This is a genomic window from Candidatus Binatia bacterium (genome assembly GCA_036563615.1).
GTDB lineage: Bacteria > Desulfobacterota > Binatia > UBA12015 > UBA12015 > DATCMB01.
The window spans coordinates 1-230,686 of sequence record DATCMB010000021.1 but is presented as its reverse complement, the minus strand read 5'-3'; the positions used below and the strand labels follow the sequence as shown (position 1 = coordinate 230,686).

General features: G+C 72.2%; 173 protein-coding genes, 1 tRNA gene and 1 riboswitch (1 of these 175 cut by a window edge). Of the genes, 86 read left to right on the top strand and 88 right to left on the bottom strand.

Annotation, left to right across the window (positions count from 1 at the left end):
- The 4 genes in view from VIS07_18000 to VIS07_17985 are tightly spaced (at most 22 nt apart) and all read right to left on the bottom strand, a layout consistent with a single transcriptional unit that may run on beyond the window.
- A protein-coding gene (locus VIS07_18000) for a CoA transferase (protein ID HEY8517408.1) crosses the window boundary here: on the bottom strand, positions 1–1,192 show its 5' portion. Its footprint begins 26 nt before the window's first position; the window shows 1,192 of its 1,218 coding nt (coding positions 1–1,192); its start codon is at positions 1,190–1,192; the stop codon falls past the left edge of the window.
- Positions 1,193–1,214: 22 nt separating this feature from the next.
- A complete protein-coding gene (locus VIS07_17995; GenBank protein HEY8517407.1) occupies positions 1,215–2,417 on the bottom strand; it encodes an MFS transporter in 1,203 nt (400 codons plus the stop codon).
- A 6-nt stretch (positions 2,418–2,423) separates the two neighbouring features.
- A complete protein-coding gene (locus tag VIS07_17990; GenBank protein ID HEY8517406.1) occupies positions 2,424–3,221 on the bottom strand; it encodes a hypothetical protein in 798 nt (265 codons plus the stop codon).
- A gap of 12 nt (positions 3,222–3,233) precedes the next feature.
- Complete coding sequence (locus VIS07_17985) at positions 3,234–4,412, bottom strand: acyl-CoA dehydrogenase family protein (protein ID HEY8517405.1); 1,179 nt, start codon at positions 4,410–4,412, stop codon at positions 3,234–3,236.
- 90 nt (positions 4,413–4,502) lie between these two features.
- On the opposite strand from VIS07_17985, the gene VIS07_17980 reads away from it, so the two are divergent.
- Positions 4,503–4,790 (top strand): hypothetical protein, encoded by a 288-nt coding sequence (locus VIS07_17980; GenBank protein ID HEY8517404.1) that lies wholly within the window; start codon positions 4,503–4,505, stop codon positions 4,788–4,790.
- Between the two features lie 48 nt (positions 4,791–4,838).
- On the opposite strand, the gene VIS07_17975 is transcribed toward VIS07_17980, so the two are convergent.
- Complete coding sequence (locus VIS07_17975) at positions 4,839–5,960, bottom strand: pectin acetylesterase-family hydrolase (GenBank protein ID HEY8517403.1); 1,122 nt, start codon at positions 5,958–5,960, stop codon at positions 4,839–4,841.
- Between the two features lie 97 nt (positions 5,961–6,057).
- Here VIS07_17975 and VIS07_17970 point away from each other — a divergent pair, with 97 nt between their 5' ends.
- Positions 6,058–7,044 (top strand): NAD(P)H-quinone oxidoreductase, encoded by a 987-nt coding sequence (locus VIS07_17970; protein ID HEY8517402.1) that lies wholly within the window; start codon positions 6,058–6,060, stop codon positions 7,042–7,044.
- A 58-nt stretch (positions 7,045–7,102) separates the two neighbouring features.
- Here the strand turns inward: VIS07_17970 and VIS07_17965 are convergent, their stop codons facing one another.
- Positions 7,103–8,350, bottom strand: a complete 1,248-nt coding sequence (locus tag VIS07_17965; GenBank protein HEY8517401.1) for a HAMP domain-containing sensor histidine kinase — start codon at positions 8,348–8,350, stop codon at positions 7,103–7,105.
- Between the two features lie 374 nt (positions 8,351–8,724).
- Between VIS07_17965 and VIS07_17960 the strand changes: the two genes are divergently transcribed.
- Entirely contained in the window at positions 8,725–10,362 is a 1,638-nt protein-coding gene (locus VIS07_17960; GenBank protein HEY8517400.1) for a long-chain fatty acid--CoA ligase, read from the top strand.
- Positions 10,359–11,825, top strand: coding sequence for an AMP-binding protein (locus VIS07_17955; GenBank protein ID HEY8517399.1), 1,467 nt, complete (start codon positions 10,359–10,361; stop codon positions 11,823–11,825). The genes VIS07_17960 and VIS07_17955 overlap by 4 nt, the downstream gene beginning before the upstream one ends.
- A gap of 72 nt (positions 11,826–11,897) precedes the next feature.
- Here the strand turns inward: VIS07_17955 and VIS07_17950 are convergent, their stop codons facing one another.
- The 12 genes from VIS07_17950 to priA form a co-directional block, all read right to left on the bottom strand.
- Positions 11,898–12,773, bottom strand: a complete 876-nt coding sequence (locus VIS07_17950; protein ID HEY8517398.1) for a hypothetical protein — start codon at positions 12,771–12,773, stop codon at positions 11,898–11,900.
- Positions 12,774–12,941: 168 nt separating this feature from the next.
- Positions 12,942–14,366, bottom strand: coding sequence for a type I glutamate--ammonia ligase (gene glnA, locus VIS07_17945; GenBank protein ID HEY8517397.1), 1,425 nt, complete (start codon positions 14,364–14,366; stop codon positions 12,942–12,944).
- 138 nt (positions 14,367–14,504) lie between these two features.
- Complete coding sequence (locus VIS07_17940; protein ID HEY8517396.1) at positions 14,505–14,843, bottom strand: P-II family nitrogen regulator; 339 nt, start codon at positions 14,841–14,843, stop codon at positions 14,505–14,507.
- Positions 14,844–14,941: 98 nt separating this feature from the next.
- A complete protein-coding gene (locus VIS07_17935; GenBank protein HEY8517395.1) occupies positions 14,942–16,258 on the bottom strand; it encodes an ammonium transporter in 1,317 nt (438 codons plus the stop codon).
- A 240-nt stretch (positions 16,259–16,498) separates the two neighbouring features.
- Positions 16,499–17,125 (bottom strand): glycerol-3-phosphate 1-O-acyltransferase PlsY, encoded by a 627-nt coding sequence (gene plsY, locus VIS07_17930; GenBank protein ID HEY8517394.1) that lies wholly within the window; start codon positions 17,123–17,125, stop codon positions 16,499–16,501.
- Positions 17,125–17,559 carry a hypothetical protein gene (locus VIS07_17925; protein ID HEY8517393.1) on the bottom strand — a complete coding sequence of 145 codons (435 nt, stop codon included), beginning with the start codon at positions 17,557–17,559 and terminating at the stop codon, positions 17,125–17,127. Before VIS07_17925 ends, plsY begins: the two co-directional genes overlap by 1 nt.
- Positions 17,560–17,770: 211 nt before the next feature.
- Positions 17,771–17,844 (bottom strand) — tRNA-Pro (locus tag VIS07_17920).
- Positions 17,845–17,937: 93 nt separating this feature from the next.
- Entirely contained in the window at positions 17,938–19,158 is a 1,221-nt protein-coding gene (locus tag VIS07_17915) for a metallophosphoesterase (GenBank protein HEY8517392.1), read from the bottom strand.
- On the bottom strand, positions 19,155–20,570 hold the full coding sequence (rsmB, locus tag VIS07_17910) for a 16S rRNA (cytosine(967)-C(5))-methyltransferase RsmB (protein ID HEY8517391.1): 1,416 nt from the start codon (positions 20,568–20,570) through the stop codon (positions 19,155–19,157). Before rsmB ends, VIS07_17915 begins: the two co-directional genes overlap by 4 nt.
- Positions 20,571–20,598: 28 nt before the next feature.
- Positions 20,599–21,570, bottom strand: a complete 972-nt coding sequence (gene fmt / locus VIS07_17905; GenBank protein HEY8517390.1) for a methionyl-tRNA formyltransferase — start codon at positions 21,568–21,570, stop codon at positions 20,599–20,601.
- Positions 21,567–22,127, bottom strand: a complete 561-nt coding sequence (gene def, locus VIS07_17900) for a peptide deformylase (protein HEY8517389.1) — start codon at positions 22,125–22,127, stop codon at positions 21,567–21,569. Before def ends, fmt begins: the two co-directional genes overlap by 4 nt.
- A 52-nt stretch (positions 22,128–22,179) precedes the next feature.
- On the bottom strand, positions 22,180–24,771 hold the full coding sequence (gene priA, locus VIS07_17895) for a primosomal protein N' (GenBank protein ID HEY8517388.1): 2,592 nt from the start codon (positions 24,769–24,771) through the stop codon (positions 22,180–22,182).
- Positions 24,772–25,021: 250 nt separating this feature from the next.
- Between priA and pilM the strand changes: the two genes are divergently transcribed.
- The 10 genes from pilM to VIS07_17845 are packed head-to-tail and all read left to right on the top strand — an operon-like array spanning position 25,022 to position 36,260.
- A complete protein-coding gene (pilM, locus tag VIS07_17890; GenBank protein ID HEY8517387.1) occupies positions 25,022–26,098 on the top strand; it encodes a type IV pilus assembly protein PilM in 1,077 nt (358 codons plus the stop codon).
- Complete coding sequence (locus VIS07_17885) at positions 26,095–26,880, top strand: PilN domain-containing protein (protein HEY8517386.1); 786 nt, start codon at positions 26,095–26,097, stop codon at positions 26,878–26,880. Before pilM ends, VIS07_17885 begins: the two co-directional genes overlap by 4 nt.
- Positions 26,877–27,497 (top strand): type 4a pilus biogenesis protein PilO, encoded by a 621-nt coding sequence (locus tag VIS07_17880; protein ID HEY8517385.1) that lies wholly within the window; start codon positions 26,877–26,879, stop codon positions 27,495–27,497. Before VIS07_17885 ends, VIS07_17880 begins: the two co-directional genes overlap by 4 nt.
- Positions 27,494–27,958: a pilus assembly protein PilP gene (locus VIS07_17875; protein HEY8517384.1), complete on the top strand. Its 465-nt coding sequence runs from the start codon at positions 27,494–27,496 to the stop codon at positions 27,956–27,958. The genes VIS07_17880 and VIS07_17875 overlap by 4 nt, the downstream gene beginning before the upstream one ends.
- Before the next feature lie 44 nt (positions 27,959–28,002).
- The gene (gene pilQ, locus VIS07_17870) at positions 28,003–30,516 is read left to right on the top strand and encodes a type IV pilus secretin PilQ (protein HEY8517383.1); all 2,514 of its coding nucleotides are present in this window, start codon (positions 28,003–28,005) and stop codon (positions 30,514–30,516) included.
- A gap of 43 nt (positions 30,517–30,559) precedes the next feature.
- Complete coding sequence (gene aroC, locus VIS07_17865; GenBank protein HEY8517382.1) at positions 30,560–31,714, top strand: chorismate synthase; 1,155 nt, start codon at positions 30,560–30,562, stop codon at positions 31,712–31,714.
- 9 nt (positions 31,715–31,723) lie between these two features.
- The gene (locus VIS07_17860; protein ID HEY8517381.1) at positions 31,724–32,275 is read left to right on the top strand and encodes a shikimate kinase; all 552 of its coding nucleotides are present in this window, start codon (positions 31,724–31,726) and stop codon (positions 32,273–32,275) included.
- Between the two features lie 2 nt (positions 32,276–32,277).
- Positions 32,278–33,381 (top strand): 3-dehydroquinate synthase, encoded by a 1,104-nt coding sequence (aroB, locus tag VIS07_17855; GenBank protein HEY8517380.1) that lies wholly within the window; start codon positions 32,278–32,280, stop codon positions 33,379–33,381.
- A 59-nt stretch (positions 33,382–33,440) separates the two neighbouring features.
- Positions 33,441–34,070, top strand: a complete 630-nt coding sequence (locus VIS07_17850; GenBank protein HEY8517379.1) for a hypothetical protein — start codon at positions 33,441–33,443, stop codon at positions 34,068–34,070.
- A 51-nt stretch (positions 34,071–34,121) separates the two neighbouring features.
- On the top strand, positions 34,122–36,260 hold the full coding sequence (locus VIS07_17845) for a hypothetical protein (GenBank protein ID HEY8517378.1): 2,139 nt from the start codon (positions 34,122–34,124) through the stop codon (positions 36,258–36,260).
- A gap of 92 nt (positions 36,261–36,352) precedes the next feature.
- Here VIS07_17845 and VIS07_17840 read toward each other — a convergent pair whose 3' ends face one another.
- Positions 36,353–36,787, bottom strand: coding sequence for a hypothetical protein (locus VIS07_17840; protein HEY8517377.1), 435 nt, complete (start codon positions 36,785–36,787; stop codon positions 36,353–36,355).
- 66 nt (positions 36,788–36,853) lie between these two features.
- Between VIS07_17840 and aroQ the strand changes: the two genes are divergently transcribed.
- Together aroQ and accB are read left to right on the top strand one after the other, a co-directional pair.
- Positions 36,854–37,306: a type II 3-dehydroquinate dehydratase gene (aroQ, locus tag VIS07_17835; GenBank protein HEY8517376.1), complete on the top strand. Its 453-nt coding sequence runs from the start codon at positions 36,854–36,856 to the stop codon at positions 37,304–37,306.
- Between the two features lie 24 nt (positions 37,307–37,330).
- Positions 37,331–37,834 (top strand): acetyl-CoA carboxylase biotin carboxyl carrier protein, encoded by a 504-nt coding sequence (accB, locus tag VIS07_17830; GenBank protein HEY8517375.1) that lies wholly within the window; start codon positions 37,331–37,333, stop codon positions 37,832–37,834.
- 18 nt (positions 37,835–37,852) lie between these two features.
- Here the strand turns inward: accB and VIS07_17825 are convergent, their stop codons facing one another.
- The 9 genes from VIS07_17825 to VIS07_17785 all read right to left on the bottom strand — a co-directional run bounded on the left by VIS07_17825 (position 37,853) and on the right by VIS07_17785 (position 50,615).
- A complete protein-coding gene (locus VIS07_17825; protein HEY8517374.1) occupies positions 37,853–40,084 on the bottom strand; it encodes an AAA family ATPase in 2,232 nt (743 codons plus the stop codon).
- A complete protein-coding gene (locus VIS07_17820; protein HEY8517373.1) occupies positions 40,081–41,214 on the bottom strand; it encodes a DNA repair exonuclease in 1,134 nt (377 codons plus the stop codon). The genes VIS07_17825 and VIS07_17820 overlap by 4 nt, the downstream gene beginning before the upstream one ends.
- Before the next feature lie 77 nt (positions 41,215–41,291).
- Positions 41,292–43,019, bottom strand: coding sequence for an ABC transporter substrate-binding protein (locus tag VIS07_17815; protein HEY8517372.1), 1,728 nt, complete (start codon positions 43,017–43,019; stop codon positions 41,292–41,294).
- A gap of 34 nt (positions 43,020–43,053) precedes the next feature.
- Positions 43,054–43,998: a hypothetical protein gene (locus VIS07_17810; protein HEY8517371.1), complete on the bottom strand. Its 945-nt coding sequence runs from the start codon at positions 43,996–43,998 to the stop codon at positions 43,054–43,056.
- Positions 43,995–45,749, bottom strand: a complete 1,755-nt coding sequence (locus VIS07_17805; GenBank protein HEY8517370.1) for a tetratricopeptide repeat protein — start codon at positions 45,747–45,749, stop codon at positions 43,995–43,997. The genes VIS07_17810 and VIS07_17805 overlap by 4 nt, the downstream gene beginning before the upstream one ends.
- A 182-nt stretch (positions 45,750–45,931) precedes the next feature.
- Positions 45,932–47,503 (bottom strand): hypothetical protein, encoded by a 1,572-nt coding sequence (locus VIS07_17800; GenBank protein ID HEY8517369.1) that lies wholly within the window; start codon positions 47,501–47,503, stop codon positions 45,932–45,934.
- 29 nt (positions 47,504–47,532) lie between these two features.
- The gene (locus VIS07_17795; GenBank protein HEY8517368.1) at positions 47,533–47,658 is read right to left on the bottom strand and encodes a hypothetical protein; all 126 of its coding nucleotides are present in this window, start codon (positions 47,656–47,658) and stop codon (positions 47,533–47,535) included.
- A 156-nt stretch (positions 47,659–47,814) separates the two neighbouring features.
- Positions 47,815–49,215 carry a nickel pincer cofactor biosynthesis protein LarC gene (larC, locus tag VIS07_17790; GenBank protein HEY8517367.1) on the bottom strand — a complete coding sequence of 467 codons (1,401 nt, stop codon included), beginning with the start codon at positions 49,213–49,215 and terminating at the stop codon, positions 47,815–47,817.
- A complete protein-coding gene (locus VIS07_17785) occupies positions 49,212–50,615 on the bottom strand; it encodes an AarF/ABC1/UbiB kinase family protein (GenBank protein HEY8517366.1) in 1,404 nt (467 codons plus the stop codon). The genes larC and VIS07_17785 overlap by 4 nt, the downstream gene beginning before the upstream one ends.
- A 182-nt stretch (positions 50,616–50,797) precedes the next feature.
- Here VIS07_17785 and VIS07_17780 point away from each other — a divergent pair, with 182 nt between their 5' ends.
- Both VIS07_17780 and VIS07_17775 read left to right on the top strand, forming a co-directional pair.
- Positions 50,798–51,268 (top strand): NAD(P)H-dependent oxidoreductase, encoded by a 471-nt coding sequence (locus VIS07_17780; protein ID HEY8517365.1) that lies wholly within the window; start codon positions 50,798–50,800, stop codon positions 51,266–51,268.
- 186 nt (positions 51,269–51,454) lie between these two features.
- Positions 51,455–52,498, top strand: a complete 1,044-nt coding sequence (locus tag VIS07_17775; protein HEY8517364.1) for a DNA topoisomerase IB — start codon at positions 51,455–51,457, stop codon at positions 52,496–52,498.
- A 49-nt stretch (positions 52,499–52,547) separates the two neighbouring features.
- Here VIS07_17775 and larB read toward each other — a convergent pair whose 3' ends face one another.
- From larB to VIS07_17750, 5 genes are all read right to left on the bottom strand, one after another.
- Positions 52,548–53,297, bottom strand: coding sequence for a nickel pincer cofactor biosynthesis protein LarB (gene larB / locus VIS07_17770; GenBank protein HEY8517363.1), 750 nt, complete (start codon positions 53,295–53,297; stop codon positions 52,548–52,550).
- A complete protein-coding gene (gene thiL, locus VIS07_17765; protein HEY8517362.1) occupies positions 53,294–54,310 on the bottom strand; it encodes a thiamine-phosphate kinase in 1,017 nt (338 codons plus the stop codon). Before thiL ends, larB begins: the two co-directional genes overlap by 4 nt.
- Positions 54,303–55,403 carry a molecular chaperone DnaJ gene (gene dnaJ / locus VIS07_17760; GenBank protein HEY8517361.1) on the bottom strand — a complete coding sequence of 367 codons (1,101 nt, stop codon included), beginning with the start codon at positions 55,401–55,403 and terminating at the stop codon, positions 54,303–54,305. Before dnaJ ends, thiL begins: the two co-directional genes overlap by 8 nt.
- Before the next feature lie 112 nt (positions 55,404–55,515).
- Positions 55,516–57,435, bottom strand: coding sequence for a molecular chaperone DnaK (gene dnaK / locus VIS07_17755; GenBank protein ID HEY8517360.1), 1,920 nt, complete (start codon positions 57,433–57,435; stop codon positions 55,516–55,518).
- A gap of 167 nt (positions 57,436–57,602) precedes the next feature.
- Positions 57,603–58,346 carry a nucleotide exchange factor GrpE gene (locus VIS07_17750; GenBank protein ID HEY8517359.1) on the bottom strand — a complete coding sequence of 248 codons (744 nt, stop codon included), beginning with the start codon at positions 58,344–58,346 and terminating at the stop codon, positions 57,603–57,605.
- Between the two features lie 118 nt (positions 58,347–58,464).
- On the opposite strand from VIS07_17750, the gene recO reads away from it, so the two are divergent.
- A complete protein-coding gene (gene recO / locus VIS07_17745; protein ID HEY8517358.1) occupies positions 58,465–59,304 on the top strand; it encodes a DNA repair protein RecO in 840 nt (279 codons plus the stop codon).
- Here the strand turns inward: recO and VIS07_17740 are convergent.
- The 7 genes from VIS07_17740 to VIS07_17710 are packed head-to-tail and all read right to left on the bottom strand — an operon-like array spanning position 59,282 to position 69,197.
- Positions 59,282–60,181, bottom strand: coding sequence for a polysaccharide deacetylase family protein (locus VIS07_17740; protein HEY8517357.1), 900 nt, complete (start codon positions 60,179–60,181; stop codon positions 59,282–59,284). The two genes, recO and VIS07_17740, sit on opposite strands and share 23 nt — an antisense overlap.
- An 11-nt stretch (positions 60,182–60,192) precedes the next feature.
- Positions 60,193–60,840 carry an isoprenylcysteine carboxylmethyltransferase family protein gene (locus VIS07_17735; GenBank protein ID HEY8517356.1) on the bottom strand — a complete coding sequence of 216 codons (648 nt, stop codon included), beginning with the start codon at positions 60,838–60,840 and terminating at the stop codon, positions 60,193–60,195.
- Between the two features lie 47 nt (positions 60,841–60,887).
- Positions 60,888–64,571, bottom strand: a complete 3,684-nt coding sequence (locus tag VIS07_17730) for a response regulator (GenBank protein ID HEY8517355.1) — start codon at positions 64,569–64,571, stop codon at positions 60,888–60,890.
- Positions 64,572–64,578: 7 nt separating this feature from the next.
- Complete coding sequence (locus tag VIS07_17725) at positions 64,579–66,810, bottom strand: methyl-accepting chemotaxis protein (protein HEY8517354.1); 2,232 nt, start codon at positions 66,808–66,810, stop codon at positions 64,579–64,581.
- Positions 66,810–67,514, bottom strand: a complete 705-nt coding sequence (locus VIS07_17720) for a chemotaxis protein CheW (GenBank protein ID HEY8517353.1) — start codon at positions 67,512–67,514, stop codon at positions 66,810–66,812. Before VIS07_17720 ends, VIS07_17725 begins: the two co-directional genes overlap by 1 nt.
- A gap of 31 nt (positions 67,515–67,545) precedes the next feature.
- Positions 67,546–68,739 (bottom strand): response regulator, encoded by a 1,194-nt coding sequence (locus tag VIS07_17715; GenBank protein ID HEY8517352.1) that lies wholly within the window; start codon positions 68,737–68,739, stop codon positions 67,546–67,548.
- Positions 68,736–69,197 (bottom strand): chemotaxis protein CheW, encoded by a 462-nt coding sequence (locus tag VIS07_17710; protein HEY8517351.1) that lies wholly within the window; start codon positions 69,195–69,197, stop codon positions 68,736–68,738. Before VIS07_17710 ends, VIS07_17715 begins: the two co-directional genes overlap by 4 nt.
- A gap of 167 nt (positions 69,198–69,364) precedes the next feature.
- Here VIS07_17710 and VIS07_17705 point away from each other — a divergent pair, with 167 nt between their 5' ends.
- The 3 genes from VIS07_17705 to VIS07_17695 all read left to right on the top strand — a co-directional run bounded on the left by VIS07_17705 (position 69,365) and on the right by VIS07_17695 (position 73,949).
- Positions 69,365–71,284 (top strand): GAF domain-containing protein, encoded by a 1,920-nt coding sequence (locus VIS07_17705; GenBank protein HEY8517350.1) that lies wholly within the window; start codon positions 69,365–69,367, stop codon positions 71,282–71,284.
- An 82-nt stretch (positions 71,285–71,366) separates the two neighbouring features.
- Complete coding sequence (locus VIS07_17700) at positions 71,367–72,494, top strand: SMP-30/gluconolactonase/LRE family protein (protein HEY8517349.1); 1,128 nt, start codon at positions 71,367–71,369, stop codon at positions 72,492–72,494.
- Positions 72,495–72,635: 141 nt separating this feature from the next.
- A complete protein-coding gene (locus VIS07_17695; protein ID HEY8517348.1) occupies positions 72,636–73,949 on the top strand; it encodes a glycine--tRNA ligase in 1,314 nt (437 codons plus the stop codon).
- Positions 73,950–73,985: 36 nt separating this feature from the next.
- Here the strand turns inward: VIS07_17695 and VIS07_17690 are convergent, their stop codons facing one another.
- Positions 73,986–74,870 (bottom strand): alpha-ketoglutarate-dependent dioxygenase AlkB, encoded by an 885-nt coding sequence (locus VIS07_17690; protein HEY8517347.1) that lies wholly within the window; start codon positions 74,868–74,870, stop codon positions 73,986–73,988.
- Between the two features lie 4 nt (positions 74,871–74,874).
- The gene (locus tag VIS07_17685; GenBank protein HEY8517346.1) at positions 74,875–75,801 is read right to left on the bottom strand and encodes an SDR family oxidoreductase; all 927 of its coding nucleotides are present in this window, start codon (positions 75,799–75,801) and stop codon (positions 74,875–74,877) included.
- Positions 75,802–75,908: 107 nt separating this feature from the next.
- Here VIS07_17685 and VIS07_17680 point away from each other — a divergent pair, with 107 nt between their 5' ends.
- The 3 genes from VIS07_17680 to VIS07_17670 are packed head-to-tail and all read left to right on the top strand — an operon-like array spanning position 75,909 to position 79,169.
- Entirely contained in the window at positions 75,909–76,808 is a 900-nt protein-coding gene (locus tag VIS07_17680; protein ID HEY8517345.1) for an LLM class F420-dependent oxidoreductase, read from the top strand.
- Positions 76,809–76,864: 56 nt separating this feature from the next.
- Positions 76,865–78,097: an acyl-CoA dehydrogenase family protein gene (locus VIS07_17675; protein HEY8517344.1), complete on the top strand. Its 1,233-nt coding sequence runs from the start codon at positions 76,865–76,867 to the stop codon at positions 78,095–78,097.
- 25 nt (positions 78,098–78,122) lie between these two features.
- Positions 78,123–79,169, top strand: coding sequence for an acyl-CoA dehydrogenase family protein (locus tag VIS07_17670; protein HEY8517343.1), 1,047 nt, complete (start codon positions 78,123–78,125; stop codon positions 79,167–79,169).
- 151 nt (positions 79,170–79,320) lie between these two features.
- Here VIS07_17670 and VIS07_17665 read toward each other — a convergent pair whose 3' ends face one another.
- From VIS07_17665 to VIS07_17645, 5 genes are all read right to left on the bottom strand, one after another.
- On the bottom strand, positions 79,321–80,214 hold the full coding sequence (locus tag VIS07_17665; GenBank protein ID HEY8517342.1) for a hypothetical protein: 894 nt from the start codon (positions 80,212–80,214) through the stop codon (positions 79,321–79,323).
- A 338-nt stretch (positions 80,215–80,552) separates the two neighbouring features.
- A complete protein-coding gene (gene atzF, locus VIS07_17660; GenBank protein ID HEY8517341.1) occupies positions 80,553–82,355 on the bottom strand; it encodes an allophanate hydrolase in 1,803 nt (600 codons plus the stop codon).
- Positions 82,352–85,963, bottom strand: coding sequence for an urea carboxylase (gene uca / locus VIS07_17655; protein HEY8517340.1), 3,612 nt, complete (start codon positions 85,961–85,963; stop codon positions 82,352–82,354). The genes atzF and uca overlap by 4 nt, the downstream gene beginning before the upstream one ends.
- The gene (locus VIS07_17650) at positions 85,963–86,610 is read right to left on the bottom strand and encodes an urea amidolyase associated protein UAAP2 (protein ID HEY8517339.1); all 648 of its coding nucleotides are present in this window, start codon (positions 86,608–86,610) and stop codon (positions 85,963–85,965) included. The genes uca and VIS07_17650 overlap by 1 nt, the downstream gene beginning before the upstream one ends.
- Positions 86,604–87,365 carry an urea amidolyase associated protein UAAP1 gene (locus VIS07_17645; protein ID HEY8517338.1) on the bottom strand — a complete coding sequence of 254 codons (762 nt, stop codon included), beginning with the start codon at positions 87,363–87,365 and terminating at the stop codon, positions 86,604–86,606. Before VIS07_17645 ends, VIS07_17650 begins: the two co-directional genes overlap by 7 nt.
- A gap of 88 nt (positions 87,366–87,453) precedes the next feature.
- A riboswitch (guanidine-I (ykkC/yxkD leader) is annotated at positions 87,454–87,567 on the bottom strand.
- Positions 87,568–87,804: 237 nt separating this feature from the next.
- On the opposite strand from VIS07_17645, the gene VIS07_17640 reads away from it, so the two are divergent.
- The 6 genes from VIS07_17640 (at position 87,805) to VIS07_17615 (ending at position 94,133) form a co-directional block, all read left to right on the top strand.
- Positions 87,805–89,007, top strand: coding sequence for an aromatic ring-hydroxylating dioxygenase subunit alpha (locus VIS07_17640; GenBank protein HEY8517337.1), 1,203 nt, complete (start codon positions 87,805–87,807; stop codon positions 89,005–89,007).
- Positions 89,008–89,158: 151 nt separating this feature from the next.
- Positions 89,159–89,956: a creatininase family protein gene (locus VIS07_17635; protein ID HEY8517336.1), complete on the top strand. Its 798-nt coding sequence runs from the start codon at positions 89,159–89,161 to the stop codon at positions 89,954–89,956.
- Entirely contained in the window at positions 89,953–91,317 is a 1,365-nt protein-coding gene (glnT, locus tag VIS07_17630) for a type III glutamate--ammonia ligase (GenBank protein ID HEY8517335.1), read from the top strand. The genes VIS07_17635 and glnT overlap by 4 nt, the downstream gene beginning before the upstream one ends.
- A 38-nt stretch (positions 91,318–91,355) precedes the next feature.
- Positions 91,356–92,342, top strand: a complete 987-nt coding sequence (locus VIS07_17625) for an ABC transporter substrate-binding protein (GenBank protein HEY8517334.1) — start codon at positions 91,356–91,358, stop codon at positions 92,340–92,342.
- 9 nt (positions 92,343–92,351) lie between these two features.
- Positions 92,352–93,266 (top strand): ABC transporter permease, encoded by a 915-nt coding sequence (locus tag VIS07_17620; GenBank protein ID HEY8517333.1) that lies wholly within the window; start codon positions 92,352–92,354, stop codon positions 93,264–93,266.
- Positions 93,267–93,275: 9 nt separating this feature from the next.
- On the top strand, positions 93,276–94,133 hold the full coding sequence (locus VIS07_17615; GenBank protein ID HEY8517332.1) for an ABC transporter ATP-binding protein: 858 nt from the start codon (positions 93,276–93,278) through the stop codon (positions 94,131–94,133).
- Between the two features lie 137 nt (positions 94,134–94,270).
- Here VIS07_17615 and VIS07_17610 read toward each other — a convergent pair whose 3' ends face one another.
- Together VIS07_17610 and VIS07_17605 are read right to left on the bottom strand one after the other, a co-directional pair.
- Positions 94,271–95,011, bottom strand: a complete 741-nt coding sequence (locus tag VIS07_17610; GenBank protein HEY8517331.1) for an SDR family NAD(P)-dependent oxidoreductase — start codon at positions 95,009–95,011, stop codon at positions 94,271–94,273.
- Positions 95,004–95,861, bottom strand: coding sequence for a hypothetical protein (locus tag VIS07_17605; protein ID HEY8517330.1), 858 nt, complete (start codon positions 95,859–95,861; stop codon positions 95,004–95,006). The genes VIS07_17610 and VIS07_17605 overlap by 8 nt, the downstream gene beginning before the upstream one ends.
- A gap of 236 nt (positions 95,862–96,097) precedes the next feature.
- Here VIS07_17605 and VIS07_17600 point away from each other — a divergent pair, with 236 nt between their 5' ends.
- The 11 genes from VIS07_17600 (at position 96,098) to VIS07_17550 (ending at position 107,701) form a co-directional block, all read left to right on the top strand.
- Complete coding sequence (locus VIS07_17600) at positions 96,098–96,700, top strand: isochorismatase family cysteine hydrolase (protein ID HEY8517329.1); 603 nt, start codon at positions 96,098–96,100, stop codon at positions 96,698–96,700.
- The gene (locus VIS07_17595) at positions 96,697–97,593 is read left to right on the top strand and encodes a polysaccharide deacetylase (GenBank protein HEY8517328.1); all 897 of its coding nucleotides are present in this window, start codon (positions 96,697–96,699) and stop codon (positions 97,591–97,593) included. Before VIS07_17600 ends, VIS07_17595 begins: the two co-directional genes overlap by 4 nt.
- Positions 97,594–97,686: 93 nt before the next feature.
- Complete coding sequence (locus VIS07_17590; protein ID HEY8517327.1) at positions 97,687–98,682, top strand: adenosine deaminase; 996 nt, start codon at positions 97,687–97,689, stop codon at positions 98,680–98,682.
- 58 nt (positions 98,683–98,740) lie between these two features.
- Positions 98,741–100,120: an NAD(P)/FAD-dependent oxidoreductase gene (locus VIS07_17585; protein ID HEY8517326.1), complete on the top strand. Its 1,380-nt coding sequence runs from the start codon at positions 98,741–98,743 to the stop codon at positions 100,118–100,120.
- A gap of 219 nt (positions 100,121–100,339) precedes the next feature.
- On the top strand, positions 100,340–101,545 hold the full coding sequence (locus VIS07_17580; protein ID HEY8517325.1) for an acyl-CoA dehydrogenase: 1,206 nt from the start codon (positions 100,340–100,342) through the stop codon (positions 101,543–101,545).
- On the top strand, positions 101,542–102,339 hold the full coding sequence (locus VIS07_17575; protein ID HEY8517324.1) for an SDR family oxidoreductase: 798 nt from the start codon (positions 101,542–101,544) through the stop codon (positions 102,337–102,339). Before VIS07_17580 ends, VIS07_17575 begins: the two co-directional genes overlap by 4 nt.
- A gap of 74 nt (positions 102,340–102,413) precedes the next feature.
- Complete coding sequence (locus VIS07_17570) at positions 102,414–102,698, top strand: hypothetical protein (GenBank protein HEY8517323.1); 285 nt, start codon at positions 102,414–102,416, stop codon at positions 102,696–102,698.
- A 183-nt stretch (positions 102,699–102,881) separates the two neighbouring features.
- Positions 102,882–104,681: a hypothetical protein gene (locus tag VIS07_17565; GenBank protein HEY8517322.1), complete on the top strand. Its 1,800-nt coding sequence runs from the start codon at positions 102,882–102,884 to the stop codon at positions 104,679–104,681.
- 59 nt (positions 104,682–104,740) lie between these two features.
- Positions 104,741–105,712, top strand: a complete 972-nt coding sequence (locus tag VIS07_17560) for a homocysteine S-methyltransferase family protein (protein ID HEY8517321.1) — start codon at positions 104,741–104,743, stop codon at positions 105,710–105,712.
- Between the two features lie 146 nt (positions 105,713–105,858).
- Positions 105,859–106,176: a nuclear transport factor 2 family protein gene (locus VIS07_17555; protein ID HEY8517320.1), complete on the top strand. Its 318-nt coding sequence runs from the start codon at positions 105,859–105,861 to the stop codon at positions 106,174–106,176.
- Between the two features lie 67 nt (positions 106,177–106,243).
- The gene (locus tag VIS07_17550; GenBank protein HEY8517319.1) at positions 106,244–107,701 is read left to right on the top strand and encodes a hypothetical protein; all 1,458 of its coding nucleotides are present in this window, start codon (positions 106,244–106,246) and stop codon (positions 107,699–107,701) included.
- Between the two features lie 53 nt (positions 107,702–107,754).
- On the opposite strand, the gene VIS07_17545 is transcribed toward VIS07_17550, so the two are convergent.
- Entirely contained in the window at positions 107,755–109,098 is a 1,344-nt protein-coding gene (locus VIS07_17545) for a DUF763 domain-containing protein (protein ID HEY8517318.1), read from the bottom strand.
- Between the two features lie 112 nt (positions 109,099–109,210).
- Here VIS07_17545 and VIS07_17540 point away from each other — a divergent pair, with 112 nt between their 5' ends.
- The 5 genes from VIS07_17540 (at position 109,211) to ugpC (ending at position 120,394) form a co-directional block, all read left to right on the top strand.
- On the top strand, positions 109,211–110,812 hold the full coding sequence (locus tag VIS07_17540) for an FAD-dependent monooxygenase (GenBank protein ID HEY8517317.1): 1,602 nt from the start codon (positions 109,211–109,213) through the stop codon (positions 110,810–110,812).
- Positions 110,813–111,014: 202 nt separating this feature from the next.
- Entirely contained in the window at positions 111,015–114,059 is a 3,045-nt protein-coding gene (locus VIS07_17535) for a Calx-beta domain-containing protein (GenBank protein HEY8517316.1), read from the top strand.
- Between the two features lie 87 nt (positions 114,060–114,146).
- Positions 114,147–117,557: an AAA family ATPase gene (locus VIS07_17530; GenBank protein HEY8517315.1), complete on the top strand. Its 3,411-nt coding sequence runs from the start codon at positions 114,147–114,149 to the stop codon at positions 117,555–117,557.
- 58 nt (positions 117,558–117,615) lie between these two features.
- Positions 117,616–119,244 carry a glucoamylase family protein gene (locus VIS07_17525; protein ID HEY8517314.1) on the top strand — a complete coding sequence of 543 codons (1,629 nt, stop codon included), beginning with the start codon at positions 117,616–117,618 and terminating at the stop codon, positions 119,242–119,244.
- Between the two features lie 19 nt (positions 119,245–119,263).
- Positions 119,264–120,394: a sn-glycerol-3-phosphate ABC transporter ATP-binding protein UgpC gene (gene ugpC / locus VIS07_17520; protein ID HEY8517313.1), complete on the top strand. Its 1,131-nt coding sequence runs from the start codon at positions 119,264–119,266 to the stop codon at positions 120,392–120,394.
- Positions 120,395–120,431: 37 nt separating this feature from the next.
- On the opposite strand, the gene VIS07_17515 is transcribed toward ugpC, so the two are convergent.
- From VIS07_17515 to VIS07_17495, 5 genes are all read right to left on the bottom strand, one after another.
- Positions 120,432–124,424: a hypothetical protein gene (locus VIS07_17515; GenBank protein HEY8517312.1), complete on the bottom strand. Its 3,993-nt coding sequence runs from the start codon at positions 124,422–124,424 to the stop codon at positions 120,432–120,434.
- Positions 124,425–124,488: 64 nt separating this feature from the next.
- Positions 124,489–127,677, bottom strand: a complete 3,189-nt coding sequence (locus VIS07_17510) for a discoidin domain-containing protein (protein ID HEY8517311.1) — start codon at positions 127,675–127,677, stop codon at positions 124,489–124,491.
- Between the two features lie 24 nt (positions 127,678–127,701).
- Positions 127,702–128,517, bottom strand: a complete 816-nt coding sequence (locus VIS07_17505; GenBank protein ID HEY8517310.1) for a carbohydrate ABC transporter permease — start codon at positions 128,515–128,517, stop codon at positions 127,702–127,704.
- Complete coding sequence (locus tag VIS07_17500) at positions 128,514–129,440, bottom strand: sugar ABC transporter permease (protein ID HEY8517309.1); 927 nt, start codon at positions 129,438–129,440, stop codon at positions 128,514–128,516. Before VIS07_17500 ends, VIS07_17505 begins: the two co-directional genes overlap by 4 nt.
- A gap of 5 nt (positions 129,441–129,445) precedes the next feature.
- Positions 129,446–130,849, bottom strand: a complete 1,404-nt coding sequence (locus VIS07_17495) for a sugar ABC transporter substrate-binding protein (GenBank protein HEY8517308.1) — start codon at positions 130,847–130,849, stop codon at positions 129,446–129,448.
- A 40-nt stretch (positions 130,850–130,889) separates the two neighbouring features.
- Between VIS07_17495 and VIS07_17490 the strand changes: the two genes are divergently transcribed.
- Entirely contained in the window at positions 130,890–132,413 is a 1,524-nt protein-coding gene (locus VIS07_17490; GenBank protein ID HEY8517307.1) for a glucan biosynthesis protein G, read from the top strand.
- Positions 132,414–132,496: 83 nt separating this feature from the next.
- Positions 132,497–133,546 carry a c-type cytochrome gene (locus tag VIS07_17485; protein HEY8517306.1) on the top strand — a complete coding sequence of 350 codons (1,050 nt, stop codon included), beginning with the start codon at positions 132,497–132,499 and terminating at the stop codon, positions 133,544–133,546.
- Between the two features lie 109 nt (positions 133,547–133,655).
- Here VIS07_17485 and VIS07_17480 read toward each other — a convergent pair whose 3' ends face one another.
- Together VIS07_17480 and VIS07_17475 are read right to left on the bottom strand one after the other, a co-directional pair.
- On the bottom strand, positions 133,656–134,105 hold the full coding sequence (locus tag VIS07_17480; GenBank protein ID HEY8517305.1) for a hypothetical protein: 450 nt from the start codon (positions 134,103–134,105) through the stop codon (positions 133,656–133,658).
- Positions 134,106–134,419: 314 nt separating this feature from the next.
- Positions 134,420–135,472: a tetratricopeptide repeat protein gene (locus VIS07_17475; GenBank protein ID HEY8517304.1), complete on the bottom strand. Its 1,053-nt coding sequence runs from the start codon at positions 135,470–135,472 to the stop codon at positions 134,420–134,422.
- A gap of 130 nt (positions 135,473–135,602) precedes the next feature.
- Between VIS07_17475 and VIS07_17470 the strand changes: the two genes are divergently transcribed.
- Positions 135,603–137,774: a hypothetical protein gene (locus tag VIS07_17470; protein HEY8517303.1), complete on the top strand. Its 2,172-nt coding sequence runs from the start codon at positions 135,603–135,605 to the stop codon at positions 137,772–137,774.
- 4 nt (positions 137,775–137,778) lie between these two features.
- On the opposite strand, the gene VIS07_17465 is transcribed toward VIS07_17470, so the two are convergent.
- From VIS07_17465 to VIS07_17440, 6 genes are all read right to left on the bottom strand, one after another.
- Positions 137,779–138,594 carry a methyltransferase domain-containing protein gene (locus VIS07_17465; protein ID HEY8517302.1) on the bottom strand — a complete coding sequence of 272 codons (816 nt, stop codon included), beginning with the start codon at positions 138,592–138,594 and terminating at the stop codon, positions 137,779–137,781.
- Positions 138,595–138,656: 62 nt separating this feature from the next.
- Positions 138,657–139,085, bottom strand: a complete 429-nt coding sequence (locus VIS07_17460) for a DUF2845 domain-containing protein (protein ID HEY8517301.1) — start codon at positions 139,083–139,085, stop codon at positions 138,657–138,659.
- Positions 139,082–140,962, bottom strand: a complete 1,881-nt coding sequence (locus tag VIS07_17455) for a monovalent cation:proton antiporter-2 (CPA2) family protein (GenBank protein HEY8517300.1) — start codon at positions 140,960–140,962, stop codon at positions 139,082–139,084. The genes VIS07_17460 and VIS07_17455 overlap by 4 nt, the downstream gene beginning before the upstream one ends.
- A 96-nt stretch (positions 140,963–141,058) precedes the next feature.
- Complete coding sequence (locus VIS07_17450) at positions 141,059–142,975, bottom strand: right-handed parallel beta-helix repeat-containing protein (GenBank protein HEY8517299.1); 1,917 nt, start codon at positions 142,973–142,975, stop codon at positions 141,059–141,061.
- A gap of 84 nt (positions 142,976–143,059) precedes the next feature.
- Complete coding sequence (locus tag VIS07_17445) at positions 143,060–143,524, bottom strand: CBS domain-containing protein (protein ID HEY8517298.1); 465 nt, start codon at positions 143,522–143,524, stop codon at positions 143,060–143,062.
- A gap of 28 nt (positions 143,525–143,552) precedes the next feature.
- Positions 143,553–144,572: an alcohol dehydrogenase gene (locus VIS07_17440; protein ID HEY8517297.1), complete on the bottom strand. Its 1,020-nt coding sequence runs from the start codon at positions 144,570–144,572 to the stop codon at positions 143,553–143,555.
- Between the two features lie 214 nt (positions 144,573–144,786).
- Here VIS07_17440 and VIS07_17435 point away from each other — a divergent pair, with 214 nt between their 5' ends.
- Positions 144,787–145,449 (top strand): MarC family protein, encoded by a 663-nt coding sequence (locus VIS07_17435; protein HEY8517296.1) that lies wholly within the window; start codon positions 144,787–144,789, stop codon positions 145,447–145,449.
- A gap of 81 nt (positions 145,450–145,530) precedes the next feature.
- On the opposite strand, the gene VIS07_17430 is transcribed toward VIS07_17435, so the two are convergent.
- The gene (locus VIS07_17430; GenBank protein HEY8517295.1) at positions 145,531–146,925 is read right to left on the bottom strand and encodes a hypothetical protein; all 1,395 of its coding nucleotides are present in this window, start codon (positions 146,923–146,925) and stop codon (positions 145,531–145,533) included.
- A gap of 357 nt (positions 146,926–147,282) precedes the next feature.
- Between VIS07_17430 and VIS07_17425 the strand changes: the two genes are divergently transcribed.
- Entirely contained in the window at positions 147,283–147,870 is a 588-nt protein-coding gene (locus tag VIS07_17425; protein ID HEY8517294.1) for an Hsp20/alpha crystallin family protein, read from the top strand.
- A gap of 164 nt (positions 147,871–148,034) precedes the next feature.
- Here the strand turns inward: VIS07_17425 and infB are convergent, their stop codons facing one another.
- A complete protein-coding gene (infB, locus tag VIS07_17420; protein HEY8517293.1) occupies positions 148,035–150,092 on the bottom strand; it encodes a translation initiation factor IF-2 in 2,058 nt (685 codons plus the stop codon).
- A gap of 58 nt (positions 150,093–150,150) precedes the next feature.
- Between infB and VIS07_17415 the strand changes: the two genes are divergently transcribed.
- Positions 150,151–151,308: a hypothetical protein gene (locus tag VIS07_17415; protein HEY8517292.1), complete on the top strand. Its 1,158-nt coding sequence runs from the start codon at positions 150,151–150,153 to the stop codon at positions 151,306–151,308.
- Between the two features lie 130 nt (positions 151,309–151,438).
- Here the strand turns inward: VIS07_17415 and chrA are convergent, their stop codons facing one another.
- The 3 genes from chrA to VIS07_17400 all read right to left on the bottom strand — a co-directional run bounded on the left by chrA (position 151,439) and on the right by VIS07_17400 (position 153,710).
- Entirely contained in the window at positions 151,439–152,584 is a 1,146-nt protein-coding gene (gene chrA / locus VIS07_17410) for a chromate efflux transporter (protein ID HEY8517291.1), read from the bottom strand.
- Positions 152,585–152,674: 90 nt separating this feature from the next.
- Positions 152,675–153,070 carry a DoxX family protein gene (locus VIS07_17405; GenBank protein HEY8517290.1) on the bottom strand — a complete coding sequence of 132 codons (396 nt, stop codon included), beginning with the start codon at positions 153,068–153,070 and terminating at the stop codon, positions 152,675–152,677.
- Between the two features lie 160 nt (positions 153,071–153,230).
- Positions 153,231–153,710, bottom strand: a complete 480-nt coding sequence (locus VIS07_17400) for a hypothetical protein (protein HEY8517289.1) — start codon at positions 153,708–153,710, stop codon at positions 153,231–153,233.
- A gap of 242 nt (positions 153,711–153,952) precedes the next feature.
- Between VIS07_17400 and VIS07_17395 the strand changes: the two genes are divergently transcribed.
- From VIS07_17395 to VIS07_17375, 5 genes are read left to right on the top strand one after another with little or no spacing between them, the layout of a single operon-like run.
- Positions 153,953–156,199 carry an alkaline phosphatase family protein gene (locus VIS07_17395; GenBank protein ID HEY8517288.1) on the top strand — a complete coding sequence of 749 codons (2,247 nt, stop codon included), beginning with the start codon at positions 153,953–153,955 and terminating at the stop codon, positions 156,197–156,199.
- Complete coding sequence (locus tag VIS07_17390) at positions 156,192–158,207, top strand: alkaline phosphatase family protein (GenBank protein ID HEY8517287.1); 2,016 nt, start codon at positions 156,192–156,194, stop codon at positions 158,205–158,207. The genes VIS07_17395 and VIS07_17390 overlap by 8 nt, the downstream gene beginning before the upstream one ends.
- Before the next feature lie 26 nt (positions 158,208–158,233).
- Entirely contained in the window at positions 158,234–158,437 is a 204-nt protein-coding gene (locus VIS07_17385) for a hypothetical protein (protein HEY8517286.1), read from the top strand.
- 19 nt (positions 158,438–158,456) lie between these two features.
- A complete protein-coding gene (locus VIS07_17380) occupies positions 158,457–159,275 on the top strand; it encodes a hypothetical protein (protein HEY8517285.1) in 819 nt (272 codons plus the stop codon).
- Between the two features lie 10 nt (positions 159,276–159,285).
- Positions 159,286–159,909 carry a sulfotransferase gene (locus VIS07_17375; GenBank protein ID HEY8517284.1) on the top strand — a complete coding sequence of 208 codons (624 nt, stop codon included), beginning with the start codon at positions 159,286–159,288 and terminating at the stop codon, positions 159,907–159,909.
- 56 nt (positions 159,910–159,965) lie between these two features.
- Here VIS07_17375 and VIS07_17370 read toward each other — a convergent pair whose 3' ends face one another.
- Positions 159,966–163,163, bottom strand: a complete 3,198-nt coding sequence (locus VIS07_17370) for an ELWxxDGT repeat protein (GenBank protein HEY8517283.1) — start codon at positions 163,161–163,163, stop codon at positions 159,966–159,968.
- Here VIS07_17370 and VIS07_17365 point away from each other — a divergent pair.
- From VIS07_17365 to VIS07_17350, 4 genes are all read left to right on the top strand, one after another.
- Positions 163,150–163,368, top strand: a complete 219-nt coding sequence (locus VIS07_17365) for a hypothetical protein (protein HEY8517282.1) — start codon at positions 163,150–163,152, stop codon at positions 163,366–163,368. The genes VIS07_17370 and VIS07_17365 overlap by 14 nt on opposite strands.
- The gene (locus VIS07_17360) at positions 163,365–164,675 is read left to right on the top strand and encodes an NAD(P)/FAD-dependent oxidoreductase (GenBank protein HEY8517281.1); all 1,311 of its coding nucleotides are present in this window, start codon (positions 163,365–163,367) and stop codon (positions 164,673–164,675) included. The genes VIS07_17365 and VIS07_17360 overlap by 4 nt, the downstream gene beginning before the upstream one ends.
- Before the next feature lie 93 nt (positions 164,676–164,768).
- Entirely contained in the window at positions 164,769–165,659 is an 891-nt protein-coding gene (locus VIS07_17355) for a GDSL-type esterase/lipase family protein (protein HEY8517280.1), read from the top strand.
- On the top strand, positions 165,652–166,551 hold the full coding sequence (locus tag VIS07_17350; GenBank protein HEY8517279.1) for an FkbM family methyltransferase: 900 nt from the start codon (positions 165,652–165,654) through the stop codon (positions 166,549–166,551). The genes VIS07_17355 and VIS07_17350 overlap by 8 nt, the downstream gene beginning before the upstream one ends.
- Before the next feature lie 64 nt (positions 166,552–166,615).
- On the opposite strand, the gene VIS07_17345 is transcribed toward VIS07_17350, so the two are convergent.
- The gene (locus VIS07_17345) at positions 166,616–169,765 is read right to left on the bottom strand and encodes a PAS domain-containing protein (GenBank protein ID HEY8517278.1); all 3,150 of its coding nucleotides are present in this window, start codon (positions 169,763–169,765) and stop codon (positions 166,616–166,618) included.
- Positions 169,766–170,022: 257 nt separating this feature from the next.
- Positions 170,023–171,894 (bottom strand): hydantoinase B/oxoprolinase family protein, encoded by a 1,872-nt coding sequence (locus VIS07_17340; GenBank protein HEY8517277.1) that lies wholly within the window; start codon positions 171,892–171,894, stop codon positions 170,023–170,025.
- Between the two features lie 173 nt (positions 171,895–172,067).
- Here VIS07_17340 and VIS07_17335 point away from each other — a divergent pair, with 173 nt between their 5' ends.
- A complete protein-coding gene (locus tag VIS07_17335) occupies positions 172,068–173,594 on the top strand; it encodes an amidohydrolase family protein (protein ID HEY8517276.1) in 1,527 nt (508 codons plus the stop codon).
- 45 nt (positions 173,595–173,639) lie between these two features.
- Here VIS07_17335 and VIS07_17330 read toward each other — a convergent pair whose 3' ends face one another.
- From VIS07_17330 to VIS07_17315, 4 genes are all read right to left on the bottom strand, one after another.
- On the bottom strand, positions 173,640–174,650 hold the full coding sequence (locus VIS07_17330; protein ID HEY8517275.1) for an SDR family oxidoreductase: 1,011 nt from the start codon (positions 174,648–174,650) through the stop codon (positions 173,640–173,642).
- A gap of 53 nt (positions 174,651–174,703) precedes the next feature.
- Positions 174,704–175,426 (bottom strand): hypothetical protein, encoded by a 723-nt coding sequence (locus VIS07_17325; GenBank protein ID HEY8517274.1) that lies wholly within the window; start codon positions 175,424–175,426, stop codon positions 174,704–174,706.
- Between the two features lie 178 nt (positions 175,427–175,604).
- Positions 175,605–176,978 carry a nicotinate phosphoribosyltransferase gene (locus tag VIS07_17320; GenBank protein ID HEY8517273.1) on the bottom strand — a complete coding sequence of 458 codons (1,374 nt, stop codon included), beginning with the start codon at positions 176,976–176,978 and terminating at the stop codon, positions 175,605–175,607.
- Positions 176,979–177,007: 29 nt separating this feature from the next.
- Positions 177,008–177,592: an isochorismatase family protein gene (locus tag VIS07_17315; protein HEY8517272.1), complete on the bottom strand. Its 585-nt coding sequence runs from the start codon at positions 177,590–177,592 to the stop codon at positions 177,008–177,010.
- 219 nt (positions 177,593–177,811) lie between these two features.
- On the opposite strand from VIS07_17315, the gene VIS07_17310 reads away from it, so the two are divergent.
- Positions 177,812–179,140 carry a citrate synthase gene (locus VIS07_17310; protein HEY8517271.1) on the top strand — a complete coding sequence of 443 codons (1,329 nt, stop codon included), beginning with the start codon at positions 177,812–177,814 and terminating at the stop codon, positions 179,138–179,140.
- Here the strand turns inward: VIS07_17310 and VIS07_17305 are convergent.
- Both VIS07_17305 and VIS07_17300 read right to left on the bottom strand, forming a co-directional pair.
- Positions 179,137–179,442, bottom strand: a complete 306-nt coding sequence (locus tag VIS07_17305; protein ID HEY8517270.1) for a hypothetical protein — start codon at positions 179,440–179,442, stop codon at positions 179,137–179,139. The genes VIS07_17310 and VIS07_17305 overlap by 4 nt on opposite strands.
- An 89-nt stretch (positions 179,443–179,531) precedes the next feature.
- A complete protein-coding gene (locus VIS07_17300) occupies positions 179,532–180,311 on the bottom strand; it encodes an ATP-binding protein (protein HEY8517269.1) in 780 nt (259 codons plus the stop codon).
- A gap of 189 nt (positions 180,312–180,500) precedes the next feature.
- Here VIS07_17300 and VIS07_17295 point away from each other — a divergent pair, with 189 nt between their 5' ends.
- The 6 genes from VIS07_17295 (at position 180,501) to VIS07_17270 (ending at position 189,273) form a co-directional block, all read left to right on the top strand.
- Positions 180,501–183,005 (top strand): DUF3604 domain-containing protein, encoded by a 2,505-nt coding sequence (locus VIS07_17295; protein HEY8517268.1) that lies wholly within the window; start codon positions 180,501–180,503, stop codon positions 183,003–183,005.
- Positions 183,002–184,012 carry a peptidylprolyl isomerase gene (locus VIS07_17290; GenBank protein HEY8517267.1) on the top strand — a complete coding sequence of 337 codons (1,011 nt, stop codon included), beginning with the start codon at positions 183,002–183,004 and terminating at the stop codon, positions 184,010–184,012. Before VIS07_17295 ends, VIS07_17290 begins: the two co-directional genes overlap by 4 nt.
- A complete protein-coding gene (locus tag VIS07_17285) occupies positions 184,009–185,109 on the top strand; it encodes a HupE/UreJ family protein (GenBank protein ID HEY8517266.1) in 1,101 nt (366 codons plus the stop codon). Before VIS07_17290 ends, VIS07_17285 begins: the two co-directional genes overlap by 4 nt.
- Before the next feature lie 125 nt (positions 185,110–185,234).
- The gene (locus tag VIS07_17280) at positions 185,235–186,089 is read left to right on the top strand and encodes a cytochrome c (protein HEY8517265.1); all 855 of its coding nucleotides are present in this window, start codon (positions 185,235–185,237) and stop codon (positions 186,087–186,089) included.
- Positions 186,086–187,330, top strand: coding sequence for a GTP cyclohydrolase II (locus VIS07_17275; GenBank protein ID HEY8517264.1), 1,245 nt, complete (start codon positions 186,086–186,088; stop codon positions 187,328–187,330). The genes VIS07_17280 and VIS07_17275 overlap by 4 nt, the downstream gene beginning before the upstream one ends.
- On the top strand, positions 187,327–189,273 hold the full coding sequence (locus tag VIS07_17270) for a creatininase family protein (GenBank protein HEY8517263.1): 1,947 nt from the start codon (positions 187,327–187,329) through the stop codon (positions 189,271–189,273). Before VIS07_17275 ends, VIS07_17270 begins: the two co-directional genes overlap by 4 nt.
- Here VIS07_17270 and VIS07_17265 read toward each other — a convergent pair.
- Positions 189,207–189,962 (bottom strand): hypothetical protein, encoded by a 756-nt coding sequence (locus VIS07_17265; protein ID HEY8517262.1) that lies wholly within the window; start codon positions 189,960–189,962, stop codon positions 189,207–189,209. The two genes, VIS07_17270 and VIS07_17265, sit on opposite strands and share 67 nt — an antisense overlap.
- Before the next feature lie 79 nt (positions 189,963–190,041).
- Here VIS07_17265 and VIS07_17260 point away from each other — a divergent pair, with 79 nt between their 5' ends.
- Genes VIS07_17260 through VIS07_17230 form a run of 7 tightly spaced genes read left to right on the top strand, consistent with a single transcriptional unit; the run spans position 190,042 to position 200,771 of the window.
- Positions 190,042–190,293 carry a hypothetical protein gene (locus VIS07_17260; protein ID HEY8517261.1) on the top strand — a complete coding sequence of 84 codons (252 nt, stop codon included), beginning with the start codon at positions 190,042–190,044 and terminating at the stop codon, positions 190,291–190,293.
- Positions 190,290–191,222 carry a cytochrome c gene (locus VIS07_17255; GenBank protein HEY8517260.1) on the top strand — a complete coding sequence of 311 codons (933 nt, stop codon included), beginning with the start codon at positions 190,290–190,292 and terminating at the stop codon, positions 191,220–191,222. Before VIS07_17260 ends, VIS07_17255 begins: the two co-directional genes overlap by 4 nt.
- Positions 191,219–191,716 (top strand): cytochrome c, encoded by a 498-nt coding sequence (locus VIS07_17250; protein HEY8517259.1) that lies wholly within the window; start codon positions 191,219–191,221, stop codon positions 191,714–191,716. The genes VIS07_17255 and VIS07_17250 overlap by 4 nt, the downstream gene beginning before the upstream one ends.
- Positions 191,668–194,640: a glycosyltransferase gene (locus tag VIS07_17245; GenBank protein HEY8517258.1), complete on the top strand. Its 2,973-nt coding sequence runs from the start codon at positions 191,668–191,670 to the stop codon at positions 194,638–194,640. Before VIS07_17250 ends, VIS07_17245 begins: the two co-directional genes overlap by 49 nt.
- Positions 194,637–195,734, top strand: a complete 1,098-nt coding sequence (locus VIS07_17240; protein HEY8517257.1) for a glycosyltransferase family 4 protein — start codon at positions 194,637–194,639, stop codon at positions 195,732–195,734. The genes VIS07_17245 and VIS07_17240 overlap by 4 nt, the downstream gene beginning before the upstream one ends.
- Positions 195,735–195,736: 2 nt before the next feature.
- Complete coding sequence (locus VIS07_17235) at positions 195,737–198,250, top strand: glycosyltransferase (protein ID HEY8517256.1); 2,514 nt, start codon at positions 195,737–195,739, stop codon at positions 198,248–198,250.
- A 55-nt stretch (positions 198,251–198,305) separates the two neighbouring features.
- Positions 198,306–200,771 carry a glycosyltransferase gene (locus tag VIS07_17230; protein ID HEY8517255.1) on the top strand — a complete coding sequence of 822 codons (2,466 nt, stop codon included), beginning with the start codon at positions 198,306–198,308 and terminating at the stop codon, positions 200,769–200,771.
- Between the two features lie 21 nt (positions 200,772–200,792).
- Here the strand turns inward: VIS07_17230 and VIS07_17225 are convergent, their stop codons facing one another.
- A complete protein-coding gene (locus tag VIS07_17225) occupies positions 200,793–203,840 on the bottom strand; it encodes a glycosyltransferase (GenBank protein ID HEY8517254.1) in 3,048 nt (1,015 codons plus the stop codon).
- Positions 203,837–206,362, bottom strand: coding sequence for a glycosyltransferase (locus VIS07_17220; GenBank protein ID HEY8517253.1), 2,526 nt, complete (start codon positions 206,360–206,362; stop codon positions 203,837–203,839). The genes VIS07_17225 and VIS07_17220 overlap by 4 nt, the downstream gene beginning before the upstream one ends.
- Before the next feature lie 134 nt (positions 206,363–206,496).
- Here VIS07_17220 and VIS07_17215 point away from each other — a divergent pair, with 134 nt between their 5' ends.
- Positions 206,497–207,891 (top strand): glycosyltransferase family 39 protein, encoded by a 1,395-nt coding sequence (locus VIS07_17215; protein ID HEY8517252.1) that lies wholly within the window; start codon positions 206,497–206,499, stop codon positions 207,889–207,891.
- 52 nt (positions 207,892–207,943) lie between these two features.
- On the opposite strand, the gene VIS07_17210 is transcribed toward VIS07_17215, so the two are convergent.
- The 5 genes from VIS07_17210 to VIS07_17190 all read right to left on the bottom strand — a co-directional run bounded on the left by VIS07_17210 (position 207,944) and on the right by VIS07_17190 (position 215,610).
- The gene (locus tag VIS07_17210; GenBank protein HEY8517251.1) at positions 207,944–209,020 is read right to left on the bottom strand and encodes a class I SAM-dependent methyltransferase; all 1,077 of its coding nucleotides are present in this window, start codon (positions 209,018–209,020) and stop codon (positions 207,944–207,946) included.
- A 91-nt stretch (positions 209,021–209,111) separates the two neighbouring features.
- Positions 209,112–210,836 (bottom strand): GMC family oxidoreductase, encoded by a 1,725-nt coding sequence (locus tag VIS07_17205; protein ID HEY8517250.1) that lies wholly within the window; start codon positions 210,834–210,836, stop codon positions 209,112–209,114.
- Between the two features lie 17 nt (positions 210,837–210,853).
- On the bottom strand, positions 210,854–211,759 hold the full coding sequence (locus VIS07_17200) for a gluconate 2-dehydrogenase subunit 3 family protein (protein ID HEY8517249.1): 906 nt from the start codon (positions 211,757–211,759) through the stop codon (positions 210,854–210,856).
- 170 nt (positions 211,760–211,929) lie between these two features.
- The gene (locus tag VIS07_17195) at positions 211,930–213,588 is read right to left on the bottom strand and encodes a sulfatase-like hydrolase/transferase (protein HEY8517248.1); all 1,659 of its coding nucleotides are present in this window, start codon (positions 213,586–213,588) and stop codon (positions 211,930–211,932) included.
- Positions 213,589–213,897: 309 nt separating this feature from the next.
- The gene (locus tag VIS07_17190; GenBank protein HEY8517247.1) at positions 213,898–215,610 is read right to left on the bottom strand and encodes a beta-propeller fold lactonase family protein; all 1,713 of its coding nucleotides are present in this window, start codon (positions 215,608–215,610) and stop codon (positions 213,898–213,900) included.
- Positions 215,611–216,348: 738 nt separating this feature from the next.
- On the opposite strand from VIS07_17190, the gene VIS07_17185 reads away from it, so the two are divergent.
- On the top strand, positions 216,349–216,492 hold the full coding sequence (locus VIS07_17185; GenBank protein HEY8517246.1) for a hypothetical protein: 144 nt from the start codon (positions 216,349–216,351) through the stop codon (positions 216,490–216,492).
- 92 nt (positions 216,493–216,584) lie between these two features.
- Here the strand turns inward: VIS07_17185 and VIS07_17180 are convergent, their stop codons facing one another.
- Positions 216,585–217,391 (bottom strand): hypothetical protein, encoded by an 807-nt coding sequence (locus tag VIS07_17180; protein HEY8517245.1) that lies wholly within the window; start codon positions 217,389–217,391, stop codon positions 216,585–216,587.
- 175 nt (positions 217,392–217,566) lie between these two features.
- Here VIS07_17180 and VIS07_17175 point away from each other — a divergent pair, with 175 nt between their 5' ends.
- On the top strand, positions 217,567–218,550 hold the full coding sequence (locus tag VIS07_17175; GenBank protein HEY8517244.1) for a linear amide C-N hydrolase: 984 nt from the start codon (positions 217,567–217,569) through the stop codon (positions 218,548–218,550).
- 47 nt (positions 218,551–218,597) lie between these two features.
- Here VIS07_17175 and VIS07_17170 read toward each other — a convergent pair whose 3' ends face one another.
- Both VIS07_17170 and VIS07_17165 read right to left on the bottom strand, forming a co-directional pair.
- Complete coding sequence (locus VIS07_17170) at positions 218,598–219,434, bottom strand: SDR family oxidoreductase (GenBank protein ID HEY8517243.1); 837 nt, start codon at positions 219,432–219,434, stop codon at positions 218,598–218,600.
- A 283-nt stretch (positions 219,435–219,717) separates the two neighbouring features.
- Positions 219,718–221,088 (bottom strand): glycine-rich protein, encoded by a 1,371-nt coding sequence (locus VIS07_17165; protein ID HEY8517242.1) that lies wholly within the window; start codon positions 221,086–221,088, stop codon positions 219,718–219,720.
- Between the two features lie 261 nt (positions 221,089–221,349).
- Between VIS07_17165 and VIS07_17160 the strand changes: the two genes are divergently transcribed.
- From VIS07_17160 to VIS07_17135, 6 genes are all read left to right on the top strand, one after another.
- Positions 221,350–223,014, top strand: a complete 1,665-nt coding sequence (locus VIS07_17160; GenBank protein ID HEY8517241.1) for a hypothetical protein — start codon at positions 221,350–221,352, stop codon at positions 223,012–223,014.
- Between the two features lie 106 nt (positions 223,015–223,120).
- A complete protein-coding gene (locus VIS07_17155; protein HEY8517240.1) occupies positions 223,121–223,948 on the top strand; it encodes an SDR family NAD(P)-dependent oxidoreductase in 828 nt (275 codons plus the stop codon).
- A 110-nt stretch (positions 223,949–224,058) separates the two neighbouring features.
- Positions 224,059–224,883 (top strand): DUF2272 domain-containing protein, encoded by an 825-nt coding sequence (locus tag VIS07_17150; protein ID HEY8517239.1) that lies wholly within the window; start codon positions 224,059–224,061, stop codon positions 224,881–224,883.
- A 178-nt stretch (positions 224,884–225,061) separates the two neighbouring features.
- A complete protein-coding gene (locus VIS07_17145; protein HEY8517238.1) occupies positions 225,062–226,867 on the top strand; it encodes an alpha/beta fold hydrolase in 1,806 nt (601 codons plus the stop codon).
- Between the two features lie 104 nt (positions 226,868–226,971).
- Positions 226,972–228,762 carry an alpha/beta fold hydrolase gene (locus VIS07_17140; protein ID HEY8517237.1) on the top strand — a complete coding sequence of 597 codons (1,791 nt, stop codon included), beginning with the start codon at positions 226,972–226,974 and terminating at the stop codon, positions 228,760–228,762.
- Between the two features lie 140 nt (positions 228,763–228,902).
- On the top strand, positions 228,903–230,686 hold a 1,784-nt coding region (locus VIS07_17135; protein ID HEY8517236.1), incomplete at its 3' end, for an alpha/beta fold hydrolase.

Genomic DNA, 230,686 nt, shown 5'->3' with positions numbered 1-230,686 from the left:
GCTCGTCGATCTCCTGCGCGCCGAGCCCGAGCAGCCCCGAGAGGATCTCGCGGTTGTGCTCGCCGAGGCGCGGCGGCGGCGCGAGCGGCGGCAGATCGCCGGGCGTGAAGCCCTCGTCGCGCAGCTGGATCGGGCTGCCGAGCACGCGCACCTCGCCCCAGCCCTCGTAGCTCACGCGACGCAGCAGCCCCTGCTGCTCGTTGTACGGATCGTCGACCGCCTCGCCGAGCGTGCGCACCGGCGCGCACGGGATGCCGGCCGCGGACAGCAGGCCGATCACCTCGTCGCGCGAGCGCGTGCGCGTCCACGCAGACACGCGCGCGTCGATCTCGTCGCGGCGCGCGGCGCGCTCGCGACCGGTCGCGAGCGTCGCGTCGTTCGCGAGCTCGTCGTCGGCGATCGCCTTGCAGAACTCGCGCCAGTGCGCGTCGGTGACGCACATGATCGCGGCCCAGCCGTCGGTCGTCGGATAGATCCCGTACGGGCTCGAGCCCGGCACCGAGTGTCGGTTGCCGGTGCGTCCGGGATCGACGCCCTTCTCGAGGTACGGCGAGCTGTACGCCATCAGCGACGGGAAGGTCGCGTCGAGCATCGGCACCTCGACGCGGCGGCCGCGTCCGCTGCGCTCGCGCTCGCGCAGCGCGAGCAGCACCGCGGCGAAGAGGTGCGCCGAGCCGAGCATGTCGCACAGGGTCGCGCCCGCCTTCACCGGCGGCTGCTCGGGAAAGCCGGTGATCGCCATGTGGCCCGAGATCGCCTGTACGGTGAAGTCCATCGCGCCGAAGCGCTCGTAGACGCTGCCGTTGCGGTAGCCGCGGCCCGACGCGAGCACGATTCTAGGATTGACGCGCGAGAGCACGTCCCAGCCGAGGCCGAGGCCTTCCAGCACGCTGTCGTCGCGGAAGTTCTCGAGCACGACGTCGGCGCGCTCGACGAGCTTGAGAAAGATCTCGCGGCCGCGCGGCTGCTTGAGGTCGAGCGTCATGCCCTTCTTGCCCGCGTTGAGCATCAAGAACGAGTAGCTCGCGCCGCCCGGCGAGATCGCCGCACGGCGCACGATCTCGCCGCCCGGCGGCTCGATCTTGATCACCTCGGCGCCCTGCGCGGCGAGCAGCAGGCCGCAGTACGGACCGTTGTAGACCTGGCCCAGGTCGAGCACGCGGACGTCGTCGAGCGGGGTGGCGAGCATCATCGAGCCTCTTTGTCGAACGCGTTCAGCAGGTCTGCCGGCGCGTCATCTCGGGTGCGATCAGCGCGACCGCGATCGCCATGAGCGCGACCACGCAGCCGCCGATCGACAGCGCGCGCGTGATGCCGATGCGATCGCCGATCGCGCCCAGCATCCACGCGCCGAGCGTCGGCAGCCCGAACAGCGATACCGTCATCATGCTCATCACGCGAGCGCGCATGTCGTCGGCGACCGTGATCTGGATCAGCGTGTTGAGCGACGCGATGCAGACGATCATCGCGTAGCCCGCGGCGGCGAGGACGAACAGCGACGGCACGAAGCTGCGCACGCTCGCGAGCAGCACGAGCAGCAGCCCGAAGACGAACGCGCAGCCGACGACGAGCAGACCCTTGTGTCGCACGTCGCCGGCCCAGGCGAGCGACAGCCCGCCCGCCACCGCGCCCGCGCCGACGGCGGAGAACAGCAGCGTGAAGCCTTCGGCGTCGAGGTGCAGCACGTCGCGCGCGAGCGCCGGCATGAGCACGATGTACGGGAAGCCGAACAGGCTGAGCGTCACGCAGAGCACGAGCAGCGCGCGGATCACGGGATGGCGACGCGCGTAGTCGAGCCCGGCGCGCAGCGCGCTGCCGATGCGCGCCGGCGCGACCATCTTGCGCTGCGGGACGTCGAGCGCGAGCGCCGCGCCGAGCATGACGAGGAAGCCCGCGCCATTGAGCGCGAAGCACCAGCCGACGCCCGCGTAGGCCATCACCGCGCCGCCGATCAGCGGGCCGACGATGCGCGCGACGTTGAACGAGATCGAGTTCATCGAGATTGCGTTCATCAGGTGCTCGGGCGGCACGACCGACGGGATCAGGGCCTGGAAGACCGGCATGAAGAACGCCGTGCCCATCCCCGACACCAGCGAGATCGCGATGATCATCCAGATCTCGACGATCCCCGTGAGCGTGAGCAGCGCGAGCGCGAACGCGCAGACCGCGAACACGATCGACGTGCCGCACAGGATCCGCTTGCGGTCGGCGTGCTCGATGATCGCGCCGCCGAGGAGGCCGAGCACCAGCGTCGGCGCGCTCTGCGCGAAGCCGACGCGTCCGAGCCACGACGCCGAGCTCGTGAGCTCGTAGATCAGCCAGCCCATCGCGACGCTCTGCATCCACACGCCGACGTTCGAGACGAACGACCCGAACCAGAGCAGCGCGTAGTTGCGCGAGCGAAGGGCGGCGAACACGGCGCCTCAGTCGAGGCGCATGCGCGCCTCGAAGATCCGCTGGCGGCGTCCCGAGCGCGACAGCGAGCGGAACAGGAAGCCGCGGAAGAGCATCACCCAGGTGAGCAGCACGCTCGCCGCGATCAGCGTCGCGACGCGTCCCGCCTCGCCCATCGGCGGCAGCCAGGCGCGCAGCGTGAGATCGACGATGCCGAGCGCGTTGGTCGCGCCGACCGCCGCCATCGCGAACAGACCCTCGCGCAGGCCGAGCGCGAACAGCGGCGCGAACACGATCGCCACCGGCACCAGCCACTCGACGGCGTTCTGGCGCATGAAGCCGACCGCCTCGTCGACCAGCCCGAAGCCGTCGCGCGTGCCCTGGTAGACCAGCTCGGGCAGCGGGTTGCAGAAGATGAAGAGCCCGAGGTTGACCGCGAGCGGGAGCCAGCCGAGCGCGGGGTTCTGCTCGGTGATCAGCGCGAGCAGCAGCTCGATGATCCAGAACAGGAACAGGACACCGGTGACGCTCCACAGGTAGCGCGAGAACGTCGGACCGAGCTCGTTGAAGCGGATGCGCTCGTGCGCGACCGCCTCGCCGAGCAAGCTCAGAAACGAGCTCAGGCACGCGGCCATCGCCAGGAAGACGACGAAGCCGCCGGCGAATCCGAGCGGGGCTGCGAGCACCTGCGTGAACGACAGCACCAGCGAGTAGAGCGGCAGCAGGACGACGATCCAGAAGTTGCGCGCGAGCGCGCGCGTCGCGTCCCGTACGGCGTCGCGGTAGAGGGCGAGCGTTGCTCGCACCAGCAGGCCGGCATCGTTCATCCGAGCGTCGTCTCAGCCGCCGAGCGAGCGCGTCAGGTCGCGCGTCAAGTTCTTCTGGTGGGATTCGAGCGTGCCGCCGCCGATCTCGAGCAGCTTCGCGTCGCGCAGCAGACGCTCGACGGTGAACTCGCTGCAGTAGCCCCAGCCGCCGAGCACCTGCATGGCGTTGTCGGCGACCTCCTTGCCGACCGGCGCCGCGAACAGCTTCGCGGCGTCGGTGCCGATGCGGTTGCGCTGCCCGGGACCGGTGTTGCGCGCGACCTGGTAGATCAGGCAGCGCGCGGCCTCGGTCTTGGCGTACGACTCGGCGACGTAGCGCTGGATTTGCCCGAACTCCGCGATCGGCTTGCCGAAGGCGTACCGCTCGACGCTGTAGCGCAGCATGATGTCGAAGCAGCGGTCGGCGATGCCGAGGCTCATCGCGGCGAGGCAGAGGCGCTCGATCTCGAGGTTGCGCATCATGTGCGTCAAGCCGCCGCCCTCGGGCCCGAGACGGTTCTCGACCGGCACGATGCAGTCGTCGAAGATCAGCTCGCACATGGGTGCGGCGCGCATGCCCATCTTCTCGATGTGCGGACCGGTCGAGAAGCCGGCGCAGGTGCGATCGACGACGAACGCGGTGATGCGGCCGTCGACCTTCGCGTAGACCAGGCAGCAGTACGCGTCCGGGCCGTTGGTGATGAACGTCTTGCGGCCGCGCAGCACGTAGTGGTCGCCCTCGCGGGTCGCCGTGGTCTGCATGCCGAGCACGTCGGTGCCCGCGCCCGGCTCGGTCATGCCCATCGCGCCGACCCACTCGCCGGTGAGCGTCTTCGCGAGCCAGCGCTCGCGCTGCTCGTCGTTCGACGCGTGGAAGAAGTTGTTCACGAACAGGATCGCGTGCGCGAGGTAGGCGAGCGTGAAGCCAGGATCGGACTTCGCGAGCTCGTGGTGCGCGATCACCGCCGCGGTGGCGTCGAGGCCCGCGCCGCCGTGGCTCTGCGGCACCGTCAAGCCGAGAAGCCCGAGCTCGCCCGCCTTGCGCAGAAGATCGACGTTGAGCGTGCCGGAGCGGTCGTGCGCCGCCGCCTGCGGCTCGACCTGGTCCCGGACGAAGCCCGCGACGAGCTCGCGGAGCATGCGATGCTCCTCGCTGGGCGCGAGCAGCTCGCCTGCGGTGGTCGGGATCGGGGTGGCTGGACTTTCGGGCATCGGCGAATGGTCGCGTTTTTCGCCCCCGGATGCCAGCCGCCGTTGCCGGCTTTGCATCGCAAAGTCGGCGGTGCCACGCTCGGGCGCGGCATGGATTGGCGTCGCGTCCCGCTCGGCGAGCACGTGGTCGAGGCAGCGTCGGTCGTCTCCGAGGCCGAGGTGGTGCTCGAGTTCACCCCCGACGCGCGCGGCTGGTTCCGCGTCACCGTGTTCGAGGACCTGCGCGCGGCGGACGACGACGAGCGCTACTTCGCGCGCGCCGAGGAGAAGAGCGAGCCGACGCTGCAGGGCCTCGGCACGGCGGCGACGCCGGAGGACGCCGCCGCAATCGCCCTGCGCGAGGCGGGCGTGTCGCTGCGCCGCGCGCGCGGGCGCTAGCCGGCGCCGTTCGTCGTCCGACGGGCGCCGGCCGTTTCCCGCCGCGCGCTACTCGACCAGGTCGCGCCAGGCGTCGCCGCCGTCGAGGAACGCCTGCGTCCAGTCGCGCACCGTCACGCCGTCGATCGTCTGCGTGTAGAACTCGGGCGACAGCAGCACGGTGTGCGCGCTACCGGTCTTGAAGTAGCGCTGGAAGCGCTCGGGGTTGCGCGCGTGGATATCGTTCGTCACCGAGCGCAGCAGGCTCTCGTAGGCCGGACCGTCGAGGTCGATGAAGAACGAGATCACGCTGTCCTGCAGGTACGAGTACAGCGACGCGCGCAGCTTGGAATCGCGCTGGAACGCCCAGTCGAGGAGATAGGTGTACTGCGGGTCGCACTCGGTGCAGCTCGCCGGGATGCGGCGCGTGAAGTCCCAGTTCGCGACGCGGTCGCGGACGTCCTGGCTCGCGTCGGGGTTCTGCACGCCGGGACCCGAGTCGTTGAACACGATGATCTCGGTCTCGGGGAAGGCGACGCGTGTCGTCGCGTAGCCGGCGAAGGTGCCGTAGCCGCCGGCGCTGCTGCCCGCGACGAGGATGCGCGACGGATTGGGGAACTCGCGCTTCAGCGCGTCGACCGCGACCGACAGGTTCCACAGGCCGTGGTGGAACGTGCGGTTGCCCTGGTAGTCGACGATCTTGTCGCCGGTGAACACCGAGCCGTCGCAGTAGGGCACGTAGACGATGTCCCAGTCGCGGAACGGGCTCCGCGGGTCGTCGAGGTCGAGCGAGCCGGCCTCGATCGCCGAGTTCGCGCGCGTCGACGCGGTGCCGAGGACGTAGCAGGTGACGTAGTCCCAGCACGCGCCGCCGCCCTGCAGGTAGAGGAGCACGTTGTCCGACGCGCCGTGCCGGACGTTGACCTGGAACTCGTCGCCCATGAGGCAGACGGCCTGCTCCTGCGCGGGATCGAAGAAGTACTCGGTCCACTCGCCGTTCTGCCGACTGCGGCTCGGCTGCTGCACGTCGAGATAGTCGCCGAAGCCGCTCGCCGTGAGCTCGGCCGCTGCGCGCGCGGCGAAGCCCGCGTCGCCGTCGCTCGAATCCGAGCAGCCCGCGACGAACGCCGCGCAGAGCGCGAGGGCGAGAAGCCGCCGGGTGCCTTCCTTGACGTTGCCGAGAGTGGTCACGCGTCCCTCCAAGGATCCATCCGCCAGGTTCGTGCAGCCGGGCTTGCGTTGTCGCCCGCCGCGATCGAAGACCCTTCGGCATAACCGAGGAGCGACGATGCAAGCAATCGTGATTCGTGAGCCGGGCGACGAAAGCGTGATGCAGCTGGGCGAGGTGCCCGAGCCGACGCTCGGAGCGGAGGAGATCCGCATCCGCGTGCGCGCGACCGCGGTCAACCGCGCCGACCTGCTGCAGCGCCGCGGCCTCTATCCGCCGCCGCCCGGCGCGTCGCAGATCCTCGGCCTCGAGTGCGCGGGCGAGGTGCTGGAGATCGGTCGCGACGTCCCGCCCGGACGCTTCCGCGAGGGCGATCGCGTGATGGCGCTGCTCGCCGGCGGCGGCTACGCGCAGCAGGCGGTCGTGCACCACGGCTCGGTGATGCCGGTCGAGGGCGCCCTCGACCTGATCCACGCGGGCGGCTTCCCCGAGGTCTACCTGACCGCGTACCTGAACCTCGTCGTCCTGGGCGGGCTCGCGGAAGGGAAGAGCGCGCTCGTGCACGGCGGTGGCAGCGGCGTCGGCACGGCGGCGATCCAGCTCGCGCGCGAGATGGGCGCGCGCTGCTACGTGACCGCGGGCAGCCCCGAGAAGTGCCAGCGCTGCGTGGATCTCGGCGCGACCGCCGCGATCGACTACAAGCGCGAGGACTTCGCCGCGCGCATCAAGGAGCTGACCGGCGGCAAGGGCGTCGACGTGATCCTCGATCCGATCGGCGGCTCGTACCTCGAGAAGAACCTCGCGAGCCTCTGCGTCGGCGGACGCCTCGTGTTGATCGGGCTCACCGGCGGCGCGAGCGCGAACGTCAATCTGGCGCCGCTCCTGACGCGACGTCTGCACATCATCGGCTCGACGCTGCGCACGCGCTCGAACGAGGAGAAGGCGCAGATCGTCGCCGGCTTCCGCGAGCGCTTCGGCGAGGCGATCGCCGCGGGACGGCTGAAGGTGGTCGTCGATCGCATCCTGCCGCTCGCGCAGGCGCCGGAGGCGCACCGCGTGGTCGCGGCGAGCGAGCACTTCGGGAAGGTCCTGCTGCGCGTCGACTGACGCGCGGCGGACGCGCGTCGATCACGACGCCCGCGGCATTGCCGCGGGCAGGAGCGTCTCAGGCCGCCGCCGGGGTCCGCTCCGCCGACGCCGCGAGCGGCAACACGAGCGAGAACGTCGTTCCGACGCCGACCGTGCTCTCGACCTCGAGCGCGCCGCCCATGCGCTCGGCGAGGCGGTACGCGATCGCGAGGCCCAGCCCGACGCCGCCGCGCGTGCACTCGTGCGCGCGCCGGAAGCGGTCGAAGATGTGCGGCAGGTCGGCGGGCGGGATGCCCGGGCCGGTGTCGCTCACGCGCAGCACCGCGAAGTCCCCGCGCCGGTGCGCCTCGAGCCGGATCTCGCCGTGCTCGGTGTACTTGCACGCGTTCCCGAGCAGGTTGCCGAGCACGCGCGACAGCCGGTGGCGATCGGCGATCACCGTCAGGCCCGGCTCCACCGCGCCGACGAGCGCGATCGGACGCCCGCGTAGCAGCACCTGCGTCGACGCCAGCACGTCGCGGCACAGCCCGTCGAGCGGCACGACCTCGCGCAGCGGCTCGAGCGCGCCCGCGCGGTCGGCCGAGCCGTCGAGCACGTTCTCGACGAGCTGCGAGATCTCCCACAGCGAGCGGCGCACGCCGGCCAGCGCCTGGGCGCGCTCGTCCGCCGGCAGATCCGCGTCCGCAGCCATCTCGGCAAAGCCGATGGCGATCGCGAGCGGATTGCGCACGTCGTGGCTCAAATTCGCGACCATGTCCTCGCGCGCCGCCATCGCGCGCCGCTCGCGAGCGGCCGCGCGGCGGTGCGCAACCTCTCTGCGCTCGCGCCGCGCGCGGCCCGCGTCGATCCCCGTCGCGACCGCGAATGCGATGCCGGCCGCGAAGACGAGCGCGCCGCCGAGCTGAACGAGCTCCGCGCCGTGCACGTCGGAGAACGAAGCCGCGACGAGCAGCGTCACCAGCGCGACGCTGACCACGGTGACGCGCGAGCGTGCGCTGGCGAGCTGCGTCGCGAGCAGCGTGACCACGACCGTCGCGCCGGCCGCGAGCAGCGGTATTGCAGCCGAACCGCTGCGCAGCATCTCGAACGCGATCATCACCGTGAGCAGCGCCGCGACGCCGAGCGACAGCCCGGGAATCGCGTGCCGCAGCTGCCGTACGTGCAGCGCTGCGAGCGCGACGCCGCCGAGCGCGAAGCATTGTATGACGAAGCTCGTCGACGGACCGTGCTCGCTGCCTGCGAGCAGCGACGTGGCGCCAGCCGTGGCAGCGAGGAGAAGCGCGATCCGACCGCTCGCCGCGAGCGTGTTGCGTCGTGCCCGCACGAGCCGTCCGCGCGCCCGCACGCGCTCCGCAAGGGTGAGTGGTTGTGCCGCCAAATCGCTCATCGGCCGCCCTCACGAGAAGCGAAGGGAAGAAAGGGACTTCCGATTCGTCGAAATGCGCCCGAGGTCTGCAGGGTCAGGTGATCTGAGGTCTGAACGAGGTCGGCTCGGGAATTTCTTTCCTGACGCGCATGCTGCGGGTGGGTGGTGAGACCCTCGCACGTCGAGGGGGCCGACACTCGCACAAGTGCCCTCCCCGTTGCAAGGGCTTTCTGCCCCACTCGACGCTTTCTGCCCCGCGTGGCGAACGGTTGTCCGCGCCGTGGGCCGGACGCTAGGAGAACGGCTTGGGATTTTCTGGGAGGATTCGTTCCATGCTGAGCACGATGCAGGATCACCCGCTGACCATCCGCGACCTCTTCGAGCACGGGCGGCGGGTCTACTCGGACAGCGAGGCGCTCACCTTCGACGGCGAGGGCGTGCAGCGCGCGACGTTCGGCCAGATCGGTGAGCGCGTCGAGCGCCTGGCCGCGGCGCTGGATCGCCTCGGCGTCCGACCCGGCGACCGCGTCGGCACGTTCTGCTGGAACGAGCAGCAGCACCTCGAGGCCTATCTCGCCGTGCCGAGCATGGGCGCGGTGCTGCACACGCTCAACATCCGCCTGTTCCCGGAGCAGCTCGCCTACGTCATCAACCACGCCGAGGACAAGGTGATCCTGGTCGACGACTCGCTCGTGCCGCTGCTCGCGCGCGTCGCGGACAAGCTCAAGAGCGTCGAGCACATCATCGTCGTTGGCAATGGCGATGCGTCGGCGCTCGGCAAGACGCTGCGCTACGAGGAGCTGCTCGCCGCCGAGTCGACGGGCTTCGCGTGGCCGGAGATCGACGAGAGTAGCGCTGCCGCGATGTGCTACACGAGCGGCACCACCGGCGATCCGAAAGGCGTCGTCTATAGCCATCGCTCGACGTACCTCCATTCGCTCGCCGCGACCTCGGGCGCGGTCTTCGCGCTGAACCAGAACGACTCGGTGCTGCTGATCGTGCCGATGTTCCACGCCAACGCGTGGGGCCTGCCGTACGCGGCGTGGCTGGTCGGCGCGAGCCTCGTCATGCCGGGACGCTTCCTGCAGGCGGAGGGGCTCTGTCGTCTGATCAAGCTCGCGCGCCCGACGCTGTCCGGCGCCGTGCCGACGATCTGGAGCGACATCCTGCGCTACGCGGAGACGACGCGCGTCGATCTGTCGTCGCTGCGCATGGTGGTGTGCGGCGGCTCGGCGGTGCCGCGCATCCTCATGGAGCGCTTCGAGGAGCGCCACGGTCTGCGCATGATCCAGGCCTGGGGCATGACCGAGACGAGCCCGCTCGCCGCGATCGCGCTGCCGCCGCGCGGCTGCGACATCGCCGACGAGATGGACTGGCGCGCGAAGACGGGCCGCGTCGTCGCCGGCGTCGAGCTGCGCATCGTCGACGGCGACGGCAACGTCCTGCCGTGGGACGGCCAGGCGGTCGGCGAGATCGAGGTGCGCGGACCGTGGATCACCGGCAGCTACTACCGCGACCCCGCGCCGGAGAAGTTCCACGACGGCTGGCTGCGCACGGGCGACGTCGGCACGGTCGACGAGAAGGGCTTCATCCAGATCACCGACCGCGCGAAGGACGTCATCAAGTCGGGCGGCGAGTGGATCTCCTCGGTCGAGCTCGAGAACGCGATCATGGCGCACCCCGACGTGATCGAGGCCGCCGTGATCGGCGTGCCCGACGACCGCTGGCAGGAGCGTCCGCTCGCCTGCGTCGTGCTGCGCGAGGGCGCGCAGCGCTCGCCCGAGAAGCTCGCGGAAGCGCTGTCGACCCGCGTCGCGCGCTGGTGGATCCCCGAGCGCTGGTCCTTCATCGACGAGGTGCCGAAGACGAGCGTCGGCAAGTTCGACAAGAAGGTGCTGCGTAGCCGCTTCGCCGAGGGCAAGCTCGAGGTGCTGACCGGCCCGGCGCCCGGCTCGCAGGAACGCGCGTGAGCGACGCGGGCGACCGTCGGGGCTACCGCCTCGACGAGGCGCTCGCCGTCGCGCGGCTGCGCGGCCGCAGCTGGGCGCCGATCGTCGAGGACGAGCGTCGCACCGACGTCGTCACGCTCGACTCCGTCGCGAGCGAGGTCGCGGCCGAGCTCGTCGCGAAGGGCGTGACGCGCGGCGAGCGCGTCGGCCTCGCGGTCGAGAACGCGGCGCCGCACATCGCCGCGGTGTTCGGCGTCTGGCGCGCGGGCGCGGTGCTGGTGCCGCTGAATCCGCGCTTGACGCCCGGTGAGGCGGACGCGCTGCTCGCCCACGCCGGCGCGACGGTGCGGCTCGTGGTCGACGCGCGCGACGGCGCGCGCCGGATCGAGCCGCTGCCGCACGCCGCCACGCGCGCGAGCGACGCGATGGACGACGACGTCGCGGTGATCGCCTACACCTCGGGCACCACGGGGCGTCCGAAGGGCGTCGTTCTCACGCACGCCAACATGTTGTGGGCCGCGGCCGCGGTGATGAAGACGCGGCGCGACCACGAGCGCTCGGTCGCCGCGGTGGTGAGCCCGCTCTGCCACAACCCGATCTTCGTCTCGCACTACCTCGCGCGGCTCTTGAGCGGCGGCACCGTCGTGCTGGGCGGCTTCGCGCCCGAGCGCGTCGTGCGGCTGATCCGCGAGCACGGCGTCACCGACCTGCCGCTCGTGCCCGCGATGATCGGGCCGCTGCTCGAGTCGCGCGAGCTCGGCGACACGAGCCGGGTCGAGAAGGTCTCGGTCGGCAGCGCGCTGACGCCGATGGACGTCAAGCACCAGCTCGCCGAGCGCTTCGCGAACGCGGAGATCATCGAGGCCTACGGCCAGACGGAGAGCACCGACGGGCTCACGATGGCGGTCGGCCGCGAGGCGCTCGAGCGTCCCGGCACGGTGGGACGCGCGCACGCGCTGCTCGCGGTCGCGATCGAGTCGCGCTCCGGCGGGCTCGCAGCACCCGGGGAGACCGGCGAGATCGTCGCGCGCGGGCCGGTCGTCATGCGTGGCTACCTCGACGACCCCGAGGCGACCGCCGCCGCGCTGCGCGACGGCTGGCTGCACACCGGCGACCTCGGCCGCATGGACGAGGACGGCCACGTGTTCATCACCGGGCGCCTCAAGGAGATCATCATCACCGGCGGCGAGAACGTGAGCCCGGAGGAGATCGAGGCCGTGCTCGGACGCCATCCGGCGGTCGCCGAGGTCGCGGTGTTCGGCATGCCGCACGAGCGCTGGGGCGAGCAGGTCACGGCCGCGGTGGTCGCGCGCGCGCCCGTCACCTGCGAGGATCTGCGTGAGTTCGCGCGCCCGCACCTCGCCGGCTTCAAGCTGCCCCGCGAGCTGGTGGTGGTCGACGCGCTGCCCAAGACGAGCGCGGGCAAGATCAAGCGGCGCGAGATCCGCGACCGGCTCGTCGCGAGCACGACGGCGACGCGCTAGCGGCGAGCGGCGGAGGCCCTCGCTGCGGACGGAGGGCATGCCCGTCGAGCTGCTCGACGCAACCCGCGTCGCTCACGGCGTCACCTCGGGCGCCACGCGCTCGGTGACGAAGCGCACCGACGTCCGCGCATCGGCGGCGCGCAGCGTCACCTCGAGATCCTCCTTCACGCCGCCCGCTCCCGGGGCGAACCACTCGTGCCCCGCGACGTCGGCCGTGAAGCGCAGCCCCTGGCCGAGGATCGGGATCGTCGCCTCGCCGTGCGCGGACACCGTGTAGCGCACGGCGGCGAACGTCCCCGCCGGCACCGTGACCGTGTCGTTCGCTTCGGGGACGCGGCGCGCGCTGCCGACGAACAGCACCTGGCGGCGCTCCGCCACGCCGTCGACCGTGATCGTCAGGTCGAGCGGGCGCGCGAACGAGGTCTCGATCGCGTCGCCCGCGATCACCGGCGTGCGCACGACGACGACCGGCGGCTCGAGCACGGCGTCGCGCTCGTCCGGTCCGCCGGGGTCGTTGACGAAGCGCTCGACGCGAACCTCGTCTCCGGTGTCGCGCGACACGCTGCGCGCGAGCGCGCCGGTCGCGGACTCGAAGCGGGTCTGGAAGCTGCCGTCGTCGCCGTTCTCGGTGATCGTCGAGGTGAAGCTCGAGACCTGGGTCTCGCCCTCGAAGGTCGCGGAGACGCGGTAGACGGCGCTGCGGCCGGTGTCGTGCGGCACGAGCTCGCCGGCGCTGCCGTCGAACAGCAGCTCGCCGGCGACCGGGCCGCCGTCGTCGCCATTGCCGTCTCCGCCGCCGCACGACCAGGTCGCGGTCAGCACGAGGGAGACGAGCAGCGCGCACGCGGCGCGCGTGCCTCGGGATCGTCGCGCTCGGCTCGGCATCGGCACCTCCTCGCGCTGCTCGCCGGCAGCGCCGGTGCCGGTCGTCTTAACCCGGCTTCGCACCCGGCGGCTATGTCACGCGTGACATAATTTTGCGTCGCCGGGCGGGACACGCCGGGGCTGCAACGCGGGCGCATCGGGCGCCAGAAACGAGAAAAGCCGGGGCGCTCCCCCGGCTTCCTCGTCGCGTCGCCGCGCGGCCCAAGGCCGCGCGGCCTCCGCACGACGCGCTCAGGCGTCGTAGTACAGCGCGAACTCGTACGGATGCGGACGCAGCCGCATCTCGTTCACCTCCTTCGTCATCTTGTAGTCGATCCAGGTCTCGATGACGTCCTCGGTGAACACGTCGCCCGCGAGCAGGAACTCGTGGTCGTTCTTCAGGGCGATGAGCGCCTCCTCGAGCGACGCCGGCATCGACGGGACGTCCTTCAGCTCCTCGGGCGTGAGCGAGTAGATGTCCTTGTCGAGCGGCAGCTTCGGGTCGATCTTCTTCTGGATGCCGTCGAGGCCGGCCATGAGCATGGCCGAGAACGCCATGTAGCCGTTCGCGGTCGGATCCGGGAAGCGGACCTCGATGCGCTTCGCCTTCGGCGACGGCGAGTACATCGGGATGCGCACCGCGGCCGAGCGGTTGCGCGACGAGTACGCCAGGTTCACCGGCGCCTCGAAGCCCGGCACCAGACGGCGGTACGAGTTCGTGGTCGGGTTGGTGAACGCGGCGAGCGCCGGCGCGTGCTTCAGGATGCCGCCGATGTACCACATCGCGAGCTGCGACATCCCACCGTACTCCTGACCGGCGAAGAGCGGCGTGTCACCCTTCCAGATCGACTGGTGGACGTGCATGCCGCTGCCGTTGTCGCCGAAGAGCGGCTTCGGCATGAAGGTCACGGTCTTGCCGTGCCGACGGGCGACGTTCTTGACGATGTACTTGTACCACATCAGCGCGTCGCCCATCTGGACGAGCGGCATGAAGCGCATGTCGATCTCGCCCTGACCGGCGGTCGCCACCTCGTGGTGCTGCTTCTCGACGCGGATGCCCACGGACTCCATCACGCGGCACATCTCGGTGCGGATGTCCTGCTGGGTGTCGCTCGGCGGCACCGGGAAGTAGCCTTCCTTGTTGCGCACCTTGTAGCCGAGGTTCGGGCCCGGCTCGCCACGGACGTTGCGGCCGGTGTTCCAGCGCGCCTCCTCGGAGTCGATGTAGTAGTAGCTCTCCGACTGCGTGGTGTCGTAGCGGATCTCGTCAAGAATGAAGAACTCGGGCTCGGGGCCGAAGTAGGCGACGTCGCCGATGCCCGTCGACTTGAGGTACGCCTCCGCCTTGCGCGCGATGTTGCGCGGGTCGCGGGAGTAGTCCTCCTTGGTGATCGGGTCGACGATGTTGCAGATCGCCGTGACCGTCGGCTCCTTGGTGAACGGATCCATGCGGATCGTCGTCGGATCGGGGATCACCAGCATGTCCGACGCGTTGATCGGCTGCCAGCCGCGGATCGAGCTGCCGTCGAAGCCGCTTCCCTCCTCGAACAACGCCTCGTCGAACTCGCTCATCGGGATGGTGAAGTGCTGCCAGATGCCGATGAAATCGAGGAACTTCAGGTCACACGCGACGGCGTTGTTCTTCTTCGCGAACGCGATCGCTTCTTTCGGGGTCATCGAACGATTACCTCCACGTCTCCTGGTTCATCCAGGGCTGCAAACTCCCCGCGAGCAGGACCCGTGTCCCGAACGCGCCAGGAGCGGTCCAGACAGTTGAAAGTTGAAGTGCTTGTTCTTGACGTTCGGCGGCGCGGCTCAGAGCGCTTCGTTGCCGCGCTCGCCGGTGCGGATGCGCACCACCTCGTCCACCGGCAGGACGAAGATCTTGCCGTCGCCGATGCGGCCGGTCTTGGCCGCCTTCTCGATGGTCTCGACGACCTGCGTGATCTTCTCGTCGGGGACGATGATCTCGAGCTTCACCTTGGGCAGGAAGTCGACCACGTACTCGGCGCCACGGTAGAGCTCCGTGTGACCCTTCTGGCGCCCGAAACCCTTGACCTCGGTCACGGTCAGGCCCTGCGTGCCGATCGCGCTCAAGCTCTCCTTCACCTCGTCGAGCTTGAACGGCTTGATGATGGCTTCGACTTTTTTCATGACGTTCCTCCGGGCGGAGTGCCCTGTCGTATCAGTCAGACCGGCGGCGCGAAAACGGCCCGCCCGCGACTCCCTCGCTGTCTGTCACGCGCCCACCCTCACTCCGCCACCGCGCCAAGGACGTAGGCGCGCTCGCTGTGCTGGCTCAGATCGAGCCCGGAGATCTCGTCCTCCTCGTCGGCACGCAGACCCACCAGCACGTCGGTGACCTTGAGCAGGATGAAGGCGCCCACGAAGCAGAAGACCAGCGTCGCGACGACGCCGATCGCCTGCGTCAAGAGCTGTCCTGGGTTTCCGTAGAAGAGGCCGTTGGCGCCCGCGGGGTTGACCGCCGTCGTGGCGAACAGCCCGGTCGCCAGCGCGCCCCAGGTGCCGCCGACGCCGTGCACGCCGACCACGTCGAGCGCGTCGTCCGCGCCGAGCATCTCCTTGAGCTTGATCCCGTAGAAGCAGACGACGCCGGCGACGAAGCCGATCACGATCGCCGCGAGCGGCGTGATGAAGCCCGCGCCCGGCGTGATCGCGACCAGACCCGCGACCGCGCCGGTGGCGGCGCCGAGCACCGTCGGCTTGCCGCGCTTGAGCCACTCGATCGTCATCCAGCCGAGCGTCGCCGCGGCGGCGCCGGCGTTGGTCGTGACGAAGGCGTTCGCCGCGATGCCGTCGGCGGCGAGCGCGCTGCCAGCGTTGAAGCCGAACCAGCCGAACCACAGCAGCGCCGCGCCGACCACCGTGAAGGGCAGGTTGTGCGGCGGCATCGGCTCGTGCCCGTAGCCGATGCGCTTGCCGATCAGCAGCGCTGCGGCGAGCGCCGAGGCGCCCGAGCTGATGTGGACGACCGTCCCGCCCGCGAAGTCGAGCGCGCCGAGGCCGCGGATCCAGCCGCCGACGCCCCACACCCAGTGCGCGAGCGGGTCGTAGATCAGGGTCGCCCAGAGCAGCGTGAAGATCAGGAAGGCGCTGAACTTCATCCGCTCGGCGAACGCGCCGACGATCAGCGCCGGCGTGATCACCGCGAACGTCCCCTGGAACGCCATGAAGGTGAGCTGCGGGATGCTCGCGGAGTAGTCCGGGTTCGGCTCGGCGGTGACGCCGGACAGACCGAGGAAGTCGAGGCCGCCGATCAGCCCGTTCTGCGACGCCCCGAAGGCCAGCGTGTAGCCGATCAGGATCCACTGGACGCTGACCGCGGCGAGGCACACGAGGCACTGCATCAGCACCCCGAGCACGTTGTTGCGCCGCACGAGGCCGCCGTAGAACAGCGCCAGGCCGGGAGCGGTCATCAGCATGACGAACGCGGTCGCGACGATCAGCCAGGCCGTGTCGGCCTTGTCGATCGTCGGCGCCGCGGCGGCGTCCTGCGCCCACGCGGTACCGCTCGCGTACGCGAGCGCCACGGCGACGAGCGCCAACATGGAGATCCTCTTCGTCATGTGTCCGAACGGAAAGTGCGGGAGCCGGCCCTCGGCCATGCAATCCCTCTCAGGAGGGCGGCTCGTGGAGCAAGGTGGGTGCCGCCCCCCGTGCCAGCAATTTCGAGGAGCGTGCACGTTCGTTGCGCAGTCGGGCCGCCCAAGAATTGGGCAATGCCCAAAGAAGAGGCAACAGGGCTGGCGCGACAAAGGCGCTGTGGACCCGCCGGCCGCCCGCCCGCTTCACTCCTTCGGGGTCGCCCGCTCGCCCCAGCGCGGCTCCGTCCCTGCTCGGATCCGCGCCATGTTGTCGCGGTGGCGGAACAGGATCAGGCAGGCGAGGACGGTGAGGGCCGCCGAGACGGCGACCGGGTAGCCCGCCAGGATCGAGCCGAACGGCGCCGCCATCGCCGCGCAGATCGAGCCCAGCGACACCCACCGCGAGAGGCCGACGGCCAGGAGGAAGGCGAGGAGCGGCAGCGGCAGCGCCGCCGGCGCGAGCGCCGCCACCGCTCCCAGGGCGGTCGCCACCCCCTTGCCGCCGCGAAAGCCGAGCGTGATCGGGAAGACGTGCCCGGTCACCGCGGCGACGGCCGCCGTGATCTGGCCGTACAGCGAGATCTCCGGACCCGCCCCCGCGAGCAGGTCGAGCCCCTCGACCACCAGGACCGGCACGGCGCCCTTCAGGGCGTCGAAGAGCAGCGTCAGGAGCCCGAGCGTCTTGCCCGCCGAGCGCGCGACGTTGGTCGCGCCGATGTTGCCGCTGCCCGTCTTGCGGACGTCGACGTTGGCGAGCCGGGCGAGCAGCAGGCCGGAGGGGATCGACCCCACCAGGTAGGAGACGACAGCGATCCCGGCGAGGGTGGCGATCACAGACGCAGCCGCAGATCGCGCCGGTTGCTGCGGCGCTGCACGGCGCGCCCGGCGATGAAGCCGAACAGCAGCATGCAGCCCGCGACCGTGAACAGCACGATCGGCTCGTCGAGGCGCGGCGTCGGGGTCTCGATCCGCGCCGCGAGGCGCTCCTGCATCTGCGCCATGCGCTCGATGCGCTGGTCGAGCTGCTCCTGCATCGCGACCGCCCAGGGCGGTGGCACCTCACCCTGCACGGACGCCCGCAGCTCGCCGAGCTCGAGCCGCAGCGCCTCGAGCTGCTGCGCGACGCTCTCCGGCGACGACCCGATCGGCGGACGCAGCGGCGTCATTGGCGTGAAGGTCTCGGCGCGCGGCGCGCCGTTCTCGAGCTGCGCCCAGGCCGGCGCGGCGTGACCTTGCGCGAGGAGCACGAGGGCGCCAGCGAGCACGACGAGACGTCGTGGCGATGCGAACGCGCGCCGAGGCAAGGTGCGCGCCGTATACCACCGTCGCTCTGGCCCGCAAGCGTGTCCCGCAAGAAAGCGGGCTCGACCGGACGGCTCGCGCCGCGCACGAGCCGCCGAGCCGGGAGACGGGAGCGGCCGCTCCCGCGGGCGCATCGCGCGAGCGAGGGGGACTCGGTCCCCCTCGGGCGATGAGTCGGGGTGACAGGATTTGAACCTGCGGCCCCTGCGTCCCGAACGCAGTGCTCTACCAGTCTGAGCTACACCCCGGATTGTGAAAGGACCCGGCCGGACGCCGCGATGGCTTCGCGGCTGGTCGGAAGGCCGGACCTAGCACAGCGTGCACGCGGTGCAACCACCGCCTCAGCGGTCGCCCGCGACGACGAACGAGCGATCGGCGAGCGCGCCGAGCGCGAACCGCCGGTAGCCGCCGGCGAAGAAGTCGCGGCAGCGGGTCGAGTGCGCGAGCGCGCGCGGGCTCGAGATGCGCCGCACCTCCTGGCGCAGGCTGCCGTCCTCGAACAGACGGTAGTGTGCAAACGTGCCCGGGTAGTCCTTGACGCAGCTCACCTCGACGAACGGCACGCCGCCCGCCGACGGCTCGCGGCGCACGCGGTTGCGGTGCGTGTGCCCGATCAGCACGGCCTTCACCTGCGGGTTCCGTGCGATCAGCTCGAAGAGACGCGTCGAATGCGCGGGCACGATGCCGATCGAGTTCGGAAAGCGGTCGGCGAACGCGGGCGGCACCGGCTGGTGGTGCATGAAGAGGAGCGTCGGCAGACCGAGCTCGCGGCTCTCCTCGAGCTGCTCCGCGAGCCAGCGCAGGCGCGCATCGGGGAAGACGCCGTGGTGCGCGCCCGGCTCGACCGTGTCGACGAGCACGAGCCGCCAGCCCGCGACGTCGAGCGTCCGCGGCGCGCGCGGCTGTCCGAGCAGCTCGCAGCCGTCGATCTCCTCGCCGTCGAGCAGCGCGTAGTGGTCGTGGTTGCCGAGCAGCGCGTGCCACGGCATCGCGAAGCGCGCGAAGATCTCGCGCGCAATCTCGAACTGCTCGCGCCGTCCCTGGTCGGCGATGTCGCCCTTGATGACGACGAAGTCGACGGCGCTCGCGTTGATGTCGGCGACCGCGTCCTCGTTCATCATCTTCCAGTACGGCACGTCGCCTTCGGTCTCGCGGACGAGCGGGTAGTCGGGCGCCTCGTCGCCGTACGAGCCATCGGCGAGCAGCACGCCGCCGAAGCGCTCCTCGCCGAAGTGCAGATCGTTGAGCGTCGCGAACGACGCGACCTCGCGCGCCCTGCACGCGGGCAGCGTCTCGACCACGCCCGGGAAGAACGGATCGGGCTCGGCGCGCGCGCCGTCCTCGGCGACGATCTCGATCCGATGCCGCGTGCCCGGGGCGAGCCCCTCGACGCGCACGAGCCGCGTGCCCGCGACGCCGGCCGAGGTCGCGCGGGCGACGCCGTCGACCAGCACGCGCGCCGTCGCGTCGACCGGCCCGCGCGCGTCGTGCACCGCGAAGGTCAGCGTGCAGCCGTCCTCCGTCACCCCGAAGAGCTCGGGATCGATCACCCGCAGCGTCATGCCGGGGTGATCGTACGACCGAGACGAACGGCAAAGAAGCCGTCGAGCCCGCCGACGTCGGGCGCGGTGCGCAGCGCGCCGCGCGCGTCGACGAGCTCGGCGGCCGCTGCGGGAAGGAAGCGACGCGCGTCCTCCACCTCCCAGCCGGGATGGCGCGCGAGGAACGCGTCGACCACCTGCTCGTTCTCCGCCGCGGCGATCGTGCACGTCGAGTAGACGAGCCGTCCGCCGGGCCGCACGAGCTCCGCCGCGGCGTCGAGGATCTCGCGCTGCAGCGCGGCGAGACGCGGTGAATCGTCTTCTTGACGCCGCCAGCGGATCTCGGGGTGCGCGCGCAGCGTGCCGAGCCCCGAGCACGGGGCGTCGACGAGCACGGCGTCGAAGGTGCACGCGAGCGGCGGACGGCGCGCGTCGGCGACGAACGGCAGGATGCGCGAGCCGCTCGCCGAGGCGAGCGTCGCGACCCGTCGCATGCCCGGACGCGAGCGGTCGCACGCGAAGACGCGTCCCTCGCCGATGCGCTCGTCGATCGCGCCGGTCTTGCCGCCCGGCGCCGCGCACGGATCGAGCACGCGCTCGCCGGGCTGCGGATCGAGCAGGTCGACGACGAGCTGCGACGCCTCGCCCTGCAGGTGGACGCCCGGCACGTCGCCGACGTGGAGGAATCCGCCCTCGACGACGAGCCCATCGCGGGCAAACGTCGTGGGCTGCGTCTCGACGCCGAGCGCGCGCAGCCGCTCCGCCGCCTGCTCGCGCGTCGCGACGCGCCGGTCGACGCGCACGACGGTCGGCGCCGGATCGTTGTTCGAGGCGAGCAGCCGCTCGACGCGCTCGTCGCCGAGCTCGCGCCGCCAGGCGCGCACCAGCCACTCGGGGTGCGACCAGCGCACGGCGAGGTGGGCGTCGAGGCCGCTCGCCGGATCGGGCAGCGGACGCTCGCCGCGGCGCAGTAGGTTGCGCAGCACCGCATTCACGAAGCTCGCAGCACCCGCGCCGGAAGCGCGCTTCACCAGCTCGACCGTGGTGTCGACCGCGGCGTGCGCCGGCACGCGGTCGAGCATCAGGATCTGGAAGGCGCCGAGGCGCAGCGCCGCGCGCACGTGCGGCGCGAGCGACTCGAGCGGACGGCGCGCGATGCTGGCGAGCGTCCAGTCGAGGCGCGCGCGCCAGGTCTCCACGCCGTACACGAGCCGCGTCAGCAGCGCTGCGTCGCGCGCGTCGAGCGGGTTGTGCTCGAGCGTCTCGCCGACCAGCACGTCGGCGTAGGCGCCGCCCTCGACGCGCACCAGGATCGCGAGCGCGTGCCGGCGCGGGTCGCGCTCGACGGCGCGCCCGGCGGGTCCGGTCTGCGGCTTGCGCTTGGGTCGGCGACGCTTGCCGCGCCGCGCGTCTGCACCGCCCTGCTGGTCCATCCCGCGCTCAGCCCGCGCTCGCCGCGCGTCAAGCGCCGAGCCGGTCGCCCGGCGCGACCCGCGCGCCGCGCGCCCAGTCCGCGGCCGGCATGCGCTTCTTGCCCGCCGCCTGCACTTCCCGCAGGCGCAGCGCGCCGCGGCCGGTCGCGACCACCACGCCCTGCGCGTCGACGGCGAGGATCTCGCCCGGCGTGCCCTGCGCGGCGCTCGTCGCAGGCTCCGCGGCGAAGATGCGCAGCGGCGCGCCGTCGCGCGTCGTCGACGCGACCGGCCACGGCTGGAACGCGCGCACCGCGCGCTCGATCTCGACCGCCGGACGCCGCCAGTCGACGACGCCGTCCTTCTTCGTGATCAGCGGCGCGAACGTGACCTGCGCCGGGTCCTGCGGCGTCGCGGTGAGGCGTCCGGCGCGCCACTCGACGAGCGCCTCGCGCAGCGCGCTCGCGCCGAGGTCCGCGAGCCGCCGCTCGAGCGTGTCGCCGGTGTCGTCCGGGCGGATCGGTGTGGTGCGCTGCAGCAGGATCGCGCCGGCGTCCATCTCGAGCACCATCTGCATGATGGTCACGCCGGTCTGCTCGTCGCCGGCGAGGATCGCGCGCGTGATCGGGTCGGCGCCGCGCCAGCGCGGCAAGAGCGAGGCGTGCACGTTGATGCAGCCGAAGCGCGGCACGTCGAGCGCCGCTTGCGGCAGGATGCGTCCGTACGCCGCGACGACGACCAGGTCGGGCGCGAGCGCGCGCAGCGACTCGACCGCGCTCCCGTCCTTCCAGGTGCGCGGCTGCAGCACTGGGATGCCGCGCGACTCCGCGAGTTGCTTGACGGGCGGCGCGACCACGGTGAGCCCGCGGCCCTGCGCGGCGTCCGGGCGCGTGAACACGCCGACCACTCGATCCTCGCCGTCGAGCAGGCCGCGCAGCACCGTCGCGGCGAGCTCCGGCGTGCCCATGAACACCACGCGCAGCGGCGCCGCGGGGAGCGCCGGCAGCTTCTGCGGGGTCAACTCCGTTCGCCGGCTGAGCGCTGCGCGATCGGACGGCCCTCACGCAGCGCCTTTTTTACGCGCTTGACGTACATCTCGCGCTTGAGGCGCGACAGGTGGTCGATGAACAGCTTGCCGTCGAGGTGGTCGATCTCGTGCTGCAGGGCGACGGCGAGGAGCCCGTCCGCCTCGATCGCGATCTCGCGCTGGTTCAGGTCCCAGCCCTTGACCAGGACCTTGGCCGCGCGCTGCACCTCGGCGCGGAAGTCGACCACCGAGAGGCAGCCCTCCTCGAAGGTGGTCTCGCCCTCGGCCTCGACGATCACCGGATTGACGACGTGGATCAGGTTCTTGCCCCGCTCCTTGCCGGGCTCCTCCTCGTCGTCGCCGACGTCGAGCACGATGATCCGCTGATCGAGGCCGATCTGCGGCGCGGCGAGGCCGATGCCGGGCGCCGCGTACATGGTCTGCGCCATGTCCTCGACCCACTGCGCCGTCTCGCCGGTGATGTTCTCCACCGGACGTGCAGTGCCGCGCAGAAACGGCTCCGGGAACGTCAAGATGCGACGAATGGCCATGAAGGGCTCGGGTGAGCGCGCGCAGGGAGGGCCGGAGCGCGTGCTCCCATTCTCATAACATGCTGATCGGATCGACATCAACGACGATGCGCGGCGTCCTGTCGTCGCGTGCTCCGCGCTCGAGCGGGCGGGCGGCGTCGAGCACGCGTCCGAGCGCGCGGTGGTCGATCGCCTTGATCAGCACCTGGTTGCGCCAGCGTCCGCGCAGCCGCTCGATCGGCGCCGGCGCCGGTCCGAGCACCTGCGGCTGCGGATCCGACGGGTCGCGCTCCGCGGCCTGGCGCAGGCGCTCGGCGAGCGCACGCGCGCGCCGCTCGACCTCGACGGCCTCGCCCTCGACCACGATGCGCGCGAGGCGTCCGAACGGCGGGTAGAAGAGCTCGCGCCGGCTGCGCAGCTCCGCGCGCGCGAACGCCTCGTAGTCGTGCTGGGTCGCCGCGATCAGGCTCGGGTGGTCCGGCTGCCGGGTCTGCACGAGCACGCGGCCCGGCTTGGCGCCGCGTCCCGCGCGCCCCGCGACCTGCGCGAGCAGCTGGAACGTCCGCTCGGCGGCGCGGAAGTCGGGGAAGTGCAGCGAGGCGTCGGCGAGCACGACGCCGATCAGCGTCACGCCCGGCGCGTCGTGTCCCTTCGCCACCATCTGCGTGCCGACCAGCACGTCGAGCTCGCCGTGCCGCCAGGCGTCGACCGTGCGGCGCACGAACGCGGCGCTGGTCGCGGTGTCGCGGTCGAGGCGCGCGATCCGCGCCGCCGGCAGGAGCGCGCGCACGTTGGCCTCGATCTGCTCCGTGCCGAAGCCGCGCGCGGTGAGCACGCTGTCGCAGCTCGGACAGTGCGTCGCCGGACGGCGCGAGAAGCCGCAGTGGTGGCACGCGGCGAGACGCTGCGCGCGGTGCACCGTCAAGCTCACGCTGCACGACGGACAGGTCTCGACGTGGCCGCAGACCTCGCACTGGATGAAGCGCGCGTAGCCGCGTCGGTTGAGGAAGAGCAGCGACTGGTCGCCGGCGCGGTAGTTCTCGACCAGCGCTTCCTCGAGCGCCGGCGACAGCGGCGAGGCGACCGGCGGCGGCGCCGAGCGCGGGTCGAGCGCGCGCGGCGCGTTGCCGTCGCCCGTGCGGTCGAACGCCGGACGCGCGCGCAGGTCGATCAGCTCGACGCGCGGCAGCGGCGCGTCGTTGGCGCGCGCCGAGAGGCGCAGCAGCTGGTAGCGTCCCTGCTGCGCCGCGCGGAAGCTCTCGAGCGACGGCGTCGCCGACGCGAGCACCACCGGACAGCCCGCGAGCTTGCCGCGCATCACGGCGACGTCACGCGCGTTGTAGCGTGGCGCTTCCTCCTGCTTGTACGCGGCGTCGTGCTCCTCGTCGACGACGACGAGGCCGAGGCGCGGCAGCGGCGCGAACACCGCCGAGCGCGCGCCGATCACGACCGGCGCACGACCGGCCGCGACGTCGCGCCAGGTCTGCCAGCGCTCGGGTCCGGTGAGCCCGCTGTGCAGGACGGCCGTCTCGCCGGGGAAGCGCCGCGCCGCTTCGGCGACGAGCTGCGGCGTGAGGCCGATCTCGGGAACCAGGATCAGCACGCCGGCGCCGCGCCGGCGCGCCGCCTGCGCCGCGCGCAGGTAGACCTCGGTCTTGCCGCTGCCGGTGACGCCGAAGAGAAGGAAGGTCGCGAACGTGCCGGCCGCGCCGTCGATCGCGGCGATCGCCTGCTCCTGCTCGGGGCTCGGGGTCTTCTCCGGGCGCGCGACCGCGTCGCCGTCGTTTTCGCGCGACGCGGTTTCGCTGCCGGCGTCGTCCGCCGGAGAGCCGCTGCCCGTCGTCTCGACCAGAAGACCGCGCTTCAGCAGCGCCGTCACCGCGCGTGCCGCTCCCGGCATGCGCTCCTCGAGCTCGGCGATCTGCACCGGGTGCGGATCGCGCGCGCGCACGAAGGCGTAGACCTCCGCCTGGCGCGTCGCGCGACCGAAGCTCGGCTCGCCGCCATCCTCCGGAACGACCGCGCGCACCGCACGCCGCGGTATGCGCCGCTCGAGCTCGACCTCCTCGATGACGACCGCGCCCTGGCGGCGCAGCGTGCGGAGCGCGGCGCTCGTGCCGGCGCCGAACTCCTCTTCGAGCTGACGGAGGTCGAGACCGCCCGGCGGCAGACGCTCGAGGATGCGGCGCGCGAGGCCGTCCTTTCCGTCACGGACCGACGCTTTGGTGTCGCCGAGCAGATCGGGCTCGGCGGTCGGCGCGTCGAGCGGCTTGCCGGTCGGTCGCACGTGACGCCGCCGCAGGCGCCGCAGCGGCGGCGGTACGACCGTGCGCAGCAACGAGCCCAGCGGAACGCGGTAATGACGCGCCGCCCAGCGCGCGAGCTCGAGCAGCTCCGCGGGGACGCTGAGCTCCGGCAGCGTCGCCGCGATCGGCCGCAAACGTAGATTCGGCGCGGGCTGGGCCGGACCCAGGACGATCCCCGTGACCCGCCGCGCGCCGAGCGGAACGGTGACGGCGGTGCCGACCTCGCTGGCAGAGCTCAAGTGGTAGGGCACTGCATACGATAAAGTTGTCAGTGCACCGCTTGGATCGACAATCGCAACCTCGACGGCGCTCTGCTCGGAGCGTGCGTCGCGGCCCGTCAAATCAATCTCACGAGACATCTCGACGTCCGAAGGTGCTCCTTAACTTCAGCTACTCCGGCTCGTCGAGGTGACGGCGCGAGAGGGCGGTTTCGATGCTGGCAAATCTGTTGCAGCGGCTCTTTGAACCGTGCTACCGGGCGAGCAGATCGAAGCAGGGGGGCTTCGATCGAGGGGGTTCGCGGACGCGCTGCTTCGCCGCTCCTGAGCGAAGCACGCGGTAGGTGGGGAAGTTGTGGCTGGGATGGGTTCTCGTCGCAAGTCCAGCCCGTTGAACGGGTTCGGCCGAATCTTCGGCCGGCTCACTGGGGGACGTTCGGGGAGCTACGTCGCGCTCGACATCGGATCGAGCGCCGTCAAGCTGCTCGAGGTGCGCGGCCCCGCGAGTAGCCCCGAGATCCTGCGTGCCGGCATCGCGCCGATCCCCGAGGGCGCGCTGCAGAACAACACCGTGCAGGACGTCGTCGCGGTATCCGACGTCATTCGCCGCCTGGTGGACGGCCTCGGCGTGCGTGCGCGTCAAGTAGTGACCGCCGTGCCAGGACCCGCGGTCATCATCAAGAAAGCGCGCCTCACCATGCGTCCCGGGGACGACCTCGAGGCGCTGCTGATGATCGAGGCCGCGAACTTCATCCCCGAGAACCTCGACAACGTGAGCCTCGACTACCAGGTGCTGCGCGCCGAGGACGCGGACATCGAGGTCCTGCTGGTCGCCGTCCGCAAGGACATCCTGTCCGGCTTCACGATGGCGATCACCGATGCCGGTCTCGAGCCGACGATCGTCGACGTCGATTACTTCGCGCTCGAGAACATGTACGAGCTGAACTACGAGACGGCCGAAGACCAGGTCATCGGTCTGATCAACATCGGCGCGCGCTACTCGTCGATCAACATCGTCAAGGGCGGCACGTCGAGCACGACCGGCGACGTGCAGGCTGGCGGCGGCGAGATCACCGACGCGCTGATCAAGGGGCTCGGGCTGTCCTACGACGACGCCGAGCGCGTCCAGGCGGGCGAGGAGCTCGGCGACAGCCGCGACCTCAAGATCCGCCAGATCATCGACAGCGGTTCGGCCGAGCTCGCGGACGCGATCAACCAGTCGCTGCGCTTCCTGTGGCGCACCGCGAGCGACGAGCCGCTGCGCGGGATCTACGTGACCGGCGGCGGCGCGCGCATCCCGGGTCTGGTCGACAAGCTCGCCGAGCAGCTCGACGTTCCGGTCGAGATCGCCAATCCCTTCAACCGCGTGCAGCTCTCGCGCAACCTCGACGTCACCGCGCTCGAGATGATGGCGCCGTCGCTGGCGGTCGCCGTCGGGCTGGGCACGCGGCGTCCGGGGGATGCATGATCCGCATCAACCTCATGCCCCGTGCCGAGGCGCGCCGTCAGGCCGCCCGGCAGCGCGACAAGCAGATCGCCATCATGATCGCGGTCGGGCTCGTGGCGATCATCGCTCTGACCGAGTTCCTGACGCGTCGCGACGCCAACCGCACGCAGGCGCTCGCGGACGAGTACCAGGCCGAGCTCGCGGCGCTCAACAAGAAGCACACCGCCGCGATCCAGCTCGAGCGCAAGCGCAAGGAGCTCGAGTCGAAGCTCGCGACGATCAAGATCCTCGAGCGTCAGCGCACGGGACCCGTGCACGTGCTCGACGACCTCAGCACGGCGACGCCCGAGGCGCTCTGGCTCACGGAGATGCGCGAGGCGAACGGCTCGATGACCATCCTCGGTCGCGGGCTCGACAACCAGACGATCGCGCTCTTCATGCGCAACCTCGCCGCGTCGCGCTACTTCACCAACGTCGACCTGGTCGAGACCAAGCAGGTCGAAGAGGGGCAGGCGAAGTTCAAGGAGTTCTCGATCCGCGCGAACGTCGTCTACGCCGGGCGCGCGCTGCCGACCGCCACGCCGGCCGCCGGGCAGCCCGCCGCGGGCGAGACGGGCGACGGCACCGACACCGCGCCGACGGGCGAGGGGCCGGCCGCGCAGGAGGCCACGGAGCCGGGTGAGGCGCTGCCGGGCGCGCTCGCCGCGCCGCAGACCGCGCGCCAGGCGGCGCAGGTCAGCGAGGCGCGCCAGACCGCGCAGGACGAGGCCGCGAAGCTCTTGGCAGAGGAGCCGCGGTCGTGAACGCCTTCCTCGAGTACCTCCAGACCCTCGACACCAACCGGAAGATCGCGGTCGCCGTGATCGTCCCGCTGCTGGTGTTGTTCGTCTACTACTTCCTCGTCGTGTCGCCGCGGGTGACACGCACCTCGCAGCTCGAGGAGCACATCGAGGAGATGCTCAAGGAGCGCGACCGCAAGACGTTCGAGGCGGCGCAGATGCCCGAGCGTGAGCGGGAGGTCGAGCAGCTCGACCGGCAGCTCAAGCTGGCGCTCACCCGCCTGCCGGACGAGAAGGAGATCCCCGAGCTCCTGAGCTCGATCTCGAACCTCGGCCGCGACGCGGGGCTCGACATCCTGGTCTTCCGGCAGATGCCGGAGCAGTACCAGGAGTTCTACGCCGAGGTGCCGGTCGAGATGCAGGTGCGCGGCGGATACCACCAGGTCGCGCAGTTCCTCGACCGCGTCGGCAAGCTCGACCGGATCGTCAACGTCTCGAACATCGTCGTCAAGTCGCCCAAGGTCGTCGACGACCAGCTGATTCTCGAGGCCAATTCGAGGGTGACCACGTTCCGCTTCCTGTCCGAGGCGGAGCGCGAACGGCTCATCAAGGAGAAAAAGATCAAGGGGGAGGAGAAGTGAAGTTCCGGGCTTCCTCTCTCATACTGCTGCTCATGGCCGCGGTGACGCTGCACGCGGGTGTCGTCCGCGCGGAGGATGCAGCGGCCGACGATCAGGCCAGCTACGAGTACGACCCCACCGGCAAGCGCGATCCCTTCCTGCCGCTGTTCCTGCTGCGTCGGCCTGCGAAACAGAACATGCAGCCGCTCACACCGCTGCAGCGCTACGAGATCGGTCAGCTCCGTCTGGTCGGGGTCGTTTACAACTTGGCTCCGCCGCGCGCGATGGTCGAGGACAGCTCTGGGCTGGGATTCATCGTGACGCCGGGTACGGCCATCGGTCCTAACGGTGGCGTCGTGACGGCCATCAGGCCGAGGCAGGTGGTGGTGGAGGAATGGGAAACCGACGTCATTGGCCAAAGACATCGGAAAGAGATCGTGCTCGAGCTTCCTCCCGACGAGGTGGCGTCGACGTCTCCCTGAGAGCGTGCTGGCGGCACGCCACCGCCTGGCTCTGCGTTGCGGCCATGGGGGTGGGCTCGTGCGCTGCGCACCAAGCGCCCGAGATCGTCGGCGTCGAGTACGAGACGCGCGTCAGCGGCAACGGGGTGGTCGCCGCCGAGACCGACGACGACGGGCGGTCGATCGACGGGGGTGACACCCAGGTAGCGTCCGCTGCGCCGGCGTCCGGCGACGAGCCTTCGTCGAGCGTCGCGAGCGCGGCGAGCGCCCTCAGCAAGGCGGAGCGCGCGCTGCGCCGCGCCGAGTCGGCAGCCGGCATGTCGTCCGGCGCGTCGGTCGCCACCACGATCGCCTCCGCGCCGCCGGCGTTCGTCGAGGAAGAGGAGCTGCGCTTGGTCGACGTGCGTCGCGCGAGCGACGCGGCTGGCACCGTGGTCGTCGCGCAGCTCTCGCGCGACGCGAGCGACGCGACCTCCTTCGAGCTGTCGTCGCCGCGTCGCTGCGTGGTCGACGTGAACGGCCCGCGCCCGGCCGCGAGCGGCCAGCGCACGATCTCGACCGGTGACCCGCGCGCGCCGACGCTGCGCGTGGGCAGCCATGCGAACCGTCTCCGCCTGGTGCTCGACATCGCGCCGGGCGTTCTCGATCCGTGCATCGCCACCACCGACGGCAGCGCCGTCGTGCTCGAGCTCGGTGGCCGTCCGCAGGGCGCGCCGCCGGTCGAGCTCTGGTCGTCGCCGTCCGCGCCGACGGGCGCCGAGGCGCACGCGGCGTGGGTGCTCGCGCGCGCGACCGGCGGCAGCGCCCCGGCGGTCGTCGCCGAGACGGAGGTGATGAGCGAGTCCGGCACGACGGTGGTCCGAGAAGAGGTGGCGGCGCTGCCCGCGGTGCGCGACGTGCCCGAGCCGCCGCCCGCGCCGCGCGTCGAGCCGGCGCCGCCGGTGCGTCAGCCCGAGCCGCCCGTCGACCGCGGCATCCGCTCGACCCTGTCGGCGCCGCCCGCGCCGGTTTCGCCGTACGATCCGGTGCCCGGTCCGCGCTCCGCGAGCGCGCCCGAGGACCCCGGGCCGCAGCGCAAGAAGTACACGGGACGTCGCATCTCGCTCGAGTTCAAGGACGCCGACATCCTCAACGTCCTGCGCATCATCGCCGACGTCGCGCAGCGCAACATCGTCGCGACCGACGACGTCAAGGGCCAGGTGACGATCGTCCTCCACGACGTCCCCTGGGACCAGGCGCTCGACATCCTGCTCAAGTCGACCGGCCTCGAGATGGTCGAGTACGACGACGTGATCACGGTCTCGACGGCGAAGCGCCTCGAGGAGGAGCGCCGTGCGCGTCTCGCCGCGCGTCAGGCGGGGGTCGAGCTCGAGCCGCTGCGCACCGAGTACATCCGCGTCAACTACGTGAAGGCGTCGGAGCTCGCGCGCCTGCTCGGCGGCGCCGCGACGCAGTCGGCTGCGGCCGCCGCCGCGACCGACACCCTGGTCGCGAACGCCGCGATGGACAGCCCGAGCCAGCGCCGCGGTCTGCTGTCGAGCCGTGGTCTCGTGCAGGTCAACGAGGCGACCAACACGCTGATCGTGCGCGACGTCGAGGACGGCATCCGCAACGCGAAGGAGCTCGTGCGTCAGCTCGACGTGCAGACGCCGCAGGTCGCGATCCAGGGCCTGATCTTCGAAGCCGACACCAACATCGACCGCGACCTCGGGATCCGCTGGGGCGCGCGCTACATCGCGAGCCCGGAGACCGGCAACCCGACCGGGCGCAACTTCCCAGGCCGCGTCGGCATCGGCGGCGCCGGACCGAACCAGCAGGATCCGGACAACCCGCTGCCGGTGATGTTCGACTTCCCGGCCTCGCAGGTCGCGCCCGGCGCCGGCAGCACGCTCGGGCTCGTGCTCGGCTCGCTGTCGGGCAGCACGACGATCGACGCCGAGCTGACCGCGCTCGAGCAGGCGGGCAAGGGCAAGGTCATCTCGCGGCCGAAGGTGATCACGCTGAACAACGCGGAGGCGGTGATCCAGAGCCTCGAGATCCTGCGCGTCCGCCTGCCGTCGACCGGCACGGTGATCAACACCGGCCCGGGCGGCGTCGCGGGCGGTCAGGTCACGGCGACGCAGGCGATCGACACCGGCATCATCCTGCGCGTCACGCCGCAGGTGTCGTCCGACGGCTACGTGCTGATGCAGCTCTTCGTGAAGTCGAGCGTGCCGAGCAACGTCACGACCGACGACATCCCGAACGAGATCAGCCGCCAGGCGACCTCGCAGGTGCTGGTGCGCGAGGGCGAGACCGTCGTCATCGGCGGCGTCTACCGCCAGCGCGCGAACACCGCCGAGTCCGGCGTGCCGTACCTGCGCACGATCCCGGTGCTCGGCTGGCTGTTCAAGAACAGCCTGCTGCGCGACAACCGTCAGGAGCTGCTGGTCTTCATCACGCCGCGCATCGTCTGGCGGCAGGAGACCAACCCGGCGACGCTGCCGACCGCGGCCGAGCTCTGGGAGCGGCGCGACCGCACCGCGTACCCGCTCGAGCCGGTGGCGAGCGCCCCGCCGTCGATGGTCACGACCCGGTGACCGCAGCCGGGCACGGCCGGGATGAATCCGCTAGTAGTCTGCCATGCTGAGATTCTTCACCGCGGGCGAATCCCATGGCCCGGCCCTGACCGCGATCGTCGAAGGCTTCCCTGCCGGGGTGCCGGTCACCGCGGAGGCCATCAACCACGATCTAGCGCGGCGCCAGAAGGGCTACGGGCGTGGCGGGCGGATGAAGATCGAGCGTGACGAGGTCCAGATCCGCTCGGGGATCCGCTTCGGTGAGTCGCTGGGCTCGCCGATCACGCTCGTCGTCGAGAACCGGGACTGGGCGAACTGGACGAGCAAGATGTCGCCGCGCGCCGAGGACCGCGACCCGAAGTACGTCGTGACCCGGCCGCGTCCCGGCCACGCCGACCTGACCGGCGCGCTCAAGTACGACCGGCGCGACGTGCGCGACATCCTCGAGCGCGCGAGCGCGCGCGAGACCACGATGCGCGTCGCCGTCGGCGCCCTCGCCAAGTGCCTGCTGCGCGAGTTCGGCATCGAGGTGCGCGGCTGGGTGAGCGAGGTCGGCCCGATCAAGGCGAAGCACGAGGGCCTCGACTACGACACGATCTTCACCGCCGCCGAGCAGAGCGAGGTCCGCGTCGCGGATCCCGAGGCGGAGCGCGCGATCATCGCGCTGGTCGACGAGTGCAAGCGCGCGGGCGACACGCTCGGGGGCGTCGTCGAGGTGGTCGCGACCGGGCTGCCGCCCGGGCTCGGCAGCCACGTGCACTGGGACCGCAAGCTCGACGGCCGCCTCGCCGGGGCGCTGCTGTCGCTGCAGGCGGCGAAGGGCGTCGAGATCGGCCTCGGCTTCGAGGCGGCGCGTCGCAAGGGCTCGCAGGCCCAGGACGAGATCTCCTGGGACGGCGGCTTCAAGCGCCACACGAACTACGCGGGCGGCACCGAGGGCGGCATGTCGAACGGCGAGCCGCTGGTCGTGCGCGTCGCCTTCAAGCCGCTCTCGACGCTGATGAAGCCGCTCGCCTCCGTGGACCTGCACACCAAGGAGGAGACCAAGGGGACCATCGAGCGCTCCGACGTCATGGCGATCCCCGCCGCGGCGGTGATCGCCGAGGCCGTGGTGGCCTTCGAGGTCGCGCGCTCCTTTCTCGAGAAGTTCGGTGGCGACTCCCTGCGCGAGATCAAGCGCAACCACGCGGGCTACCTCGAGCAGGTGCGCGAAGCTTGAGGCAGGCCGATGCGCGTCGTGCTGACCGGGTTCATGGGCACCGGCAAGACCGCCGTGGGCCGGCGGCTCGCCGCGCGTCTCGGCCGCGAGCTGATCGACACCGACGAGAGGATCGAGCGCTCTGCCGGACGCTCGGTGCGCGAGATCTTCGCGACCGAGGGCGAGGCGAGCTTCCGCGAGCGCGAGCGGCAGGTGGTGCGCGAGATCGCCGCCAGCTCGCCCGATGCGGTGGTCTCGACGGGCGGCGGCACGCTGCTCGACGACGACAACTTCGCGGCGCTCCGCGAAGGCAGCCTGCTCGTGTGCTTGACGGCGTCGCCGCGGACGCTCGCACGTCGTCTGCGCGGGACGGTGGCCGACCGTCCGCTGCTGCAGGGGCCTGCGAGCTTGAGCGAGCGCATCACCGAGCTGCTCGAGGCGCGCGCACAGCGCTACGCGCGCGTGCCGTTCCAGATCGACACGTCCTCGCTGACCGTCGAGCAGGTGGTCGACGCGATCGTCGCCGAGCTCGAGCGGGTCGAGTCCGCGGCGCGCGCGCAGTCGGCCGCAGGGAAGGCGTGAGCATGGCCGCGCAGCAGGTTCCGCAGGCCCAGCAGGTGACGGTCGAGCTCGGCGAGCGCTCGTACCCGATCTACGTCGGCCAGGGGATTCTCGAGAGCCTCGGCGAGCGCATGCGCGCGCTCGGGCTCGGCGAGCGGCTCGCGATCGTGACCAATCCGGTGGTCGACGGTCTCTACGGCGAGCGCGTGCGCGCGAGCCTGCGCGCTTCCGGCTTCGATCCGGTGACCATCCAGATCCCCGACGGCGAGGAGCACAAGAACCTCGCCTGGCTGAACTTCGTCTACGAGAAGCTGGTCGAGGCGCGGATCGAGCGCGGCTCGCTGCTGGTCGCGCTCGGCGGCGGGGTGGTCGGGGATCTGACCGGCTTCGCGGCGGCGACCTACCTGCGCGGGATCGACCTCGTGCAGGTGCCGACGACGCTGGTCGCGCAGATCGACTCCGCGATCGGCGGCAAGACCGGCGTCGACCTCGCGTCCGGCAAGAACCTGATCGGCGCCTTCAAGCACCCGCGCTTCGTGCTCGCCGACACCTCGACGCTCGCGACGCTGCCGCCGCGCGAGCTGCGCGCCGGGCTCGCGGAGGTCATCAAGACGGGCGCCATCCTGTCGCCCGAGCTGATCGAGTTCCTCGAGAAGGAGCACGAGCGCGTGCTGGCGCTCGACCGGGACGCGATCCAGCACCTGGTCTACGCCTGCGCGCAGATGAAGGCGCTCGTGGTGTCGGCCGACGAGACGGAAAGCGACTACCGCGCGATCCTGAACTTCGGGCACACTTTGGGCCACGCGATCGAGACCCTCACCGAGTACCGGACGTTCCTGCACGGCGAGGCGGTCGCGATCGGGATGGGCTTTGCGCTCCGCCTGTCGGTGCAGAGGGGGCTGCTCCGGCAGGAGGTCGCGGACCGCGTCCTGAGGTTGCTTACGCTTTATGGCCTGCCGACCGACATACCAGTCGATCTCGGCCGGCCGGCGCTCGCGCTGGCGGTCGAGGCGGACAAGAAGCGGAGCCAGGGACGCGTGAAGTTCGTGTGTCTCGAGGATCTCGGCCGCACGCGGTTCGAGAGGTTGTCGACGGAGGAGCTGCAAGCGGCGCTGGAGCGCGTCTGAGCGCTTCGGCGCAGAGAAATACGCCCGCCCGAGGCGGGTGGCGAGCTGGGGGTGTGGTCATGGTGACGAGGACGTGGTGGGCCGGTCTGGCGCTCGCGGCCGCCGTGTTGGCCGGTTGTGGTGGTGGCGGTGGGAACAACGATCAGGGCATCGTGTTTCGCGCCGGCGGGACGTTCCAGTCGCAGGCGTCGATCCAGCCCGATCAGATCACCTGCACCGAGCCGATCACCGTCGACGGTGCGATCGCCGACAACACGGCGACCATCTCGCTGAGCGGGACGACGTTCTTCCCGAACCCGAACGACCCGTTCGGCGATCCGTGCGGCGGCTGGCTGCAGCTCATCAACAACCTGTCGAACCAGTTCATCAACGTCACCGAGGTCGTGTTCAGCTACGACATCCCGGGAGCGGCGGTGCAGATCGGTCCGCACGCGATCAACATCGGTGCGACCATCCCGCCGACGACGTTCCAGGGCACCACGCCGAGCGGCGAGCCGAACGTCGTCTTCGTGTCGCTGCAGGGCAATATCGTGCCGCCGCAGATCATGGCCCAGCTCAATCAGAACGTGAACCGTCTGCCCGCACCGCCCTACGTCATGAACGTCTTCATGTACGCGCGCGGACGGTCGGACCAGGGCACGAACTACGAGACCAACGAGATCGGCTACACGATCACCGTAGTCGAGTGAGTCTGTGATTGACCAGGCGGCCGCGTGGGGGCTGGTTGCGGAGGTAGGGTCATGAGAAGGGTCGCGTCTTTCTTCGTCGCGCTGCTGGCCGTGGCGGTCGCAGCGGGCGTCACCAACTGCGGCGGCGGCACCGACGGTGGCGCGCCGCCACGAGCGCCGCAGTTCGTCCTCAACCGGGCGGGCACGTCGAGCAACTCGGGCACGCTCACGGTCGGGCTCGACCGCTTCAGCATCGACGCCAACAACGCGGACGAGGTGACGGTGGTGGCGCGGCTCCTCGACCCGCTCGGTGACCCGATCGCGGGCGTGCCGATCACCTTCGAGGCCTCGTTCCCCGACATCACCTTCGAGGGCGCGCCGCCGCCGCTCGAGGGCCAGTTCCCGACGGGAACCGCGGTCACCGACGGAAGCGGTCTCGCGGCGATCACCATGCGCGCCGGCGGCACGCCGGGGCGCCTCGCGGTGCAGGCGACCGCGCCGACGAACTTCCACCTGGGCGGCGTGATCTTCCTGCAGCTCAGGGACGTCGGCTTCATCTCCGGCGAGCTGCAGGTGCTGCCGCAGGAGATCACGGTGATCGACCCCGCGCCGGGCACCGTCATCCAGTTCCTGGTGATCGGCGGCCAGCCGTTCGTCGATCCGCAGCCGCCCTACATGCTGCAGAACGCGGCGAGCGGCCTCGGCGTCGCGGAGCTGCTCGACGACGGCCGCTTCCCGGTTCCCATCCGCTACACGCTGACCGGTCGCGGCGGCGGCGCGCTGATGGGCACGCACACCTTCACCATCGTCGACGCGGCGGGCAACGCCGTCACGGCGACGGTCAACGTCGAGTTCACCGAGCTGACGATCATGCCGGAGCAGGTGTCGCTCGTCACCGGCCAGTCGCAGGTGTTCGCGATCACGGGCGGCGTCCCGCCGTACACCTGCACGCCGAGCGGCGGCACGCTGAACCCGACCACGATCCCGAACAGCGGCGGCACGACGACCTTCACCGCCGGCGAGGTGAGCGGCTCGACGACGTTCACCATCATCTGCACCGACCAGTCCGGTCAGATCGCGACCGCGGAGGTCACCGTCGGGCCGGCGCCGACGCCGAGCGGTGGTGGCGGCACGCCGGTGCCGCCGTCGCCGACGCCGCAGACCGCGTCGACGGTCGTGGTCCAGGCGGTGCCGCCGACGGTCAACGGCGTCGATGGTGGCACTGCAAACATCACCGCGACCGTGCTCGACCAGAACCTGAATCCGATCGCCGGGCTCAACGTGCTGTTCACCATCGAGGGACAGCCGCCGGAGCCGCCGGCGACGCTCCCGACGCTGTCCAACTTGACGGCGGTGACGGACGCCAACGGCCAGGCGGCGACGATCCTCAACGTGCCGGGCGGCACGCCGCCGCAGTTCCTGACCATCAGCGCCCAGACGGTCGGCGCGTCCGGCCAGGGTGTGGTGCCGATCACCTCGCAGCGCACCGAGCAGCCGGGTCCGCCGGCGCGGCTCACGGCGGCGCTGGTCAAGGCGAACGCGTTCGGCGACAACAACGACGGGACCTTCGTCACGATCCTGTCGGCGCTGGTCACCGACGCGAACGGCAACCCGGTCGCGGACGGCGTGCAGGTCGACTGGGGTCCGGTGCAGCCGACCTCGGCCTCGGTGGTGAGCCCGAGCTTCACCAACGGCCAGCCGCCGTGCAACACGGCGCCCTACGAGTCGGAGACCGGTCTCGCGATCAACCCGCAGCCCGGAACGGCGCTCACCTGCCTGATCTACCCGGCGAACCTCGCCGGTCTCGCGGGCTCCGTGCGGGTGTCGGTGGCCGGGACCTCGCTGATGACCACGGCGAACATCTTCCTGCCGGGTCCGGTCGAGCCGCCGCCGCCGACGCCGCAGCCCACCCCGCAGCCGACGCAGACGCCGGCTCCGACGCCGACGCCGGCTCCGCCGGTGGTGGTGCCGTCCAACGCCATGCTGTCGATCGGCGGGATGCAGGTGTTCGCGGTGACGGGCGGCGTGCCGCCGTACACGATCAACGCGAGCGGCGGCACCGCGATGCCGACGACCCTCCCGTCGTCGGGCGGCACGTTCACCTACACCAAGAACTCGCCGGGCACCTTCACCATCCTCGTGGTGGACTCGCGCGGCGCGGTCGGCACGGCCACGGTGATGGACCTGCCGACGCCGGCGCCGACGCCGTGAGCCGGCTCGGCTGAGCGGACGGGAAGAGGCGCGGGCCCGAGGGGCTCGCGCCTCTTTCTTTTTCGGCGCCGACGCCGTCGGGCGCGCGTGCGCTACGGCGTCGGCGAGTGGGGGTGGCTGCTCTCGGTCGCGCGCAGCAGCGGCACCGCGAGGATGCCGAGCAGGATCGTGAAGATCGCGTGCAGCACGAGCCAGCTCGTGATCAGCAGCTTGCCGATCACCTCCCAGTTGTAGAGCTCGCCGTAGAACACGTAGTGCCACAGCACGAGCGTCGCGCCGGCGCTCGACACCAGGCCGGCGACCACCCCGGTGGGATGGCGCTCCGGCGACGTCCAGCTCCACGCCTCGATCACCAGGATCGCCAGATAGGCCGCGCCGAGCAGGCGGACGAAGATCGTCGCGGCCGGCGTCCAGGTCGGGATCCCGAACTCGGGGAACAGCCCTGCCGGCAGGAACAGCAGCGGCAGCACCCACAGCACGAGCGAGATCACGATCTTCACCCCGAGGACCTTGCGGAGAAGCGACATGGGCCGCGACGCTAGGGGAGCCGAGGCCGCGAGGCAAATGGCGGTCCGCGTGCTAGCATCCGCGCCGTGTCGAGCGTCCTCGTGTTGCACGGCCCGAACCTGAACCTTCTCGGCGACCGCGAGCCGGAGATCTACGGCCGCATCACGCTCGCCGAGATCGACCGTCGGCTGACGGCTCTCGCGGCCGAGCTCGGCGTCCACGTCGAGACCTTCCAGTCGAACCACGAGGGCGAGCTGATCGATCGCATCCAGTCGGCGCGCGGTCGGATCAGCGCGATCGTCGTCAACGCCGCCGGCTACACGCACACCAGCGTCGCGCTGCGCGACGCGCTCGCCGCATCCGGCGTTCCGGTGATCGAGGTGCACCTGAGCAACGTGCACCGTCGCGAGCGCTTCCGGCATCGCTCGCTGATCGCCGGCATCGCCACCGGACAGATCTGTGGCTTCGGCGTCGACAGCTACCTGCTCGGCCTGCGCGCCGCGGCGGCGCTCGCCGCCGGCGGCCCGGCGAAGCACTGACCCCGAAGCGCCGCCCCCAGCCCCATGGACGTCGAAGAGATCCGCAAGCTGGTCCGCCTCATGGAGGAGGCGGGCCTCACCGAGCTCGAGGTCGAGGACCGCTCGGGGAAGATCCGTCTCGTGCGCGGCGCCGTGCCGCGCGCGCGGGCGGGCGACCCCGCGCCGGACCACGCCGAGCGCGAGCCGGCGCCGCGCGACGACGCCACGCTCGCGTCGACGCCGTCGTTCGTGCGCGACGAGCCCTCGGCGAGCGACGGTGACGGTCAGGGCGAGCTGCCGCCCGGCCACCTCGTCGTCACCTCGCCGATGGTGGGCACGTTCTACCGCGCGCCCGCGCCCGACGCGGCGCCCTTCGTCAGCGAGGGCGACGTCGTCCAGCCCGGCCAGGTGCTGTGCATCATCGAGGCGATGAAGATGATGAACGAGATCCACGCCGAGACGCCGGGGCGGATCGTCAGCATCGAGGCCGAGAACGGGACGCCGGTCGAGTACGGCTCACCGCTGTTCGTGCTCGCCGCGCTCGAGTGACGCCCGCGCCGCTCTGCCTCACGCCGACTCGACGATCCGGGGCGGCGCTGCGAGGTCGACGAGCTTGGCGTGCAGCTGCGCGAGCCGGTCGCGGAGCAGCGCATCGAAGGTGAAGTAGATGATCTGCCAGCCTTCCTGCGCGAGCTCGGCTAGCGCGGTCGCGAGCGCTTCGCGGCGCGTCGCGTCCGAGGACAGGAAGGCGTCGTCGAGCACCAGGAAGCCGGGCTCGCCGAGCAGCCGGCGGACGAGCGCGAGGCGCACCGCGAGCGACAGCTGGTCGCGCGCGCCGCGGCTCAGCGACTCGCTGCCGAAGCGCGTGCCGTCCTTGCGCTCGACCGCGAGCCGTCCCTCGCTGTCGAGCACGACGGAGCGGTAGCGTCCGGCGGTGAGGCGCGAGAGGTAGGCTCCGGCGCCGCCCGGTCCCGGACCGAGCGCTTCGCGCAGGGGACGGTCGATGTCCTGCGCGAGCTCCTGCAGCGTCTCGACGCACAGCCGCGCCGCCGCGGCGTCGCGGTCGATCGCGGCGACGGCGGCCGAAAGCCGCTCGCGCTCCGCCTCGGCCGCGCTCAGGTCCGGCAGGCCGATGGTCGCGAGCGTGCGCTCGCGGCGGTCGCCGAGCTCGGTGCGCAGCCGCATGAGACGCGCGTCGAGCTGCTCGATCTGCTGCTCGCACTGCAGGAGCTCGTTCGGGTCGGCGGCGAGCCCGGGATCCGCGACGGCGAGCGCCTCGATGCGCCGCTCGACGTCGCCGTCCGCGACCTCGCCGAGCAGGCTCGCGAGCGTCGCGCGCGCCTGATCGCGCGCCGACGCGGCGCGCGTCCGCTGACGAAGCTTCTCCTCGAGCTGATCGAGGCTCGCGAGGCGCACACGCTCGCGCACCTGCGCGATCTTGCGCTGCGCCTCGTCGAGCCGCTGCAGGCGCTCGGTCTCGATGCGCTGCGCGGTGGCGAGCGTCGCCTCGACTTGACGCTTTCTCTCGGTCGCGGCGGTCAGCTCGAGCTGCGCGCGATCGGCACCGCTGCTGATCGCGGCGAGCTGGGTCGCGCAGTCCTCGAGCGTGTTGGCGCGACGCAAGAGCGCGCCGCAGCTCGCGATCGCGCGCTCCTCGGCCTGCGCCGCGGCGCGCATGCGGCTCGTCGCGAAGATCGCGAGCCCGCCCGAGAGCAGCCCCGCGAACGCCGCCGCGCCCGCCGCGAGCCCGAGCGACACGCTGCGCGACGCGTCCTCGGGGTGTGCGAGCGCTTCCACGCCGACCCCGACCGCGAGCAGCAGGAGCAGCGTGCCGACCACCGCGAGCGGCGTGCGCCAGAGCGACCACAGGTGCGCCGCGGAGCGCAGCATGCGCGCCGCGTTGACCACCGCTTCGAGATCGCGCCGCGTGCACTCGGTCGCGAGCGAGGTCGCGTGCTCCGCCGCGAGCTCCTTCTTGCGCACTTCCTCGGCCGCGAGCGCGAGCTCGTCGCGCAGGCGGTGCGTGTCGTGCTCGGCGCTCTTCGCGACCGCGGCGGCCGCGCGCACGGCGCTCACGCCCTCGCGCCACTGCACGAGGTCGTCCTCGCCGTAGCGCTCGAGCTCGGCGAGCTCCGCGCTCGCCGCACGCCAGCGCGCGAGCGCCTCGCGCGCGATCCGGTAGCGCTCGTAGCGCTCGGCGGCGCGCAGCTTCTCGCAGCGCTCGCGCAGCTTCTGCCGCTGCCGCTCGGTGCGCTCGATGTCGTCGATCACCAGCGCGACCGCGGGCAGGTCGGCGAGAAACGCCTCGACGCGCGCGAGACGCTCGGCGAGGCGCTGACGCTCGTCCTGCTTCGCGTCGCGCAGCTCGCCGCTCTGGCTCAGCGCCGCCGTGCTGCGCACGCGCTCGGCGACCTTGGTCAGGTCGATGCCGACCAGACGTCCGCGGATCGCGTTCAGCCAGTTGCGTCCGGTCTCGAGCGACGCGTCGGCGTCGCGGACGATGAACAGCCGCGCGAGCGACGGGTGCTCGCGCAGCAGCTCGATCAGCGGGCCGCCCTCCTCGGGCACGAGCTTGAGCTGGATCTCGCCGGTGAAGCCGGGTCCCTCGCGAAAGCCCTCGAGCAGCTTCGAGCCGCCCGAGCGCACGCGGTCGCGCAGCGCGCGCACGAGCGCGTCGATGCACGACGTCTTGCCGGCCTCGTTCGGGCCATAGACCACCGTGACGTCGGCCGGCTCGAGCAGGAGGTCGCGCAGCGGGCCGAAGTCGCGGATCGCGAGCCGCTCGATGCGGATGCTCACGGCAGCGACTCCTGGAACGCGGCGAGGCCCATGCGCAGCGCGCGCGCGACGGTCGCCGGGTCGTCGCCGCGCTCGCGCGCACGTCCCACCAGCCGGGTCACGAACTCCGACACCACCGGGATCTGCGCGAGCTGCGGGAAGCTCGCCACCGAGAGCTCGAGGATCGGGAAGGACGCCGCGTCGTCGTCGACCGCGGCGCGCGGCGGCGTCGCGCTCGGCACCGGCATGCCCCAGGCGAGCGCCAGCGCGCGGTTCGCCGACTCGCGCAGCGTGCTCTCGGGCTCGACCGACGCGCCGGTCAGCCGCGCGATCACGCGCACGCCCGGTCCCTTCAGCGCCGCCGCCTGCTTGGCGAGCTGCTCGACCGCCTCGCGCTCCGCGCCCGGGATGCACGAGACCTCGACGCGCTCGTGGTACGGCGTCGCGAGCGCGACCTGCTCGTGCGCGAGCACGCCGACGCCGGGCTCGAGGTCGACCACCAGCACGCCGCGCGGCCCGAGCTCGCGCGCGCTGGTCGTCACCGGCGAGCCGGGGTACGCGATCAGCCGCTCGCCCTCGCGCTGCGCGAGGTGTCGTCCGGCGTGCACGTGGCCGAGCGCCGCATAGCAGCAGCGTCGCGTCACGTCCGGCGCGAACACCGGCATGAAGGCTCCTTCCTCGCCGTCGCCGACGAACGCGTCCGCCACGCCGTCGACCAGCGTCGCGTGTGCGACCACCACCGTGTGACGCGGATCGGTCGAGAGCCCCGTCAAGCACTCGGCGACCGTGCGCCCGTGCTGGTAGGGGACGCCGACGAAGTCGAGGCCGCAGGCGCGGGCGCGCGCGTACGGCGTCTTCGCGAGCACGACGGCGTTGGCGCCGAAGTCGGCGCTCGAGGCGTACGCGTCGGGATCGTGGTTGCCGGGCACGAAGATCACCGGACGCGGCGCGATCTCCTGCACCATCTTGCGGACCGCCGCGCGCTCGGCGACGACGTCGGCCGCGCGATCGAACAGATCGCCCGCGACGATCACGCCGTCGGCGTTGCGGGCGACGGCTTCGGCGAACACCTTCTCGAGCGCACGCCGGCGCTCCGGACGGTCCGGGCGCAGGTGGACGTCCGAGGTGTGGAGCAGTCGCACGCGGGGCATGTGCGCTCGGGTTAGCATCCCGCCCGGATCCTGCGAAGGAGGTTGCGCGGGATTTGGCGCGGACGCGGAATTTCGCGCTAGCGCGCGAAAGCGACCGGTCCCGCCGCCGTCGACGGAGCCGCGATGCGGATGCGCTCGGGCTCGTAGAGGCCCCACACCGTCGGGCGGAAGTTCACCAGGTCGTCGCTGTACGCGAACGCGATCTTTTGCCGCACGGTCGGCAGCATCGGCAGCTCGACGTGCAGGATCTCCTGGATGCGGAAGTACGCCTGACGGCGCTTCTCGAGGTCGAGCTCGGCGGCGCCGACGTCGAGCAGGTGGTCGATCTCCGCCTCCCAGGGCGTGGCGGGCGTCTTCTGGCCCGGGTTCCAGAGGTGCAGGTTGCCGCTCGAGCGCAGCAGGTTCGCGCCGTTGTTCGGGTCGATGCTGCCGGTGAAGCCCATGAGCACCGCGTCCCAGTCGAAGCTCGAGCTCAGACGCTCGACCAGCGACTGGAAGGTCTGCGGACGGTAGTTGACCTTGAGGCCGAGCCGCGTCCAGTCGTCCTGCAAGATCGAGCACATGCGCTCGCGCAGCAGGTTGCCGGCGTTGGTGACCAGCCCGAACTCGATGCGGTTGCCGCGCTCGTCCTCGCGCCAGCCGTCGCCGTCGCGGTCGCGGTAGCCCGCCTCGTCGAGCATGCGCGCGGCGAGCTCGAGGTCGTACGGGTAGTCGCGCAGGTTCGGGTTGTGGAACACCGGGTTCGCGGGCGAGGTGTACGCGACCGCCGGCTCGCCGAAGCCGTAGTAGATCGTGTCGATCATTCCCTGCTTGTCGATCGCGTGCGCGAGCGCGAGCAGGAAGCGGCGGTCGGTGAACCACGCGAGGCGCGGATCGTCGCCGTAGTGGCGCGGGTTGCGGTTGAAGGAGACGAACAGGATCCCCGCGTCGATGCCGATCTCGTCGACCTTGATGCCGAGCTCGCGCGCGCGGTCCTGCAGGTCGGCGATCTCCTCGGGGCGCGGCGCGTAGTAGTGGGTCTGACCGTCGAGGAAGCGCAGGCTGAGCGCGTTCTGCTCGGGTACGATCAGCGTCACGCGACGCTCGAGGTAGGGCAGGCGCTCGCCGTTCGCGTCACGCTTCCAGTAGTCGTCGTTGCGCACGTACTCGAGGTACTGCGCCGGGACGTAGCGCCTGAGCTTGTACGGCCCCGTGCCGACGATCTGCTCGGGCGGCGTGTCGATGCCCCAGACCTGCGCGAAGCGCCCTTCCGCGAGCGCCTTGCCGAGCACGTGCTCCGGCAGGATCGGCAGCGCGACCGCCGAGAGAATCGGCGCGAACGGCTCCGGCAGGAGGAAGCGCACCGTGTGCTCGTCGACCACCTCGACCCGGATCGACTCGCCCTTGACGGTGAGCGTGAAGCGCGCGCTGTTCGGCACCTTCGGATCGAAGATCGCGGCGAAGGTGAACGCGACGTCGTCGGCGGTGAACGGCTCGCCGTCGTGCCAGCGCACGTCGCGCCGCAGGTAGAAGGTGCAGACCTTGCCGTCGTCGCTCCACTCCCAGCGCTCGGCGAGCTCGGGCTTCGGCAGCGTCGTCTCGTAGTCGATGTCGACGAGGCCATCGAAGATGGGCCGCAGCACGTCCGACGAGGTCGCGTCGGTCACCAGGATCGAGTTGAAGGTCTTGGGATCGCTGAGGATCGCGTTGACGAGACGGCTCGTCTCGGTGTGCGCGCGGCGCGACAGCCGCGACTCGCCGCGCTCGCAGGCCGTTGCGAGCAGCGCGACGACGAGCAGCGCGACGCAGCGAAGCGTGCGGGACATCGGTTGGACCGCGAGCTCGACCGGGCCGCCCGCGTCAGGCCGGCGGCACCAGCGGCGCCTCGCGCATGCCGGCGGGGGTCGCGAGCGAGAAGCGCGTGCGCTCGACCGGCGGGTTCAGCGTGACGTCCGCGTACTGCAGGATCGCCTCCGCGTGCGGCGTGCGCACCGTGATCGAGGTCGCGACCGGCACGCCGTCGATCATCCGGAAGTTGCCGAAGCGCGCCTCGAGCACCTTCTCGCCATTCGCCGTGATGCGCTCGAAGAACACCGCGACGACCGGCGCCGTCTCGCTCTCGGGGAGCCGGGCGAAGCCGACGACGAAGGTGTCGCCCGGCGCCTCGGCGCTGAAGGCGTGCAGCAGGACGGTCGGCTCGATCTCGCCGGGCAGCGTGCCGGTCGCGAGCCCGGCCTCGCGCCCGCTCGACACCCAGGCGCCGCTCAGCGACAGCGGCGGCACCGGCGGCAGGCCGAGCAGGACCTCGGTCGCCTCGGCGGCGGTCGCCTGAACGCCGGTCGCCATGCCGATCGCCGGCGCGGTCGCGGGGCCGCGGTAGACCGTGCGCTCGCCGGGGACCAGGATCGCGAGCTCGCTGCCGTCGCTCGCGACCGCGTAGGTCACGCCGAACGGCGACAGCGCTTCGAGCCGGAACGACGACGGCGCCTCGACCAGCACCGCCTGCGAGGCGCGCAGACGCTCGCGCACCGTCTCGCCGCCGCGCGTGTCGTCGATCGAAACCTGCAGCTTGGCCGTGCCGCTCAGGCCGCGCAGCGCCGCGCGCCGCGCCTCGATCACGTTGCCGAGCGCCTGCGGCGAGGCCTCGCGCAGCGTCCCCGGACGCGACAGGTCGCCGGGCGCACGCGCGACGCCCGCGCAGCCGGCGGCCAGCGCCACGAGCGCGAGCGCCAGCAGCGACGCGCCGAGCCGCGAGCGTCCCGCGTCGACGCTGCGGGTGGTACGGGCGAGCGGGCCCGAGCTCACAGGCGCGACGCGCCCACCTTGTCGGCCCGCTCCATCGCGCGGACCTTGTCCTCGATCCGGGCGCGCTGCGCGTTGTCCTCGGTGCGCTTCAGCGCATCGCGGTACAGACGCAGCGCCTCGAGCTGACGGCCGACCTGCATGTAGGCGTCGGCGAGGTGCTCGATGATCGTCGGGTCGTCGCCCGCGAGCTCGAGCGCGCGCTGCAGCTCGTCGACGGCGCGCGCGTAGTCGCCGCGCTGGTAGTAGACCCAGCCGAGGCTGTCGACGTAGAAGCCGTCGTTCGGATCGATCTCGAGCGCCCGGAGGATGAGCTGCTCCGCCTCGTCGAGGTCGCGTCCTTCCTCCGCGAGCGAGTAGCCGAGGTAGTTGAGCGCCGCGGCGTTCTGCGGGTTGAGCTCGATCGCCTTACGCATCTCGGCGAGGCACGCCTCGCGGTCGTTGTTCTCGTTGTAGAGCGCGCCGAGCGTGAAGTGGTAGCGGTCGTTGTTGGGATCGGCCTCGACCAGCTTCCGCGCGAGCTCGATCGCCGCCGGCAGCCGCTTGCGCTCGCGCTCGAGCGACACCAGGAACTCGATGATGCTCGTCGAGCCGGGACGCGCCGCGAGCGCCGCGTTCGCGTGCTCGGCCGCGGTGCCGAGGTTGCCCTCGGTCTGCGCGAGGTAGGCGAGCTGGAGCTGCGCGTCGGCGTAGAACGGCGACTCGCGCGGCACCATGTCGAGGTTCTCGCGGGCACGCGCGGTCTCGCCGGTCTCGGTGTAGACGACGCCCAGGTAGTAGCGGACGCGCGCGTTGTCGGGATCGGTGCTGAGGACGAGGTTGAGCTCGGTCGCCGCGCGATCGAGCTCGCCCTTCTCGAGGTAGATGAGACCGATCTTGACGCGCGTCTCGGTCGGATCCGCCTCGATGCGCTCGAGCTCGCGGAACTCCGCGATCGCCTCGTCGAGCCGCTTCTGGCCGACGAGCAGCGAGGCGAGGCGGTTGCGCGCGACGACGTTCTCCGGGTCGATGGTCAGCGCCTTGCGGTAGAGCGCGGTCGCGCTCTCCGGCTGCTGCTGCATCTCCTCGACCAGCGCGAGGTCGGTCATCACCAGGCCCGAGCGCGGGTTGCGCTTGAGCGCCTCGAGGAACATCTTCTCGGCCTCGTCGAGGCGTCCGGCGCCGGCGTGCAGACGGCCGAGGTAGTAGTAGCCCATCACCGAGTGCGGGTTGGACTCGATGAGACGCTCGAGGGTCGTCGCGGCGGCCTGGTCGTCGCCGGCCTTGCTGCTGAGCGCGGCGAGGAAGAGGTAGGCCTCCGGCATCCCGGGGTCGAGCTCGATGATCTCGCGATAGACCTGTGCTGCCTCGGCCTCGCGACCGAGCCCGGCGAGCGTGCCGGCGAGCAGCAGACGCGCCTGCACGTCCTCGGGGTCGAGCTCGACGGCGTAGCGCGCCTGCTCGTAGGCACGCGACAGGTCGCCGCGGCGGACGTAGAGATTCGCGAGCCGCGTGCGCAGCCGCGGCTCGTTCGGATCATACTTGACGGCCGACTCGAACTCGCGCAGGGCGACGTCGTAGTCGGCGTTGCGCATCGCGACCTCCCCCTTGAGGAAGTGCGCGAGCGCGCGATCGTCGTCGGTGAGGCCGAGCTCCTCCGCCGTCTTGCGTGAAGTGTACTGCGAGGAACCGTCGCCGCGTGACGCCCAGTGCAGCGAGGTACAAGCCGAAAGAGAAACCGCCGAGGCGAACAGCAGCAGCACGAGCGGGTTCATGGTTTCGGCCAATCGGGTAGCACGGGTGGCATACCGCGGCAAAGCAGGGTTCGTCCGCGAGGCGCGCGAAAATGCGCGATTTCTTGCCGGTCTCGGCGTGCGGTCGGAGGCGACCGCGAGCCGCGCGCGGGAGCCTGCGACGCGAGCGCAAGGCACTCACTCGGCGCCCGTCGCGGGGTCGTTCAGGACGGCGCCGGCTTGCCCTGCTGCAGCTTCTCGACCTCGCCGGCGAGCGCCTGCGCGCCGCCCTGCTGGTGGGCGGTCACGGCGGTCGCGATCGCGTCTTTCTGCGCCTGGGTCGGCTTGGTGACGCCCGGGATCCAGGCATAGAGGACGTCGGCGCGCTCGCCGTACGTTCCGGCGAGCGGCGCCTCGTTGGTCAGGTACACGCGCTCGCCGGAGATCGTGTAGGTGATCACGGTCGCGTTCGCGGTGGGCACGCTCATCCCTGCCGCGCGCTCGATCGCCGTCTTGACGTCGCTCGTCCCGCTCGCCGCGCCCGGCACCCAGAGGTAGCGGTTCTTGACGTCCTGCCAGTAGAGGCCCTCCGGCGCGTACGACGTCGCGTAGACGACGGTGTCGGAGGCGACGCGGTACATGACGACCGGCGACGAGGTGACCTGCGCGGTGGTCGCGGCCTGCTCCTGGCTCTTCTTGACCTTGGCGGCGGCGAGCATCGCGGCGGTCAGCGGGATGGTGGTCGAGATGACGGGCGTCACGCCGCACGAGTACACGGCGGTGCCGGCGCCGCCGGTGACCACCGACACCGAGCCCGGCGGGCAGGCGTAGTACGCGTAGTACTGGGGGTAATAGTAGTAGGGCGACGCGTAGTACTGCTGCAGCGTCGGCGCGGTGGTGGTGACCGTCGTGCGGGTGCAGTCGCCGTCGAGACACGTCGTGCGGTTGCGCGTCACCTCGTCGCCGTCGGTGCCGACGCTGCGGCCGTAGATCTGGTCGCCGTCCTTGACGACCGTGCCGCTCGCGGCGCCCTGGCTGTCGACGGTCGCGCCGTGCGCGACGAAGCCGTCGTCCGTCTTGGTCACCGCCGCGGCCGAGTCCGACCACTTGCCGGTGCTGGTCGAGGTCGAGCCCTGGTACTGCACGGTGTCGCCGTCGCGGTTCCAGTCGCCGTCGTGCGAGGCGCTGACGCCGTCGCGGTTGGTGCCGCTGACCGAGGTGTCGAGCGACTGCACGCGGCCGTCGGAGACCGTGCCGCTCGCCGACGAGCTGGACGTGCCGCCGGCGCTCGTGCTGCCGGAGCCGGAGTAGCTGAAGCTGCCGTCGTCCTTGGTGACCGATCCGGTGTGCGACGCCGACTGGCCGCTCGCGCCGGTGACGTCGACCTGGCGCGTCGTGGTGTCGCCGTCGGTCGACTTGCTCGCGTCGACGGTGCCGCCCCCGCGGGTCTCGCGGCTCACGCCGTCGCCCGACGCGCTCGCGGCGTCGCTCGCGCCCACGTCGGCGCCGCTGCCGAAGCGCTCACCGAAGCGACCGCCGCCCTCGCCGCCGAAGCGCTCCTGCGCGCCCTGGACGCGCTCGCCCGAGCCCTGGAAGCGCTCCTCGCGCTCGCCGCCGAAGCGGCCGCCGGCCTCGGCGCCGCCCTGGAAGCGCTCGCCGAAGGCGCCGCCGCCGCGGCCGCCGAAGCGCTGCGCCTCGACCGGCTGCGCGAACGCCACCAGGCAGAGCAGGGCGAGCGCCGCGCTGCCGAGCGAGAACCACCGTCCGTCGACTTGCGACGAGCTGCTGCGTGTCATGACGTGCTCCTTCGTCGATGCCTCGAACTTCATCCCTGGGCCGATTCCTTCGACGTCAAGCACGCAATGAACGCGAGGAGCTGCTCGAGCGACTCGAAGTGCGCGCTCTCGCCCGACAGCACGTGCTCGACGCGACCGGACAGCACGCGGCTCACGGGATCCGCCGCGGCGCTGAGCTGAACGACGAACGCGCGATCGGTCGGAAGCGACGTCGGGAAGGTCCGTGCATCGTGCCGGACGATACGCCGATCGCCCGGCTGACGTCATACGGTTCCGGTTCGATTTCGGTTCGATTGCCGTGTGCGCTCCGCTCAGGCGGACGCGGCGGCCAGCGCGGCCGCGTAGACCCGTCCGACGGGCACGCCGTGCTCGAGGGCGGCGCGCCGGCAGTCGTCGTACTCCGGCGTGGCGCGCTGCGAGCCGTCGGGAAGCGTCGCCACCTTGACGCGGATCGCGCCGAACGGGGTCGTCACCGTGCGCTGCTCGCGCGGCAGGACGATGCGCTCGACCGCGTGCATCCGCACGCCGATCGTCGTGGTCTCGCGCAGCAGCACCCCGGCGATGCGCTCGCGCGCGGCGGGCTCGCAGATCACCTGCACCAGCGTCGCCGGGCGTCCCTTCTTCATCGTGATCGGAGCGAGCGTGACGTCGCGCGCGCCGGCCGCGAACAGCGCCTCGACCGCGGGCTCGAAGAGCTCCGGATTCATGTCGTCGACGTTCGCTTCGACGACGACCATCTCCTCGAGCGTCGTCCCGGCGCCGGAGTGGGCGATCGCCGCGCCGGTCGAGCGCGCGGCGCGCTCGCCGAGCACGACGCGCAGCAGGTTCGGACGGTCGGGGAGCTCGCGCTCGCCCGCGCCCCAGCCGATCGCGCGCGGCACGATCTCGGTGCCGCGCGCCGGCTTGGCGAGCGCCGCGACGATCGCAGCCCCGGTCGGGGTGACGAGCTCGTGCGTGCCGTCCTCCGGACGCACCGGGAAGCCGCGCAGCAGCTCGACGGTCGCGGGCGGCGGCACCGGGATCACGCCGTGCTGCGAGCGCGTCAAGCCGGAGCCGAGCGGCAGCGACGACACCAGCACCTCCTCGACGCCGAAGTGCTCGAGGCCGAGCGCCGTGCCGACCACGTCGACGATCGCGTCGATCGCGCCGACCTCGTGGAAGGCGACGTCGTCCGGCGTCACGCCGTGCACGCGTGCCTCGGCGACGGCGAGCGCGTGGAAGATGCGCTGCGCGCGCTCGCGGACGCGCGGCGTGAGCGCGGTGCGCTCGAGGAGCTCGCGGATCTCGCGGTAGTGGCGGTGTCCGTGCCCGGCGTCTCCGTGGGCGTGCTGTGCGTGCTCGCCGCGGCGGCGCGCGTGCTCGTCGGGTTTGCGCGCGTGCTCGCGCTCGCCGTGGTGGTGGTGCTCGTGCGCGTGATGGTGCTCGTGCGTGTGCTCGTGGTCGTGAGGATGCCCGTGGTGGTGGTGCGCGTGCCGCGACGGCGCGTGCGGGAAGAGCCCCGGGTCGCCGTCCGCGCCCTCGAGGTGCACGGTGAACTTGGTCGCCGTGATCCCCGAGCGGACGCGCTTTCCGACCTCGAGCCGGTAGCCCGAGACGCCGAGCGGCGCGAGACCCTTCTCGAGCACCTCGAGCGGCAGGCCGAGGTCGAGCAGCGCGCCGATCGTCATGTCGCCGCTGATGCCGGAGAACGCGTCGAGGTAGAGGACCGTCATCGGCGCTTGCCGTCCGCTTTCGCCGCGCCGCGCGACGTCGCACCGCGCGCCGTGCGCGCCGCCGTCCGCGCCTCCGCCTGCTCGACGCAGGCGAGGAACAGCCGGTGGAAGTTCGCGATCGTGCCGAACTGCTGGATGTACGAGTCGAGCCCGACCAGCGCGCGCAGCAGGAAGACGCTGTGCCCCGGCGACTTGAAGACGCGGTTCTCGAGGCTGATCTGCGCGACCTTCATCGCGCGCTCGACCGACTGGTACTCGCGCGGATCGTACTCGCGGTCCTCGTAGATCGGCTCGAAGATCAGATCGAGCATCTCGAGCATCGGCGTCGGATCGTCGGTGCGGTCGATGAAGCCGAGCTCGACGCAGGCGTCCGCGGCGGTCGCGCGGTCGCGGTCGAGGAGCGCGCGCGCGAGCCGCAGGTACTGCGCGCGCACGGACTCGGGGAAGATGCGGATCGAGCCGAAGTCGAGGATCGCGAGCTTCGGGTGGTACGTCACCAGGTAGTTGCCGGGGTGCGGGTCGGTGTGCAGGATCCCGAGCTCGAAGATCTGCCGCCAGAGCGTGTCGAAGTACTTGAGCGCGACCCAGTCCTTGAGCTCCTGGTCGACGCCGGGCGCGAGGATGTCGGCGAGCTTGTAGCCCTCGACGAACGACATGGTCAGCACGCGACGCGACGTGAACTCGGGGAACACCTCCGGGATCACGATCTCGTCGTCGTCGGCGAAGCGCTCGGCGAAGAGCTGCGTGTTGCGCGCTTCGTTCTCGTAGTCGAGCTCCTCGCCGAGGCGCTCCTCGAGCTCGCGGTAGACGTCGTCGACGTCGACCTTCTGCCGCAGCACGTCGCGCGCGATCAGCGTGAACGTCTGCAGCAGCGCCTTGACGTTCTTCAGGTCCTGCTCGACGGTCGCGTCGACGCCCGGGTACTGCACCTTGACGACGACGTCGTGCCCGTCGTGCAGGCGTCCGCGGTGCACCTGACCGAGCGACGCGGCGGCGAACGCGGCCTCGTCGAACGACGCGAAGAGCTCCTCGGGCGGCCGTCCGAGCTCCTTGACGATCTGCTCGCGGATCATCGGGTAGGGCATCGGCGGCACCTCGGACTGCACCACCGACAGCACCTGCAGCACCTCGGGCGGCAGCAGGTCGTTGCGCATGCTGAGCATCTGCATGAGCTTCAGGAACGTGCCCTTGAGCTCCTGCGAGCGCTCGACGATCAGCATCGCGTTGCGCAGGTGGGTATCGAGCAGCTCCTTGCGCCGCTCGTCGACCGAGAGGAACGGGCGGCGCAGCGCGTTCAGCAGGTAGTTGCCGCCGACCTGCGTGGTCAGCGTTCCGACCGACAGCGCACGCCGGGTGCGTCCGGTCGTGAGATGCCGCCTGGTCGACGTCTTCCGCAACACCGCCCGGCGACGTTAGCACCATGCCGGCGCGCGTGCGAGGCGCGAGCGTGGCGTCAAGAACCGAAACGAGCGTACGCGCGACGCGTCGCGGCGCGCGGATACGGGCTTCGGCAAGCCTTCACGGAAGCCCGTGCCGGCGGAGGGTTGCGCATCGCCGCGTCCTTGAGGACATGGTGACGACAATGGAGGAGGCGCTGGAGCAGAAGCACTTGCTCGTGGTCTTTCACTCGCAGGGCGGCGACACGAGCAAGATGACGCAAGCGGTCGTGCGCGGCGCGCAGCGCGAGCCGGTCGAGGTGCGCGTGCTGCACGCGCTCGAGGCGGACGTCGACGACCTGCTGTGGGCGAACGCCGTCCTGTTCGGAACGCCCGAGAACTTCGGCTACATGTCGGGCGCGCTGAAGGACTTCTTCGACCGGACCTTCTACCCGGCGCAGGGCAAGGTGAACCAGCTGCCCTACGCCGTGTTCGTCAAGGCGAGCAACGACGGCACCGGCGCGGTGACCAGCATCGAGCGCATCGCGCGCGGCTACCCGCTGAAGCGCGTCGCCGACCCGGTCGTCGTGCGCGGCGAGCTCAACAAGGAGGACGTCGAGCGCTGCGAGGAGCTCGGGCAGACCATCGCCGCGGGGCTCGTGCTCGGCATCTTCTGAGCGGGTCTCGGTAGAACTTGCACGACCCGGCGCAGCTTGGCGTCGGCGTCACGCGCGACGTCGCGCGCGGAAGCAACGTTTCCTCCGGCGGCACGTGGCTTGCTGCCGCAGCCACGGACCAATGGCTTCCGAGAAGACGATGTCGTTCGCACACTCCGCCCGCGCGCGGCGCTCGGCGAGCGCGTCATGACGATCGTCGAGCGACTGCAGCGCGACGGCATCCGACGTCTCGGCAGCCAGCGCTCGGGCTTTCGCTACGTGGCGCGCGGCGGCGCGAAGCTCGCGGCGCGCGAGCGCGACCGCATCGATCGTCTGCGCCTGCCGCCCGCGTGGTCGCACGTCGCGATCCATCCGTCGCCGAGCGCGCGCGTGCAGGCCGTCGGCCGCGACGCCGCGGGCCGCTGGCAGTACGTCTACCACGAGACCCACGTGCGGCGGCGCGAGGCGAGCAAGTTCGCGCGCACGATCGCCTTCGGTCGCGCGCTCCCGCAGCTCCGACGCGCGCTCGCGCGCGACCTGGGGGAGCCAGGTCTCGGTCGCGCGACGGTGCTCGCCTGCATCGTGCAGATCCTGTCGACCGCGTTCTTCCGGCCGGGCAGCGAGGAGTACGCGGCGAGCAACGGCAGCTTCGGGCTCGCGACGCTGCGCCGCAAGCACGTGAGCGTGCGCGGCGCGACCGTGCGCTTCGAGTTCCCCGGCAAGGCGGGCAAGGTGCAGCAGCGCGAGCTGCGCGACGCGCGCGTCGCGCGCATCGTCAAGCGTCTCGTCGAGCTGCCCGGGCACGAGGTGTTCAAGTACGTCGCCGACGACGGCACCGTGACCGACGTGCGCCGCTCGCACATCAACGCCTACCTGAAGGAAGTGATGGGCAAGCGCTTCAGCGCCAAGGACTTCCGCACCTGGGCCGGGACGCTGATGTGCGCCTGCGCGCTCTCGAACGCCGGGATCGCCGAGGGCGAGAGCAAGTCGGCGCGACGCAAGAAGCTCGTCGCCGCGATCGAGCAGGCGGCCCACCACCTCGGCAACACGCCGGCCGTGTGCCGGGCGTCCTACGTCGCGCCCGCGGTGGTGGCGGGGTTCGAGCAGGGCCGCGTCCTGCCGGCGCCGGCGCCAGCGGTGGAACAGCTCGGGGCGTGCGGCGCGCTCGTGCTGCGGCGCTGCGAGCGTGCGCTGCTCGCGCTGCTGTCCGAACCGCAGCCGGCGGCGCGCTCGGCGCGTCGCGCCGCGTAGGCGACGACCGGCGTCCGCGTCCCGCGACGCGTCGTCACTTGCGCGCTCGTTACTTGCGATTGATCAGCGACGCCGCGACGGCCGCGCCGAAGCCGTTGTCGATGTTGACCACCGTGAGCCCCGCGGCGCACGAGTTCAGCATGCCGAGCAGCGCAGAGAGCCCGCCGAACGCGGCGCCGTAGCCGACGCTCGTCGGCACGCCGATCACCGGGCGGTCGACGAGCCCCGCAACGACGCTCGGCAGCGCGCCCTCCATGCCGGCGACGACGATCAGCACCGACGCGCGCACGAGCGTCTCCTTGCTCGCGAGCAGACGGTGCAGACCCGAGACGCCGACGTCGTACAGACGCTCCGCCGCATTGCCGAACGCGACCAGCGTTCGCATCGCCTCCTCGGCGACCGGGATGTCGGTCGTGCCGGCCGCGATCACCACCACCGTGCCGCGCGTCTCGACCTGTGTGCGCGTGACCTCGACCACCGCGGTGCGCGACACCGGGTCGTAGTCGAGCTCCGGGATGCGCTCGCGCACCTCGCTCGCGACCGCGGCGTCGAGCCGCGTCACGAGCACGTTCTGCCCCGCGTCGCGCATGCGCTCCGCGATGCCGGCGATCTGCTCCGCCGCCTTGCCCTGGCCGAAGATCACCTCGGGAAAGCCGACCCGCAGGTGGCGGTGGTGATCGACGCGGGCGAAGCCGAGGTCCTCGAACGGCAGGTGCTTGATCGCCTCGAGCGCGCTGTCGGGGTCGAGCGCGCCGCTCGCGACCCGCGCGAGGATGTCGCGCAGCTGGGTCGGTGTCACCGTTCCCTCCCGAAGTGGTCGAAGCCGCCCGCGAGGTCGTCGACGCCGCGCGTGCGGCCGTCCGCGTCGCGCAGCACGATGTCGCCAGCCGCATCGGTGCAGTGCCCGATCACCGTCAGCGCGACGCCTGCGTCCATGGCGAGCGCGTCGAGACGCTGCACGACGCTCTCCGGACACGCGAGCAGCAGCTCGTAGTCCTCGCCGCCGCGCGCCGCGAGCTCCACGCCGCGTCCCGCGCGCGCCGCGACCTCCGGCAGGCGCGGCAGCGCGTCGAGCTGCACCACCGCGCCGACGCCGCTCGCGGCGCACAGGTGGCCGAGGTCCGCGAGCAATCCGTCGCTGAGGTCGATCGCCGCGCTCGCGCCGGCTCGGGCGAGCGCGCGGCCGGCGGCGACGCGCGCCTCGGGCGCGGCGTAGCGCGCGCGCAGCGCCGGCTCGGGCGTGCCGCCGGCGAGCCAGGTCGCGACCGCCGCGGCCGCGGCGCCGAGGGTGCCGGTGACGACGAGCTGGTCGCCCGGCCGCGCCCCCGCGCGCGTCAAGCAACGTCCCTCGACCAGGCCCAGCGCGGTGACGGTCACCGCGAGCGAAGGTCCCGACGACAGGTTGCCGCCGACGAGCTGCGCGCCCGCCTCCTCGCTCGCGGCGGCGCAGCCCTCGAGCAGCTCGTCGAGCACGGCCGCGCGCAGGTCGTTCGGCGCGGTGATCGCGACCAGCGTGTACGCGGGCGTCGCCGCCATCGCGGCGAGGTCGCTCAGGTTGACGGCGATCGCCCGACGGCCGATCTCTGCGGGAGAAAGCCAGCCGCTGCGGAAGTGCACGCCCTCGACCAGCACGTCGGTCGTGACCGCGAGCGGCGTCTCGGGGCGCGGCAGGACCGCGCAGTCGTCGCCCGGACCGACGAGCGGCGCCGCCGCGCCTCCGGTCCGCGTCGCGCTGCGTGCGCGAAGCCGCTCGCAGAGCCCCCGCAGGAACGGATGCTCGCCGACCTCGCGCAGCGTGCGCGTCTCAGCCAAACTTCTCCCGAACCTTCTCGAAGAAGCCGCGCGCGGGGGAGACCTCGTCGCCCGAGATCTGCGCGAACTCCTCGAGCAGCTCGCGCTGGCGAGCGGTCAGCTTGCGCGGCGTCTCGACGATCACGCGCGTCAGCTGGTCGCCGCGGCCGTAGCCGTGCAGATCCGGGACGCCCTTGCCGCGCAGGCGCAGCACGCTCCCCGACTGCGTGCCTTCCTTGACCTTGAGCTTGACGGGGCCGTCGAGCGTCGGCACCTCGATCTCGGCGCCGAGCGCGGCCTGGGGGAAGCTGATCCGGACGTCGCACAGGACGTCGTTGCCGTCGCGGCGGAAGAACTCGTGCTCGGCGACCTCGATGATGACGTAGAGGTCGCCCGCGCCGCCGCTGCCGGCCTCGCCCTCGCCGCGCAGCTTGAGCCGCGTGCCGGTGTCGACACCGGCCGGCACCTTGACCTGCAGGGTGTGCTCCTTGCGCACGCGACCGGCGCCGTTGCAGCGCGGGCACGGATCCTTGATGACGGTGCCGCGCCCGCTGCACTGACCGCAGGTCTTGGCGATCGAGAAGAAGCCCTGCTGGAAGCGGACCTGGCCCGCGCCGCGGCAGGTCGGGCACTTCACGGGCTGCGCGCCGCCGCGGCCGCCGGTGCCGGTGCAGTCGTCGCACGGCACGAGGCGCGGCACCTGGATCTCGCGATTGCAGCCGAAGGCCGCCTCCTCGAAGCTCACCCGCAGCGTGTAGCTCAGGTCCTCGCCGCGACGACGCCGGCTGCGCGCGCGTCCGGCGCCCGCGCCGAAGAACTCGTTGAACAGGTCGCCGAAGAGGTCCTCGAAGCCGCTCGTGCTGAAGTCGAAGCCCGCGGCGCCGCCCTCGAACGCAGCGTGACCGTAGCGGTCGTAGCGCGCACGCTGGGCGGGATCGGACAGGACCTGGTAGGCCTCCGAGGCCTCGCGGAACTTGGCCTCGGCGAGCTTGTCACCCGGGTTCCGGTCGGGATGGTACTTGAGGGCGAGCTTGCGGAAGGCCTTCTTGATCGTCTCCTCGTCGGCGGAGCGATCGACCCCCAGCACCTCGTAGAAGTCTCGTTTCGCTGACACGGCGGAAACCCGGCGGATTTTGGGTCAGTTACTCACGCTCTGCAAGCGAGCGAATGCGCGCCCGCAGACGACGACGGCGCCGTGGTGTGCGGCGCCGTCGTCGCGCGAGCACTCAGCCCTTCACTTCCTCGAAGTCCGCGTCGACGACGTCGTCCTTCGAGGAGGACTTGCCGCCGCCGCCGCTCGCCTCGCCGCCGTCGGCCTTCGCGTCGGCGCCCTGCGTCGCCTTGGCGTACATGACCTCGGCGAGCTTGTGCGACGCCTTGCTCAGGTCGTTGGTCGCGCGGCGCAACGTCTCGGCGTCGGCGCTCTGATCCTCGAGCACCTTCTTCGCGTCCGCGATCGCGGTCTCGATCTGACCGCGCGCGTCGGCGTCGATGGCGCTGCTGTTGTCCGCGAGCGACTTCTCGGTCTGGTAGATCAGCGAGTCGAGCTGGTTGCGCGCCTCGATCGTCTCGCGACGACGCTTGTCCTCCTCGGCGTGCGCCTCCGCGTCGCGGATCATCCGCTGGATCTCCTCCTCGGTGAGGCCGGAGGACGCGGTGATCCGGATCGACTGCTCCTTGCCCGTGCCGAGGTCCTTCGCGCTCACGTGCACGATGCCGTTCGCGTCGATGTCGAAGGTGACCTCGATCTGCGGGACGCCGCGCGGCGCAGGCGGGATGCCGACGAGATCGAACTGGCCGAGCAGCTTGTTGTCCGCCGCCATCTCGCGCTCGCCCTGGAAGACGCGGATCGTGACCGCCGACTGGTTGTCGGACGCCGTCGAGAAGATCTGGCTCTTCTTGGTCGGGATGGTGGTGTTCTTCTCGATCAGCTTCGTGCAGACGCCACCGAGCGTCTCGATGCCGAGCGAGAGCGGCGTCACGTCGAGCAGCAGGACGTCCTTGACCTCGCCCTTCAGCACGCCGCCCTGGATCGCGGCACCGATCGCCACGACCTCGTCAGGGTTCACGCCGCGGTGCGGCTCCTTGCCGAACAGCTTCTTGACGCGCGCCTGGACCGCCGGCATGCGCGTCATGCCGCCGACCAGCACCACCTCGTCGATGTCCTTGGTGGTGAGGCCCGCGTCGCGCAGCGCCGTGATGCAGGGCGGCTCGAGCCGGTCGAGCAGGTCGCTGCACAGCGCCTCGAGCTTCGCACGCGACAGCTTCATGTTGAGGTGCTTCGGACCCGAGGCATCGGCGGTGATGAACGGCAGGTTGATGTCCGTCTCGGCGACGCTCGAGAGCTCGATCTTCGCCTTCTCGGCCGCCTCCTTCAGGCGCTGGAGCGCCATGCGGTCGTTGCGCAGGTCGATGCCCTGATCCTTTTTGAACTCGTCGGCCAGGTAATCGATGATGCGCTGGTCGAAGTCCTCGCCGCCGAGGAAGTTGTCGCCGTTGGTCGACTTGACCTCGAAGACGCCGTCACCGACCTCGAGCACCGAGATGTCGAAGGTGCCGCCGCCGAGGTCGAAGACCGCGATCTTCTCGTCCTTCTTCTTGTCGAGACCGTAGGCCAGCGACGCCGACGTGGGCTCGTTGATGATGCGCAGCACCTCGAGGCCCGCGATGCGGCCGGCGTCCTTGGTCGCCTGGCGCTGGCTGTCGTTGAAGTACGCCGGCACCGTGATGACCGCCTGCGTGACCTTCTCACCCAGGTAGTCCTCGGCGGTCTGCTTCATCTTCTGCAAGACGAAGGCAGAGATCTCCGCCGGGCTGTACTTCCTGCCCCGGCACTCGACCCAGGCGTCCCCGTTGTCGCCCCGTACGACCTTGTACGGGAGGACCTTCATCGCCTTCTGCACCTCGGGGTCGTCGTAACGACGGCCGATCAGGCGCTTGATGGCGAACACCGTGTTCTCGGGGTTGGTGACCGCCTGACGGCGCGCGATCTGTCCCACGAGCCGCTCGCCGTTTTCAGCGAAGGCCACCACCGACGGGGTGATGCGGCTACCCTCCGAGTTGGTGATGACCGTCGGGTCGCCACCCTCCATCACCGCGACGCAGGAGTTCGTGGTGCCCAGATCGATGCCGATGACTTTGCTCATTGATCCCCTCGAATACCCTGGATTCTTCAGACCTTTTTCCCGCAGGCACCGACGCAGATAATCACGATGCGGGGTGATTCAACCCGCGCTCGTGAAGAAAGCGCGGGAAGCTCGGAGGGGCCACGACGGCAACACGACGCGGGGGCACCTCCCTCCGCTCGAAGCGGTCAGTGCTGGCTCGGGGTCTTCGCCACCGCCACCTTCGCCGGGCGAAGCAGCCTGTCGTGCAGGCGATAGCCGGGCATGTACGCCTCGACCACCGTCCCGGGCTCGGCCTCGCTCTCGACCTGGGCGACCGCCTCGTGCACGGCCGGGTCGAACACCTGGCCCTGGGGGTCGATGCGCGTCACGCCGGAACGGCCGAGGATCTCCTGGAACTGCTGCAGGACCATCTGCACGCCGCTGACCAGGCCGTCGACCGGCCCGCGCGCGCTGGGATCGATGCCCTCGGCCGCCTTGTTCGCGGCGTCGACGGCGCGCTCGAGGTTGTCGATCACGCCCAGTAGCTCGCGCAGCAAGGGCTCGCAGGCGTAGCGCAGGGCCTCGGCCCGCTCGCGCTGCATGCGGCGCTTGAAGTTCTCGAGCTCCGCGCGCTCGCGCAGCAGACGATCGTAGTGCTGCGCGGCCTCCTCGGTCTTGGCGGCGAGCTGGTCGCGCAGCAGGTCGATCTGGTCGAGCGCCTTCTCGAGCGTGCGCGGCCGCGGGTTGTCCCCTGGATCGGACGCCTGCTGCGCCTCGCCCGGATTCTGCGCGTCCGAAGGATCCTGCGCCGCGGCGGAATCCTGGGCCTGGGCGGCGCCGTCGGTCGGGGCGTCGGTCACCGCGTCGTGACCGTTGCCGCGTGTCTCCTCGGGATCCCCGCCCGCGGATGCAGCCTGGTCGGCGTCCTTCTGCCAGTCGTGCTTGCTCATCTCGTATGTTCTGCGAGGGCGGCCGCTCGAGGTGGGTGGTGCGGCCTGCGAGCGAAGAACACGCGGAAGCTAAGCACGCGACTTTTCACTGTCAATCGTCGTGCTAGAGCGAATCCCCGTGCGCGTCGAATCGACGCCGGCCATCGTGCTGCGAACGCGCGAGTTCGGCGAATCGGACAAGATCGTCACCGTCCTGTCGCGCTCGGCGGGGAAGTTCTCGGGCATCGCCAAGGGCGCGAAGCGCTCGCAGCGGCGTTTCCCCGGGACGCTCGAGATCTTCTCGCACGTGCAGCTCGACTACCGGCGCCGCCCGCACGCCGAGCTCGCCTTCCTCGAGCGCGCGACCTTTCTCTCGCCCTGGCCGCGCCTGCTCGACTCGCTCGAGCGCTTCACCGCCGCGAGCCACGTCGTCGAGCTCGCGGACAAGATGACGATCGAGAACGAGGTCGGCGACGAGCTCTACGGCGTCGTCGCGGCGACGCTCGCGCGCTTGAACGCGGCGGAGCCCGGTCCCGCGACGCTGCGCCTGTTCGAGCTCGCGGCGCTCAGCACCTCGGGCTATCGCCCCGAGCTCGTCCACTGCCGCGGCTGCCGTCGCGCGCTCGCGGGCGAGCGCGGACCGATCCGGCTCGTCGTCTCGCTCGGCGGACTCTTGTGCGCCGCGTGCCGGTCGCAGGAGGAGGGCGGGATGCTGGTCTCGCCCGCGGCGCTCGAGTGCCTGGGCATGCTGCAGACGGCGGTCGACCGCGGGGTCGCGCGCGGCAACGGTGCCGGTCCCGTCTTCGATCCGTACGGCGACGAGCCGACGATCGCGCTGCGGCTGCAGCCGCGCGTCGCGCGCGAGGTCGCGATGGCGCTCGATCTGCTCTTGACGCCGCACCTGCGCGGACGGCTGCGCTCGCTCGAGCTCCTCGGTCCGGTGCTGCGCGACGACTTCAGCGAGCCGGATGAGCGCTGAGCGCCGGCTCGCTCGCGAGCTCGCGCGCGTACACCGTTGCGAGCGGCGCAAAGCGCATCTCGCGCGTCAAGCGCGCGAGCTTGTCCGCCATGCCGCGCCGTCCGACGCCGTTGAAGAAGCGCACGTGCGCCCGCGTGCCGGGAAGCTTCGGCGAGTCGGGATCGATCTCCCACGGGTGCGTGTAGACGACCGCCGGGCCGACCTCGCGGTTGAAGCGTCGGAGGTAGTGGCGCGTGAAGCCGAGCGGGAACGCACGCAGCGGGAACCCGCCGCAGGCGAGCGGCAGCACGTGGCCGGTCGCGATGCGCGTCAGCGGGAGCGGAAACTCCCACAGCCCGTTTTCGAGCCGCACCGGACCGCCGCCGTTGCCGAGGAGCCGCGGCTCGCCCGGCCAGAACTCGAGCGGCATCCAGCTCGAGTCGTAGACGAAGCCCGCCGCGGCGATCTCGTCGAGGGCCCAGAGGTGCGCCTCGTGGCGCACGAAGCACGGCGCGCGGAAGCCGAGCACCGGCGCGCCCAGCACGTCCTCGATCATCTCCCGCGCGCGTCGCACGTCGGCGCCGAACTCGGCGCGCTCGCGGAAGTCGACCGGCACGTGCCGCAGCCCGTGGCAGGCGATCTCGTGCCCTTCCCGCGCCGCCGCGCGCACGAGCGGCGCGAGCTCGGTCGCGACGTCGGCGAGGAAGAAGAGCGTCGCCTTCGTGCCGCTCTGCGCGAAGATCTCGAGCAGGCGCTCGAGGTTTCTCTGCACGCGGCGCGACCCCGCGGCGATCTCGTCCTCGGTCGGACCGAAGCCGCGGCTCTCGTCGTGGTACCAGTCCTCGACGTCGACGCTGAGCGCGTTGACGCCCGTGAAGGTGGCCGCGTGGACGTTCACCGTCGAGCCGCTCAGTAGACGCCGGGAACGAGCCGCCAGGTGCGCTCCGCGTAGCGCTCGTACGCCGCGCCGAGGTGGAGCCGGAGGACGTTCTCTTCCTGCGCGATGCGCAGCATCAGCGCCGGCAGCCACAGCACGAGCACCGCGACCAGCGCGAGCGGGCTGCGCAGGGCGAGCGCCGTTCCCGCCATGACCAGCGCGAGGCCCGTGTAGTTCGGATGACGGAGCAAGCGATAGGGGCCGTCCTCGACCAGCTGGTGGTCGTCGCGCACCAGGAGCTTCACCGAGTAGTGCTGACCCAGCACGGCGAGCGCACGATGGCGCAGCCACATCCCGGCCGCGATCAGGACGAGCCCCAGGATCTCGCCGACGGTGATCTCCGGCGGCCAGCCGACGGTGCGATCGCGGTTGTCCCAGGCGCCCGCGCACAGCACGGCGAGGAACGAGAGACGCAGCAGCGTCGCGACGTGGTCCTTGGTGGCCGGCTCGGCGAGGTCGCGGCGCGCGAGCCAGTACGACACGATCGCGCCCGCGAGCGTCAGGATCCACACCTGGATCGAGCCCAGGGCGCCGGAGATCGCGATCGCGGACGCCGCGACGACGGCGTGCACGAGCGGCAGCCAGCTCGCGTCTCGGTCGTCGATCGCGTCGGCGCGCATACGCGAGCGAGGTTATCGCAAGGACGCCGCGTGCGCAGCCGCCGACGCTAGGTCAGCCACTCGCGCAGCGCGGCGGCGAGCGTCTCCTGCGTGAACGGCTTCGTCAGGTAGCCGTTCGCGCCGGCCTCCTGTGCGCGCCGACGGTGCTTCTCGCTCGAGCGCGAGCTGCACACGATCACCGGCAGGTCGCGCAGGCGCGGATCGGAGCGGATCTCCTGCAGCAGCTCGTAGCCGTGCATGCGTGGCATCTCGAGGTCGGTGACCAGCACGCGGAAGCTGCCCTGGCGAAGCTTCTCGAGCGCGTCGCGGCCGTCGACCGCGGTGCGCGCGCTCCAGCCTTCGGCCTCGAGGAAGTGGCCCGCGAGCTTGCGGACGCTGATCGAGTCGTCCGCCCAGAGCACCATCGCGGACTCCGGCTCCGGCACCGTCGCCTCGGCCGACTCCGCGAGCGCGCGCGCCTCGGCGACGGTCAGCGGCGCGAGCGAGCCGAGCAGATTGCCGAGGCGGCCGACGTCGAGCACGAAGATCACCTGCCCATCGCCGGCGAAGGTCGCGCTGGTGAGGAACGGATGTCCCGCGAACAGGCGGCCCAGCGGACGCACGACCGCTTCGCGCTGCGCCTCGATGCGGTCGATCAGCAGCGCGAGCCGGCTCGACGCACCGGCGCGCAGAACCACCGCCGTGCTGCCGAGCGAGATCGTGCCGCGCGCCGCACGCACCGCTTCGTCGTGCGACGAGCGCGCCGACGACCAGGTGTGGCTCGCGCAGGGGCCGATCAGCATCGGCAGGGACAGCGCGGGGAGCTGCTCGTCGCCGATCCGCAGCACGAGCCCGTCCGGGCCGTCGCGCAGCATCTCCGGCTCGACGTTGAGCACGGTCTCGATCGGACCCTGCGACACCGCGTAGACCTGCGTGCCCGCGCGCAGCAGCAGCACCTGATCGATCATCGCGGCGAGCGGCAGCGTGATGCGGAAGGTCGCGCCGCGCCCGTCCTCGGACTCGACCGACACCGTGCCGCGCAGCTGCTCGACCTCGCCCGCGACGACGTCCATCCCGACGCCGCGTCCGGCGAGGTCGGTGACGCGGTTCTGCGTCGAGAAGCCGGGACGGAAGATGAGCTTCGCGAGCTCCTCGCGGCTCATCTGCTCGCCCGGCTCGATCAGGCCGAGGCTCTCCGCCTTGCGCCGGATCGCGACGAAGTCGAGCCCGCGTCCGTCGTCGCGCACGCTCACCTCGACGGTGCCGTGACGCTGCACGGCGCGCAGCTCGATCACGCCGGTGTCCGGCTTGCCCGCCGCGCGGCGGTCGGCGACCGGCTCGATGCCGTGCGAGACCGCGTTGCGCACGAGGTGCAGCAGCGGTCCGTAGAGCGACTCGATGAGCGCCCGGTCGACCTGCACCTCGCCGCCGACCGTCTTGACCTCGAGCTGCTTGCCGGTCTGCCGGGCGGCGTCGCGGATCGGCCGCTGCAGCCTGCGGAACAGCGTGTCGATCGACAGCAGGCGCATGCCGGTGATCGTGCGCTGCAGGCTCGAGGTGATTTTCGATACTTGTCGCGTCTCCTCGGCGAGCGTGTCGATCATGTCGCCGAGCTGCTCGACGATCTCGCCCGCGTCGGCGGCGAGCTCGACGAGCGTGCGCGTCAGCACGTTGAAGTCGTCGTACTTGTCGAACTCGAGGTCGCTGAAGTCGAGCGGCGAGCTCGTGTCGCTCGCCTTGGCGTCCTCGTTCGCCTGCGCCTGGGCCGGGTTGAACTCGAAGCCGCGGAAGCCCTCGACGGTCTCGTTGAGCTGCAACTTGCCGAGCCGGAGCTTGTCCTTCAGCTCGTAGATCGCGCTCATCGCGTCTTCCATGCGCGTCCGGCTGACGACGAGCTCGCTGACCCGGTTCATGAGCAGGTCGAGGCGGCTCGCGTGGACGCGCACGATCGCGGAGTCGAGATCGGTCGGCGCGGTGTGCAGCGGCGTCGTCGCGTCCTGCGACGCGACGCCCGAGGTCTGCGCGGCGCCGTGCCCGACGTCGTCCGCGGTGGACGCGGTGACGCTCGCCAGCACCTCGGCGACGCGCGCCTCGACGTCGATCATGATCTGGTGGTCGTGCGGCACGCCGCGCGCCTGCGCGAGGAGGCCGGCGACCGAATCGACGAGCTCGAGCAGCAGCTCGATCAGGCGCTCGGGGCTGCTCTCGAGCGGGCTCTCGATGACGGTCTCGAGCAGCGTCTCGCCGGCGTGCAGCTGCTCGGCGATCTGCGTCAAGCCAACGGCCGCGGCGGCACCCTTCAGCGTGTGGAAGTGCCGGAACAGCGCGCGCAGCTGCGTGCGGTCGCGCGGGTTGCGCTCGAGGTAGAGGAGCGCCGTCTCGGAGGCGCTCAGCGCGGCGTCCGCGTCGAGCGTGAACGCCTCCATCATCTCGGGCTCGATCTGCGGCACGAGACGCTCGTCGGCGCGCGGTGTGGCGTCGGCGGGCCGTGCGACGTCCGGCTGCGGCGCGGCATCGGTGTGCGGCGCGACGTCGGCGTCCTGCGGCGCGACCTCCGCGTGCTTCTCCGCTTCCGGCGCGACCTCTGCCGGCTCGGCGTCGTCGGCGTGCAGCAAGACGTCCGCTTCCGGCGCGAGCGCGGCGGCGAGCTCCACCTCCGGCTCGGCGTCGTCGGCGTCCGCCAGGAGGTCGGCGGCGGCATCGGCGTCCGCGTCGACCAGGCTCGCGTTCGCCGCCGACAGCGCGAGCTCGAGCGCCGCCGACGGCGGCTCGAGGCCGGCTGCGAGGAAGACCGTCTCGAGCGGCTTCTCGAGGCTCGCGAGGAACGACGGCTCGAGCGGCAGCACGCTCTCGTCGGCGTGCTCCTCGAAGGCGCGCTGCAAGAGCGCGCCGACCTCGCGCAGATCGTCGCGCCCGACGGTCGCGGCGCTGCCCTTCACGGTGTGGAAGATGCGTCCGAGGTCCGCGCAGGCGTTCATCTGCTGCGCCGGGTCGGCGAGGCTCGCGACCAGCTCGGGAACGGCGGCGAGCAGCTCGCGCAGCTCGTCCTGAAAGGTCTCGGCGAGGAACGCGGCGAGGTCGGGATCGTAGCCGCTCGGGTCGTCGCCGGACTCGTCGAGCTGCTGCGCGAGCTCGTCGTCGGCGAGCACCTCCTCGGTCGGCATCGCGGCGAGCTCCTCGAGCTCCGGCATCGGCGCGAGCTCTTCGAAGTCGGGCAGGGCGGCGGCGTTCGCCTCGTCGTTGCGCACGCTGCCTTCGAGCGCCGCGCGCGACTCCGGATCGAACACCGACAGCAGCTCGTCGAACAGACCCTGCTGGCTCGCGACGTCGCCGTCCACGCAGTCGTCGAGCATGCGCTGCGCGGGACCGAGCGCGGCGCGCGTCGCGCGCACCAGTTCCTGCGCCGCGGCGTGGTTGCGACGCGCCCCTTCCGCAGCGAGCTCCGCGGCGCGCTGCAGGATCGCGCCGGCGCGGCTCAGGTAGGGCAGCTCGGCGAGCGCGGCCGATCCCTTCAGCGCGTGTCCGCGCGCGGCGATCTCCGCGAGCCCGCTGCCGTCGCCGAGGTCGTTCGCGAGCTGGCCGAGGCGGTGGTGCATGCCGGCCAGGAGCTCGCTCGCCTCGACCCGGAACAGGTCGCGGATCGTGCTGACGCTGAGGCCCGGCGCGCTCGCTTCGAGCGCGAGCCGGACGCGTCCCTCCGGATCGGGCGCCGCGTCGGCGTCGAGTTGCCGTCTGGCGGTGGCGTCGCTCATCGCGCCCTCAAGCTGCAAAGTGGCTCGCTCTCGCGCCGAGCTCTTCGGATGCGGTGAGGAGCTGACCGGTCGTGCGCCGCGCCTGCTCGCTCGACTGCTGCACGCCCTTCGCGGCTTCGGCGATGCGCTTGAGCGCGGCCTCGATGTCGTTCGCGCGCTCGAGCTGCGCGCTCGCGGCGCTCGCGATCTGCTCGAGCATCGTCGTCGCCTCGTTGGTCACCGCGTGCACGCGCTCGAGCGCGTGCTCGGCCTGCGAGGCCGCTGCGGTCTGCATCTCGAGACGCTCGGCCTGACGCTCCATGCCGCTCACCGCTTCGTTGACGTCCGATTGGATGCCCGCGATGAGGCGCTCGACCTCCTTGGTCGCCGCGGCGGCGCGCTCGGCCAGCTTGCGGACCTCCTCGGCGACGACCGTGAAGCCCTGACCGTGCTCGCCGGCGCGCGAGGCCTCGATCGCAGCGTTGAGCGCCAGCATGTCGGTCTGCGCCGACATCTTCGAGATCGTTCCGGTGATCGCCGAGATCTGCATCGAGCGCTCGCCGAGCCGCTTGATCTTGACGGTGGCGGCGCGGGTCTCGCGCTGCAGGCCGTCCATGCCGGCGATGAGGTCGGCGAGTGCGCTCTGGCCGAGCTTGCTCGCCTGCTCGGTGCGACGTGCGACGTCGACGGCCGCGGCGCACTGCTCGCAGATCTGCTGGTTGCCGGCGCGCAACGCGTTCGCCGTCGCGAGCAGCGAGCCGCACTCGCGCGCCTGCGACGAGGCCGTGCTCGACACCTGATCGGTGCAGCCGCGGATCTGCGACGCGGACTCGCCGAGGCGACCCGACATCGCGCGCATCGACGCGACCAGCGTGTCGACGCCCTCGAGCATCTCGTTCAGCGCGCGCGACACGTTGGCGAGGACGCCGTCCTCGACCTGCGCGCGCTGCGAGAGGTTGCCGCGCGCCGCTTCGCGCACGACGTCGAGCAGCGCCTCGGCATCGCGCGCCGAGCGCTGCGCTTCCTGCTCCGCGCGGGCGATCGCGTTCGCGCGCTCGTCGAGCACCTTGTTGATCGCCGCGGCGAGCTCGCCGACGGCGCCGCCCTGCTTGGTGTCGAGACGTGCTTGACGGTCGCCGCGCTGCGCGCGCGCGAGCACCTTCGACAGCTCGCGCAGCCGGCCGGAGAACTGGTTCCACAGCCGTCCGCCGACCACCCAGCCGAGGATCGCCGCGACCAGCGTCGCGCCCGCGACGTCGAGCCCGATGCGCCGGATCGGCGCGAGCGCCGCCGCCTGCGGCACCTGCGCGCCGACCGCCCAGCGCGCGCTGCCGATCTCGAGCGGCGCGTACGCCGCGAGCACCGTCCCGGCGTCGCTCGCGTAGCTGCCGGCGGCTTCCTCGCCGCGCAGCGCCTCGGCGAGCGGCGACAGCGCCGTGTCGCTCGGAAGCTCCGAGCCTTCGCCGAGCTGCACCGCGCGCAGGCCGAGGTTGCTGCGCAGCCGCTGCGACGCGTCGACCAGCCACACCGAGCCGTCGTCGCCGAGCGCGAACGGCACCGGCTGTCCGCTCGTGCCGCGCAGCGCGCGCTCGAGCGCCTTGTCGTCGACGGCGACGACGAGCGTGCCGAGGCGTGTGTTGCCGTCGAGCACGGGCGCCGCTGCGAAGAGCATGTTGCGGCCGCCGAACGCCGAGTCGGGTCCGGCGTCGACGATCGCCGCGCCGTCGCGCTTGTCCGCGCTTTCCTGCACGGCGCGCTCGAGCGCGCTGCCGACCGTCACCATCGGCTCGTCGCCGGTGGCGTAGACCACGCGATCCGTCCCCGCTTCGACCAGCAGGACGTCGCTCCAGCCGTGACGCTCGGCGGTCGCCGCGAGCCAGCGCGGACGCACGACGGCCGCCTCCTCGTTGACGCGGGAGCGGCTCGTGGCGCTGCGGCGCTGCGCGTCGCGCATCTCGCGCAGGAAGGTCGCGAGGCGCGGATCGGACGCGAGTCCGGCCGTCGTGTCGCCGAGCTCGCGCGTGAAGCGCGCGACGTCGGCCACGACCGCGGCGCGCACGGTCTCGAGCTGCGACAGAGTCGCGTTCTCGAGCATGCGTCGGCTCGCGAGCAGCGCGATCGCGCCGACGCCGATCGCGATGACCATGGCGACCGCGGCCAGGCGCAGCGCTCCGGCACGCCCCGGATCGCCGGTCTGGCTGCGCGTCGCCGTAGAGAGCCGCGGCCGCGCCGCGGCGAGAGTTCGCGTTTGCGCCTGCATTACGTGCTACCTCCCCCGGCGGTAAGCGTGGGCGGCGCGGCGCTCGCGTCCTGCGCGTCGCGCGCCTCCGCTTCCTCTCCACCCGCCCGGACGCCAAGGCGTGCGTCCGTACCCCCGTCGTTCTGCGCCGTCCCCTGCGTGCGCGCGCTCCCCCCCGGAGCGCTCAGCACCGACGGCCCGCTCGGCGTCTTGCCGCGGCCGCGCAGGCCGTCGGCGATCTGCCCGACGACGGCGGCGAGCAGCTTCTCCCCATCGAGCACCAGCGTCTGCTCGCCGTCGCGACCGACGATGCCGCGCACGAGCGGGTTGCGCATCGCCGGGTCGAGCTTCGAGCGCCGGATCTCCCACGGCGCGACGTGCTTGATCACCACCACCTGGTCGACGACCGCCGCGAGCACGAGGTCGCCGTGGCTCAGGAGCAGCAGCGTGTCGCCGCGTCCCGCCGGTCGGCCCTCCACCCCGAGAAAGCCATCGAGGTTGACCAGCGGCACGACCTCGCCGCGCAGGTTGAACGCGCCGAGCAGCTCGGGCGGCGCGTACGGCACGGGCGTGAACGGCCGCGCTTCGAGCACCTCCTTGGCGATGAGCGTCGACAGCGCGAAGCGCCGTCCGTCACGCAGAAAGATGCAGTAGTCGCTGCGCGGTGCCGCCGCCGTCCCCGTGGGCGGCTGCATCGCCGGCGTCGGGCTCCCGGGCAGGCTCATCGGCGCTTCCCTCCGTGCGCGCGGACGCGCCTCATACCGTCACCACCTCGAGGTCGATGTCGGGCGCGGCGGCGCTGTCGCGGCCTGCCTCCTGCGCGACGTCGCCGAGCACGTCGCCGAGCGCGTCGATCGCTTCGACGTGGCTCGCGAAGCGGGGATCGACGCCAGCCGCGTCGCCGCCGAAGGCGACGAAGCGCGTCAGCGGCGCGTCGAGCGCGAGGCACGCGTGCAGCGCCGCGTCGGCCGCCTCGTCGACGCCGAGCACGCCGATCACGACGCGCGGCGCGAGCAGACGCACGAGGTGCGGCAGCTGCGCGAACTCGTCGCCGATCGCGAGCGGGACGAGATGGCGTGCGCGCACCGCGTCGGCGATCTCGCCGGCGAGCGCGTGGCGCTCGGGGCAGACGACGAAGACCTCGGGCGCGCGCGGCAGCACCGCGCTCGGCGCCCCGCTCGCCGCGAGCAGGATCGCCGCCTCGCAGAGATAGCGGTGCGCTTCGAGCAGCGTCGCGGCGATGTTCGCGAACGAGCCGTCCTCGCGCAGCCGGTACGGCACGAGGGACTCGCCGTTCAGGTGCTGGGCGACGTCGTTCAAGCGCTCCGCGGCGCCGCGCAGCCGCGGCGTGATCCCGGGCAAGGGCGCGCGCGAGGAGCCGCGCAGGGCCGCGTCCTCGCAGATCGCGCCCTCGAGCTGCGAGAGCAGCGCGGCGAACGCTTGCTCGACGTTGGCCGGCGCGGCGACCTGGCTGCGGGCTTCGCCGGCGCGCGCGGTCGACGGCTCGACGCGCGCGGCGACGGGGCTGCGCAGCGTCGTCGCATGACCCGGCTCACGGGGCGTGGCCGCGGCGGCGCGTCCGCGCGCGAGCGCGTTCTCCACGACCGAGGCGACGACCTGGGGCTTGAAGGGCTTGGTGATGTAGCTCACGACGTTGTCGGCGTCCTGGTAGGTCTGGCGGATGGAGGCGCCCTTCGCCGACACCAGGATGATCGGCGTGTGCGCCGTTGCCGGATTCGCGGCGAGCGCCGAGCAGACGTCGGGCGCGCGCATGTCGGGCAGCACGTAGTCGAGCAGGATCAGATCGGGCCTGAGCGCGGTCGCACGCTCGAGCGCCTGCGCGCCGTCGAGCGCAAAATCGAGCTCGTAGCCGAGCGGCTTCAGGATCATCTCGAGCGCCCGGCGGATGGTCAGGCTGTCGTCGACGATGAGGACGCGCGACGCGCTCATGCGAGGCTCCCTTGCTCGGCCGGGACGCCGCCGTCGGACGCCGGAAGCCGTGTCAGCAGGGCGCGCGGCTCGAGCATCAGGTGCGGACGGCCGTCGAGCATGAGCAGGAAGCAGAGCGGGCTCCCGCTCGCGTCCGTGAGTCGCGTCGGCATCGGCGGCGTGCGCGCGAGCGACACCGAGCGAACGCCGAGGCACGCGCCGATGCGTAGGCCAACGAGACCGCTCGCGGTCTTGAGCACCATCACCTGCGTCTCGTCCGTACGCGGCGGCTCCGGGACGCCGGTGACGCTCGCCCAGTCGACGAGCGGGATGCTCGTGCCGTCGGCGAGCGTGAACGTCGTCGCGTCGGGCGCGTGCGGCCCGTCGAGCACGCCCTCGACAGCGTCAAGCGCAACGCAGATGCGACAGCCGTGCGTGCGGACCAGCATCAAGCGGATGCCGCCCCGCTCGCTCTCCAAGCCCCTCGCGGTCTCTCCACCGACCATGCCCCGTCCCCGCAACGATCCCAGCGCCTGCTCTCGCTTCGACGGTGCGGGGTCGGAACTTGAGCTTGCGACCCCATCAAGTTGCGGCGCGCGACGTCCGACGTACGGAGGGGGACCGCACGGACGGGGAGGGAAGTGCGTTGATCGCAGAGGTCGGCACCAGGGACGTGCGTTCGTTCGGGGAGGGCGCGCGTACGGGTGGCTTCGTTGGCGCGCTGCGCGAGTCCGCGAGCTTTCTGTCGACGCGCCTGCTGCGCGAGCTCTTGGCCGCGGATGCGCGCAGCGAAGCTTCGTCGGACGACGTCGCGGTGCGCGCGTCGGCGTTGCTCGACGTCGCGCTCGCGGGCTTCGAGGTCGCAACCGGCGCGTTCGTGCTGCTCGATCCGGCGCGCCATCCGCAGTGCGTCGCGGCGCGTGGTCTGCCCGATCACGCGCGCGAGCTGCTCGAGACGACGCCCGCGGAGCTCGCGACGATCGGTGGATCGCTCGTGCAGCGCGCGCTCACGGAACGTCGTGTGCTGCTGCTCGACCGCTCGACGCGCGAGCCGCTCATGCCGGCCCTGCGCGAGGGCAGCCCCGAGATCGAGTGCGCCGCGATCGTGCCGCTGTTCGATCTCGCGCAGCCGGTCGGCGTGCTGGTCCTTGCCTCGCGCGCCGGGCGCCTGAACGCGACGCTGCTGCGCTCGCACGCGGTCACCTTCCGGTTGCTCGGGCTGCTGCTCTCGCCGGGACGCGGGCGCTCCGGTCCCGCGCAGCGCGACGACGCGGCCGCCGCGCCGGCCGACGTCGAGCGCTACCTCTTCGAGATCGAGGAGCTGACCGCGCGCCTGGCCGAAGCGCGCGAGGCCGAGCGCGTCTGGCAGGAGCGCGCGTCGAGCGCCGAGACCGCGCTGCGCGCCGAGACCGAGAGCGCGCGCGCCCGCATCGCGGAGCTCGAAGCGCAGCTCGCCGGCGCGTCGCCGCAGGACGGCCGCCTGCGCGAGCTCGAGGAGCTGTGCGCGCTGCAGGCGCGGACCATCGACGAGCGCGAGCAGCGCATCCGCGAGCTCGAGGACGAGATCGCGCTCGTGCGAAGCCGCGTCGAGGAGTCGCGCGCCGCGACGACGAGCGCGCTGCACGGCAACGGCTCGACGAGCTGGAACGGCGCAGCGGCGGAGGAGGACGACGACCTCGAGACGCTCGAGCTGCCCGAGAACGGCGACGAGCAGCTCGGCGACATCGCGGCGGCCGCGGTCGCGGCGCTCGAGGAGCAGGACGGCGAGGATCAGGGTGCGGAGGTCGAGGCGGCGCCGGAGCCCGAGGAGGTCGATCTCGGCGAGGTCGAGGAGGCGTCGTCGCTCGACGCCGTCGTCGACGACGTCCGGCTCGAGCACGCGGTGCTGCACGTCGACTCGAACGCCAACGCGCGCGAGCTCGTCCGCGACACCGCCGAGGCGAGCGGTGCCGCGTACTGGAGCGGCGAGGGCGACGTGCCGAGCGCCACGACCTCGATCGCGGCCGTGAACCTGCTCGATGCGTCGCTCGGCGTGGCGCTGCAGAACGACTCGGAGCTCTGGTCGGCGCACCGCTGGATCGTCTACGGCACGACCGACGCCGGCACGGGCTTCGAGCTCGGCTGGTGCAGCCTCCTGCGCCGGCCGATCGACCCCAAGCGCTGCGTCGAGCAGATGCAGCGCGCGGTGGGACGCAAGCTCGGCGGCATCGTCTTCGTCAGCGCGCAGCTGCGCGAGCTCGCGCCGCTCCGTCAAGCGGTGCAGGAGATCGACGCGGCGGGATCGGTCGCGTGCGACACGCGTCAGGCGCTCGACCTGCTCGAGATCGTGCGCCGTCCCGACGCGATCGTCATCGACCTCGCGCTGCCGCACGGGCAGGGGCTCGGGCTCGCGGCGCAGCTTCGTCGCGAGCCGGAGACGAGCAACCTGCCGCTGCTCCTGCTGCTGCCCGCGCAGCTCGACCACGAGCGTCTGCGCGAGGACGCCGAGCGGGCGCAGCTCCTCGGTCCGTTCACCGACGAGGACGTGCGTCGCATCGTGCGCGCGGTGCTCGCCGGGCGGCACTGAGCCGCAGTACGTCGGAGCCGCAGCACCACGCACGTCGAACGCTCGGGCTTGCGGAGCCGCGACGCGCGATCGATAGGGGTGCATGCCGTCGCTCGGGGACGTCGTGCGTCCGCTGCTCGCCGCGCTGCTCGCGGCGGGGCTCGCGGCGTGCGCGGCCGAGCCGCGCGGCGCGTGCAGCCAGGCGCAGCCGCTCGGCAGCGTGTGCGGCTTCGAGAACCCCGAGGACGTCGCCTACGCGCCGCAGTCGAACCTGCTCGTCGTGAGCCAGTTCCGCTTCTTGGGCGGGGGCGGAGCGCTCGCCGGTCTGACACCGGGCGCCGACACGCCGCGCACGCTGTGGCCGTCGCCGACGGCGACCGTCGAGAACGACGGCGCGCTCGGTGAGCCGGGCTGCACGCCGCCCGATCCGGAGACGTTCCATCCGCACGGCGTGTTCGTCGACGCGCGCAACGACCTCTACGTCGTCAACCACGGCGGACGCGAGTCGGTCGAGATCTTCTCGCTTCGCGGCAGCGGCGACGCGGCGACGCTCGCGTGGCGCGGCTGCATCCCGCTGCCCGCGGGCACCTCGGGCAACGACGTCGCGGTCGGCCCGGACGGCCGCGTGGTGGTGAGCAACTACCTGAAGTCGATGGACTCGCTGTGGGAGAACGCGAAGGTCGGGCTCGGCCTCGCGACCGGCGACGTCCTGCTGTGGCGTCGCGGCGCGGGCTGGAGCCGCGTGCCGAACACCGAGGCGAGCGCGGCGAACGGGGTCGCGCTGTCGTTCGACGGCGAGACGCTCTTCTACGCCGAGACCGGGAGCGGCAAGCTCGTGCGCATCCGGCTCGACGGCAGCGAGCGCACGGAGGTCGAGGTGCCGGGTGCGCCCGACAACCTGAGCTGGACGACGCACGGCACGCTCTACCTCGCGACCCACACCTCGAGCCTCGCGTTCCTCGGCTGCCTGCGCGGCGGCGCCTGCCGCTCGCCGTGGGCGCTGCTCGAGATCGACCCGGAGACGCTGAGCGTCGACCAGGTGCTCGCGCACGACGGCGAGGTGGTCGGCGCGATCGCCTCGGCGCAGCAGGTCGGGCCGGTGGTCTACCTGGGCGCGGTGTTCGGCGATCGCATCGGCGTCTGGCGCCAGTCCGAAGACGGCGCCGGCTCGCTCTGGTCGACGCTCGCACGAGCTCCCTGGCCGGCCTCCGGGTCGCGTGCTAGCTCGTGAAAGTTTCGCGCCGGCGCGCGCGGACGCCGCGAGACGCGGACGTCCGGGTCGCGCGCCGCTGATCCGAGGAGCTCATCCGTCATGACGCAGGAGGCATCGAAGGCGTCGCCCGCGGCGACCCCCGCATCCGAAGCGGGGCTGATGGAGCGCATCGTCGCGCTCGCGAAGCGTCGCGGCCTGGTCTTCCCGTCGAGCGAGATCTACGGCGGTCTCGCGAGCTGCTGGGACTACGGTCCGATCGGCGTCGAGCTCAAGCGCAACGTCAAGGAAGCGTGGTGGCGCGACATGGTGTGGGCGCGCGGCGACGTCGTCGGGCTCGACTGCTCGATCCTCATGCACCCGCGCGTGTGGGAGGCGTCGGGGCACGTCGCCGGCTTCACCGACCCGCTCGTCGACTGCAAGAAGTGCAAGATGCGCTTCCGCGCCGATCACCTCGCCGAGGAGAACGGCGGCGTCCTGCCGAAGACGCACCCCGGCGAGTGCGGCGGCGAGCTCACCGAGGCGCGCCAGTTCAACCTGATGTTCAAGACGTTCATGGGGCCGGTCGAGGAGGACGCGAACGTCGTCTTCATGCGTCCCGAGACCGCGCAGGGCATGTTCGTCAACTTCGCGAACGTCCTCGACACCGCGCGCAAGAAGCTGCCGTTCGGCATCGCGCAGGTCGGCAAGTCGTTCCGCAACGAGATCACGCCCGGCAACTTCCTCTTCCGCACGCGCGAGTTCGAGCAGATGGAGATGGAGTTCTTCGTCAAGCCGGGCGAGGACCAGCACTGGTACGAGTACTGGAAGAAGGAGCGCTTCGACTGGTACCTGCGCCTCGGCATCAAGAAGGAGAACCTGCGCCTGCGCGAGCACGCGTCGGACGAGCTCGCGCACTACGCGCGCGGCTGCGCCGACGTCGAGTACAAATTCCCCTTCGGCTGGTCCGAGCTCGAGGGCATCGCGAACCGCGGCGACTTCGATCTCAAGCAGCACTCGCAGTACAGCGGCAAGGACCTGTCGTACTTCGACGACGAGACGCGCGAGCGCTTCGTGCCCTACGTCATCGAGCCGGCGGCCGGCGTCGACCGTGCGACGCTCGCCTTCCTGGTCGACGCCTACGACGAGGACGAGGTCGAGGGCGAGACGCGCGTCGTGCTGCGTCTCCACCCGCGGCTCGCGCCGGTGAAGGCGGCGGTCTTCCCGCTGCTGCGCAAGGGCGGTCACCCGGAGAAGGCGCAGGAGATCTACGCCAAGCTGCGTCCGCACTTCCCCGTGCAGTACGACCAGGCGGGCTCGATCGGGCGCCGCTACCGGCGTCAAGACGAGATCGGCACGCCGTTCGGCATCACCGTCGACCACCAGACGATGGAGGACGGCACGGTGACGCTCCGCGATCGCGACAAGACGACGCAGGAGCGCATCCACGAGAACGATCTGCTGCCGGAGCTGCTGCGGCGGATCTACTCCTGCTGACCAAGCTCTGCGGACGCGAGACGCGCGCCGGCGTGCTCACGCCGCGCGCGTCTCGCGCTCGAGCTCGCGGCGGAAGAACGACGAGTGCTTCGCGAGCTCGGCGACGTAGCGCCGCACGTCGTCGCGCGCCTGCGGCGCGAGCTTCGCGAACGGCACGACGTGCTCCTCGGGCACGAAGCGCAGCGTGAAGTTCACCCGCCGCGTCTCGAAGCCCTCGACCGGGAAGTGGAAGCGCATGCCGGCACGCCGGTCGACGCGCTGCACGCGGTGCAGCGTGCGGTTCTTCCACTGCTCGCCGCCGAAGATCAGCAGCGAGCCGTCGTCGAGCCAGCGCTGCGTGACGACCGACGACGGCTCGCCGCGCCGTCCGCGGGTGACGAATTGGAAGAGCGCGCGCTCGCCGAGCGAGATCGACGCGACCGGACCGGGCTCGAAGTCGCGGTGCTCGCCGACGCGCGCCGTGTCGACCGCCTTCCCGTCGCGCAGCACGCTGCCGTAGAGGTTGATCAGGCAGGTGTTGAGCCGCCAGCGCGGCGGCAGGTCGGGCGGGCGGAACATCGCGCGGGTCAGCGCTTCGATGCGCCGCACGAGGCGCGCGAGCACCGGCGGGAAGGGCTCGGCGCGCACGGCGCGGTCGTGCACGCCGGCGGGCGGCCGGTAGTAGTCGAGGCAGGCGAACTGCCAGCTGCCGAGCCAGTACACCGGACGCAGGAGCTGGCGCTGCACGCCGGTCGCGGCCGCGTGGCGGTCGGTGAAGCGGTTCTCCCAGATCGGGTGCAGCTTCTCGAGCCAGCGCACGAGCGCGTCGTGCTCGTCGGGCGAGACGAACGCCGGGTCGTAGTGCAGGCCGGCGGCGCCGCGCTCGCGCGTCGGACGTCGCTCGCGCAGCGTCCGCGCCGCTCCTCGAGGCGAGGCTCCCATCCGGCTACTCGTCCGCGAACAGCTTGCTCGGCCCGGCGCGGTGGAAGCCGTTCCACGGCTGGGAGCGCTCGTGCGGCTGCAGCGGCCAGGTGCCCTCGCCGCGCGCGGCGTTCTCGGACGCGCCCGGCAACAGCGCCGACAGCGGCGAGGCGAGGCGCGCGGTCGGCGCGGCGCCGTCGACGCGCAGCACGGCGCCCGAGATGAACGCCGCCGCCGGCGAGAGCAGGAAGCAGATCGCCGCCGACACCTCGGACTCCGTGCCGAGGCGCTGCAGCGGCACCGCACGGTGCAGCACCTTCAGGTGCGGCCGCATCCACTCCGGGTAGGTGTGCATGCCGGAGGACGCGATCCAGCCCGGCGCGACCGCGTTGACGCGCACGCCGCTCGCCGCCCACTCGTAGGCCGCGGTCTCGGTGAAGCTCACCATGCCGGCGCGCGCCGCGCCCGAGTGACCCATGCCCGGCATGCTGCCCCAGAAGTCGGCGACCACGTTGACGATCGCGCCGCCGTGCTCGTTCATCCACTGCGTGTAGCACTCGCGCGCGAACAGGAAGCCGCCGGTCAGGTTGTTGCGCACCACCGCATCCCAGCCCTTCTGGCTGATCGCGGCGAGCGGTGCGGCGAACTGTCCGCCCGCGTTGTTGACCAGGCCGTCGATGCGTCCGGTCTCGGCGAGCGTCGCCGCGACCACCTCGCGGACGCGCGGCTCGTCGCGGATGTCGCACGTGAACGTGAGCGCGCGCCCGCCGTCCTCCGTGATCTCGTCCTTCACCTGCGCGAGCCGCGCCTCCGTGCGGCCGACCAGCACGACCGTCGCACCGAGGCTCGCGAGCTCGTGCGCCGTGCAGCGACCGATGCCGCTCCCGCCGCCGGTGACGATGTGCGTCTGCCCGGCGAAGAGGCCCGCGCGAAAGACCGAGTCGTAGCGCATGCGGCTCCTTATCACGCGGCCCGCGCGGCGTGCTCGCGGTGCGCGTGCGGCACGCACGAGGTCGCCGACTCGCTCGCCGTGAGAGCGTGGAGGCGATAAGGCGGGGCATGCGCTTCGGACTCACGACGCCGATCGTCACCCTGACGCCGACCGGGCACGGCGCCTGGGAGCGCGACGCCGGACCGAACGAGCTGCGCGAGATCGCGGTCGCCGCCGACCGCCTCGGCTTCCACCACCTGACGTGCAGCGAGCACGTCGCGATCCCGAGCGAGGTCGTCGCGACGCGCGGCGCGCGCTACTACGATCCGCTGCCGACCTTCGGCTGGCTCGCCGCGTTCACCGAGCGCATCCGCTTCGCGACGCACGTGATCGTGCTGCCGTACCACCACCCGCTCGCGGTCGCGAAGCGCTACGGCACGCTCGACCGGATCTGCAACGGACGGCTGATCCTCGGCGTCGGCGTCGGCAGCCTCGAGCCCGAGTTCGATCTCCTCGGAGTCGACTTCGCGGGCCGCGGCGCGCGCTACGAGGACGCGATCCGCGCGCTGCGCGCCGTGCTCGGCGAGCGCGAGCCGGTCTACCGCGGCACGCACTTCACGATCGAGGGCTTCGTCGTCGACCCGACCGCCGTGCAGCGCCGCATGCCGATCTGGCTCGGCGGTCGGACGCCGCGCTCGCTGCGCCGCGCGCTCGAGCTCGCCGACGGCTGGGATCCGTTCTACTTGACGCTCGACGAGCTCGGCGCGCTGCTCGAGAAGGCGCGCGGCTGGCGCGCGTGGCGGGAGCGCGAGGAGCGCGGCGAGCCGTTCGAGTTCGTGTTCTCGCCGGAGAAGCTCTTCGACCCGACCGTCGCCGGCGAGCGCGAGGCGATGACGGAGCTCCTGCGCCGCTACCGCGCGATCGGCGCCAGCGCGATGAACCTGCGCTTTCCGAGCCGCAGCCTCGCGCACCTGCTCGAGCAGCTCGAGGTCTTCGCGAGCCGGATTCGCCCCGAATTCGCGGACTGAGATCGCGCGGGCTCGGGTGCTTGCCCGCCCGGCGCGTCCCTGCAATGGGATCCGCGATGGACATCACCTTCACGCCGGAGGAGGAGCGCTTCCGCGAGCGCGCTCGCGAGTGGATCGAGGCCAACAAGCCGAGCAATCCGCCGGCGGAGAACGACATCTTCGCTCGACGCGACTTCGACCTCGCCTGGCAGCGCAAGATGTACGAGGCCGGCTGGGCGGGCATCTCGTGGCCCAAGGAGTACGGCGGCCGCGGCGCGTCCTTGATGGAGCAGCTCATCTGGTACGAGGAGTTCGCGCGCGCCGGCGCACACGAGCCCTCGACGCTGTTCGTCGGCCTGAACCACGGCGGACCGACGCTCATCGCCTGCGGCAACGAGGAGCAGAAGTCGTATCACCTGCCGCGCATCCTGCGCGGCGAGACGGTGTGGTGTCAGGGCTTCTCGGAGCCCGGCGCAGGCTCGGACCTCGCCGGACTCTCGACGCGCGCCGTCATCGACGGCGATCACCTGGTCGTCACCGGGCAGAAGATCTGGACGAGCTTCGCGCAGATCGCCGAGTTCCAGGAGCTGCTCGTGCGCACCGATCCCGACGCGCCGAAGCACAAGGGCATCACCTGGGTGATCTGCCCGATGGACGCGAAGGGCATCGAGATCCGTCCGATCCGCACGATGGCCGGGCATCAGGACTTCTGCGAGGTGTTCTACGACGAGGTTCGCATCCCGCGCGCCAACGTCGTCGGCCAGATCAACGACGGCTGGCGGGTCGCGATGTCGACGCTGAGCTTCGAGCGCGGCACCGCGTTCCTCTCCGAGCAGGTGCGCTTGACGCGCATGGTCGACGAGCTGATCGAGCTCGCGCGACACACGCCGCTCGGCGGAGCGGCCGCGGGCGACCCGGCGCGCACGAAACGTGCGATTGACGACGACGACGTCGCGCGCCGCCTGGCGCTGCTGCGCGCGGAAGTCGAGGCGCTGCGCGCGATGACCTACCGCAGCGTGAGCCGCACGGCGCGCACCGGCGTGCCGAGCTCGGAGGCGTCGCTGATCCGGCTCTTCTTCTCCGAGCTGCAGCAGCGCGTGCACGGGCTCGCGATGGAGATCCTCGGCCCGCAGATCCTAGACTGGGACGCCGAGGAGTCGCCGTCGGAGGAGCTGGGCGGACGGCGCAAGCGCGTCCGCGAGACCTGGGTGTTCCGCTGGCTGCTGTCGTTCGCGTCGACCATCGCGGCCGGCTCGAAGGACATCCAGCGCAACATCATCGGCGAGCGCGTGCTCGGGCTGCCGCGCTGAGCGGGCAGGGAAGGGGCGTTCCGCAATGGACTTGATGCTCAGCGCCGATCAGGAGGCGATCCAGACCTCGGTGCGCGAGTTCCTCGACGGCGAGCTGCCGATGTCGCGCGTGCGCGAGCTCGCACAGGCGGGACCGGACGCGCTCGCGCCGCTGTGGCGCAGCGCGGGCGAGCTCGGCTTCTTCGGCCTCGCCGTCGCCGAGGCGCAGGGTGGCGCGGGCTACGCGATCACCGAGGAGATGGTGCTCTTCGAGGAGCTCGGCCGCGTGCTCGCGCCCGGGCCGTGGCTCGGCTCGGTGCTCGCGGCGCGCGCGCTCGCCGCGCACGGCGGCAAGCGCGACGAGCTCGCGCGCGTGCTGCACGGCGAGATCCGCGCAGCACTCGTCGACGGCACCGCGGCCGCGAGCTCGCTCGTCGCGCGTGACGGCGAGCTGACCGGCCAGGCGCTCTACGTCCCGGACTCCGAGGGTGCCGCCGCGTTCCTGGTCCTCGCGCCGGAGGCGGTGCTGTGGGTTCCCGCGTCGGCCGCGGTCGCGGTCGAGCCGCGCCCGAGCCTCGATCCGACCCGCCGCATCGCGCACGTCCGCTTCAGCGCGGCGCGCGCCGACGTGCTCGCCGGCGGCGACGCGTCACGCGCGCTGCGGCGCGCAGCGGCGGTGCTGTCGTGCGCCGAGGCGGTCGGCGGCATCCAGCGCACGGTCGAGATGTCGGTCGAGTACGCGAAGGTGAGAAAGCAGTTCGACCGGCCGATCGGCAGCTTCCAGGCCGTCAAGCACCGCTGCGCCGACATGGCGGTGCGCGCCGAGGTGGCGCGCTCGTCGACGACCTACGCCGTGGTCTCGGTGCGCGACGGCGCGGCCGATCAGGACTTCCAGGTGTCGGTCGCGAAGATCCTGTGCGCGGGCGCCTACCTGCAGAACGCCGCCGACAACGTGCAGAACCACGGCGGCATGGGCTTCACCTGGGAGTGCGACGCGCACCTCTACGTGAAGCGCGCGCGCAGCTTCGACGTCGCCTTCGGCTCGCGCCTCGAGCAGCTCGATCGTCTCGCGGCGGGGTTCCGCGCCGCCTGACGCTGCCGTCCGCCGCCGGACGCGCGCGGTCGCTGCCTCGTCTGCGACCTACGCGCCGAGTCGCTCGAGCGAAGGCAGAGTCCGCAAAAAGGCGGAAGGCCCCGCACGCCGTGCTCGTGCGGGGCCTTCCTTTCCGGGAGTCGGAGCTCGCTCAGTACTCCCAGGCGATGCCCGCCTTGCCGATGAAGAACGTGCCGTCGCCGCGGTTGGCGCGCGCCAGCGTTCCGGAGAGCGCCATCACGTCGAAGCTCGCGCTCACGCTCCACGAGCCGTAGGCGGAGTCGATGAAGCTCAGCGGCACGCTCGCGACGAGACCGGCGTCGAAGTAGCCGAAGGTGTCGTTGTCGCCGCCCGGCTCCTCGTAGTAGTCGGACACCGACAGGCCGAGCGTCAGCGGCAGCGCGAGCGTCAGCGGGTAGTCCGCGTCCTCGAACAGCGTCACCTCGGGCTTCGCGCCGAGACCGAGGTAGATGCCCTCGTGGTCGCCGAACGCGGTGCCGTCGACCTCGAACACCCACAGCATCGACGGGTTCAGCGCGAACGGCCCGAGCAGCGACGAGTCGTCGAACGCGATCGTCCAGTCGAGCTCCTGCGCGGTCGCGTAGGCGCCGTTCGGGAAGGTGAAGGCGACGTAGCTGATGTTGGTCGACACGAAGTCCCACAGGCCGACGTTGAAGCCGGCGATGACGTCGGACTCGAACCAGTTCGACGGGCTCGAGGTGGCGCCGGTCTTCTTCGTGTGCACGCTGTTCCAGGTGCCGAACGTGAGGTCGATGTTGTTGATCACGCCGGCGCCGATGTCCTCCGCGAGCGTGATCGTCACGCCGCCGTAGGGCTGCCAGATGAAGCCGTCACGCTCCTGCAGGATGCCACGGAAGAAGTAGGCGGTCGTGAAGTCCGAGCCGGCGGCCAGTGCGACCTTGCCCGTGTTGGGTCCCGAAGGCTCGATGGTCGTCGCGGGGGTGCTGCCGGGCTCGACGTCGCCTGCCGGAGCGGGCTGCTCCGCAGCGGCCGTGAGCGGCACGAGAGCCAGGCACAGGGTCAAGACCAATGTCCGACAGCGCGCACCGCTGGGACGCGAGAATGTCGCAAGCATCGCTTCTCCTCTCTCAGGGCTAGGGGCGGACGCGCGGAGCGCTCCGCGGAATGTCGGTCGCGTCGAGAGCAACGCTCATGCCGCCCTGGCGCGCGGAAAGTCGCGGCACTCGCGACGCGTGAGCGGCCATCGCTGCCGCTTCAGCGAGCAGCTGCCCGCGCGCTGTGCAGCGGGCGGGCGGCACTGCGCGGTTCTCGGCCATGGTGGCGTGATCCCTTGCCGCGCTGACGCGATCCTCCGCCGTGCTGACGCGGTGCTCCGTCACGCTCGCGGCTCCTCGACGCCCATCACCCGCCACGGAGCGTGCGCAGGTAGGCCTTCCAGCCGCCGTGCGCCGTGATGTCCTCGGCGCCGGCGACGGCCCACGCCTCGCACACGAAGCCGTGCACGACCGCCCCGCTTTCGAGGGTGACGCTGCCGATGGCGAGCGGCGGCGGCACCTCGGCCACCAGCCCACCGAACATTGTGCTTGATAGTCGCCACACCTCGACCTCGATGCCCGGGCCGGCGAAGCCGGGCTCGCGGACCAGGCCGGGCTTCGCCGGCGTGGTGCCGGGGAGGGCGAAGAGGCGGTAGTCCGCTGCGGTGCGCGTGCGCGCGACGAGCCGCGCGCCGCGCGAGACCAGCGCGGGGTTGAGCGGCTCGCCGCTCAGGTGGGCGCCGACCACCGCGACGTCGACCGTCGCGTCCGGGGACGGTCCGGGCGGCCGCGCCTCGGGCAGCGGCAGGCGCTCGGCGCCCCAGGTCGGCGCGAGCAGGCGGTGCAGGCGGTCGGCGGCGACGGCGAGCGCGTCGTCGCAGAAGGGCGGCGCGACCAGCGTGACGCCGAACGGCAGCCCGGCCGGCGTGAAGCCCGCCGGCACGGCGACCGCGCAGCAGTCGAGCAGGTTCACGAAGTTGGTGTAGGTGCCGAGGTTGGCGTTGAGGCGCAGCGGGTCCGCCTGCACGGCGTCGACGCGGTAGATGGTCGGCGCGGTGGGCAGCAGCAGGAAGTCGACCTCGCGCCAGGTCGCCTCGGCGCGCCGCGCGAGCTCGGCGAGGCGGTGCACGGCGCGGAACGCGTCGGGGGCCGTGACGCCCTTCGCCTGCACGAGGATCTCGCGCACCGCCGGGTCGAAGGCCGCTTCGTGCGCGGCGAGCGCCTCCTCCAGCGCCGCGAGGCGCTCGGCGACCCAGGCGCCGCCGTAGAGCAGGCGCGCCGCGTCGCGAAACGGCGCCCAGTCGATCTCGCGCACGCCGAAGCCCGCGGCGGCGGCACCCTCGACGGCGCGCGCGTAGAGCGCGGCGGACGCGTCGTCCCCGAAGAACTCGCGGTCCGCGTCGGCGAGGACGCCGATGACCGCGCCGTCCTCCGGCAGAGCGCGCAAGGCGCGCGGCTGCGGCGCGCGGGAGTACGGGTCCTCGGGATCGAGCGCCTGCGCGACGCGGCGGACGAGGTCGCCGTCGGCGACGGTCGCGGCGAACACGCTCACGCAGTCGAGCGAGCGGCAGGCCGGCACCACTCCCGTCGTGCTCAGCAGCCCGCGCGTCGGCTTGATGCCGACCAGATGGTTGAACGCCGCGGGCACGCGTCCCGAGCCCGCGGTGTCGGTGCCGAGCGCGAACGCGACGAGCCTGCGCGCGACCGCGACCGCCGAGCCCGAGCTCGAGCCGCCGGAGACGTGGCGCTCGTCGAACACGCAGCGCGGCGCGCCGTACGGCGAGCGCACGCCGACGAGGCCGGTCGCGAACTGGTCGAGGTTGGTCTTGCCGAGGACGAGCGCGCCCGCGGCGCGAAGGCGCGCGACCACCGGCGCGTCGCGCTCGGGACGATAGGCGAACGGCGGACAGGCGCAGGTCGTCGGCAGGTCGGCAACGTCGATGTTGTCCTTGACGGCGCACGGCACGCCCCAGAGCGGCGGCCGCGGCGTCGTGCGCGGCAGCGCGCGCGCTTCCGCCAGCACCTCGTCGCGCGGCCGCAGCGTGATCCACACCGCGGGGTCCGGGCAGGCGGCGATCCGCTCGTAGGCCGCGGCGACGACGTCCGCGGGATCGGCGCCGTCGTCGTAGGCGCGTGCAAGCGCGTCGATGGTGAAGACGTCGGCGCTCACGCCGCCTCCGCCAGCACCATCAGGCGCTGGCCGGCCTGCACGGTCCGACCCGGCTGGCAGCCGATCTCGGCGACGATCCCCGCGCTCGGCGCGACGACCTCCATCTCCATCTTCATCGACTCGAGCACGACCACCACCTGTCCGGCGGCGACGCGCTCGCCCGGCTCGACGAGCACCTTCCAGACGTTGCCCGGCACGGGCGAGGTCACCGCGGCGTGGCCGTCGGCGAGCTGCGGCTCGTCGTCGGTCGGCGGCGGGACGTCGTCGTCGGCGACGTAGGTCGCGAGGCCGAGCTCCTGCCAGCGCCGGCGCTCCTCCGCGAACGCCGCCTGCTGACGCTGCTTGAAGCGCGCGATCGAGTCGCGCTCGGCTTCGAGGAACCGCAGGTGGTCGGCGAGGCGGAAGGTCGAGGGCTCGATGCGCAGCTCGTAGGCGCCGTGCAGGAACGCTTCGCGCGCTTCGAGCAGCTCGCATCCGTCGACCGGGAAGAAGCGGATCTCGTCGAAGAAGCGCAGCAGCCAGGGCTTGCCGTCGGTGAAGCTCGACGTCTGCCGCCAGGTGTTCCACACCTGCACCGTGCGGCCGACGAGCTGGTAGCCGCCGGGGCCCTCCATGCCGTAGACGCAGAGGTACGCGCCGCCGATGCCGACCGCGTTCTCCGGCGTCCAGGTGCGCGCCGGGTTGTACTTGGTCGTCACCAGACGGTGGCGCGGGTCGACCGGGGTCGCGACCGGCGCGCCGAGGTAGACGTCGCCGAGCCCGAGGACCAGGTAGCTCGCGCCGAAGACGATTTGCTTGACGGCGTCCTCGTCGGGCAGACCGTTGATCCGCCGGATGAACTCGAGGTTCGACGGACACCACGGCGCGTCCGGACGCACGAGCTCCTGGTACTTGCGCATCGCGAGCCGGGCCGCCTCGTCGTCCCACGAGAGCGGCATGTGCACGATGCGCGTCGGCACCTCGATCGCGTCGACCGCGGGGAGCGCCGCGAGGTGCTCGTCGAGCAGCGCGAGCACGCGCGGCATCGGCAACACGCGCGCGTCGAAGTGGAGCTGCAGCGAACGGATGCCGGGCGTCAGATCGAGGAGGCCCTCGGGGCGCTCGCGCGCGATCGACTCCATCAGCGCGTGCACCTGGAAGCGCAGCGTCAGATCGAGCGCCGGCTCGCCGAGCTCGACCAGCAGGTAGTCGTCGCCGCAGCGGCGGATGCAGACCGCCGTGCCCCGCACTTCCGTGCGACGCACGATCGCCTGCTCGGCGTCGCCGCCGCTGCGCGACGGGGGCAGCGGCGTCGTCGCGGGTTCCGCGAGCGTCTCGATCGCGCGATCCTGTACTGCGCGCAGGCGCTCGGCGTCGGCGGCGTCCAGGCGCACGAAGCGCACGCGGTCACCCGCCTTGAGCTGCCCGAGCTTCCACAGCTCGGCCTGCACGACCGTCACCGGGCAGACGAAGCCGCCGAGGCTCGGGCCGTCGGGTCCGAGCAGGATCGGCATGTCGCCGGTGAAGTCGAGCGTGCCGACCGCGTAGGCGTTGTCGTGGATGTTCGACGGGTGCAGCCCAGCCTCTCCGCCGTCGGGACGCGCCCACTCGGGCTTCGGCCCGATCAGGCGCACGCCGGTGCGCGCGCTGTTGAAGTGCACCTCGTACTCGGCTTCGAACAGCGTCGCGACGTCGCGCTCGGTGAAGAAGTCGGGCGCGCCGTGCGGGCCGTAGAGGACGCCGAGGCGCCACTCGCGCCCGAGCTCGGGGCGCAGCGCGTCCGGCAGCGGGCCCGGGTAGGGCGGCGCGATGGCACCCTCGCGGCGCACGTGCAGCACGTCGCCCGCGCGCAGCACGCCGGTCGCGTGGCCGCCGAAGCCGCCGAGCGAGAACGTCGCGCGGCTCCCGAGGTAGAGCGGCGCGTCGAAGCCGTTGCGCACCGCGAGGTAGGCGCGCTGCCCGGGGCCGGCGACGGCGCCGACCGCCAGCACCTGGCCCGGCGCGACCTCGACCGGCGTGAACCACGGCACCGGCGTGCCGTCGAGCGTGGCCGGCATCTCGGCACCCGTCAAGCATATCCAGGTCGCGCAGCGGAAGCGCAGAGTCGGACCCGAGAGGGTCATCTCGAGCGTCGCCGCATCCGACGGGTTGCCGAGCAGACGGTTCGCGAGCCGGTGCGAGAGCGGGTCCATCGGCCCGCTCGGCGGCACGCCGACGTCCCAGTAGCCGACGCGCCCCGGCCAGTCCTGCAGGCTGCTCTGCGCGCCGGGCGCGAGGACGTCGATCGTCGGCGAGGCGTCGTCGAAGGCGGCGAGCGCGCGCGTGCTCACCTCGCCCGCCTCGAGCATCGGCGACGCCGCGATCGCGCGCAGATAGTGCAGGTTGGTCGCGATGCCGTGCAGCTCGGTCGCAGCGAGCGCGTCGCGCAGGCGGCGCAGCGCTTCGTCTCGGTTCTCGCCGCGCACGATGAGCTTGGCGAGCATCGGGTCGTAGTACGGCGTCACCTCGGTGCCGCTCTCGACCCAGCCGTCGACGCGCGCGTCCTCCGGCAGCGCGACGTGCGTCAAGCGTCCGGCGCAGGGCAGGAAGCCCTTGCCCGGATCCTCCGCATAGAGCCGCACCTCGATCGCCGCGCCGCGCGGCTCGGGCACGAGCGTTTCGAGCGGCGGCAGATCGCCCGCCGCCTGACGCACCATCCACTCGACGAGGTCGACGCCCGTCACCTCCTCGGTGACGCCGTGCTCGACCTGCAGGCGCGTGTTGACCTCGAGGAAGTAGAAGCGATCCTCCGCGCGATCGTAGATGAACTCGACCGTGCCCGCGGACTCGTAGGCGACGCTGCGCCCGAGGCGTACCGCGGCGTCCAGCATCGCGGCGCGCGTCGCGGGAGGCAGGTCGGGCGCCGGCGTCTCCTCGAGGACTTTCTGATTGCGGCGCTGCAGCGAGCAGTCGCGCTCGCCGAGCGCGACCACCGTGCCGCGGCCGTCGCCGAAGATCTGCACCTCGACGTGCCGCGCGCGCTCGACGTACTTCTCGAGGTAGACGGCGTCGTCCTTGAAGTTGGCGAGGCTCAGGCGCCTGACGGTGGCGAGCAGCGAGTCGAGCTCGTCTGGTCCGTGGCAGAGCTGCAGCCCGATGCCGCCGCCGCCGGCCGAGCTCTTGAGCATCACCGGGTAGCCGATGCGCTCGGCCTCGCGGCGCGCCTGCTCGACGCTCGTCAGCAAGCCGCTGCCGGGCAGCAGCGGCACATCGCACGCGGCCGCCGCGTCGCGCGCCGCGTGCTTCGAGCCGAAGGCGCGGATGTGCTCGGGGCGCGGACCGATGAAGCGGATGCCCTCCGCGGCGAGACGCTCGGCGAACTCGAGGTTCTCGCTGAGAAAGCCGTAGCCGGGGTGGACGGCGTCCGCGCCGGTCGCCTTGCACGCCGCGACGACGCGATCGACGTCGAGGTAGCTCTGCGCGGCCGGCGGCGGGCCGACGCACACCGCCTCGCCCGCGAGCGCGACGTGGCGCGCGTGGCGGTCGGCTTCCGAGTAGATCGCGACGCTCGCGACGCCGAGGCGGTCGAGCGTGCGCACGATGCGGCACGCGATCGCGCCGCGGTTGGCGATCAGGACCTTGCGGAACATCAGGCGCGCGGCGGGAAGATCAGCACCTCGATCGGCGTCGGGTTCCAGGCGTTGCACGGGTTGTTGAGCTGCGGGCAGTTCGAGATCAGCGCGATCACGTCCATCGCCGCGACCAGCTCGACGTACTTGCCGGGACCCGACACGCCGTCGGCGAAGGTGAGCCCGCCGTCCGGCGTGATCGGGACGTTCATGAAGAAGTTGATGTTGTGCGTGATGTCGCGCTTCGTGAGGCCGAGGTGGTCGTTCTCCGCGACCGAGAGCAGCCACGAGTCGCGGCACGCGTGCATGGTCTTCTTCTCGAGCGCGTAGCGGACGGTGTTGGACTCGGTCGCGCACGCGCCGCCGAGCGTGTCGTGACGTCCGACGGTGTCGGCGACGATCTCGAGCAGCACGTTGCCGCCGGTCGACAGCAGCTTCGTCCCGACGCCGAGGTAGACGTTGCGCTGCGCGCGGATCGTGTCGACGGCGCTGTAGCGGTCGGCAGGATCGGCGGCGTTGTAGAAGAGCGTGTCCGCCGCCTGATTGCCCTCGAGGTCGACGATGCGCAGCGCCTCGCCGGCGCGCACGACGTGCATCCAGTAGTCGCCGGCGGGGACGACCTTGCGGTAGGTCGCGGTCGCCGGGTCGCGATCGCTCTCCTTCAGCAGCATGACGCACCCCCGCGATCGAGCAGGTGGTAGAGGCGGTTGTTCTCGAAGCCGCGCTCGTTCTCCGGTCGCGAGCGGCGCGCGAAGTCGTCGTCCGCGACCGGTGGTGCGACGCGCAGCTCGTAGCGGATCGGACGGCGCGGGTACTCGGGCGACGGATCGAGCGGGTGCGGGCAGGTGTGGAAGAGCACCAGCGTGTCCATCTCGAAGCGCAGGTCGACGTGGTCGCCGGGCTTCGAGTTGCCGGGGACGTAGGTCATCGCGCCGTCCTCGGCGACCGTCACCTTGCTGAACCAGTTGACGTTCGCTGCGAGGTCACGCCGGCCGAGGCCGTACTTGCCGGCCTCGACGAGGAAGCTCTCGTAGCCGGCGAGCGTCCAGTCGTTGCGATGCTCCTGGTAGGATTTGAGGCCCCAGCGCTCGGCGATCATCGCGCGCGTCGACGTGCCGCACGCGGTGTCGTGCCAGCCGACCGTGTCGTCGACGATCGAGCAGAAGATGCGGCCCATGTCGGAGTAGAGACAGTTGCCGCGCGTCAGCTTGAAGGTGTGCTGGCACTTGAGCGTGTCGGGCGCGTTGTAGCGCTCGAGCGGATTCGCCGGGTTGTAGAAGAGCATCCCGACGTTCGCGTCGCCGGTGAGGTCGACGAGGCGCAGCAGCGTGCCCCGGCGCAGGACGAAGGACCAGTGCTTGCCGCCGGGAATCTCCTCGGCCCAGAGCAGCTCGCCGGGCTCGTGTCCTCGCGGTTCGTCCATCTTCGGCACCCTCCGGATATTCGTTGCTTGCCGGGGATGCCGATCGGTGGGCCGCACGCGGGGGTCCACCGAGCATCCTCGGCGTCGGGCCTCCCGGGCTTTTGTCCCGCCGTGTGTTCGGCGCGCTCGACCGCGCCGAAGTGCGACCCTCGGACCAGCCGCGCGGATGCGCGTCCGCGCCGGAACCCTAGTCGCTGCTGCGCGCGGTGGGAGCGAGAAGCATGCCACCGCGGAGCGCGCGTCTTTGCGCGCTCGCGTGAGCGTCGCGCGCGCTCGCGTTGCTCACGGCGTGCGCACGCTGATCAAAGCGCGAGCAGCGCGCGCGTCGCCGACGACGTGGGCAGCGGGCGCTGCTTCGTCGAGCACGCGCGATCGCTGCGACGCGCGCGCGCGTCGCAGAAACGCAGAAGATGCGTGGTTCGCAGCAGGGGAGCGGAACTTGCTCTCGACGCGCGGCATGGTCGCTCTCGCCACTTCGTTCGACATCAGCGCGCCGCCGCTGACCTTCGAGGAGTACCTGCGCACCTGGACGCCGACGCCGATCGAGCACGCGCGGACGTTCCCCGCGTTCATGTACACCGACCCCGCGGTGTTCGAGCTCGAGCGCACGCGCTTCTTCGCGCGCCGCTGGCTCTACGTCGCGCACGTCGACGAGCTGCCCGCTCCGAGCACGTACGTCGCGACCAGCGTCGCCGGCTTCCCGATCCTCGTCGTGCGCGACAAGAAGGGCACGCTGCGCGCGTTCCACAACGTCTGTCCGCACCGCGCAGCACCGGTCGCGCAGGGCTGCGGCGAGGCGTCGATCTTCACCTGCCCGTATCACGCCTGGTGGTTCGATCAGGAAGGACGCTGCGGCGGCGCGCCCGGCATCGACAAGCTGCCGTGGTTCCGCAAGGAGGACAACGGCCTGGCACCCCTGAAGCTCGAGACCTGGGGGCCGTTCATCTTCGTCAACCTCGACCCGGCGGCGGGACCGCTCGCGGAGCAGATGGGCGACCTCGGCGAGGTCTTCGCCGGCGTGCGCTTCGAGGAGTGGAAGCGCGTCTACGCCAAGGACTACTTCACCGACTCGAACTGGAAGCTCTACGTCGAGAACAACGCGGAGTTCTACCACGAGCCGTTCGTCCACAAGTCGGTGTACGGGACCAACGACGTGTCGTGGAACAACAGCCACCACCTGATCACCGCCGAGGTCCACGACTTCTCGTACCGCCAGTACACGCCGTTCGCGCCCGACAGCCCGGAGCTCACCGGCGGCATGCCGCGCGCGACGATGAAGCTCGACATGGACGAGCGCTGGCTGCGCGGCAGCTCGATCATGAGCTTCTGGCCGAACTTCGCGTGGATCGTGAACCCGAACCTGGTGATCATCTACCTCGTCGACCCGCAGTCGGTGACGCGCACGCGCGTGCGCTGGGAGTGGCTCGTGCCCGACACGCCCGAGGCGCTCGCCGAGGAGAACCTGAAGCCGCTGCGTGAGCTCTACGACCAGGTGCAGCAGGAGGACATGGATCTCCTGCCGCAGGTGCAGATGGTCGCCAACTCGCCCGGATACATCCGCGGCCCGTTCTTCCCGCAGAAGGAGCTCGGCGTGCACCGTTTCGACGAGCTTCTGATGGAGCACCTCACCGGACGTCGCTGACGACGTCGCTGCCCGCGTCGTGGGCGCGTGCCCGCGATGCGGGCGGCGATTGCCGCTTGCGCATGCACCACCCACGACGAAACCCCGCGCCACGGGCGTCTGCGCGCCCGGGCAGGTGGCATCTCAGTTGCTGCCGGGACGCCATCGACGCATGAGCCCGTCCTCACACGAACCGCGGCCCGTCCTCTGGCAATACTTGACGTGGCCCGAGATCGCGTCGCTGCGGGACGCGGGCATGGACATGGTGATCCTGCCCGTCGGCTCGACCGAGCAGCACGGTCCGCACCTCGCGGTCGACACCGACACGGTGACCGCGACCTCGGTCGCGCATGCGGTGTCGGCGCGCACCGGCGTGCCGGTGCTGCCGTCGGTGCCCTACGGCTGCTCGCTCGGGCACTCGCACCGCTGGCCGGGCGCGCTGTCGCTCGAGCCGCAGACGCTCGCGCAGCTCGTCTTCGAGTGCGGATCGTGGGCGATCCGCGCGGGCTTCCGGCGGATCCTGATCGTGAACGGCCACGTGACCAACGCCGCGCCGCTGCGCTGCGCGCTCGAGCTGCTGCGCTCGCGCTTCGACGACTGCATGGTCGCGCTGCGCGACGTCGGCGCGGTGTCGGAGCGCGTGCGGCGCGCGTTCCTGAGCGACGCCGAGGACTGGCACGCGAACCGCGCCGAGACTTCGCTGATCCTGGCGCTGAGCCCGGAGCGCGTGCGCGCCTCCGAGCTCGCGAGCGCGGACGATCCCGACCGCACGCGCGGCCTGCTGTTCGCGCACCCCGTCAACCGCACGAGCACGAACGGCGTCACCGGCAGCCCGAGCGGCGCGACCGTCGAGCTCGGACGCGAGCTGTTCGCGATGATCGTCGACGATCTGACCGAGCAGGTGCGGGCGGGGCTGCGCGAGAGGCCGCCGCTCGAGGCGGGCTCCTTCGCGGAGGAAGCACGTCGATGAGCCCCGAGGCCAGCGACACGATCGTCAAGAAGAAGCAGGAGCTGCGCGACGCGGGCGTGCGCTACTGCATCGGCGCCTACGTCGACATCCACGGCCGGCCGAAGGCGAAGTGCGTTCCGATCGAGCACTTCGAGCACATGATGCACGGCTCGGAGCTGTTCACCGGCTACGCGCTCGACGGCCTCGGGCAGGAGCCGAACGACGACGAGATCAGCGCGCAGCCCGACCTCGACCGCCTGATCCGCATTCCGTGGCGCAAGGACGTCGCCTGGATCCCGGCCGACAACTACTTCCACGGCGAGCCCTATCCGCTGAGCACGCGCGTCGTGCTGCGCCGCGTCCTCGCCGAGGCCGAGGCGATGGGCTTCACCTTCAACACCGGCATCGAGTGCGAGGTCTACGTGCTGCGCGAGGAGGGCGGTCGCCTCGTCGTGCCGGACGCGACCGACGATCTCGTCAAGCCCTGCTACGACGTGCGCGGTCTGCTGCGCGCGTTCCCGTTCCTCGACCGCATGGTCACGTACATGAACGAGCTCGGCTGGGACGTCTACTCGTTCGATCACGAGGACGGCAACGGCCAGTTCGAGTTCGACTTCGGCTACACCGACGCGCTCACCATGGCCGATCGCTACGTGTTCTTCCGCCACATGGCGGGGCACGTCGCGTCGGAGCTCGGGCTCGTCGCGACCTTCATGCCGAAGCCGTTCGCCGGCAAGACCGGCAACGGCGCGCACCTCAACATGAGCCTCGCCGACACCTCGACCGGACGAAACTTGTTTGCCGTGCCGAAGAGCGAGGATCCGCGCGGGCTCGGCCTCTCGAAGCTCGGCTACCAGTTCATCGCTGGAATCCTGCGTCACGGACGCGCGCTGTGCGCCGTGCTCGCGCCGACGGTGAACAGCTACAAGCGCCTGATCCGCCGCGGCGCGATGAGCTACTACTCGTGGGCGCCGGTCTTCAACTCGTTCGGCACCAACAATCGCTCGAACTCGCTGCGCGTCCCGATGGCGGGGGGACGCTGCGAGTGCCGCAACGCCGACTCGTCGATGAATCCGTATCTCGCGTCGGCGCTGTGTCTGGCGGCGGGGCTCGAAGGGATCCGGGAGGGGCTGGATCCCGGCGAGCCCCACGCCGAGAACCTCTACGAGCTCAGCGACGCGCAGCTCGCCGCGGCCGGCGTGCAGCCGTTGCCGCGCACGCTCGGTGAAGCGGTCGAGTCGTTCGAAGCCGATCCGTTCGTCGAGCGCGTGCTCGGTCCGGAGCTGTGCGCGGAGTTCGTCAAGTACAAGCGCGCCGAGTGGGAGGAGTACCACCAGCACGTGAGCGACTGGGAGATCGCTCGCTACGCGAAGTTCTTCTGAGCCACCGCCGCTTCCGAACCCAGAGAGGAGACGACCTCATGAAAAGGCTCATCACGCTCGCCACCGTGTGCGTCGCCGTCGCGGCCCTGACGCTCGGCGCCGCGCCTGCGGCCCACGCCAAGGAGCCACTGAAGATCGGCTACAGCGACTGGCCCGGCTTCACCTCGTGGCAGATCGGCAAGGAGAAGGGGATCTTCGAGAAGAACGGCGTCGACGTCGAGCTCGTCTGGTTCCCGGTCTACACCGACTCGCTGACCGCGCTGAACACCGGCAAGCTCGACGGCAACCTGCAGACCTGGAGCGATACGATGGCGCCGCTCTCGGAGGGCATCCCGCTCAAGGTCGTGCTGATCCTCGACAACTCGTTCGGCAACGACGCGATCGTCGCCAAGCCGGGCATCGAGTCCGTCAAGGATCTGAAAGGCAAGACGGTCGGCACCGAGCTCGCCACCGTCGACCACTTCATGCTGCTCAACGCGCTCGCCGCGAACGACATGACCGAGTCCGACATCAAGTACACCAACTTGACGGTGCAGGACGCGGCCGCCGCGTTCATCGCCGGCAAGCTCGACGCGGCGGCGATCTGGCAGCCGTGGATCGCGCAGATCCAGCGCGAGGGGAAGGGCAAGGTGATCTACAGCTCGGCCGACATGCCGGGCCTGATCCCGGACCTCGCGGTGTTCCAGGCCAAGGTCGTCGAGGAGCGCCCAGAGGACATCCAGGCCGCCGTCAAGTCGTTCTTCGAGATCGTCGACTTCATCCGCAACAACGAGGACGAGGCGGTCGCGATCATGGCGAAGGTCGTCGAGCAGCCGCCGTCGGAATACAAGGCCTTCCTCCCCGGCACGAAGTTCTTCGACCTCGAGGCCAACCTGAACGGCTTCGAGAAGCGCGACGACAACACCTCGCTCTACGGCAGCGGCAAGACGATCGCCGAGTTCCTGAAGAAGATGGATCAGATCAAGGAGATCCCCGACTACGGCGCCGCGCTCGAGCCGAAGTTCGTCCAGGCGCTGAAGAAGTGACGTGAGACGATGGCGGGACTGCCGCAGATGCGCAGGGACGACGTCGGGGTGGTCTTGACCGCGGGGGCGAGCACGCCGGCCGTCGCCGCGCCGCCGCCCGCGCAGGCCGACGCGCCGGCGCGAGCGGTGCGACGCACCCGCTGGTTCGCGCTGCGGCGCGACATCCCGCGGCCCGCGTACCTCGGGCTCGCGGCGCTGAGCTTCCTCGCGGCCTTCCTCTTCTGGCAGTGGGTCAGCCACCAGCCATTCGTGAACCCGGTCTTCGTGCCGGCGCCGGAGAAGGTGTGGGAGGCGGCGCTCGGCTTCCTCGGCGACGGCGCGATCTGGACCGACGTCAAGGTGAGCTTCTTCCGCGTCACCGCGGGCTTCGCGCTGTCGGCGCTGATCGCGATCCCGATCGGCATCCTGATCGGCTCGTTCAAGGTCGGCGAGGGGCTGATCCAGCCGCTCTCGGAATTCGTGCGCTACATCCCGGTGCCGGCGCTGATCCCGCTGATGATGGTGCTGTTCGGCATCGGCGAGCTGCCGAAGGTCATGCTGATCTTCGCCGGCACGTACTTCCAGATGGTGCTGATGGTCGCCGACGAGGTGCGGCGCGTGCCGTACGAGCTCGTGCAGGTGAGCTACACGCTCGGCGCCAAGCGCAGCGAGATCATCGGCAAGGTGCTGTGGCCGGCGGCGCTGCCGGGCGTGTTCGACGCGCTGCGGCTGTGCAACGGCTGGGCGTGGACGTACCTCGTGGTCGCGGAGCTGGTCGCCGCGAACGAGGGTCTGGGCTACCGCATCCTCAAGTTCTCGCGCTACCTGCAGACGCCGCGCATCTTCGTCTACCTGCTGCTGCTCGGGATCATCGGCCTCACGCTGGACATGGTCTTCCGCGCGCTTCACCGGCGCTTCTTCCGCTGGGCGGCGACGGCGAGGTGAGGAGGCGCCGTGGGTGACGTCAAGCTCGAGATCCGCGGGATCGAGAAGGTCTTTGCGACCAAGAACAAGACGACGCAGGCGCTGGCGCCGACGTCGTTCACGGTCGACGACGGCGAGTTCGTCTCGCTCGTCGGACCGTCGGGCTGCGGCAAGTCGACGCTGCTCTACATCATCGCCGGCCTCGAGGACGCGAGCGCGGGTTCGATCCTGCTCGACGGCCGCGAGGTGTGCGAGCCCGGCCCCGACCGCGGCATGGTGTTCCAGAACTACACGCTCTTTCCCTGGCTCACCGTGCTCGAGAACACGCGCTTTGCGAGCACGCTGAAGGTGAACCACGCGCTCGACGGCAGCGTCGCCGAGGTGATGGCGCGGATCGAGCGCGTCTACGCGCTGCTCGACCTCATGGGTCTCGGCGACTTCCACAACGCCTACCCGCGCGAGCTCTCGGGCGGCATGAAGCAGCGGGTCGCGATCGCGCGCGCGCTCGCCAACGATCCGTCCGTGCTCTTGATGGACGAGCCGTTCGGCGCGCTCGACGCGCAGACGCGCGAGGAGATGCAGGAGCTGCTGCTGCTCGTGCGTCTGCACTGGCGGAAGACGATCGTCTTCGTCACGCACGACGTCGACGAGGCGATCTTCCTCTCCGACCGCATCATCGTGATGTCGCCGCGTCCGGGTCGCGTGCGCGCGCAGCTGCGCGTCGACCTGCCGCAGCCGCGCACCGTCGAGCAACGGCTCGACCCGGAGTTCATGCGGCTCAAGCGCGAGATCGTCGCGCTGCTGCACGAGTCGCGCTCCGAGACCGGCACGCGCGAGCGGTTGCTGCGCAAGATGTTCGATCGGCAGGGAGCACAAGCGGGCGCGTGACGCGCGCGCGGCCTGGCGTTGCCGTAGCGGTGGGAGTGGAGTGGACGCCAGCCGCGCGCGTGTCGCGCGCCGTCTCGGCGCGCCACGGCTGAGAGTGACGCGAGCGCGCGCTCTCCTCGGCGCGTCGCTCGCTCGCCTCAGATCGTCGTGCGGCCGCCGTCGACCACGATCGTCGCGCCGTGCACGAAGCTCGCGCGGTCGCTCGCGAGAAACAGCGCCGCCTGCGCGATCTCCTCGGGGCGCGCGAGGCGTCCGAGCGGCACGCTGGAGAGCATCTCCTCGCGCGCCCGATCCGGCGACGGCGCCGCGGCGAGCTCGCGCGCCATCATCTCGGTGTCGGTCGGACCCGGGCAGAGCGCGTTGACGCGCACGCCGTAGGGCGCCGCCTCGAGCGCGAGCGCGCGCGTGAACGCCAGCACCGCGCCCTTCGCGCCGCAGTACGCGGTGTAGCCCGCGAGCCCGACCAGCGCGAGCTCGGAAGCGACGTTGACGATCGTCCCCGCGCGCCGCGCGCGCATCGTCGGATAAAGCTGCCGGCAGAGCCGGTAGAGGGCGAGGAAGTTCACCGCGACGACGTCCTCGAGGGTCGCGTCGTCGGTCTCCTCGATGAAGCGGAACGGCAGGATCGCCGCGTTGTTGACCAGCACGTCGACCGCCCCGAGCTCGGCGAGCACCGCGTCGACCGTGCGCGCGGTCGCCGCCGCGTCGCGCAGGTCGACCGTGCAGGCGCGGAAGTCGCCGGCGATCGCGTCGTGTGGTGCGGCGCGGTCGAGCCCGCGCACGGTCGCGCCCTCGGCGCAGAACAGGCGCGCGATCGCGGCGCCGATGCCGCGCGAGGTTCCGGTGACGAGGACGCGCTTGCCGTCGAGCTCAGCCATCGGTCGCCTCGCGTGTGCGTCGCGTTCTTGCGCCGCGCGCGTCGCACGGGCCTTCGGCGTCGCGCGCCTCGCACGGCTCGCGCGCGTCGCGCGCGACCGACCTTCGAACGACCGGCGCGAGCGTCGCGCCCTCGCGAAACGGCAGCGTCGACAGCACGATCTGCCACGGCTGCGCGCCGCCGTCGCGGCGTCCGAGCGAGATCTCGAAGTCGAGCAGCTCGACGAGCTCTGCGCGCTCGAGCGTACGCGCCGCGATCAGGTCGGCGAGTGAATCTGTGCGCGGCAGCTCCCGCGAGCGCCGCGAGCGCGCGTAGAGAAACCAGTCGCCGCCGGCGACGAGGTAGGTCGTGCGCCCGCCGCTCGCGGCGTCGCCGACCGCACGCCCGGCGAGCCAGTCGCCCGTGCTGCCCGGCACGCGCCGCCAGACCTCGCGATACGGCACGTGCACGCCGTGCTCGACGATGCAGTCGCCGTCGATCTCGAGCCGTCCCTCGTCGGGAACGCCGCTCGGCGGCTGGAAGTCGATGTCGCGGTGCCAGCGGCAGAGGTTCCCTTCGAGCGACGTCCAGCCGGCGAAGCCTTCCTGCGTTGCGAGCGTCGCGAGCAGCGCGTCGCTCAGCTCCTCGAGGCGCGCGCCCGCGCCGCAGGCGCCGACGTCGCGCGCGGCCGGCACGCGCAGGTCGACGTAGAGCGTCGGCGTCTGCAGCCAGTAAACGCGCGTCGTCGTGTCGGGTGGCGCGTCCGGACGCTCGTAGGAGACGCGTCGCCAGAGGCCGCAGAGCTCGAGCGGGACGCGCGGCGGCGCATCAAGGGTCGCGCGCGCGGACGGGTCGGGGCCGGAACCGGTCACGCGCGCCACGCGATGCAGGCGTCGTGCCGCGCGCATCGTGCGGCGTGCGGTCATTCTTCTTCGCATGCACGCTGCACGTTCGCTGAGCGCCTGCCCGCATCGTGAGCGCCGCGCCGACCCGCGCGCCTCGACACTGCGCACGAGAACGCTGGCACCGACGTTGCGACCGCACGCCCGCGGTGCACGACGCAAGCCCTTCGCTGAACGGCTCGCCCGTGTCCGACACGGCGCTTCTGATGATCGACTTCCAGCGCGACTTCTGCGAGCGCGGCGGCTACGCCGACCACGCGGGCGGCGTCGACTGGGTGCGTCCGATCGTGCCGCACGCGCGCCGTCTGCTCGAAGCCGCGCGCCGCGCGGGGCTGCTCGTCGTCCACACGCGCGAGGGCTACGCGCCCGACCTCTCGGACTGCGATCCGACGAAGCTCGAGCGCTCGCGTCGCGCGGGCGCCGAGATCGGCAGCCCGGGTCCGCTCGGACGCCTTCTCATCCGCGGCGAGCCGGGGCACGACATCATCGCGCCGCTCGCCCCGCTCGCGCACGAGCCGGTGATCGACAAGTCGACGTACGGCGCGTTCTGCAAGAGCCACCTCGAGCTCCTGCTGCGCGCGCGTGGCATCCGACGGCTCGCGATCGCCGGCGTGACGGCCGACGTCTGCGTGCACACGACGCTGCGCGAGGCGGTCGATCGCGGCTTCGCGTGCGACTACGTGCGCGACGCGATCTCGACCTTCGATCCCGAGATCCGTCGCGCGTGCGAGCGCATGGTCGAGCAGGAGGGCGGCGTGTGGGGACGGCTCACGACCGTCGCGCGCCTGGAGCGGGAATGGCTCGGGTGAAGCCCGCACCGTTCGCTCCCGCGCCGCGCTTCGTCTGGCCCGACGGCGCGCGCTGCGCGGTGATGCTGAGCTTCGACGTCGACGGCGAGACCACGGCGCTGTCGGAGGATCCGAAGCTCGTCGAGCGGCTCTCGACGATGTCGCAGTGCGAGTACGGGCCGCGCGTCGGCGTGCCGCGTCTGCTCGAGCTGCTCGCGCACCTCGACGTGCCGGCGACCTTCTTCGTGCCGGGCTGGGTCGCCGAGCGTCACCCGCGCATGCTGCAGGCGATCGCGCAGGACGGGCACGAGATCGGCGTCCACGGCTTCCTGCACGAGCGCCTGCCGACGCTCTCCGCGGCGCGCGAGCGCGACGTGCTGCGCAGGACCACGGACATCTTGACGCGCCTCTCGGGCGTGCGTCCGGTCGGCTACCGCGCGCCCTGGTACGAGATCAATCCGCGCACGCCCGAGCTGCTGGTCCGCGAGGGCTTCCTCTACGACTCGAGCCTGATGGGCGACGACGTGCCCTACCTGCTGCGCGAGCGCTTGGTCGAGATTCCCGCGCAGTGGATGCTCGAGGACTGGGAGCAGTTCGCGTTCAACGCCGACCCGCACTGGGGCGTCATTCCGGAGAACTGCGAGAAGGTCCACGACCTCTGGTGGCAGGAGTTCTTCGCCATGCGCGACTTCGGCTGCTGCTTCGTGCTCACCATGCACCCCTGGCTCATGGGCCGTCCGTCGCGCGTGCGTCTGCTCGAGCGTCTGGTGCGCGACATGCAGGCCGCGGGTGGCGTGTGGTTCGCGCGCGGCAGCGAGATCGCGCGCTGGGTGAAGGAGCATCCCGAGGCCCGACGCGAGATCGACCTCGACCTCGTGCCGCGCTCGCCCGAGCGAATTCGCCGTCAGGCTTGACCCTGCGTCGCGCCGGCGCTTCGCTGAAGCATGGCGCCGGAAGCGATCCCCGTCCCGACGCTGCGCAGCCCGGAGCGCGCCGCCATCCCCGGGCTGCCCGAGTGGCTCACCGAGCTGCACCTGCACGTCGGCGGCGCGGTCGCGCCGCACATCCTCTGGGAGATGGCGCACTCGCAGGGCATGAAGCTGCCGGTGCGCGGCTACTTCGAGTTCGTCGACCTGGTCACCGCGAGCCCCGACCGCGTCAAGAGCCTCGAGGACTACCTCGAGATCCTGCACCGCTGGACGGAGCGCATCCAGTCCGGGCCGCACGCGATCGAGCGCGCGATCTACGAGGTGCTGGCGAAGGAGTACCGCGGCTCGCGCGTCGCGACCATGGAGCTGCGCTTCAACCCGATGAAGCGCAACCTCGGCGGCGAGCGCGACCTCGACCACATCATCCATGCCGCGCTGCGCGGCATGGACCGCGCCTGCCTCGAGTACAACATGAAGGCCGGGCTGATCTTCTGCCTCGCGCGCGAGTTCCCGACCGAGCTCAACGAGATCATCGTCGAGAAGGCGATCCGCTACCGCTCGCGCGGCGTGGTCGGCATCGACCTCGCCGGCACGGAGCGCCAGCGTCCGGAGCTCGACCCGGCGTCGGCCGAGCGCTTCGCCGGCATGTTCGAGCGCGCGCGCGACGCCGGCCTCGGAACGACGGTGCACACCGGCGAGACGCCGCACACCGCGGCCGACGGCGTGATCGCGGCGGTCGAGCGTCTGCGCCCGCAGCGGATCGGTCACGGCATCCGCGCCGCGTACTCGAAGGAGGCAATGGACCGTCTGCGCGAGGCGGGTGTGGTGCTCGAGATCTGCCCGACGTCGAACCTGAGCACGCGCGCGGTGAGCGGGCTCGACGAGCTGCGCTTCATCCTGCGCACGTTCCTCGAGAACGACGTCAAGTTCACGATCAACACCGACGCGACGTACATCCTCGGCACCGATCTGCGCCGCGAGGTCGAGCTGCTGGTGACGGCCGGCATCTTGACGGGCAGCGAGGTCGCGCGCTGCTTCGCGATCGCCGCCGAGGCGTCGTTCCTGCGCGGGTGACGCGCGACCGCTACGAGATCGTGCGCACCATGCTGCGGATGGGAGGCGGCGAGGCGGCTTGAGCGCGGGGAAGGTCGCGGTCGTCGGCGCGGGGCTCGCGGGACTCGCTGCAGCGAGCGAGCTGCGCGCGCGTGGCTTCGAGGTGATCGTTCTCGAAGCGCGCGAGCGCATCGGCGGGCGCGTGTGGACGGTCCGCGAGGGCTTCGCCTACGGCCAGCACGCCGAAGCGGGCGCGGATCTCATCGACGAAGGTCAGGACACGATCATCGGCCTCGTGCGCCGTCTGGGACTCGAGCTCGTCCCGATCCTGAAGCAGGGCTTCGCGTCGTACCGTCTCGACGACGACGGCGTGCGGCGCGTGCACCGAGGTGCCAGCGGCTGGGGCGAGCTCGCGCATCGCCTCGCGCCCGAGATCGACGCGTTCCGGCTCGCCGAGCGACGCTGGGAAGGTCCGATCGCGCGCGCCATCGCGCGGCGCTCGGTCGCGCAGTGGCTCGACGAGGTCGGCGCCGGCGCGGGCCTGCGCGCGCTCGCGACCAGCCTGCGCGGCTTCTTCGCCGCCGACCCCGAGGACATGTCGCTGCTGCAGCTCGTCGACGAGCTTGCTCAGGAAGGTGGGGCTGCGCGCGGCGGGCTCTACCGCATCCGCGGCGGCAACGACCAGCTCGCCGCGGCGCTCGCGCGCGACGTCGTCGTGCGCACCGGCTGCGTCGTGCGCGCGATCCGCTGCCGCACGCGGGCAGGTGCAGGACGAACGTCGTCCGTCGTCGTCGAAACCGAGGACGCGCGCGGCCGACGCGAGACGCTGCACGCAGATTGGTGCGTGGTCGCGCTGCCGACCTCGACGCTGCGCGAGGTTTCGCTCTCGCCGGCGCTGCCCGCGTCGCAGCACGAGGCGATCGCGCGCCTGCGCTACGGCGCGATGGCGAAGGCGAACGTGCAGCTCGAGCGCGCCTTCTGGCGCGTGCGCGGACGTCCGCGTGCCTACGGCTCCGACATGCCGCACGGTGCGGTGTGGGACGCGAACGAGGAGCAGCGCGGACGCGCCGGCATCCTCACGCTGCTCGCCGGCGGACGCGCGAGCCGCGCCCTGCGCGAGCGCATCGCGCGCGGCGGCTTCGACGTCGTGCGCGAGGACCTCGCCTGGCTCGGCGCGCACGACGCGCGCGCCCTGCACGGACACGTCGCGTGCTGGGAGCGCGAGCGCTGGTCGCGCGGCGCGTACGCGTTCTTCGACCCGACGTTCGATCCCGAGCTGCGCGCCTGGCTCCGTCGTCCGCACGCGCGCGTCGTGTTCGCCGGCGAGCACACGAGCGATCGCTGGCAGGGCTACATGAACGGCGCGATCGAGAGCGGGCTGCGCGCGGCGCACGAGCTGGCGTTGCTCGCCGCGGACGACGCGCGACGCAGCGGTCGCAGCGCTCGTCGCAGACGCTGAAGGGCAGACGCCGCACGCTGCGACATGCGGTCGTCGCGGACGTTCGATCGGCGAGCGTCAAGACAAGGTGGCGGTCGTCGCCGCGTTCATGACGCATCGCGGTGTGACGACGCATCCAGAAATCCGAGCTCGGGTTGGCGCGCGGACGCGCACGAAGTAGGACACGGGAGGTCTCGCGCCGCCGAGACCGGCAATCGCGTCAGCTCGAGGAGGCAATCGATGGATTTCGAATACTCGGACAAGGTGAAGAGCCTGCAGAAGAAGCTCCAGGCCTTCATGGACGAGCACATCTATCCCAACGAGGAGGTCTACCACCGTCAGCTCGAAGAGGGGGCCTCGCGCTGGGAGGTGCCGCCGATCATGGAAGAGCTGAAGCAGAAGGCCAAGGCGGCCGGGCTGTGGAACCTCTTCCTTCCGGAGAGCGAGTACGGCGCCGGCCTCACCAACCTCGAGTACGCGCCGCTGTGCGAGATCATGGGCCGCTCGCCGATCGCGCCCGAGGTGTTCAACTGCTCCGCGCCCGACACCGGCAACATGGAGGTGCTCGAGCGCTACGGCACGCCGGAGCAGAAGAAGCAGTGGCTCGAGCCGTTGCTCGAGGGCAAGATCCGCTCGGCGTTCGCGATGACCGAGCCCGACGTCGCCTCGTCCGACGCGACCAACATCCGCTGCAGCATCGTGCGCAACGGCGACGAGTACGTGATCAACGGACGCAAGTGGTGGACGTCCGGCGCGCTCGACCCGCGCTGCAAGATCATGATCGTCATGGGCAAGACCAACCCGGACGCCGAGCTGCACAAGCAGCAGTCGCAGATCCTGGTGCCCATGGACACCAAGGGCGTGAAGATCGTGCGGCACCTGCCGGTGTTCGGCTTCGACGACGCGCCGCACGGCCACGCGGAGGTGATCTTCGAGGACGTGCGCGTGCCGGCGTCGAACCTGATCCTCGGCGAGGGACGCGGCTTCGAGATCGCGCAGGGACGCCTCGGCCCGGGCCGCATCCACCACTGCATGCGTCTGATCGGGCTCGCCGAGCGCGCGCTCGAGCTGATGTGCAAGCGCGCGCTTCAGCGCGTCGCCTTCGGCAAGACGCTCGCCGAGCAGTCGGTGACGCTCGAGCGCATCGCGGAGTCGCGCTGTGAGATCGAGCAGGCGCGGCTCTTGACGCTCAAGGCCGCCTACATGATGGACAAGGTCGGCAACAAGGCGGCGCGCGTCGAGATCGCGGCGATCAAGGTGGTCGCGCCGAACATGGCGCTGCGCGTGATCGACCGCGCGATCCAGCTCTTCGGCGCGGCCGGCGTGACGAGCGACTTCGGGCTCGCGCGGATGTTCGCCGGAGCGCGCACGCTGCGTCTCGCCGACGGTCCGGACGAGGTGCACCGCGCCCAGATCGCGCGCCTCGAGCTCAAGAAGTACCAGTGAACGTCGCTGGCAAGACGGTCGTGGTGACGGGCGGCGCGAGCGGCATCGGTCGCGCGCTCGCCCGTCGTTTCGCCGCGGAGGGGGCGCGCGCCGTCGTGGTCGCCGACCGCGACGGCGACGGCGCCCGCCGCGTCGCGGACGAGCTCGCCGCGGAGTCGAAGGGCGCGGTGCGCGCGGTCGGCGAGCGCGTCGACGTCGCCGTCGAGGCCGAGATCGCGGCCCTCGTCGAGCGCACCGAGCGCGACCTCGGGCCGATCGACCTCTTCTGCTCGAACGCCGGCATCGTCTTCGAGGGCGGGCTCGAGACGCCGAACGAGGACTGGCAGCGCATGTGGGCGATCCACGTGCTGGCGCATCTTCATGCAGCACGGGCGCTGGTGCCGCGCATGCTCGCGCGCGGCGGCGGCTACCTGCTGCAGACGGCGTCGGCGGCGGGGCTGCTGAGCCAGATCGGCTCGGCGCCCTACGCGGTCACCAAGCACGCCGCGGTGTCCTTCGCCGAGTGGCTCGCGATCACCTACGGCGCGCGCGGCCTCAAGGTGTCGGTGCTGTGCCCGCAGGCGGTGCGCACGCCGATGATCGCCGGCTTCGAGAACGGCGGCGTCGCCGGCGTCGACGGGGTGCTCGAGCCCGAGCAGGTCGCCGACGCCGTGATCGCCGGGCTCGCCGACGAGCGCTTCCTCATCCTGCCGCACCCGCAGGTGCTCGAGTACCTCCGGCGCAAGACCGCGGACTACGACCGCTGGATCCGCGGCATGCAGCGGCTGCAGGAGCGGTTCGGCGGGTCGAGCTGAGCGAGCGAAGAAAATCGCTCGACGGAGGCAGGCTCGCGCGGCGTATGTCGAGGATCTCGATCAGGAGATGTCCGATGAGCCGGAAAGCTTGCCTCCTCGCCTGCGCGATCCTCTCCGTCGCGTCGCCTGCCTTCGGCGTGAACCTCGCCTCGGGCGTGCTGCAAGCCGCCCCCGGAAGCACCTTGACCTGCACGGTGACCAACACCGGGTCGAAGCCCGTCAAGGCGACGGCCGTCCTGCGCAGCTTCGCTTCGGGGTCGAGCATCGCGACCATCGACACCTGCACCGGAAAGCCGATCGCGGCCGGTGGCTCCTGCGTGCTGGACAGCGGCGGTTTCGACTCCGGCAGCATCGGCTAGTGTACGGTCAGCGCACCGAGCGCGAAGATTCGCGGGGCGCTCGCGGTCGTCACGGAATCCGGGGTCGTGACCGCGGCGCTACCGCTTCTGAAGTAGCGCGACGAGCTCGTCCTTCCGGAAGCGCTCGTCTCCGAGCGGGCGTGGCGCTAGACTGCGGCCGGTTTAGCCCTCGCTGATCGACCTATGTCTGACGTCGCTCTTCAGGACGCCGCGGCACGCGTCGCGGTGCTGCCCTTCGAGAGCTTGTCCGAGGACGCCTCGGACGCCTACTTCGCGCGCGGCTTCGTCGAAGATCTGATCGTCGAGCTGTCGCGCTTCCCGACGCTCGAGGTGCTGCATCCCGACACCTCGTTCGCCGAGACCGGCGGCGAGGCCGACGCGCGCCGCGACGGCGCGACGCTCGTGCTGCGCGGCAGCGTCCGCCGCGGCGACGGCAAGCTGCGCGTGACGGCGCGGCTGACGGAAGCCGCCTCGGGTCGGCAGCTCTGGGCGGGACGCTTCGACGCGCCGGCGACCGACGTGCTCGCGCTGCAGGACGAGATCGTCGGTCAGGTGGCGAGCGCGCTCGCGATCGAGGTCGACAGCGAGCGGCTGTCGCGCGCGCGACGCAAGCCGCTCACCTCGCTCGAGGTCTACGAGTGCTGGCTGCGCGGGATCGACGCGCTTCGCGGCGGCACGCCCGAGGACGACGAGCGCGCGCGCGCCTTCTTCCAGCGCGCGATCGAGCTCGACCCGACGTACGCGCGCGCCCACACCGGTCTGTCGCTGTCGCACTTCAACGAGTGGAGCTGCCAGCTCTGGGAGCGCTGGGACGAGAAGGAGCGCCTCGCCTTCGAGCACGCGTCGCGCGCCGCGGCGCTTGACGACTCGGACGCGCACGTGCAAACGGTGCTCGCGCGCGTGCTGCTGTTCCGCCGCGAGTTCGACGAGTCGGCGCGACGCACCGACCGCGCGCTCGCGCTCAACCCGAACGACGCCGACGTGCTCGCGCAGGCCGGATCCGCACGCGGCTACCTCGGCGACGCCGAGTCGGGCGTCGAGCTCGCGCGCAAGGCGATGCGGCTCCATCCGCGCCATCCCGACTGGTACGTCGCATGCTTGACGGTGCCGCTGTTCGCCGCGGGCCGCTACGAGGAAGCGCGCGACGTCGCGCTGCGCGCGCCGCGCGCGCTGGTCGACGTGCCGGCCTACCTCGCGGCGAGCGCGGCGCTCGTCGGCGACGCGGCCGTCGCCAAGCGTCACCTCGAGATGTTCCGCGCCGACTTCCGCGAGAAGATCCTGTTCGGGCGCGACCCCGAGCCCGGCGAGGAGCTGCGCTGGCTCGCGCTCGTGAACCCCTTCCGGTCCGCGGAGCCGCTCGAGGCGCTCGCGCGCGGGCTGCAGATGGCGGGTCTCGCGCCCGATCCCGACGCCGACGTGCACTCCACGCCGATCGCCGCGCGCGAGGCAGGCCAGCCGCAGGCGGTCTTCCGCCGCGAGGGCGACGTCTGGACGCTCGCGTTCGCGGGCGAGGTCGTGCGTCTGCGCGAGGTGAAGGGCTTCCTCGACCTCGCGCAGCTCCTCTCGCGCCCCGGCGAGGAGCTGCACTGTCTCGAGCTCGCCGGCCGCGGCGACGAGCCGACCGGCGCCGACCCCGTGCTCGACGAGCGCGCGCGCCGCGAGGTGCGGACGCGGATCCGCGAGCTCGAGGAGGAGATCGAGGACGCCGAGCGCCGCTCCGACCTCGGTCGCGCCGAGCGCGCCCGGGACGAGCTCGACCAGCTCGTGACGACGCTCGCCGGGGCGCTCGGTCTCGGCGGCCGTCCGCGCCGGGTCGGCAGCGCGATCGAGCGGGCGCGCTCGAGCGTCACCTGGCGGATGCGCAGCGCGATGCGCAAGATCGCCGCCGCGCACCCCGCGCTCGGCCGTCACCTCGAGAACACGATCCGCACCGGCACGGTCTGCGCGTACTACCCCGAAACGCCCGTCCATTGGGCAATCTGAGGCCCCGGGGCCTCACACCGTGAGGCGGAACCCTACGCCTTCCGGGTCAGGAGGAGTCGATGAGCACGACCAAGGCAGGGTTCTTCTCGAGCGGACGGACGTACATCACCCCCGGCGGGACCGAGACCTTCATGATGTTCCAGCAGGGGTTCCCGCTGCGCGAGGGCTGCGCGTTCGAGATCTTCGACGACGAGGCGGCCTGGGACCGCCTCAAGCGCGAGTACCTCGCCCTCATCTTCGCGGCGGCGCACGAGAACGGCCACGGCCTGCTGCTCGACACGCTCGTGTGGCGGGCGCACCCCGACTTCGTCACGGCGCTCGGCTACCCCGCGAGCGACCTCGTTCGCTTCAACGAGCTCGCCGTGCAGCGCACCCGCGAGGCGGTCGCCGAGTGGCGCGCGGGCGACGGCGCGCGCGCCGCGCTGCCCGTGGTCCTCACGGCCGACATCGGCCCGCGGGGCGACGGCTACAAGGTGTCCGACGCCGAGGTGACCCCCGAGAAGGCGCGCGCCTACCACCGCGCCCAGATCGAGGTGCTGGCGCGGGCCGGGGTCGAGCTCGTGTGCGCGCTGACGATGACCAGCGTCGCCGAGTCGATCGGCGTCGCGCAGGCGGCGGCCGAGTTCGGCTTGCCGGTGATCGTGTCGCCGACCGTGGAGACCGACGGCACGCTCCCCGACGGCACGTCGCTCGGCGAGCTGATCCGCCGCGTCGACGAGGCCACCGGCGGCGCGCCGCTCTTCTACATGGTGAACTGCGCGCACCCCACGCACGTCGAGGGCGCGCTCGCCCGCGCCAAGGCCGAGGGCGCCCGCTGGCTCGACCGCTTCCAGGGCATCCGCGCCAACTCGTCGCGCAAGAGCCACGCCGAGCTCGACGAGAGCCCCGAGCTCGACCGCGGCAACCCCGCAGAGCTCGGCCGCGAGGTCGCGGCGATGAAGCGCGAGTACGGGCTGCGCGTCGTCGGCGGGTGCTGCGGGACGGACGCGGAGCATCTCACGGCGATCGCGCGCGAGAGCGCGGCGGCGTAGCCCGTTTCTCTGACGAGCCCGGCGGTGCCGACTCCCTGACGCATCGAGCGTCGGGAGGATCGGCGCCGCCGAGCTCGTTGCTTTCGAATTGCTGCGGAGACGGCGATGGGTCTCGATCGAGAGCTGCTACAGATCGAGTGGACGTTGTGGACCAACGACGTCGAGGTCTACGGCAGCGCGTTCCTCCCGGATGCCGTCAGCGTTTCCCCGAGATCGGCAGGATCGATCTCGAGCTCGCCCTGGCCGCGCTCCGCGAGGAGAACGCCGCCGGCCACCGCTGGGCCGAGGTCGACTTTCGAGACGTCCGCGCGCTCACGGTCGCGCCGGACGTCGCGCTGCTGCACTACGCGGTGACCGCGCGTTGGAACTACCCGAAGGACGCCGAGAAGGCTCTCTGCGCGACGCTCTACGTCAAGCGAGACGGCACGTGGCGCGTCGCGTTCCATCAGCAAACCGCTGCTTGACGTGTAGACGAGGTCAGGTCGCGCCAATCGCTCCCCTTTGCGATCCAAAGCGGGCATCGTTGGCGCTTTGAGACACGAGCCGGACATCGCGGCCGACACCCGCGCAACCGCGCGCGACGCCACGACGTCGCGCGACGCGACGCTTTCGCGCGAAAGGTCGATCCCGCGCGAGCCCGGCGTCCGATCCGTCCGCTCACTCCTCCGCAAGCTCGCCGGCAACGCCGTCGTCCTCGCACACCTCCCCGGCCAGCAGCGCATCCCCTACGCGCCCCGCGCGCGCATCGAAGCCCTGCGCGACGCCCGCGTCCGCGCGACCGTCCGCTACGCGGCGCGCACGGTGCCGTTCTACCGCGACACCTTCCGCAAGCTCGGCGTCGACCCGGCGAGCATCACCACCGCGCGCGACCTCGCGCGCCTGCCGCTGATCGACAAGGACGACCTGCGCAGGGATCCGGAGCGCTTCCGCTCGACGTCGCGCGCCGGACGCAACGCGCTCCTCTTTCTCAGCAGCGGCTCGACCGGAAAGCCGGGGCAGATCTGGCACGATCGGCGCTCGCTGCTCGCGAACGTCGCGTACGGCGAGCGCGAGCGGCGCGTGGTCACGACGCTGCTCGGGCGGCGGCTGGGCTACCGCGAGGTCGGCATCGGCTACCGGGGCGGCACTATCGATCTCGTGCGCGCGTTCTACGCGGAGAGCACGCTGCTCGCGCGGCCGACGCGGCGCAAGCTCTCCGTGCTCGCGCCGCTCGCGGCGAACGTCGCGGCGCTGAACGAGTTCCGCCCGGACGTGCTCGCGACCTTCGGCAACTACCTGGCGGCGCTGAGCCGGGCCGTCGCCCGCGGCGACGCGAAGCTCGTGCCGCCCAAGGTCATCACCTACGGCGCGGAGAGCCTCGACCGCGAGGCGCGGCTCGAGATCGAGCGCACGCTCGGCGCGCCGGTGATCTCCTTCTACAACTCGGTCGAGGCCTTCAAGATCGCCTTCCTGTGCGAGGCGCGCTCGCGCTTTCACCTGCACGAGGACCTGTGCCACGTGCGCATCGTCGACGCCGACGGCCGCGACGTGCCGCGCGGCGAGCGCGGCACGGTCGTGATCTCGAACCTGGTCAACCGCGGCACGGTGCTGCTCAACTATCGGCTGAACGACGTGGCGTCGTTCGCGTCGGGGGCGTGCCCGTGCGGGCGGACGCTCGACGCGCTCGCGGAGATCGACGGCCGCGTCGAGGACGTGCTCGAGCGGCCCGGCGGCCGCGTCCTGCACCCGCGCGGCATCTGGGGCGCCGTCAAGCAATTCCCAGAGATCGTCCAGTACCAGCTCGTGCAGACGGCGCCGCACGCGTTCGTCTTGCGTCTCGTGACGCGCGACGAGGAGGATTACCGGCGCGTCGCGGACGCCGCGGCGCGCGCGCTCGAAAGCGTGCTCGGCGCGCCCGCTCAGGTCACGACCGAGCGCCACGAGCGCCTCGCGGGCGAGCGCTCGGGCAAGGTGCGCCTGGTGGTCGCGCTGCCGCACGGCGCGGCTTGACGCGCGCCCAACGCGACGAGCCGAACGCGACGCCCCAGCGCGACGCCCCGCGCTCAGGACCGCGGCGAGCGCACGCCGGACGTCGCACTCGGAGCGACGCCGCGTAAGCCGCGTCCGACGCCAGTCTCGCCGCCCCCGACGCGACCGCCGCCGCGCCCGACGCTGCGGCCGCCGAGCTCCGCCGAGCGCGCGCGCTCGCGCACGATCAGCTCCTCGAACGACGGTCCCTTCACCAGCCGCTCGAGCCGCCGCGCCTCGGCGTCGAGCCGGCGCAGCGCCGCGAGCCGGTCGTCGTTCGCGAGGCGCGCGGCCTCCACCGCGCGAGTCAGCACGCGCAGCGTCTCGTCGTAGACGCGCAGCGGCACGGAGAACGGGTGTCCGTCCTTGCCGCCGAGCGCGAGCGAGAAGCGCGCGGGGTCGGAGAAGCGGCACGGCGTGCCGTGGATCACCTCGGCGGCGAGCGCCAGCGCGAAGAGCGTCCGCGCGCCGACCCCGGGCGTCAAGAGCAGATCGGTGAAGTCCTCGGGCGCGCGGTCGGCGGCGGCGGCGAGCGCGCCGTGCAGGCGGCGCAGGACGACGTCGCCTGCGCGCACGTCGTGCCGCGTCGGCATCACGAGGTGCGGCAGCGTCGGCTGCACGGGCCCGGGCGCAGCTTCGGGCTCGGCAAGCTCTTCGGGCACGCGCGCCAGCTCCGGCAGCGGACCGCGCAGCGCCGCGAGCACGCGATCCGGACCGCGCGCGAGCAGCGCGAGCTGGCTCGCGCGCGAGCGCGCGGCGCGCCGGTCGGCGAGGTTGACGATCACGCCGCGGCTTCGTCCCTCGATCGCGGCGTGCGGATCGTCGAGAAAGCTCTCGAGCCCCTCCGACAGCCAGTGGTAGCGGCGCGCGAGCCGCGCCTCGGGGCTCATCCCTTGCTGCACGACGACCCAGCGGCCGTCGTCGGTCACGATGAAGCCGTGCAGGTAGAGCGTGAAGCCGTCCTGCACGGCGGCGTTGTCGACCTTGGCGACGAGCCGGCTCGTGCGCGCGAGCGCGTCGCCGTCGATCCCGACCCGCTCGCCGAGCGCGAGCAGCTCGTGCGGCGTGCGTCGCGAGTGCGCGCCGCGTCCGCCGCAGACGTGCACGCCGAGCTCGTGCTCGACCGGCGCGAGCCCGCGCTTGAGCGCGCCGAGCACCGCGGTGGTGATGCCGGACGAGTGCCAGTCCATGCCCATCACCGCGCCGAAGGACTGGAACCAGAACGGGTGCGCGAGCCGGCGCAGGAGCTCGTCGCGGCCGTACTCGAGGACGATCGCCTCGACGATCACCCGTCCGAGCCGGCTCATGCGGTCCGCGAGCCAGCGCGGCACGCGACCGCCGTGCAGCGGCAGATCGGCGCTGCCCGAACGTCTCGCCACGAGCTCCATGTACGCTGCGCCAGCGCGGACGCCAAGGCGACGTCGCTCGTGCCCTGCGCTCGCTTCTCGCGGCTCGTCAAGCGTTGTAAACGTGCCCGGCGGAGGTCGAGGGATGCGAAACGAGGTCGAGGTCTTGGTGGTGGGTGGTGGTCCGGTCGGGCTGCAGACGGCGCTCGAGCTGCAGCAGCACGGCGTCGAGCCCTTGGTGATCGACCAGCGGCCGCGACCGGACACGTGGTGCAAGGCTCTTGGCTTGACGCCGCGCACGCTCGAGGTCTGGGACCAGTGCGGGGTGCTGCTCGAGGCGCTGCGTCGCGGCTGCTTCTTCGCCGGCATGGACTCGTCCGTCGACAACGGACCGGTGACGCGCGAGGAAGTCGACGCGCCGGGCATGCCGTACGGCTTCCTGAGCCTCGCGCAGTACGAGAGCGAGGCGCTTCTGCGTGAAGCGTTCGCGCGTCACGGCGGCCGCGTCGAGCAGGGCGCGCGGCTGGTCGATTTCGACATGCGCGCGGACGGCGTCGTCGCGCGCATCGCGACCGCGGATGGCGAGCGCAAGGTCGCGTGCCGCTGGCTCGTCGGCTGCGACGGCGCGCACAGCACGGTGCGCCACGGGCTCGGCCTCCAGTACGAGGGCGACGCCTACGAGATGACCTTCATGCTGGGCGACGTGCGCCTCCACTGGGACCGCTCGCACGCCTACGGGCACCGCTTCACGCAGACGGAGAACGGCGAGCTGCGCAACATCCTCGTCGCGATCCCGGTGCCGGGCGATCCCAAGCGCTACCGGGTGTCGTGCGCGGCGCCGATGGAGCAGCAGGAGGAGGGCGCGGATCTGAGCCAACCGCCGACGCTCGAGAAGCTGCGCGAGGTGATGTCGCCGATCCTGCCGCCGGGCACCGAGATGACCGACCTGGTCTGGTCGTCGTACTACCGGATCAGCCACCGCATCGTGTCGCGCTACGCGAAGGACCGCGCGTTCCTGGTCGGCGACGCGGCGCACATCCACCCGCCGATCGGCGGGCAGGGCATGAACACCGGCATCCAGGACGCGCACAACCTCGCCTGGAAGCTCGCGCTCGCGGTGCGCGGTCGTGCGGCGTCGGAGCTGCTCGAGAGCTACGACGCCGAGCGCCGTCCGGTCGGGCTCGACGTCGTCAACCGCACGACCCGGCGCATGGACGCCGGCCTCGCGACCGGCGAGATCCGCTTCAACCAGTGGCTCGAGGACTCGCAGCTCTTCGTCAACTACCGCGACAGCCGCTGGGTGTCGGAGGACGTCGCGCCGGGCGCGCTCGCCGCGGGTCCGCGTCCGGGAGACCGCGCGCCCGACGCGGGCGGGCTCGTGCGCGACTGGGTCGCGACACCGCTGCGCATCGCCGATCTCGTCCGCAGGCCCGAGCACGTGCTGCTGCTCTGCTTCGGCGCCGACGCGAAGGAGGACGACTTCACGCGCGTAGCGGCGCTCGCCGACCGGCTGCGCGAGCGCTTCGCGGACGAGATCGCGATCTGGGGCATCGCACAGCCCGGCGCGCGCGCGGTCGAGCTCGAGCGCTTCCCGCTGCTGCGCGACGCGTCCGGCGAGTTCGCAGAGAAGTACGGCGCGCGCGGCACCTGCCTCTATCTCGTGCGCCCGGATCGCTACGTCGGCTTCCGCTGCGACCGCCACGACCTCGCGGCGCTCGAGCGAGCGCTCGCGCGCACGTTCGCGTGAGCGCTGCGCGCCGGCGCGCCTGATGCTGGCTGCGCCGGCGCGGTAGCGCGTCCTCCCCGGGAGCTTCGCCCGCGCTTCGCCCGCGGCGACGCGCGTTCGAACATCGTTCGACGCGTTCTCACGCCTTGCGGGTATGAAGCAGAAGCGCATCACCCCCGGTTCGCGTCGCGCCGCCCGGCTCGTGTCGAGCGCGCGGCGCTCGATGTTGTTCGCGACGTGCGGGCTCGTCCTGCTCGCCGCGCGACCCGCCGCCGCCGAGCCGCTCTACCGCTGGCAGTTCTCCGAGTGGCGGGAGGTCGAGCACCTCGGCGGCCTGGCGGCGGTCCTCGTGCCCGAGCCGCTGCACGAGCAGTGGGGCGACTTCGTCCGCCAGGAGTGGGACTTCCTCGCCGGCACCTTCTTCCAGACGCCCGCCTCCATGACCGCCATCGGGCACTCGGACGGCAACGTCTTCTGGGCGAAGGCGATCGCGCCGCTGCGCGGCGGCGTCGCCGGAAACACCATCGGCGGCGAGGCGCTGATCTCGGTCGAGAAGGAGTACGTGCGCGTCGAGGACGGTCCCTTCCTGCGCTTCACCTACTCGACCGCGCACCTGGAGGTGGTCGACTTCGGCAGCGGACGCCCGCCGTGGTTCGGGCCGAGCGCGCGCATCGAGATGGACGTCACGGTGCGCGACTTCAACGAGCGCCAGCGCTGGGGCATGAGCCAGGTCGCGCTCGCGCGCGCCGACCTCGGCGTCGACCTCGAGGACGTGTTCGACGACATCTGGGTGCTCGACCTCTCCGGCGAGATCCGCGGCGACAACGGCGTCGTGCTCGCGACCGGGCCGCGCTGGCAGTGGGACTGCGACACGTGCGGCGATCCGGCGTACGGCTTCCACCGCCCGAAGCTCGACGGGCCGTACACCGAGAGAATCGTTCTCGACGGCGTGCCGATGCACACCGGCTTCACCGTCCGCTTCGACCTCGTCGCCGCGGCGCTCGACCGCGGGCAGGGCGAGACCGCGGCGAGCGCCTATGCGAAGGACCCGCTCTCCGAGGACGACCTGGGCCCGACCGAGGGCGTGACGATCGAGCACGCCGGCATCGTCGAGGTCGAGATCCCGCGCTGCCCGTTCCCGGGCCTGGAAGGCGTCGCCTGTTTGCTTGACGCCGGCATGCCGCCCGCGCGCTGTCTCGCGGACGAGCTGCCGACGAACGTGACGCGTCCGGCCGCTCGCGCGCGCGCCCTGGTCGATCAGGCGCTCGCCGCGACCACCGAGACGAAGCGGCGCTCGCTCGGAAAGCGGATCGTCAACGCGCTGCGCAGCGCCGACCGCGCGCTCGCGCGGCGCCAGAACGCGAAGCGCGGACCGAAGCCGTCGGTGCTCTGCGGCGCGGACACGCACGGCGTCCTGCAGCGCGCGATGGCGCGCGCGGGCGCGGTCGTCTGCGCGCCGTCGGCGGGTCTGCTCTCTTTCGCCGCGGCGTCCTACGAGGTGTCCGAGGACGCGGGCAGCGTGACGGTCGAGATCACGCGCACCGGCGGCAGCGACGGCAAGGTGACGGCGACGATCACACCGGGCGCGTCCACCGCGACGGTCGGCCTCGACTGGCAGCGTCCCGCGCCGATCGTCGTGTTCAACCGACGCGAGTCGGGGTCGCGCTCGCTGACGGTGCCGATCCTCGACGACCGCGCGGGCGAGCCCGATGAGACCGTCGTGCTCGAGCTCACGACGGAGCACGGCTGCGCGACCGGCGCGCAGGCGACGACGGTCGTCACGATCGTCGACGACGACTGGGTCGAGCCGCCGCCGACGTACACGGTGGGCGGCACGGTGAGCGGCCTCGAAGGCACGGGCCTCGAGATCGAGGAGGCGATCACCGGTGCGAGCGTCGAGATCGCGAGCGACGGACCGTTCACCTTGCCCTACGACTTCCTCGAGGGAGCGAGCTACCAGGTGCGCGTCGCGACGCAGCCGACGAGCCCGCTGCAGGTGTGCTCGGTCACGAACGGCAGCGGCACGGTCGGCACGGCGAACGTCGTCGACGTCGTCGTGACCTGCGACACGCCGGCGCCTTCGGGGGCGCTCGACCCGAGCTTCGGCAGCGGCGGCCTCGTCACCGCGACCTGGAGCAGCGCCGCGCGCGCGATCGCCGCCCAGGCCGACGGCAAGCTGCTGGTGCTCGGCCCGCGCCACCTCGCGCGCTACCACGCGGACGGCACGCTCGACGCGAGCTTCGGCGCGGGCGGCGTCGTCGGCGTCGCGTTCGGCACCGGCATCGACGTCGAGGCGTACGACGTCGTCGTCACGACCGACGGCCGGATCCTCGTCGCCGGCTACGTCTCGCAGACCTTCAGCGGGCGCAGCGACTTCGCGCTCGCGCGCTACCTCGCGGACGGCACGCTCGACGCGACCTTCGGCAGCGCCGGCGTCGCGGTGACCGATTTCTTCGGCTCGACCGACCGCGCCTACCGCATCCTGCTGCAGCCCGACGGCAAGATCGTGCTCGCCGGACACGCCGCGGTCGTGCTCGGCGAGAACGACTTCGCGGTCGCGCGCTACGACGCGAACGGCGCGCTCGACGCGAGCTTCGGCTCGGGCGGGCTCGCGACCGTCGACATCGCCGGCGCGACCGACCTCGCGAGCGCGGCGGCGCTGCAGGCGGACGGCGCGATCGTCCTCGTCGGCCGCGTGGCCGCGAGCGGCGGCGCCAACCCGGACGTCGGCGTGGTGCGCTTCCTCGCCGACGGCACGCTCGATCCGAGCTTCGGCGGCGACGGCGTCGTGCGCATCGACCTCTCGGGCGGCACGTGGGACGAGGCGGTGGGCGTCGCGGTCGCGAGCGACGGCGGGATCCTGGTCGCGGTGCAGACGATCCTCGGCGCGAGCTACGACTTCCTGCTCGCCCGCTTCCGCCCCGACGGCGCGCTCGACACGAGCTTCGGGACGCTCGGCGTGTCAAGCCACGATTTCAACGGCGGCGACGACTTCGTGCGCACGCTCGCGCTGCTGCCCGACGGGCGCGTCGTGCTCGCCGGACAGGCCGAGAGCGCGACCGTCAACGACATGGCGCTCGCCGTGTTCCAGCCGAGCGGCGTGCTCGACGCCTCGTTCGGCGCGGGCGGCGCGCTCACCCTCGACCTGCTCGGCGCGAGCGACTCGGCGCAGAGCGTCGCCCTGCAGGCCGACGGTCGGCTCGTCGTCGGCGGCTCGACGCGCAACGGCACGAGCAACGAGGTCGCGCTCGTGAGGCTCACGCCCTAGCAGCGCACCTCGAGAAGCGGACGTCTTGCGATCGCGGAGCGACGCGGGCTAGCCTGCGGGCGGCCCACGTCGACCCGCGATCGTTCGATGTCCGAGCTGCAGCGAAGCCGCTTCGTCGGGCGAGACCCGGAGCTGGCGTTGCTGCGCTCCGGTCTCGACGCGGCGCTGCGCGGCGAAGGGCAGCTCGTCGCGCTGGTCGGCGACGCCGGCATCGGCAAGACGCGCACCGCGGCCTTTCTCGCCGGCGACGCCCGCGCGCGCGGCATGTCGGTGGTCTGGGGCCGCTGTCACGAGGGCGGGGCCGCGCCGGCGTACTGGCCGTGGACGCAGGCGCTCGGCGCGTTCGCGGCCGCAATCGAGGAGGGCGTGTCCGGTGCCGCGGCGGTCACGTCGAGTGCGGTCGCGATGCGGCTCGCGGGCGCGGTGGCGCTGCTGCGCGAGGGCAGCGACGCGGCCGACGCGAGCGAGCTCCCGGCGCGGGCGCGCTTCGCGTTGCTCGACGGCGTGACCACGGCGCTCGTCGCCGCCGTGCGCGGTCGTCCGCTGCTGCTCGTGCTCGACGATCTGCACTGGGCGGACGTCGGATCGCTGCTGCTTCTGCAGCTCGTCGCGCGCGAGCTCGACGGCTGTCCGCTGCTCGTGCTCGTGACGCTGCGCGACCTCGAGCTGCGCCAGCGTCCGGAGGCCGGGGCGCTCGTCCAGGACGCGCTGCGCCACGGTCGACAGGTCGTGCTCGGTGGATTGCCGCGCCAAGCCGTGCAGGAGCTGCTCACGGACCGGCTCGGCGCTGCTCCGGCCGACGAGCTCGTCGACCACGTCGTCGCGACCAGCGAAGGCAATCCGTTCTTCGTCCTCGAGATGGCGCAGCTCGTCGCGTCGGCGGGGCGAGGCGGCGTCCCGGCGGGCGCGGCGGCGCTGCTGCGACGGCGTCTCGCGCCGCTGCCGCCAGACGCGCTGCGCGTCCTGCAGGCCGCAGCGGTCGTCGGCCGCGAGTTCGACCTCGAGACGCTCGGCTGCGTGCTCGACGCGGCACCCGAGAACTTGCTTGACGCGCTCGCGCAGCCGCTCGCGCTCGGCCTCGTGCGCGCCGTGCCTGGACGCTTGCGGCGCTACGCGTTCGGCCACGTGCTGCTGCGCGACACGCTGTACGACGATCTCGCGCCGAGCGAGCGTGCGCGTCTGCACGCCGCGGCGGGGCGCGCGCTCGCGCGCGACGTCGACGCGCCGGTCGACGACGACGATCGGCTGGCGCTGCTCGCACACCACTTCCTCGCCGCCGCAGACGGCGGCGGCGACGCGCGCGAGGCCGTGCGCTGGGCGTGCGCCGCGGGCGAGCGGGCGCTCGAGCTGCTCGCCTTCGAGGAAGCGGCGCGCCACTTCGAGCGCGCGCTGTCCGCGCTCGAGGTCGCGCCGGATAGAACGCTGCGGCTGCGCGTGCTCGTCGGGCTCGGTCGCGCGCTACACGCGACCGGTGAGCAGTCGCGCGCCGAGGTCGTGCTGCGCGACGCGGTGGTGCTCGCACGGCGCGAGGGCACCGAGACCTTCGCGCAGACGGCGCTGCGCTGTGCGGCGGTGCGCGCCGAGATCGGCGTCCTCGACGTCGAGAGCAACGATCTCCTCGAGGAGGCGCTCGCGACGCTGCCGCCGGGCGCGAGCGCGCTGCGCGCCCGCGTGATGGCGCGCCTCGCCGCCGGGCTGCTGCTCGCGCCGGGGTCGCACGAGCGGCGGCGCGCGCTCGCCGACGAGGCGACGGCGATGGCGCGCGAGCTGGGTGACCCACCGACGCTCGCCTTCGTGCTTGCGCGGCGCCTCACCGCGCTCCTCGGTCCGGACAACCTCGCCGAGCGCAGCGCGACCATCGATGAGATCGTGCGCAGCCGGCGGAACGCCCCCGCCGCCGAGCTCGACGCGCTCGTGTTCCGCATCGGCGACCTCGCGGAGCTCGGGGACCGCGCGGGTCTCGATCATGCGTTTACGATCTTCGAGCAGCGCCTGCGCGCCGCGCGCGAGCCGTTCCTGCGCTGGAGCCTCGCGAGCTTCCACACCGCGATCGCGCTGCTCGAAGGTCGCTACGCCGACGCCGAAGCGCTCGCCGCGGAGGCGCTCAGGCTCGGCGGGCAGGCGCAGGCGCGCACGGCCGTGCTGAACTATGCGCAGCAGCTCTTCCTGCTGCGCGGCGAGCAGGGACGCCTCGCGGAGGTCGAGCCGCTGGTCGTCGCCAGCGTCTCGGAAACCGCAATCGTGCCCGCGTGGCGCTGCGGGCTCGCGGACTTCTACGCCGCGTCCGGTCGCCTCGCCGAGGCGCGGCGCGAGCTCGACGCGCTGGCGTCGGACGGCTTCGCGTCGCTGCCGCGCGACTCGACGTGGCTCACCGCGCTCGTGCTGCTGTCGAGCGTCTGCTGCCGGCTCGGCGACGAGCGCCGCGCCGAGCTGCTCTACGATCTGCTGCGTCCGTATGCCGGGCGCGTCGCGATCGCGCGGCCGCTGGTCGTGCTCGTCGGCACGGTCGACGACCGTCTCGGCCAGCTCGCCGGGCTGCTCGGACGCTTCGACGACGCCGAGCGCCACTTCGCGGACGCGCTCGCGCTCGCCGAGCGCATGCGCGCGGCACCCTGGCAGGCGCACGTCCGACACGCCTGGGCGGGGATGCTGCTGCGACGCGGCGACGCGGACGCGCGTCGTCGTGCGCACGCGCTGCTCGACGAGGCCGAGCGCATCGCGCGTCCGCTCGGCATGGGTCTGCTGCTGGGCTGGGTCGAGGAGAGGCGAGCCGCGGCGGACGCGGCCGAGCACGCTGCTCACGACGAGCATGCGCCCGCGGTGGCGCGAGAGAGCGCGCACGCGGCGTCGCCCGGGCACGCCGCCGCACCCCATCCGGCCGCGTCGCTCGCGCCCGCAGCCGCGACCAGCGCCATTGCAGACGCCACACGGAGCGCCGCGACCTTCCGCCGCGACGGCGACGTGTGGACGCTCGTCTTCGAGGGCCGCATGACGCGCCTGCCGCACATGATCGGGCTCGCGCACCTCGCCCGGCTCCTCGCCGAGCCGACGCGCGAGGTGCACGTCACCGACCTGATCGACGCGGCGTACGCGCGGCAGCGCAACGGCTCGATGCGCGAGCTCGTCTGGGGCGACGCGGGCGAGGAGCTCGACGCGCAGGCGCGCGAGCAGTACACGGCGCGGCTCCAGCAGGCCCGCGTCGAGCTCGACGAGGCGACCGCCGCCAACGACCGCGGACGCATGGAGCGCCTCGAGAACGAGATCGGCATGCTCGAGGACGAGCTGTCGCGCAGCTACGGCCTCGACGGGCGGGCGCGGCGCGCGCGGGTCGTGCACGAGCGTGCGCGGGTCGCCGTGACGCGCGCCATCAAGTACGCGATCGGCCGCATCGGCCAGCACGACGCCCGCCTGGCGGAGCACCTGCGCCTTGCCGTGCGCACCGGGCTCTTCTGCTCCTACCAGCCGCCGTCGCGCGAGCGCGTCGACTGGGCGCTCTAGCGCGCGAAATCGTCGCTAGCGGTCCTCGGTCCCGGATGGCATCATGAGGCCGTTGCACGTGTCCCACCCCTTGCGAGCGTCGCTCGTGCTCGGTGTGCTCGTGATCCTCTGCGTCGGGGTGGGCGCGGAGACGAGCCCCGACCCGAAGCCGACAAGCACCGACAAGCCCGCCGCCGGCGCGAGCGAGCCGTGCCCGGTCGCCTTCAAGGGCGCGCACGTCGACGGCGCGGCCGCCTGGCACGAGCTGCCGGTGATCCCGCAGCGCAAGCGCGCGTGGGAGGAGTCGGTCGGCGGCAAGGACGCGGCGCAGCCGCTGATCCGCGCGCGGCTGCGCGGCTGGCCGAGCCGGCTGCTGGTCGATCCGAGCGAGCTACCGCGCGGCGAGCGCGAGTTCCTCGAGCGTCTCGCGCGCGACACCTGGCGCGGCATCGACGCGCTGTCGGACCGCGAGAACGGGCTGCCGGTCGACAACGTCACCGTCGGCAAGCCGGCGCCGCCGCCGTCGATCCGCAAGGTCGCCTACGTCGTCGGCGAGGAGAGTCAGGACGACGGCACCCACGTCGGCGACTACACCAACGTCACCAACATCGGGCTCGCGCTCGCCGCGATCGTCGGCGCGAAGGAGCTCGGTCTCGTGTCGCACGAGGACGCCGTGCGGCGCGCGACGCAGATCCTCGACACGCTCGACCGCCTCGAGACCCACCGCGGCTACTTCTACAACTTCTACGACACCACCTCGCTCGAGCGGACGAGCAACTTCCTCTCGTTCGTCGACCTCGCCTGGCTGACGACGGGTCTCGTCGTCGTGCGTCGCGCGCTGCCGGAGCTCTCCGAGCGCGCGACGGCGCTCATCGACCGCACGAACTTCGGGCTGTTCTACGACCCGAAGGTCGGCCAGGTGTCGCACGGCTACTACGTCGATCGCCAAGCGCTGTCGCGCTACCACTACGGCGTTCTCTTCACCGAGGCGCGCCTCGGCGTGCTGCTCGCGATCGGCAAGGGCGACGTGCCCGAGGACGCGTGGTTCCGCATGGCGCGCATCTTCCCGGCGTCGTGCGAGGGGCAGACGCTCGAGCCGCGCGACGTCAAGCGCATCGACGTGCGCGGCCACGAGGTGCTGATCGGCTTCTACGAGCTCGGCGGCTACCGCTACGTGCCGTCGTGGGGCGGCAGCATGTTCGAGGCGCTGATGCCGACGCTCGTGCTCGACGAGATGCGCTACGCGCCGCGCGGGCTCGGCGAGAACGGGCGCGTGCACGCGGCGGTGCAGGAGCGCTACGCGGCGCGCGAGCTCGGCTATCCGACGTGGGGCATCTCGCCGAGCGCGATGCCGGGCTCGGAAGGCTACCTCGAGTACGGCGTGCCGGTGCTCGGCGTGCGCGGCTACCGCGTCGGCGCGCTGACCCCGCACGCTGCGGCGCTCGCCCTCGCCGTGCGTCCCAAGGAGGCCGCCGCCGCGCTGCGCCGCTTCGCCGACGAGTTCCCGATGTACGGCGAGTACGGCCTCTACGACGCGGTCGACCCGGTGTCGCGCGAGGTCGCCTACCGCTACCTCGCGGTCGACCAGTCGATGCTGTTCGTCGCGCTCGTCAATCACCTGACGGGCGGCGCCGTGCAGAAGCACTTCGCCTCCGACCCGATCGTGCAGCGCGTCCTGCCGCTGATCGCCGACGAGTCCTACTTCTGAGCGCGCGAGATCGCGTCGAATGGCGAGCGTCGCGTTCGAGCACGTCGACAAGACCTACCCGAACGGCGCGCGCGCGATCGTCGACCTCGACCTCGAGATCGCGGACGGCGAGCTGGTCGTGCTGGTCGGGCCGTCGGGCTGCGGCAAGTCGACGCTGCTGCGTCTCGTCGCAGGGCTCGAGCGGCCGACGCGCGGCACGCTGCGCATCGGCGGCAAGGTCGCGAACGATCTGACGCCGCGCGAGCGCAACGTCGCGATGGTGTTCCAGGACTACGCGCTCTATCCGCACAAGACGGTGCGCGGGAACCTCGAGTTCCCGCTGCGCATGCGCGGGCTCTCGCGCGCGGAGATCGCGAAGCGCATCGCCTGGGTCGCGGACGTGCTCGACATCGGCGCGGTGCTCGACCGCCTGCCGCGTCAGCTCTCGGGCGGTCAGCAGCAGCGGGTCGCGATGGGACGCGCGCTGGTGCGCGAGCCGACGGTGTTTCTGCTCGACGAGCCGCTCTCGAACCTCGACGCGAAGCTGCGCGTCGAGGTGCGCGCCGAGATCGCCGAGCTGCAGCGCCGCCTCGCGACCACCATGCTCTACGTGACGCACGACCAGACCGAGGCGATGACGCTCGGGCAGCGGGTCGCGGTGCTGCGCGCCGGCAAGCTGCTGCAGGTCGCACCCCCGCGCGAGCTCTACGAGCGTCCGGCGGACGCGTTCGTCGCCGGCTTCATCGGCAACCCGCCGATGAACCTGCTCGCGGCGACGGTGCGCGCGCGCGACGGCGACCGCATCGTCCTCGACGTCGCGGGGCAGGAGATCGCGCCGCCGCCGGAGCTCGCGGCCCTCGTCGCTCGCGAGCCAGCGCGCGAGCTCACCGTCGGCATCCGTCCCGAGGCGTTCGTCGACCCCGCGGCGGAGCCTTCCGCGAGCGTGCTCGCGACGACGGTCGAGCACGTCGAGTGGCTCGGGCACGAGACGCTCGCGCACGTGCGCCTGCGCAGTGCGTCCGGCAGCACGCCGGACGGCGACGCGCCCGGTCTGATCGCGCGCCTCCCCGGGCTGCAGGAGCTGCGGCGCGAGCAGGAGCTGCGGCTCGCGGTTCCGCCCGCGGCCGTGCACCTGTTCCGCGGCGACGGCAGCGTGATCGCCGCGAGGTAGCGAGGCGCGCGGCGGTGCGCGGCCGCCGCCGAGTCCGTCAGCCGCCGAGCTCGACCCGCACGCGGTGGAGCGCGCCGTCGCGCGCGAGCGGGATGCGCGCGATGCCGTCGAGCACATCCACCGGCGCGCCGTCGACCATCGCGCGCACGACCCGCGACGCGTCGCCGCGCTCGTTCACCACCTCGATCGCGTAGCGCGCGCGACCGCCATCGAGCGCGAGCTCGGCGCTGAAGCGCGGCCACGCGTCGGGAACGCACGGACGGACGAGCAGCGTCGCGCCGTCCTCGAGGCGGAGGCCGAGGATCGACTCCACCGCGACGCGGTACATCCAGCCGGCCGAGCCGGTGTACCAGGTCCAGCCGCCGCGCCCGAGGTGCGGCGCCACGCCGTAGATGTCCGCCGCGACCACGTAGGGCTCGACCTGGTAGGTCGCGACCGCCGCGGCGTCGCGCGCGTGCCACACGGGCGTCAGCTTCTCGAGTAGCTCGACGGCGCGCGCACGACGTCCGAGCGTCGCCATCGCCTGCACGACCCACAGCGCGGCGTGCGTGTACTGGCCGCCGTTCTCGCGGATGCCGGGGACGTAGCCCTTGATGTAGCCGGGGTCGTGCGGGTCGCGGTCGAAGGGCGGGGCGAGCAGCCGGATGATGCCGATCGCGTCGTCGACCAGCAGCTCCTCGACCGCGTCGAGCGCGCGCTCGGCGCGCTCGCGCGGCACGGCGCCCGACAGCGCGGCCCACGCCTGCGCGAGCGCGTCGATCCGGCACTCCGAGTTGCTCGCCGAGCCGAGCGGCGTGCCGTCGTCGTAGTACGCGCGTCGGTACCAGGCGCCGTCCCAGGCGTGCTGCTCGAGCGCCGGCACGAGCGACGCCTGGTACTCGCGATAGCGCGCGGCGCGCTCGTGGTCGCCGCGCGCGTCGCAGAGCGGCGTGAAGTCCTCGAGGATGCGGTAGAGGAAGAACGCCATCCACACGCTCTCGCCGCGTCCTTCGCGTCCGACGCGGTTCATGCCGTCGTTCCAGTCGCCGGTGCCGAAGAGCGGCAGGCCGTGCGGGCCGCGCGTGAGGCCGCGGTCGAGCGCCCGGCAGCAGTGCTCGTAGAGCGACGCGCTCTCGCGCGAGCGCGTCGGCTCGAGGTAGGTCTCCTCCTCGCCGGGTGCGAGCGCGCGCGCCTCGACGAACGACACCCGCTCGTCGAGCACCGCGCGATCGCCGGTCGCGCGCACGTAGGTCGCGGTGAGCCACGGCAGCCAGCAGAGGTCGTCCGCGAAGCGCGTGCGGATGCCGCGCGACGCCGGCGGATGCCACCAGTGCAGGACGTCGCCCTCGACGAACTGGTGCGCGGCGTGCAGCAGGAGCTGCGCGCGCGAGATCTCCGGTCGGCCCAGGTAGAACGCCGCCGAGTCCTGCAGCTGATCGCGGAAGCCGTATGCGCCACCCGACTGGTAGAACGCGGTGCGCCCCCACATCCGGCAGGACAGCGTCTGGTAGAGGAGCCAGCCGTTGACCATGACGTCGAGCGCGGCGCACGGCGTCGCGACGCGCAGCGAGGAGGTGAGCTCGCGCCAGAAGGCGCGTACGCCCGCGAGCGCTTCCTCGACCGCGGCGCGCGCGGCGTAACGGCGGACGAGCGCGCGCGCCGCGTCGACGCTCGCCGCCTCGCCGAGCAGGAACACGCACTCGACGCTCGCGCCGGGCGCGACCTCGACGACGAGCTGCCAGGCGGCGCAGGGGTCGAGCGCGACGCCGCTCGCGCCATCGAGCGTCGCCGCCCGGCGCAGCGCCTCGGGCGCCGCCGGCGAGCCGTTGCGCCCGAGGAAGGTCGCGCGATCCGCCGTGTGGTGCAGGGCTTGCGCGCGTCCCTCGACGACGTGCGCCGCGGCGAACGCGACGGCGTCGCCGTAGTCCTGCCGCAGCGCGCTGCGCGCGAGGAGCGCGCCGCTCTCCGCGTCGAGCTCGCTGACGACGAGCCGCCCGCTCTCCTCCGGCAGCACGCCGAGCACCAAGCGTGCATAGGACACGACCGACAGACGCCGCGGGCGCGCGCCGAGGTTGGTCAGGCGCACGCGCGTGAGCTTGACGGGCTCGTCGCGCGGCACGAACGCCGTCACCTCGTGCTCGAGCTCGTGCGCCGTCTGCCGCCAGACCGTGTACCCGAAGCCGTGCCGTACCTCGCACGGCGCGCCGGACGGCGTGGGTCCGGGCTGCGGCGACCAGAAGGTGCGCGCGTCCTCGTCGCGCACCCACAGCGCCTCGTCGTGCGGATCCACGACCGGGTCGTTGCGCCACGGCGTCAAGCGGTTCTCGCGGCTGTTGCCGCTCCAGGTGCAGGCGGCGCCGCTCTCGCTCGCGAGGAAGCCGAAGCGCTGGTGCGCGACGACGTTCACCCACGGCATCGGCGGGCGCTCGCCCGGCGCGAGGCGCAGGACGTACTCGGTGCCGTCGGCGGAGAAGCCGCCGTACGCGCTCGCGAGCTGGAGGTCGGCTGGCGGCGATTCGGCGGACGGCGCGCGCGGCGTCGTATCGTGCGGCGCGGGCGTCGCGGCTGCGGCGCGGTAGGCGTCGGCGTCCGCGCCTGCATCTGCGCCACGGATTGTGCTCGACGTCGTGCCGGCGTGCGGCGCGACGTCGCCGTGCTGCGCGCCGGCGTCGTGCTGCGCGCGCGCGTGCGCCGCGGCGGCACGCGGCAGGACGAGCCGCGCCGCGGCGAGCAGCGCGTCGCGCGCCTGCGCGGTGAGCTCGCTGTCGCGCAGCAGCCGGCACGCCGCCGCGGGCGCACCGGCGAGCCACCGCGACGCTGGCCCATCGGACGCCGCGCGCGCCGCCTCGTCGAGCGCGGCCTGCGCGGCGTCGGCGATCTCCGCGTTCGCGCAGGGCACGACCAGCGCGATCGCGTGGCCCTTCGCGCGCCAGTACGCCTGCGCCGCGAGCAGCTCGCGCAGCGTCGCGACGTCGTCGGTGCGCCCGAGCGTCAGCACCGCGTACGGCGCGTCGCGCGCGACGCCGAGCGCGTTCAGCGCCGCGAGGTCGTGCGCGCGGCGCAGGATTTCGGGGTCGGCGCGCAGCGACGGGTCATCGTAGAGCACGCGCCCGAGCAGGTCCTGCCAGGCCTCGGCGCGCGCCGCGTCGACGCCGAGCGCCGCGAGCAGCTCCTCCTCGCGCGCCGCGGCCCGGAGAAAGGCGTCGTCAAGCGCCGTCGTGTCGAGCCGGGCTGCGAGCTCACGCAGCGCGCCGCGCTCGGGCGCCGCGCCGAGGACGGCGTACAGGGTCGCCTCGGCGTGCGGCTCGAGAACGAGCGTGCGCCGGAACGCGACCACCGGATCGAGCACGCTGCCGGTCGTCCCCGACAGCGGCTCGCGGGTGCACAGCGCGCGCGGCGCGGCCGGCGTGCGGCCGCGGCCGACGAAGCGCACGCGGTCGGTCTCGTGCTCGGATTCACCCGGGCCGACGAGCGCGTGCAGCAGCCACGGGTGACGCTCGTCCGCGCTGCGCGGGCGACGGCGCACGAGCAGCACGTCGTGCTCCGGGTCGTGCTCGGTCTGCACGAAGAGCTTCTGGAAGGCCGGGTGCGCCGCGTGCGCCGCGGAATGGTGCAGGACGACCTCGGCGTACGTCGTGACCTCGATCGTGCGCCGCGCGCCGCTCTCGTTGCGCAGCACGAGACGCCGCACCTCGAAGCCCTCGTCCGGCGCGACGCAGACCTCGAGCCGCGAGGCGATGCCGTGCGCTCGACGCTCGAGCGTCACGCGACCGAGAGCATGGTGCGCCCGGATCTCCCCCTCGCGCTCGCCCGTGACCGGCTGCAGCGTCGCTGCCCAGAAGCGGCCGTCGTCGCGGTCGCGCAGGTAGACGAAGAAGCCGTCCGCGTCCTCGGTGCGGTCGCCGCTCCACGCCGTGAGCTGGCGGTCGCGGTAGCGCGAGACGCCGCTCCCCGCCGCGGTGAGCAGCACGGAGTAGACGTGGTCGCCGAGGAAGCGCGCGTGCGGCACCGCGGCGTCGGCGCGGAACGCGACCTCGCTAGCGCCGAGCACGCCGCCCTTGGCACTCGCCGAGCTCGTCTTGCTCGTCCGCTTCGCGCGTGCGGCCACGGCGTCGCTACTCCGTCCCCGGCTGCGCCGCGCCCGCGGCAGGCTCGGTCCACTCGAGGCGCACGGCCGCGGGCAGACGCCGCACGACCACCACGCCGTCCTGCGGCACGTCCTGCGGCGCGCCGTCGATCTTCACCGCGGCGAGCGGAGCCGGCAGCGGCGGGTCGAGGACGATGCCGCCCGCGGGGACCTCGAGGTCGCCCGAGATCTCGAACAGCAGCGCGTTCGGGCCGTCGCGGCGCAGCCGGTAGTGCAGCACGCCGTAGTGCGTCGGCAGACGCTTGACGCCGACGCCCGGGCCGCCCTCCGGCAGCCACGCGAGCGGCAGACCCGCCGCCAGCACCAGCGCCGCGTCGTTCTCGCGCTCGTAGGCGTACATCGTCCGCACCGAGCGCATGAAGCTCGCGCCGACCCAGGTGTGCGGCATGTCGCCGATGAAGCGCGGCATGTCCGGGTCGCGCCACACGACCTCGGCCCACTGGTTCCAGGCCTCCGGACGGCGGTCGGCCATCAGCAGCTCGAGCAGCTCGAGCGCGTCGTCGCGCCGACCCATCATGATGAGCGCCGCGACGTTGCGCAGCTCGTACGGCGAGTACTGCTCCTCGCCCGGCGGACGCGTCGCGCGCTCGCGCACGTACTCCATGTAGCGGTCGAAGGTCTTCGCGAGCGGCCCCGCGGGCAGGTTCGCGAGCTCACCGACCGGCGAGATCGCCGCCGCGGTCGAGGTGGCGTCGAAGTCGCCGAGCTCGGCCGAGCCGGGGAGGTAGTCGATGCCGTGCTTGGCGATCGTCCGCTCGATCGACGCGTAGAGGTCGTTGCGGAAGGCGTCGCGTAGCTCGGCCCAGTGCCGCGCGCGCTCGTGGTCGTCGACCGCGCGCGCGAGATCGACCGCGTCGCGGAGCCCGCGCAGCGTGAAGAAGTCGTCCCAGTACGAGTGCACCGGGTTCGCCGAGTAGCCCTCGTGGCTGATCGACTCCGGCATGAGGCCGCGGAAGACGAGCTTGTCGTCGCTGTCGTACTCCGCGGTGAGCCGCGTGGCGCGCTGCGCCTCGATGAACTCGACGGCGCGCACGACCGCCGGCCAGATCTCCCACACGAAGCCCGGGTCGCGCGTGAAGCGGTAGTACTCGGCGACCGTGTAGAGGAACTCGCCGTTGCTGTCGTTCTCCGGCACGCGATCCGCGCCGCGGCGGTCGATGCAGCACGGGATGCGGCCGTCCTCGAACTGGTGCTCGGCGAACCACTTCAAGAACGCGCGCACCTCCTCGCGCGCGCCGAAGTCGAGCAGCGCGCCGGCGGTGAAGGCGCCATCGCGGATCCACGAGCGCGCGTAGTTGCGCGAGCCCGGCTGGATCGCGGGACCGTCGCGATTGATCTGGATGTAGGCGAGCGTCGACTTGACGGTGCGCACGAGGTGCTCCTGATCCGGCGGCACCTCGATCTCGACGCGCGACAGCTCGCGTCGCCACTCGTCCGCGATCTCGCGCAGCTTCTGCTCGAAGAGCTCGGCGGCGCTGCGACCGGGCTCGATCGTCGGCACGGACGCGCCCGGCCACGGCACGGCGAGCACGACGTCGGCGTGCGCCTGAGGCTCGAGCGACAGCCGGTACTCGAAGGCGCCCGAGGCGAAGCCGGTCGGGTCCTCGACCGCCGGGTGCGGCGGGATGCGGCCGCCGAGCAGGTAGGTCGACAGCAGGTCTTCCTCGAAGGTCGCGGCGCCGAAGCGCTCGGGCGGCGTCAGCGAGACGACGCGCCGGTTTTGATTGACGACGGCCGAGCGCTCGTCCGAGGTGATCTCGCGGATCAGCGTCACGCCGCCGACCATGTTCAGCGCCTGCCACGGCGGCAGCACCTGGAACGGTCGGATGGCGGCGAACAGCAGGATGTCCTGATGCGTGTCCGAGGTATTCTTGACGCGGTAGCGCACGAGCAGCAGCGAACTTCCCGGCTCGCCGACCGCGAGCGGCGTCACCTCGAGCCCGACGCGCGGATGCTGCCAGACGACGGTCGGGATCGGCAGGTAGCCGTCCTCGAGCCGCTGCTCGGTGTCGACCGCCTGCCAGGTGACGAGCTCGCCGTCGGTGAAGAGGAAGGGCTCGATCGAGAACGCGCCCTGGTCGACCTCGACCATGCCTTCCTCGTTGATCAGCGCCTCGTACGCGTCGCCCGGCACGCCGACCACGGTCCAGTACGTCTGCACGTTGCCGAAGTACTTCGGGAAGAAGCCCGGCACCGCCTCGCTCGCGATCGCGCTGAAGAAGTGGTTCGGCGTCGCGGAGAACGACACCGGCTGGATCGAGATGCCGCGGATGCCGTAGCCGTGCTCGCGGCTGCTCTTCTCGAAGACGAGACGCAGGTAGCGGGTCTCGGCGTCGCGCAGGTAGATGTACGCGCGCCGTCCGGTGCCGGTCTCGCTTCGGTAGCCGGTGACCCAGTGCTCGCCGTCGTCGGAGAGCTCGACGCGGTAGACGGTCGGGAAGTCCTCGCGGTCCCAGTCGATGATGATGCCGCCGAGCTCGCGCGGCGCGCGGAAGTCGAGCAGTAGCCACTGCTGCTCGGCGACCGAGCCGCTGTGCCAGCTCGTCAGCGGATCGTTGTCGAGCACGCCGTCGGGCGGATGGCCGGGGATCGACGTCGACGCGGTGACGCGCGGCTTGGGCGGCGTGCGCGGCTTCGCCGGACGCACGCCGAAGGTCAGCTCGTCGAGCCACACCGAGCCCTTGCCGCCGCTGCCCGCCGAGATCGCGAACTCGATGAAGCCCACGCGACGCAGCGGCGCGCCCTGCGACGAGCCCCACGCGAAGCCGAAGCGCGACTTGCGCACGACGAAGCGCGTCCACTCCTTCGGGAACTCGAAGTCGCGCTCGACCATCCACCAGACGTTGTCCCCTTGCGGGTCGACGAGCTTGAGCTCGAGGTTGTTCGGCGGCGCCTCGCCGCGGATCTGGAACGCGAACAGGTAGTTCTCCGGCAGGTCGAGGTTCACCTGCTTGCGCAGGATGATGAAGCCGCCGCTCGTGCCGAGGTCGAAGTCGATGCGCATCGCTTGGCCGTCGACGCCCTCGTCGAGCCCGACCTCGACCGTCGCGCCGGGCGACGCGGTCGCGCTCCACGACGCGAGGCTCTCGAAGCCGTCGATCTGGGTCTCCTGGCCGCGCGCCGGTGCGCCGAGTGCGAGCGAAACGAAGGCGGCCACGATCGCGATCCTCGCCTTCAAGGTCTATCCCTTCACGCTTCCGCCGACCACGCCCGCGACGTAGTAGCGCTGCAGCGCGAGAAAGAGCGCGACCATCGGCAGCACCGTCACGACCGCCCCAGCCATCATCAGCTCCGTGTCCGCCGCGTGCTCGCCCAGCAGATTGGCGAGCGCGACCGGTAGAGTGAACATCGACTCCTCGCTCAAAACGATGAGCGGCCACAGGAAGTCGTTCCAGGCCCCCATGAAGGTGAAGATGCCGAGCGTGATCAGGATCGGGCGCGCGGCCGGCAGCGCGATCGACCAGAAGATGCGCAGCTCCGAGGCGCCGTCGATGCGCGCCGCGTCGAGCACGCTCTCCGGGATCGACAGCATGTGCTGCCGGACCAGGAAGATGCCGAAGATGCTCGCGAGCCCGGGCACGATCACGCCGGCGTAGGTGTTGATCAGCCCCATCTCCTTGAGGATCAGGAACAGCGGCAGCATCCCGACCTGCGCCGGGATGACGAGCGCCCCGAGCAGCAGCCGGAAGATCGCGTCGCGGCACGCGAAGCGCAGCTTCGCGAACGCATAGCCTGCCATGGCGTTCAGCAACAGCGAGAGCGCGGTGATGGCGCTCGCGAGCAGCGCGCTGTTCGCGGCGTGGCGCGCGACGTCGAGGCGCGCGAACAGCGTCCGGTAGTGCTCGAGCGTCGGCTGCTCGGGCAGCAGCCGGGCCGCCGCCGCTTCGCCCGGCGGCATCAGCGACACCGACACCATCCAGACGAGCGGCAGCAGCGTCGCCGCCGCCGCGACGAGCAGCACCGCGTGCAGGACGAGCGCGGGCAGGAGCCGTCTCATGCGCCCGCTCCGACCGTGCGCCCGCCGCCCGCCTCGAGGGTCGCGCCGGTCGCGACCGCGCCGCGGTTGCGGATCGCGAGCGCGACGAGCGTCAAGAATAGAATGATCGCGAAGAGCACGAAGGCGGTCGCCGTCGCGTAGCCGAGGTTCCACCAGCGGAAGCCCTCGCGGTACATCAGCAGCACCACGCTGAGCGTCGCGTCGCCCGGCCCGCCCTGCGTCATCACGTAGGGCTCGGCGAAGAGCTGGAAGTGGCCGATCATCGTCATCAGCACGACGAAGGTGAAGGTCGGCGCGAGCATCGGCACCGTGACGTGGAAGAAGCGCGCGATCGGGCCCGCGCCGTCGAGCGCGGCGGCCTCGTAGAGCCGCGTCGGGATGCTCTGCAGCCCGGCGACGAAGATCACCATGTTGAAGCCGAAGCCCTTCCACACCGACATCAGGATGATCGCCGGCATCGCCCAGTCGGGGTCGCCGAGCCAGTCGATCGGCGCGACGCCGAAGAAGGCGAGCACGCGGTTCAGGAGCCCGACGCGCGGGTGGTAGAGGTAGCGCCACACCACCGCGGCGGCGACGAGCGTCGTGACGACCGGCAGGAAGAACGCGGTGCGGAAGAGCGACGCGAACCGCGTCAAGCTCGAGCTCACGAGCAGCGCCGCCCCGAGCGACACCGCGATCGACAGCGGGGCCGCGACGACGACGAAGTACGTCGTGTTGGCGAGCGCCTTGCGGAACACCGGATCGGCGACGAGCCGCGCGTAGTTCTCGAGCCCGACGACGCGCAGGTTCGCCGGGTCGGCGAGCGCGTAGAGGTCGAAATCGGTGAGGCTCAGCAGCAGTGCTGCGACGATCGGCACGAAGAAGAAGGCGGCGATCGCGACCAGCGCCGGCGTGACCAGCACCCAGGGGGCGCGCGAGCGCAGCTCGGTCACGGCGCGCCTCCCGCGGCGCCTGCCGCGTTCTCGGTGATCGCGGCGCCTGCCGCGTGCCGGGCAAGCGCCGCGTCCGGCGCGTCGTCAGCACCCGGTGCTCGTTTGGCGTCCGCCGCGCCCGCAGCTCGCGCCGCGCGCTCGCGCAGCCAGCGCCGCTTGGCGAGGATCCGGTCGACGCCCTCGTCGAGCGCGGCGAGCGCCCGATCGACGCTCTCCTCACCACGGATCGCCGCCTCGGCGCGTCTGCCGATCTCGGCCGCGATGCGCTCCCACTCGGGGATGCGCGGCGTCGGACGCACGTTGCGCAGCTGCTCCCAGAAGGCGCGCGTGTGCGCGCCGCGGTCGAGCGCGAGCGCGCGCCACGCGCTCTCGCGCGCCGGCAGGTCGCCCGCGAGGCGGGCGAGCTCCGCCTGCGCTTCCGGCGCGACGAGGTACTGCACCCACTTCCAGGCCGCGTCCTTCACCCGTGATCCACGCCACAGCGCAAGGCTCGCGCCACCGGCGAGCGACACGCCGGGAAAGCCGTCCGCCTGCGGGGCGGGCATCGGCGCCGTCGCCCAGGCGTGCTGCAGCGACGCCGGCAGCCGCTCGCGAAACTGCGCGAGGTTCCACGGTCCGGTGATCAAGAATGAGAAAGTCCCGTCGGCGAAACCCTGGTAGAGGTTCGCGGCGCTCGCCTCGCCGCTGCGCGGTGCGAGCCCGCGCTCGAACAGCGAGACGTAGAAGGTAAAGGCGCGACGGAACTCGGGGCTCTGGAAGTTGCCGCGCGTTTCGTCGTCACGTAGGAGCGTCGCACCGCTCTGCATCGCGAGGATCACCGGAGTCTCCCACTCCGTGAGCGGCAAGAGAATTGCGAACGCATCGCCGGACGCTTCTCGACGGACCGCCTCCATGCAGTCGAGCCACTCGTCCCAGGTGCGTGGCGCACGGCGACCGGTGCGGGAGAGAAGGTCGCTGCGGTAAAAGAGGACCCTGGTGTCCACGTACCAAGGGAGCCCCCAAGTCGTTCCGTCGATGACATTCGCTTCGAGAATGCCGGGGAAGAATCCGTCACCTTGCGCGGACGCGACGTCCGCGGTCGAGAGCGGCTCGAGCGCGCCGAGCGCGACGAACTCCGCGACCCAGGTGCTGCCGAGCTGGAAGACGTCGGGCATCGTGCCGGCGACGAACGCCGTGATCAGCTTCTCGCGCGCCGCACTCCACGGGATCTGCTGGACGCGCACGCGCACGCCGGGCGTTCGCGCCTCGAAGGCCGGCACGAGCCGCTCGACCACCTCGCCCTCGTACCCGAGCGCCCAGAAGTCGACGACGGTGGCGTCCGCGGCGCCGTCGTCGGTGCAGCCGGCGGCGAGGACGACGAGACCGCAGGCGAGGAGGCAGGTACGCAGGGCGTCGCGCATCGCCGCTTCGCTCGTCCTATCACAGAGCCCGCGCGAGGTCGTGCCGCGCGCGCGTCGCGGGTCGCTTGCGGCGCTGCTGCTCGGCGTGCTCGCGCTGCTCACGACGCTCGCGCAGCCGACGAGCGCCAGCGCGTTCGGCTGGGACGACGTCGTCAAGCGCGCGCGCGAGCTCGCCAACGAAGGGTTCTACGCGGGCGAGGAGATCCCCGACTGGCTCGCCGGGATCACCTACGATCAGTGGCGCGACATCCGCTTCAAGCCGGAGTACGCGACCTGGCGGGAGGAGGAGCTGCCGTTCCAGGTGCAGTTCTTCCATCCCGGACTGTTCTACAATCGCCCGGTCAAGGTGAACATCGTCGACGGCGACACCGTGTCGCCGGCGATGTTCCTGCCGAGCCAGTTCGACTACGGGCGCAACGAGTTCGCGAGCCGCGTCCCGCAGACGCTCGGCTACGCGGGCTTCCGCCTGCACGCGCCGATCAAGCGTCCCGACTACTTCGACGAGGTGATCGTCTTCCTCGGCGCGTCGTACTTCCGCGCCGTCGGGCGCGATCAGGTGTTCGGCCTCTCGGCGCGCGGGCTCGCGATCGACACCGCGGAGCCGACCGGCGAGGAGTTCCCGTTCTTCCGCGAGTTCTGGATCGAGAAGCCGCAGCCGGGCGACGACTCGATCACGGTGTACGCGCTGCTCGACAGCCCGGGGCTCGCGGGCGCCTACGGCTTCGTCATCCATCCGGGCGAGGAGACGGTGGTCGAGGTCTACGCCGAGCTCTTCCCGCGTCGCGACATCGAGAAGCTCGGCATCGCGCCGCTCACCAGCATGTTCTTCCACGGCGAGAACACGCTGCGGAAGTTCGACGACTTCCGCCCGGAGGCGCACGACTCGGACGGACTCCTGATCCACTTCGCGTCGGGCGACTGGCTGTGGCGTCCGCTCGACAACCCCGAGCGCCTGCAGATCTCGCGCTTCGACGCGGAGAACGTGCTCGGCTTCGGCCTCGTCCAGCGCGACCGCGAGTTCGCGAGCTACGAGGACCTCGAGACGCAGGCGCAGATGCGTCCGAGCGCGTGGGTCGAGCCGATCGGGTCGTGGGGGCCGGGGCAGGTCGAGCTGGTCGAGATCCCGACCAAGTCCGACACCAACGACAACATCGTCGCCTACTGGGTGCCGGCGCGCGAGGTGAAGAAGGGCGAGCCGCTCACCTTCGCGTACCGCCTCTACTGGTACGGCGACAACCCCGACCGCCCGCCGCTCGCGCGCGTCGCCTCGACGCGTCGCGACCACGGCAGCAAGGGCGACACCGAGCGCTTCGTCATCGACTTCGCGGGCGGCAACATCGACCTCATCCCGCCCAGCGAGATCCTGCACGGCAGCCTCTCGATCCGTCCGGAGAAGGAGGCCGAGCTGGTGGGTCAGCAGGTCGTCAAGAACCAGCTCACCGGCGAGTGGCGCTTGACGTTCCAGGTCAAGCCGCGCGGCAGCGAGCCGGTCGACCTGCGCGCGCGCCTCGAGTGGATCGGGCAGCCGCTGACCGAGATCTGGGCCTACACGCTGACGCCGTGAGCCGGCGCCGGCGCGCGCTCGCGCGCGCGTTGGCGCGAGGGGCGTCCGGGATGTCATACCTTCGGGCGATGTCGCCGCGCCCCATGCGTTTGCTCGCCGTCGTCTCTCTCGTCGCGTCCGCGCTTTCTGCGCCGATCGTCGCGTCGCCCGCGCACGGGCAGGACGCCGACGCGGTCGCCGCCGGCGCCGCGCTGTACGCGAAGTACTGCGCGCTGTGCCACGGCGCCGACGCGACCGGCTACGCGGCGGACAACGCGCCGTCGCTCGTCAGCCCGCAGTTCCTGTCGGCGGCGGACGACCGCTTCCTCGCCGGCAGCATCGCGCTCGGACGACCCGGCACCGCGATGGCGGCGTACGGGGCCGAGCTCGGCGGGCCGCTGCAGCCGTCGGAGACCGCGCAGATCGTCGCGTTCCTGCGCGCGAAGGGCCCGGCGCCGATCCAGCTCGCGACGCCGCCCGAAGGCAGCGCCAAGCGCGGCGCGCCGCTCTACGCGGCGAACTGCGCGTCGTGTCACGGCGACCGGCGCACGCACGGCACCGCGCCGCACCTCGCCAACGCGACCTTCCTCGCGCTCGCGACCGACGCGTACCTCTACGACGCGATCGCGCGCGGCCGCGACGGCACGCAGATGAAGGGCTACGCGGGCGAGCTCGACGAGCAGCAGATCGCGGACCTGGTCGCCTACCTGCGGAGCTGGGCCGACGATCGCGCCGCGATCCAGGCCGCGACCGCGAGCGTCCCGCCGCCGGCCGGGCCGATCGTCGTCAACCCCGACGGTCCGCCCGCCGAGTTCACGCCGCGCGAGGGCCGCTTCGTGCCGGTCGACGACGTCAAGCGCGCGCTGGATGAAGGCCGGCGCATGGTGATCATCGACGCGCGCGCGACCTCCGACTGGCAGCGCGAGCACATCACCGGCGCGATCTCGGTGCCGTACTACGCGCTCACCGGGCTCGACCGCGTGCCGAACGACGGCACCTGGGTGATCGCGTACTGCGCGTGCCCGCACCACGCGTCGGGCGTCGTGGTCGACGAGCTGCGCCGCCGCGGCTACCCGCACGCGGCCGTGCTCGACGAGGGGATCCGCGTGTGGGTCGAGCGCGGCTACCCGGTGACGCGCCGGGGCGGGAGCTGACGGCGAGCGCAGCGCGCGGCGGCGTGCGTCGCGACGGCGCGCAGCCGCCGTCGTCCTGGCAGGGCCGCGCGCGACTGCTCGGGTGACGGTTCTGCGACGGCGCGGCGGCTCAGCCGACGGCCGAGCCCATCTTCAGCTTGACGCTGCGGTCCTGGAACACGACCTCGCAGATCGACGGGCTCGCGTGCCGGATCACCACGCCCTCGCCGAAGGTCGGGTGGGAGAGCCGCGTGCCGACGTCGAAGTGGTGGTCGATCGCGTACTTGACGGGTGTCGCGCCCTCGACCCTGCGCATGGCCTCGGCCCACACCTGCGCGGGATCGGGCGCCGGCCGCGGCTTGGCCGCGCTGCGCGTCGAGGTCTTCTGCGCAGAGCCGGGTGCGCGGTAGGCGTGCATCGCGTGGCACGTCCGACACTCGACCCGTGTCGGCGTGATGCCGATCTTGGCGAGGACGATGTGGCTCGTCGTCGCCTTGCACTTCCCGCACAGGGCGTCGACGTAGCCGCCGATGACCGCCCCGCCAGCGGAGGCACGCTTTGGTTCTGCCGAGGTGCTCATGGGTGACCGCTCCGAGGGCCTTTCGCAGACGTCGAGCCGCTCGCGCGGCACGGGAGCAGCATGATGCCGCGCGCGAGGGGCTGAAGGGATGCATTCTGCGTACCCCGGTTGCAGCGGCGAAGTCCAGACATTTTTGCAGCCGCGGCTCTCGGGGTGCTTCGCGGTTCGAGAGCATCGCGTCGCGCTGCGGACGCGTGCCGCGCATCCGCAGCGGCGAACGGCGGCGCGGGCGCGTTGCCGGCTGCGCGCGTGCCCCGTCGCCGCGCCTCGATTGCGTCCATCCGAGATTTATGCCTGACGACGCGCAGCAGGCCTCAAGCCGACGGCAGCGGCGCGACCTCCCACTCGACCGGAAACGTCGGATCGGGCCGGTAGCAGCAGATGCGCCCGGTCTCGACGCTGTTCGACAGGTGACGCCCGAGCCGCGGGCAGTCGGCCGAGATGCGGTCGATCGCCTTGCGGATCGCGCGCGTCGCGTTGATGCGCGCGCGCTCGGCCATCGACCCGGGACGTCGCGGACCGTCGACGCCGACGACGCGCGCGAGCTGCTCGGTGAGCGCGGCGATCTTCTCCTCGATGACCGCCGCGGCGCCGAGGTCGTTGTGCTCGCGCGCCTCCTCGAGGTCGGCGCGCAGCTCGAGCAGGCGCGCGCGGTACGCGCGCCGCGCGGCCGGGGTGGCGAGCTCGCCGGCGTCCGGATCGGGCTCGACGTCGTCGCCGACCACGTCGAGCGCGTGCAGCTCGCGTCCGGGCTCGCGCAGCAGGAGCGCCAGGTAGCGAACGCCCTTCATGTCGCGCAGGCGCGTCGTCTCGTCGCCGTGCGCGACGAGCCAGGCGCCGTCGTCGTGCGCGAGGCGCGCGACAGGTGCCACCTGGGGTGACGCCGAAGGAGCCGCCGCCGAGGCGACGGCGACGTCGCCGCTCACCGCGCCGCGCTGCGCGAGCTCGCGGCGCAGCGCTTCGAGGCCGAGCGCCTGCGCCGCGGCGGCGCTCTCGCCCTCGAGTCTTTGCGCCGCGCTCGCGTCGCCGCGCGCGCGCAGCGCCTGCGCGAGCACGGCCTGGACGTGCGCGACCTGCGCCGGCGCGGCGCTGCGCCGGCTGCGCGCGAGCGCGTCCTCGAGCCGCGCGACCGCCTCGTCGACGCGACCCATGGTGAGCGCCAGCACGCCGAGGTAGCGCGCGACCGGCCCGAGCCAGGCGACGCCGGCGCCGATCACCACGTCGTCGTCCGCGTAGGGCGCGAGCTCGGCGTGCAGCACGCCCGCGACCTCGCGCTCGCCGAGCGCGCTCGCGAGCAGCGCGAGGCGCGCGAGCGTCTGCACGCGCGTGCCGTCGAAGGGCAGGGCGTCGAGGCGCGGCGAGGCCACGCACGACGACGCGCGCTTCGTCGTGCCGCCCGAGTGCGAGGTGCATCGATGCTGCGGCGGCCTGCCACGCGGGCAGCGTCGAGCCCGCGGTGAAGGTGCGCAGCGCCTCGTCGAGCTCCGCGAGGCGATCTTGCTCCTCGCGCAGCACGAAGAGCTGCACGGCGTAGAACTGGAGCACGTTGTTCTGCGGTCCGCCCTGCCAGGTGGCGAGCGCCTGCTCGGCGAGGCGCTCGGCGTCGGCGAGACGCCCGCGGCGCAGCGCCTGCGACGCGCGCCCGACGACGACGTGCCAGGTGAGACGCGGCAGGCGCAGCCGTCCGGCGAGCGCCGCGTAGCGCTCGAGCCCGTCGTCGGCCTCGACGATGCGGCCGAGCTCGAGCAGGTCGGCGATGCGCCAGGCGTGCGCGTGCGTCGCGAGCTGACCGTCGCGGATGCGCTCGGCGAGCGCGAGCTGCTCGTCGGCGAGCACGAGCCGCTCCGCCGCCTTCCCGGGCTCCCAGAGTGCGAGGTGACGTGCGCCGAGCGCCGCGGCGAGCAGCGCCGGATCGCCGAGCGCGCGCGCGTGCGCGAGCGCCTCCTCGCTCGCCGCGAGGCGACGCGCGCGGTCGACGAAGTAGATCTCGCGCGCGAGCGGCGCGAGAACGAGCGCGCGCAGCGCGACCTCGTCGGGAGCGGTGCTGCGCTCCGCCTCCTCGAGGAGCGCGATCACCTCGTGGTCGGGCTGTCCGGTCTCCGAGCGCGCCGCGCTGGCGAGCGCCGCGGCCTGTGCGAAGCGCTGCCGGTCGCCGGCCTCGCGCGCTTCGTGCGCCGCCTCGACGGCGGTGTTGCGCGCGCCGTCGTCGTCGCCGGCCGCGAGCCGTGCCTCGGCGAGGCGCGCCAGCAGGTCGAGCTTGACGGCGGCGCTCGCGCCCGAGCGGCGCGCGAGCGTCAGCGCCTGCGCGAAGTGCAGGGCCGCGTCCTCGTAGCCCAGCACGCGCAGCGCGTGCTCGCCGGCGCGCGTCGCGTACCCGAGCGTGCGGGCGGGATCGGCGAGGACGCCGGCGGCGCTCAGGTGGCGCACGATGTCGGCGGCGATCTCGTCGAGCGCGTGCGGACGCAGCGCCTCGAGCGCGTCGGCGAGCGCGAGGTGGAGCTCGCTGCGCTCGTCCGGCGTGAGCTCCGCGCGCAGCGCCTCGACGACCAGGTCGTGCGCGAAGCGCGCGGTGTCGAGCCCGGTCGCCGGCGGCTCGACGACGCCGGTCGCGAACGCCGGACGGAGGCGGCGCAGCGCGGTGGCCGGGTCGATGCCTGCGGCGCGCGCGATCACCGCGACCTCGAACTCCGGACCCTCGAGCGCCGCGATGCGGAGCAGGGCGAGCGTCTCCTCCGGCGCGTCGCCGATCCGGCGCAGCGCCGCGTCGCGCAGACCGGCCGGCAGCTCGACCTCCTCGAGCTGGAGGTCGTCCGCGTCGAGGCGGCCTTCGCGCCGCAGCACGTCGACCAGCTCGGCGACGAAGAACGCGTTGCCCGCGGTCGCGGCGTGGATGCGCTGTACGACGCGCGTCGCCGGACGCACGCCGGAGGCGGCGTGCGCGTAGGCGTCGATGTCGTCGGTGGTGAGGCCGCGCAGCGGCAGGCGCTCGGCGAGGCGCGTGAGGTCGGCGCGGATGCGCGGCGCGTCGGGCACCCCTTCGAGCTCGTGCTCGCGGCACGTCGCGACCAGCAGCAGGCCGTGCCGGCGGACCTCCGGGGCGAGGAAGCGCAGCAGGAGCAGCGTCTCCTCGTCGGCCCAGTGCAGGTCGTCGAGCACGACGGTGAGCGGCTCGTCGGCGAGCGCGACCAGCAGCGCGCTGATCGCGTCGAACAGGCGGAAGCGCGCGGCGGGCGAGCCGGGTGTCGCACCGGGTGCTGCGTCGGACGGCGCGCCCTGCGGCGCGAGCTCGGGCAGGAGGCGCGCGAGCTCGAGAGCCGCAGCGCCGAGCGCGCCGCGCACGCGCTCCGCGTTGCCGTTCGCGAGCAGCGGACGCAGCGCCTCGATCCACGGCCAGAAGGCCGGCGCGCCGCCGCCCTCGCGGCAACGTCCCCAGGCGACCCGCGGCGTGCCGGGCGGTCCGATCACCTCCTCGACGAGGCGCGTCTTGCCGATCCCCGCCTCGCCGGCGACCAGCACGAAGCGTCCGGCGCCGTCGCACGCCGCCGCGTGGTGACGCGCGAGCGCCGCGCGCTCGGCCGCGCGGCCGACGAACGGGCTCGCCTCGCGCGTCGCCATGGCTCGTTTTTGTGCCGACAACGCGGACCCAGCTCAAACGCCGCGCGCGCGTGATCGGCTAGCGGGCGGCGCGCTCGGTCGATGCCTCGGCGCGGTCGGTCGAGATCTTGCCGGCGCGCAGGCGGTCGAGGTGCGCCTCGCGTCCGTCGGCGAAGCTGCCCTGGATCGCGCTCGCGCCGACGCGACCGGTGAAGCGTCGGCGCTCGCCGGTCTTGCGGTCGACGACGTCGAGCGAGAGCTCGTTGCCGACGAGCTCCGCGTCGTCGATCGTGAACGGCGGCTCCTTGCCGCGGTTCAGCGCCGTCACCTTCTGGAAGCGCTGCCGGATCTCGATCTCGGCCGTGGCGTCGCCTGCGTCGCCGTCGCCGGGGATCGTCATCCGCCAGACGCCCGCAGCGTTCGCTGGGACGACCCACATGTAGACGTCGGCGCCGCCGACGACGAGGTGCTCGTCGGGCGGCCAGTCGCCCATGTCGAACTCGTGCGACACGACGCGTGCGCCGGGCGCGAGCTGCTCGAGGATCTTGAGGCGCAGCGCGAGATTGACCGTCGGCAGCAGGTACATGGTCAGCACCGAGACGCCGCGCAGGTCGGTCTCGAAGAGGTCCTGCTGGCGGAACTCGACCTTGTCCTCGACGCCTGCTCGACGCGCGTTCTCCATGCTCGTGCGCACGAGCTCCGCGTTGCGCTCGATGCCGACGCCGCGCGCGCCGTACTTGTCGGCGGCGACGATCACGATGCGCCCGTCGCCCGAGCCGAGATCCATCACGGTGTCGGACGGTCCGACGCGCGCGACCTCGAGCATCGCCTGCACGACCTCGAACGGTGTGGCGACGAACGGCACGGCGTCCGCGCTCGTCGGCGCGAGCAGCACGAGCGACGCGAGCAGCAGTCCGCGCCAGCCGAGCTGGGGCCGGCGCCGCGGCGAGCCTGGCTTCAGAAGCCGCCCTCGAGGTCCGCGTAGCCGCCGGTCTCGATCTTCTGCAGGCGCCCGGACTCGAAGATCAGCTTGCGGGTGAACATCCCCGGCTGCTCGTAGGTCCAGATCTCGACCGGCACCGTGGTCTCGAACGACGCCGGGCTGTCGACGAGCCCGCTGCCGAGGACGCGGTTCTCGCGCACGCGCTGCGTCGGCTCGCCGCAGAACTCGAGCACCTCGGAGGTCGTGGCGCCGTACGAGATCAGACGCCCCTCGCACTGCATCTGCGCGAGCGCGACGCCCGCCGAGAGCGCGCTCGCGAGGGCGAGCGTCAGGACGTGAGCCAGCAGGAACGGCAAGCCGCGCATGCCCGGCAGAATGGCGAGAGATCGAGCGCGATGGAAGCGCGTCGGCACCGGGCGGCTCGGGCGTGCCCTGGTTCTCACGAGCCCGGCTGCTGCTCGCGCGCGCTCTGGGGATCGTCGTCGCGCGCGCCTTCGCGTGCGTCCTCGACGACCACCGACGCGGTCTCCGGCGACAGCGGGCGCGCCTTGCGCTTCGGCGGCGTGAACGGCGTCGGCGTCGGCGCGTTGCGATGCAGCAGGTCGCGGCCGGCGCCGAAACCGTCCGCGAGCTCGAGCCGCAGGCGCTCGACGTCGCGACGGCGCACGTCCTCGAGCACCTCCTCGACGTCCTCGGGCGGCACGCCGAGACCCTCGAGCGTCTTGCCGCTCAGCGCCAGCGCGGACTCGAAGGTCTCTCGCACGTGCGCGTCGACGCGCGCCTCGATCAGGCGCAGCGCGTGCCCGCGGTCGTACGCGCGGACGTAGAGCTTCGCCTGCGAGAACTCGGCCTTCGCGAGCGCCACGATGTGATCCGCCGCGGACGCGTCGTCGACGCAGATCAGGATCGCCTGCACCTCGGCCGCGCCCGAGGCGCGCAGGACGTCGAGGCGCGTGCCGTCGCCGTAGTAGACGAGGAAGCCGAACTTGGCGGCGTTGCGGATCGCCTCGGTGTCCTTGTCGATGATCGCGACGTCGATGCCGCGCGCGAGCAGCCCCTGGCTCACGACCTGGCCGAAGCGTCCGAAGCCGATGATCAGCACGGAAGCGCGCAGATCGCGCGCCGGCTCGACGCCGTCGAACGACTGCCCCTCCGCGGGCAGCAGCCGGTGCACCGCGGCGACCGCGAGCGGCGTCACCGCCATCGACACGATCACGGTGGCGGTCAGCGTCGCGTTGGTGCCGCCGTCGAGCACGCCCGCCGCGGCCGACGCGGCGTAGAGGACGAACGCGAACTCGCCGCCCTGCGCGAGCAGCGACGCGCGCGTCAGCGCCTCGCGGTGCTCGGAGCCGAGCAGCCGCGCGACGCCGTAGATGCCGGCCGCCTTGACCAGCATCAGCACGGCGACGCCGCCCAGGATCACCGGCCAGTCGCGCAGCACGAGCGGCACGTCGAGCGCCATGCCGACGCCCAGGAAGAACAGGCCGAGCAGGATGCCGCGAAACGGCTCGACGTCGGCCTCGAGCTCGTGCCGGAAGGCGGATTCGGAGAGCAGCACGCCCGCGAGGAAGGCGCCCATCGCGGTCGAGAGGCCGCCGAGCTGCATGAGCAGCGCCGCGCCCAGCACGACGAGCAGCGCCGCCGCGGTCATCACCTCGCGCGCCCGCGCCTGGGCGAGCACGCGGAACAGCGGGTTCAGCAGCCAGCGTCCGACGACGACCAGCGCCACCACCGCGCCGACCGCGATCGCGAAGGCGAGGGCGCGCGACGTCCCGTCGCCGGCGGGGCCCGCCGGCGCGAGCAGCGGGATCATCGCGAGCAGCGGGACGATCGCCAGGTCCTCGAGCAGCAGGATCGCGACCACGCGCTGCCCGGCCGCGGTCGACACCTCGCCGCGCTCCTCGAGGATCTGCATGACGATCGCGGTCGAGGACAGCACGAAGCCCATCGCGGCGATGAACGCGACCTTCAGGTCGAAGCCCGCCGCGACCGCGACGCCGGTCATCAGCAGGCCGCACCCCAGCACCTGCACGAGCCCGAGCCCGAAGATGTCCTGACGCAGGCTCCAGAGCCGCGACGGCTCCATCTCGAGGCCGATCGCGAACAGGAACATCACGACGCCGAGCTCGGCGACGTGCAGGATCGACGCGGGATCGTCGAACAGGCCGAGGCCCGACGGGCCGATCACGAGGCCCGCCGTCAAGTATCCGAGCACCGAGCCGAGGCCGAGGCGCCGGAAGAGCGGCACCGCGACCACCGCCGCGCCGAGCAGCACGACGACGTGGAGGAGATCTCCGCCGCCGTGCCCCTCAGGCGCCATGCGCGCGCTCCCGACGGATCGCCGGGCGATCCAGCTCGTCCGCGCGTCCCGTGCTCGGGACGCACGCGTTTTGCGCGCAGGCTCGGGGCGCTCGCCTCACCGGCACACGACCGATCTCCCGTTGCCGCGGCAGCTCCCCGCGGGCGCCGCGAACTGCAGGCGTCCGCACTGTCCGGTCTCGGCGGTCGGCGGATCGAGGACGACCAGCGCCTCGAGTGGCAGCGCGCTCTGGTCGACGGCGTACGCGCCGCGCGCGCCGCGGATGGTGAAGCGAATGCGTCCCGGTGCTTGACGCGACAGATCCTTGAGCACGATGCTCGTGATGCCGCCGGGCGGCGTCGCGCCGCGGTTCACGTAGCGCCAGGTCCGTCCGTTCGGCGCGACCTTCCAGCCCGCGCGCGTCGCCGGGTCGTAGGCGCCGCCGGGCACGAGCACGTCGATCGCGCGCGTGCCGCTCGCGTCCTCGATCACCAGATGCACGCCGGTCGCGGCCGGATCGAGCGCCGGCGTGAACGGATGCGGCAGCGTCACGTCGCCGCGGAGCAGCAGCGTGTCGTCGCCGGGCGGCGTGCCGAGGCGGCGCAGCGCGAGCGACGGGCGTGCGACCACGCCGCCATCGTTGCACGTCGCGGGACACGGCGGGAGCGGCTCCGGCGGCGGGAACGTCGGCGGGCCCCCGCTCGGCGGCGGATCGCTCGGGGCCGCGACCACGAAGGCGAGGACGAAGATGAACGCGTTGCGCCGCGGCTCGACGCCCTCGCAGAAGCCGACCGGGCGCCCGTGGCTCTCGTTGCCGGCGAACGTCGTGCCGGCGTGGCCGTGGATCCAGCGGTACGGGTTCTGGTTGCCGGCGATGAACGCGCGGTTGCCCGTGACGACGCTGTCCGCGACCGGCTGCGCGAGCGCGCTCGTCCGGAAGCGCGTGCCGAGCAGCAGCGCCTGCTGCGACGGATCGTCGCCCGTGATCTCGTTGTCCTCGATCGTGGTCCGGTCGTCCTCGACGCGGATCGCGTACTGCACGTTGCGGAACACGTTGCCGCGCAGCACGTTGTCCTTCGCGTGGTCGAGCACGATCCGCGCGACGCCTTCCTGGTAGTAGGCCGGATCGCTGCACTCCATCGGCGCCGTGTTCTCGCTCATGCGCGAGCCGACCCAGATGCCGTTCTCGCCGCCGACGAAGGTGTTGCCCTCGATGACGTTGCCGTGCGCGCCGTAGCGGCGGTCGAACCAGCGCTGCGGACGCGACTGCCAGAACTCGCCGCAGTTCTTGTACAGGAAGATGCCGCCCGCCGAGTTGCCCTCGAAGTGGTTGCCGACGATGCGGTTGAAGCGCGAGCCGTCGATCGCGAGGCCTTCGCGGCCGGTGCCCCAGAAGAACAGGCTCACGCCGGCGAGCGTGAAGTACTGTCCGTCCGGGCCGTTCTCGCGAAAGCCGTTGTTCACGATCCAGTTGTTCTCGACGACGTTGTCCTTCGAGCCGGTCTCGAGGTAGATGCCGGCGCTGCCCGCGCCCTCGATGCGCGAGCGACGCAGCGTCACGCCGGTCACGTAGCCGTCGATGAACACGCCGACGCCGCGCGAGTTCGCGAACGTGCTGTCCTCGATCAGGATGTTCGAGAACGCGTGCTCGTACTCGACGCCCGGTGCGAGCTCGCGAAAGCCCTCGCGCTCGACGTGCAGGTTGTTGAGGAAGCCCTCGACGCGGCAGTTGCGCACGGTGACGTTCGCGAGCGCGACGTCGGTCGGCGCGACGATGTAGATGCCGTAGCGGCCGTCGGTGGTGGCGATGCGCGCGCCCTGGCAGTCGAGCTCGACGTCCGACGCGACGATCGTGAAGCCCTGCGTGTAGGTGCACGACGGGTCGAGGTGCGCGCTCGCGCTCAGCGCGTGCGCCTCGTCGGCGCGGTCGCAGCCGATGAGCTCCGAGTCGGGCGCGACGGCGTGCGCCTCGGACGCGACGAGCGCGGTGGGCAGAGCGAGCGCGAGAAGGAAGATCAGCCTGAGCACGAGCATTTCGGAGAAACTCCCGTCCGGGGGCGAGGGTGAGTCCTGCATCTTACGCGGCGAGGTGCGGCCCACAAGCCGCTTTTCGCCGCTTCATTCCGAGGCTTCGTCGTCGCCGGTGCGCCGCGGGTGCGCACCGCCTCCGAAGTGCGCGTTCAGCACGTCGGCGAGCAGCCGGCAGATGTCGGTCGTGGTCAGGATGCCGACCAGCTTGCCGTTGCGCGTGACCAGCGCCGAGCCGATCTGGCGGCGCGCCATCTCGCGGGCGACGAGATCGAGCGGCGCGTCGTCCTCGACCACGTACGGCTCGTCCTCGTACGCGTTGCGCACCAGCGCCTCGCCCTTGCCGACGCCGGGGCGCAGCACGAGCCGCAGGTCGCGCTCGGTGACGATGCCGACGAGCTGACCGTTCGACGTCACGGGCAGGTGGCGGATGCCGTGCTCGAGCATCAACGCCCAGGCTTCGTCGGCCGTCGCCTCGAGCGCGATCGCGTGCGGGAACGGCGTCATGGCGACGCGCGCCGTCGGCATCTTGTGCAGCTTGCGAAAGTCCGCCATGCGCCGCTCCCCCGCGATTCGTCGGCCGTCAAGCGCCGGTTTGGATCACGACCCGGAAGCGCGCCTTGCCGCTCATCATCCGCTCGTACGCGTCCGCCGCCCGCTCCAGCGGATACACCTCGTTCATCGAGCGGACGCCGGTGAGCACGCTGAAGGCGAGCGTGTCCTCCGAGTCGATCGACAGCCCCGAGTACCAGCCCTTGATGGCACGTCGGCCGGAGATCAGGAAGACCGGGTTGGTCTGCAGCGACTCCGGCGCGCCGAGCACGAGCAGCGTGCCGTTCGGCGCGAGGCCGTTCGCGACCGCGGCCATCGCCTCGCCGTTGGTCACGGTGGCGAGCACGAGGCGCGCGCCGCCGAGCGCCTGCAGCGCCCCCGCCGGATCCTCGCGCTCGCTGTCGACGTAGCGCCAGGCGCCGAGCTCCTTCGCGAGCGACGCCTTGTCTTGACCGCGTGCGACGGCGACCGTGCGGAAGCCCATCTTCGCGGCGAACTGCACGCCGAGGTGGCCGAGCCCGCCGATCCCGTGCACGGCGACGAGATCCCCCGCGCGCGCGCCGGAGTTGCGCAGCGCGTTGAAGGTCGTCACCCCGGCGCAGAGCAGGGGGGCTGCGTCGACCGCCTGCAGCTCGTCGGGCACCCGCGCCACCGCGGTCTCCGCGGCGACCAGGTAGTCCGCGTAGCCGCCGTCGCTGGTGATCCCGGTGACGAGCGTCGACCTCTGACAAGCGAAAAACTCACCACGGCGACAGCTCGTGCACGTCCCGCAGTAGCCGCCGTTCCAGCCGACGCCGACGCGCTGCCCGACCGTGAGGCTCGCGACGTCGGGGCCGAGCGCGTCGACGACGCCGATCACCTCGTGTCCCGGCACCCGCGGGTACTGGATGCCCGGGAAGAGGCCTTCCTTGGTCAGCATGTCGCTGTGGCAGACGCCGCAGGCCTGCACGCGAATTCGTACTTGACGCCGTCCCGGCTCGGGAATGGGGGTCTCGACCAACTCGAGCGGGCCGCCGGCCTTGGCCACTCGCACCGCACGCATGCTCGCCATGACGCACCTCCGCGTTGAAGTGGCCATTGTGAAGGATCGCGAAGGACAAGGAACCGCCGGCGTCGGCTTTGCGGTTCCGCTGCGTGCCGCTTTTCTAGGCAGGTCGCGCGCCGCGGCGCGTGCACACGGTGATCGCGCGGCGCGCGCGGTGATCGTCTCGCCTCGCCCGACGCGCGCTTGCAAGCGACGGCGCATCACGTACACGCTGCGCCGCGTGGCGGACGATCTTCAGTTCGCGCTCGTCGCGTTCACGACGCTGCTCGTCGTCGTCGATCCGCTCGGCGTGCTGCCGATCTTCCTCGCGCTCACGGTCGATCGCAGCGAGGCGGAGCGGCGCACGGTGCTGCGCCGCGCGGTCGGGATCGGCTTCGCGGTGTCGCTGTTCTTCCTGGTCGCGGGGCACCGCGCGCTCGCCTACCTCGGCGTCACGGTGCACGCGTTCGCGATCGCGGGCGGGATCCTTCTCTTCGCGACCGCGATGCCGATGCTCTTCGGCCACCGTCCGGCGACGCAGCGCGCGGAGCCCGAGGAGCGTCCCGACGACCCGAGCGGCGAGCCCGACATCGCGATCTTCCCGCTCGCGATCCCGCTGCTCGCGGGGCCGGGCGCGATCACCACGGTGCTGCTGCTGACCGCGCGCAGCGGCGGCGAGCCGCTCAAGCTCGCGATCGTCACCGCGGCGCTCGCGGCGGTCTTCGGCCTGACCTGGCTCCTGCTCGGAGCGGCCGGCCCGTGGGTGCTGCGCCGCATCGGCACGACGGGCATCCACGTCGCGACGCGCGTGCTCGGCATCCTGCTCGCGGCGCTCGCGGTGCAGTTCGTGCTGAACGGCGCGACCGACTACGTGCGCTCGCTGCAGCTCGACGCCGGCTCCTGAAGGACGCCCGTCCCTGAAGGACGCCGGCGGTGCGCCGGCGGCCACGTGGGCCGCCGGCGCGGGATCCGTCTCCGCCGACGATCAGCCGGCGGCGCCGGCGAGGATCGGCAGGCGTCCGGTCGCGCGTCCCTCGCTCGCGATGCGGCCGAGGAAGCGCACCAGGTTGTCGACGAACTCGTTGCGCGGGTAGGCCGAGTTCGGGTCGTTGTGCGAGTAGGTCTCGGCGCGGTTGATCAAGAGCAGATTTCGCTCCGGGATCCCCGACTGCTCGGCGAGGATCCGCGCCGCGTCGAGCACGCGCTCGCCGCCGAGGGCGGCGCCGAAGGCGTAGATCAGCATGTCGCGCGGCAGGGCGTGGCCGTGGATCGCGTGCACGTCGAGCACCTGCTGCGCCGGGTTGGGATTGCCGGCCGCGACCGCGCCCGCATCGAGCGTCAGGCGCATCGGGTGGTACCACGCGGTGCCGTCGAGACCCGGCAGACCCCAGCCGGAGAACATCATCGCGTAGCGGCGGATGGGCGTGATCTCGCCGGCCTGGTCCCAGCCGCGCGGGTCGCCGCTTTCGGCGAGACGGCCGAGGTGCGCCTGCGCCGCGCGCAGACCCGGCGGCGAGGTCTCCACGTCGAGCGCGTAGCCGTACTGGGCGAGGTTGGTGACCCGCACCGGCGGCTTGAGGTCGGCCGGCAGCAGCGAGAACTGCTGCCCGCGCGAGGGCGAGTTCGGATCGATGATCGCGCCGAGCGAGCCCGACGCGTTGAACAGGCCCGCGAACGGCGCCGCGATGCCGCCGAAGGCGAGCCACGGCGAGCCGGCCCGCAGCTCGTCGAGCGACCGCTGCGCGGCCTCCGGCGTCAGCGGCGTCGGGCTGCTGCCGCCGTCGATGTAGACCAGGCCCGCGAGGTCCTCGGCGCCGGGGCGACCGTCGAAGTCCCAGGTCGCATACGCGGTCGTGATGGTGCCGCCGAGCGAGTGCCCGCCCATGACGATCTTGTGTCCTTGACGCTTCGCGAGCTCGACGACGCGACGCAGATCCTCGATCTCGACGCGCATCCCCCACTCACGTGCGTAAGCGACCTCCTCGTCGGGGATCAGGCGGAAGTGCTCGGTGACGCTCGGGTCCTCGAGCCAGCCGAGGTAGTAGTTGAAGAGCTCCTCGCCGCTCACGCGGCCGGCCTTCGCGAGGTCGAGCACCGAGTGGTCCTCGAGCTGGTTCTCGCGTCGCTCGACCGCCCACACCTGCCAGCCGCGCACGCGCGACAGCAGGTGGCGTGCGAGCGGCGCGAAGTACGCCGCGCTGGCCGACGTGCCCGGGTTCAAGATCAGGATGTTGCGCGCGTTGCGCGGTCCGATCTGCAGCACGCCGACGCGGTTGAGCTCGCTCGGCGTGCCGGGCGACTCCGTGCCTTTGAGCCAAACGAATCGAGTCGGAATCTCGGCCGCCGGCGCGATTCCCGCGAGCGCGACGACCGCCGCCAAAGCGGTTGTCAGCGCTGCGAACCGCATCGACGACCTAACCTTGAAGCGCATCCGTTCCTCCTTTGGTGGGATCGAGGTGGCGCAACGATAGCCGCTCGCCGAGCGCCGCGTCTACCGGGACTTCTCGACGGGTGCGGGGTTTCTACGCGCTTCCCGATGCGTCGCACGCCGCGCTGCGGCGAGGTCGTTCGTGCGGCGCGTCGGCGTGGCACGCCTGATGCGTCGTGCGTTCCGCGGCGCGGCTGGGTGATCGCCGCGCGAGAAAGGAGCAGGGAGACGATGGCATCAGGCAGCCTTTCGCCACGGCGACAGTCCTTCTTAGAGGGGGCGGACCCGCTGACGCTGCTGCGGCGCGAGATGGACGAGTTGCTCGAGAACTTCTTCGGCGCCCGCGCGGCGTCCGATTGGGGCGAGTTCCGTCCGAAGATCGACGTCGCCGAGACCGACGACAAGATCCAGGTGACGGCGGAGGTCCCGGGCGTCGCGGACGGCGACGTCGAGGTCGAGCTCGAGGGCGACGTGCTCACCATCCGCGGCGAGAAGCGCACGGAGCAGGAGCATCGCGAGGCGGAAGCGCACCGCGTCGAGCGCAGCTACGGCAAGTTCCGGCGCTCGCTTCGTCTACCTTGCCCGGTCGACGCGGCCGCGGCGACGGCACGGCAGAAGAACGGCGTCCTGACGATCGAGCTGCCGAAGGCGGAGCCGCGCGCGAGCAAGCACCGCATCACGGTGTCGAGCGAGGACAAGCCCGCGGTGGCGGGTCCAGCGAGCGGCGCGAGCGCTGGCGCCGGCGAGAAGGCGAGCGCGGCGAACGGCTCGTCGCGCGACCCGCTCGACCGCAGCGTGCCCGTGGTCGAGGACACCTCGAGCACGGCGGGCGCGGGTCCGCAGGCGGCCGGCATCGGTCTCGCGGCGGGCGCGCCGCGACGCGCGGTCGCGAGCTGAGGCGGCGCCGGTTGCGGGCGGACGCGCGCGAATCGGCTGCGCGCACACCGACCGACGCGGAGGTCTGACACCGCCTCCAGCGCTGGTCGGTGCGCGCGCGGCCGACGGCGCGGGAGCGACAGCCGCAGCCCGCGCCGTCCGATGCTTGACGCTTCCCTACGCGCTCACGACGCGAGCCGCGGGCGCGACGCGTCCTCGAGCCGGCGCGCGACCTCCTCGAGCTCGTAGAACTCGAGCACGTCGCCCGGGCGGATCTCGGTGATGCCCTCGAGCCCGATGCCGCACTCGTAGCCCGCCGCAACCTCGCGCACGTCCTCCTTGAAGCGGCGCAGCGACGCGACGCGGCCTTCCTGGACCACCGCGAGGTCGCGCAGCAGACGCACGCGGTCGCCGCGCGTGACCTTGCCCTCGCTGACCAGCGAGCCCGCGATCAGGCCCGAGCGGCCCGAGCCGCTCGGCCGGAAGACCTGGCGCACCTCGGCGCGGCCGAGCGCGCGCTCGCGCACGGTCGGCGTGAGCATGCCCTCGATCGCGCGCCGCATGTCGTCGATCGCTTCGTAGATGATCGAGTAGAGGCGGATCTCGACGTTCTCGGTCGAGGCGAGCTTGCGCGCCTTGGCCTCGGGGCGGACCGAGAAGCCGACGATGATCGCCTTCGACGCCGCGGCGAGCAGCACGTCGGACTCGGTGATCGCGCCGACCGCGGCGTGCAGCACGGTGACCCGCACCTCGTCGGTCGAGAGGCGCGTGAAGGCCGCGCGCAGGGCGTCGATCGAGCCGTGCACGTCGGTCTTGAGGACGAGCTTGATCTCCTTGGTCTCGCCGTCGGCGACGCGGCGCTGGAAGTCCTCGAGCGACACCTTGACGTTGCGCGCGAGCTCGCGCTCGCGGTGCTTCGTCCGGCGCTGCTCGGCGATGCGGCGCGCGGTCGCCTCGTCGGGCGTCACGACGAGCGCGTCGCCCGCTTGCGGCACGCCGGCGAGGCCGAGGATCTCGACCGGCGTCGACGGGCCGGCGGCGCGCACCTGACGGCCGCGGTCGTCGAGCAGCGCGCGCACCTTGCCGTACGTCAGACCGCAGACGAAGGTGTCGCCCGGGCGCAGCTCGCCCTCGCGCACCAGCACCGTCGCGACCGGACCGCGGCCGCGGTCGAGGCGCGCCTCGATGATCGAGCCCTGCGCCCGACCCTTCGCGCGCGCGGCGAGGCCGAGCACGTCGGCCTGCAGCAGGATCATCTCGAGCAGCTTGTCGATGCCCTGACGCGTCTTCGCCGACACCGGCACGAAGATCGTGTCGCCGCCCCACGCCTCGGGGACGAGGCCGTGGTCGGCGAGCTGCTTCTCGACCTTCGCGGGATCGGCGTCGGCGAGATCGATCTTGTTCACCGCGACGACGATCGGCACGCCGGCGGCGCGCGCGTGGTCGATCGCCTCGATGGTCTGCGGCATCACGCCGTCGTTCGCCGCGACCACCAGCACGACCAGGTCGGTCACCTGCGCGCCGCGCGCGCGCATGGCGGTGAACGCCTCGTGGCCCGGCGTGTCGATGAAGGCGACGCGCCGGTCGCCCACCTCGACGACCGAGGCGCCGATGTGCTGCGTGATGCCGCCCGCCTCGCCCTCGGCGACGCGCGTCGAGCGGATCGCGTCGAGCAGCGAGGTCTTGCCGTGGTCGACGTGGCCCATGACGGTGACCACCGGGTCGCGCGGCTCGGCGGGCGCGGTCTCGCCGGCGAGCAGCGCCTCGACCTCCTGCTCGACGTCGACGACGGCCGGCTCGACGGTCCAGCCGAAGTCGGCCGCGACGAGCGTCGCGCTGTCGAGATCGAGCAGATGGTTCGCGGTCGCCGGGACGCCGAGCTCGAGGAGCTTCTTCACCACCTCGCCCGACTTGAGGCCGAGCGCCTTCGCGAGATCGGCGACCGTGGTGGTCTCGCCGATGCGCACGACGCGCTTGTGCGCGGACGGCGTGGTGATCGTCGTCTGCTGCTGCTCGCGGTCGGGCGCCGGACGGCGCTTCTGCGGACGGCGCGCGCCGCGCGGCGTCCGCTCGACGGCGAACGGGTCACGCTCGATGGTGCGCCGTGCGCGGCGTCCGCGCGCCGGTGCTCCGGGTGCGGGCGGCGGCAGCGGCGCGCCGGCGGGCGCTCCGACGCCGCGCGCCTGCGGTGCCGCGCCGCGCGGCCCGCGCGCGCCGGCCGCCGGACGCTGCGCCGCGCGCATGGCGCCGAGGTCGATCTTGCCGACGACGCGGACGCGGCGCAGGCCGGACTCGGTCTCGGTGCTGGGCGCCGAGGTCGGCTGCGCCGCGGCGCTCGACTGTGCGGGCTGGGCCGCCGCGCTCGCTTGCGCGGGCTGCGTGCCCGAAGTCGCCGATGCGGGCTGCGCGTCGGAGATCGTCTGGTCGGACGTCGCCTGCGCGGACGGGCTCGCGGGCGCGGGCTGCGCTGCGCGGCGCGCGGACGTCGCCTCGGCCGCCGCGCGCTCGGGCGCCGTCTGCGCGGACGCGCTCGCCGCAACGGGCTCCGCTTCGGCGCTCGGCGAGGTCGGCTGCGCTTCCGCGCGCGCGGGCGTCGGCGGCGTGAGCGCGCTCGTGTCCGTGGGCTGCGCTGCTGCGCTCGTGGCCGCTGGCTCGGCGGCGGCGCTCGTCGGCGTCGGCTGGGCCGACGCGGTCGCTGGCTCCGGCTGCGTTGCCACAGCCTTCGCCTCCGGCTGCGCGGGCGCGCTCGCGGGGGCGGCCTCGCTGGCCGCGCTCGTCGCCTCGGCCGGGCTCGCCACGGTCGGCTGCTCGACGGTGCGCGCAGCGGCCTGGCGCTCGCTCGTACGCGACGGCGTCGCGACGTCCGCCTTCCCGCGCGTTGCGTGCGTCGGCTCGGCCGCGGGCCGGGCCTCGGTCTCGCGTGCCGCGGGCTGCGCCTCGGCCTGGCGCGCGGAGACCTCGGGCGCGGCAGGCGTCGGCTCCGGCGCGGGCGGGGCCGGCAGATCGAGCAGCACGGCGTCGCCCGTGTCGATCGTGGCGGGCGCGATCAGCTCGGAGAGCGCGTCGAGCGGCTGGTTCGACGTCGGAATGCTCGACGACGTCGCTGCGCTCGGAGCTGTCGGCGTGCTGGGCGGCGTCGGTGCGCCGGAAGTTTCACCCGACGCGCGGCGCGCGGCCGCGCGGCGGCGGATCACGTTCGGCCGGACGCGGACCTCGACCGTGGCTCCGGTCGCGGTGGTTCGACGCCCCGCCCCATCGATGCGGTGCTCGCTGCTCGCTTTCGTTTCGATCGTCCTTCCCTTCTCCGTATCCGTTGTCCTTCCTCTTCGGGCCTTCCCCTCCGCTTCGCTGCCGCCGTGCTCACCTCCTCGTCCTTGGACGGGGGCGAGGACGCAGCCACGGGCACGGCGCGTCCTCGCCGGCAGGCGCCGGAAGTGGTGCTCGGGCCAGGTGCCGTGAGAGACCGACGGATCGAGGAAGGAATCGGAGCCGCTCGGGAGGAGGTGACCACACACACGGCTCCGGACGGAGCAGAGTAACCTCGGGAGCGCAGATCGGCAAGGGCGGCGCCGTTGCTTGACGCCGTTTTTCAGCGCAGAGAGCCGGCGACGAGCCCCACGAGCGCGCCGCCGAGCACGAGCCAGGTCGAGCTCACGCCGTGACGCAGCAGCAGCACGAGCGCGACCAGGCCGATGACCGCGCTCGGCACGTCGACCACGGCGGCACGCAGAAGCTGCAGCGTCACGACGGCCATCAGAGCGAGCGACGCGACGTTCACGCCGTCGAGAAACGCCGACGCGATCCACGACGTCCTTAGCCGCGGCAGGAGCGGCGCGCTCAGCGCCACGAAGACGAACGCGGGCAGGAAGATGCCGCTGGTGGCGACGACGGCGCCGCTCGTGCCGCCGAGCAGGTAGCCGACGAAGGTCGCGGTGGTGAACACCGGGCCGGGCGTCATCTGGCCGATCGCGATCGCGTCGAGGAGCTGAGCCTGATCGAGCCAGCCGAGGCGCTCGACGAGCTCCGCCTGCAGGAAGGCGAGCAGCACGTAGCCGCTGCCGAACAGCACCGAGCCGATCTTGAAGAACGGCCAGAACAGCGCCGCGCTCCCGACCGGCGCTGCCGCCGCCGGAGCGCTCGCCGCCGTCGTCACCGCCGCCGCAGGCAGCAGAGCGAGCGACGCAGCGCCCGGCGCACCGCGTCGGCGCTCGAGCGCGCGCAGCGCGATGCACGCCGCACCCGCCGCGAGCAGGACGAGGAACTCGTTGCCGCCGAGCGCCGCGATCACGAGCACCGCGGCGCCGAGCGCCAACAGCGACGGCGTGCGCGCGGCGCGCGGCGCGAGGCTCGCGATCGCCTGCACGACGACCGCGAGGATCGCCGGCTTGACGCCGTAGAGCAGCCAGCCGACCTCGGGCATCGAGCCGTAGCGGACGTACGCCCAGGCGAGGACCAGCGTGATCAGCGCCGCCGGCAAGATGAAGGAGACGCCGGCGACCAGCAGCCCCGGCCAGCCGGCGCGGCGGTGGCCGAGGTGGATCGCCATCTCGGTCGAGTTCGGGCCGGGGATCAGGTTGGTCGCGCCGAGGAGGTCGAGGAACTCCTCGTCCGACACCCAGCGGCGGCGCCGCACCACCTCGTCGCGCATCAGCGCGACGTGCGCGGCGGGTCCGCCGAACGCCGTCGTGCCGAGGCGCAGGAAGAGCGCCGCGATCTCGCCGAGCCGACCGCGCATGCCTAGGGCGCAGGCACCCGCGTCGGCCGCAGCCGCGCGCCGGCCGTCACGATCCTCGCCGTCACCGCCGCGCGCAGATGCTCCTCCTGACTACGCCGAGCGCAGCGCCGTCTGCGTCGACGACGCGCGGTGCGGCAGCACGGACCAGCGCCCGTACGCGACGAAGCTCGCGCCGAGCCCCGCGATCAGCGCGGGCAGCGCCGAGGCCGGACCGTGGACCTCGGCGGAGAGCACGACCGCGCCGATCATGATGATCACGAGCCCGAGCGCGGCGAGCGGGACGAGCCCCGGACGGATGCCGGTGATCGCCGGCAGGACGAGCCCGAGCCCACCCGCGAGCTCGGCGACGCCGATGAAGCGCAGAAACCAGCCCGGCAGCGCGACGTCGCGCGTCATCTCCTCGATCGGCAGCACGAGCTTCGTGCCGCCCGCGAAGGCGAACAGCGCCGCGAGCAGGATCTGGACCGTCCACAGGGCGAGGTTCATGTTCGTTCTTCCGTGCTTGCTCATGCCCATGGACGATCGGGCAGCCGCGAAATCGACAGCGGCGTGAGCGCGCGCTTTCGACGTCCGTGATCGGTTCGAGCGTCGGCGCGCGCTCCGGCGCCGAAGCCCGGCCGAGGCTCGAGCGAAGCTCGAACGAGACTCAGAGGTAGCCCAGCGCCTTCAGCCGCTCGATCTGCGCCGGGTCGAGGTTGCCCTGCTTGAGCGCCTCGATCTCCTTCAAGAAGATCTCGTGCTCCTGCGGGAAGCGCTTGTCGCCCGCCGCCAGCACGTCGATCGCGCCGGTGACGTCGCCGGCGGCCTTCAGACGGTCGGCCTGGGCGCGGTAGAGCGCGGGCGTGACCTGCTGGGGGTACTGGGTCGCGAGTCGCTCGAGCGTGCGCACCACCTCGGCGCCCTGCTTCTGGTGCGAGAGCGCGTCGAGGCGGATCTGCTCGAGGCGCCACGCCAGCGCGGCGTCCTTCCCCGACGCGGCGTCGACCAGCGCCGCCTCCGAGATGTTCTGCGCCTTCGCGAAGTCGCGGGCGTCGAGCGCGGCGCGCGCTTCCTTCTCGCGGTCGGCGAGCGACGCCTCGCAGGCGAGCAGAAACAGCAACGGCAGGACGAGCAGCGATCGCGACATCAGCGGGTCTCCCGGCGGATCGATGGGCGGGCGCAACGAGGACGGCGCGGAACGGGGCTTGCCGGCGCCAGCGCGGGACGCGTACCATGTGGTCTTTGCCAGCCGCAACCGCCGTGCAGCAGCGCTCGCCAAGCCAACGGTCGGCCGCCCCACCGTCCCACCTCTACCTTGCAGCGGCTGCGGTGCGTCGCGGCGAGGCGGCCGTGCCTAAGACGGCGGGGCACGCTAGGTACAACGGGTCCATGACGGTCCGGGAGGAGAAGCCGCGCGGCACGGCGTGCCGCCTCGCCGCCGCGCTTGCGGGTCTCGCGCTGCTCGCGCCGCAGAGCGCCGAGGCCTACATCGGCCCGGGCGCCGGGTTCGCGTTCGCGGGCTCGCTGTTCCTCTTGCTCGCGGCGCTCGGCCTCGCGCTGCTCACGATCCTGCTCTGGCCGCTCACCACGCTGTGGCGGCTCGTGCGCATCGGCAACCCGTTCAAGAACGCGTCGGCGAAGCGGGTGATCATCCTCGGCTTCGACGGCATGGATCCGGGTCTCGCGACGCGCTTCATGCAGGAGGGGCGGCTGCCGAACTTCCAGCGCCTCGCGGAGCAGGGCGTGTTCCGCCCGCTCGACACCTCCAACCCGTCGATGTCGCCGGTCGCGTGGTCGACGTTCTCGACCGGCGTCGATCCGTCGCGACACGGGATCTACGACTTCATCACGCGCGACCCATGTACCTGCGCGCCCATGTTGTCGAGCACCGACATTCGCGAAGCGAAGCGGGTGCTGAACATCGGGCGCTACATGGTTCCGCTCGAGAAGCCGCGCATCAAGCTGCTGCGCAAGGGCACGCCGTTCTGGAAGCTTCTCGGCGACAAGCACATCCACTCGATCATCCAGCGCGTGCCCATCACCTTCCCGCCCGAGAAGTTCCGCGGGCTCCTCCTTTCCGGCATGTGCGTGCCGGACCTGCGCGGCAGCCAGGGCACCTTCTCCTTCTTCTCCACCGCGACCAAGGACGGCGGCGCCGCGGCCTACACCGGCGGCGAGCAGACGGTGCTCCGCCGCAACCGGCAGGGCGTGATCCGCTCGCGCATCGTCGGTCCCGACGATCCGATGGTGAAGGGCCACCCGCGCATGACGCTGCCCTTCTCGCTGATCGAGTCGCCCGACCGGCGCTCGGCGCGGCTCGAGATCGAGGGCTGCGAGCCGGTGACGCTCGAGCTGCAGCGCTACTCCGAGTGGGTCACGCTGACCTTCAAGTCCGGGCTCGGCGTCAAGGTGCGCGGCATCGCGCGCTTCTATCTGATGTCGCTCGAGCCCGAGGTGTCGCTGTACATGACGCCGATCCACATCGATCCGGAAAATCCGGCGATGCCGATCAGCCACCCGACGATCTACAGCGTCTACCTGGCGAAGAAGCAGGGCCCGTTCGCGACGCTCGGTCTCGCCGAGGACACCTGGGCGCTGAACGAGCGCGTGATCGACGAGAAGGCGTTCTTCGAGCAGGCGATGCTGATCTGCGACGAGCGCGAGAAGATGCTGTTCGACGCGCTCGCGCACCGAAAGCGCGGTCTCGTCACCACCGTGTTCGACACCACCGACCGCATCCAGCACATGTTCTACCGCTACCTCGACCCGACCCACCCGGCGAACCGCGACAAGGAGACCACCGAGTACGCCGACGCGATCGCGCGCACCTACGAGCGCATGGACGGCATCCTCGGACGCGTCCTCGAGGAGATCGGCGACGACCCGGAGACCGTGCTCATGGTGATGAGCGACCACGGCTTCACCAACTTCCGCCGTGGCGTCAATCTCAACGCCTGGCTCCGTGACCAGGGCTACCTCGTGCTGAAGGACGGCGCGCGCACGAGCGGCGACTGGTTCGAGCGCGTCGACTGGTCGAAGACGCGCGCCTTCAGCCTGGGGCTCACGGGCCTCTTCATCAACCGCAAGGGCCGCGAGAAGTCGGGCATCGTCGAGGAGGGCGACGAGTACGTGACCCTGATCGCGGAGATCATCCGCAAGCTCGAGGCGCTGGTCGATCCGGCGACGGGCAAGCGCTGCATCCGCAAGGTGCGCTCGGCGATCGCGTCCGCGGACGGTCCGTACCGCTTCGACGCTCCGGATCTGCTGGTCGGCTACGAGGGCGGCTACCGCAACTCGTGGGAGTGCGCGACCGGCGCGGTCACGGAAGAGGTCTTCTCCGACAACACCAAGAGCTGGTCGGGCGACCACTGCGTCGATCCCGACATCGTGCCGGGCGTGTTCTTCTGCAATCGCCCGATCGCGGTGGAGCGTCCGCACATCGCCGACATCTCGACCTCCGTGCTGCGCCTGTTCGGCCAGAGCCCGAGCCGGCACATGCAGGGCCGCATGCTCTTCCCCGAGAACGGCGCGCGCGCGACGGTCGCGGGGCCGCTCGATCCCTCGACGCTGTCGCAGTCGGGCGCGGCGCCAGGCGCGCTCGTGCACGGGGCATTGCCCGAGGCCGCGAGTGCGTAGGGCCTGTTCGCTCGTCGCTCTCCTTCTCGCGCTGTTCATCGCCACCACGTCCCACGCAGCGCGGGATGATCGTCCGGGGATCTTCGTCCTCGGCGTCGACGGCATGGATCCGGTGATCCTGCGGCGCCTGATGGACGCGGGGAAGATGCCGAACTTCGTCCGGCTCGCGCAGCAGGGGAGCTTCGTCGAGCTCGCGACCGCGAACCCGCCGCAGAGCCCGGTCGCGTGGTCGACCTTCGTCACCGGCATGAACCCGGGCGGGCACGGCGTGTACGACTTCGTGCACCGCGATCCCAAGACCTACATGCCGATCAGCTCCGCGACCGCGCCCGAGGAGCCGGGCAGCGCGGTGTCGCTCTTCGGCTACTACCTGCCGATCGGTGGCAGCGCGCCGAAGAACAACCGCGGCGGCGTGCCGTTCTGGGATCCGCTGTTCGACGCCGGCGTCGACGTCGAGGTCTACCGCATGCCGGGCAACTACCCGCCGCCGCCGTCGGACGCGAAGGTGCTCTCGGGCATGGGCACGGTCGACCTGCGCGGCGGCTACGGCACGTACACCTGGTTCACGACCTATCCGGTGCGCGGGCGCGAGGAGCTCAAGGGCGACATCCAGCAGGTGAGCCTCTCGGACGACGACCTCGACGGCGTCCCCGACACGGTCCGCGGCACGCTCAAGGGCCCGCCCGATCTGTTCCGCCTGCCGCCGGGTCAGGCGCCGGGCGAGAACGATTACTTGACGGTGCCGGTCACCTTCCGCATCGACCCCGAGCAGGACGCCGTGCTGGTCGAGGCGGGCTCGAGCCGCGCGCTGCTGCGGGTCGGCGAGTGGTCGGACTGGATGACGGTCGAGTTCTCACCGCTCCCCGCGGGGCTCATGACCGTGCAGGGCATCGTGCGCTTCTACGTGCGTCAAGTACGTCCGGGGGTCGAGATCTACGCGAGCCCGATCAACATCTCGCCGGCGAGCCCCGCGCAGGACATCTCGACGCCGTCGAGCTTCGCCAACGAGCTCTACGCGCTGCTCGGCTTCTTCTACACGCAGGGGATGCCGGAAGAGACCAACGCGCTGAAGGATCGGATCTTCGACGACGACGACTACGCGAGCCAGGTCGCGCTCGTGCAGCAGGACACCGAGGCGATGCTCGATCTCGCGCTCGCGCGCTTCAAGCCGGGCGACATGACCTTCATGTACGTCTCGGACATCGACCTGCAGTGCCACATGCTCTGGCGGCTCGGCGATCCGAAGGATCCGAGCGCGCCGCCGCATCCGGCGTTCGCCGCCGACGCGCACGCCGCGGCCGAGCACGGCGACGACATCGAGGGCTACTACCGTCACGTCGACGAGCTGCTCGGCAAGGTGCTCGACCGCGTGCCGGAGGACACGCTGGTCATCGTCATGAGCGACCACGGCTTCCAGCCCTACACGCGCAAGGCGCACCTCAACGCCTGGCTGCGCGACCAGGGCTACCTGGTGCTCAAGGACGGCAAGCGCACCGGCAAGATCGCGCTCGGCGACGTCGACTGGTCGAAGACGCGCGCCTACGGCCTCGGCTTCAACGGGCTCTACCTGAACCTGCGCGGACGCGAGGCGGAGGGCATCGTCGATCCCTCCGAGGCCGACGCGCTGCTCGACGAGATCAAGCGCAAGCTCGAGTCCTGGCAGGACGGCGAGCGCCGCGTCGTGCGCCGCGCGTTCCTCGGCAAGGACATCTACTCCGGGCCGCGGATCGCCGAGGCGCCCGACATGGTCGTCGGCTACGACGCCGGCTACGGCTGCTCGGACGAGAGCACGCTCGGCGAGATCACCGAGGCGGTGCTGGAGGACAACCTGTCGCGCTGGTCGGGCAGCCACCTGACCGACCCGGCGGTGGTGCCGGGCGTCCTGCTGACCAATCGCCCGCTGCCGCGCAACGACTACGCGCTACCCGACGTGACGGCGACCCTGCTCACACATTATGGTGTGCCGCTGCCGTCCGGCATGGAGGGCAAGGACCTGTTCGCGCGCTGACGGCGCGGGACTTCGGAGGAGGGCCGATGTTCGGCTTCGGCAAGACGCAATCCATCAAGCTCGATCGCGATCTCTACGATCGCGTCAAGAAGATCGCCGACGTCGCGGGCTACGCGACGGTCGAGGAGTTCGTCGCGCACGTGCTCGAGAAGGAGATGATCCACTTCGAGGACGCGAAGAGCGACGACGACATCCGCAACAAGCTGCGCGGACTCGGCTACATCTCCTGACGTCTCGCGCCCGCACGACGTGCAGACGTTCAACACCATCACGAGCGCGATCTTCGACGTGATCCTCGCGCCGTTCGGCCACCGCTTCGCGTGGTTCGACCTGCTGGTGTGGCCGGTGGTCGCGGGCGTGGTCGCGCTGCTGGTCTACAAGCTGGTGAGCAACCAGGCCGGGATCGCGGCGGCGAAGAAGCGCATCGTCGTGCACCTGCTCGAGGTCGTGCTCTACCGCGACGACGTGCTGAGCGTGATCCGCTCGACCGCGCGCGGGCTCGGCCAGAACCTCCGCTACCTCGGCTACAACGTCGTGCCGCTGCTGGTGATGATCGTGCCGATGACGATCATCCTCGTGCAGCTCGTCGCGCACTACGCGTACGCGCCGCTCGAGCGCGGCGACGTGCAGCTCCTCGAGGTCGAGCTGGTCCCCGGCGCGAACGTCGGCGTGCGCGACGTGACGGCGGAGTTCCCGCCCGGCGTCGCGGTGCAGGCGGGTCCGGTGCGCACCGCCGACGGCCGCGTCTACTGGCGCCTCGAGATGCTCGAGGACGGCGACCACGTGATCGTGCTGCGCGCCGGCGACGAGGTGCAGGAGAAGGTCGTCGCGGTGGGCAACGGGCCGCGCAAGGTGCCGGTCCTGCGCACGCGCACGTGGGAAGCGCTGCTCTACCCGGGCGAGGCCGCGCTGCCCGCGGGCTCGGCGTTCGAAACCATCCGCCTCGCGACGCCGACGCGCGACCTGAGCCCGCTGCCGAGCGGCGAGGGCGGAATCCTGCTCTGGTTCTTCGCCGCGTCGCTGATCGCAGGCTTCCTCCTGCGCAAGCGTCTCGGCGTGACGCTGTGAGGTGACGCGCGTGGCTGTCATCGACTCGCTTCGTGATCTGCTGGCGCGCCGCAAGTACGGCGAGCCGATCATCATCGTCTCCGGCCTGCCGCGCAGCGGCACGTCGATGATGATGAAGATGCTCGACGCGGCCGGCATCCCGATCATGACCGATCAGGTCCGCACGCCGGACATCGACAACCCGAAGGGCTACTTCGAGTACGAGCGCGTCAAGGACCTCGAGAAGGAGCAGGACAAGAGCTGGGTGCGCCAGGCGCGCGGCAAGGCGCTCAAGGTGATCTCCTGGCTGCTCAAGGACCTGCCCGACGACAACGCGTACCGCATCATCTTCATGCGCCGCGACATCGACGAGGTGCTCGCGAGCCAGAACAAGATGCTCAAGAACCGCGGCGAGCAGGACACGACCGACGACGCCACCATGGCGGAGGCGTACCGCAACCACCTTGCGGCGGTCCGCATCATGGCGCGCAAGAAGCGCAACTGGAGCATGGTCGAGGTGCGGTACGACGAGGCGATCCGCGACCCGGTGAAGGTCGCCAGCATCGTGAACCGCTTCCTCGGCGGCCGCTACGACGAGCGCGCGATGGCGGAAGCCGTCGACGAGAAGCTCTACCGCAACCGCAAGACGGCTTGACGCTCGGGCGCGACGCGTCAAGCGCGACGCTTGCGCCTAACGGTCGAGCTCAGCGCTCACGGCGCGCAGCGCAGCCGTGAGCCGTTCGGATCGCACTCCTCGAGCGCTCCCGCTCGGGTGACGTCGCCGCTGCGCAGCCGCAGGCCGATCGGCGCCTCGAACGGCCCGTCGATCGCGAGGCGCCGCAACGCGACGGAGAAGCGGTAGCGCTGCATCCCGGGGCTCCTTCCGGCGACCGGCTTGAAGGTCGCGACCGCGCCGCGCCGCGAGCAGCGCATCACGCCCGTCGGCGCCTGGCGGCATTCGCTCGCCGGCCACGACGCGACCTGCTCGAGCGCGCCGCCGTCGACGACCGTCGCTTCGAGCCCCGCTGCGACCGACATCGGCAGCGCGGCGCTCGCCTCGAGGAAGCCGTCGATGACGATCTGACCGGTCGCGGCGGGCGAGCGGCCGTCGGCCTGCAGGCGCGCGCGCTTGAGCTCGAGCTCGCCGTCGATCGGCTCGCACTGCTCGCGCAGCTCGGGACGCACGGTGCAGGCGCCGGTGCAGCAGCTCGACGGCGTGCCGTTGAGCGCGCCGTCGTCACACTGCTCGCCGGCCTCGCGGACGCCGTTGCCGCAGGTGAGCGCCCAGAGCTCGCGGCCGTGGGCGCCATCGTTGGCGATGAAGAAGAGCTGCCCGCGCAGGCTTGCGACCTGGTAGATGCCGGCGAAGGGGGTGCCCCCGGAGACGTCCACCGCGAGCCGCGTGCCCGCGGGCGCGCCGTCGGTGACCCAGAGCACCGTGCTCCCCTGCGAGTTCGAGCTCCGGATGTACGCCACGTCGCCGATCACCACCGGCGGCTCATCGAGGGGAAGCCAGCTCGACGCCGTGGCGTCGACCAGCCGCACCGTGCCCTCCGGGGTGCCGTCAGTCACCCAGAGCTCCTTCGTGGGCGCAGCGGTGTGCATGTCGTGGTTGGCGATGAAGAGCACGCCGTTGGGGAGCCGGGCCAGGACCCGCGGGTGCGAGCCCTCGGGCCCCGGACGGACGTCGGCGACCAGCGTCGTGCCCTCCGGCGTGCCGTCGGTGCGCCAGAGCTCGGAGCCGTGGATGCCATCGTCGGCGCCGAAGTAGATCGCCTTGCGGAAGCGCACCCCCTTCGGCGCCGTCATCGAGCCGGCCGTGCCCGGGCGGATGTCCTTCACGAGCTTCGTGCTCGCCTTGGTGCCCTTCGTCACCCAGAGCTCGCCGCCGTGGACGCCGTCCTCGGCGGCGAAGAAGACGCGTCGCCCGAGATTTCCCAGCAGGCCCGCAGCGTGAACGCCGCCGCCCGGTCCCGGAAGGACGTCGGCGACGACCTTGGTGCCCTCGGGCGTGCCGTCGGTGCGCCAGAGCTCGCTGCCGTGCGACGCATCGCTCGCGACGAAGTAGATGCGGTCGCGCACGCGCAGCAGTCCCTCCGGATCCCTGCCCGTGAACGAGGCGAGCTGCTGCACGGCGGGTGGCTCGGAGGTGGCTCGCCAGAGGGTGGGGCGATTCAGGATGGACGCGCTGAAGTAGAGGTCGTCGCCGAGCGCACGAGCAGCGAACCAGGAGATGCCGTAACCGAAGCCTTGCAGCCGGGTCGGCTCCGTCCCGGTGAAGAGGTAGGTCGACGAGCGCGTCGACGCCGCCGAGATCGCGCGCTGGCCGGCGAGCGCGCTCCACGGGACCGTGCCCTCGGCCGTGCCGTCGCTGAGCCACGGCTGGGTGTGCGCGTCCTCGAAGACGACGCGATCCTCGAGCGCGTGAAGCCGCCAGTACCCGGCTCCTGGCGCCGTCCCGTCGAGGATGTCGCGCACGAGCACGGTTCCCTTCCCGGTGCCGTCGCTCACCCACAGCTCCCGGCCGTGCAGCCCGTCGAGCGCGCTGAAGAACAGCCGACCGTTCGCGACCGTGAGGTGCTGCGGCTTCGAGCCCCCTGGCCCCGGAAGGATGTCCTTGACGCGGGTCGTTCCCTCCGTGGTGCCGTCGGTGATCCAGAGCTCGTCGTCCTCGCCGGGCCCGCGCGCGACGAACAGCAGCCGGTTGCCGAAGGGCACCAGCTCGCCGAACTCCTCGCTGCACGGGAAGCTCTTGAGGTCCGCGACGAGCACGGTGCTCTCGAGCGTGCCGTTGCTCTTCCACAGCGACGCGCCGAGGCCGAGGTCCGTGCCGGAGAGGACGAAGTACGCGGTGTCGCCGAGCGCGATGCCGCGCTGAAGGGTCACGCTCCTCGGCCCCGCGGCGAGGTGGATGAGCGGCAAGGTGTGCCGCCCCGTGCCGTCGCTCGTCCAGAGCTCGAAGCCGGTCGCCTCGTTCGCGGCAGCGATGAAGTAGAGCAAGCCGCCCGCGGTGAAGAGGCGCGAGGGGCGGGAGCCGGTCTTCCCCAACCACAGATCGGCGACCTGCACCGCGCCGGTGACGCCGGCGTCCGCGCGCCACAGCTCGCGTCCGGTCTCGCCGTCGTCGGCGGTGAACAGCAGCATGTCGCCGAGCACGGTGAGCTCCTGCGGGATCGAGCTCTTGCTACCTGGGAAGATGTCCTCGATCAGCACCGTCCCCTCGGGCGTGCCGTCGCTCCACCACGGCTCGAGCCCGACCTCGCCGTCGTCGGCGGTGAAGGCGACGCCGTCCCCGAACGCGACGATCCCCTGGATCGCCGAGTCGAGCTCGCCCGGCCGCACGTCGGCGACCAGGGCGGTGCCGGCCTCGGTGCCGTCGCTGATCCACAGCTCCTCGCCGTGGACGCCGTCGTCGGCGACGAAGAAGAGGAGACCGTGTGCGGCGGTGAGCCGCCGCGGCGACGAGCTGCGTGGCCCGGGCGCGATGTCGCGCACGAGATGCGTCCCCGCCGCGGTGCCGTCGCTGATCCAGAGCTCGGCGCCGTGCTCGCCATCGTCGTAGACGTAGAACAGCGCGTCGCCGACCGCGGTCAGCTCGCTCGCGACGTAGCCCCGCGGACCGGGGATGGCGTCGAGGACGAGCCGCGTGCCGTTCGCGGTGCCGTCGCTGCGCCAGAGCTCGAAGCCGTGCACGCCGTCGTTGCCGGCGAAGAAGACGACGTCGCCGACCGCCTGCGCGCCGCGCACCGCGATGCCGTCGGAGCGCGTCTCGATGTCCTTCACGAGGTACGGCTTGCCCTGGGCGCGCGCGTGCTCGGCGCTCGTCGCGAGCACGAGCGCGCACGCCGCGGCGAGCACGGCGATACCGAGCGCGCGGTGGGTCGCCGCGCGCCGCGTGTCCTGGACCATTCTGGCGGTTCCTCCGTTCGACGTCGGGCTTGCGGCGGAGGCGGGAAGCGTGGCGGCGGCGGTGGACGGCCCGGAACGTGCGCGTGCCGGCTATCAGCCGCGTCGCGCAGTACGCAAGACGCTTTTTTTCGCTGCGACGCCCACCGCCGCTTCGTCGTCGTCGCGTTGCGCCGCCGTCGAGGGTCTGGAAGAACTCGCAGCGTGACGCGCACAGGCACCTCCGCATCGGGATTTGCGTACGACGTCGCGGTGGTCGGCGGCGGGCCCGCCGGCTCCTCGACCGCCGCGCGCCTCGCGCGCCACGGACGTCGCGTGCTGGTGCTCGAGCGCGACCGGTTTCCGCGCTTCCACATCGGCGAGTCGCAGCTCCCGTGGATCAACGAGGTGCTGCGCGAGCTCGGCGCCGACTCCGCGGTCGCGGCGGCGGGCTTCGTCCAGAAGTGGGGCGCGAGCTTCACCACCGCCGACGGCTCGGTCGAGAAGTACGCCGACTTCGCGGTCGCTCCGGAGACGCCGCGTCCGCAGACCTACCAGGTGCCGCGCGCCGAGTTCGACGCGCTGCTGCTCGAGCACGCGGCGCGCTGCGGCGCGGAGGTCGTGCACGGCGCGCAGGCGCTCGACGCGCAGTTCGACGCGAGCGGCGTGACGCTGCGCTACGCGCAGGACGGCGCGACGCGCGAGGTGCGCGTCGCGGCGGTGGTCGACGCCTCGGGCCGCGTCGGCTTTCTCGCGCGCCGCCTCGCCAACCGGCAGTACGACGAGCGGCTGCGCAACGTCGCCGTGCACGCCTGGTACGAGGGCGTGCCGCGCCTCACCGGACGGCGCGCGGGCGACATCCGCATGGTGTTGCGTCCGGACCGCGGCTGGTTCTGGTTCATCCCGGTGTCGGAGAAGACGATGAGCGTCGGCGTCGTGGTGCCGGCGGCGGTGCACGCGGCACGCAGCGCGGACGGCGCGCCGCTCGAGGAGCAGCTCGAGCGCTACGTGCGCGAGACGCCCGCCGCGGCGGCGCTGCTCGAGCCGGCGGTGCGCGTCTCCGAGATGCGCTTCGACGCCGACTACTCGTACCACTCCGAGCGCTACGCGGGCGACCGCTGGCTCGTCGTCGGCGATGCCGGCTGCTTCCTCGATCCGATCTTCTCGACCGGCGTGCTGCTCGCGATGCAGGCCGGGATCGAGGCCGCGGACGCGCTCGACGAGGGGCTGCGCATCGGCGATCTGAGCCGCGCGCGCTTCGCGCGCTACGAGCGCAACGTCGACGCGCGCTGGCGCTACTTCCGCCGCTTCGCGATCGGCTTCTACGATCCGGCGTTCCGCGACATCTTCTTCCGCTCGGACACGCCGCTCGGCATCCGCGAGGCGGTGATCTCGGTGCTCGCCGGCAACTGGCGGCCGTCGCTCGCGACGCGGCTGCGGCTCGCGATGTTCTTCGCGGTGGTCGAGCTGCAGCGCTGGTTCCCGCTCGCGCCGCGGCTCGGCGATCTGCAGCCGAGCGCGCTGCCGGCGCGGTAGCCCTTGCCGACGTTGCGTCCCCCGCGGTCGGCTCGGATCGGTACGGCGCGGCGCGACGCGCTCCGCGACCCGCGCGCGTGAGGGCGTCGAGCGATGAGATCGAGAGCTGCGCGCTGGGCGCTCCTCGGCCTCGTCGCCGTCGTCGTGACGATCGCTGCGCTGGAGATCGCGCTCGAGGTCGCCTCGCGCTGGGGCGCGCCGCGACGTAGCTTCGACGCCCAGGCGCTCGCGCGCGCCGAGATCGTCGTCTACGGCGACTCGACGCCCTACGGCCTCGGCAACCGGATCTCGTTTCCGAGCGAGATCGAGCGGCGCACGGGCGTTCCGGTCGCGAACCGGAGCTGGCCCGGGCTCAACTCGACGCAGGTGTCGCGCATCCTCGACGAGGATCTCGCCACCGTCGCGCCGCGCGTCGTGATCGTGATGGCCGGCGCCAACGACGGCTGGAACCTCGAGGACGTGCCGGTCGAGCTGCTCGGCGCGAGCGCGCGCTGGTACCACCGGCTGCCGCGCTGGCGCGTCGTGCGTCTCGCCGCGATCGGGCTCGAGGCAGGTCTCGGCCGCACGGCGTACGACTCGGCGATGGCGCGCGGCTGGGGACGGCGCGAGGAGACGGCGCGGCTGCTGTCGAACGACGCGCTCCGGCAGATCCTCGCAGCGAGCTACCGTCGCATGCGCGAGGCGGCGACCGCGCGCGGCGCCGAGATCCTGTTCGTCGCTTACCAGGCGGAGGGCTACAACCGCGTCGCCGACCTCGCGGAGGACGTGCTGCGCGCGGAGCATGCGGATCGCGTCGTGCACCTGCGCGACCTGTTCCTCACTGCGGACGGCGAGCGCCGCATGATCCAGGACGACGCCTTCCATCCGACCGACGACGGGCAGCGGGCGATCGCCGCGCGGGTCCTCGACGAGCTGGTGCGGCGCGGATGGGTGGAGGCGAGCACGGCCGGGAGTGTGGGGGCGTCAAGCAACGATCGTGATTGAAGCTCTGCAGTGGCTCGCGATCGCCGCGCTGGCGATCGGCGTCGTGATCCTCGTCCGCGAGACGCGGCGGCTCGCGCGGCTGCGCCGCGAGATGGCGCGACGGCTCGTGCGCGTCGAGCGCGCGTGGCTCGAGGAGCGGCGGCGCGCGGTGCTCGACGACGTCCGCAGGTGCTTGCGCGCCACGGGTCGCGAGCCGCGCGCCGAGCTCGTCTGCCGCGCGCAGGGCCTCGAGGACTGCTACCTCTGGCAGCTCTTTCGTCCGCTCACGAGCGGCCGCTTCATCGAGGCGGGCGCGTCGGACGGCGTGCGCAACAGCGTGACCTGGCTCTTCGAGGCGGTCGGCTGGACGGGCGTGCTCGTCGAGGCCAACCCCGACGCGGCCGCGGCGTGCGCGCGCAACAGGCCTGCGAGCCACACGGTGCACGCGGCGCTCGGTCCGCCCGGCGCGGGCACGACGACGTCGCTCGTGCGGCTCGGCGGCTTCACCGACGCCGACCACCTTTCGTTCGTGCCGACGCTCGCGCGCCACCGCAGCGAGCACGTCGGGCGCGCCAGGACGGCGGAGCGGATCGAGGTGCCGCTGCGCACGATGACCTCGATCCTCGCGGACGCGCCCGGCGAGCCGCGCTACGACGTCGCGGTGATCGACCTCGAGGGCGCGGAGCTCGCGGCCCTGCGCGGCTTCGACCTCGAGCGCTTCCCGACCGCGGTGCTGATGGTCGAGGACCTCTCCGGCGGACGCGACCCCGAGGTCGCGCAGCTTCTCGAGCGGCAGGGCTACGTCTGCGTCGGCCGCGTCGAGCGCAACGCGGTCTACGTGCACCGGACGCGCCCGGACCTGATCGAGCGCAGCCGCGAGCTCGGCTGGTGGCCGGAGGACGACGACGGCTGAGCGACGCGACGCGCGATCGCGAGCGGCGGGCCGCCGGCGCGCGCGGCCGTCGTCCGCGCGTCGCTCAGGTAGCGAACAGCGAGCGGATCAGCGCGTCGAGCGCCTCTGGCTCGACCGGCTTCGTCAGGTGGTGGTCGAAGCCCGCCTCGAGCGCGCGCGCACGGTCCTCGCTCGAGCCGTAGCCGGTCACCGCGATCAGGATCGTGTCGCGCAGCCGCGCGTCGCGGCGCATCTGCTGCGCGACCTCGTAGCCGTTCATGCCGGGAAGCCCGATGTCGAGCAGCACCGCGTCGGGCGCGAACTCCTGCGCGGCGTGGACGCCCGACGGGCCGTCGTGCGCCGTGCGCACCGCATGCCCGCCGAGCTGCAGCAGCAGCGCCATGCTCTCCGCGGCGTCGACGTTGTCGTCGACCACCAGGATGCGCCGCGCGTGCTCGGGCGTGCGCGCCATCGCGGGCGGTTCGGACACGGACGGCTGCTCCTCGTCCTCGGGCGTCAGCACGAGCGGCAGGCGCACGGTGAACGTGCTGCCGCGTCCCGTCCCCGCGCTCGCCGCCTCGACGCGTCCGCCGTGCATCTCGACCAGCCGTCGTACCACCGTGAGCCCGATGCCGAGCCCGCCCTGCGCGCGGTCGAGCGTGCGCTCGGACTGCGTGAAGAGCTCGAAGACGTAGGGCAGCACGTCCGGCGCGATGCCGATGCCGTCGTCGCGCACGCGCAGCACGACCTCCGCGCCCTCGCACCAGGCGTCGAGCCAGATGTGCCCGCCCTCCTCGGTGTACTTGGAAGCGTTGTGCAGCAGGTTCGACAGCACCTGGCCGAGCCGCGTGACGTCGCCCTCGAGGCGCAGCGTCTCCGACGGCAGCGAGATCGCGAGGTGCTGCTTGCGCGCGTCGATCAGCGGCCGGCTCGCCTCGACCGCGCGGCCCACGACGGTGACGAGATCGAGGATCTCCTTGTCGAGCTCGATGCGTCCGCGCGTGATCCGCGACACGTCGAGCAGGTCGTCCACGAGCCGCGTCAGGTGGTGTACTTGACGGTCGATGACGTCGCGCGGCCAGGCGAGCTGCGGATCGCCGCTCGAGCGCAGCTTGAGGATCTCGACCGCGTTGCGGATCGGCGCGAGCGGGTTGCGTAGCTCGTGCGCGAGCATCGCGAGAAACTCGTCCTTGCGGCGGTCCGCGGCGCGCAGCGCCTCCTCCGTGCGGATGCGCTCGCTGATGTCGCGCGCGACCGACGACAGGTACTCGAGCGTCCCGGTCTCGCTGCGGTGCCCGATCAGCACGAACGACACCGGGATCTCGCGTCCGTGGACGTCGAGCAGCGCGCCCTCGTCGGCCACCACGCCCTCCTCGAGGGCGCGCGGCAGCCATTCCTTGACCGTGCGCTCGGCCGCCCACGGCGGACAGATCGACCAGATGTCGGGCATGCTCTCGCCGCTCGCGTCCTCCGCGATCCCGAGCATGCGGCGTCCGGCGCGGTTCAGGTACTCGAGCCGACCGTCGGCGCGCGCCACGGCGACGTAGTCGGGCGTCGCCTCGAGGATCGACGCCAGGCGACGCGCCTGGCGCTCGGCGAGCACCTTCTCCGTCACGTCGAGCAACAGCCCGCTCGCGCGCTCGACGCGGCCGTCCGCGCCGAGCGTCACGCGGCCGCGGTCCTCGACCCAGATCACGCGACCGTCGTCGGGGCGGATCACGCGGAACTCGCAGCGGTACGCGCCGCCGTGTGCGATCGCGTCGCGCACCGCGTTCTGGTGACGCTCGCGGTCGTCGGGGTGGATGTAGCGGAAGGCTTCGGCGACCGAGTCGATCCCGGGCGTCAAGCCAAGAACGGTGCGCGCGCTGTCGGACAGCGTCGTCTTGCCGGTGCTCGCGAGCCATTCCCAGGCGACCATGCGGCCCGCGTCGAGCGCGAGGCGCAGACGCTCCTCGCTCGCCTTGAGCGCCTCCTCGACGAGCCGCCGCTCGGTGATGTCGTAGGTGACGCCGCTCACGCGCACCGGCACGCCGCGCGCGTCGCGCAGCACCGCGGCGCCGCCGATGCACCAGCGGATCTGCCCGTCCGCGCGCACGATGCGGAACTCCGCCTCGCCCGACGTGCCGCTCGCCGCCGCCTCGCGCGCGAGCGCCTGCATCCGCTCGAGGTCGTCCGGGTGGACGTGGGCCCACAGCGCCTCGACCGTCGGCTGGAAGGTGAGCGGATCGGTGCCGAAGATCGCGTGCTGCGCGGCGTTCCACTGCATGAGGCCGGTCGTGAGGTCCCAGTCGAAGGTGCCGAGGCGGGCCGCGCCGAGCGCGAGGTTGCGCATCGTCTCGCTCGCGCGCAGCGCCTGCTGGTCGCGCGCGCGCTCGACGAGCGGCCACACGCGCGCGGTGATCTTGTCGAGCAGCGCGAGCTCGTCGCGTCGCCAGCGCCGCGGCTCCGAGTCGTCGACCGCGAGGTGGACCACCGAGCGTCCGGCGCGCGCGAACGCCGCGTTGGCGAACGCGCGGACGTGCATCGCGCGGTAGAGCGGCGCGAGCTCGCGCGTCAGCGGATGCGTCTCGACGTCGTCGACCGCGACGCTGCCGGAGAGGATCGCGCGCAGCATGTCGGGCGACACGAAGTCCTCGAGCCGGTGGCGTCCGCCGATGCGCGGCGAGCGGTCGTGTCGCCACTCCGGGTGGATGATCACCGTGCCGGCGGTCTCGTCGATCTCGCCGAAGTAGCAGCGCTGACCGCGCAGGTACTGCCCGACCTCGCGCGACACGACGCGCATCATCTCGTCCGGATCGTTGATGAAGCTGAGCGTCTGGCTGAGGCGGCTCACGAACTCGGCGTCGCGGATCTCGCGTCGCGCCGCGGTGACGTCCTCCGCGATGCCCATGAGCGTGCGCACGCTGGAGTCGGGTCCGAGCTCCGGGATGAGACGCGCGCGGTACACCGATTCGCCGAGCTCGACGTCGACCCCGCGCATCTCGCACGACTCGATCGCCGCGCGCGCCGCCGCCTCGAAGGCGTCGCACGCCGACGGCTGCAAGCCCGTCTCGCGCGCCGTCTTGCCGAGGAAGACGTCGGCGGGAATGCCGATCATCCCCTCGACGTTGCCGCCCAGGAAGACGAAGCGCAGGTCGCGGTCGATCCGGAAGAGGATGTCGGGCGAGCTGTCGATGAGCAGCTCGAGCTCGCGGTCGCGAGCGTCGCGCAGCGTCGCGTCGTCGGCGACGGGCAAGCTGCTGCTTCTCTCGCGCATGGGGCTTGCGCGCTGCCGGTCGCGGGTCTTGGCCTTGGCATTCCCGCTCGCGGCAGCCGATCAGGCCATAGACCCTTGCCGGACTGGCTGCAATGCAGGAGTTTCCGCGCGCCGCACGCAGCGCATGTCGCCCGTCGCTGCGTCGCGGACCACCCACGTCCGGCCGCGACGCGGGGTAGCGGTCGACGCCGTGGTCCCGACCCGCGGTGCGGACGTCCCGGCGCCCGGCGCGCGGCCTAGCGCGCCGCCCGCATCTTGGCGCGCAGCTTCTCGGTCGCCTCGTGGTCGACCGCGAGCGTCAAGTCCTCGAGCGAGCCGGTGAGCACCACGCCGTAGTCGCGCCGCGCGCCCTCGACGCTGACGTACTCGTCGAGCACGTCCTCGAGCACCTTCTCCGGCGGGCGCTTCAGGGGATCGCCCCAGCCGCCGCCGCCGCCGTAGTGGTACTCGTAGCACTCGCCGGCCTCGTGCAGGACACGCTCGGACTGGTCGCCGATCACGCGCGTCCCGGGCAGGCGCTCGCCGTTCGGGCCGACGCGGACGAGTAGCTCGTTCGGCGAGCCGTCCTTGCCGCCGGCGATGCCGGGCATCGGGTACTTCTTGCCGACGACGTAGGTGTAGACCGTCGCCGGTGTCAGCACCTGCTTGCGGTAGACGCTGCCGCAGTTGCCGCGGTACTCGCCGGCGCCGCCGGAGTCGGTGTCGTAGTCGCGCCAGAGCTGACGCACGGGGAAGATCGACTCGTTGATCTCGGCGGTCGCGCGGATCAGGTTGCCGAAGCTGACGTTCATCGCGCCCCAGCCGTCCTGACCCTGCACCGCGCCGCAGTACGCGGCGAAGGTGTCCACCGAGTGGTCGATGAAGGTCTTCCCGGTGCGCGGGTTGGTGCCGAAGATCACGGTCGGCATGCCCATCTTGTAGATCTGCGGGCAGCAGCGCGTCGGCACGACGTTCGAGAGCGCCTTCGCGATCGCCTCGCCGACCTCGGTGCCCGGATGGTGCGTGCCCGCCGCGACCGAGCGTCCCGGCGGCGGATTGAGGCAGCAGCCCTCGGGCACGATGAGCTCGATCGAGTCGAAGAAGCCCTCGTTCTTCGGGATGTCGGGATCCATCATCGCCGCGAGCTGCGCGACGACGTAGCCGCGGGTGTTGCCGAAGGTCGAGTACGCCTGGATCTCGGGACGGTCGTCCGAGCCCGTGAAGTCGACGGTGATCGACGAGCCCTTGATCGTGATCTTGCAGTGGACGTGGATGTCCTTGTTGCCCTTCGGATCGTGGTCGACGTAGGTGTCGGACTCGTAGACGCCGTCGGGCCAGCTCGCGACCTCCGCCTTGAAGCGCCGCTTCGCGTACTCGATCATGTAGTCGACCGCGGCGCGCACGGTCTCGTTGCCCCAGCGCTTGCAGATCTCCTGCAGACGCTTGACGCCGAGCTGAGCGGCGCCGACCTGCGCGCGCAGGTCACCGAGGAAGGTCGGCGTGCGGTTGTTCGCCGCCATCATGTAGGTGACGTCCTTCCGCTCGACGCCCTTCTCGAAGATCTTGAGCGCCGGGAAGCGCACGCCCTCGGCCCAGATGTCCGGCGCGTCGACGTTGTAGCCGCCGGGCGCGCCGCCGCCGGTGTCGGCGTGATGGCACTGGATGGACGCGATCAGCACCATCTCGCCGTCGTTGAAGACCGGCGCGAAGACGTTGTAGTCCGGCAGGTGGCCGCCGCCGTGGTACGGATCGTTGGCGACCAGCACGTCGCCCTCGTAGAGGCCGTCGCGGCCGAAGAAGTCGAGCGCGAAGCGCACCGGCAGCGTGCTCGACAGCATGAACTGCGGGATGCCGACCGACAGCGCCGCGAGGCAGCCGCGCGCGTCGAGGATGGTCGCGTTGCGCTCGTTCGACTGGTTCAGGATCGGCGTCGTCGCCGTCAAGCTGACGTGCGTCGCCATCTCGAAGGCCACCGTCTCCATGGCGCCGCGGATGATCTCGGCGGTCACCGGATCGATCGACGCCGTCGCCCGGCGGCGGGCCGTCGCGCCCGCGCTGAGCGGACGCGTGATCGCGCCGGCACGCCGCGCCTTCGCCTTGCCGCGTGCCACCGTTCGATGCGCCTTCACGTGCGGTCCTCCGTCCGGCGATTAGCGAACGCCGGGCGGTGGCTTGTCAAGTGACCGATCGGTCGAGCGAGCGGCAGATCGCGCGCGCGATCGGTCCGCTGCGGTGGCGTCCGGAGCCGCTCGCGCTTTCCACGGTTGAAGGCCGGCCCCCGAAGCGTGCACACTCGGGCACGATGATGCGCTTTCCCTGGATTCGCATGCAGCGGAAGACCGACCCCGAGCTGCCGGTCGAGCCCCCGATCCCGCTCGGCAACCTGTCGAACGGCGAGTTCTTCCACGAGCAGACGCCGCTCGAGCGCCGCATGCGCGACGAGATCCTGCGCCGCGCCGACGAGGGCGCCCGCAAGCTCGGCATCGACCGTCGCGAGTTCCTCGCGAGCGCGCTCGGCATGACGACCTCGCTCGCGGTGGTGAACCTGTTCTCGGGCTGCTCGGACTCGAGCAGCGGCTTCCGCACCCCGGAGGATCCGCTCGACTGCGAGGGCGCGAACGAGATCCTGACCGGCGACGAGTTCATCTTCGACATCCAGACGCACCACATCGAGGACGAGGAGACCTGGCGCGAGCGTCACCCGGGGCGCGAGTTCAACGCCGACGGCTTCGCGCAGTTCATCACGCTCTACCAGTGCGACCTGCCGGACCGTCGCGAGTGCATCGGCCCCGCGCAGTACGCGCGCTTCATCTTCCTCGAGTCCGACACCACGGTCGCGACGCTGTCGGGCTTCCCGTCGCCGATGTGCGACGACGGCACGCTGTGCACCAACCTCAACAGCAACGAGGGCATGGCGTACTGGCGTCAGCTCATCAACGACGCCGCCGGTAGCCAGCGCATGGTGCAGCACTGCCAGGTCGCGCCGAACGACCGCTGGGAGCTGCAGGCCGCGATGATGGAGCGGATCCGCGAGGAGTACGGCAACCACGGCTGGAAGTGCTATCCGCCGTGGGGACCGAACGGTCAGGGCTGGTGGCTCGACGACGAGGAGATCGCGGGGCCGTTCATCCAGAAGTGCATCGAGCTCGGCGAGCCGCTGATCTGCGCGCACAAGGGCTTCCCGCTGCCCGGCTTCGACCGCATCCACACCGACCCGCGCGACGTCGGCCCGGCCGCGGTGCGCTACCCGCAGGTCAACTTCGTCGTCTACCACTCGGCGTTCGAGGCCCAGAACCGCGAGGGGCCGTACGACCCGAACGGGCTCGGCGTCGACCGTCTGTGCCGCACGGTCGAGGAGCACGGCCTCAAGGGCAAGAACGTCTACGCCGAGCTCGGCAGCGCGTGGGTGCTGTCGATGCGCAACGCCGAGGGTGCGCAGCACCTGATCGGCAAGCTCGTCAAGTTCCTCGGCGAGGACAACGTCCTGTGGGGCTCGGAGTGCGTCTGGTTCGGCTCCCCGCAGCCGCAGATCGAGTTCTTCCGGGCGCTGCAGATCTCGCCCGAGTTCCAGGAGAAGTACGGCTACCCGGAGCTCACGCCCGAGATCAAGCGCAAGATTCTCGGGCTCAACGCCGCACGCATCTACGGCATCGATCCGAACGCCGTGCGCTGCACGATCGACGAGAGCAAGCTCGGACGCGCGCGTCGCGAGCTCGATCTGGCGCTCGGTCCGCGGCGCTGGGTGTTCCAGAAGCCGCTCGGACCGCGCACGCGGCGCGAGTTCATGGCGCTCGCGCGCTGGCGGCAGTTCCTGAACCGGCCGGCCTGACGAGGTGACCCGATCCGGCGGGCGGCGCGGGGCGTCTCCGGGCGCTCAGGCGCCGCCCGTCGTCGCGGGCAGCATGCCCCGAGCGCGGAACCACGCGATCGCGTCGGCGATCGCGCGCGCGAGCGGTCCGTGTCGGTAGCCGAGCTCCGCTTCCGCCTTCGCCGACGAGAACTGGAAGCGGTCGGTGTACGCCCAGCGCACCGCCATCGAGTTGAGCAGCGGCTCCTTGCCGGTCACCGCGTGCTGCAGGTCGCCGGCAAGCCCGACCAGCGCGGCGAGCGGACGCGGCACCCGCCACTCGAGCGGCCGCACGCCGGCGACGCGGGCGATCAGCCGGAAGCACGCCTCGTAGGTCATGTTGTCGCCGCCCAGGATGTAGCGCTCTCCCGTGCGGCCCTTCTGCCACGCGAGCACCATGCCGCGCGCGACGTCGTGCACGTCGACGAAGTTGTTGCGGCCGGTGCTGTAGCCCGGTGCTTGACGCTGGACCACGCCGAGGATCATGCGCCCCGAGCTCGGCTTCGCGTCGTACGGACCGAACATGTAGGTCGGATTGACGATCACCGCGTCGAGCCCATCGTGCACCGCCTCGCGGACGACGAGCTCCGCCTGGTGCTTGGTCGTCGCGTAGCCGTCGTCGAGGCCGAAGTCCGCGAAGTTCCAGGGCGCGTCCTCGGTGCACGGCTTGCCGTCCGTCGACAGCCCGACCGCGGCGACCGTCGAGCAGTGCACGAGGCGCGGCACGCGCGCCGCGCGCACCGCGGCGATCACGTTGCGCGTGCCGTCGACGTTCGCGGCGACGAGCTCCGGCGTCGGGCGCGGCAGCACGCTGACCACCGCCGCGCAGTGAAAGACGACGTCGACCCCCTCGAACGCCGCGGTGAGCGCGCGCACGTCGCCGAGGTCGGCGCTCACCCACTCGATCGGATGACCCGCGAGGTGGCGCGTGCTCGCCTCGCTGCGCCGCGTGGCGCGCACCTCGTGCCCCTGCGCGAGCAGCTCGAGCGCGAGGTTGCCTCCGACGAGCCCGGACGCTCCGGTGACCGCGGCGCGCATGGCGCCGCTTCATAGTCGCTGCGCCGTCCGCCCGCCAGGCGGCGTCGAGGTGCTCAGCGGCCGCCGAGCAGCGCGCGGTACATCTCGAGGTTGAAGAGCAGGTCGTCGCGGTACCACGGGCGCACCTCGGGCTCGAGGTGCGCGAGCTCCCAGGTGAGCGCCTCGACCTCGCGGCGCGCGATCTCGACGGTGTCGCCGCGGTGGTCGCCCCGCGCGAGCTGGTAGGCGTGCACCAGCTCGTGCGCGAGGAGCGAGCGCAGCTCGGCGGGCTCGAGCGCGTCGCGTCCGACGAACGTGCTGGGCGCGACCTCGATCACCACCACGCCGTCGACCAGGCGCGCGCAGCTGTACGAGCCGAGCAACCGCGACCAGGCGAGGCTGCCGCCGACGGCGGTGCGCTCGGGCGCGCGGATCACGATGTCGAGCGGCGGCGGCTGCGAGAAGGTGTCCGCGTGCCGGCGCAGGACGTCGTGGAGCGCGGCCTCGAGCTGCTGCACGGCACCGGGCGCGGCCCACAGCGTCCCGTCCCCCGCGGCCTGCGGCTCGGTGGTGTCGTACCAAAAGCTTGCTTGATCGATGCGGGTCGCGCGCACGTGCGGCGCGTCCGCTCCCGCGGATTCCGCAGCTTCCGCAGATTCCACAGGCTCCGCAGCTTCCGCGGAAGCGCGCTGCGCGGCGGCGGCGCCGTGCGGGCAGACGACGTCCAGCAGGGCCGACAGGACGACCAGCGCCGTCAGCCCGGACAGGCGCGGACGGCCGCCGGGGCGAAACGACATCGCCGGCACCATAGCCCAGATCCGCGCCGGAGCGTACGGGCGGCGCGGCCCGGACGTCGTCGCCGCGAGGCGCGCCCCGCAGGTCCCGAGACCGTGCCCCGGCCGCCGCGAGACCGACCGTCGCCGGCACGCGCCGACGAGCCCGCTTCGGGACGCCGAGCGCTGCTTCGGCGTCGCCTCAGCGCTGCGTCGTCGCCGCGCGCTCGCGCTGCTGCGCGATCAGCGCCTCGAGCGCCGCGGAGCGCCGCACGGGGTAGGGCTCCTCGACCGGCGCGAGCGAGCGCAGACGCGCTGGCAGACGCTCGACCGCGGCCCGCCGCCGCTCGCGCGCCTCGTCCACGCTGCCGCGCGGCCGCAGGCGCCGGCCGTCCGCCAACACGCGCTCGAGGAGCGGACGGCCGCCCGAGGGAGGCGGCTCGTCGGCGAGCGCGATCACGTCGTACGCGTCCTCGCCCGCGCCGACGCGGTAGACCTGCTTGCGTCCGGGCGCGGTCATCTTGTGCGTCGAGAGCTTGATCTTCGGCCCGCGCACGTCCTCGACGAGCTTGTAGACCACGGACAGCGACGGCGCGTCGTGGCTCGTGCCGAGCTTGGTGCCGACGCCGAAGGCGTCGATCGGCGCGCCCGCCGCGAGGAGCTTCGCGATCGCGTGCTCGTCGAGGTCGCCCGACGCGAAGATCTCGATCTCGGGATGTCCCGCGTCGTCGAGGATGCGGCGCACCGAGCGCGACAGCTCGAGCAGGTCGCCCGAGTCGAGGCGTACGCCCTGCACCGTGATCCCTTCCGGGCGCAGCTCGCTCGCGACGCGCGCCGCGACCCGCGCGCCTTCCTCGGTGTCGTAGGTGTCGATCAGCAGCGTGCTGCGCTTCGGGAAGTCGCGCGCGAAGGTGCGAAACGCCTCGTATTCGCTCGCGAAGCTCATCACGTACGAGTGCGCCATGGTGCCCGCGAGCGCGAGCCCGTAGCGCTTGCCGGCCAGCACGTTCGAGGTCGCGACCGCGCCGCCGATGCACGCCGCGCGCGCGCCCTCGACCGCGGCGTCGGCGCCGTGGTCGCGGCGCGCCGAGAAGTCGACGAAGCGCCGCTCCCCGCAGGCGAGCGCGACGCGCGCCGCCTTCGAGGCGATCATCGTCTGGAAGCCGACGCAGTTGAGCAGGAAGGTCTCGACGATCTGCACCTCGACCAGCGGCCCCGTCAAGCGCAAAAGAGGTTCGTTGGCGAAGCAAACCTCGCCCTCGGGGATGGCCCACACCTCGCCGGTGAACCGCAGCCGCGCGAGGCGGTCGAGGAACGCCGGACGGAAGATGCCGAGCCCATCGAGGTAGGCGAGCGAGGCCTCGTCGAAGCGCAGCGTCTCGAGGTAGTCGAGCGCACGCTCGAGCCCGCACGCGACGAGGAACGCGCGCTCGGGCGGCAGCGCGCGTACGAAGAGATCGAAGGTCGCCTCGGCGTCGAGGTCGTGCTCGACGTAGCTCGCCGCCATGGTGAGCTCGTAGAGGTCGGTGAGCAGCGCGACGTCGGCCGCGTAGGGGGGCTCGCTGGATGCGGACATCGCGCCCTGAGTAGCCGACTCGGCGCCGGCTACGAAACCTCGATCCCGGCCTGCCGCATCTCCTCGAGCGCGCGCTCGCCGTCGCCGGGCTGGCGGTCGACCGGGCGCACGCCCTCGCGCAGCACGGTGGTGGCGAAGCCCTCGCGGACCGCGTCGAGGGCGGTCGCCCGCACGCAGTAGTCGGTCGCGAGGCCGAGCACGACGACGCGCTTCACGCCGCGCGCGCGCAGCTGGTCGGCGAGCCCGGTGTCGGTCTCCTCGCCGGTCAGCGGGTGGCGCTCGCGGAAGGCCGAGTAGCCGTCGGTGCCGTTCGCACCGCTCTTCACCGAGATCGCCTCGACGCGCAGGAGCTCCGGGTGCAGCTCCGCGCCCCACGACCCCTGCACGCAGTGCACCGGCCAGATGCCGCCGTCCTTCTCGAAGTGCGGCGTGCTCTCGGGGTGCCAGTCCTGGGTGTAGACCACGACGGCGCCGGCCTCGCGCGCGCGGCGGATCTCGCGGTTCGCGACCGGGACGACGTCCTCGCCGCCGCGCACGTACAGCGCGCCCTTCGGGTCGGCGAAATCGTTCTGGACGTCGACCACGATCAGCGCCGCTTCTGGCCCGTATGCCACGAAAAAATGATGCGGGCCCGAGGTCGCGGGGTCAACCGCGGCCCCCGATCCTGCATGCGCGCGCACGCATGGCATCGCGCGCACGATCGGTTAGAAGTTTGGGACCTTCGCGACGTGGCCGCGCCGAGCGGTCACTCGAGCCACCGGGCGGCGCAAGCGCGGACCTCTCGCCCGTGCCGCCATGATATGGAGCCAGCATTGCCAGGGAGTGAGAACGACATGCCCAAGGACACGCTGACGATCACCGACAACCGCACGGGGAAGCAGTACGAGATCCCGATCGAGCTCGGCGCGATCCGGGCTGCCGATCTCAAGCAGATCAAGGTCTCCCCGGACGATCCTGGTCTCGTCAGCTACGATCCGGGCTTCGCCAACACGGCGTCCTGCAAGAGCCGCATCACCTACATCGACGGTGAGCGCGGCATCCTGCGCTACCGCGGCTACGACATCGCCGAGCTCGCGGAGAAGAGCACCTACCTCGAGACCGCGTACCTGATCGTCAAGGGCGAGCTGCCGGACTCGAAGCACCTCGCCATGTGGCGGCACAACATCACCGTGCACACGATGGTGCACGAGAACGTCAAGAACTTCCTCGAGGGCTTCCGCCACGACGCGCACCCGATGGGCATGCTGGTCGGCACGATCGGCGCGCTCTCGACCTTCTACCCGGACGCGAAGAACATCGACTCGCTCGAGTCGCGCCGTCTGCAGACGCGCCGCCTGATCGGCAAGCTGCCGACCATCGCGGCGTTCGCCTACCGCCACAGCCGCGGGCTGCCGTACGTCTACCCGGACAACGAGCTCAGCTACACCGGCAACTTCCTGCAGATGCTGTTCCGCATGACGGAGCGGCACTACAAGCCGAACCCCGTCCTCGAGCACGCGCTCGACGTGCTGTTCATCCTGCACGCCGACCACGAGCAGAACTGCTCGACCAACGCGGTGCGCTCGGTCGCGAGCTCGCGCGTCGATCCGTACTCGGCGGTCGCGGCGGGTGTGGCGGCGCTCTACGGCCCGCTGCACGGCGGCGCCAACGAGGCCGTTATCCGCATGCTTCAGGAGATCGGCTCGGTCGACAAGGTTCCCGCGGCGATCAAGCGCTTCAAGGCGGGCGAGGGCCGGCTGATGGGCTTCGGCCACCGCGTCTACAAGAACTACGACCCGCGCGGGAAGATCATCAAGAAGCTCGCCTACGAGGTGTTCGAGGTCACGGGCAAGAACCCGCTGATCGACATCGCGCTCGAGCTCGAGCGCATCGCGCTCGAGGACGACTACTTCGTCTCGCGCAAGCTCTACCCGAACGTCGACTTCTACTCGGGCATCATCTACCAGGCGATGGGCTTCCCGGTGACGATGTTCCCGGTGCTGTTCGCGATCCCGCGCACCGCCGGCTGGATGGCGCAGTGGGCGGAGATGGTGCGCGATCCGGAGCAGCGCATCAGCCGGCCGCGGCAGCTCTACATCGGCGAGGCCGAGCGCAAGTACGAGCCGATCGAGAAGCGTCCCGAGCCGACGACGCGCGAGGACGCGGTCGACGACACGATCTAGGTCGAGCGGCTCGCTCGACCAACTCGGCGACGGCGCTCGCGGAGCTCAGCGGCGCGCGCCGCGCAGCGCTCCTCGACCTCGACCACGTCGCGCTCGAGCGCCGCCGCGAGCGTCGGCGCGGCGAAGCGCACGCCGACGACGCTCGCCGCTTCGAGCAGGAGCCGCTCGTCGTCGCCCGTGCGCTCGAGCTGCTGCTCGACCATCTGCCGCAAGCTCTCCGGGACGCCGACGCGATCGAGGCGCGCACGGTCGGCGCCGTCGCCCGTCCCGAGCAGCCCGCGCGCGAGCAGCTCGTCGACCACGGTGACGACGAACAGCGGGTTGCCGTCGGTCTTCGCCTACAGCCAGCGCGCGCGCTCGGCGGACGGCGCCGCGTCCGGCAGCCGCGCCGTCAAGTATGCGTGCACGGCCGCCTCATCGAGCAGGTCGAGCGCGAGCTCGCGGCAGCGGCGGTGCAGCACGACTCCTGCTTCATCGCGCGCACCGGCTGTCCGTGCACGATCGCGTCGACCGGCCGGTACGTGCCGAGGATCAGGAGACGCGCCTCCTCGTCGCGCTGCGCGAGATAGGACAGCAGGTCGATCGTCGAGTGGTCGCTCCAGTGCAGGTCCTCGAGGACGAGCAGCACCGGACGCTCGCGGCTCAGGACGTCGAGCGCGTCGGCGAGCGTGCGCAGCATGCGCTCGGGCGCGACGGTGCCGACGCGGCGCCGCAGCGCGGCGCGCTCGTCCCCGGACAGCACGCCGCCGAGCTGCAGCAGCCACTGCGGCGCGAGCGCGCGCAGGCGCTCGACGAGCCGACGCTCCTTCGCCGCGCGACAGAGCCGGCCGAGCCCGTCGAGCACCGGTAGAAACGGCTCGCGCGCGCCGTAGCTCGCGATGCACTGCCCGCGGATCGTCCACGCGCGCGGCTTGCGCTCGCGCACCTCCGCCAGGAAGACCTCGAGCAGCGTCGTCTTGCCGAGGCCGGCGTCGCCCGACACGAGCACCATCTGGCGGCGTCCCGTGAGCGCGGTGGCGAGCGCGCGCTCGAGCTCGCCGTGCGCCGCCGCGCGGCCGACGAAGGTGGCGCGAGCGCTCTGCGTCGTCGCGGCCGCGGCGCCGTTTCCTTGCGGCGCTGCACGACACCCGACGAAGCGATAGCCGCGCCGGTGCACGGTTTCGTCGCTCACGATGCCGCGCCCGTCACGCCGTGGACGGGCGGCAATCGAACCGAAATCGAACCGATTCCTTAGGACTCGGGGACATCGAACCGATTATCCGTTAATGTTGCTGAGGGCGACCAACGCTTCTCAGTACAGGCCCCGCGGCGCATCAAACGTCCCGGACGGCCGCCCCGGGGCGACGTGGAGGGTAGCTACATGCGGATCGGAGGCTCCGTCGTCGCGCGCGTGCTGTGCGCGATGGTCGTATCGACGTCCTGCGCCGGCGCAGCCTGGGCGCAGCCCTTCGCGCGCACCGAGGATCGCGCGCCGTGCGATCACTACGATCCCCTGCGGCAACCGTTCTTCGGCGAGACGCACGTCCACACCGCGTACTCCTTCGACTCGGGGACGCTCGACACGCGCAACACGCCGGCCGACGCGTACCGCTACGCGAAGGGCGGCGTGGTTGGCCTGCCGCCGTGGGTCGACACGCGCGAGCAGTTCGATCCCGCGCCGCAGACGCCCGCGACGTCGCCGCTCGTCGCCCAGCATCCGTACTGCCTGCCGCCCGAGCGCTGCGAGTTCACGGCGTCGCGCACCGCGCAGCTCCCCGAGGGCCGCGCGCTCGACTGGGTGGCGGTCACCGAGCACGCGGAGCAGCTCGGCGAGACCAACATCTGTCTCTTCGAGCCCGTCAAGCCGTGCACGTCGAACGCCGAGTGCCCGCCGGGTCAGGAGTGCGGCTCGGTGCTCGGTCGGCTGATGGACCAAGACACGATGTGCGTCCCGCGCGGCTACACGAGCCCGCTCTGCACGCTCGCGCGCGACGAGCTCACCCGTCTGCACGGCGGCACCGTGCAGGTGCTGGTCGCGGTGCCGGAGAACCTCGACGAGAATCCGACGCGCGTCAGCTACTGCGACGCCACGCCGAACGGCGGCGACGGCCACCTCTGCCTCGAGCAGGCGAAGCACGTCTGGCAGCAGATCCAGCACGACGCCGAGGAAGCGTACGACCGCACCTCGGCGTGCACCTTCACCTCGTTCATCGCCTACGAGTACACCGCGATGATGAGCACGGGGCGCTGCGAGAACGCGCCCCAGACGCCGTGCTGGGAGGACAGCGACTGCGATCCCAGCGGCGGCGCCTGCATCACCGACTTCCCCGGCAGCGGCGGCGGCGCGAACCTGCACCGCAACATCATCTTCCGCAACGACGACGTGCTCGACCTGCCGATCACGAACCTCGAGGCACCGGTCGGCTGCGGCGACGGCGAGAAGTGCGATCGTCCGGGGTACCCGATCGGCTCGCCGCAGCAGCTGCTCGAGGAGCTGCGCGCGAGCTGCAACGACCATCCGCCCGAGCACCCGCGCTGCGAGGCGCTGTCGATCCCGCACAACTCGAACATCAGCGCCGGCGCGATGTTCCTCATGCCCGAGAGCCTCGACGAGGCGCGCGTGCGCAACGAGATGGAGCCGCTCGTCGAGATGATGCAGATCAAGGGCTCGTCGGAGTGCCGCTTCTCCGCGTCGCTGCCCGGCGCGTGGGGCGCGACCGACGAGGAGTGCGCCTTCGAGACCATGAATTTCAACCGCTTGAACGGCGGCTGGCTCGCGCCCGAGGACCGCACGCCCGACAACCTCCCGCCGGCCGCGTACGTGCGCAACGCGCTCAAGAACGGCATCGCGTTCGAGGATCGATTCGGCGTCAATCCGTTCAAGCTCGGCTTCGTCGGCGGGCTCGACAACCACAACGGCACGCCCGGCCAGAGCGAGGAGCTCGAGTACGCGCGCAACGGCGCGCACGGCGATCAGAGCTTCGCCGTGTCGGCGCAGATCCTGAACGAGAAGTACCTGCTCGGCCTCGAGACCAACGGCGGCGGCTTGACGGTCGCGTGGGCCGAGGAGAACTCGCGCGACTCGATCTTCGAGGCGCTCAAGCGCCGCGAGACCTACGCGACGAGCGGCACGCGTCCGATCGTGCGCTTCTTCGGCGGACCGAACGTCCCCGCCGACCTGTGCTCGCGCGGCGACTTCGCGGCGCGCGGCTACGCGACCGGCGTGCCGATGGGCGGCACGCTTTCCGCGAGCAGCACGGCGCCGCGCTTCGCGGTGAGCGCGCTCATGGACCCGGGCGCGCCGAACCAGCCGGGCAACAAGCTCGACCGCATCCAGATCATCAAGGGCTGGGTCGACGCGAACGGCGAGACGCACGAGAAGGTGTTCGACGTCGCGGGTGGCGGGCAGGGCGGCGGCGTCAAGCCGATCACGCCCGGCAAGCGTCGCCTGCCGATCGTGGACGGCGGCGACGGCACCGACCCGAGCGGCGCCGTCGACCTGCGCACCTGCCGCCCGACCGGCGTCGGTCACGCGAGCCTCTGCGTCGTATGGCAGGATCCCGAGTTCGACCCCAGCGAGCGCGCGTTCTACTATGCGCGCGTCCTCGAGCAGCCGAGCTGCCGCTGGAACCAGTACTACTGCAACGCGCGCGGCGTCGACTGCTCGAAGCCGATGGGCGTTTGCGGCTCGCTCGATCCCGCGATCAACGGCAAGGGCTGCAACTCGAACGACGAGTGCGGCGACGGCGTGTGCGAGCTGCCGATCACCTACACGACGTGGGAGTACCAGCAGTGCTGCTCCGGGCTCGTGCCGTCGACCGTGCAGCAGCGCGCCTGGACCTCGCCGATCTGGTACGACCCGACCTCTCCGGAGGCGGCGTCATGAGCCGGCTGCGCAGGTTGGCGAGAAGCCGGCTGCTGCACTTCGTCCTGCTCGGCGGCACGCTGTTCGCCGCGCGCGAGCTGATCGCACGGCATGAGCGCAGCGCGCCGCAGCCCGTCGTGCGCGAGCCGATCGTCGTGACGCGCGAGCGCGTCCGCGCGCTCGAGGAAGGTTTCGTCGCGCAGTGGGGCGCGCCGCCGACCGAGGCGCAGCGCCGTGCGCTCGTCGAGCAGGCGGTGCTCGACGAGATGCTGTTCCGCGAGGCGCGCGTGCTGGCGCTCGGCCACGGCGACCGCAGCGTCGAGCGGCGCCTGGTCGAGAAGATGCGCACGGTGAGCGACCGTCCGCTGCGCGACCCCGAGGAGCTCGTGCACGAGGCGATCGAGCTCGAGCTCGACGACGACGTCGTCGTGCGCCGGCTGCTGATCGAGAAGATGCGCCTCGTGCTGCAGCAGGGCGACGGCCCGACCGTCGTGCGCGACGAGGACCTCGCCGCCTACCTCGAGCGGTACGCGGACGAGTACCGCCTGCCCGAGCGCATCACGCTGACGCAGGTCTACCTGAGCGCGGACGCACGCGGCGCACGCGTCGCGGACGACGCGCGCGCGACGCTCGCGAAGCTCCGTGCCGCCGACGGCACGCCCGACGTCGCGGCCCTGTCCGATCCGTTCCCGCTCGGCAACGAGCTGCGCGCCTACACGCGCGGGCAGCTCATCGGTCGCTTCGGCAAGCCGTTCGCGGAGCAGGTCGCGACGCTCGAGCCGGGCGTCTGGCACGGCCCGCTCGAGTCGCCGTACGGGCTGCACCTGGTGCGCGTCGAGGCGAAGGAGCCCGCGCGCCTGCCGACCGTCGACGAGGTGCGCCCGGCGCTGACGCGTGCGGTGCAGCGCGAGCTCGCGAAGGAGGCGTTCGCGCGCGGCGTGGCGCGGCTGCGCGCGCTCTACGAGGTGCGCATCGAGGACGAGGCGCTGCGCGCGGCCCTCGCCGGGGCGAGCGGGGCGCGCTCGTGACGCGGTCCGCGGTGCGCGCGGCGGCGCGCGCGACGGAGCGCGCGAGCGTGCGCTCGACGCTGCAGACGACGGGGCGAGCAGTGCGGGCGCTGGCACGTCTCCTCGCCGCGGCGCTCGCGTGCGCCGTGCTCGGCGCGACGCCCGCCGCGCTCGCGCACCCGCTCGACCCCGCGCTGCTCGAGCTGCGCGAGAGCGCACCGGGCGTCCTCGACGTGTCGTGGAAGACCGCGCGCGCCGCGCAGGGCGTGCTCGAGCCGGTGCTGCCGGACGACTGCCGCGACACCTCGGAGCGCCGCGCGCGCGTGCAGCGTCGCAGCGTGCTGTGGCGCTGGAGCGTCACGTGCGAGGCGGGCGGTCTCGTCGGTCGCGAGGTCGGCGTGCGCGGGCTCGCCGCGCGTCAGGGCGACGCGCTGCTGCGCATCGAGCTCGCCGACGGCCGGCGCGTGCAGGCCGTGCTGCGCGCGGACGCGCCGCTCTTCACGGTCCCCGAGCGCGCCGGGCCGCTCGACGTCTTCGCCGACTACCTGCTGCTCGGCATCGAGCACATCGCGGGCGGGCTCGACCACCTCGCGTTCGTGCTGGGGCTCGTGCTGCTCGTACGCGGGCGTCGCGCCCTGCTCTGGACGATCACCGCGTTCACCGTCGGGCACAGCGTCACGCTGTCGCTCGCGACGCTCGGCTTCGTCGACGCGCCGACCGCGCTCGTCGAGGCGCTGATCGCGGCGAGCATCGTCGTGGTCGCGCTCGAGGTCGCGCACCTGCGCGAGCCCGACGTCGGGACCGCGTCGCTGCTCGCGCGGCGGCCCTGGCTCGTGGCCTTCGCCTTCGGTCTCCTGCACGGGCTCGGCTTCGCGGGCGCGCTCGCCGACGTCGGCCTGCCGGCGGGCGAGATCCCGCTCGCGCTGCTCGCGTTCAACGTCGGCATCGAGCTCGGCCAGCTCGCGTTCGTCGCGCTGGTGCTGGGCGTCCTGGCGCTCGCCCGTGCGGCGCTCGCGCACCGTGCCCCGGCGGCCTGGATCCGCCTCGTGCCGGCGTACGCGATCGGCACGCTCGCCGTCGTCTGGCTGTGCGAGCGCGTGGTGACGCTGGTCGGCTGAGGCCGGCGGTCCGATCGCGAAAGCCTTCGGTTGACCGCCGGCTCCGTCCGTCGCCACGCCTGCGACGGCGTCGCGAGACGCCCGCAGACTCCGCTCTTCTCGCGATTCGCGCTAAGCTTCCCCGGATGATGCGAATCGGGCCGGTGGCGTCGGCGGCGGTGGTCATGGGCCTGGTGCTGGCCGCGGCCCTCGTCGCGACGGCGGACGACGCCGTCCTCGAGTTCGTGCGCGACGGCAAGGTGGTGACGCGGCTCGACCGCGCCACCCTGGAGAAGGACTGCGGTGTGCGCACGATCGAGGTCGACGATCCGTACTACGGACGTACGATGTCCTACGTCGCCTGCCCGCTGGCGCGCGTCCTCGAGCTCGGCTTCGGCGAGGCGCCGACGGAGCTCGCGACGCACGACCTGCTGTTCCGCGCCCGCGACGGCTACGTCAAGCCGTCGACCGGCAAGCGCGCCACCGAGCCGGGCGGCTTCCTCGCGCTCGCCGACGCTCGGCGCGCGAAGTCGGGCGAGGGCGGCTGGGATCCGATCGACCGGCGTCAAGTCGATCCGAGCCCGTTCTACGTCGTCTGGCAGCAGCCGGGGCAGCGCGACACCAACGTCTACCCCTGGCCCTACCAGCTCGTGCGCATCGAGATCGGCGAGATCGCGCAGCAGTACCCGAACATCGTGCCGCGCACCGCTCCCGCGGGCGACGCCGCCTGGAAGGGCTTCGAGATCTTCAAGACCGAGTGCGTCGCCTGCCACGCGGTGAACGGGCAGGGCGGCAAGGTGGGGCCCGACCTGAACGTGCCGCAGAGCATCGTCGAGTACCGGCCGGTCGAGCAGATCAAGGCCTACGTGCGCGACCCCGAGACCTTCCGCCACACCAGCATGCCTGCGCACACGCACTTGACGCCGGAGCAACTGGACCAACTCATTGCCTACTTCCGCGTCATGAGCACGCTCAAGCACGACCCGGGACGGATGCCGTGAGCGCGCACGTCATCGCAGGCCAGATGCTCTCGCGCGGCGCGGTGCCGCTCGAGACCGTGCACGGGCCCTTCCGTGCGCACGTCTTCCAGAACGTCGCGACCGGCGCCTACGCCTTCGCGGTCGCGCGCGGCGACCTCGCCGGCGACGAGCCGCTGCTCGCGCGCGTGCACTCGTCCTGCGTCACCAGCGAGACCTGGGGCGGCTGCGACTGCGACTGCGTCGACCAGCTCGACCTCGCGCTCGAGCGCATCGCCGACGCAGGTCGCGGCGTCGTTTTCTACTTGATGCAGGAGGGTCGCGGCGCCGGGTTCACCGCCAAGGCGCGCGACCGGATGATCGTGCAGGCCAGCCGCAACCGGCTCACGACCTTCGACGCCTACGAGCAGATGGGCCTCGGGCGCGACCACCGACGCTACGACGAGGTCGCGCACGTCTGCCGCGCGCTCGGGATCCGCGCGCCGCTGCGGCTGCTGAGCAACAACCCGGAGAAGGTCGACGCGCTGCGCGGGCTCGACGTCGCGGTCGAGGACACCGTGCCGCTGCGCAAGGAAGCGTCGCCGTACAACCTGCACTACCTGACGGCGAAGTCGCGCTCCGGGCACGCGCTCGACGATCCGGGCGACGACGCGCACGCCGCCGAGCTGCCCGAGGCGGTCGTCGACTTCGCGCCCTACGCGCTCGCCGACGAGCCGCGCTTCGTGCACCTCGCGACCTACCTCCTGCCGGTGCGCCTGCGCGACTGCGACGCGATCGACGCGCGGCCGCACTGGTTTCGCGTGCACGCGTACTTCGATCTCGTCGGCGGCCGCGAGCAGGTCGTGCTGTCCTACGGACCGCGCGACGCCGCGACGCCGCTCGTCCGCGTGCAGCGCGAGTCCTGGCTCGAGCGCTTCCCGCTCGCGAGCGGCGGCGCCGAGAAGCGCACCTGGCAGGCGGCGGTGCGCGCGATGGTCGCGCACGGCGCGGGCTTCGCGGCGTTCGTGCCGGTCGCGGGCTTCGCGCCCGACCTGCACGAGCGCACGGCCGACGCCGACGCCGCGGTGGCGCTGCTCGCGCACCACGTCCGCGGACGCGCCGTGCACCCGCTGCTCGCAGCGCGCGACCTCGAGCAAGAGCGCGCGCTGATGGCGGCGCTCGCGCGGCGCGGCGTCGAGCTGCGCGAGCCGGTCGTGCTCGACGACGAACGAGGAGCGGCGGAGACGGCGCCGGCGACGCAGCCGTACCGGGCGCCCGCGGCATGAGCGACGCCGCGGGGCGCTGGCGCGAGGCGCATCGCCTGCTCGAGCAGCGCATCGCCGCGCTGCCCGACGCGCTGCGCGCGACGCTCGCCGCGCCGCCGCCGCGCCTCGCCTGCGACCCCGCGCGCGTGCGGCGCGTGGTCGCGACCGGCATCGGCAGCTCGGCGGCGCACGCGCGCTTGCTCGTCTCGCTGCTCGCGGACTGCGGGCTCGCGGCGCGCTTTCTTCCCGGCAGCGCGTTCGTCGCGCCGCCGCCCGACGACGCGCGCGCCGACGCGCTGGTGGTCTTCTCGCAGGGGCTGTCGCCGAACGCGCGACTCGCCCTGCGCGACGTCGAGCGCTGGGCCGGCGTGACGCTGGTCACCGCGGTGCCGCCGGGCGAGGGCGAGGACGCGTCGAGCAGCGACGCGCCGCCGTCCGGTCCGCTCGCCGAGCGCCGACGCGAGATCGCGCGGCTCGCGGAGCGCGGCGTCGCGGTCGTGCGTCTGCCCGCGCCCGAGGAGTACGGCACCCTGCTGCGCGTGACCGGTCCGCTCGTCGGCTGCGCGGCGACGATCCGTCTCGCGCAGTCGATCTGCGCGGCGGCGGGACGAGCCCCGCAAGGACTCGTGCCCGCGACGCTCGACGTCGACGCGACCTGCGCCCGCGTCGCCGAAGCGCCCGCACGCGTCGCGCGCGAGCACGCGGAGCTCGACGTGCGCGCGCTCGGCGCGCTTCTGCTGGTCGCGAGCGGCAGCTACGTCGAGCTGCTCGAGAACCTGCGCGCGAAGATCGTCGAGGGCGCGCTGCTACCGGCGCCGCCCGCGTGGGACGTGCTCGACGTCGCGCACGGCGCGTTCCAGCAGGCGTACGACGAGCGCGCGACCTTCCTCGCGCTCGCGCGCGACGACGCGCCCGGCGAGGCGGAGCTCCTCGCGCGGCTCGAAAGCATGCTCGTGCCCGAGCGCCATCGTCTCGTGCGGCTGCGCGCGTCGCTCCCGGGCGCGCTCGCGCTGCTCGAGCACGAGGCGCTGCTCGACGCGCTCGTCCTGCGCTGGATCGCGCAGCGCGAGATCGATCAGGCGCGCTGGCCCGGACGCGGCGCCGACGGCGCGCTGTACGACGTCGGGCGCGACGATCTCGCGCACGGTGACCAGCCGGCCGCGCAGCGCGCGTCGGAGCCCGCCGATCCGCGTGCGTTCGCGTCGCCGCGCGCGGCGGCGCTCGAGCGCCTGACCTGGCCGGACGTCGAGGCGCTGCTCGCGTCCGGCTGCCGCACGGCGCTCCTGCCGCTCGGCTCGACCGAGCAGCACGGACCGCACCTGCCGTTCGCGACCGACACGCTGATCGCGGACGCGGTCGCCGAGCGTCTGTGCGCGCGCTGCGCCGGCGTCGTGCGCCTGCCGACGCTCGCGCTCGGCTGCGCGCGCGAGCACGCGTCGTTTCCCGGCACGCTGTCGCTCGACGAGGAGACGCTCGTCGCGGTGCTGCGCGACCTCGCGCGCTCGCTCGCGGGGCACGGCTTCGAGCGCCTGCTCGTGTTCTCGGCGCACGGCGGCAACTACGGCGTGCTGCGCACGCTCGCGACGCGCCTCGCCGGCGCGACCGGCGCGCTGCGCGTCGAGCCGTTCACCGACTCCGAGCGCTTGACGCGCGCGCTCCTCGCGGCGAGCGCACGCTTCGGCGTCGCGCCCGACGCCGCGGGACAGCACGCCGGCGAGACCGAGACCTCGATCATCGCCGCACTCGCGCCCGCGCTCGTGCGGCGCGAGCGTCTGCGCGCAGGTCTCACGGGCGCGCTGCCGCCCGCGCACGAGTTCTTCTATCCCGACCTCCGCCGCCACGCGTCCGACGGCACCGTCGGCGATCCGCGCGGAGCGTCGGCGGCGCGCGCCGACGCCTACCTCGACGCCTGGGTCGACGTGCTCGTCGCCGCCTGGTCGCTCGACCAGAAGAACCAGAAGTAAACGAAGGGCACGTAGAACGCGTAGTAGAGCTGGTTCGGCACGACGCGCAGGAGCCAGCCGACGTCGAGTCCGAGGATCAGGACGATCACGTCGGAGATCGCCCACAGCGAGTAGTAGGCCGCGACGTAGGTCGTGACCGTCTGCAGGTAGGCGAGGCGCGGCCCCCTCGCACCCTCGAGCCAGTCCGGCAGCAGCACCTGACGGATGAAGAGCGCAAAGACGACGAACGCGATCTCGTAGACGAGCCAGATGGTCTGCGCCGGCAGCGGTCCGGCGACGGTGCGCAGCAGCCAGTCGATCACGACCGCGACCAGCGGCACCGGCAGCGTCCACAGCGCGGACTCCGCGATCACCTGCTGCATTCCCAGACGCGGGCGCGCGAGCCGCTGCAGGAGGAAGAGCACGCGGAAGTCGCCGAGCAGGACGAAGGCGATCATCACCACCGTGCCGACGGGCCCGTCCGCGACCCCGAGCCAGCGGACGAGCGGCGTGGTCGCGAACGAGTCGAGCAGCGTCTCGAAGGTGAACAGCCAGGCGTAGGCGCGGACGAAGACGGCGTCCTGGTCACGCGCCGCGGGCGACGCGCGCCAGCCCTGCTGCGTCAAGAACAGGTAAACCAGGAAGGCGAGCGGTACGACCCACAGCAGGTACACCGCCTGGACGTCGCTCTTGTAGAAGTCGAAGAACACGCGCGTGCGTCGCCGGCTTTACGGTTGCGCGTGGGGCGGGTCGCACGCTAGCCACACCGCACCTGCGAGGAGATGTTCGATGAGCGACACGCCGTACGTGGTGCAGAAGGTCGAGTGGTTCCAGTTCCGCTCTGCGGACGGCAAGGCCTTCTTCGTCATGGTCTCGAGCTTGCCCAACGGCTTCTTTACCGCGGTGCCCTGCGACCTGACAATGGTTCGCGCCGATCATTCGCTGATGGCGCTCGCGCCGTCGCAGGACGAGGCGCTCGCGCAGCTGCAGACGACGCTCGCGGGCAAGACCCGCGACGACCTCTTCCCCAACGCCGGGTGAGCTTCACCCGCTGCGCGCCGCTCTCGGTGCTCGTGCTCGCCGGCGTGCTCGCGGCGTGCGACGCCGACCGCGACGAGCGCGCGGTCGCGACGCCCGGTGACCCGAAGCGCGGCGAGCGGGTGTTCGCGCTCGCGGGCGGCTGCGGCTGCCACACGCCCGAGAAGGGGCCGATCGGCGCGGGCGGCGTCGAGATCGAGACGCCGTTCGGCACTTTCTACTCGACGAACATCACCTCCGACCCCGAGCACGGGATCGGCGCCTGGAGCGACGCCGAAATCGCGCGCGCGATCCGCTCGGGCGAGCTGCGCGACGGCAGCGTCGAGGCGCCCGTCATGCCGTACTTCGCCTACGCCGGCATGGCGGACGACGACCTGCGCGACCTGATCGCCTACCTGCGCACGCTGCCGCCGGCCGCGCAGCCGAACCGTCCGCACGAGGTCGACCTGCCGCTGCCGCGGCTCGCGTTTCGCGCCTGGCGCTTTCTCTTCGCGGGCTCGGTCGAGGCGCCGGAGCGCGCGCCCACCGAGCGGCTCGAGCGCGGACGCTACCTCACCGACCACGTCGGCATCTGCGGCGACTGCCACACGCCGCGCGACCAGTTCGGCGCGCCGGAGGGCGACATGTACCTCGCCGGCACGCGTCTGCCGGACGGTACGCTCGTGCCGAACATCACCGGCGACCGCGCGACCGGCATCGGCGACTGGGACGAGAGCGACATCGTGAGCCTGCTGCAGCTCGGCATGAAGCCCGACTTCGACAACGTGCAGGGCACGATGGCAGAACTGATCGACGGCATCGCCGGGGCCCCGGGCCTCGGCAAGGCGCCGAAAGACGATCTCGAGGCCATGGCCGCCTACCTGAAGACCGTGCCTCCGATCCACCACGTGGTCGCGAAGCAGGACGAAGGGGCGGAGGGGAAGGAGGGATGATGCAGCACGACCGGATCTCGACAACCGCGCGCCGCGTGCGCCGCGGCGCGCTCGCCGCCGTGGCGTTGCTCGTGACCAGCACGACGCCCGTGCTGGCCGACGAAGACCACGGCAAGCACCTGCCGCCGGGTCCGATCCACGACCGCCACGAGCTCATGGAGGGGGTCGGCGCCGAGGCCAAGAAGATCGGCGCCGCGACCAAGGCCGGCAAGCCGGAGGACGCGGTGCAGCCGGCGGAGAACATCGCCGCCGCGCTCGAGAAGTTCCCCGGCATGTTCCCGGCGGGCAGCGAGTCGCCGCTGTCGCGCGCCAAGCCCGAGGTCTGGACCAACAAGCAGAAATTCGACGAGCTCAACGCCGAGTCCCGTCAGGCGGCGCTGGCGCTCGCCGAGGCCGCGAAGAGCGGCGGTGACCTGAAGGCCGCGAGCGGCGCGCTGTTCAAGACCTGCAAGTCCTGCCACGACCAGTTCCGCGTGCCGGAGGAGGGGGAGTAGCCATCGACGCCGCTTCCCCGCGGCGAGCGTCGCCGCGCGCGTCGATCGCGATCGTCGCGCGGGACGCGAGCGCTGCGCGCGCGGTTGCGCGCAGCGTCGCGAGCGCGCTCGCGCAGAGCGAGCCCGCGCTCGACGTCCTGCTGGTCGGCGACGAGCGCGTGCTGCGCGACGTCGCGGGCGACGACGCGCGCGTGCGCGTGGCGCCGCTGCCCGCGGCGACGACGCTCGGCGGCGCGCTGCAGGCGGCGCTGGTCGCGGCGCGCGCGCCGTACGTCTGCGTGCTCGACGCGGGTGACGAGCTCGCGCCCGACGCGATCGCGCGGCACCTGGCGAGCATCGAAGCCTACCCGCCGCCCGCGGCGACGCTCGCGCGGGCTATGCTTGACGGCGGGGCGGAGACGGGCGGCGCGACGCCGACCGAACCCGAGGCGCCGACGCGCGGACGCCTGCTGCACGCCGTGCTGCGCGGCGCGCCGCCGCCGCTCGGCGCCTGCCTCGTGCGACGCGACCACGCGCTCGCCGCGGGCGGCTTCGATCCGACCTTCACGGCCTGCGCGGCCGACGACTTCTGGCTGCGCTTCGCGAGCCGCTTCGCGGTGCGCGGCGTCGACGCGGTGCTGCTGCGCCGCGCGGCGCCCGGCGGGCCCGCGGCGACCAACGACACCGCACCGACCGAGACGACGCGCGACGGGACGGCCGGCGACGATGCGCCGACCGACGACGTCGTCGCCGCCGAGCTCGGGCGCGCGCTGGTGCGCGCCTTTGCGACCGTCTCGGTCGACGAGCTGAGCGCCGCGATCGCCGACGGCGCCTGGGTCGACCCGGCGCAGGCACGGCTCGAGATCGCGCGCTCGCTGCTCGAGTCGGGCGTCGCCGAAGCGGCGCCGCTCGCGCAGGAGCTGGTGCAGGACGCGCTGCGCCGCGGCGGCGCGCTACCGGACGATCCGGCGTTCGCGGCGCTGCGCGAGATCCTTCCGGAAGCGACGCGTCTCGCGCCGGTGCTCGTCGCGAGCGCCGCGGGCCGCGAGCCGGCGCTCGCGAGCCGCAATCTGCCCGCGATGCGAAGCCCGGCGATGCCGCCGCGTCTCACGCTCGCGGTGCGCGCCGCCGAGCGGACGCGTCCCGAGGTCGCGGCGCTCCTCGAGCGCGCCGCGGCGCTGCGCGAGCACGGCGTCGACGTCGTCCTGCTCGGCGAGCGCACCGACCGCGCGCAGGAGCTCGAGCGGCACGGCGTACGCGTCGAGATGCTGCAGGCCGAGCTGGTCGCCGACGAGCTCGCGGCGCTGCTCGCACGCCGTCCGCTCGATGCGCTGCTCACCGCGCCCGACGCGACGCTCGCGGACGCCCCGCGGCGCTGCGGCGTCGTGCTCCTCGATCCGGAGCTCGAGATCGACGACGGCGCACGCGCCGACGCCGCCGCGCTCGCGCGCCTGCTGCGCGCGCGCGTGCGCACCGCGGCGCGCGAAGGCGCCACGACGGCCACGATCCAGGCCGACGCCGCGGCGCGAGAGCTGCTCTCGGCACGCGCGAGGCGCGAAGCGCTCGCCGTCGCCGCACGGGGCATGACGCAGCCCGGCAGCGTCACCGGACGCCTCGCGGCGCGCGCCGCCTCGGGCGATGCGCAGCGCGAGGAGCTCGCGACCGTCGCGCGCGACGCCGAGGCGCTCGCCGCGCTCGCGCCGCTCCTGCACGTGCACGCGCAGCGGATCCTCGACAAGCTGCGCCTCACCCACCGCGTCACCTCCGGCGTACGCGCGCTGCGCGCACGGCTGCGCGGCGACGACCAGCGCGTCAAGACGCTCGATACGCAGGTGCTCGATGCGTTTCTCGCCAGCGCCGAGGCCTCCGCGCGCGGCGGATCGGGGTGGCTCTGGGCGATCTACGCGACCGACCCGTACTCCGAGACGCGCGGCCAGCGCTCGACCTGGATCGCGCGCGAGCTCGCGCGCCGCGGCCACCACGTCGTCTACTTCTACTGGCGCTGGCGACTCGCGGACGACGTGCTCGCGTCGGGCGACCCGCGCGTGCTGTCGGTGCCGATCGACCAGATCCCCGCGATCCAGCGCAAGCTGCTGCGCACGGCGACGCCCGGTCTGCGCAAGGTCTTTCTCGCCGAGTTCCCCGACGTCGCGCTGTACGAGCGCTTCGGGCTCTTCGCCGCGCACGGCTTCGTCACGATCTACGACTGCATCGACGACTGGGCGGAGTTCGCGCGCGTCGGGCAGGCGTACTGGTACGACGAGGCGGTCGAGCGCTATCTCGCGCGCAACGCGGACGTCGTGGTCGCGACGCACCCGCGTCTCGCCGCGGACCTCGAGCGTGTCGCCGCGCGCGACGTGCCGCTCGTCCCGAACGGCGTCGACCTCGACTCGCTGCGCGTCGTCGAGCCCGCGCGCCGCGACGGCGAGGTCGTGATCGGCTACTTCGGGCACCTGACGCCGTCGTGGTTCGACTGGGAGCTGATCCGCGAGGCGGCGGAGCGGCGTCCGCAGTGGCGCTTCGAGATCATCGGCTACGGCCAGGACGAGGGCCTGGTCGTGCCGCCGAACGTCGTCCTGCCCGGCATGGTGGCGCACGACCAGCTCGCCGCGCGCGCCGCGCACTGGACGGTCGCGATCATCCCGTTCCGCGAAGGAAGGCTCACGCAGGCGGTCGATCCGGTGAAGCTCTACGAGTACCTGGCGCTCGGGCTGCGCGTGGTCGCGGTCGGGATGCCGCACCTGCGCGACGTGCCGGGCGTCGTCGTCTGCGAGCGCGACGGCTTCGAGGCCGCGCTCGAGACCGCGATCGCGACACCGCTCGATCGCGAGCGCGTCGCGGCCTTCGTCGCGGAAAGCCGCTGGAGCCGGCGCGTCGACGCGCTGCTCGATCTGGTCGAGCGCGCCGACGCGTCGCGTGACGTCCTGAAGGCGCTCGCGGGATGAAGATCCTCTTCGTCTACCAGTACTGCTCGCTCGGCGGCTGCGAGACGGTGCTGCGCAACCGTCTGGTCGGGTTTCGCGAGCACGGGCTCGCGCCCGAGGTCGTGCTGCTCAAGGACATCGGCGGCGGCGAGATCTTTCGCGGCTTCACGGGCGTCACCTATCCGTGCGCGCCGGATCAGCTCGAGCGCATCGTCGAGCGCGGGCGCTTCGACGTCGTCGCGGCGATCGACACGCCGCAAGCGTATCCCGTGCTCGCGCGGGCGGGCTTCGCGGGCACGCTGGTCACCGAGGTGCACTCGAACCGCCTCGACAACCTGCAGTACCTGCAGGACCTGCCGTCGACCGGCACGCGCCTCGTGATCACGCCGTCGCGCTACGAGGAGGAGCTGATCTACCGCGAGTTCCCGTGGCTGCGCGGTGGGCCGATCCCGATCCGCATCGTGCCGAACCCGATCGACCGCTCGCTGTTCCGCTTCGTGCCGCCGAGCGTCGCGCCGCGCCGCAAGCTGCTCGGCTGGGTCGGGCGCCTCGAGCCGGAGAAGAACTGGCGCCACTTCCTCGAGGTCGCGGCCGAGCTCGCGCGCACGCGCGACGACGTCGACTTCATCGTGCTCGGCGGCTTCGCGGTGACCGACGACGTCAAGCGCGATTTCCTCGCCACCGTGAAGGCGCTCGGGCTGATCGACCGCGTGCGCTGGGTGTCGTCGCTCGCCTACGAGCACATGCCGCGCTTCTACTCGCTGCTCGCCGCGAGCGGCGGCGCGCTCGTGCCGACGTCGGTGATCGAGCCCTTCGGCATGTCGGTGATCGAGGCGATGTCGTGCGGCTGTCCCGTGGTCGCGTCGCGCGCCGGCGCGTTCGAGGAGCTGATCGAGCACGGTCGCACCGGGATCACCTTCGAGGTCAACGACACGCGCGGCGCGGCGGACGGCGTCGCGGCCGTGCTCGACGACCAAGCGCTGCGCCGCCGCATCGTCGACGCGGCGCTCGCGCGCATCGACGAGCGCTGGGCGGCGGGTCCGATCGCGGCGCGCTATCTCGAGACGGTGCGCAGCGTGGTCGAGGGCGCGGCGCGGCCGCGCGCGGCGGTGTGACGATGAGCACGACCGAGCGCAGCGTCACGGTGCTCGTCACCACGGGCAACGACGGCCCGTTCCTCGCGGCGGCCGTCGACTCGGCGCTCGCGCAGCCCGAGGCCGCCGAGGTGCTGGTGCTCGACGACGGTTCGGTCGACGACGGCCCGGCCGTGCTGGCGCGGCTCTCCGATCCGCGTGTGCGGATCGTCTGCCAGCCGCGGTACGGCGTCGCGCACCTGCTGAATCTCGGTCTCGCGCTCGCGCGCACGTCGCACGTCGTGCTGCTCGCCGCGCGCGACGTCCTGCATTCGGGCTGCGTCGCAGCTCTGCTCGCGGCGCTCGAGCGCGAGCCCGACGCGCTCGCGGTGCTGGTTGCGGCGCGCCGCCGCGATCCGAGCGGCGCCGAGCTCGGCGAATCCGCGCCGGCGCCGGACCCGTCGCTGCGCGCCGTGCTCGCGAGCGACGTGCCGCCGCTCTCCGGCGTGCTGCTCGATCGTGCGCGCGCGCTCGCCGCAGGCGGAATCGATCCGTCGCTGCGCCATGCGTACGCGCAGGATCTGTGGCTGCGCCTCGCGCTGCACGGGCGCGCCGTCGTCGTTCCCGAGCGCCTGGTCGACGTGACCGTACGCGGCGGTCCGGTGTCGTCGGCGGACGCGCGCGCCGAGGAGATCGAGCGCGCGCGCGTTCTGCTGCGCGCGCTCAGCGGCACGCGACTCGAGGAGCTGCTCGTGCGGCTCGCGCCGCGAGACCTGCCTGCGCCCGAGGCGGAAGCGGCGGCGTGCCTCGAGCTCGCGCGCGTCGTCGTACGCGGCGGAGTGCGCGCCGCGCTCGGTGTCGCGGCGGAGCTCGTCGCGCGCGCGTGCGCGCTCGGTGCGACGGTGGCGGACGACGCCGAGCTCGCGCCGCTGCGCGCGCTGCACCCGGGGCTCGCGACGCCACGTGCGCTGGACGCGGGAGCTGCGGGGCACACGCACGCGCCCGCGCCGGGCGTCGCGTCCGCCGTCGCAGCGCCCGCGCGTCCGGACGCGCAGGATGCGGCGACGGGCGGGCTGCGCATCGCGCTCGAGGTCGCGACCCTCGACCGCGGCGGGCTCGAGACCGTGGTCCACGATCTCGCGCTCGCGCTGCGCGACGCGGGCCACGTGCCGACCGTGCTCTGCACGGAAGGCGGCGGCGCGCGCGCCGAGCAGCTGCGCGCGCGCGGCGTCGAGGTCGTCGTGCTGCGCGGACCGGACCGCGAGGCCGAGCTCGCGCGCGTGCTCGCGACCCGCGGCGTCGAGCTCGTCAACGCGCACTTCTCGACCTTCGGCAGCCGCGTCGCAGCGCGGCTCGGCATCCCGGTCGTGTCGACGCTGCACAACGCCTACGCCTGGCTCGGCGCCGGCGTGCTCGACGCGATCCGCGCCACCGACGAGGTGATCGACGGCTACGTCGCGGTGTCGCAGTCGGTGGCGGAGTTCTGCGCCGAGCGCTTCGCGCTCGAGCGCGAGCGCATCGTCGTGATCCGCAACTGCGTCACGCCGCGTCCTGCGTCGAGTGAAGACCGTTCTGCTGCACGGCGCGCGCTCGGCATCGGCGACGACGCGCAGCTCCTCGTCCAGGTCGGACGCCTCGACCCGATCAAGTGCCAGCTCGCGCTGGTCGAGGCGCTGCGGCTGCTCGCCTCCGAGCGGCCGCGTGTCGTGGCCTGGCTCGTCGGCGGCGTCGGCAACCCGGCCTACGCGCACCGCATCGAAGCGCGCATCGCCGCGGCCGGGCTCGCCGATCGTGTGACGCTCGCCGGCGAGCGCGACGACGTCGCGCGCATCCTCGCCGCGGCCGACGTCTTCGTCATGCCGTCGGTGCTCGAGGGGTTGAGCCTCGCCGCGATCGAGGCGATGGCCGCGGGCGTGCCGGCGGTGCTGACGCGCACCGGCGACGCAGCGTTCCTGCTCGGCGAGGGCGGCGCGCGTGGCGACGCCGCGGTGCTGCCGGGCGCGCTGGTCGACGGTCCCGCCTTCCCGGTGCACGTCGACAGCGAGGCGCTGAACGCGCTCGCGGCGAGCGAGGAGCCGCCGCACGCACGAGACCTCGCGCGCGCGATCGCCGAGGTGCTCGACGACCTGCCGCGGCGCAGCGCGCGCGCCCGCGAGCGCGCCGCAGAGCTCGCGCAGGAGCTGTCGCACGAGCGCTGGCTCGCGGCGCACGTCGAGCTGTTCGAGAGGGTCGCGACGTCGGGTGCGGCGCACCGTCAGCGCGCGCTCGCGACCGTGGCGCGGCGCTGCATCGAGCAGGTCGAAGAGGAGCGCCGCGCGGGTCGAGCGCTGGAGGGAACGCTCGATGCGCTCGCGCGCATGCTGCTCAACGCCGTCGCGAACGAGCGCGCCGCGGCGCTCGTGCAGCGCACGCGCACCGACCTCGCGACGGCGCGCTTTGCGCTGGCCGACACCTTTTCGCTGCTCGCGCGCGCGCTCGACAAGCTGCGCATCGGGCACCGCATCCGCACCGCGCTCGAGGGCTTCGCCCGCCGGTCGCGCGGGGACGCCGCGCGATGAGCGTGCGGCGGCTGCGATCGCGCTCCGCCATGCGGGCGGAGCTGGGGACGCCGGGATGATGAAGCTCTACCGGCGCCTCGAGGCGTACGTCGGGCCGCGGCTGCCGCGGCCGCTGCGCGCGGTCTGGCGCCGGATCCTCGGCCGCCCGCCGCTGCCCGCTCCGCGCTGGCGCGGGCCGGAGGAGATGCAGCGGATCGCGGAGATCCTCCGCACGCGCCGCCATCCCGACGTCGTCGTGCTGCCGATCATCGCGTGGCGCTTTCGCCACCAGCGTCCGCAGCAGATGGCGCGCGCGATCGCCGCGCACGGTCGCAGGGTCTTCTGGGTCGACCCGGCGGGGCTCGCCGAGCGCGTCGCAGCGGACGGCGAGTCGCCGCTCGTCCGCGTCGCGCCGCTCGACGAGCGCATCTTCGAGGTCGAGATCGCCGGCGCACGGCCGCTCGACCAGTGGCGCGACGCGCTCGCGATCGCCGACGTCGCGACGATGGCGCGCGCCCTCGACGAGCTGCGGGCCGAGGCGGGCATCGTCAGCGCGATCGTCGTCGTGCAGCTCCCGTTCTGGACGCCGCTCGCGCTGCACCTGCGACACGCCTTCGGCTGGCCGGTGGTCTACGACTGGATGGACGACCACGCCGGCTTCTCGACCAACGCTCCCGCCATGCTGGCGACCGAGGAGCGGCTCGTCGCGGAGAGCGATCTCGTTGTCGTGACCTCACGCAAGCTCGAAGCGTCGGCGCAGGGACGCGCGCGGTCGCTCGTGCTCGTGCCGAACGCATGCGAGCCCGAGCACTTCGCGCGCGTAGACGCGGCGGAGCCTTCGCCCGCCGAGCTCGCCGGCCTGCGCTCGCCGATCATCGGCTACTTCGGCGCGATCTCCGAGTGGTTCGACTTCGACCTCGTGCGCCACGCGGCGCGTGCCCACCCCGAGTGGACGTTCGTGCTGATCGGCTCGACCTTCGGCGCGCCGCCGCACGACGATCTCGTGCGCGCGCCGAACGTGCGCTTTCTCGGCGAGAAGCCGTACGGCGCGCTGCCGTCCTACCTCGCGCGCTTCGACGTGGCGACGATCCCCTTTCGCTTGACGCCGCTCATCGAGGCGACGAGCCCCGTCAAGTTCTTCGAGTACCTCGCGGCGGGAAAGCCGGTCGTGGCGAGCCGGCTGCCGGAGCTCGTCCCGCACGCGCGACTGGTCGAGCTCGCCGACAGCCCGGAGGAGTTCACGCGCGCGCTCGAGCGGGCGCTGCGCGACACGTCGCCGGAGCGTGTCGCCGAGCGGCGCGCGTTTGCCGCGCAGAACACCTGGTCGAGCCGCGCGCGCGAGCTGCTCCAGCGCGCGGACGAGACCTTCCCGCTGGTGACGATCGTCATCGTCACCTGGAACAACCTCCGCTTCACGCGCGACTGCCTCACGGCGCTGCTCGACGACCGGACGTGGCCGCGGCGCGAGATCCTCGTGGTCGACAATGCGTCGACCGACGGCACGGTCGCCTACCTCGAGCAGCTCGCGGAGCGCGGCGAGATCCGGTTGCTGCGCAACGAGGAGAACCGCGGCTTCGCCGCCGCGAACAACCAGGGCATCGCCGCCGCGCGCGGCGAGTACGTCGTGCTGCTCAACAACGACACCGTCGTGACCTCGGGATGGCTGCCGCGGCTGATCGACGTGCTGCGCCGCGACGAGCGCGTCGGGCTGGTCGGACCGGTGACGGACGGCACGTTCAACGAGGCGCGCGAGCGGATCAGCCACGACGAGCTCGCGCGTCTGCCCGAGTTCGCCGAGGCGTGGGCGCGCGCGCACCGCGGCGAGGTCTACCCGATCCGCATGCTCGCGATGTACTGCGTCGCTGCGCGCCGGTCGGTCCTCGAGTCGGTCGGGCCGCTCGACGAGCGCTTCGGCGTCGGCATGTTCGAGGACGACGACTACGCGCACCGGGTGCGCCTCGCGGGCTTCCGCCTCGTCTGCGCGGAAGAGGTGTTCATCCGCCACGTGGGTCAGGTGAGCTTCGACAAGCTCAAAGAACGTGACGCGATCTACGAGGCGAATCGCGCGAAGTTCGAGGCGAAGTGGCACACCGCCTGGCGGCCCTACCGGGGCGACCGGCGGCAGACGCGGCGCTGGCGCGACGAGGTCGCGTCCCTGGCCGCACGGCGCTCAGTCGGTGCGACGCCGGTCGTCGTTCTCGCCGAGCCGCGGGACGCGGAGGAGGGCGGTGCGGCGCTCGCGCTCGGCCGGGCGATCGCGCGGCGCGGGCGGCTGGTCTTCGTGCACGCCGAGCCGGAGGGCGGGGCGCACCAGGGGCTCGTGCACGCCGACGAGCGTCTGATCGTCGCCTCGGTGCCGCTCGAGGCCTTCGAGGACGTGCGCCGTCCGCTCGTGGTCGCGACGCAGCCGGGTGGCTTCGCGCTCGCGTGGTTCCCCGACGCGAGCCGCGTCGTCCGGCTCGAGCCCGGCTGGCAGGAGCGCGACGCGGCGCGGCTCGCCGACGAGGTGCTCGGCGCCGCGACCGCAGGCAGAGCGGCCTGAATCGCGAGCGCGCGGCGCCGCTCAATCCGGGACGTCGAAGAAGTACTCCGGACGGTGGCGCCACTTCTCGAGGAAGAGGCGCTCGTTGCGCCGGTAGACCTCGTCGTACGCGGCGAGCGCCGACGTGGTCGCGTGCGGGCGGTGGTCGACGCCGAGCCCGGGGCAGTAGGCGAGCTCGAAGCCGGCTTCCTTGATCTGGAAGGAGAGGTCGGTGTCCTCGAAGCAGGTCGGGTCGAGGCGCTCGTCGAAGCCCGCGGTGCGCGCGAGCACCGAGCGCGGCACGACGAGGCCGCTCGTCGCGAGGTAGGCGACGTCGGTGCGGAAGCCGTCGCGCAGCTTGCCGGCGCCGCGGTCGGGCAGCGTGTCGACCACGGCGCCGCGTCCGCGACCGGCGCTGAACCAGCCGCCGCTCCAGCCGACCGCGCCGATCTCGCGGTGACGCGCGAGCACCTCGAGCGCGGGATCGAGCCAGCCGGGGAAGAGCGCGCGCTGGTCGCTGTCGAGGAAGACGACGAGCTCGCTCGCGCTCTCGCGCACGCCGAGGTTGCGCCCCGACGAGCAGCCGTTGCGCGCGTTGCGCAGCAGCCGGATCTCGCCGCGCGACGCGTGCGCGGCGAGGATCTCCAGCGAGCCGTCGCGGCTGCCGTTGTCGACGACCACGATCTCGTAGCGCGCGTCGCCGCGGTTGCGCAGCAGCGACTCGATGCACGCGCCGATGACGTCGCGGTTGTCGTAGCACAGCACGACGACGGTGATCGTCGGGCGCTCGCACAGCGAGGTCAGCGTCGCGACGCGCGCCTCCCAGTCGTTGGCCGCGAGGAAGCGCTCGAGCGTCTCGACCGGCGGCGGCGTCGCCGCGGCGCGCTCGACGGCGGCGACCGTCGCCTCCGCGCCGCGCGCGGCGAACACGTACGGCACGTCGCGCAGCTCGACCATCGGCGATGCCACCACCGGGCGGTGCATCGCGAGGTACTCGTAGACCTTGAGCGGATTGACGCCGTCGACGAGCGGCGAGGGGATGAACGGGATCCAGCAGACGTCGGCGGCCGCGAGGTAGGGCGGCAGCGCCGCCTGCGGCTTGAGCCCGAGGAGGTGCACGTTCGACGGCAGCTCGGGCACGTGGCGCGGACGGTCGCCGATCAGGTTCACCGCCCAGCGCGGGCGGCGCGCGGCGACCTCGGCGACGAGTCCCCAGTCGAACCAGTCGCCCCACAGCGAGCCGACGTAGAGCAGCGTCCGCTCGCCGCGCACGAGGTCGGCGGGCGGCTCGCCCGAGCGCACCGCGTCCGGCGCGAAGATCGTGCGGTCGACGGCGTTCAGCACGAGGTGCGGCGCGCGCGGGCCGCCGCGGAGCTGCTGGACCAGCAGACGCGCCGAGCCGACGAGGTCGTCGGCCTCGCGGATCAGCCGGCGCTCGGTCGCGGCGTCGTACCAGTCGGCCCACGCGCACGCCGCCCAGTGGTCGATCTTGTCGTAGAGGACGCGCGCGCCGAGCGTGCGCGCCTCGAGCGCGAGCTCGACGACCTGCGTCTCCGGCAGCTCGACGAGGACGAGCACGCGGTCGTCGGCCGCGCGCAGCCGGCGGCGCAGCTCGTCCGGGTTCCAGTCGAGCGACGTCAAGCCAGGAATCGCGTCGCGCAGCCCGAGGTCGACCGACTCGTGGCGCGGGAAGCGGGCCGCGTACCACACGAGGTCGCCGCGGCGCGCGAGCGCGCGCGCGAGCTGGGCGCTGCGCTGCCCGCCACCGACGTCGTCGAGCGGCACCGCGGCGAGGATCAGCCACTGGCGGCGTCGCGCTCCGGGGGCCACGCGATGGGAGCCGTGGCGCTCGGGCGTGGTGGCGGCCGTGTCGCGCTCGCCGCGTTTGCGGACGCCCGCCGCGCGGCCGAGCTGCTGCAGCGTCGCGGAGAGCCGCTTCGTCAAGCGCAGCTTGTCGAGCACGCGCGTCGCGAGCAGCAGCGTCTCCTCGCTGGTCCGGCGCAGCGTCCCCAGCTCGCTGCGCAGCCACGCCTCGTAGCCCTCGAGGCGCTGGCCGTCGGCGCGCAGCGTGCGCAGCGTGCGCTCGTCGCGTGCGGCGGCGCGGGCGAGCGCGAGCACGTTCGCCGCTTCGGCGTCGTGCGGGCTCGGCGCGTCGCTGGTGGCGGCGTCCGTCGCGCGCCTCGCGTCGATCTGCGGGGCGGGCGCGTGTCCGTGCGGCGGCGCGGGCGCATCCGCAGGCGAGGCAGGCGCAGCGTCCTCGGACGCGAGGCGCTCGAGCTCGTCGAGCGGCGGCAGCGGCCGGCCTTCGGCGCGCGCGCGGCGTCCGATCGTGCGCACGACCGGCAGCACCTCGGGCAGACCCGAGCGCACGAGCCGCAGCGCGAGCTCGCGCCAGGCGTCGACGTCCGCGGCCCACGAGCTGGTCGCGTCGCGCCACCAGTCGAGGCCGCGCTCCAGCAGCGTGCGTACCAGCACCCAGGCGTGCTCCGAACGACTCGGCACGCCGGCGCCGTCCCACGCGACGGGCTGCTCGCCGCCGACACCGGGCAGCGTGTGCACGCGGTGGTCGAGCGCGAGGCGGAGCCAGAGGTCGTAGCCGAGGGCGTGCGTCAAGCTCGCGTCGAGGCCGCCCAGCGCGCGCAGCACGCCCGTGCAGAAGGTCGCGGTCGCGACGCGCGGCGCGCGTCCTTCGAGCAGGCTCGCGAGCAGCGCGCCCTCCGCGCACCACAGCGCTGCGACCGCGGCGCAGTCGGGGTGCGCCTCGAGCTCCGCGAGCTCGCGCTCGAGATCGCCGGGCACGAGCGCCGCGTCGCGCTCGAGCAAAATCTTGACGGCGGCGCCGCGCGCGGCGGCGAGCCCGACGTTGGCCCGTGCGCCGACGCCGAGCCCGGGGAGCGGGATCGCGATCAGGCGCGGGTCGTCGATCTCCTCGAGCGCGCGCGGCGTGACGGTCGTCCCGTCGTGCACGACCAGCACCTCGACGCGCGCCTCGCCGTGCGCGAGGAAGCCCGCGACGAGGGCGCCGAGCGCGGGGTCGTTGCTCGACGCCGGCACGACGATCGTCGCGCGTGGCCGCTCGACGGTGCTCATCGTGCCTCGGCCCTCCGCGCCGCGTCGTGCGGCCGCCGCGGCGCAGCGCCTGGAGTCGTCGCCTCGAGCACCGCGCGGATCTGCGCGACCCGCGCTGCCCAGGTGTTGTCGCGCGCGATGGCGTCGATCGTCGCGAGGTACTCCGGGTCTCCAGCGAGCGTCAGCGCGCGCTCGATCTGCGCGACGAACTCCTCGCCGTCGCGCGCCACCAGCACGCCGGGATAGAGCAGGCACTCCTGCATCGCCGTGCTGACCACCGGCTTGCCGCCCGCCGCGTACTCGAACAGCTTGATCGGTGAGGTCGACTCCGTGATGTCGTTGACCACGAACGGGATCGTCGCGACGTCGAACGCGCGCAAGAAGCGCGGCAGCGCCTCGTACGGCTGGCTGTCGAGGCGGTGCACGTTGTCGAGCGCGAGCACGTCGGTCGTCGCGAGCGAGCCGTCGTAGTCGGGTCCGATCAGCACGAACTCGAGGTCCGGACGCGCGAGCGCGGCGAAGCGCACGAGCTCGTAGTCGAACCAGGTCGCGAGCGCGCCGTAGTAGCCGATCACGCGGCGTCCCGGGCGCAGCACGGCGGCGAGCTCGGGCGGGACCGGTAGCGACGGATCGCGTGCTTGACGGAAGTGCTCGTAGTCGACCGCGTTCGGGCTCAGCAGCGCGTCGGGGCGACGCTCGGCGATCTGACGGTGCAGGTTGCGCGCGGTCGCGACGACGACGTCGGCGGTGTCGAGCAGGTGCTCGTGGTTGCGGCGGATCTCGGCGGCGTCGCCGCGGAAGACGTGCAGCTCGTCGATCAGCTCGTAGACCACGCGCGCGTTGCGGAGCTTGCTCGTGTCGAAGGCGTTGTAGGGCAGGAAGAACACGATCGGCGCTTCGATCTCCGCGTAGGTCGGAAGCGGCGCGTGCGCCACGTACAGGCGCTCGCCGATCTCGCGGAAGAGCGGCTCGTCGGGCTCCGGCCACAGGCTCTCGCAGTAGAAGACGAGGTAGCCCTGGCGTGCGAGCTCGCGCGCGAGCTGGTGCGGACGCTGGAAGAGCTCGTGGCTCCAGCGCAGCGTCGGCGCGAAGAGCACGGTGCCGCGGCGGTCGGTGTGGCGCGCGAGGATCTGCTCCAGCTCGGCGCGCGTCGCGGGGCTCGCCGCGCTCGCCCAGGCGTCGTCGCTCGGCTGCGCAGCGCTTGGCTCTCGCCGGGACACGGGGCGCTCCGCACGCGAGCGGCCGAGCAGCGCGCTCGCCGTCTTCGTCAAGCGTCGCTTGATCTGCAGCTTGCCGAGCACCTGCTCGGTGAGCCCGCGGCCGCGCTCGACCAGCACGCGCGCCGAGGCTGCCTCGACGCCGAGGTCCTCGAAGCGGTCGACGTTGCGCGTGCCGGCGCGCGACGCGTCGGCGAGCTTCTCGCCGAGCTGCTCGAGGTGCGTGCGCAGCGCGGTGGTGGCGACGACGAGCGCGCCGCGCGTCGCGGGTTCGGCGCGCGCTCCGTCGCGCCACGCGGGCGTGCGGCCGAGCTCGGGCGTGACGCCGCGCAGCGCCTCGAGCGTCGGCTCGCGGGCTGCGGCGTCGTCGAGCGCGCGCGCGTGCGCGAGCAGCTCGAGCGCGAACGGCCGCAGCTCGCGGAGCCCAGCGCGCTCGACCGAGCGCGCGAGCGCGAGGAGGCGTCGTGCCGCGCGCGCGCGATCGGCCGCGGCGTCGCTCGCTGCGACGTCGTCCGCCCGCGCGGCGAGCGCTCCACCGTTTGCTCCTCCGTCGCCCGCTACGCCCGCGTCGCCGCCGCGGTCGACGACGCGCCGCCAGCCGCACGCGCGCAGCTCGGCGAGGACGCGGAACGCCGAGTCCGCACGCTCGGCGCGCGCCCCCGCGGGGTCCGGCGGCGCCGGGCGCGCGTGCACGCGCACGAGCGGCTCGGGGAGCACGACGACGTCGTGCGCGTGGCAGAGCCGCAGCCAGAGGTCGTGCTCGTGGATCGACGTCAGCTCGACGTCGAAGCCGCCGAGCGCCAGCGCCGCGTCGCGCGCGAACAGCACCGTCGCGGACGCGAGCGTGCGCCGCTCGAAGAGCTCGCGCGCGAGCTCGTCGCCGGTGCGCGCGGCGGGCGTCCAGCGCCGGACCGTAGCCGGATCGGTGACCGGTCGTCCGTCCTCGCCGAGTACCCGCGGCTGCGAGACCACGGCGCGCGCGTGCGGCGCGGCGGCGAGCGCCGCGAGCTCGCGCTTGAGGCACGCGGCTTCGAGCTCGTCGCCCGCCGCGATCAGCTTGACCCACGGCGCGCGCGCTCCCGCGAGCGCGCGGTTGCGCAGCTCGGCCGGCTGCGCGCCGGGCGCGACCAGCGTGCGGACGCGCGCGTCGTCGCTCGGCACGACGTCGCGCGGCAGGTCGGCGTCGCGCGTCGCGGCGACGATCACCTCGAGCGCGCGCTCGCTCTGCGCGAGCACGCTCCGCAGCGAGCGCGCGCAGGCTGCGCCCTCCGCCCCCGCGACGACCACCACCGTCGCGCGTGGGCTCGTGGTCGGCGTTTCGGGCATCGCGCTGCGATAGGCAAGCGACGCGCGGCTTTCAACGGTAGGCTCTTGACGTTGCTACGCGATCTGGGTAGGGACGCGCGATGCTCGCAGATGCCCCGCGAGGCACGCGCGCGGACCCGGACCGGAGGTTCGCGGTGCGTCTCGCCGGCGTCGCGTTTCTCGCCCTGACCCTGCGGGTCGCGGCAGTGCTCTGGATCCCGACGCAGCCGGTGTCGGACTTCTGGAGCTTCGTTCATCTTGCGCGGGGGATCGTCGAGCAGGGCGGCTACCACTGGGCGCCCCGCGCTCCGACCGCGATGTTCGCACCGGGCTACCCGCTGCTGCTCGCCGCCGCGTTCGCGGTCGTCGGCTACTCGGCGACGCTGGTCAAGGCGATCAGCATCGTGCTGTCGGTGCTCCTGGTGGTGGTCGGGGCGCTCGCCGCGCGGTCGCTGGTCGGCGCTGGCGCGGCGCTCGCCGCGGCGGTGCTTCTTGCGCTCGATCCCCGGCAAATTCTGCTCTCGCTGCTCTCCGCGACCGAGCTGCTGGCCGCGCCGACGCTCTTCGTCTTCGTGTGGCTGCTCGCCACCTCGTGGCGGAGCGAGCGTGCGCTCGGACGCGCGCTCGTGGCCGGCGTCGTTCTCGGCGTGTCGGCGCTGTCGCGGCCCGTCGGCGGCTTCGTGTGGGTCTTCTGGCCCGTTGCGTCCTTGGTCGCAGGCAAGCGGCCGCGCGCTCTTCTCGCCGAAACCGCGCTCGTTCTGATCGGCCTCTACGCGGTGCTGCTGCCGTGGGGCACCCGCAACGCGATCGTGCTCGACCGCTTCACGGTGTCGAGCATGAACGCCGGCATGAACCTCTTCATGGGCAACAACGATCGCGCGACCGGAGGCTGGACGCAGGACTGGCTCGAGCAGCTCGCGGCCGTGCGCCCCGACGCGATCGGCGCCACGGAGGCTCAGGTCGACGCGATCGCGGCCGACGAGGGACGTCGCTGGATCAAGGCGAATCCCTTGCGTGCGGCGCAGCTCTACTTCGCGAAGCTGCGGACGTACCTCTTCGTCTTCACCAACTTCGAGATCGCGTACTGGGCGATCTTCGCGACCGACGTGTCGCCGCCGGGCTCCCCGGCGGGGGACGCGCTGCCCGGCCCGCACCCGCTCAAGGAGAACTCCGAGCTCGTCGCCGACGTGCTGCGCGAGACGTACTGGCTGCTCCTGGGGCTCGGCGCTCTCGGTGCGGTGCTGCTCGCGTGGAAGGCTTGGCGGACGGCCGATCGCTACTGGATGGCGTCTGCGGTGACGCTGATCGGGCTCACCGCCTACTTCCCGGCGATGACGTCGATCTTCATCGTCGTCGACCGCTACCGCTGGCCGATGCTCGACGCGCTCACGCTGCTTGCTGGATTTGCGGTCGTGCAGAGCGCGCGCGGCGCGCGAAGCTTTCTTTCCGAGCGGCACCAAAAAGAGCAACCAGCAGCGCTGGCTCGAGAGGCGGGCGATCGCGTGCCGGACCGGGCCACGGCTCGAGCCCGGTCGTCGCGAGCCCGATGACGATGGCGAGAGCGAGCGGCGCGCGCGAAGCGTGCGCACGAGCTGCAACTCGTCAGGCGGTCTTGCGCGCGACGATGTCCCAGCAGTCGATCGCGAAGCGGCGCACGAACGCGCCGAGCCGCTCGGCGCGCCGCGCGGGATCGCGCTCGTCCGCGATGCCCGCGAGCCCGGCGCGCACGCCGTCGAGCCAGCGCGCGACCGCGTCGTGCAGCGTGCGTCGCGTCGTCTCCGAGAGGCGCTCGTCGGACGCCGTACGCGCGAGCGCCGCCTCGATCTCCGGCAGGTGGCCCTCGACCCGCTGGCGCGCCGCCTCGGGATCGGCCGGCGGGTTGCGCACGTCGCCGCCGACCAGCGTCACGCCGCGCTGCGCGAGCATCGCCGCGTAGTCCTCGAGGCGCAGGTAGAAGCCGACGTCGTACGCCTGGCCGAAGCGCCCCTCCGCGAAGTAGCGCTGCGCGTCCTCGCCCTCGAGCAGCGTGATGCCGAACGCCTGGAAGTGCGGATCCTTCAGCACGGCCGCGGAGGACTCGCCGTTCGGGATCTGCAGGTGCAGGATGCCGCCGGGGTGCAGCGCGGCGGCGAGGCTCGTGAGCGCGGCCGGCACGTCATTCACGTGCTCGATGACGTCGCTGCAGGTGACGAAGTCGAAGCGTCCGAGATCGGCCATGCGCTGCACGTCGGTGACGTCGACGCGCGCCAGCGTCACCGGAGCGCGCCGGTCGGCGACGTTCAGCGCCGCGAACGCGAGCAGCTCGTCGTTGAGGTCGATGCCGACCGCCTCGCCGCCGGCTTCTGCGAAGGCGACGCTGAAGCCGCCGTAGGCGCAGCCGACGTCGAGCGCGCGCCGTCCGCGCACCGGCTGGTACTGCTGCAGCATCTCGACGACCTGCGCGCCGCGCAGGTTCGTGCTGAGCGCGTAGTCGAGCCAGGTGTCGTACATCACGTGCCCGCGGTTCGGCTCCATCCAGCGCAGGATCGCCTCGGTGAAGCGCGGACCGGTGCGGTAGCGCACGCGCAGCGCGGCGCTGCCGAACAGCTTGCGCAGGAGCTCCGTGCGGCGCAGGCGCGGGGGCGTGACGCGCCAGCAGAAGGCGCCGACGTCACGGAGGTGATGGGCGAGCCGGCTCACGCAGCAGGCTTGGACGACGCGCGGCCGCGGCGCAAGGTCGAGCGTCCTCGAGTGGCGCGATCGCGTGGTGGTGCGGCCTCCGGCGGTCGAATCAAGCGTCTTTTTCGATCACCGCCTCGGGGCGCAACGGGTCGACGATCGCGCCCGCGGTGCGCATCGCGAGCGCCTGGATCGTCAAGGTCGGGTTGTAGCCCGAGCCGGTCGGGAACGGCGCGCCGTCGGCGCTGTAGAGGTTCTCGACGTCGTGGAAGCGGCAGAAGCGGTCGGTGACCGACAGCTTCGGGTCGTTGCCCATGCGCATCGTGCCCATGATGTGCGACGTCGTCGGCGTCGGGCCGCCGTCGTAGTTCGGCGCGACGAAGGCGAACTGCGCACCGGCCGCGCCGTGCAGCTCGATCAGCTTCGGGCCGTAGAACATTCGCGCCATGATCTCGAAGGGGTGCGGCGCGTAGGTGATGCGCGGCACCGGCAGGCCGTGGATGTCCTTGACGTCGGGGTCGAGGTCGACGCGGTTGGTCGGCTGCGGCGCGTCCTCGCCTTGCATGATCAGCACCGCGATGTGGCGTCCGAACGGGCTCGAGCGCAGGAAGCTCTTGAGCGTCTCGCCGCGGAAGCCGAGGCGCATGTACTGGAGCGCGTCGACGATCTTCTCCGAGTTGGTGCCGAACTCGACGACGCCGCCGAGCGGACGGTTCGGATCGTTCGGCACGCCGCGGAAGTCGGAGAAGCCGCCCGACACCGACTTGCCGCGCTCGCCGTGCAGGTCCTCGCGGTAGATGCCGACGCCGATCGTCTGGTGGTGGAACATCAGGTTCCGCCCGACGAGCCCCGAGGAGTTGCCGAGCCCCGGTCCGCCGGGATCCGACAGCAGCAAGAGGCGCGTCGACTCGATCGGGCTCGCGGCGAGCAGCACGTGGTCGGCGGCGACGCTCGCGGGGTTGCCGTCGGGGTCGAGGTACTCGACGCGGACGACGCGGCGACCCGAGGCGTCGGTCACGAGCCGCGTCGCGATCGAGTTGTAGCGCACCTGCACGTTGCCGGTGAGCAGCGCGTCGCGCTGCATCGCGACCGAGCCCTTGGCGTTGATCGGGCAGCCGTAGCCGCTGCAAAAGCCACAGTCGTTGCACGGCGGACGGCCGCGGTAGAAGCGCGTGTTCTGCGCGCCGGGGAACGGGTACGGGTGCAGCCCGAGCTTGCGCGCGCCCTCCGAGAGCAGGTTGTCGACGTACATCCGCGCGCCAGGCGGCATCGGGTACGGCCCCGAGCGCGGCGAGGCGAACGGATCGGCGTCGGCGTCGCCCGCGACGCCGAGCAGGCGCTCGGCCGCGCCGTAGAACGGCTCGAGCTCCCAGTAATCGAGCGGCCAGTCGGCGAAGCTCGCGCCGGGGACGTCGCCGAGCAGCGTGCCCAGGTGGAAGTCGAACTCGGTGAAGCGCGGCGTCTTCATGTCGGCGTGCACCCAGCCGCCGCCGACCGTCTTCGGCAGGTTCTGCACCGCGCCGATCAGCTTGCGCGGACCGTCCGCCTCCGACTCGCGGAAGGTGCGCGGCTCGATGCGCGCCTGCTGGCGGATCAGCTCGCGCGCGGTCATCTTGAGCTCGTCGTTCGAGAACAGCGACACCGGGTTGCCGGGCGCGGGGTCGTCGAGGCCGAGGAAGTAGTTGTTGCCGGCCTCGAGCACGCAGACCTTGAGCCCGTTGGTCGCGAGCACGCGCGTCGCCGCGCCGCCGCCCGCGCCGAAGCCGATCACGATCGCGTCGAAGCGGTCGAGGCTCGTCTCGCCGAGCACGTTCGGGACGCGGGAGGGAAGCGCCATCGCGGGCCTCGTCAAGCTCAGAAGAAGCGCACGCCGCCCTGGACGCGCGTGATCACGTCGACGAACCTCTCGACCTCGGGCTCGAGGCCGTCGTTCGGCCGTGCGGGATCGAGCGTCTGGTTCGGCTGGTCGGGGCGGTCGTAGAGCGTCTCGGTGGTCGCGTCGAAGAGCGTGTGGCCGAGCGGCTGGCTGTCGCCGTCGAAGGTGTAGTCGCGCCAGCCCGCGAGGCCGCGGTTGCCGCCGTACTCGGGCGCCGAGAACATGCCCTCCGCGAGGTGCGCGAGGAACGCGTCGACGAAGCGATGGTCGGTCGCGTTCAGCGCGGCGAGCTTCTGCGCGTCGTCGAGCGCGGCGAAGTCGGGCGCGCCCTGCTCTCTGGCGTACGCGTTCAGATCGACGACGGCTTGGCGGTAGAGCGCCTGCAGCCCGGGCCACGTGCCGGTGAGCGGCGCGTCGGGATCGCTCGCCGCGAGCGCCGCGTTCACCGCTCCGTTCGGAACCGACGCCGCGCCGAGCAGCTCGATGCGAAACGACAGCTCCTGCAGGCGCGTCAGCGGCAGGACGTCGAGGAAGTCGTTCTCTGGGAAGCGCTCGCTCGGCTGGCCGGTCGCGGAATCGGGAAACGGCGTGCGGCCGCTGAACGGTCCGCTGCGGTAGACCTGCGGCGGATCGTCGTCGAAGGCCGCGAGCCAGCGGTCGATGTACTCGACCGCGTCGGTGCCGAGCGCGCCGACCGTGCCGCCCTCGGGCACCACCGCCGCGGCGAGCTGCTCGATCACCGCGCGCTCCTCCGGCGTGAAGAAGCGCGCCGGCGTGCTGCTCGTCGCGCGGTCGCTGCAGCCGGGCAGCCACGGCAGCGCGGTCGCGGCGCCGGTTGCGGCGAGGAGCTGCAGGACGGTCCTGCGTCGGTAGAGGATCGCCATCGTGCTCGGTGCTCTCGTCGGACGCTTCCTACGAGGGCACGACACTTAGGGCGCGTCGGAGAAGGCTGTCAACCGCGACGACGCCGCGTCTCGTGCGCGCCGCGCGCGCGCAGCGGAACGACGTGAGCGCGTCAGGATGTGAGCCGGGCGTCAAGCCACGGCGGGCGGCGTCAGTTCGACCAGTAGACGTACTCCTCGCCGGGCACCGCGGGCGTGTCGAGCGGGCGGTCGATGACGATCGCGCCCTCGAGCAGCGACGGCCACAGCGGCTTCGCCTGCTCGGCGTCGATCTGCGCGAGCTTCGCGAGCATCGCGTCGCGGACGTCCGGGCGCGTCTCGGCGAGGTTGGTCTTCTCCGTCGGGTCGTTCTCGAGGTCGAACAGCCACACCTTGTCCGGATGCTCCGCGCGCTGCAGCTTCCAGCGGCCGTCGAGCAGCACCCAGTAGCCGCCCGAGCGCCAGAACAGCGTCTGGTGCGGCGCGCCGCTCTCGACGCCGGTGAGGAAGGGCAGCAGGTCGACGCCGTCGACCACGCGGTCGCGCGGCAGCTCGGCGCCGGCCGCCGCGGCGGCGGTCGCGAAGATGTCGACGTGCCCGACCGCGCCGCCGAGCACGGTGCCGGGCGCGATGCGCGCGGGCCAGCGCACGAGCATCGGCACGCGGATGCCGCCCTCGAAGAAGGTCGCCTTCCAGCCGCGGAAGGGCTTGTTGACGTCGGGCAGGCCCACGTAGTGCGCGCCGCCGTTGTCGCTCGTGAAGATGACCAGCGTGTTCTCGTCGAGGCCGTTCGCCCGCAGGCTCTCCATGATGGTGCCGACGCCGCGGTCGAGCGCGCGGATCATGGCGCCGTAGACGCGCAGGCGATGGTCCTCGATGCCGGCGAGCGCGTCGTAGTCGGACTTGAGCGCCTGGAGCGGCGTGTGCGGCGCGTTGAACGCCACGTAGAGGAAGAAGGGACGGTTGCGGTTCGCGGTGATCGCCTTCGCGGCTTCCTCGGCGAGGTAATCCGTCATGTACTTCGACGGCGCGAAGCGGCCGGGCTCGTCGTTCTTGACGACCGCGAAGGGCAGGTTCGCCCACAGGAACTTGTCGATCGGGTCGAAGTCCTGCCGCGACTCGACGACGTCGGGATCGTTCACCGGCGCGTACAGCGACGCGCCCGAGAGGAAGCCCAGGAACTCGTCGAAGCCGCGCGCCTCGGGCCGCGCCGTCGGCGTCTCGCCGAGGTGCCACTTGCCGAGCATCAGCGTGCGGTAGCCCCGGGTCTTCAGGAGCTGCGGCAGCGTGATCTCGCTCGCCGGCACGACCATCTCCGCCATCGGCGGCACGTCCTTCTCGCGCTCGGCGTGGTAGATCGGCGGGTGCTCGCCGTTCAGCGTGTGGCCCAGGAGACGCGCGAACTGGAGCGGTGCGGGCGTGAACTCGAAGCCGAAGCGCGTCGCGTAGCGTCCGGTCATGATCGCCGCGCGCGAGGGCGCGCACGTCGCGTTGCCGGCGTAGGACTGCGTCAAGTTCGCGCCTTCCTTCGCGAGCGCGTCGATGTTCGGCGTCGGGACGGCACCGTTCGCGACCCCGCCGCCCGAGAGCGTGATGTCGTTGTAGCCGAGGTCGTCGGCGACGATGAGGACGATGTTGGGCGGCCGCTCGCCGGGCGGGGCGCCCGGCGTCTCGGGGCCGCTTTCCCACGCGACCTCGCGGTTCGGCTGCACCGGATCGCGAAGCTCCGCGAGCAGGCCGGGCAGGTAGTACCAGTAGCGCTGGAAGGCGAGGGCGCCGGCGAGGCCGAGCACCGCGACCGCCGCGAGGAGCCAGAGCAAGCGCCGACGCATGACGGCGCTCACCTGGCGAGCGGCCGGACGAAACGGCCGCCTGCGAGGACGACGATCTCGAGCGTGCTTCGAGCGTGAGGGGTGCGCCGGAAGCGCCGGCGCGCGCGATCGGGAGCTGGCTGCATCGTGACCTCGCTGCGAAAGTGACACTACTAGTGCCACTTTCACCGACGCGCAAGCGCCTGTCTCGGCGCCGTCCGGGGACGGCGGACGCCAAGCGCGGGAGCGCTCCCGGCGTCACGCCGCGGCCGAGCTCCTACGTCCGGGCGAGGGACACGCGTTCCGGATCGCGCTGCGCTCGCCGCGGCGTCAATCGCCGCGGTCGCGGAAGCGGCGCGCGTCGCTCGCCAGCGCGGGCGCGGAGAACGTGCTCTGCCAGCACGCGCCGCCCTCGGTCGCGAGCTGCGCGACCACGCGATCGGCGGCGAGCGGCAGGTTCGGCACGCTCACCCCGTCGGTGTCGCCCTTGAGGCGCGCGACGACGCTGCCGCGTCCGCCGGTGCCGACGCGCAGCGCGAGCTCGCGCAGGCCGCCGTGCTCGGCCCGCGGGTCGCGGCGCACGAAGCCGCGCCGCGCGTCGGCACCGCCGAGCGGCCGCCAGCAGGGCTTGCCGCCGCACGTGCCGCCTGCGGGCACGTGGATCTGCGAGATCTGCCGCCACGCGTCGCCCTGCGCCGCGTAGACGCAGAGCGCGAGGTCCGTGTCCGTGCGCGGATCGCCGAGCGCCTCGCGCGCGACGTCGGCGCGCTGCAGGCGCCAGTCGAGGGAATCCTTGTCGCTTCCCGGGCGGTCGTGGACGACGAGCGCGCTCTTCGCCGTGGCCGGCTGCTCCGCGCACGACGCGAGCGGCTCGGGCGCGCACAGTGGGTCGATGCGGAACGCGGCGACGCCGAGGAGTCCCACGCTCACGTAGAGGTGGCGTCCATCGGGGCTCACGACCGCAGAGCTGAGGGCGGAGAGCCCGTTGGAGTCGGGCGCCTGCTGCGCGCGCACGGATTCGACCCTCGCGAGCTCGCCGGTCTCGGGATCGCGCGCGAACACCAAGAGCTCGTTGACGCAGCAGGGCGGCGGGGAGATCGAGGGCGCGTAGAGCCGCCCGCCGTCGGGGCTGATCGCGATCGCGAGCGTCGTGGCGTCGCCGCCGCGGCCGGTGGCCACGCCGAGGAAGGTGAGGGTTCCGTCGTCGGGGTCGCGTGCGAAGGACGCCACGTCGTCGAGCAGTCCGCTCACGTGGACGTTCCGGCCGTCCGGGCTCACTTCGACGTTCGCCGCCTGAGTGAGCCCATCGATGCCGTCATCGCCCTGGACGAAGCCGTGCACCGCGGTCGGCTCGCCCGTCACGTCGTCAAGAGTAAAGACCAGGAGCGAGTGTCGGTCGTCGTCGGTGACGTAGAGGCTCTTCCCGTCCGGGCTGATCGCCAGCGCGCTCGCGAAGCCGAGCTCGGACCCGGGGACTTCGGGGAAGGGATCGTCGATGCGGCCGCCGAAGCCGAGCGCGCCGCTCTCCGGGTCGCGCTCGTACCAGACCACCCCCGAGCCGGCCGCGTAGACGTGCCGTCCGTCCGGGCTCACGACGAGAAGGTCGTTCCCGTCGGTGCCGGCCTCCGGACCGGCAACGGACGAGATCTGGCTCACCGTGCCGGTCTCTGCGTCACGCGCCAGCGTCAAGATCGTGAATCCGCCGGCGACGGCCACGTAGACGTGAGCGCCGTCCGGGCTGATCGCGATGGAGTGCGCGCGCCCCGTGTGAAGCAGCTGCACGGGATCGAGAAGACCGCTCGACGCATCGCGGGCGTAGACCGCGACGCCGCCGCCCGAGCCGAAGTCTTCCGTCGTCGCCACGTAGAGGTAGGCGCCGTCCGGGCTCGGGACCGCTTCGCGCGCGCCGAACCACGGTGTCCCGATGGGCTCCAGCTCGAGGAAGTGGAGCTCGGACATCGTCGCGCCCGCGCTCTGCACCGTCGCGAGCGCGAGCGCCGCGACCGCCACGCCGTACCGCAGCGAGCTCCGGATCGACCCCATGGCACAGCCCTCCCGAAGGGCCTTCGGCGATCTGGCGAAACACTTGAGGAGGGCCTCGGCGCTGCGCCTTCCCAGCGCGGGCGTCCCACGGGGGAGTCGGTGGATTCCCTCCGCTTGACGCCGGGCCGCCGGCGGAAGTCTGCCGTCGGCTGCGGCGCTTCGTCGCCCGACGTCCCGTGTCGTCGCGAAGCCGCGAGGTGGCGGCGCGGCTCGAGGCCTCTTGCGAGGAGGACCTTATGAGCCAGGCGGATCGCAAGGTTCCGAGCACGGCGCTGGGCGTGACGGCATCCTTCTTCTGCTTTACGCGGTGCTCGGCAACTACGTCGCCCTGCCGGGTTACGTGCGCTTCCTTGAGCGCGGCGGCACGTCGGCGAGCGGCAACGGCTTCGACCTCGCGGTGCTGATCGGCGCCGTCGAGACGCTCGTCTCGATGTACTCGTTTCAGCTCGGCGTCCTGTGCTTGGCGCTCGCGTACTCCGCGCGCGAGGGCCTGCACACGAAGCAGATCGCGGTCGCGGGGCTCGCGTGGCTGGTGTTCTGGCGTGGCCCTCGCTGCCGAAGCCGGGCGCGTGGTTCTACCTCCTCTCGGCGGCGTGATCCTCGTGTTCATCGTCGGCGTGCTCGTGCAGCAGGCGCCGGGCACGGTCGACCGACTGAGCAGAAGCTTGCTCCTCGGCTCGACGCTGTTCTTCGCGTTCGCGAGCTGGGAGAGCTGCGGGGCTCGGCAGCACGGGCCGGATGCTTCACCCCGAGCAGGCCGCGGAGCCGATCGCGCACGACATCCTGGTCACGCAGAGCTCGAAGCTGATGCTGGAGCTCGTGCTGGCGTGGGGGCTGCTCTGCCTGAGCCGGCGCACGGCCGGCCGCCACGCGACGGCATGACCAGCGCGCCCCGAGCTGGCTGACGCGCGAGCAGGCGCTGCCGCGGGTCGCGTTCGGCGCGCGTGCGGCTCAGAGCGCGGTCGCGGTTGCGCTCACGGCTGCTCGGCACGGATCGACGCCTGGAGCTGCAGCATCGCCCGGACCGGCGCGCGGAAGAGCCCGCGCTGCGGACGGTCGAGGTCGAGGATGACGTAGGCGACCAGCGTCGTCAGCACGACGAAGCACGCGGTCGCGGCCTGGTGGCGGCGTCCGGCGAGGCCGAGCGCGTAGCCGGCGACGATGGCTGCGACCGTCGCGGTGAGGACGAGGAAGGCCAGCACCGACGGCGGCAGGTGCCCGAACATCGCCGCGTCGAACGCGGTCTTCTGCGCGAACGCGTCGTTCAGGCCGTCGAGCACGAAGACGTAGGCGCCGGCCTCCGGGGCTTCGCGGACGTGCGCCGCCGCGATCGACCACATCGACGCCTGCAGCTCGGACACGCGCCGGGTGGCGCTCTCGACGATCTCGGGATCGTTCTTCGACCGTGCGAGCGCGACGCGCTGGTCGACGTACTCGCGGAGCTGGCTGCGCAGCGCCGTGCGCGACGCCTCCGGCAGCACGTCGAAGCGCAGGTACGCGGTGGCGATCGCGTTGGTCTCGGCGACCGCGAGCTGGCGGCGGGCGTCGACCCGGCCCATGACGAACGAGAAGGTCAGCGCGAGCAGCAGGCCGAAGAGGCCGAACACCGCTCCCTGGATCGCGCCGATGCCGATCGAAGCGTCCCCCTCCTCGCGCGCCCGGCGCTCGGCCGCCCGCTTGCCGAGGTGGAAGCCGATCTCGATCGCGATCGTCAAGGTAACAATAACCAAGACCGCCAGGACCCAGGCGGGCGTCTGGAAGAAGATGCTCTGGTCGACCACGACGCCCGGATCAGAGCGCGTCCGCGGCGCCGACGCCAGCGGAACGGGGCAAAGACTCCGTCAAGGGCAGAGAAGGCTGACCGTGCACCCTGGCGAGCGCTGCGGCGTCGTCCCGGGGCGACGCGACCCGTGGCCCGGTTCGCAATCCTGCCGGTCCGCAATCTACAGTGCCGTCATGTGCACGCGGGTAGTGTACCTCGGCGTCGACGACCGCATCGTCACCGGGCGCAGCATGGACTGGAAGACCGAGCTCGCGACGAACCTGTGGGCGCTGCCGCGCGGCGTGCGGCGCGGCGGGCTCGCCGGTCCGGGCTCGATCGAATGGACCGCGAAGTACGGCAGCCTGGTCGCGACCGCCTACGACGTCTGCACGACCGACGGCGCCAACGAGGCCGGGCTCGCGGCCAACCTGCTGTGGCTCGCCGAATCGCGCTACCCCGACCGGGACGCAGGCGGCCCCGCGATCTCGCTCTCGCTGTGGGCGCAGTACGTCCTCGACAACTTCGCGACCGTCGCCGAGGCGGTGAAGGCTCTGACCCTGACGCCGCTGCGCATCGCCACTGCGGAGGTGCCCGGCGAGGACCGGCTCGCGACGCTGCACCTCGCGATCTCGGACGCGTCGGGCGACAGCGCGATCGTCGAGTACGTCGACGGGCGTCAAACCATCCACCACGACCGCCGCTACCAGGTGATGACCAACTCGCCGATCTTCGAGAAGCAGCTCGCGATCAACGAGTACTGGCGGGAGATCGGCGGCACGGTGATGCTGCCGGGCACGAACCGCGCGGCAGACCGCTTCGTGCGCGCGTCGTTCTACATCGACGCGATCCCGAAGACCGAGGATCAGCGGCTCGCCGTGGCCGGCGTGTTCAGCGTGCTGCGCAACGTCTCCGTTCCGTACGGCATCTCGACGCCGAACGAGCCTAACATCTCGACCACGCGCTGGCGCACGGTCTTCGACCACAAGGCGCGGCGCTACTTCTTCGAGTCGGCGCTGTCGCCGAACACCTTCTGGGTCGAGATGAAGAAGCTCGACTTCGGCGCCGGCGCGCCGACGCGTCGCTTGCGGCTCGGCGACGAGGAGATGATGGTCTACGCGGGCGACGCGAGCGGCGCGTTCGAGGAGGCGGCGCCGTTCGCGTTCCTCGCCGTGGCGTAGGGGCGGCCGAGCTTGGGCGCGCGCGGCCGCTGCGACTTCGGGAGCACTTACAGAATGAAGTGATCCCCCGCGGCGCGCACCGTGACGTCGCCGATCGACACGCCCCACGGCTGGTCGATCGCGTGCACGATCGCGTCGGCGATGAACTCGGGCGCGAGGCTCGGGTAGGCGATGCTCTCCGGGTCGAGGTTCTCGGCCGGGAAGCGGCCCTCGGTGATCTGCGCGAACATCTCCATGAACTCGTTCGTGTTCTGCCCGAGGATGCCGACGGCAGCCGCTTGGTTGATCACCGTGCCGGCGAGCCCCGTGGTCGGCACGCCGGTCGGCTTGACGATCGTGACCTTGATCTTGCCGCGCGTCTCGACGCGCAGCGACTCGGAGAGGAAGTTCACCGCCGCCTTGGTCGCGCCGTACACCGCGGCGCCGACGACCGGGTAGTTGCCGTAGATCGACGACAGGTTGACCACGTGGCCGCGGCCCTGCGCGATCATCTGGTCGTACACCGCGACGATGCCGTTCAGGACGCCCTTCAAGTTGACGTCGATGCAGCGGTGCCAGGCGTCGACCGCGGCCGCGTGGTCCGCGTAGAAGGCGAGCGGCATGATGCCGGCGTTGTTCACGAGCACGTCGATCGCGCCGAAGGCGTCGACGGTCGCCTTCGCGAGCGCGCGCATGTCGGCGAGGTTCGCGACGTCCGCGTGCAGCGCGAGCGCCGAGCCGCCTCGCTCCGTGATCGCCTTCTTCACCGCCTCGACCGCGTCGAGGTTCACGTCGGCACAGGCGACCTTCGCGCCGCGCGCGGCGAGGCGCTCGGAAACCAGCCGACCGAAGCCGCTGCCCGCGCCCGTGACGATGATCGACTTGCCTGCGACGTGATCCGCCATGTCCTGCTCCTCCGCTGCTGGTGATGGCTCGTTGCGGCGAGCGGTCGGCGGACGTGCTGTGGGCGCGGACCCGCGGTCTGCGCACCGACGCCGGTCGTCCGTCTCGACGCTCGGCCGGCGCGCATCATCACACGCGCCGACGCGGAAGACGAGCGCGCGAGCGGGAGGCGCAGCGCGAACCTCGCGGGCCGTCGGGGGCGGCGCTCGAGCGGCAGCGAGGGAAACCCGCCGCGCGCGTCCGTGCCGCGCGCGGCGGGTCGTGACGGGTCGGGGCCGTGCGCGCCTACGGCACGAAGTCGAACGCGGCGATGCCGCCGACGACGTCGACCTGCTTCAAGCCCTCGCGCGACTCGCACATCGCTTGCTGCACGGCCGGTGGGACCAGGACGCCGATCACCATCAGAACGTTGTCGTTGACGAAGGGCTTCTTCGGATCGGTCAGCACCGGACTGCGAAGCTGGAACTCGGATGCGTTCACCGAGTACTGGAACGGCTCCGCGATCGTGGTCTTCGTCGTGGCGACCATGATCGGCTTGTTGCGGGCATTTCGCCCCTGCCACTTCACCTGCAGCTTCTGCGGCTTGCTCGCTGCGTACGGGGCGAGGGAGCACGTCGCGCCCGCCTCGAGCTGCAGGGTCGCGTTCACGGTGACGTCGGTGATCGGCGCCTTGCCTCCCACCACACCCGAGCCGTCGCAGCTGCCCGTGAGCTTCAGCGTGAGCTTCACCGGCTTGGTGCTCGGCGTGTTCTTCAGGGGCTTGGCGAATTTCGCCGTGCCCGAGATCCACGGGCACACGACGTTGCCGACCGGCACCACCGGCTTGGTGCCGTACGTGATGGTCACCAAGCCGTGCCCCGAGCGCACTCCCTGCTCCTGCAGCTGGCGGACGCCATCCAGGACGTGGCCCGAGCCGCCGCCGCCCGGACCAAAGAACAGGGTCTCGCCGTTCTCGATGATGCCGTCGAGGCCTCCACCGCCGCCACCGAGGTACCCGCCGCCGCCTCCGGCCCCGCAGGTGTTGCCGGATCCGCCCACGCCTTCGGCGCCGGCGGACGGCTTGCCGGTGCTGTTGACGCAGAAGCCGGCCACGCCGCCGGTGGTGCTGCCGCCGCCGCCACAGACGGCGAAGATCGACTCCGTGCAGGCGGGGCTGCGCGTCCCCGGCATCGCGCCGCCGGCGCCGCCTTCGACGGGGGTCGTCGGCAACCCGATGGCGAACGGGCTCTTCTCACCCTCGCCGCCGCCACCGCCGGCGACGACCACGCGGTCATTCAGGCCGCCCGGCGCCCGGCGCACGTCGCTCGCGCCACCGCCTCCGGCCAGGCCGAGGTGAGCGTCTCCGCCGCCGTTGTACCCGCCCGTCGATCCGCCGGGCTGGCCGCCGACGTGGATGTACAGCGTCTCGCCGGGCGTGACGCCGATCATCGCGCGCTCGTGACCGCCGAGCCCGCCGAGCTCGCCGCCGCCCTGCGCGCCCCAGGCGTCGATGGTGAGCACGCGGACCTTCTCCGGCACGGTGAACGTCTGCACGCTGCCGTCGGTGCCGTCCGTGCCGTTGTATGCGAAGGTGCACGTGACGGGATTCTTCCCCGTGCAGTTCGGAGGCAATGCTGCGAAGCCGGTACCGATGCCGAGCGCGACGGTTGCCGCCACGAGCCCTGCACGGAGCCATGCGGCGCCGCCCGGCGCCATCGCGAAAACAGTGCCTGACGTCCTTGTCATGCCCACGTCTCCCTCTCGATCGGCGAGCGCGCGTGAGCGCTCCGCGACGACACGGGGCGACGCGTAGCAGCGGCGAGCGCGCCGGGTCGATGATCGTTTCCGACAAAAAACTGATTTTTGCTGCCACGGCCGATTCTGGGCGCCGCGGCGACGGCTGGCTCGTGGGGCGCGCCGTCCGATACGCTGTCGTGCGTGGGGGGAAGGGTTGATCGCGCGCACCCGACGCGCTGGTTGTTCGAGGGGAAGTCGACCGGGTTCTCGCTCTTGGCGGCGGCGTACCGGGCGGTAGCGCGTGCGCGGACGACGCTCGCCGCGCTGACGCTGTCGGTCGCGACGCTCGCGACGCTGGCGACGTGTCTCGCGTCCGCCGCGCACGCGCGCGTCCCCGCGACGCCGCTCATGACCGTCTACCGCTTCGACGGGCCGCTCGACGTCCCGACCTACGATGCCGACGTCTTCGCGGAGCGCGGCGTCGGCGCCGTCGCGGGCTCGCTCGCGCAGGGCACGTCGGTGATCCCGTGCCTCGTGATCCGCGACGGCAAGCCGCTCACGGACGCGTCCGGGACGCCGTTCGTCGGCTTCGAGGTCGTGGTCGACGCGCGGCGCGCCGTGCCCGAGGACACGGCGGCGTACCGCGAGACGTTCGCCCGCCGGCAGACGCTCACCGTCGAGAACCACCACTGCCCGCCGGGCGTCGACCGCGTGATCGACGTGCGTCACCTGGCGACGCTCGACAAGGCACCGTGGTTCGACCCGCCGCGCGCCGCGAGCGCCGCCGCGCGCGACGACGGAGCGAGCGGCGGAGGCGGCGCGGCGCGCAGCACGCTCGACCCCGTCGTGCGCGCGTTCCACGAGTCGCAGCACTGCGCGCAGGTGCAGCGTCGCCTGATCGGCCGACGCGCGGCGCTCGAGGAGGCCTGGGACGCGTTCGCGCGCGGCGAGGGACGGCGCTTCGGCGCCGACGTCGTCGAGCGCGCGCGCGCCCTCGACTACACGATGCGCACCGCGATCTACGAGGCGCACCTCGATCGCGGCTGCGGCGCCTACGGCGCGTGCGAGCGCAACGTGATCGCGCTCTCGATCCGCAACCGCGCGCGCGCCTGCAGCCGCGCGCAGGGCTGCCGCTTTCCCGGCGACGTCGTCGGCGTGGCGTCGAAGGTCTCGCAGTACAACATCTGGGACGAGGTGCTGACGCAGGTGACCGGGCTCGCGTCGTGCTTCCTGCGCCGTGACCTCGCGCGCGACGAGCGCTACGCGAAGCTGCAGGCGATGTACGAGCAGTCGGTGCTCGACGTCGAGCGCATCCTGTTCGCCGACGACGCCGAGCTCGCGGAGCTCTTCCCGGGCATCGACCCCGCGACGCTCGCGACGCTGCGCCACTACTACCATCCGCCGGCGATGGGGAAGTGCTTCCCGAACGAGCCGCGCGTCGAGTACATCTCCGGCGCCGTCGCGCGTCGCGGCGACGACTTCGTGCTGATCGCCGGCACGCGCGTCGAGGTCGGCGAGAAGCGCGGCAGCGGCTACGCGTTCCGCGCGGTCACGGTCGAGGAGACGCCGCGGCGCGACGTGCTGCGCACCGCCGACCGCTACCCGGGATTCTTGCTCGATGCGCGGAAGGTGACGCTCCAGCCGAGCAAGAGCTGCCGTCCGTGGGGAACGCCGCCCGGCTGCTCGCGCGGCGAGGTCGGACGGCATCGCAAGGTGCCGAGCTGGCTCTCGACGGGACGTCCGCTCGCGATCACCTGCCGCGTGCGCGCGCGCGACCCGGAGTGCACGAGCGGCGTCGAGATCGCGACCGCGACCGTCGGCGGCGCATGCGACGTCGACATGCAGCCGGTCGCGGGCGTGCCGTAGCGGTCGCGCGTAACGAGCCGTTCGCGAGCCGGTCGGCGACGGGCGTCCTCCGGAGTCTGCAGCTGACGCGGCGCGCTCGGCGCGCGCATGCTAGCGGCCTTCGCCGATGCGGACGATGGCACAGGCGGGCTGGTCGGCGTCGCCGACCGTGGTGATCACCGGCGCGGCGAGCGGCATCGGGCGTGCTCTCGCGCGGGCGTACGCGGCGCGCGGCGCGCGCGTCGCGCTGCTCGACGTCGACGGGCCGGCGCTCGAGGCTGCGGCCTCCGGGCTCGCGAACGCGACGACGCACCGCTGCGACGTCGCGAGCGTCGCCGCGGTCGACGAGGCGCGCGACGCCGTGCTCGCCGCGCACGGCACGGTGCACCTCCTCGTGTGCAACGCCGGCATCTCGGCCGCGGGTCCGGTCGAGGCGCTGCCGCTCGACGTCTTCCGCCGCACGATGGACGTCAACTTCTGGGGCGTCGTGCACGCGTGTCGCAGCTTCGTGCCGACGCTGCGCGCGACGGCGGCGCGCGGCGAGCGCGCGCATCTCGCGATCGTGCTCAGCGACTTCGCGCTGCTGTCGCTGCCGACCAAGGCGGCGTACGCGGCGTCGAAGCACGCCGCGAAGGCGTTCACCGAGGCGCTCGCCGCGGAGCTGCAGGGCAGCGGCGTGCGCGTGAGCGCGATCTACCCCGGCGCGACCGCGACCGACATCGTGCGCCGCGGCCACGCCGTCGACCCCGCGAAGCGCGACCGCGAGGCCGAGTTCCTCGCGCAGGGGCTGCCGCCGGAGGAGGTCGCGCGCCGCATCGTGCGCGCCGTCGACGCAGGTCGCGCGCGCGTGCTCATCGGACGCGACACGCGCGCGATCGACGTCGCGACGCGGCTCGCGCCGGGGGTGATGCAGGCGGGCGTGCGTCGGTTGTGGCGGCGGGTGCCGTTTCTCTGAGGCGCGCGATACGACATCGTCGAGGTCATGAAGCCGATGCGCTGGAGCCCGGACGCTGCGGTGCGGGTGCCGCCTCGTCACTTCCACCGCGACGTGTCGCTGCCGAAGGCGTGGACCTACCTCGAAGCACTCCGCGCGTAGGAGCACGCCTCGCCGCGCTGCTCGCGCTCGCGGCGTTCACCGCGCTCGCTGGCTGCGCGGCGCTCGCGCCGGCGCCCGACGCGCACGTGCCACCCTTCGCGCGCGTTCCCTACGAGCCGTTCTCGCGCGACGCCGCGATCGGCGTCGCGCTTCGCGAGTGGCGCGCGTTCGGCTCGCGCATCGACGACGCTCCGCCGGACCCCGAGCGCGACATGCCGAGCGACGCGACCCCCGAACGCACCTCGGGTCTCTGGCAGCGCGTCGGCGAGTACTGGTGGCTCGGGCAGGACGCGGGCAGCCGCGAGTCCAGATGGACGGGACGGCACGACGCGCGCGGCGCGGTCTTCCCGCCCGAAGAGGACGCGAGGTACGCGTGGTCGGCGGCGTTCGTCTCCTACGTCATGCGCATCGCGGGCGCGCGCGACGGCTTCCCCTACGCGGCGTCGCACGCGACCTACGTCAACGCGGCGCTCACCGACCCGGAAGGTCTGCGAATCCGCGCCGAGCGCCCCGAGGAGTACCCGCCGCAGCCCGGCGACCTGATCTGCATGGGCCGCGACCGCTCGAAGGGCATCCGCTTCGACGATCTGCCGGCCGACTTCGCAGGGCATTGCGACCTGGTCGTCGAGGCGATGCCCGGGTCGCTCACGGTGGTCGGCGGCAACGTCGGCGACAGCGTCACGCTGAAGCACGTCCCGGTGACCGACTCCGGCACGCTCGCGACGCCGGACGGCCGCGTCCTCGACGCGCGCTACCCGTGGTTCGTCGTGATCCGCGTGCTGTACGACCGCTGACCGCGCCGGGATCCTCGCGATTCGAGCAGGCGCGTGCAGCGGCCGACGCTTGACGCTTCGACGCCTAAAGCGCCGCTCTGCGTCAGCCGATCCTTCCGGAACTTGGGTCGCGGCCGCGGCCTCGTTCGATCGTTCGGAGGTACGGGGGGACGTGCAGAACAGGATCAGGAGCGTCGCTTTGGGAATCGCCGCCGCCGTGCTGGCTGCGTGCTCGGACGCATCGTCGCCGCCGACGCCGGAGATCGTGTGGCACGCGTGCGATCCGTCGGTCATCGATCCGGACTACATCGAGCAGCTCGGCGAGCGGCTCACGTGCGCGACGATCGAGGCGCCGATCGACTACGACGACCCGCGCAAGGGCACGATCGACCTCGCGCTGCTGCGGGTCGCGGCGGGCGATCCGTCGCGGCGGCGCAACGCGATCTTCATGAATCCGGGCGGTCCGGGCGGTGACGGGCTCGAGCTCGGAGCCGACTACGGAGCGATGTTCGCGAACGCCAATCCGAACGACCCGATCGGCGCCAAGCTCCGCCAGCTCTCGGACGAGTACGACATCCTCGGCTTCTCGCCGCGCGGGGTCGGCCAGAGCACGAACCTCGTCTGCCAGCTCGACGAGAACTATCTGGTCGAGCTCCTGCCGACGACGGTCTTCACGCCGGAGAACCTGGCCGCGATCTACGAGAACCAGCTGCGCGATGCGCGCGCGTGTCGCGCGAATCCGCTGACGCCGTACATCAACACCGACGCGGTCGTTCAGGACATGGACCTCGTCCGCCGCGGGCTCGGCGACGAGAAGCTCAGCTACCTCGGCTTCTCCTACGGCACCTGGCTCGGCATCTGGTACGCGAGCCGCTTTCCCGAACACGTCGACCGCATGGTGCTCGACAGCACCGTCGACTACACGTTCGAGAGCTTGGCAATGACGGGCAACGCTCAAGCGGTGCCCATGCAGTTCGTGCTCGACGAGCTCATCATTCCCTACGCCGCGGTGCTGGACCCGCTGTTCGGGCTCGGCCGGTCGGCGGAGGAGATCCGCGCGATCTTCGGCTCGCTGCCGGTCGAGCTGCAGGCCGTGTTCAGCAACGAGGTCTACGGGCTTCTCTTCGACCAGGAGCGGGCCGACGACGTGGTCGTTCGGCTCGGGGCGGCGAAGGGCGTCGGCGAGGTGATGCGCGCGTTCCCCGACGCCTCGCGGGAAGAGCTCGAGGTCCGCGTCGCCGAGCGGCGCTACGCACCGGACGACGAAGTCGACGACGCCATGCGCGAGGCGGCCGGCGAGCTGCTCTCGAACGCTCTCGACCTGAAGAGCGGGATCACCCGTCCGGTGACGCTGCATTCGGAAGACGCGGTCAACAAGTCGGTGACCTGCAACGACGGACCTGCGCCGACCGACCCGGAGTTCTGGAACCAGCAGGCCGCGGAGCTGCGCGACGTCGCGCCGGCGTACTTCCACGATCGCTTGGAGCTCAACTGCACGGAGGAGTGGGGCGGGCCGACCGTCGTGCGGCCGAGCGTCGACGGCGCGCGACGCGTGCCGAACATCCTCATGGTGCAGGATCAGTACGACGCTGCGACGCCGCTCGACGGCGCGCTCCGGACCTACGAGCTGCTCGGCAACGCGAGCCTGATCTACAACTCGCGCTCCTACACGCACGGCGTGTTCCCCTCGGGCGAAGCGTGCGTCGACGTGACGGTCGCGGACTTCTTCGTCGCCGACGACATCCCCGGGCACTTCGTCGTCGAGTGCGAGGGCAAGGGGCTGCTCGATGCGCTGCGCGACCAGATCCCTGCCGACGCGGCGATCGCGGCGAGCGCTTCGGGAAGCGGGCTGCCGGAGACCCTCCGCGCGCAAGCGCTGCGCGGCGCGAGCGGCGACATGAGCCGCGCGTACCTCGATCCGGAGTGGGCGCGCACGCTCACACGGCGGATCCACGACAAGGTGCGCGACGCGGCGCTCGCCGCACGAGGTGTCGGCGGGCGCTGAGCGCCGACCCCTCGGGAGAGCTGGAGCCGCGGTCGCGGCCATTCGTTCGATCGTTCGGAGGTACTGACGTGGCAGGTGTGTGGAGCAGGACGAGGATCGTCGCCTTGGGGATCGTCGCGGCGGTGCTGGCCGCGTGCTCGGACGCGTCGTCGCCGACGCCGGAGCTGGTGTGGCACGAGTGCGATCCGTCGCTCGTCCCGGAAAGATTCCGCACCGAGCTCGGCGAGCGGCTCGCGTGCGCGACGCTCGCGGTGCCGCTCGATCACGACGATCCGCGCAAGGGGACGATCGAGATGGCGCTGCTGCGGGTCGCGGCGGGCGATCCCGCGCGGCGGCGCAACGCGATCTTCGTGAATCCGGGCGGCCCGGGCGGCGACGGGCTCGTGCTCGGAGCGTTCTACGGCGCGCTCTTCGCCACCGGCAATCCGACGACCCCGCTCGGCGCGAAGGCACGTCAAGTATCGGACGAGTACGACGTGATCGGCTTCTCGCCGCGCGGCGTCGGCTCGAGCACGCGTCTCACCTGCACGCTCGACGCGAGCTACCGCGTGGAGCTCCTGCCGACGACGGCCTTCACGCCGGAGAACCTAAACGCGATCTACGAGAACCAGCTCCTCGACGCGCGCGCGTGCCGCGCGAACCCGATGACCCCGTACGTCCACACCGACGCGGTCGTGCGCGACATGGACCTCGCCCGTCGCGCGCTCGGCGACGAGAAGATCAGCTACATCGGCACGTCGTACGGCACCTGGCTCGGCATCTGGTACGCGAGCCGGTTCCCCGAGCGCGTCGACCGCTGGATGCTCGACAGCACCGTCGACTACACGAACGAAAGCCTCACGGCGTTGGGGAACGACCAGGCCGTGCCGCTCCAGTTCGTGCTCGACGAGCTCGTGATCCCGTACGCGGCGACCTACGACCGGATCTTGGGCCTCGGCTCGTCGCCGGAGGAGATCCGCGCCATCTTCGGGTCGCTGCCGGTCGAGCTGCAGACCGTGCTGAGCGACGAGCTCTACTCGCTGCTGTTCTCGCAGGATCGGGCCGACGAGGTGATCGTGCAGCTCGGCGCCGCGAAGGGCGTCGGCGAGGTTCTGCGCGAGTTCCCCGATGCGCCGCGGGACGAGCTCGAGGTGCGCGTCGCCGAGCACCGCTACGCGCCGAACGACGAGGTCGACGACGCCATGCGCGAGGCCGCCGCCGAGCTGCTCGAGGCGACCCTCGACCTCGCGAGCGGCGTCACGGAGCCCGTGACCCTCGAGCCGTTCGATGCCGTGAACAAGTCGGTGACCTGCAACGACGGACCGGCGCCCACCGATCCGGAGTTCTGGAACCAGCAGGTCGCGGAGCTGCGCGACGTCGCGCCGGCGTACTTCCACGATCGCTTGGAGCTCAACTGCACGGAGGAGTGGGGCGGGCCGACGACGGTGCGGCCGAGCGTCGACGGCGCGCGACGCGTGCCGAACATCCTGATGGTGCAGGACCAGTACGATCCCGCGACGCCGCTCCCCGGTGCGCTCCGGACCTACGAGCTGCTCGGCAACGCGAGCCTGATCTACCGGACGCGCGACTACACCCACGGCGTGTTCCCGACCTTCGAGACGTGCGTCGACGACGCGGTCCTCAGCTTCTTCGCCGCCGACGAGGTGCCGGGGCACTTCGCCCTCGAGTGCGAGGGCAAGGGATTGCTCGACGAGACGTCGTCCGACGTGGCGCGCGCGGGGAGCGAGTCGGCGAGCGAGCTGCCGGAGGCGCTGCGCGCTCAGGCCGTGCGCGGCGCGCGCGGGGACGCGAGCAGCGCCTACCTCGACCCGGAGCTGGCGCGCGACCTCGGACGGCACATCCGCGAGGAGGTCCGCGCCGCGGCTGCCGCCGGACTCGGTGTCCGCGCACGCTGAGCGGAGGACCGTCAAGCATACCAGTCGCGGTCGATCGTGCCGCCGGAGCCGCGCTTCGAGCGCGCTCAAGTCTCGTCGAGCGCCGTCCGATGTCTTGCGAACACGGTCGCGGCGGGCGCGGCCATCGCTCGGAGGTCGGCATGGGCGCGCGTAGCAAGACGAGGATCCTCGCGACTTACCTGGCCGCGGCCATGCTGGCCGCGTGCTCGGACGCACCCGCGCCGCCGACGCCGGAGATCGCGTGGCACGATTGCGATCCGTCGGTCAGCGATCCGGACAGCATCAAGCAGCTCGGCGAGCGGCTCCAGTGCGCGACGGTTGCGGTGCCGCTCGATCACGACGACCCGCGCAAGGGCACGATCGACTTCGCGCTGTCGCGCGTCGCGGCGGGCGATCCGTCGCGGCGACGCAACGCGATCTTCGTGAACCCCGGCGGCCCGGGCGGCGACGGCCTCCGCCTCGGGGTGAGGATAGGAGCGCTCTTCGCCCTGGCCGATCCGTCGACGCCGCTCGGCGCCCAGCTGCGGCGGGTCTCGGACGAGTACGACGTGATCGGCTTCTCGCCGCGCGGGGTGGGCTCGAGCACGAATCTGACCTGCCATTCCGACGAGCCCTATCGCGTGGCGTTCCTGCCCACGGTCCTCTTCACGCCGGAGAACCTGGCCGCGAGTTACGAGAACCAGCTTCTCAACGCGCGGGCGTGCCAGGCGAACCCGCTCACGCCGTACATCAACACCGACGCGGTCGTGCGCGACATGGACCTCGTCCGTCGGGCGCTCGGTGACGAGAAGCTCAGCTACCTCGGCTATTCGTACGGCACCTGGCTCGGCATCTGGTACGCGAGCCGCTTTCCCGAGCGCGTCGACCGCATGGTGATCGACAGCGTCTTCGACTATGCGACGGGGACGCTCACGACCATTGGCCTCAATCAGCCGCCTGCACTGCAATTTGTGCTTGACGAGATCGTCAGCCCGTACGCCGCGACGAAGGACGCGACCTTCGGGCTCGGCACGTCGCCGCAGGAGATCCGCGGCATCTTCGGCTCGCTGCCGGTCGAGCTGCAGACCGTGCTGAGCGGCGAGCTCTACTTGAGGCTGTTCTCGCAGAGACGCGCGGACGAGGTGGTCGTCCAGCTCGGTGCGGCGAAGGGCGTCGCCGAGGTGATGCGCGAGTTCCCCGACGCGCCGCCGGACGAGGTAATGCGGCGCATCGCCGAGCGCCGCTTCGCACCGGACGATGCGATCGATCAGCAGATGCGCGAGGCAGCCGAAGCGCTGTTCTTCTGGGCCCTCGAGCTCGAGCAGGAGGACACCGAGCCGGTAGAGGTCCCTGCGGACACTGCGGTCAACATTGCGGTGGTCTGCAACGACACCCCGTCGCCCACCGATCCGGCGTACTGGAACCAGCAGATCGCGGAGCTGCGTGAGGTCGCGCCCGCGTTCTTCGGGGGGCTCAACTGCACGGACGAGTGGGGCGGGCCGACGGTCGTGCAGCCGGACGTGGATCGCGCTCGGCGCGTGCCGAACATCCTCATGGTGCAGGACCAGTACGACCCCGCGACGCCGCTCGCGGGCGCGCTCGCGACCTACGAGCTGCTCGGCAACGCGAGCCTGATCTACAACACGCGCTCCTACACGCACGGCGTGTTTCCCACGAACGAAGCCTGTGTCGACGGTGCGGTCGCGGACTTCTTCGTCGCGGACGAGATCCCCGGGCACTTCGTCCTCGAGTGCGAGGGCAAGGGGCTGCTCGACGGCGCGCCTGCCGCCGCGGCGCGCGCGGCGAGCGCGCCCGGGAGCGAGCTGCCGGAGGTGCTGCGCGCGCAGGCGGTGCGCGGCGAGAGCGGCGACGCGAGCGGGGCGTACCTCGACCCGGAGCTGGCAAGCGCGCTCGTGCAGCAGATCCACGACGAGATCCGCGACGC

Coding starts and splice junctions, on each gene's coding strand:
- VIS07_17205 (HEY8517250.1), bottom strand. CDS start 210,836: ATGGCGCTTCCCTCCCGCGTCCCGAACGTGCTCGGCGAGACGAGCCTC.
- VIS07_17295 (HEY8517268.1), top strand. CDS start 180,501: ATGCGGATCGGAGGCTCCGTCGTCGCGCGCGTGCTGTGCGCGATGGTC.
- VIS07_17600 (HEY8517329.1), top strand. CDS start 96,098: ATGATCGACTTCCAGCGCGACTTCTGCGAGCGCGGCGGCTACGCCGAC.
- aroC (HEY8517382.1), top strand. CDS start 30,560: ATGCTGAGATTCTTCACCGCGGGCGAATCCCATGGCCCGGCCCTGACC.
- VIS07_17445 (HEY8517298.1), bottom strand. CDS start 143,524: ATGGCGGACTTTCGCAAGCTGCACAAGATGCCGACGGCGCGCGTCGCC.
- VIS07_17860 (HEY8517381.1), top strand. CDS start 31,724: ATGCGCGTCGTGCTGACCGGGTTCATGGGCACCGGCAAGACCGCCGTG.
- VIS07_17980 (HEY8517404.1), top strand. CDS start 4,503: ATGGATTGGCGTCGCGTCCCGCTCGGCGAGCACGTGGTCGAGGCAGCG.
- VIS07_17250 (HEY8517259.1), top strand. CDS start 191,219: ATGATGCAGCACGACCGGATCTCGACAACCGCGCGCCGCGTGCGCCGC.
- VIS07_17635 (HEY8517336.1), top strand. CDS start 89,159: ATGAGCCCGTCCTCACACGAACCGCGGCCCGTCCTCTGGCAATACTTG.
- priA (HEY8517388.1), bottom strand. CDS start 24,771: ATGTCTCGTGAGATTGATTTGACGGGCCGCGACGCACGCTCCGAGCAG.
- VIS07_17225 (HEY8517254.1), bottom strand. CDS start 203,840: ATGAGCACCGTCGAGCGGCCACGCGCGACGATCGTCGTGCCGGCGTCG.
- VIS07_17440 (HEY8517297.1), bottom strand. CDS start 144,572: ATGGCGAGCATGCGTGCGGTGCGAGTGGCCAAGGCCGGCGGCCCGCTC.
- VIS07_17320 (HEY8517273.1), bottom strand. CDS start 176,978: ATGTCCGCATCCAGCGAGCCCCCCTACGCGGCCGACGTCGCGCTGCTC.
- VIS07_17190 (HEY8517247.1), bottom strand. CDS start 215,610: ATGGGGTCGATCCGGAGCTCGCTGCGGTACGGCGTGGCGGTCGCGGCG.
- VIS07_17185 (HEY8517246.1), top strand. CDS start 216,349: ATGCTTCACCCCGAGCAGGCCGCGGAGCCGATCGCGCACGACATCCTG.
- VIS07_17885 (HEY8517386.1), top strand. CDS start 26,095: ATGATCCGCATCAACCTCATGCCCCGTGCCGAGGCGCGCCGTCAGGCC.
- VIS07_17690 (HEY8517347.1), bottom strand. CDS start 74,870: ATGGGAGCCTCGCCTCGAGGAGCGGCGCGGACGCTGCGCGAGCGACGT.
- VIS07_17800 (HEY8517369.1), bottom strand. CDS start 47,503: ATGACACGCAGCAGCTCGTCGCAAGTCGACGGACGGTGGTTCTCGCTC.
- VIS07_17535 (HEY8517316.1), top strand. CDS start 111,015: ATGTTGTTCGCGACGTGCGGGCTCGTCCTGCTCGCCGCGCGACCCGCC.
- VIS07_17840 (HEY8517377.1), bottom strand. CDS start 36,787: ATGTCGCTTCTCCGCAAGGTCCTCGGGGTGAAGATCGTGATCTCGCTC.
- VIS07_17730 (HEY8517355.1), bottom strand. CDS start 64,571: ATGAGCGACGCCACCGCCAGACGGCAACTCGACGCCGACGCGGCGCCC.
- VIS07_17495 (HEY8517308.1), bottom strand. CDS start 130,849: ATGCGCGACGCCCTGCGTACCTGCCTCCTCGCCTGCGGTCTCGTCGTC.
- VIS07_17310 (HEY8517271.1), top strand. CDS start 177,812: ATGCCCAAGGACACGCTGACGATCACCGACAACCGCACGGGGAAGCAG.
- VIS07_17530 (HEY8517315.1), top strand. CDS start 114,147: ATGTCCGAGCTGCAGCGAAGCCGCTTCGTCGGGCGAGACCCGGAGCTG.
- VIS07_17220 (HEY8517253.1), bottom strand. CDS start 206,362: ATGCCCGAAACGCCGACCACGAGCCCACGCGCGACGGTGGTGGTCGTC.
- VIS07_17260 (HEY8517261.1), top strand. CDS start 190,042: ATGAGCGACACGCCGTACGTGGTGCAGAAGGTCGAGTGGTTCCAGTTC.
- VIS07_17700 (HEY8517349.1), top strand. CDS start 71,367: ATGCCGTCGCTCGGGGACGTCGTGCGTCCGCTGCTCGCCGCGCTGCTC.
- VIS07_17370 (HEY8517283.1), bottom strand. CDS start 163,163: ATGGTCCAGGACACGCGGCGCGCGGCGACCCACCGCGCGCTCGGTATC.
- VIS07_17625 (HEY8517334.1), top strand. CDS start 91,356: ATGAAAAGGCTCATCACGCTCGCCACCGTGTGCGTCGCCGTCGCGGCC.
- uca (HEY8517340.1), bottom strand. CDS start 85,963: ATGTTCCGCAAGGTCCTGATCGCCAACCGCGGCGCGATCGCGTGCCGC.
- VIS07_17325 (HEY8517274.1), bottom strand. CDS start 175,426: ATGTCGTTTCGCCCCGGCGGCCGTCCGCGCCTGTCCGGGCTGACGGCG.
- VIS07_17385 (HEY8517286.1), top strand. CDS start 158,234: ATGTTCGGCTTCGGCAAGACGCAATCCATCAAGCTCGATCGCGATCTC.
- VIS07_17395 (HEY8517288.1), top strand. CDS start 153,953: ATGACGGTCCGGGAGGAGAAGCCGCGCGGCACGGCGTGCCGCCTCGCC.
- VIS07_17335 (HEY8517276.1), top strand. CDS start 172,068: ATGATGCGCTTTCCCTGGATTCGCATGCAGCGGAAGACCGACCCCGAG.
- VIS07_17195 (HEY8517248.1), bottom strand. CDS start 213,588: ATGCGTCGGCGCTTGCTCTGGCTCCTCGCGGCGGTCGCGGTGCTCGGC.
- VIS07_17985 (HEY8517405.1), bottom strand. CDS start 4,412: ATGCCCGAAAGTCCAGCCACCCCGATCCCGACCACCGCAGGCGAGCTG.
- VIS07_17750 (HEY8517359.1), bottom strand. CDS start 58,346: ATGAGCAAGCACGACTGGCAGAAGGACGCCGACCAGGCTGCATCCGCG.
- VIS07_17845 (HEY8517378.1), top strand. CDS start 34,122: ATGAGAAGGGTCGCGTCTTTCTTCGTCGCGCTGCTGGCCGTGGCGGTC.
- pilQ (HEY8517383.1), top strand. CDS start 28,003: ATGGGGGTGGGCTCGTGCGCTGCGCACCAAGCGCCCGAGATCGTCGGC.
- VIS07_17735 (HEY8517356.1), bottom strand. CDS start 60,840: ATGCGCGCCGACGCGATCGACGACCGAGACGCGAGCTGGCTGCCGCTC.
- VIS07_17200 (HEY8517249.1), bottom strand. CDS start 211,759: ATGGCGATCCTCTACCGACGCAGGACCGTCCTGCAGCTCCTCGCCGCA.
- VIS07_17230 (HEY8517255.1), top strand. CDS start 198,306: ATGATGAAGCTCTACCGGCGCCTCGAGGCGTACGTCGGGCCGCGGCTG.
- VIS07_17780 (HEY8517365.1), top strand. CDS start 50,798: ATGGAGGAGGCGCTGGAGCAGAAGCACTTGCTCGTGGTCTTTCACTCG.
- ugpC (HEY8517313.1), top strand. CDS start 119,264: ATGGCGAGCGTCGCGTTCGAGCACGTCGACAAGACCTACCCGAACGGC.
- VIS07_17355 (HEY8517280.1), top strand. CDS start 164,769: ATGAGATCGAGAGCTGCGCGCTGGGCGCTCCTCGGCCTCGTCGCCGTC.
- VIS07_17695 (HEY8517348.1), top strand. CDS start 72,636: ATGGAGCGCATCGTCGCGCTCGCGAAGCGTCGCGGCCTGGTCTTCCCG.
- VIS07_17620 (HEY8517333.1), top strand. CDS start 92,352: ATGGCGGGACTGCCGCAGATGCGCAGGGACGACGTCGGGGTGGTCTTG.
- VIS07_17155 (HEY8517240.1), top strand. CDS start 223,121: ATGCGGACGATGGCACAGGCGGGCTGGTCGGCGTCGCCGACCGTGGTG.
- chrA (HEY8517291.1), bottom strand. CDS start 152,584: ATGCGCGGTCGGCTCGGCGAGATCGCGGCGCTCTTCCTGCGCCTCGGC.
- VIS07_17970 (HEY8517402.1), top strand. CDS start 6,058: ATGCAAGCAATCGTGATTCGTGAGCCGGGCGACGAAAGCGTGATGCAG.
- VIS07_17680 (HEY8517345.1), top strand. CDS start 75,909: ATGCGCTTCGGACTCACGACGCCGATCGTCACCCTGACGCCGACCGGG.
- VIS07_17645 (HEY8517338.1), bottom strand. CDS start 87,365: ATGGACGAACCGCGAGGACACGAGCCCGGCGAGCTGCTCTGGGCCGAG.
- VIS07_17720 (HEY8517353.1), bottom strand. CDS start 67,514: ATGAGCCTGCCCGGGAGCCCGACGCCGGCGATGCAGCCGCCCACGGGG.
- VIS07_17485 (HEY8517306.1), top strand. CDS start 132,497: ATGCGTTTGCTCGCCGTCGTCTCTCTCGTCGCGTCCGCGCTTTCTGCG.
- VIS07_17450 (HEY8517299.1), bottom strand. CDS start 142,975: ATGCTCGTGCTCAGGCTGATCTTCCTTCTCGCGCTCGCTCTGCCCACC.
- VIS07_17805 (HEY8517370.1), bottom strand. CDS start 45,749: ATGAACCCGCTCGTGCTGCTGCTGTTCGCCTCGGCGGTTTCTCTTTCG.
- VIS07_17405 (HEY8517290.1), bottom strand. CDS start 153,070: ATGAACCTCGCCCTGTGGACGGTCCAGATCCTGCTCGCGGCGCTGTTC.
- VIS07_17560 (HEY8517321.1), top strand. CDS start 104,741: ATGAGCACGACCAAGGCAGGGTTCTTCTCGAGCGGACGGACGTACATC.
- VIS07_17540 (HEY8517317.1), top strand. CDS start 109,211: ATGCGAAACGAGGTCGAGGTCTTGGTGGTGGGTGGTGGTCCGGTCGGG.
- VIS07_17480 (HEY8517305.1), bottom strand. CDS start 134,105: ATGAGCACCTCGGCAGAACCAAAGCGTGCCTCCGCTGGCGGGGCGGTC.
- VIS07_17935 (HEY8517395.1), bottom strand. CDS start 16,258: ATGTTGGCGCTCGTCGCCGTGGCGCTCGCGTACGCGAGCGGTACCGCG.
- VIS07_17940 (HEY8517396.1), bottom strand. CDS start 14,843: ATGAAAAAAGTCGAAGCCATCATCAAGCCGTTCAAGCTCGACGAGGTG.
- VIS07_17990 (HEY8517406.1), bottom strand. CDS start 3,221: ATGAACGATGCCGGCCTGCTGGTGCGAGCAACGCTCGCCCTCTACCGC.
- VIS07_17400 (HEY8517289.1), bottom strand. CDS start 153,710: ATGTCGCGATCGCTGCTCGTCCTGCCGTTGCTGTTTCTGCTCGCCTGC.
- VIS07_17775 (HEY8517364.1), top strand. CDS start 51,455: ATGACGATCGTCGAGCGACTGCAGCGCGACGGCATCCGACGTCTCGGC.
- VIS07_17820 (HEY8517373.1), bottom strand. CDS start 41,214: ATGCCCCGCGTGCGACTGCTCCACACCTCGGACGTCCACCTGCGCCCG.
- VIS07_17675 (HEY8517344.1), top strand. CDS start 76,865: ATGGACATCACCTTCACGCCGGAGGAGGAGCGCTTCCGCGAGCGCGCT.
- rsmB (HEY8517391.1), bottom strand. CDS start 20,570: ATGGACCAGCAGGGCGGTGCAGACGCGCGGCGCGGCAAGCGTCGCCGA.
- infB (HEY8517293.1), bottom strand. CDS start 150,092: ATGCGCGCGGCGCAGCGTCCGGCGGCCGGCGCGCGCGGGCCGCGCGGC.
- VIS07_17565 (HEY8517322.1), top strand. CDS start 102,882: ATGTCTGACGTCGCTCTTCAGGACGCCGCGGCACGCGTCGCGGTGCTG.
- accB (HEY8517375.1), top strand. CDS start 37,331: ATGGACGTCGAAGAGATCCGCAAGCTGGTCCGCCTCATGGAGGAGGCG.
- VIS07_17505 (HEY8517310.1), bottom strand. CDS start 128,517: ATGAGACGGCTCCTGCCCGCGCTCGTCCTGCACGCGGTGCTGCTCGTC.
- dnaK (HEY8517360.1), bottom strand. CDS start 57,435: ATGAGCAAAGTCATCGGCATCGATCTGGGCACCACGAACTCCTGCGTC.
- aroB (HEY8517380.1), top strand. CDS start 32,278: ATGGCCGCGCAGCAGGTTCCGCAGGCCCAGCAGGTGACGGTCGAGCTC.
- def (HEY8517389.1), bottom strand. CDS start 22,127: ATGGCCATTCGTCGCATCTTGACGTTCCCGGAGCCGTTTCTGCGCGGC.
- VIS07_17850 (HEY8517379.1), top strand. CDS start 33,441: ATGGTGACGAGGACGTGGTGGGCCGGTCTGGCGCTCGCGGCCGCCGTG.
- glnA (HEY8517397.1), bottom strand. CDS start 14,366: ATGACCCCGAAAGAAGCGATCGCGTTCGCGAAGAAGAACAACGCCGTC.
- VIS07_17235 (HEY8517256.1), top strand. CDS start 195,737: ATGAGCACGACCGAGCGCAGCGTCACGGTGCTCGTCACCACGGGCAAC.
- VIS07_17290 (HEY8517267.1), top strand. CDS start 183,002: ATGAGCCGGCTGCGCAGGTTGGCGAGAAGCCGGCTGCTGCACTTCGTC.
- VIS07_17175 (HEY8517244.1), top strand. CDS start 217,567: ATGTGCACGCGGGTAGTGTACCTCGGCGTCGACGACCGCATCGTCACC.
- VIS07_17960 (HEY8517400.1), top strand. CDS start 8,725: ATGCTGAGCACGATGCAGGATCACCCGCTGACCATCCGCGACCTCTTC.
- VIS07_17670 (HEY8517343.1), top strand. CDS start 78,123: ATGGACTTGATGCTCAGCGCCGATCAGGAGGCGATCCAGACCTCGGTG.
- VIS07_17270 (HEY8517263.1), top strand. CDS start 187,327: ATGAGCGACGCCGCGGGGCGCTGGCGCGAGGCGCATCGCCTGCTCGAG.
- VIS07_17280 (HEY8517265.1), top strand. CDS start 185,235: ATGATGCGAATCGGGCCGGTGGCGTCGGCGGCGGTGGTCATGGGCCTG.
- VIS07_17425 (HEY8517294.1), top strand. CDS start 147,283: ATGGACGAGTTGCTCGAGAACTTCTTCGGCGCCCGCGCGGCGTCCGAT.
- glnT (HEY8517335.1), top strand. CDS start 89,953: ATGAGCCCCGAGGCCAGCGACACGATCGTCAAGAAGAAGCAGGAGCTG.
- VIS07_17330 (HEY8517275.1), bottom strand. CDS start 174,650: ATGCGCGCCGCGGTCACCGGAGCGTCCGGGCTCGTCGGAGGCAACCTC.
- VIS07_17685 (HEY8517346.1), bottom strand. CDS start 75,801: ATGCGCTACGACTCGGTCTTTCGCGCGGGCCTCTTCGCCGGGCAGACG.
- VIS07_17240 (HEY8517257.1), top strand. CDS start 194,637: ATGAAGATCCTCTTCGTCTACCAGTACTGCTCGCTCGGCGGCTGCGAG.
- VIS07_17170 (HEY8517243.1), bottom strand. CDS start 219,434: ATGGCGGATCACGTCGCAGGCAAGTCGATCATCGTCACGGGCGCGGGC.
- VIS07_17815 (HEY8517372.1), bottom strand. CDS start 43,019: ATGTCCCGCACGCTTCGCTGCGTCGCGCTGCTCGTCGTCGCGCTGCTC.
- VIS07_17715 (HEY8517352.1), bottom strand. CDS start 68,739: ATGAGCGCGTCGCGCGTCCTCATCGTCGACGACAGCCTGACCATCCGC.
- VIS07_17580 (HEY8517325.1), top strand. CDS start 100,340: ATGGATTTCGAATACTCGGACAAGGTGAAGAGCCTGCAGAAGAAGCTC.
- VIS07_17725 (HEY8517354.1), bottom strand. CDS start 66,810: ATGCAGGCGCAAACGCGAACTCTCGCCGCGGCGCGGCCGCGGCTCTCT.
- VIS07_17915 (HEY8517392.1), bottom strand. CDS start 19,158: ATGACGCTGCGGGTGATCGATCCCGAGCTCTTCGGGGTGACGGAGGAC.
- VIS07_17610 (HEY8517331.1), bottom strand. CDS start 95,011: ATGGCTGAGCTCGACGGCAAGCGCGTCCTCGTCACCGGAACCTCGCGC.
- larC (HEY8517367.1), bottom strand. CDS start 49,215: ATGACGGTCCTCTACCTCGACGCGTTCTCCGGCATCAGCGGCGACATG.
- VIS07_17455 (HEY8517300.1), bottom strand. CDS start 140,962: ATGGCGCCTGAGGGGCACGGCGGCGGAGATCTCCTCCACGTCGTCGTG.
- VIS07_17570 (HEY8517323.1), top strand. CDS start 102,414: ATGAGCCGGAAAGCTTGCCTCCTCGCCTGCGCGATCCTCTCCGTCGCG.